This window comes from Parahoeflea halophila (assembly GCF_900220985.1).
Classification (GTDB): domain Bacteria; phylum Pseudomonadota; class Alphaproteobacteria; order Rhizobiales; family Rhizobiaceae; genus Hoeflea; species Hoeflea halophila.
This window is the reverse complement of sequence record NZ_OCPC01000002.1, coordinates 337,602-568,287: the sequence shown is the minus strand read 5'-3', so window position 1 is coordinate 568,287 and position 230,686 is coordinate 337,602. Positions and strand designations below refer to the sequence as shown.

The following is a 230,686-nucleotide window of genomic DNA, read 5'->3' as shown; positions in this document are numbered from 1 at the left end:
GGAATGGCACGGGTCGGTCCTTGCTTCGTGGAGCGCGTCGGCCCACACGGTTGGCCGCCGTGGTCGCGGCACTGGCCTGGGTGCTGCCGAATGTCAGGCTGCCCTACGGCTGGCAGGACGTTGCGGGCCATCTTTTGCTGATCTTGCTGATCATTCTTGTCGGATGGACCATGATCCTGCTCACCAACCGGTTCGCGGACCGCGCGGTGCGTCGCCATCGAATGGACGTCGAGGACAATCTCGCGGCACGCAAATTCGTGACACAGGCCAGGGTTCTGCGCCGGACTGTCAGCATTGTGCTGGGCATCTTCACGGTGGGCGGAGTTCTTCTGACCTTCGAAAGCGTGCAGGAATATGGCGCCGCACTCTTCGCCTCCGCCGGGGCGGCCGGCCTCGTGGTGGGACTGGCGGCGCGACCGGTGCTGACCAACCTTATCGCCGGTTTGCAGATCGCCATCACCCAGCCGATCCGGCTGGAGGACGTGGTGATCGTCGAAGGCGAATGGGGCTGGGTCGAGGAGATATTTGCCACATATGTCGTCGTGCGCCTCTGGGACTGGCGTCGCATGGTTGTGCCGCTGTCCTATTTCATCGAGACACCTTTCCAGAACTGGACCCGCGAGAGCGCGTCGATCATCGGCGCGGTCTTTTGGTACCTCGACTACACCGTGCCGATCGAAAAGATGCGTGCCAAGCTGGAGGAATTCGCCAAGTCCTCGGAGCTTTGGGACGGCAGAGTGGTGAACCTGCAGGTGACCGAGAGCGAGAAGGACAGCATTGCCGTGCGTGGCCTTGTCAGCGCCGGCACATCGCCCCGAGCCTGGGACCTGCGCTGCGAGATCCGCGAGAAGATGATCACCTGGCTGCAGCAGGAACACCCTGACGCGCTACCGCGTCGACGCGCAGAGATAAGAACGCAGACACAGCCCGACCCTCCTCCTATGGAGCCGGGGCACCGGGGCGCAGCGTCAGAATAGGCAGGCAGCAACAGTGCGCCGTTCCCACAAGGCGTTTGGGTATAGGCTACTTCTCTTGTGTATTGGGGCTGGCGCCTCAAGGAAGGCAGTTTTCAAAGCAGGAAAACCCGGCCGCCTTATTCGATCCTTTCTTCCAGCATCGCGTTTATCTTGCGGCGCTGAACGATGTTGCGGATCTGATCGGTCATAAGGGTTTCGGGAACGAAATAGGGTTTGCCGTCCTTCCACTCTGCTTGGAACTTGCGCCGCGCGGCGACCAAGTGCTTGGCATGGCCGTCAGCAGCCGCCACCGTCAACTCCAACTGCCGCACCTTGTCGAACAGCCCGTCTGAGCCAGCCCGCACTTCCGCCCTGCGCAAAAGATCGACGAAGGAGCCGATATCGACGAAACTGCCGCTCTTGATAGGACGCTGGTTGGTACGGGCCACCGGGTCCTCTACCTCGTCGAGGGCGACCTCCTCCCGCTCCGTGACCTTGACGACGTAGGATTTGTCGTCGGTGACGAGCTTTGCCATGACCTCCAGCAGGTAAATGGGTTCCGCGCCCATGTTGGTGACGAAGCAACGGGCGTTCTCATCCTGCGCGACAGAGCGGTTGATCAGAATCACGGCCTGTCGCTGACGGCGGAAGCCCAACCAGATGATATGGAGATAGGCGAGCCAGACGATCCCTGTAACCAGGCTTATGACCAGCTGAAGCGAGTCGCTGTTTTTCGCGATCCAATCTAGCATTCTGTCAGGATCCTCCAAATTCGACGACCCGATGGGTCAACGTCCGAAGAGGCAACTGGTTGCACCCGACACGCCGCTGCCAGAGGCGCGCCGGGGTTCTTCGTCGAGCGCGGCTGCCGCTCCCCGCGACAGATCTCGGGCGCGTGGTTCCGTTTTGCCCCTACCGCTAAGATGTACCCCGGGTGCCGATGTGAGGCCAAGGAGCAGGAATTGGTTCATTTGAGAGATCGTGGGTCGCGTCAGGAGCATTGCGGCGAGGCGCCGCAAACACGGTCCATCCCATGCGAAATGGCACAACTGGATGACCACGTTCTCACGACGGCCGACGAGCCCGACAGCTCCCTTTCGGGGCGCGGGGACGCATCAGTTCCAGCAACCGCGACATCTGATAGAAGCCGGAAAGGAGTGCATGATTCTCGAAGATGCACGGACAGCAGGTCCGGGGCGCGAAAGTTCTCCGCCTATCCGGCGCAATAGGCCGGCGGGACCCTCAGGCAAAGGCAACTGACACCTTCCCCCATGGACGACCGAATCACAAAACTGAGACAAGTCACAATGATTTGCCCCGTCGGAGCGACCCTGCGGCTGCCCGTGTGAAGATTTGCTTGATGGATATCTCGCAAGCGGACAGGACAGTTCAGACCAGCAGCCTTGCCAGACTGGCGAGACGGCGGCGCATGGAGTGAAAGCCATTCATGGTGCGGCAGTGTTTCTGGCAGCGATCGTCGAGTCATACCAAGACGCGATCATCAGCAAGAACCTGAATGGCATCTCAACGACATGGAACAAGTCGGCCGAACAGCGATTTTCGGGCTCTGGTTGAAGCGAGCCCTTTGCCTCTTCACGCCCCGGACAACATCTGGCTCCGTTTGAAACCGGGCTTTATGCGATGACCGAAATGCTGGTCGGCGGTATTCTCGAGCTGTTTCGGGGCGGGATCATTCGCAGGGAAGTCGATGGCGCGGCCATCCATGCCGGCTTTTTTTCGAGTGCAGTGACTTCTACCGGTCCCTGCGCGACATGCCCGCCAGCCAATGGGCCAAGATCGTCATGGTGCCCGTGTCCCTGGTTGGCAGTGCGGCAGGGTGGCGGCGTTAAAGTCTTCTCGATTTGTCACCCGGTCGGCAGGAACCGGCGCACCTTCCGATAGGTCTTTCCGATTGCTTCCGGAGCTTTTGTGGCGCCTGCGGTCGGAAACCGAAGAATGGCCAGGCTACCGTTCTGCCTGATCGGCCTGACGACAAGCCGCAAGAGCAACCGGCGCCCCACCATGATCGACAGCTCTCGCGCCCGGCTTGCGCTGCGGACTTGCCCGAGTGCTAAACTATGGTGTGGACATACAAACTTCTGCAATTATAGTCGCAGATCTCCAGAACGCCCCGATCAGGCTGGGAGGCCAAAGCGATTTGTCGGCCACCGGGGCGTTTTTTCTCGAGAATGACACAAAAAACAGCAATACAGGGAGAAACCGATGTCATCGAAAAAGAAACTGCTTGGCGCCTTGCTGACCACCGCCATCCTGGCGGGGAGCAGCGCTCTCGCTTCTGCCGAGACGCTTCGCTGGGCACGCGCCGGCGACAGCCTGACCCTCGACCCGCATTCGCAGAATGAGGGTCCGACCCATGCCCTTTCACAGCAGATCTACGAGCCACTGATCTCGCCCGACATGGAAGCCAAGCCGATTCCCGCGCTTGCCACCGAGTGGATGGTGAAGGAAGGCGACCCGAATGTCTGGGTCTTCAAGCTGCGCGAAGGGGTGAAGTTCCACGGCGGCGAAGATTTCACCGCTGAAGACGTGGTGTTCTCCTTCAACCGCGCCAAGATGGAAAGCTCCGACATGAAGGAGCTTCTGGTTTCGATCAAGGAAGTGCGCGCCGTCGATGACTACACCGTCGAGATGGAAACCGAAGGCCCGAACCCGATCCTGCCGAACAACCTGACCAACCTGTTCATCATGGACAAGGGCTGGGCGGAAGCCAACGACGTGACCGCGCCGGCCGAATTCGATGATGGCGAGGAAACCTACGCGGTGCGCAATGCCAACGGCACCGGTGCCTACATGCTGGAAAGCCGCGAGCCCGACACCAAGACCGTGCTCAAGGCCAATCCAAACTACTGGGGCAAGGGCGAGTTTCCGCTCGAGGTGACCGAGATCATCTACACGCCGATCCAGAACGCAGCGACCCGCGTGGCCGCGCTGCTTTCCGGCGAAGTCGACCTGATCCAGGATGTTCCGGTGCAGGATATCGACCGTGTTGCCAATGGCGACGGGCTCAAGGTCGGCAATGCGCCGCAGAACCGCACCATCTTCTTCGGCATCAATTCCGGTGATGAGGACCTCGAAAACGACAATGTCGAGGGCAAGAACCCGTTTGCAGATGTCCGCGTCCGCAAGGCCATGAACATGGCGATTGACCGTGACGCCATCAAGCAGGTGGTGATGCGCGGCCAGTCCGCACCGACCGGCGTGATCATTCCGCCTTTCGTCAATGGCTGGACAGAGGAACTCGATGCCTATCCGAAGGCTGACATCGAAGCCGCCAAGGCGCTGATGGAAGAGGCCGGATATGGCGACGGTTTCGAAGTCACCCTGCATTGCCCGAACGACCGCTACATCAATGACGAGGCCATCTGCCAGGCCGCCGTCGGCATGATGGGCAAGATCGGCATCAAGGCCAACCTGGTTGCGCAGACCAAGGCCAACCACTTCCCGCTGATCTCGGGCAAGAAGACCGACTTCTACCTGCTCGGCTGGGGCGTACCGACGTTCGATTCGGAATATGTGTTCAACTTCCTGGTCCACTCCACCACGGATGACCGCGGATCCTGGAACGGCTCGCGCTTCTCCAATGAAGAAGTCGACGCGATGATCCAGTCGCTGGGTTCGGAGGTCGACCTCGACAAGCGCAACGAGACCATCGCCAAGATCTGGCAGGTTGTCCAGGACGAGCAGATCTATCTGCCGATCCACAACCAGGTCCTGAACTGGGGAATGAAGTCCAATATCGACTTCCCGGTGCAGCCGGAAGACCAGCCGCACTTCAAGTTCCTGAAGTTCAATTGACCGGCGCCTGAGCGCCTGCGGACGGGGGCCATGGTCCCCGTCCATTTTTCCAGTTTGAAAGCTTCGCCATGCTCGCTTACGTGATCCGCCGCGTATTCCAATCGATCTTCGTGCTGCTGATGGTCGGTCTGGTGGCGTTTTCCATGTTCCGCTTCGTCGGTGACCCGGTGGAAAACCTGCTTGGCCAGGAGCGCACACAGGCGGATATCGAGCGCGTGCGTGACCAGCTGGGTCTCAACGACCCGTTTCCGGTTCAGTACGTCAAGTTCCTCGGCAACGCGCTGCAGGGGAATCTGGGGGTGAGCTACCGGCAGGGCAGACCGGTCTCGGAGATCATCGCCGAACGTGCGCCGGCGACCCTGGAGCTCGCCGGCGTCTCCGCCCTGTTTGCAGTTGTTTTCGGGGTTGGCCTCGGGGTCTTCACCGCCATCCGCAGGGACGGGTTCGTGGCGAATTTCATCATGACCACATCGCTGATCGGGGTCTCGCTGCCAACCTTCCTGATCGGCATCCTGCTGATTTACGTCTTCGCCGTCGAACTCGGCTGGCTGCCCAGTTTCGGACGCGGAGAAACAGTCAAGATCGGCGGATGGAGCACGGGCTTCCTGACCGAAAGCGGCCTGAAGGCCATCATTTTGCCAGCCATCACGCTTGGGCTTTACCAGATGACCCTGATCATGCGCCTTGTCCGTTCCGAGATGCTGGAAGTGCTGCGCACCGACTACATCAAGTTTGCCCGGGCGCGAGGGCTCTCGACGCGGGCCATCAACTTCGGCCATGCGCTGAAGAACACCCTGGTCCCGGTGATCACCGTAACCGGCCTGCAGATCGGCTCCATCATCGCGTTTGCCATCATAACCGAGACGGTGTTCCAGTGGCCCGGCGTGGGCCTGCTGTTCATCAACGCCATCCAGTTCGTCGATATCCCTGTCATGGCAGCCTATCTGATGCTGATCTCCGTCATGTTCGTGCTGATCAACCTGATCGTCGACCTGCTTTACTTCGTCATTGACCCGCGGCTTTCCGCCGACGCGTCATCACGCGGGCATTAGGGGGACGCAATGGAAGCAGTTTCCAATTTCCTGGCCTCGGATCTGTTTTACCGTTTCCGGAAGTCGCCGGTCGCGGTGCTCGCCTTCATCGTCACTGCGGTGCTGGTTCTGTCGGCCCTGTTCGCTCCGCTGATTGCGCCGCAGAACCCGTTTGACCCGGGATCTCTCAACCTGATGAACGGTTTTTCACTGCCGGGTGAACCCAACCAGTTTACCGGCGAAATCTTCATGTTCGGAACCGACGATCAGGGCCGCGATGTGTTCTCGACCATCCTGTACGGTCTGCGCATCTCGCTGTTTGTCGGCTTTTCTGCGGTCATATTCGCCATGGTGCTGGGATCGGTGCTCGGGCTGATCGCCGGCTATACGGGCGGCCGCACCGACACGATCATCATGCGCATTGCCGATATCCAGCTGACCTTTCCCGCGATCCTTGTCGCGTTGCTGATCTTCGGCATCGCCAAGGGCATCACCCCGCCGTCCTACCGCGACGAGGTGGCGATCTGGGTGCTGATCCTGGCCATCGGCCTCTCCGACTGGGTGCAGTTTGCCCGTGTGGTGCGCGGCGCCACCCTGGTGGAACGCAACAAGGAATATGTGCAGGCGGCGAAGCTGATCGGGCGCAAGCCGATGGCGATCATGCTCAAGCACATCCTGCCCAACACACTGGGGCCGGTCCTGGTGATCGCGACGATTTCGCTGGCGCTGGCGATCATCGCCGAGGCGACGCTGTCCTTCCTCGGTGTCGGCGCGCCGCCGACCCAGCCCTCGCTGGGCACCCTGATCCGCATCGGCCAGGGCTTCCTGTTTTCAGGCGAGTACTGGATCCTGCTCTACCCGGCCCTGACGCTGCTGGCGCTGGCGCTATCGGTCAACCTCTTGGGCGATTGGCTGCGTGATGCGCTCAATCCGAAATTGAAATAGGCGGAGACATGACCACCCCACTCCTCTCCGTTCGTGACCTCGTCATCAAGTTCCCGACCCGCCACGGTCCGCTGACGGCGGTCGACGGCGTCAGCTTCGATCTGGCAGCCGGCGAAGTTCTCGGCGTGGTCGGTGAATCGGGCGCGGGCAAGTCGCTAACCGGTTCGGCCATCATCGGGCTGCTGGATCCCCCGGGCCATATTGCCTCGGGCGAGATCTACCTGAAGGGCGAACGCATCGACAATCTTCGCGCTGAAGACATGCGCGCCATCCGCGGCCGGCGCATCGGCATGGTCTTCCAGGACCCGCTGACCTCGCTCAACCCGCTCTACACGATCGCCGATCAGCTGATCGAGACCATCCGCACCCATTTGCGGCTGTCCGAACGCGAGGCCCGGAAACGTGCCATCGGGCTGCTGGACGATGTCGGTATTCCTGCCGCCAGCCGCCGGATCGACGATTACCCGCACCAGTTTTCCGGCGGCATGCGACAGCGTGTGGTGATTGCGCTGGCGCTCGCGGCGGAACCCGAACTGGTGATCGCCGACGAACCCACGACAGCACTCGATGTCTCGGTTCAGGCACAGATCATCGACGTCCTCAAGGAACAGTGCACCCAACACGGAGCCTCGGTCATTCTGATTACTCACGACATGGGCGTGATTGCCGAAACCGCCGACCGGGTGGCTGTGATGTATTCCGGCCGCATCGCCGAAATCGGCCCCGTGCGCGAGATCATCCAGAATGCCAAGCATCCCTATACGAGCGGATTGATGGGCTCGATTCCGACGCTCGCACAGGAGGAAGACCGCCTGGTCCAGATACCCGGCGCGATGCCCCGGCTTTCGGATATTCCGCCCGGCTGCCCGTTCAACCCCCGCTGTGACAAGGTGTTTGACAAATGCAGGGTGCACCGTCCCTCCCTGATCCCGGTGGAAAACCGTGAAGTGGCCTGCTGGCTCTACGAGGATGCCGAAGCGAAGGGGGCCGCCCTATGACCGAGTTTTCCGCGCAGCTCGATACGCCGCTGATTCAGGTCGCCAACCTGTCGTGCGTTTTCGACGTCTCGAAGCCCTGGCTGAACCGGGTAGTCGAACGCGAATCCAAGCAGTTCCTGCGTGCGGTCGACGATGTCTCCTTCGAGATCCGCAAGGGCGAGACCCTGGCGCTGGTGGGCGAATCGGGGTCGGGCAAATCAACCATCGCCAAGATGCTCGTCGGTCTGCTGGAACCAAGTGCCGGCACCATCCTGTTTGATGGCCAGCCGATGGTCATCGACAGTTCCGAGCGGATGATGGAGCTGCGCAAGCGCTTCCAGATGATCTTCCAGAGCCCCTATGCCAGCCTCAACCCGCGCTGGAAGGTGGCCGATGTCATTGCCGAACCGATGGTCGTTCTCGGGGTCGAGAAGGACAGCGCGAAGATCCAGGCCCGGGTCGGCGAATTGCTTGAGCTGGTAGGCCTGTCTGCCGCCGACGGGGCAAAGTTCCCGCACGAGTTTTCCGGCGGCCAGCGCCAGCGTATCGCCATTGCCAGGGCGCTGTCCTCCAACCCGGATTTCGTTGTCTGCGACGAGCCGACCTCGGCTCTGGACGTGTCGGTGCAGGCTCAGATTCTCAATCTGATGCGGGACCTGCAGGACCAGTTGGGCCTGACCTACCTGTTCATCAGCCATGACCTGTCGGTGGTTCGCCACATGGCCGACCGGATCGGCGTGCTCTACCTGGGCGCGCTGGTTGAAATCGCCGACAGCAAGGAACTGTTCAAGGCGCCGCAGCATCCCTATACGCGCATGCTGCTGGATGCGGTTCCGGATCTGGAAATGACCGGCCGCCAGCGGAAGGAAGTGGAAGGGGAAATTCCAAACCCCATCAATCCGCCCCCGGGCTGCACCTTCCATCCGCGGTGCCCCTTCGCCAACGAGCGGTGCAAGGGCGAGGTGCCGCACTGGACCGAGACAAGAACCGGTGTTGTCGCCTGCCATGGTGTCGAAGAAGGGCGCATTCCCGCGGCCGAAATGGTGCGGTGACGGAGAACGTCCACGGATCTGGACCTTGGGCGGTCTCGGTGGCAAACGCCGCTCAGAATATGGATCGGATTTGCTCCCGACGGGTGGTCATGCAAAGCCGGCAAATGGATTTCGGTTTGCGAAGCCGTGTTGTAGGCTCGTTGGGCAAGATGAACCGGAGCAGCCAGTCAGCTTGCCGAATCTGTCCAGGTCGCCGGCCTTGGGAAAGTCTCATGTGAACACGAACGCCCTTATTCCGCATCACAGCCCGCCACCCGGCCACGCCCGTGCCGGCCTTTCGCGTGTCATATCCGCAATCAACACCGCCGATTTCTTTCCGGCGATGCTGGATTACCTGCGCTCGATCGTGCCATTCAGCGGCGCTTTCATCACCCATCTGCACCCCAAGCGACCTCCGGACCACATCTATGACAATGTCCGGGCCGAGCGTCATCGCGAGGTGGTCGATCAGTATCTCGACACGGCCTATCTGCTGGATCCGGTCTATGACGTCTTCCTGTCGGGGCGCTGCAATTGCGCCATGCGCCTGCGCGACATCGCGCCGGACCAGTTCCTGCGCTCGACCTATTACCAGCGCTACTACAAGAACATCGCGCTCAGGGACGAGATGGCAATCCTGGTACCCCAGGGAAACGGCGCGATCTTCTATTCGCTGGGGCGAATCGGTGACGAACCCCGGTTCAGCTCCCGGGCGGTGCGTGCGTTCGAGGCCGAGATCGGCATCATCGGCGCCCTCACCGGAAAGCATTTCGAGCGCGGACATTCTGGACCGGTCGCCTCAGAGGCCACCTCCCCGGACCGGATGCTGTCAGCGGCGCTGGATGCGTTCGGCGAAGACATCCTGACGGCACGGGAGCGCGAAGTGGCGACGCTGATCCTCAAGGGCCATTCCTCAGCCTCGATATCGACCGTGGCCGGCATCGCGGTGGGAACAGTCAAGATCCATCGCAAGAACATCTACCGCAAGCTTTCGATTTCCTCGCAATCGGAATTGCTGTCGAAGTTTCTGCGCTCCGTTCTGAGCTGAGCGGCATACCCCCTTCGGGGTATTTACCCCCTTGCTCCCGGCTCCTAGCGTTGCAGACTGGACATTGAGTGAAACCGGCGGGGGCGAAATCATCGAATGACCGGACCAGAAGTTGTCACGCAGCGCAAAGCCGCAGTGTCGGTGCGCGGACTGACAAAGACCTTCGGAGAGGGCGAGTATGCGGTCACGGCGCTGGACGCCGTCGAAGTCGACATTCGCGAAAATGAATTCTTCACCCTGCTCGGTCCCTCCGGCTGCGGAAAGACCACGTTGCTGCGCCTGATTGCCGGTTTCGAGCTGCCGACGCATGGAGTTATCGCGCTTGAGGGCCGCGATATATCGGCGTTGCCACCGCACCGGCGCCCGATCAACACGGTGTTTCAGAGCTACGCGCTGTTTCCGCACATGACGGTGGCGGAAAATATCGGATTCGGGCTCAGAATGCTCGGCAAGCCGGCGGCCGAGATCAGGCAGACGACCGAACGCATGCTGGCGCTGGTCCAACTCGAGGCCATGGCCGGCCGGCGCACCGACCAGCTCTCGGGCGGCCAGCAACAGCGCGTGGCGCTGGCCAGGGCGCTGGCGCCGGCGCCAAAGGTCTTGCTGCTTGACGAGCCACTGGCGGCGCTGGATCTCAAACTGCGAAAAAACATGCAGCTCGAGCTGAAGAGCCTGCAGGCGGAAACCGGCATCACCTTCGTGTTCGTGACCCATGACCAGGAGGAAGCGCTGACCATGTCCGACCGCATCGCGGTGATGAAATCGGGCAGGATCCTGCAGATCGGCTCGCCGCGTGATATCTATGACCGGCCGACACATCGCTTCGTTGCCGACTTCATCGGCGACATCAACATTCTCGATGGAACCATCGAAAGCCTCGACAACGGCATCGCCAGCGTGCGGCTGAAGGACGGCACCGCTGTCCTGGCGCAGCCGGGAACGGCAACGGCGGCCCGCCCGGGCGCAGCAAGCATCGCAATCCGGCCGGAGAATGTGCGACTGGCGCAAGCGGGTGAGACGCCGACCGTGTCAGGCACGGTGGAAAACGTGGTCTATTTCGGCGCGGCGACCAATCTTCATATCCGTCTTGCGACCGGGGAGCAGATGGTCATCCGCAACCCCGGCGCCGTCGAGGAGGGCAGGTACCGGCCCGGCGCCACCATCGGCGCCGTGTTGCCGCCCGAACTAATCCGGGTGCTGGAATGAGCAAGCAGGACGACACCGTGGCGCTCGCTGCCGCACTCGAGCACAACCGGCGCCGCGAGCGGCTGACCCGGTTCTGGCTGCTGGCCCCGGCCCTGCTGATCATCCTGGCAATCAGCATCCTGCCGCTCGGCATCACCGTGGTCTATTCCTTCCTGACACCGGGCACCTATGGCGGTGTGACCTGGGAATTCAGCACCGACAGCTATGTGCAGTTCCTGTTCCAGCGCGATATCTTCGATGACACGCTGGTGTTCAACTCCGCCTACCTTTCGATCTTCCTCCGGTCCATCGGGCTTGCGCTTGGGGCCACCATCGGGGCGCTGATCCTCGGCTTTCCGACGGCCTATTTCATCGCCACCAAGCCGCGCGAACAGCGCAATCTCTGGCTGTTTCTGATCACGCTGCCGTTCTGGACCAACCTGCTGATCCGCACCTATGCGATGCTGCTGATCATCCGCGACGAAGGCATCATCAATCTGGTGCTGATGAAATCCGGAATCCTCTCGTCGCCGCTGGCCATCCTTTACACCGATACGGCCGTGTTCATCGGACTGATCTATTCGTTCCTGCCCTTCATGGTTCTTCCGATCTACGCCAGTCTCGAGAAGATCGATTTCAGTCTGGTGGAAGCCGGCTACGACCTTTACGCAAACCGGCTGAAAGTGCTGTTTCACGTCATCGTACCGCTGGCCAAGCCGGGACTCGTGGCCGGCGGCATCCTGGTCTTCATCCCGGCGCTCGGCGCCTACATCACGCCCGAACTGCTGGGTGGCGGCAAAAAGCTGATGATCGGCAACATGATTGCGATGCAGTTCGGCGCCTCGCGAAACTGGCCCTTCGGCTCGGCCGCGGCACTGATCCTGATGGCGCTGGTGGTGATTGTGCTGCTGGTCAACGCGCTGGCAACCGGCAGGGAGGCGCGGGGCAATGGCTGATCCGGCAACCGCAGTTGCGAGCCCCCGTTCCGCACCGCGCCGCCGCAGGATGGTACGGGATCTCAAGGCGATGCCGGGCTTCACCGCGATGGCCTGGATCACCATCGTGGCACTCTATCTGCCGATCATGGTGCTGGTGGCGTTTTCCTTCAACGAAAACCGCTCGGTGGTGCTGTGGACGGGATTCTCGCTCGACTGGTACGCCAAGGCGCTTGAGAACGACGGGATCCGCAATGCAGCCTGGGTATCGGTCAAGGTGGCGCTGTTTGCCACCGTGATTTCGACGATTGTCGCCACCATGGCTGCACTGGCGACAACGCGAACGAGAAAATTCACCGGGCAGGGGCTGGTCTACGGCATCATCAACCAGCCGCTTATGATCCCGGAGATCGTTACCGCCATTGCGACGCTCTCGCTGTTTGCGCTGGTCAAGAAACTGACCGGTCTCAACGGCATCGGCTACCTGATGATGGCGCATGCAGCCTTCTGCATTCCGTTCGCCTACATGCCGATCCGGGCGCGGCTTGAAACCATGACGCTGACGCTCGAGCAGGCGGCGGCGGATCTCTACGCGCCACCGTTCAAGGTCTTCACCCTGGTGACATTGCCGCTGCTCGGCCCGGGCATCGTCTCCGGAGCGATGCTGGCCTTTGTCGTCTCGCTTGATGACGTGATCATCACGCTTTTGATCGCGGGGCCGGGGGAGACCACGCTTCCGATCTACATCCTCGGCGCCATCCGGCGCGGGATCACGCCCGAGATCAATGCCGTCTCGACCATTCTGGTCGCGGTCTCGGTACTGCTGGTCATGCTGCTGTTCTTCGTGCAGCGGCGGATGCAGCGGTAGGACGGACACAAGAAAGAAGGAAAGAGAGGAACAGGATGAAAACCGTATTGAGGCTTCTCGCCACCGCATCCGTCGTGGCATTCGCATCGTCAGCGGCCATGGCTGCGGGCGAACTGAACATCTACAACTGGGGCAACTACACCTCACCCGAAATGATCAAGAAGTTCGAGGAAAAGTACGACGTCAAGGTCAATCTGGACGGCTACGATTCCAACGAGGCAATGCTGGCCAAGGTCAAGGCAGGCGACACCGGCTACGACATCGTTGTGCCCGGCGATTACATGATCAAGGTGATGATCGGTGATGGGCTGCTCGAGGAAGTCAAGCCGAACACCATGGAGAACTTCAAGAACGTCGATCCGAAATGGGTCGATGTGTGGTGGGATCCGGGCCGCAACTATTCGATCCCCTACCAGTGGGGCACCACCTCTTTCACGGTCGACACCGCCGTCTATGACGGCGAAATCGATACGCTGGCGCTGCTGTTCAATCCACCGGAAGTGCTCAAGGGCCGGATCAACATGCTCAACGACATGAACGACGTGATCAATGCCGGGCTGCGCTATCTCGGCTACGGGCGTTGCAACGGCAACCAGGAGGAGCTGCGCGAAGTGTTGGCCCTGCTGACCAAGGCCAAGCCCGACTGGCGGACGATGGATTATGCCATCATCGAGAAGCTGACCTCCGGCGACGTGGACATGAGCCAGAGCTGGAACGGAGCGGCAATGCGGGCGCGGGCACAACGCCCGACGCTGAAATATGCCTATCCGAAAGAGGGCTTCACCGGCTGGATGGACAATGTCGCCGTGCTCAAGGGTGCACCCAATCTCGAAAATGCCAAGCTGTTCATCAACTTCATGATGGATCCGGAAAACGCCGCAATGACCTCGAACTTCGCGCGCTACGCCAATGGTATCCTGGGCAGCGATGAGTTCATGGATCCGGAAATGCTGTCGGCTCCGGAGATCGTGATGCCGGCCAGTGCACCGGCGCCGGATTTCGTCACGCCCTGCCCGCAGGAAGTCGTCGATCTGTACAACAAGATCTGGACCCAGCTGAAACAGTAGGTCCGAGCTCCGGCGCGCTTGCAAAGGCGGGCGCGCCGGCATTCCACAAGAGAAAGATTGTCCATGTCCAACACCGGGTCCAATACCGGCAAGGTTGAAGCGGCTGTGCCAAAAACCGCCCGGCAACTGGGAATCATGCAAGGTTTCCCGCCGCCGCCGGAGAAGCGGCCGACGCTTGAGAACTGGGACCTTCCGCCGTTCAATCGCTGGACCTTCCAGAACGTGCGCAGCCTGATTCCGACGGTGGACGTGTTTCGCGGTTTCGGGCCGGCAAGCCGGCTGGAAGAGGCGCCGCAGGACCTCTCCGGTGTCACCTTCGAGCGCGAGAACGGCAGCACCGTGACGATCGACCGGTTCCTGAGTGAGAGTTACGGCGACGCCTTCCTCGTGATGCACGGCAACCGCATCGTCTTCGAGCGTTACCTCAACGGCATGGCGCCCGAGACACTGCACCTGTCGCAGTCGGTGGCAAAATCCGTGGTCGGCCTGCTGGCCGGCATCCTCGCATCGGACGGCGTGGTCGACATGCATGCGCCGCTGGCAGGCATCGTGCCGGAACTCGGGCAGTGCGGCTATGGCGACGCCACACTCGACCAGGTGCTCGACATGCGCTCTGGCGTCAGGTTCAGCGAGGACTACAACCTGCCCGGCAGCGACATGACCCGGATCGACATTGCTTCGGGCTGGCGGCCGAAAACCGGCAATGCGCCTCGGCCGACGATCCGCGAAGTCATTCTCAGCCTGCCGAAGACGCGGCCGCATGGCGGCGCGTTCGAGTACCGTTCGATCGAAACCGACGTGGTTGCCTGGGCGCTGGAACGGGCCGCAGGCAAGTCCCTTGCCGAGCTGGTCAGCCAGTTGCTTTGGCAACCGATCGGCGCGGACCGGGATGCCTATTTCACCGTCGACGAGGCAGGAACCGCGCTCGCGGATGGCGGCTTCAATGCGACATTGCGGGACTATGCCCGCCTCGGCCTGCTGGCGCTCAATGGCGGCATGGCCCAAGGCCGGCAGGTGGTGCCCGAGGCCTGGATCGAGGGCTTGCGCGACGGCAATCCGGAAGTGTTCGGCCCACCCTATACCGCAGTCGTCCCGGGGGGGGCCTATCGCCGGTTCTGGTGGATCCGCGATGCAAAGAGAGGCGACATCTGCGCCCGCGGCGTGTTCGGCCAGCTGATCTATGCCGACCCGAAGAGCGGGTTCCTGGCGGTCAAGCTCTCGACCTGGCCGGACTACGTGATCCCGTCGCTGACCCGCGACACGTTCCGTGCCATCGACGCCATCCGGACGGCGCTGAACGACGTGTGAGATACGGAATCGGCGGTCCGCACAATGCTCTTGGGCGACCACCCGGATCTCTTCGCCCTGCCTCCTGCCGATGGCGCCTCGGGATCTGGCCCATCAATCTGCGGCATCGCGCGCTGCTCATGCATGCCGGGCAGCATCTGACCGGGATCGGGTCCTTCAGCCGCAGCGTGCGCATGCCGGTGAGCTCAGCGACGGCACGGACGGCTTGGATCAGCTTCGCACTGGTGTCAGTATAGAGCCGGACACAGGCGGGATCGTGCCTGTAAACTGGCCTAAAACCTTTATCCAGAAAGGTTGGCGCAAGCACTGGATTGCATGGTGTCCGTCAGTTCCTGCTGTTTCTAATTTAGGATTTCATCAGTCACACAACGCCAGGCTGGAGCCCCTGTGCCCGTTTATGCTGCGGCAGACCCGATACAGAAAGCGAACCGGATCATGACACGAAACGGCATTGGACCTGGTCTGGCGCGAATACTTCTGGTCGCTGCGCTGTACTTCATCTCTGGCCGGCTTGGTCTTTTTCTCGCCGTGCCTCCCGGCTACGCCACCATCATCTGGCCGGCCTCGGGCATCGCGCTCGGCGCGCTGTTCATTTACGGCTGGCGGCTCTGGCCCGGGATCCTGCTCGGGTCGTTTCTGCTCAACAGCTATATTTCCGGCGCCTACACCCCCGAAGCCGGGCTGGACAGCACCAAATTGTTGACAGCCCTTGCCATTGCCTGCGGATCGAGCCTGCAGGGTTTGCTCGGCTACGGGCTGGTCAGACGTGCGGTGGGTTTGCCGCTGACGCTGGACCGTTTCCGGCAGATCCTGCTGCTGTTCGTCATTGCCGGACCGCTGGCCTGCATCGTTGCCGCAAGCATCGGCGTCGGGTCGCTCTACGCCTCCGGAATCCTGCCGACTGAAGAGCTGGCGGAGAACTGGTTTACCTGGTGGGCCGGCGACGTGTTCGGCATCCTCATCTTCCTGCCACTGATCCTGCTCTCGCCGCTCAACGAGCACAGGCTTATCTGGCGCGGAACCACGCTTGGCAGACTGCCGGTAACGGCCCTGCTGATCCTCGTCATCCCGTTCGGCCTGACCTTCTATGCCTGGAAGATTTCTTCGGAAGCCAACACCGACAACGGGGAGATCCTGTTTGAATCGCTTGCCCTGGAAAGCAAGAAGGCGCTGCTGAGCCGCATAAGTTCCTACGAGAATGCGCTGCTTGGCGGGGTGGCCTATGTCCAGGGGTCGGAACTGGTCAGCCGTGATGAGTGGCGGCGGTATGTCGACATGCTCGACATCCAGAAGAACTTTCCGGGCATCAACGGTCTGGGGTGGATTATCCCGTTGGTGCCTTCCGGAATCGACAGATTTCTCGCCGCAACGCGCGCGGACGGGGCGCCGAATTTCGAGATTCACCCGAAAGATGTCGAGGACGGCCACTACATCATCAACTTCATTGAACCCGAAGCCATCAACCGGCAGGCTGTCGGGCTCAACATCGCGTTTGAAGCACACCGCAAACAGGCTGCCGACCTGTCGCGCGATACCGGGAAACCGGCAATCACCAAGCGGATCATCCTCGTACAGGACGCAGAGAAAACTCCGGGCTTTCTGCTCTTGCACCCGATGTACAAGGAAGGCTTCGAGCCCGGGTCCTCGGCCGACGAATGGGCCGTGTTCGACGGCTGGATCTACGCACCCTTCATCGCGAAGAACTTCATGAAGGACCTGACCCAGAGTCAGGGCAACACCATCGATTTCCGGGTTTACGACGGCAGCTCGGAAGATCCCGATGCATTGATCTACGACAGCCAGACGGTTCGCGTGGCCGATTACGTGCCTGCCTTCAGCAAGCGCGAGCAGATCGATGTGATGCAGCAGAAATGGCTGATCGTGTGGGAAAGCACGCCGGGATTCGAGCAGAATTCCCGCAACAACAACCCTGTCCTGATTCTCGCCTTTGGCCTGCTGATCTCCTTCCTTCTGGCGTCATTCCTGTTCGTGGCCAATATTCGCCGCAGCAATTCAACCGAGGACACGCCTGGCCCGAAGGCACTTGTTCTTCCCGGGGTTGTCCTCGTTGTCCTGGCGATAGGCAGCGTGGCGCTCTACCGTGCGCTGACCGCGACGGAGCTGGATTACCTCAAGGCCCTGACCGGCAACGAGGCCAGCAGAATAAGTTCGATTGTTGCGGCCGAGGCGAAAGGAAAGATCACCGCGCTCGAGCGAATGGCGAGCAGGCTGGAATCGAGCCGAAACCTGTCGGACCTGGCTTGGCGCACCGATGCCGCGAACTTCATCGAAGATCTGGGCGGGCTGCGCGCCATCAGCCAGGTAACCTCGGACAACCTGATACTGCAGTCCGAGCAGGCGGGAAAAAACGAGCGGCTGGTATGGGTCATTTCCATTCTCGACGGCACTCAGAAAGACGTGCTTTCGGCAGCCATTGCAGCAGACGTACCGAAACTGAGTGCACCGCTTGAAGTCATCCCCGGCGACCATGCCCTTACCGCATATTTTCCGCTCAGCATGCAGGGTGCACCAAACGGGTTCCTGGCCGGAGTATTCTCGGTTCAGGAGTTTTTCGGCGCCGAGATCCCCACCGAACTGCTGCAGCACTACCGTTTCGAAATCACCTATAACGGGCAGATCTATGCCACCTTCGGAAACCGGTCCCAGCCGCCGGAAGCGGACTGGCTGCTTCAAAGCAATGTCCGGATTCTCGACAAGAGCTGGTCGATCAACACCATCCCGACTGCCCAGTTTGTCACCTCTCAGCGCAGCCAGCTGCCCAATGTGGCTCTCCTCGCCGGATTGCTGATATCGGTTCTTGCAGCCGTGACAGCCCACATGACCGGACTGTCGCGACTGAAAACCGCTCGCCTGGAGGCGTCCAATGACCGGATAAGAGAGGAAGCCACGCGCAATTCCGCCATCATGAACACTGTTCTGGACGGCGTTTTGACAACCAACTCGCAAGGGCTTGTCGAAACCATCAATCCGGCGGGACTTCGCCTGTTCGGCTACGCCAAGGGTGACGTCGTGGGCAAAAACGTGAAGATGCTGATGCCAGCTCCCTACCATGAGGAACTTGACGCGTTTCTGCGCAATTATCAGCGAACCGACGAGCGCAAGTTTGCTGGTACACAGCGACAGGTCAGCGCGATACGCAGGGACGGCACCGAGTTCCCGATCGATCTTACCGTCAACGAGATGAGGCTTGACGGCGAGCGGATGTTCGTCGGCACAATCCGCGATACCAGCGAGGCGGTGGCTGCAGCCAAGGACCTGCATGAATCCAATACACTCAAGTCTGCGATTCTGGCGAGCACCGAGTACCTGATCGTTGCCACCGAGTTGGACGGCACGGTGATGATGTTCAACGAGGCCGCCGAAAGCGCCCTCGGATACACCGCTGAAGAGGTCGTAGGGAAACAAACACCATCGCTCTGGCACGACCCCGCCGAGGTTGCCCGACGGGCGCAGGAGCTGACGGAAGAGCTGGGGGAGACCGTCGAACCGGGTTTTGGCGTCTTCACCCGGAAAGTCGACCTCGTCGGCACCGACGAGAACGAATGGACCTTCATCCGCAAGGACGGAACGCGGTTTCCGGTTCTGCTGGCGGTGACGCCGTTGCGCGACGCAGAGCAGCGGGCAACCGGCTATCTTGGCGTCATTCTCGACATTACCAAGCGGAAGGAGATGGACCGCCTGAAAGCGGATTTTGTCTCCACCGTCAGTCACGAATTGCGGACTCCGCTGACATCCATTCGCGGCGCGCTTGGACTGATGGCCGGCCCGATGGCGAAGGACCTGCCGGAAAAGGCCGGTCGCCTGATCGATATCGCCCACAAGAATTCCGAACGCCTGACCGTGCTGATCAACGATATCCTCGACATCGACAAGATCGAATCGGGCCAGATGCGCTTCGACATGAATGAGGAAGATATCGGCGAGCTGCTGACACAGGCTGTCGAGGTCAACCAGCCCTATGCGGAAAAGCTCGGTGTGGCCTTCAAGGTAACCAAGATCGACCCAGGCCTGACGGCCGATGTCGATGCCGAGCGGCTGGCACAGGTGCTGGCAAATCTTCTCTCCAACGCAGCCAAGTTCACCAACAGGGGAGACGAAGTCGAGATCTCGGCCCAGGCCCAGCCGGGACGGGTACGCATTTCAGTCAAGGATCACGGCAACGGCATTTCCGAGGAATTCCGTCCCATGATCTTCGGCAAGTTTTCGCAAGGCGATTCCTCCTCGACGCGTGTCAAGGGCGGCAGCGGCCTGGGGCTTTACATCAGCAAGCAGATCGTCGAGCGAATGGGCGGCCGCATCGGGTTCGAGACCGAGACAGGCAAGGGCACGACCTTCTGGATCGAATTGCCACTGCTGGTTAAGGGACATGTCATCGGCGGCCTGGATGCGGACGACACCCAGCGTGCCTTGCTGCATTACAAGAGCAAGAATGCGCCGACGCTTCTGCACATCGAGGACGATCACGACCTTACCCGCATTCTTTCCATGTCGCTTAACGGCAAAATCGAGGTGGTTCCTGCAACCAGCCTGAAGCAGGCGGAACAGCTGCTGCGCAATCAGCACTTCGATCTTGTCGTTCTCGATATCGAGCTTCCCGACGGTTCGGGGCTTGAGTTTCTCACCGATCTTATCCGGCAGATCGTCCCACCTGTACCGGTGATCATCCTTTCGGCCAGCGAGGTATCGGGCGAGATCGAGAGTTCGGTCGCTTCGGCGCTGGTAAAATCGCGCGCCTCGGAGAAAGAAATCGTCGAGACCATAGAAAGCCTCTTATTGAGCTAGTGCGGATGGTGCCAGGCCCATACCCATAGCCATAGCGAAACAGACACATCCAAATCCGGAGCGCGACAAACAGATGAGTGATCCCCTCAAGGTCCTGTATGTGGACGACGAAGATGACATACGGGAAATCGCTGTGATGGCACTGGAATTCGATCCCGGATTCTCCGTTCGGAGCTGTAATTGCGGTTCCGAGGCGCTGGCGATTGCAGCGGACTGGTTGCCGGATCTGATCCTGCTGGATGTCATGATGCCGGGCATGGATGGCCCCGAGGCCCTCCAACGGCTTCGGCAGTCAGCGGAGACGGTCTCGATTCCCGTTGTGTTCACAACCGCGCGGACTCAGCCAGAGGACCTGGCGAAGTTCATGAGTCTCGGGGCTGCAGGAGTTATTTCCAAACCCTTCGAGCCGATGTCTCTGGCCGAGCAGGCGCGGGATCTCTGGGAGCGGACAAGAGGCTGACCGGATCGACATAACCGCAAGCTGAAAGCCAAGGCAGGCGCGGATCAAAGCTGGTCCATGCGATATGGATGGCTGGGCCTGAAAGCACCTGATATGCCGGGGCTTCGGGATCAGTCGAGCGCCTCTATCTCATTGATCAGGCCGGTGATTGCAGTTGTGAAACCGGACTCGCAATAGCCGTCCTGCCGCAGGATTTTCTCCAGCCTGACTGCGGCTTCACCGAGAGCCTGGAAACCGAAGACGCCGGATGCTCCGACCAGTGAATGCGCCAGCGTCGAGAGTCCAGCGTCAGCCGCAATCATACCACCGGGAGACTGCCTCGCTGCCAGCAGCTCCCCGATCTGATCGAGATGACCCCTGGAGCGCTGGATGAACTGGTGCCGCAACTGTTCGATCCGGTCGCGGGCTTCGGGCGGCAGCTGGTCGAGCCTGGTTGTTTTCAATTTACGATTGAGCATCAGCATGACTTCCTCGTGTTGTGCAGCGATGTAGACCGTCGGCTGGCAGACATTGGCGATACAGAGCGAACGGCCATCCAGACTGAGTCCGCTGCCATCGGCCGCCTGTTCGCAGATCACATTGATTGTCTTGATCTGTTCCACAACGGGGAACCCTCGAGAGTGCCGAGGACCTGACTTCGGTACACGGATGGGCGTAAGGCGCCAGTTCCGTCATTGGTCCTTCCCAGCGCCGGTGTCCGGGCTCGCCGGAACGTCTGCCGCCGGGTGAGCCAGAACGACCTGGTTGCGGCCATTGTTCTTGGCCAGGTACAGCGCACGGTCCGCCTCGGCGAAGATCTCGGCTGTGTTTTGACAGACGTCGCTACCGGCCACGCCGATGCTGATGGTGAGCGAGAACTGCTGCGGCCGGCCGTCAAAAATAATCCCGGCAAAATGGCTGCGGAAATTTTCCAGCACGTCAAAAACAGCCTCCGGGGACGTGTCTAGCAGAAGCAGCGCAAACTCCTCACCGCCGTACCTGCCCACCACATCGGTCTTGCGGACCCACCCGACCAGTGCGCGGGCGAGGATGGACAACACCTGGTCGCCGATGGGGTGACCCCAGGTGTCATTGACGTTCTTGAAATGATCAACGTCGATCATCGCCACGCAAAACTGCATGCCAGTGCGTCTGACCCGGTCCATCTCCTGTTCCACACGCTCATTGAAGCGGCGATGGTTGAGAAGGCCGGTCAGTCCGTCGCGCTCGATCAGCGACCGCAGGACCCGCGCGCGCTCGACCCGCAGATTGATCAGCATCACCAGCGCATCAAGGTCTGCCCGCTTGGAGATGAAATCGTCGCCGCCGAACTGCCGTGCCCGCATCTGTATGGCCTTGTCCTCTTCGGAGGACAGGAACACAATCGGAATCGACAGATGGCTCTTGTGCTGGCGAATGATCTTGGCGATCTCGATGCCGTCCGTGTGGGGCATCTTCAGATCCATGATGATGATGTCGAAGAAAGTCCCATTGATGGTCGGGATGATCTTCAGCGGGTCATTGAGAATCGACACGATCATGCCATTTGCGCGAAGTATCTCCGCATAGACGGCCGAGGCAACCGGATCATCGTCGACCAGAAGGATCGATGCCGGCTGTTCGCTGAGCTGGCCACCGAGGTGCTCGAGCCAGTGCACCAGCTCCGCCTGCTCGATCGGGTCTGCAATTATTGTGCTGACATGGGACCGGGCACATTTGGCGCGGTAGGCAAAGCTGGTTTCAGACGAGACAAGAATTTTCGGCAGCGCCTCGCCAAGATCTTCACAGATCTCAAGCGCATCGGGTATCGATCCGTCAATCAGCACCAGGGCATCGTCGCCGCCGCAGGACACGGCTGCCGCCTGCCCCGAGCTGCCGTCAACAGTTGTCGCGGTATAGTTCAAGGGGTTCATGACCCGGGTTACGTCTCGCAGGAATTTACCGCCGCCAATGACGTGGACCGAAGGCTGGGACGGGTTGCTGAAAATCGTTTCCACCTGCGCCAATCTGCTCGCCCGGGAATTTTCGACTGGATCTGAAACGTGGAACATGTTGGTCCTTCTCGATGGTCGCGATTTCCTGAATCTTTCGCGTTCGCCGATTCCTCGGCCCGTTTGATTTCTACTTCTGAAGCCGCGCCCCGGCACTCCTGTTGTTCCCAGCAGCACACCTGCCTTCAACCTTAACTTGCGCAGCAATACAACCTATTGATAATTATTGCTTTTCACAGGATGCTGATATATATACCAAGTGTGAGTTAAAATGAAACTAATGATGATTACGAAACTGTCTTTGCCCTGATCATCGAAGCTCTTGCACGCAGCTGCGAGAAGTTGAGTACTTGTTTTGCTTTTGTGAAAAACCTCCTCCCATCTGGACTTCGGCATGACGAATACTTGAAGCCGGAAATATTCAACATCAAAGCTTCCGCGCGACGGGTCTGCGTCCCGTAAGGCAACCCTGGTCGGAAGCATCTTCTCAATGGGAGTGGAATTCGGGCTTCCGGTGCTCGCCAAGAACGCCGAGACTGCGCCACAGAAGTTCTACCTGCATGATTGTGGATGCCATGAATTCCAGAGTTACGGCGTCGTCCGAACAAGAGGACGGAAGCCGCGATCTCTTCAGGGTCGCCTGTCCGGCCAGGCAGATGGAAGGGTGCGGCCACCTGGTCTGTCTCTCACGGCCACCACCGCTGAGTTCATCCATGATGTTGAACCAGGTCCAGCCGGCTGACACCGCATTGACGCGGATGTTTTCGGGGGCCAGATCCATCGCCAGGTTTCGTGTCGGTTGCAGGATCCCGGCCCTGCAAACCGGGTAGAGCCAGCGGAAGCGCTCACATCTCGACAGCCCGATCTCGCTCGAAGAAATCGCCAATACGGCCAGGGTCACGTCTGCGGCGGATGCATGAAGAGCAGATGGCGGGCGGGCCGGGAACCTCAGTGACCGAAGTGGCGACCCGGAGGGGGTTTTCGCGTCTCGGACGCTTTTCCCAGATCGACAAGGCCAGGTACGGCCAACCGCCGAGCAAGACGTTGCAGAACGGCTAAGGCGTCGGATTTGCGGACTGAAAACGGCCCGCCCCAGAAAAGGCGAGCCGTTGAAGATTTCCGAAGTATCCTGCAGCCGGTCAGTTGGCGTCGCTGTCCCAACCGGAAATGGCCTTGGCCTCAAGGAACTCCTCGATGCCCCAGACGCCGCCTTCGCGCGCCCGGCCCGACGCCTTGACGCCGCCGAAAGGCGCGCCGGCGCCACGCGACTTGCCGTTCATTTCGACCATGCCCGAGCGCAGACGCCGCGCCATGCGGTTGCGCTTGGCGCCGTCCTGGCTCTGGACGTAGTTGGTCAGGCCGTAGATCGTGTCATTGGCGATCTCGATCGCATGTTCTTCATCGTCGAAGGGCATGATCGACAGGACCGGCCCAAAAATCTCCTCGCGCGCAATGGTCATGTCATTGGTGACATCGGCGAAGACGGTCGGACGGACAAAATAGCCGCGGTTGAAGCCTTCGGGACGACCGGTGCCGCCGGCGACCAGCCGCGCGCCCTCGTCAATGCCCTTCTGGATCAGGCCCTGGATCTTGTCATACTGGGCAGCCGAGACCACCGGACCGATGTGGTTGCCCTCATCATGCGAGGAGCCAACCTTGGTGGAGGCGGCAACTTCAATCGCCTTCTCGACGGCCTGATCATAGACCGGGCGCTCGACCAGCATGCGGGTCGGCGCGTTGCAGCTCTGGCCGGTGTTGTTGAAACAGTGTCTCACACCGCGCTCGACGGCCTTTTCGTCGGCATCGGCGAAGATCACATTGGCGCCCTTGCCGCCCAGCTCGAGGCAGACGCGCTTGAAGGTGTCCGCGGCAGCCTTGGAGATGGCCGCACCGGCACGGGCCGAACCGGTGAAGCTGATCATGTCAACATCGGCATGGGTCGAGAGATCAGTGCCGACACCGACGCCATCGCCGTTGACCAGGTTGAATACCCCGGCCGGAACGCCCGCGGCATGGACGATCTCGGCAAAGACGAGCGAGGACAGCGGGGCAACCTCGGAGGGTTTGAGCACCATGGTGCAGCCTGCAAGCAGCGCCGGGATCACCTTCAGCGTGACCTGGTTCATAGGCCAGTTCCAAGGCGTGATCAGGCCGACAACGCCGATCGGTTCCATGGCGATGCGGTCATTGGGCGCATGCGGGCCGAGCGGCCGGATGAACTCGATGTCCTTGAAGGCGGTTATGAAATTGTCGATGTGCCAAGTGCCGGACGTGACCTGGCTGGAGCGCGACATCGATATCGGCGCACCCATTTCAAGGCTGATCGCCTGCGCCATGTCCTCGGCGCGCTCGGCATAGATCTCGCGGATCTTCTTGACATAGCCGAGCCGAACCTCCGGATCGGTCCGGGACCAGGATTCGTAAGCAGCCTTGGCGGCAGCAACCGCCTTGTCGGTGTCCTCGGAAGAGCCGAGCGAGATCACCGCGCAAGTTTCCTCGTTCGACGGGTCAATCACATCGCAATCGCGTGGCTTTGAAGGCGAAACCCAGGCACCGTTGATGTAAAACTCGCGCTTCTCGATCATGTCATTCTCCAAACTTGTTCAAGCGTCCCACATGGGGAGGCTGCCGGTTCAATTCAATTCTGTAGGGGTGGAATGCGGGTCGATGCAACCTCGATTCCGGCTTCAATCGGTTTTACCAGCAGGTCTCCGCAATGATTTTTGCCGCCCGCAGGTGATTGCGCCCGGGCCAGCGCTCAGCGCAGGGCCTGAAGCAGTGCCGGGGTGGGGAAGCAGGTCGGCCTCTGGCCGTTCTTCGCCTGCCATTCGCCGATCGAGCGGCGGGTCTTGTAGCCGGGCAGACCATCGGCGCCGCCAACATCATAACCCAGGTTTTCCAGCGAGGATTGCAGCCGGGCAATGTCGGAGCGCAACATCTTGCCGGTATCGCCCCAGGGCGTGACAAAAGCCGAGCCACCATGGGCCATGCGGTCGGCCAGATTGCCGATGAACAGGGCATAGAGATCGGAATTGTTGTATTCCTTGATGACGTAGAAGTTCGGCGTGACGACGAATTCCGGGCCGTAGATTCCGGCCGGAACCAGGACCATCCCCGGGGCGCGGCGCTCGTGCTCGGGAAACGGCCTGCCGGAAATGCGGATGATGCCCATGTCGGTGAGGGCACTGATCGGGCGGGCCCTGTCCGGTCCTTCCAGCGCGCAGGTGACACCTTCAGGGATCACCGCCTCGAAGCCCCAGTCACGGCCGCGCACCCAGCCCGACTTCGCCAGATAATTGGCGATCGAGGCGAGTGAATCAGCGGTCGAATTCCAGATGTCGCGCTTGCCGTCGCCATCAAAATCGACCGCGTGGTCGAGATAGCTCGAGGGCAGGAACTGCGGCTGGCCCATGGCGCCGGCCCAGGAGCTTTTCATCTCGGAGGCCGGGATGTCGCCGCGCTGAAGGATCTTCAATGCGGCAAGGACTTCCTTGCGGAACAGATCCGGCCGCGTCGACATGAAGGCCTTGGTGGCAATAACCCGGATGGCCGAATGCGGGATGCTGGCGCGGCCGAAACCCGATTCCCGGCCCCAGATGGCAACGACAATGGCGCCGGGAACGCCGTAGCGCTGCTCGATTCTTTGCAAAAGGCCTGAATGTTTCTGCATCAGCGACCGGCCCGAGGCGGTGAGACTCTGCAGGCTTTTCTCGCTGAAATAGGCGCCCGGGCTGCGAAACTCCGCCTGGCTCTGGGCCCGCTGTTTGGGCTTGGGAAAACCGGGAGGGACGAGATCAGGCAGATCCCAGTCGAGACTGACGCCCGCGAAAGCGCGGTCGAAAACCGGTTTGGAAACCCCTTCCCGTCTGGCTGCGGGCCAGAGATCCGCCTCGAGCCATTGCCGGAATTGCGCCTCGACGCCTGCCTTGGTGGCAGCCTGCGATTCGGGCACCGCAAGGGCGGCCATGGTGAAAGCGAAGATGACGGTGAGGATCAGGGTGCGAATCATGGGCCGAGCGTAACCCGAGCCTGGTGCCGGGAAAATGGCGCTTGACCCGCCGGACGCCCGATTTGGCGAAAATCGCCGGATCAGGATCAGAAAGCGGTGCGGGCGCGGATGGCGGCTGCCAGCGTGCCCTCGTCCAGATAATCCAGCTCGCCGCCGACCGGCACGCCATGGGCCAGGCGGGTGACCTTGATGTCGAAGCCCGACAATTGCTCGGTGATGTAATGCGCCGTGGTCTGGCCTTCGACGGTGGCGTTGACGGCAATCAGGATTTCCTTGACCCCGCCCTTGGCCACGCGGTCGACCAGACCGGCGATCGACAGATCATCCGGCCCGACGCCATCGAGCGGCGACAGCGTACCGCCGAGCACATGATAGCCGGCATTCATCGCAGCCGCGCGCTCGAGCGCCCAGAGATCGGCCACATCCTCGACGACGATGATGACGCTCTGGTCGCGGCTTGCGTCGGTGCAGACCGTGCAGGGATCGGAGGTGTCGGCATTGCCGCAGGTCGAGCAGATGCGCACCTTCTCGAAGGCCTCGTTCATGGCCAGCGCCAGGGGCCCCATCAGCTGATCCTTCTTCTTGATCAGCTGAAGGGCTGCACGGCGTGCCGAGCGCGGCCCGAGCCCCGGGACACGGGCAAGCAGCTGGATCAGCCGCTCGATCTCGGGGCCGGTTACACGCTTCTGCATTTCATTCTCCGATGGCGGTCAACAGGCTCAGAACGGCAGTTTCATGCCGGGCGGGATCGGCAGGCCTGCAGTGAGTTCCTTGGTGCGTTCGGCCATCATGGCTTCGACCTTGGCCTTGGCATCATTGTGGGCGGCGACGATCAGATCCTCGAGGATCTCGACATCGTCTTCCTTGAACATCGACGGATCGATCGAAAGACCCTTCATCTGCCCCTTGCCGGTCAGGCGTACACTGACCATGCCACCACCGGCCACGCCCTCGCATTCGAGCTCGGCGAGCTCTTCCTGCATCTTTTCCATCTTGGACTGCATGTCCTTGATCTTGCCCATCATTCCCATGATGTCTTTCATCGGGATCTCCTTCATGAACTCGGTTTGCCGGCTCTGTTTCGGCCGGAATGCTGGCGTTCCTGTCAGTCCGGGCTGTCGTCAGCCTCGATGTCGCCGGGGAGGATGTCGCCATCCTCTGACGGCGCAAGCGCGTCATCGGGCAGCGATTCTTCCGCGACGGCAATGCGGACATCGGTAACGCGGGAGCCGGGAAACTGCGCCAGGATGGCTGCCACGTCGGGATCCTGGCGGGCATCGCTGTGCAGCGCCTCGCGCTTGGCGATCTCGCGCTCGGCAATGGTGGGCTGGCCTTCCTCGCGGCTGAGCGTGACCGACCATTTGGCGCCGGTCCAGTCGCCCAGCTTCTTGATCAGTTCACCGGGCAGGCTGGAACTGGCATCGGGCGCGAGATTGATTTCGAGACGGCCCGGCTCAAGCCGGACCAGGCGCACGCCGGTGCGGATCTGCACCTTCATGGCAATGTCGCGGTTATTTTCGGCCAGCGCCACAATATCCTCAAGCGAATTGATGGCAACTTGAGGTTCCGGCTCCGCGACGGGCGGGGCGACAACCGATGGCTCGGCGGAATGGGCCAGGCGCATGGCGGGGTGGCGGCCGCCATTTCCACCACCATGCCCACCCTGGGCCGTGCGCCGTTCCCCGACCGCCATGGCGGTTGCGCCGCCACCGGAGGAGCCACTGCCGGAGCGTTGGCCAGCAGGGCCGGCAGACGTGCCGCCGGAAGCCTGAAACGCTTTCAGCGCTTCCTCGGGTGATGGCAGATTGGCGGCGTGGGCAATGCGGATCAACGCCATCTCGGCGGCCGCGGCGGGCCTGCTCGAGGTATCGCTCTCGGTGATGCCCTTGAGCAGCATCTGCCAGACGCGCGACAGGATGACGGTCGAGAGCTTTGCCGCAAAATCAGCACCGCTTTCGCGCTCGGTCTCTGTCAGCGAGGGATCTTCGCCGGCTTCGGGAACGAATTTGAGCCTCGTCACCAGATGCGTGAAATCCGCGAGATCCGTCAGGATCACCGAAGGGGCGGCGCCGGAATCATACTGATCGCGAAAGCTTGCAAGGGCACCGGCCACGTCGCCCGCCATCAACGCGCCGAACAGGCCGACGATGCGGGAGCGGTCGGCAAGACCAAGCATGGAGCGAACAGCTTCGGCATCGACGCTGCCGCCGCCATGGGCGATGGCCTGGTCGAGCAGGGAGAGACCGTCACGCACCGAGCCCTCGGCGGCGCGGGCGATCATCGCCAACGATTCGTCATCGATGGAGATGCCTTCCTGGCTGGCGACATTGCGGAAATGGGTAACGAGCAGGCCCGAATCGATGCGGCGCAGGTCAAAGCGCTGACAGCGCGACAGCACGGTGATCGGAACCTTGCGGATTTCGGTGGTGGCGAAGATGAATTTCACATGCGACGGCGGCTCTTCAAGCGTCTTCAGCAGGCCGTTGAAGGCCTGGTTGGAGAGCATGTGCACTTCGTCGATGATGTAGACCTTGTAGCGCGCCGAAACCGGGCGGTAGCGGACCTGCTCGATGATCTCGCGAATGTCGTCGATGCCGGTATGGGAGGCCGCATCCATCTCGATGACATCGACATGGCGGCCTTCCATGATCGCCTGGCAATGCTCGCCGGGCACCGACAGATCGATGGTCGGCTGGTCGATCTCGGTGGTCTCGTAATTGAGCGCGCGGGCCAGGATGCGGGCCGTGGTGGTCTTGCCGACGCCGCGGACACCGGTCAGCATCCAGGCCTGGGCGATGCGGCCTGAGGAAAACGCATTGGTCAGGGTGCGGACCATCGGCTCCTGGCCGATCAGGTCGGTGAAATCCTTCGGACGGTATTTGCGCGCAAGCACCCGGTACGGCGCTTGGTCCCCGGCATGTGATCCCGCCGAAACTGTGGTCGTGCCGGTTGTTTCGTCCATGATCCTCGTGCCGCCCTCGCGATGGCCGGGTGGCCATTCATGTGGAATGTTTGCACCCCGGTCGGGACCCGTCAATGACAATGAAGCCAGTGATTGGGCCAACTGGTGCCGGGGCCGCCAGTGGTGGGCCTGCCAGTTATGGCGCGGGCAAAAGGGTGGGAGGCTGGCACGGTGACCCGTGCCGGGCTCGTTAGGGCTGCTTCCTTCCGGACCTGACCCGGTTGGCGAGTGGCTCGTCCACCACCAACCTCCCGAAGGCACATATCGTCAATCAGAAAGGCAAAAGCAAGCCAGAGCCAAAAAAAACTGCTAGAGTTGGCCTCCGACCCTGCCCGCCGGTGTGTTTGATGTCTGATTTCGTTCTCGATCCGCGGCTCGACCGCGACACCACATTGCTGACGAAGCTGGGATTGTGCCAGCTCAGGCTGATGGAGGATTCGCGCTGGCCCTGGGTGCTGCTGGTGCCACAACGGGATGGCATCACGGAGATCTTCGACATGACGCCGCTGGATCAGACGATGCTGACCTTCGAGACCGCAATCACTGCCCAGGCGTTGAAGCAGGCAACGGACTGCCTCAAGGTCAATACCGGCGCACTCGGCAACCAGGTGCGCCAGTTCCATCTCCACATCATTGCCCGCACCGAGGGCGACCCGGCCTGGCCCGGACCGGTCTGGGGCCACGGCCAGGCCACACCCTGGGACGCGAATGCCCGCGCCAAGTTTACAGAAAGACTTCTCGAGGCCCTCTGATACATGACATCTTCCCTTTTTGACCATGATGCACCGCATGGCGAAGCCAGCCGGCTTGTCGCTTTTGCAGGCAACCGGCTTGACCGACGCTCCGAATACCGCACCGAGACCGAACTCGGTGATGCGATGAAAGATCCGGCGACGCGGTATTTTGCCATTGCCAAGGGCCGGCTGGCGATGCGGGTCGACGGCGATGCGCCGGATGGACTTCTGACAGCCGATGACATCGCCGCGATGCAGCCCAACCCCGATGATGCCATCCTGATCGGCTGGGATCAACGAAATGCCGGGCGCATTGCCATGCCGGTGGACATTGACCCGGATGACCTGCCCGCGCCGTTCAAGGCCATCGACACGCGCTCGGTCTACCGCCAGGCGCTCATGGATGAAGAAGCGCTCGGCGCTTATGCGCAGGGCACCAGCCTGCTGGCGTGGGCGCTGGCCAACCGGTTCTGCGGCACCTGCGGTGGCGAAATGACGCCGGAAGCAGGCGGATACCGCCGAAAATGCAAGGCTTGCGAGCGCGCGGTGTTTCCGCGCACCGACCCGGTCGCCATCATGCTGGTGGTCGACGAAGCCCGCGAGAGATGCTTGCTGGGACGCAGCCCGCATTTTCCGCTGGGCATGTATTCCTGCCTGGCCGGCTTCATCGAGCCGGGCGAGACCATGGAAGACGCGGTGCGGCGGGAAACGTTCGAGGAATCCGGCATCAGGGTCGGCCGGGTGCGCTATCACGCCAGCCAACCCTGGCCGATGCCGCATTCCCTGATGATCGGGGTTTACGCCGAAGCGCAGAGCCTGGAGATCACCCGCGACACAGCCGAACTCGAGGATTGCCGCTGGTTTGACCGTTCCGAGACCGAAGCCATGCTGGCAGCCAGCCTGGGCGAAGCCGATGCCTCGGCGCCACCGCCCGGCGCCATCGCACACCGGCTGATGCGCGACTGGCTCGACTGGGGCCGGTAGCGGCTGGTCTCAGCCCTCGGCCTCTTCAGCGTGGGATCCGTTTTGCGCCAGGCGGAACGGATGGGCCGGGTAGACACCGAGAATGCGCAGTTCCCTGGAGAAAAACCTGAGTTCCTCCATGGCGCGGGCCACCGGGGCTTCGTCGGGATGGCCGTGGATGTCTGCATAGAACTGGGTTGCGAAGAACTTTCCGCCGAGCTGGTAGCTTTCAAGCTTCGTCATGTTGACGCCGTTGGTGGCAAACCCGCCCATCGCCTTGTAGAGCGCAGCGGGAATGTTGCGCACCCGGAAGACGAAAGTGGTGACGACCACCTCGTCAGCCACCGGCCGCGGCGGGATGCTGGCTTCGCGCGACAGCACCACGAAGCGGGTGACATTGGTCTCGGTGTCCTCGACATTCTCCTCAAGGATGTCGAGACCGTAGAGTTCGGCTGCCAGCCGCGGCGCCAGGGCAGCCATGGTCCGGTCATTGCTCTCGGAGACCAGCCGCGCCGCTCCCGCCGTATCGCCGGCCACGACCGCCTTCCAGCCATTGGCGCGGACGATCTTGCGGCACTGGCCGACGGCGTGAACATGGCTGTGCACGGTGCGCAGCTCCGAGCGGTCGACACCCGGCAACGCCATCAGCTGGAAATGGATCGGCATGAAATACTCACCGACGATGTGCAGCCGGGATTCGGGCAGCAGGTGATGAATGTCGGCGACGCGGCCGGCGATGGTGTTTTCGATCGGGATCATCGCAAGATCCGCGTCACCCTGGGCCAGCGCATTGAAGGCATCCTCGAAGGTGGCGCAGGGCAATGGATCCATGTCGGGAAACATGTCGCGGCAGGCCATGTCGGAGTTTGCGCCGAATTCGCCCTGAAAGGCGATGCGGTTGGTGGATGCGGTCATCAGATCTGTCCGTTGTGAAAAAGAAGCGTCTATTTCCGCCCGAAAATTTGCCGGGCGCGCGCAAGATCGGCGGGAGTATCGACACCGAGCGGCACCGAGTCAACGATCGCCACATCGATGCGCATACCGTCCTCGAGCGCCCGCAACTGCTCGAGCGACTCGCGTCTTTCCAGGGTGGATGGCTTGAGCGAGACAAAGCGTTCAAGCGCCGTGCGGCGCCAGGCATAAAGGCCGATATGGTGATAGAGCGGGCCGTCCCCATAAGGTGCGGTGGCGCGGGTGAAGTAAAGTGCGCGCAGCAGACGCTCACCGATCGGCGTGCCGATGACCTTGACGATGCTCGGGTTGGTTTTCTCGTCCTCGTCGGCAATCTCGACGGCCAGCGTGGCGAGATCGGCAGGCGATCCTGCAAGCGGCAGGGCGGCGCGGCGGATGGTTTCCGGCTCGATGGCCGGGATATCGCCCTGCACATTGAGGATGATCTGCGCCCGGGCCTCGGGATCCATGATCGTGGCTGCCTCGAAGACCCGGTCGGAACCGGATTGATGGTCGTCCCGGGTCATCACCGCTTCGAAGCCCGCAGCCTCCACCACTTCGGCGATGGCGCGCGAATCAGTGGCGACAGCCACCCGGCCGATATTCGCCAGCGCCGCCTGGCGCGCGACGCGGACCACCATCGGCTCGCCGGCAATATCCGCCAGCGCCTTGTTGGGCAGGCGAGACGACGCCATTCGCGCCGGAATTACGACCAGCGTGTGCTCGGAACCTGTTGCCATGGCGCGTTCATTCCCCCATCCTGCGGCGCGGGTGTCAAAAAGTCTCACTGCCGCTGTTACAAACGGTGTTGCAACGAAACTGCAAAAGACATAGGTTCCGCGCGATTTCAAGACTGGTTCGGATATTGCAGGAAACTGGGCGGGACACCGAACCAAAACGGAGCGACGGAACATGAACTCCTCATACTTCAATACCGCGGCGGGCGCTTTTCTGGGCATTCTGTTTGTGCTGATGTCTCTTTCGATTGTTTCGGATGGTATCTATGACACCGCCGAGCCAGAGACCGAAGGCTTCATGATCGAAGTGGCCGAAGGTAGCGGCGATACCGGTGCAGCTGAAGAAGAAGCCGAACCCGAACTGATCGCACCGCTGCTCGTCAGCGCCGATCCGGCCAAGGGTGAATCGGTGTTCAAGAAGTGCGCAGCCTGCCACAGCAACGATTCGTCCAATGCCAACAAGGTCGGCCCCGGCCTGTGGAACATCGTCAACCGCCCGGTCGCAGCCAATGACGGCTTCAATTACTCCGCCGCCATGGTCGAGTTCGCTGAAGGCGGTTCGGTGCTCTGGGACTACGAACATCTCAGCGGCTTCCTCGCCGCACCGAAGAAATACATCAAGGGCACCGCGATGGGCTTTGCCGGTATCAAGAAGATCGACGAGCGCGCCGACCTGATCGCCTATCTGCGCACCCTCGCCGACTCGCCGGAGCCGCTGCCCGCAGCGACCGATGTCACGGCTGTACCGGCGGATGAAGCAGTCGAAGCGCCAGCTGACAGCCAGTAAGCTCCTCGCCACAATGATACGCAAAGCCGGGCCTCACGCCCGGCTTTTTTCGTTTGAGCGGCAAGAAATGCAAGAGTGGCCCTGCAAGTGCCGCAGAAGTCACCTATTGTCTTGGAACGACAAGGTACCCGGAGGACCCGCACACATGATCAAACGCCTCGCCCCTCTCACGCTGGCACTGGCCGGCCTGCTTGCAACAGCCAGCGCCATGGCACAGGAACCGGAATGGCGGCATGCCACGGCGATGATCGAGGCGCCGAAATATTCCGAAGGCTTTGCGCATTTCGACTATGTCAACCCGGACGCGCCCAAGGGGGGCACGCTGAAACTGTCGGAGGAAGGCACTTTCGACAGTTTCAACCCGATCCTTTTCAAGGGTGAAACGGCGGCTGGGCTGAGCCTGGTCTTCGACACGCTGATGAAACCGTCTGAGGACGAGGTGTCGTCGTCCTACGGGTTGCTCGCCGAGAGCGTTTCCTATCCTGACGACATTTCGAAAGTCACCTTCCGGCTGCGCGCGGAGGCCAAATGGGCAGACGGAACGCCGGTGACGCCCGAGGATGTGGTGTTCAGCTTCAACAAGGCGAAGGAACTCAATCCGCTGCAGGCGCAGTATTATGCCCATGTTGTCTCGGCCGAGAAGACCGGTGAGCGGGATGTGACTTTCCTGTTTGACGAAAACAACAATCAGGAACTGCCGCAGATCCTGGGCCAGATCCGTGTGCTTCCCAAGCACTGGTGGGACGGCACGGACGAAGCCGGCACGGCCCGCGACATCAGCCGTACCACGCTTGAGCCGGTCATGGGATCAGGCCCCTACCGGATCGCCGACTTCAAGGCCGGCTCGACAATCCGCTACGAGCTGCGCGAGGACTATTGGGGCAAGGATCTCAACGTCAATGTCGGACAGCACAATTTTGGCGCCATCGAGTATGTCTACTTCACGGACGCCAATGTGGAATTCGAGGCATTCCGCGCCGGCACGGTGGATTTCCGGCAGGAAAATTCGGCCAGCAAATGGGCCACGGCCTATGATTTCCCGGCAGTGGAAAGCGGCGACATAGTTCGTGAAGAGATCCCGAACCCGCTGCGCGCCGTCGGCATCATGCAGGCTTTGGTGCCTAATATGCGGCGCGAGAAATTTCAGGATGTCCGGGTGCGCCGGGCGCTCAATTTCGTGCTGGATTTCGAGGACCTGAACCACAATCTGGCGTTTGACGCGCTGGCCCGGGTGGACAGCTATTTCTGGGGTACAGAGCTTGCCTCCTCCGGCCTGCCGGAGGGCCGCGAGAAGGAAATTCTCGAAGGATTGGAGAACGAGATCCCGGCCGAGGTCTTCACCACGCCGTTTACAAACCCGGTGGGCGGCGATCCGCAGAAAGCACGGGCCAATCTGCGCCAGGCGCTGACGCTGTTCCAGCAAGCCGGCTACGCACTGGAATCGGGAAAGCTGGTCAACACCAGCACCGGCGAACAGTTCGGCATCGAAATCCTGCTGTCGAGCCCTTCGCTGGAACGCTCCGTGCTGCCCTATATCGCCAGCCTGAAGAAAATCGGCATCGACGCCAGGATCCGCACTGTCGATGCCTCGCAATACACCAACCGGATCAGAAGTTTCGACTATGACATGATCTGGAATGTATGGGGCCAGTCGCTGAACCCGGGCAACGAACAGGCCGGTTATTGGGGTTCGGCCTCGGCAGACCGGGAGGGATCGCGCAACTATGCAGGCATCGCCGATCCCGCGGTCGACGAGCTGATCCGGATGGTGATCTTCGCGCAGACGCGTGAGGAGAAGACTGCCGCGGTGAAGGCGCTCGACCGGGTGCTGCTGGCGAACCATTACGTGGTGCCGCTGTTTTACAGCGATGCGGTCAAGGTGGCCTATGACAAGACGCTCAAGCACCCGGAAGATCTGCCCTATTACGGGCTTGGTTTCCCGGACGTGTGGTGGTCAACTGCGGCTGAGTGAGACGCTTTGGCCTTGCACCGGTTTCGACATTCGATTCTGTATGGGGCAGACACGAATCAGCCGGAACTCCGATGTTCCGGCTGGAAGGACGCGGGATTGACCAGGACAGACATCACCATGCGCGGCCAGACCGCTGCCACTGAGGGGACAGCCGCCTGATGGGCGCCTATATTCTCAGACGCCTGCTTCTGATGATCCCGACCATAGTCGGGATCATGGCGATTTCATTTGCGGTGATCCAGTTTGCCCCGGGCGGACCTGTCGAGCAGGTGATCGCGCAATTGACCGGTGAAGGCGATTCCGCCATCGACAGGATTGCAGGCGGCGGTGACACCGTCGGCAGCGCACAGCAGGATTTCGGTGATCCGGGGTCCTCGGACTATCGTGGCGCGCAAGGGCTCGATCCGGAGTTCATCGCCAAGCTGGAAGCCCAGTTCGGCTTCGACAAGCCGCCGCTCGAGCGTTTCGGGCTGATGATGTGGAACTATATCCGCTTCGATTTCGGCGAGAGCTATTTCCGCAGCATCGACGTGATCGACCTGATCAAGGAAAAATTGCCGGTCTCGATCTCGCTGGGCATCTGGATCCTGCTGCTGTCTTACGTGATCTCGATTCCACTCGGCATCAAGAAGGCGGTCTCGGATGGCTCGCGGTTTGATGTCTGGACCTCGGGGCTTATCATCATCGCCTATGCGGTGCCCGGCTTCCTTGTCGGCATCCTCCTGATCGTGCTGTTTGCCGGCGGATCGTTCCTGGACTGGTTCCCGTTGCGCGGGCTGACCTCGGACAATTTTGCCGAGCTCAGCCTTTTCGGCAAGATCGTCGACTATTTCTGGCACCTGGCGCTGCCACTGATCGCGCTGTCGCTGGCGGCGTTCGCCACCACGACGCTGTTGACCAAGAACTCGTTCATCGACGAGATCCGCAAGCAATATGTCACCACCGCCCGGGCCAAGGGGCTTAGCGAACGTCAGGTTCTCTACCGGCACGTGTTCCGCAACGCGATGCTGATCATCATTGCCGGCTTTCCCGGCGCCTTCATCACCGCATTCTTCTCGGGATCGCTGCTGATCGAGACGATCTTCTCGCTCGACGGGTTGGGACGGCTTGGCTTCGAATCGATCATCAAGCGGGATTATCCGGTGGTGTTTGCCACGCTGTTCATCTTCTCGCTGATGGGGCTGGTGGTCGGGCTAATTTCGGACCTGGTCTACACCTGGGTTGATCCGCGCATCGACTTTGAAAAGAGGGATGTGGGATGAGCGAGGCAGTTTCCGGCAATCCCCAAGCCTATGACATCAACGGCCGGCCGAAAGGCTGGCTGTCACCGACCAACCGCCGGCGCTGGGCCAACTTCAAGGCCAACCGGCGCGGCTACTGGTCGTTGTGGATCTTCATGATCCTGTTCATTGCGAGCCTGCTGGCCGAATTCATCGCCAATGACCGGCCGATCCTGGCCTCCTACAAGGGCGAGATCCTGTATCCTGTGCTGGTCGATTACCCGGAAGAAAAATTCGGTGGGTTCCTGGCGCGCACCGATTACCGCGATCCATTTATCCAGAACGAGATCGAGGCCAATGGCTGGATGATCTGGCCGCCGATCCGCTACTCCTACACCACCGCCAATTCCCATATTCCGCATTCGGCGCCGACGCCACCGTTCTGGCTGCTTGAGGACGGGGAGGCCTGCTCCGCCTACCCGCTTGGGGACGAGGATCCAGGCTGCAGGCTGGGCAACATGAACTGGCTCGGCACCGACGACCAAGCCCGCGATGTGACCGCGCGGATGATCTACGGTTTCCGCATTTCGGTGCTGTTCGGCCTGACGCTAACCGTATTTTCGGCGCTGATCGGTATCGCCGCCGGCGCGGTACAGGGCTATTTCGGCGGCTGGACCGATCTTCTGATGCAGCGCTTCATCGAGATCTGGTCTTCGATGCCGGTGCTCTACATCCTGCTGATCATCGCTGCGGTGCTGCCACCGGGATTCTGGATCCTGCTCGGCATCATGCTCCTGTTCTCCTGGGTGGCGTTTGTCGGCATCGTGCGAGCGGAGTTTCTGCGGGCGCGCAATTTCGAATATGTCAACGCCGCCCGGGCGCTCGGCGTCGGCAACGGCACGATCATGTTCCGGCACCTGCTGCCCAATGCCATGGTGGCGACGCTGACCTTCCTGCCGTTCATCCTGTCGGGCTCGATCACGACGCTGACCTCGCTCGATTTCCTGGGCTTCGGCCTGCCGCCGGGCTCGGCCTCGCTGGGCGAACTGATCGCCCAAGGCAAGCGCAACCTGCAGGCGCCCTGGCTGGGGCTGACGGCGTTCTTCACCATTTCGATCATGCTTTCGCTGCTGATCTTCATCGGTGAAGCGACCCGCGATGCCTTCGATCCACGAAAGACGTTCCGATGAGCGGTGCAAAGACTATGAGCGCCGATGGGGCACTGCTTTCTGTGCGCGATCTGTCGGTGGCGTTTCACCAGGCTGGTGAGAGCCAGACGGCGGTCGATCATGTCTCGTTCGACATCAAGCGCGGCGAAACCGTGGCGCTGGTGGGCGAATCGGGCTCCGGGAAATCAGTTTCGGCACTGTCTGTATTGCGGCTGCTGCCTTACCCGGCGGCCAGCCATCCATCGGGCGAAATCCTTTTCAAGGGGCAGGATCTGCTGTCCGCACCGGAGCCGCAAATCCGGCAGGTGCGCGGCAACGACATCACCATGATTTTCCAGGAGCCGATGACCTCGCTCAATCCGCTGCAGACAGTGGAAAAGCAGATCTCGGAAATCCTGCATCTGCACCAGCTAATCAAGCCGGACGAGGCCCGGCGGCAGGTACTGGAACTGCTCACCCAGGTCGGCATCCGTGATCCCGAGACCCGGCTGGCCTCCTATCCGCACCAGTTGTCGGGCGGGCAGCGACAGCGGGTGATGATCGCCATGGCGCTGGCCAACCGGCCGGAGCTGCTGATCGCCGACGAGCCGACCACGGCGCTCGATGTCACAGTACAGGCGCAGATTCTCGAATTGCTCAGGGATCTGAAGACCGAGCACGGCATGGCCATGCTGTTCATCACTCATGACCTCGGCATCGTGCGCAAATTCGCCGACCGGGTCTGCGTCATGACAAATGGCAGAATCGTCGAAACCGGCCCGACTGCCGAGATCTTCACCAACCCGCAGCATGACTACACGAAGCACTTGCTGGCCGCCGAACCCAGCGGTGAGCCGCCGGCGCGCAAGGAAACCGCGCCCGAAGTCATGCAGGCGCGCGACATCAAGGTCTGGTTTCCGGTCAAGAGAGGCTTCCTCAGGCGCACGGTCGACCACGTCAAGGCCGTCGACGGGCTGTCGCTGTCGCTCAAATCCGGCCAGACGCTCGGCGTGGTCGGCGAATCGGGGTCCGGAAAGACAACGCTCGGGCTGGCGCTGATGCGGCTCATCCGCAGCGAAGGCGAAATTCATTTCAACAAGCTGCCGCTGCATGAGCGATCCTTCAAGCAGATGAAGTCGCTCAGGAGCTCCATGCAGGTGGTGTTTCAGGATCCGTTCGGCTCGCTCAGCCCGCGCATGTCGATTGCCGACATCGTCGGCGAAGGGCTGGCGATCCATGCCCGCGATCTTTCCGCCCGCGACCGTGACAGGCGGGTTGCCGAGGCGCTGGAGGAGGTGGGGCTCGATGCCTCCACCCGCTGGCGCTACCCGCACGAGTTTTCCGGCGGCCAGCGGCAGCGCATCGCGATTGCCCGGGCGATGGTGCTCAAGCCGCGTTTCGTCATGTTGGACGAGCCGACCTCGGCGCTCGACATGAGCGTGCAGGCACAGGTCGTCGACCTGTTGCGCGATCTGCAGAAGCGGCACGATCTGGCCTATCTGTTCATCAGCCACGATCTCAAGGTGGTGCGGGCGCTGGCCAATGACGTGATTGTCATGCGGGCCGGCAAGGTGGTCGAACAGGGCAGCGCCGACAAGATCTTCGACAATCCCGAAACAGACTACACCAAAGCGCTGATGGCGGCTGCTTTCAATCTGGAAGCAGCCGGCAGCGCCGTGGTCAGCGAATAGGCAGAACATGACCGACACGAATGGCAAGGGACGGGTGCTTTTGGCGCTAACCGGGTGGGACCCGCAGGTCTGGGTCGAGGAATTGCAGAAGGCAGCGCCGGATCGCCCGGTGGTGCTCACGCCGAACGGCGAAACCGATCCCGGTATCGATTACGCCATTGTCTGGAAGCAGCCGGCCGGCCTGCTGTCGAAGCTGCCGAACCTGAAGGCCATTTTTTCGCTCGGCGCCGGGGTAGACCACGTCCTTGCCGATACAAGCCTTCCCGACGTGCCGATCGTGCGGGTGGTGTCCCCGAATCTGACCACCCGGATGAGTGAATATGTCGTCTGGCAGGTGCTCGACCACCACCGCCTCGGTCCGCGCTACCGGGCACAGCAGGTGAACCGTGTCTGGGACGAAGACCGCGAGCAGAAGGCCGCCGGCGATATCACTGTCGGCATCATGGGGCTTGGCGAACTTGGCACGGACGCCGCCGCCAAATTGCAGGTCATGGGCTTTCAGGTGACCGGCTGGTCGCGGACGCAGAAACAGGTCGAGGGTGTGACCTGCCATGCCGGTGCCGAGGGGCTCGATTCCTTCCTAGCGTCTGCCGACATTTTCGTCGTGCTGCTGCCGCTGACAGCCGAAACCAACGAAATCCTGGACCTGGATCTGTTAAAGCGGATGAGCAAGCGGGGTCCGCTGGGCGCACCGGTGCTGATCAATGCCGGACGCGGCGGGTTGCAGAACGAGGCGGATCTTCTGGCGGCGCTGGACGAAGGCCTGCTGTCCGCGGTGACGCTCGACGTGTTTCAGCAGGAACCGCTCGATCCCGAAAGCCCGTTCTGGAGCCACCCCAAGGTGACGCTGACACCGCATGCGGCGGCGGCATCGATGCCGTCCTCGCTGATCGAGCCGATGGCGCGGCAGATGGATGCCTTCGAAGGCGGCGAGCCGCTGATCAACCTGGTCGACCGCAAGGCCGGTTATTGAAACACAATAGTAAGCCGGCTCAGGGCCGACGGTAAAGCGTCGGCGGGCCGTAGAGCCGCGCGATGCGGTCGATGGCAGCCTTCAAGGGCTCCCGGGTGACATACATGGTGCCGCCGGAGGCATGCAGCAGTGTATCGGGGTCTTCAAGAAAGCCGACATGGCCTTTCCAGAACACCAGATCGCCGCGTTGCAGGCCATCAGTTTCGGGGTCTATGACAGCGCCCAGATGGGCCGCCTGCTGGTCGGAATCGCGCGGGGCAGATTTTCCGGTCATGGCCAGCGCCAATTGCACGAGGCCTGAACAATCGATGCCAAAGCCGGTTCGCCCGCCCCAGAGATAGGGCGTGTCGACGAAGCGGGCAGCCACCGAGACGGCATCTTCAGCGGCCGGTTTGCCAACCGGGCGCAGATGCGTGGCAATGAGGGCCGTTCCGTCTTCCAGCAAGGCGTAGGGCGTGCCGCGTGTCTCGGCGGCACCGACAATCCTTACCCGGCTACCCATCGACAAAGACTTGAAGTGCGGAAACCGCAGATCCGGTCCCGGATAGACGAAACTGCGCGGAACCGAAACGGTGTGGGTGGTCTCGCTGGTTCCTTCCCTGATTGCCTGTTCGCGCACATAGCCGACATAGCCATCTGCTTCCAGCTGCACCCAGGCCCAACCGTTGGAGATGTCGAAGACGGTCAGCGTCTCGCCCAGAAGCGCCTGGGTGTCGATGCTGCAATCGGCTTCCGGCCGGGGCCGGATGTCGGCGACGGGCACACTTACCTCGCCCGGTGCGCCTTCGATGAAGCGCTCGGCCGTAACCTGCCCCTTGAGGCGGATATCGGCCAGGTCCGGCCGGTAGGCATGAGAGCGGTGATCCAGGCTTTTGTTCATGGTTTTGACGCCTCCGTGGACGACAGCTTTCGGCCTTCAGCGATGATGATATCGCCCAGCCTTTCGACGAACAGGGCGCCTTCCACCGTCCGCTTGATGATGACGTTGCGTTTGTCGCGTTCGTCGCGCAGCCGACGGACCAGCCCCATGTGGCCCATCGTGTCGAGGGCTCTCGTGATCACCGGCTTGGTGACACCGAGCATGGCGGCCAGCCCCCTTACCGTGTGCGGGGGCGGCGCGAGATAGATGTGCAGCAGGATCGCCAGCTGCCGCATCGTCAGATCGGGCCCGATGACGCGGACATGTTCCAACGTGGCGGCATGCCAGAGCCCGAGGGCATCGGAGGGCCGGAGGTCGAGCTGCATGGCTTTGTGCCCGTATCGTTTCGGTACCGGATTATATTGGCCGAAACAACGAGTGCGCGCAAGCCAGCCGCTCGGCCTCAGGCCGGGTGACGCTTGCTGATCACCTCGAACAGGGCGCGGATGCCTTGCGCTTCGCCGCCCATCGGCGCATGCGGCTTGTCCTTTGGCGACCAGGCGAAAATGTCGAAATGGGCCCAGCTGGTTTCGGCCGTGACGAAGCGCTTGAGGAACAGCGCCGCGGTGATCGAGCCGGCAAAACCGCCCGCCGGAGCATTGGTCAGATCGGCGATCCGGGCCTTCACATCGGCCTCATAGGGCTTGAACAGCGGCATGCGCCAGAGCGGATCGGCGACCTCCACCGAGGCGGTGGCCAGCGCCCCGGCCAGGGCTTCATCATCGGTGTAGAAAGGCGGCAGGTCCGGACCGAGCGCCACCCGCGCCGCGCCGGTCAGCGTGGCCATGTCGATCAGCAGAGAGGGATCATCCTCACAGGCATAGGTGAGCGCATCGGCAAGCACCAACCGGCCTTCGGCATCGGTGTTGTCGATCTGGACGGTCAGCCCCTTGCGACTGGTGAGCACGTCGCCTGGACGGAAGGCGGAGGCGGAGATCGAATTTTCGACGGCGGGAACGAGCACGCGCAAATCTACCGGCAGACCGGCATCCATGATCATCATGGCCAGCGCGATCACATTGGCAGCCCCGCCCATATCCTTCTTCATGTTGAGCATCGCCGTAGCCGGCTTGATGTCGAGACCGCCGGTATCGAAACACACGCCCTTGCCTACCAGAGTGAGTTTCGGCGCCCCTTTTTTGCCCCAGCGCATTTCCAGAAGGCGTGGCGCCTGGACGGCTGCACGTCCGACGGCGTGGATCATCGGGAAGCCCTTGGAAATAAGGTCGTCGCCCGTGACCACGGTGACCTTGGCCTTGTAGTGATCCGCAAGACCGCGGAAGGCAGTCTCCAGCGCGTCGGGACCCATGTCGTTGGCAGGCATGTTGACCAGGTCTCGGGCAAGCGCGACAGCGGCCACTGTGCGGTGGACCGCAGCGGCATCGACCGCTTCGGGCAGCACCAGTCTCGGGCCCTGGGCCGCCGGCTTCTTGTAGCGTTCGAAGCGATAGGCGCCCATGCCGAACCCCAGCGCCATGGATTGACCGGAAACGGGTGAGTTTTCGAGGCGCCAGTTGCCTTCCGGCAGGGATCGCGCCAGCTTGCCGCTGACGAAAGGGTAACACTGCCCGTCACTGCCCAGGCCGAACAGGGCGCCGGCGAGCTTGCCATCCTGTCCGGGCACCATCAGGACCGTGCCTTCGGCAGCCTGGAAACCCGCGGCCCTGGCCCAGGCGAGTGCTGCCGCATCAATTGTGCCGGCCTCGATGGCCTCAGCCGTCACCGCCCAGACCGGCAGGGCGTCAGCCGGTTCAGAGGCAAATGGCGAGGGGCGATCAATCAGGGCATAGGGCGGCATTTTTTTTCCTCTCATCCTGCCGGCAACAATGCGCCGGGAATCAGTTGTTAACTCTTGATTAGGGTTAACAGATTATTGCTTGAGGGAAGACTGTGGCGCCACCTTCGCAGGGCCGCCACGACACTCGTTTCCGGGATCAGGCCAATGTCAGCGACCCATCTACGCACCATTCTCCCCAGCCGCCTGCTCAGCGCGGTCTGCATCGCAGCGCTCGGTCTCTCGCTTGCGGGATGCGCATCCAAGGGACAGCTGACCACCGGCTCGATCCCGTCGATGAACAAGCCGCTCGAATCGATGAATGCGTCGGAACTGCATTCCGCCGCCGAAAGCATCGGCCGGGCCTATGACCGAAACCCCAAGGATGCGGCAGTGGGCATGAAATATGCCTCGGTCCTGACCATGGGCGGCCGTTCCGACCAGGCACTCGCAGTCATGCAGCAGGTGGCGATCCACAATCCGACGGACCGGACCGTGCTGGCCGCCTATGGCAAGGCGCTGGCGGGCGCCGGGCAGTTCGACAAGGCGCTGGACGCGATCCAGCGGGCCCAGACACCGGACCGGCCGGACTGGCAGTTGCTGTCGGCGGAAGGCGCCATTCTTGACCAGATGGGCGATCCTGCCTCCGCACGGCAGCGCTACCGCAAGGCGCTCGACATACAACCCAACGAACCTTCGATCCTGTCCAACCTGGGCATGTCCTACGTTCTGCAAGGCGATCTGAGAACTGCAGAGAGCTACCTTGCTTCGGCGGTCAAGCAACCCGGCGCCGACAGCCGGGTGCGGCAGAATCTTGCGCTGGTCGTCGGCCTTCAGGGCCGCTTCCAGGAGGCCGAGCAGATCGCAAGCGCCGAGCTTTCGCCGCAGCAGGCAACCGCCAATGTGGACTATCTGCGCGCCATGCTGTCACAGCAGAACGCCTGGAGCCAGCTCAAGGCTTCGGACGCCGGAAACACCAACTGATGTGACACCGAACGCGGCACCTGCTCAGGGTGCTGCGATTTACCTTCCGGGCCAGCGATACCGAGCGTCCAGCTCGGCCACTCCAGGATCCCACTTCCCTTGATAGAGAATATAGGATCCGCGCCAAACTCCCTTTTTTCGGATCCGAGAGCCTGTCAGAAAAAGTCTGCTTGAAAGCGCGGTTTGCACGAGCGGCGGTGCGATCGCCGGACCGCTGAAGCTTTGTTCGTCCGGCCAGATGTCTCCGGTTGCGCTGAGCGTTGGCCCAGGCAAAATCGAGCTGCCACCACAGTGCAAAAAACTGACAGCAACTGACCGGATTTGCCAGATAGCGCCGGCTTCCCCTCAGGCAATCGTCGTTGGATCAAGCCTTTGGAACAGGGGCGGTCCCAGCTCGGGGTTTTGCGCTTCCAGTCCAGACAAGCGCAGCAGAAAATCCTAGCCGCCGGAGAAATTGTCCATGACCTGGATGGCTGCAGGTCCGAGGATAACGCCGATCAGCACCGGCAGGAAGAACAGGATCATTGGAACCGTGAGCTTCGGCGGAAGTGCCGCGGCCTTCTTTTCGGCCTCGGTCATGCGCTGGTCGCGGCTCTCCTGGGCCAGCACACGCAGAGCCTGTGCGATCGGTGTGCCGTAGCGCTCGGACTGGATCAGCGCCTGGGTGACCGACTTGACCATTTCGAGTCCGGTCCGGTTGCCCAGGTTCTCGAATGCCACCCGCCGGTCCTGGAGATAGGACAGTTCAGCCGTTGTCAGCAAGAACTCTTCGGCGAGCGCAGTCGACTGGACCGCGATTTCCTCGGCCACACGCTTCATTGCGGCTTCGATGGAAACGCCGGACTCGACGCAGATCAGCATCAGGTCGAGCGCATCAGGCCAGGCAAGCCTGATCGAAGCCTGACGTTTGCCCGCCTGGTTGGAGACAAACATGTTTGGCGTGTAGAAGCCGATATAGGCGACGACGATGCAGACCAGAATCCGCACGGTCAGAGGCTTGTCGGCGAGGTTTTCCAGCAGGAAGACATAGACGATCGCGGCGAGGAGGAACACGAACGGCAGCACGAAGCGCGCCAGCAGGAACATGTTGAGCGCGTTCTGGGTGCGGTATCCCGCCGCGCGCAGCTTGGTGATGGTGGCGCCGTCGGCCAGCGCATCCTTTAGGTTGAGCTGCTCGACGATGCCGCGCACGGAGGCGTTGTCGCGCGACCGGAGGCCGGCGCTCTTTTGTCCGTTGCGGGATTGCTCGGCGTTGAGACGCGCGCGTTCCCTGGCGCGGATTTCGTCGCGCTCGAGGGCTGCCGATTTCATCCGCGCATCAAGGTCGCCCTTCTCGAAATAGGGCGCCAGGATGGTGAACAACGTGGCAAAGACCGCAATCGCTATCAGGATGGGTACCAGATTGGCGGGATCGGTGAGGGATGACGCGAGATCGGATATCATGGCAGTCGTTCCCTAGATGTCGAAGTTGATCATGTTGCGCATCACCAGGGTGCCGATCGACATCCAGACGGCGGACGCGCCGAGAATGAGATGGCCGCGCGAGTCGGTGAAGAGAAGCATGATGTAGTCGGGCGAAGTGAAATAGACCAGCAGCGCAACGATGAAAGGCAAGGCTCCGATGATGGCCGCGGAAGCCTTGGCTTCCATCGACATCGCGTTGATCTTGCCCTTCATTTTCTTTCGGTCACGCAACACCCGCGAGAGGTTTCCCAGGGCTTCGGACAGATTGCCGCCGGCCTGGGCCTGAATGGCAATCACGATGGCGAAGAAGTTCGCTTCCGACAGTGGAATCCGGTTGTAGAGGCGGCTGCAGGCCTCGGGAATGTTCATGCCCATCTGCTGGGCTTCGACAATCCGCTTGAACTCGGTCCGGACCGGCTCCTGGCCTTCGGCGGAAATCATCCGGATCGCGTCGTTGAGCGGCAGGCCGGACTTGATCGACCGCACCATGACATCGAGCGAATTGGGAAATTCGTTGAGGAAGGCCTTCATACGCCGATTGCGCAGGAAGCCGATGAGCCAGCGCGGCACGCCGGCGCCGAAAATGACCATCACTCCGGCACCGACCAGCAGATTGCCCTGAAGGACGAAAGCGAGGAACCCCATGACAAGACCGAATACGGCGGAGAGAAGGTAGAAATTGTGCAGAGAAATGGAGAGGCCGGCCTGGGCGATCCGGTCCTTGAGCGCCGGTGACTTGCGGCGGTCGTTTTCCTTGTTCTTCTCTTCCAGCGTCTTGAGCGAATCCTGGACGGACTTGCGCCGCTTGTTGGCTTCGTTGAGCCGGTCGCGTGCCGCATTCGCCTTGGAGCGGTCGGTTTCCGCAGCCTTGACCCGCTTGACCCGGTTTTCCGCCTTGCGCTCGCCCTCGATGCGGGAATAGAGGACGCCATAGCCCAGCGCCCCCGCCGAAAGCGCGACCAGGCCGATGATGGCGACAACCACTATATCCAGACCAAACACGCGCGCGTCTCCTTACGAGGTCATCTTTTCCATGGCATCGAGCGAAGCGGCCAGCCGCTTGTCTTCGCCGTAGTACCTTGCACGATCCCAGAAGTTCGGCCGGCCGATGCCGGTGGAGGTATGCTGGCCGATGATCTTGCCGTTGGCATCTTCACCAACCATCTCGTACTTCATCAGGTCCTGTGTGATGATGACGTCACCTTCCATGCCGATGACTTCGGTGATGTGGGTGATGCGGCGGGAGCCATCGCGCAGGCGCGTGGCCTGAATGACCACGTCCACAGAGCCGGCAATGATCTCGCGCACGGTCTTGGCCGGCAAGGTGAAACCGCCCATCGCGATCATCGATTCCATACGGCTGAGGCATTCACGCGGGCTGTTGGCGTGGATCGTGCCCATTGAGCCGTCGTGGCCGGTGTTCATGGCCTGCAGAAGGTCGAAGACTTCCGGGCCGCGAACCTCACCGACGATGATGCGTTCGGGACGCATACGCAGGCAGTTCTTGACCAGATCGCGCATGGTGATCTCGCCCTCGCCCTCGATGTTGGGCGGACGGGTCTCAAGACGCACCACATGTGGCTGCTGCAGCTGAAGTTCGGCCGAGTCTTCGCAGGTGATGATGCGTTCGTCGGCATCGATATAGGCGGTCAGGCAGTTGAGCAGTGTCGTCTTGCCGGAACCGGTACCGCCGGAAATCACCACGTTGCAGCGCACCCGGCCAATGATCTGCAGAACCGCCGCGCCTTCCGGCGTGATGGCGCCGAACTTGACCAGCTGATCCAGAGTCAGCTTGTCCTTTTTGAACTTACGTATGGTGAGCGCTGTGCCATCGATCGCCAATGGCGGAGCGATGACGTTGACGCGGGAGCCGTCGGGGAGACGGGCGTCGCAGATCGGGCTCGATTCATCGACGCGGCGGCCGACCTGGCTGACGATACGCTGACAGATCGACAGCAACTGGCTGTTGTCGCGGAACCGGACATCGGTTTCCAAAACCTTGCCGGCGACTTCGATGTAGGTCATGCCAGCGCCGTTGACCATGATGTCGGCGATGTCATCGCGTGCCAGCAACGGCTCGAGCGGACCATAACCCAAGACGTCGTTGCAAATGTCGTCGAGTAGTTCTTCCTGCTCGGCGATCGACAGGGCGAAATTCTTGATGGTGATGATATCATTGACGATATCACGGATTTCCTCACGCGCGCTTTCACCGTCGAGCTTGGCCAGCTGCGACAGGTCGATGGTGTCGATCAGCGCCGAAAAAACCTGGCTCTTGGTGTCGTAATAGGCCTCGTTGCGGGCAGCCTTGCGCTTTGCCGGCGGCTCTTCGCGGCGCGGGGCGGGCTTCTGAACGGGCGGCGGTGCGGGAGCCTGTGCCACTGGCGCGGTTGGCGCTGGCGCCTGAACCGGTGCAGCGACCTCGGGGGCCGGAGCTGCCGGGGCTTCGGCATGGACCACAGGCTTGGGCGCCGGAGCTTGCGGCAGCTTGCCCGATCCATCATTGCTGCGTTTGCCGAACATGTCGCGTTCACTCCAGACTTACAAATTACTTGCGGCCCAAAAGGCCCATCAAGGATGACAGACCCGCCTTCTTGCGCTTCTTCACTTCCGCCCTGCCGGTGACCACATGGGCGATCTGTGACAAGGCTTCGGCGGTGGGTGACTTGGCCGAGGATTCGGCGATCATCAAACCCGAATTCGCAGCTTCGCCGAACAGCGCGGCGTCGAAGGGAATGATCGCAAGCGGATCGATTTCCAGCGGATCGCAGAACGCTTCGGGCGCGATTTCCGGCCGTTTGGCCATGCCCACCTGGTTGAGAACCAGGAGCGGCGCATGATCATTGGGGCGCAGCTTGCGCAAGGTGTCGAAGAGGTTCTTGGTGTTGCGCAGATTGGCGAGATCCGGCGTCGCGGTGATGACGATCTCGTCGGCCGCACAGAGCACCTTCCGCGTCCAGTCATTCCAGATATGCGGAACATCGAGCACCGAAACCGGGGCGTTGCGCTGAATGATGTCGAGGATCGGCAGGAAGGCGTCTCCGGAAAAATCATAGGTCCGGTCCAGCATCGACGGTGCCGCAAGCATGGAAAGATGCTCGGAGCATTTCGACAGAAGCCGATCGAGAAACACCTCGTCGAGCCGGTCTGGCGAATACACCGCCTCGGCAATGCCCTGGGTCGGGTCGGTATCGAAATTGAGATTGGCGGTGCCGAATGGCAGGTCGAGATCGGCCAGAATCACTTCGCTGGAGAACAGGCTGGAGATGCTCCAGGCACAATTGTGCGCAAGGGTGGACGAGCCAACGCCGCCCTTTGCGCCGACAAAGGCAATCGAACGGCCCAGCGGGGCGGCATCGGGGTCGACGAAAATGGCCGAGACGACACCGATCACATCGGCCATCGAGACCGGGGCCACAATGTATTCGGAGACCCCGTTCCGCACCAGCTCGCGGTACAGAGCAACATCGTTGACGTGGCCAACAATAACCACCCGCGTGTCTGGATCGCAAACGGTGGCAAGTTCGCCGAGCTCATCGAGCAGGGCCTGACCGTCGACACGGGTTTCCAGGATCAGCAGGTTCGGGGTCGGAGAGCCCGCGAACATGTTGGCCGCGGCCGATACGCCCCCGGAATTGATGCGCAAATTGACCTTGGCCATGCGACGGTCCTGAGAGCACCGTTCCATGGTCTTGGCGAGGCCCTCGGTTTCTACGAAGGCATGGACCGATATACGCGGAAGCGGGCGAATTCGCTCGAAGTCGCCGCGGTCTGCAACGCTCTCGCCTTCGTCCGGCTGGGTCTGCTGTTCAAGCGCATAATCTAGATTGGTCATCAACGTTGTCCTGCTTCATCGAACGCGTGGCGGTTCTGGCGGGTCATTCCTTCAGCCCCGCGCCGCCCACTCTATAAGATTCAATCACAGTCGAACGCCGCTCGGCATCAATCGGGGTCATGCCGCGCGGCGCAATGAGATCCCCCGGATTGGCGATCTGGGCAGCCAGATTGTTCTGGCTGGCGCAACCGAAATTCGCCCAGTGCCTGTTTTCAGTGTTGTTGGCGAGCATGTCCTCGGGCCAGCGCCCGCATTCCCCGGTGGAGGCTGTGACCGCCATGAAGGCGATGCGGATCGGCGCTGCATCATTTGCAGATGCAACATGATAGGGCGAGGAAAGTATGCGATCTCCCGGCACGCCTTCGCTGCGCAGCACATCAGCCACCTGTGTGGAGAGCAGCGATGCAGCGCCCGCATTGGCGGAGCCAACCGGCACCATGATGCGGATGGCACCGGAGGCGCCTGATCTGTACGCCTGGGCCGCGCCGCGAACGGTTTCACGCATCGAGATTGTCAGATTGCGGTCGCCGGAGGCAACCGGAAGGTCGACGGTACGCTCCTGCTCGGCGACGATGATAGGGTGGTTGGTGCGGTAATCATCGGGGACCGCCCCGACGGTGACGCTGTGACCAGGCCAGCCGGCGCAGCCCGACACCAGTGCTGCAACCAGCAGGGGCGCGGCAATGGTCCTGAGGGCCCGGTGATCAGGAGTGACGGGAACAGAGATCTTGCTCGACATGATGGGGTTCCTGATCATTTGTAGATGAAGCCGACAACGCCGTGGTAGCGACCCGGTGGCAGCTGGGTTTCCATCCGGCCATAGACCCGGTTGACGCGGCCGAGAAAGAAGCCCGCGCCATCGCCGGCGGCGTTGAAATTATCATCGGGACGGGCGAGTTCGTTGCGCGCGACCGGCTTGACGATGTATGGCGTGGCAATGATGACCAGCTCGGTTTCGTTGCGGACAAAGTCCTTGCTGCGGAAGAGCGTGCCGAAGACCGGTACCTTTGACAGGCCCGGAAAGCCCGACATGGCCTGCCGGATGTCGTCCTTGACCAGCCCGGCGAGCACGATGGAGCCGCCGGAGGGCAGTTCGACCGCGGTCTCGGCCTCGCGGCGCTTGATCGCCAGCCGGGTCAGGCCGGGATTGCCTGCAACGCCCTGGAGCGAGGTGGAGCCCTCGAAAGTCGGTTCGGATACTTCGGTCAGGACCTTCAGCGAAATGCGGCCCGGTGAGAGGACGACCGGGGTGAAGTTGAGCCGGATGCCGTATTCCACCTCACGGTCCGTGTAGGTGGCCGACCCGTCATCGTCGTAGTCGACCGAATCCCGGACCTGAAACTCGCCGCCGACAAAGAATTTTGCGCTCTCACCGGAAATGGCGGTGAGGCTTGGCTCGGCCAGGGTGCGCATGACACCGGCCTGCTCCATGGCGTTGACATAGCTTGCGATGGTACGTCCGCCGATCGAACCGCTGGCGATCTGTGCGAAGTTCAGCCCGGTGGAGACGGAACCCAGCGACGACGGGTTGGAATTGACGAAGGTCCCCGACCCACCGGTAATTGAGGAATTGAAGCCGAGCTGCTTGAGCACCTGACGACTGACCTCGGCGATGGTCACCTTGAGCGTGACCTGATCCTCGCCGTCGATCTTGAGAAGATTGACGATTTTCGACTGCTGACGGGCTTCGGCGTAAATGGCCACGGCCCCCTCGCCGCCGGTGCCGCTTTCGGTGATGTTGCGGGTCGTGGCTTCACCCCCGGTGAGGAATATCTGCGCCAGATTGGCAGCCTGCGCCGCATCCTGCGGCGTCCGCACCGACCCGGTCAGAACAATGTTGTCGGAAATGATCTCGACACTGATGTCCGAGTCGGGAAGAAAACGAGCCAGGTGTGCCTGCAGACCCGCGACATCGCGCTCGATCTCCAGCTCGATGGCAACGATTTCCTCGCCGTTCGGTCCGAAGATGAAGATGTTGGTCTGACCGACGGTCTTGCCGAAGAGATAGAGCCTGCGCGACGTCCGGGTGACGGCATCGGCCAGGGTCGGGTCAGCCACAAGGATATCATGCGCATCGGTGGGCAGGTCGATGACGAGGGCCTTGTTCAACCCAAGTTTTACCCGCTTGCTGGCACCAGGCCCGGTGTGCTTGATCTTGATCACGCTTTCGGCGGCTCCGGCCTGCGACACGAGCCGGCCATTGACCGGATCGAGGCTCAGACCGGTGAACAAGGTCGAGCTTACCAACGCAAGGCTGGTGATGGATGACAGGAGCGATTTTGCAAAAGGACGCACGTTCATTCTCCGCTTCAGTTGGTGGCGCCAACGTTGGTTATGGTGCCGGAGCGGATCAGCTGGATGGCTGCACTGCCGTCTTCGCCGCTCAGTAGGTAGTTCGCGCCGTCGCTGTCGGGTTCCTGAACATCGGCGACACTGCGCAAGGCAAGGGTCAACCGGTCGGCCATCTGCTGCGCGACGGTGATGATTTTCGTCTGTTCCGGGGTCAGCTCGAGGGTGGCGGTGGTTCCTACCGCGGTCCGGCTACCATCGGCATTTTCCTCGATCCGCTGGTCAATCGCCAGGATACGGATGTTGGACAGGATGACTTCGGTCAGGAACCCTTCCTCCGCCGTTTTCCGGCGCACCATGATGACATCGACCCGGTCGTTGGGAAGAATGAAGCCACCAGCGCTGGTGGCGACCGAAATCTCTGTCGCGATGGCGCGTTTTCCCGACGGAAGCAGCGAGGACATGATGCGGGACGACGAATCCACGATCTTCTCGCTGCGCAAAGGCTCCCCGGCAAACAGCGGCAGGCGAACCACCACGCCGTTGAGTTCGGCGATAGCCTCGGGCCGGTTGTCACGGCGGATCAATCCATCAATCACACCATCTTCGGGCCAGCCTTTCCATTCAAGGGAATCTTCGCCCAGGCGCGCGCCCACCGGCAGGTTGGTGGTTGTCACCAACACGTCGACGGTCGGCATCTTCTCAATGATCGGCTCTGATGACACTTCGGTCACCTGAACGGTCGGTGAAGTCAGGTTCATGGCCAGATACCCGGCCAATCCTGCGGCCAGGCCAGCCACTGACATGATGACGACGCGGGCGGTTTTCATACTGATTCCTCGAACGGAGTTTGGGTACGCTGGCCGCAGAATGCATTTGCAATCGTGTAATTATGGTTAACAAGCCGGTAGCAAACAGGGTTAACGCAAGTTTGCCGGAGCTGAAGCAGCCGGAGGCCGGTGCGCGAGCCGCGGGCTAAAGCCCATAAAAGCGGAAAGAACAGAGAGCAGCGGAGCTTCGCCCCGGCAACCGGGTGAAGACGATCAGCCGTCTGCCGAAGCAGAACGCGTTCCGAACCGTTAGCGGGACGGCCCGAACCGGTGATCAGGAGGAGGGTCTGTGCGGAAGGCCGGCAACCAGAATGCGGCCGGATAAGCTCTCAGCTGAGCCGGCCGAGCGCCTGAAGGAAAAGCCCGGTCTGGGGATAGGTCGCGAACGCCGCCGCGCCAATGGCCACACCGTAGGGAATTCCAGCGCGCTGCTTGAAAAAATGCATGGGGATCGGAAGCGGCGAGACGAGCAAGAGATTCTGGTTGGCCCGGATTGCCAGCACCACAAGGGCGAGAATGCCACCGAAAATTCCGGTCAAGCCAAGAAAAGTCACCAGATCGATGTTGAATCCGTACCAGAGGGCCGCGGCGCTGAGGATCTTCGCGTCTCCGCCACCCATGACATTGAAGGCAAAAAGGGCAAAGCAACCAGCAAACACGGTCAGGGCTGCAGCCAGGGACCAGCCAAATGTTGCAAGATCCATGCTGCTGAAGGGCGCGACCACGAAGAAGGAAACCGCAAGGATGACCGAAATGCGATTGGGGATCTTCATCGAGATGATGTCGCAGAATGCCGCCATGGCCACACACAGCGGAAAGATGACGAAAATCGCGGCCTCGAACATGTTGGATCACTCCCGAATGTGCAGGAAAGCCTAAGCGAAAGTCCTTAACAAAGCGCATCAACCGCAAACAGAAAAGGCCGCCCCGAAGGCGGCCATTTCATGCTTGTGTCAGGCTAACAAGCGCCGATTACGAACCGCTCTTGTAGTTCAGCTTGTCGGACAGCTGGTCGAACTGGTTGTTCAGCGCGTTGCCGAGCGTGGTGGCGCCGGTGATGAGTGCGACCGAAATGAGCGCAGCGATCAGGCCGTATTCAATTGCGGTGGCACCAGATTCGTCTTTGACGAAACGATCGAAAAGATTCTTCATGGGTCTGTTCCTTCATCCAATAGTGTTTTCAGCACTCCGCCAGCTGCTTCGGTTGGTCGGATATGACGATCATAGGAGAGCGGGTTTTCAAACCGCTTAATGAACAAGGTTAGCAAATCCTTTCACGGCCAAAGCCCCTTGCATGGTAAACAAAGCACTAAAGTTCGGACCGCTGTTCTGACCGGCAAACAATGATGGTCAGGACCGGCTGACGCTGCCGGAACAGCGTCCGGTTCACGGCCGCCCGGAGCACCGCTCAAGGTCGCATGAGTGCATTATAAAAGAGTAGCCGCAGCGGCGCAGACAGAGCACCACAGAACCTGGAAGCCGCCCAAAAGCGGATCACTGAGAAAGAAATAGGCCGGACCGGCCGGAATTAAACCTTCGTTCACCAATCCCGGCGATTTTAGGGACGGTATCCGTAATTCCGAGGACATGGCATGACCCACACCAACCCTGCGCATCGCTGGCTCGCAATGTTTCTGTGCGGCGCAGCTCTGGTATCGATGGCATCATTCCCGGCCCGGGCAGCAGAGGATGCCATTCGCGTGTTCATGGACCATGCCCGGATCCTCAAGCTCGATCGCGCTGTCAGCAAGGTCATCATCGGCAATGCCAATGTCGCCGACGTCGCGGTGTCCGATCCGCAGACAATCGTGCTTACAGGCAAATCCTACGGAACTACCAATCTGGTCATTCTCGACCAGGCAGGCGATGCAATCGTGGATGAACGGATTCTGGTGTCGGTGGATGAGGCCAACACGCTTCGGGTCTTCAAGCAGACATCACGTTCGGTCTATTCCTGCGCACCGGCCTGCGAAGAACACGTGCCGAGCGTTGCCACGACAAGTCCGTGACCTGTAGCCGCGTTCAGCAGCACCGTCCGGGCCAAGAGGGCTTGCGTTAGGAATTTGTTCACCACCTGTGCAGCTTGCCGGCGTACGCGTTACCAATATTCAACCTGTTTGACGTAGCGTCGTTCCCGGGAAACGAAAGTCCGGGAGTGCGACGATGCAAGTCGACGATCAAACCAGTACATCGCAAAGGCCACGGCGGCGAATGCCGCGGGCGCTGGCGCGTTTCCGGCGGTCAAGCGATGGCTCCACCGCCATCGAATTTGCCCTGCTGGCGTTTCCGTTCTTCCTGCTGATCTTTGCGACGATCGAAGCCTTTGTGGCGTTTGCCGGCGAACAGCTGCTGGAAAATGCCGTTGACACGATGGCGCGGCAAGTGCGCACCGGTCAGGCAAAGAACCTGGATGAAGAAGAGTTCCGCACCAGGTTTTGCGCCGAGATCAGCATCATGATCAAGTGCGCGGCCGAAGAAGATCCCGATGATCAGAAGCTCTATCTCGATGTGCGCGAGTTCGCCAGTTTCGCCGCGATCCCGAGTTACATCCCGAAGCAGAGCAACGATCAGTTCTCGGATCTCGATTCCTCCGATTTCGACTACAGCCCGGGTGGCCCGAAGAGCATCAATATCGTGCGTGCCTACTACCGCTGGGAAGTGATGACGGATCTCGTCAGGCCATTCATCACCAACATCCGCAAGGATGGCGAAATGCCGCGCGACTATCTGATGGTGGCGACGGCCGCTTTCCGCAACGAGAACTTTCCGTGAGCAGGTTCGTGGACATTTCCGAACGGCGAAAACCAAAAGGAAGCACCGCCATGACAGGCTATCTGGATAAAATCAACCGTACCGTGCGCAAACTGCGCGGCGATCGATCCGGAGTCGGCGCCGTGGAGTTCGCGCTGATCGCACCGGTCCTGATCATTCTTTACATGGGATCGCTGGAAGTTTCGGTCGCCATGTCGGTGAACAAGAAACTCGCACGCGCCGCAAGCACCATTGCCGACCTGGTGACCCAGGACAGTTCGGTCGACAAGGCCTTCCTGAATTCCATGGTCAATGTCGCGGAAAGCGTCATGACGCCGTTTCCTTCGGACGGCATGAAGGTGAAGATCACCGGCATAGCCGTCAACAGCTCCGGCGTCGGCAAGGCGAGCTGGTCCTGGCAGGAAGACGGTACCCGCCCCTATACAAACAATTCGACCCAGGAGCTCCCGGATGAACTGGCGATCCCGGACACTTTCCTGGTCCGTACCGAGGTGGAATTTGATCACAAGCTGTTGTTGTTTGTCCCGGATCTGCCGAAAGTAGATGTCCGGACATTGGAGATGAAGAAGGTCTACCACCTGCGTCAGCGCATCGGCGACAACGTGACCTGCAGCAACTGCTAAGGTCCGCAAGTCCGGCGCCTCCGGGCGCCGGAACCTTCTTTCAAGGCGTTGCAGCACGGGATCGCGTTGGCATACCCGCGTTTCAGATCCGACGAAGCGGGCAGAGCCCGTCCATCGCGTCAGGCGAATAAACTTGGCAGGAACCGGGTTCAGGGTTTCCTGGCGGCGGATTTGCGGACCGACTGAGCCTCGACCAGGCCTCGGAGGTTGCGGTAATCCTCCGGATCCGGGCGGACATATCCGCCGCCATACAGCGGCTCGAAAATATCCAGAAGCCCGGGAGCCGACACCGCCATCTCGTCGAGAAAGCGACCCAGAGCCTCTACCAGATCATCGGGCAGAGAGCGGTTGGCAGCATGTGGCCCGTAAGGGATGCGCTGCGAAGACCAGATGATCCGGAGCGGTTCGGCGGTCTCGATCAACGCTTGGTTCCAGCCGCCGAACAAGCGCCCGGGATCCGAGCCGGCATCGCCAGGCACGTCGGGGATCCAGCCGAAAAAGCCGTCGATTTCACCCGCCTGATATAGCTCGATGACGGAGCCAACGCTTCCCGCGCGGATCAGTTTGGGCATGGCCAGACTGCCTGCCCTGATCGCCTGGTGCGGAATCTGCCACCCGGAAACCGAGGCCTCGCTGGAATATCCGATGTTGAGTTCTCCGACGGGCCGGACGGCACTGTCGCGGGCAACAAGAACCGAGCGGAAGCCCGTGGACCCATCTGCAGCCACCGGGCTGCGAAAGGCCCGGACGCAGCCGCAGGCCGCCTCGGTGGCCGCAAACGATCTGGCAGAGTGAATCGCATAGCCGACACGGCCGCTGGCGTGCGCGTCGATCAAGGCGGCATAGCTGCCCAGCTTGATGATATCGACGGATATGCCCAGAGCTTCGGAAAAGGCGCGCTGTATCGCTTCGAGCTTGACGGGATCGGTTGCCGCAACGTGGGTTTCCACCAGACCGATGCGCAGCACTGCGATCGAGTCCCGGTAATCTGCCCTGACCGGCGCGGCCCAGACCATAGCGCAGCAGAGAGCCGCCCAAAGCGGTCGCTGAAACTGCGCTGCAAGTTTCCATAGACGATCAATCATAGCCATACCGGTCTATACCACGACCCGGTTGAAATGCACGGTTATGGTGAAAACAAGGTTACCGCCGGCAGCCGATCTCGACTCTTCCGGTCACGTGCGAAACCGGCTAACTTGGCCGTCACTCTGGAGACATTTCATGGCGCGTGCATTTCTGTTTGTTCTTGATTCCTTTGGCATCGGCGGAGCTCCCGACGCGGAAGCCTATGGCGATCTGGGCGCCAACACGCTCGGCCATATCGCAGAGCAATGCGCGGCCGGCCTCGCCGACCGCCCCGGTTTGCGCGAGGGTCCATTGTCTCTGCCGCACATGCAATCGCTGGGTCTGGCCGAGGCGGCGGTCGCGGCCACCGGCGACATGCCAGCGGGTTGGAAACTGACCTCCCGGCCACGCGGTATTCACGGCGCCGCCAATGAGGTCTCCAACGGCAAGGACACTCCGTCTGGACATTGGGAGATCGCCGGTCAGCCGGTGATGTTCGACTGGGGTTACTTTCCCGATGACGGGCCGGCCTTCAGCGACGAGCTGGTGGCCAAGATCGTGGCGCTTGCGGAGCTGCCCGGCATCCTGGGCAACTGCCACGCCTCGGGGACGGAGATCATTGCCCGGTTCGGCGCCGAGCACGTGAGAACCGGCAAGCCGATCTGCTACACCTCGTCGGATTCGGTGTTCCAGATTGCCGCCCATGAGGAGAGCTTCGGCCTGGAACGGCTGATCGAGCTGTGCCAGACCGTGCGCAAACTCATCGATCCGCTGAATATCGGCCGCGTCATCGCCCGCCCTTTCGTGGGCTCGGCCGAAACCGGGTTTGACCGGACCGGAAACCGTCAGGACTTTTCGGTTCCCCCGCCGGGTCCAACCCTGCTCGACCAGGTCAGCGAGAGCGGTAGCCGGGTGTTTGCCGTCGGCAAGATCGGCGACATCTACGCGCACCAGGGCGTGACCGACGTGCGCAAGGCGAGCGGCAACCCGGCGCTGTTCGAAGCAACACTGAAGGCAACCAAGGAAGCCAGGGACGGCGATCTGGTGTTCACCAATTTCGTCGACTTCGACATGCTCTACGGCCATCGCCGGGACGTGGCCGGGTATGCCGCGGCGCTGGAAGCCTTGGACGCGATGCTGCCGCGCTTTGCCAAGCTGCTGAAGAAGGGTGATCTGGTGCTGATAACCGCTGATCATGGCTGCGACCCGACCTGGCGCGGTACTGACCACACCCGTGAACGGGTGCCGATCCTGGGCTTCGGCCCCGGTGTCGCAGCACGCAACATCGGTGTGCGGACGACCTATTCCGATGTTGGCGCGACGCTGGCGCAGCATCTGGGGCTTGCGGCAACCGCCAATGGAAGGAGTTTCCTGTGACAGCGCCTTTCAACACGGCCCCGGTGCCAAAAGCCGAGCTGCATTGCCACATCGAAGGTGCTGCCTCTCCAGCGCTGGTGAAGGCGCAGGCCGGCAAATACAACACTGATGTGTCCGGCTTCATTTCCGGCGACAGCTATGTCTGGTCGGATTTCACCGAGTTTCTCACAGCCTATGACGGTGCGGCGTCGCTGTTCCGCAGCGAGGAAGACTACGCGCTGCTGGCGCGGACCTATCTTGAGGGCATTGCCGCCCAGAACGCTATCTATGCAGAAATTTTCGTCTCGCCCGATCACGCGGCGGCCGCCGGACTGTCGCACACCGCCTATTTCGACGGGCTTGCCGAGGGCATCAGACAGGCCAGCGAATCCTCGGGGATCGAATGCCGGATGATCATCGTCGGCGTCAGGCATCTGGGCGCCGAGAAGGTGGAAGCGGCAGCAAAGCTTGCTGCCTCCCGGCCACACCCGCTGATCACCGGTTTCGGCATGGCCGGCGAAGAACGTTTCGGTGAGGTTGCCGAGTTTGCCCGGGCCTTCGACATTGCGCGCGATGCCGGGCTGGGCATCACCATCCACGCCGGCGAACTTGCCGGGGCAGAAAGCGTGCGTGACGCGCTGGATCACATCCGCCCGTCACGCATCGGCCACGGCGTACGGGCGATCGAGGATGGCGCGCTGGTTCAGCGGATCGCTGATGAAGGCGTGGTGCTGGAAGTCTGCCCTGGTTCCAACCTGGCGCTGAATGTCTATCCGGAGATTTCCAGCCATCCGTTCGACCGGCTGCGGCGTGCCGGGGTGAAAGTAACGCTGAGCTCTGACGATCCGCCGCATTTCGCATCCTCGGTCGGTCGCGAGTACCAGATGGCCGCTGATGCCTGGGGCTACGGCGCACCGGATCTTACCGATTTCACCCGGACCGCGATCGAGGCTGCCTTCGTGGATCCGCAAACCCGCGCAAAACTCTTGGGACAGCTCGACTGAATCCCAATCCGACGGTTGCCGGGCCTGCGGAATAAGTGTCTAAATCGGGGCAGGCTCATGCCGTGCTTCCGGATGTCCTTCGCGTTGGAGCCGGCGGGAAATTATTATGGAACAGGGCATGTTCCGCATTGATTTCGGCGATCAGCGCGGTACCCGGTCACAAATTCAAGGCAGAACATCATGGACGGCGTTACAGTCATCAACCATCCTCTGGTGCAGCACAAACTCACCATCATGCGCAAGAAGGAGACTTCCACAGCCGGCTTCCGGCGACTGCTGAGAGAGATATCGACGCTGTTGTGTTACGAGGTCACGCGCGATCTGGAACTGGCCATGGAGCGGATCGAAACGCCCCTGGTCGAGATCGAAGCGCCGTTGCTTGAAGGCAAGAAGCTGGTTTTTGCCTCGATCCTGCGGGCCGGAAACGGCCTGCTGGAGGGCATGCTCGACCTGGTGCCTTCGGCGCGCGTTGCCCATATCGGCGTCTACCGCGATCATGAGACGCTGGAAGCGATAGAGTATTACTTCAAGGCGCCCGAAGATGTCAGCAACCGGCTGATCATCGTTGTCGACCCGATGCTTGCCACCGGCAACTCGTCCATCGCCTCGATCGAGAAACTGAAGGAACGCGGCGCGCGCAATATCCGTTTTCTCTGCCTGCTGGCCGCGCCGGAAGGCATCCGCAACTTTCAGGCCGCCCATCCGGACGTTCCGATCTACACCGCCTCCATCGACAGCCATCTGAACGAGCAGGGCTATATCGTTCCGGGCCTGGGAGACGCGGGCGACCGCATGTACGGAACCAAGTAGGCCAGTGCAGAAGTTGCGCCCGCCGGCCAGGCAGGCTGCAACAGCCGGTTTTCAGCCGCCGGGATCAGTTCAGCAGCGTGAGCAGTGTCTGGGCGTTCGAGTTGGCCATCGAAAGTGACTGGATGCCCAGTTGCTGTTGCGTCTGCAGCGCCTTCAGCCTGGTGGATTCCTCGCTTATATCGGCATCAACCAGGCGGCCGACACCGGAATCGATTGAGTGGGACAGGTCCTGAACGAAGTTCGACTGCATGTCGATCCGCCACTTCACCGTACCATAGGTCGATGCCTTCTCGATGGCGTATTGCAGCATCGCGTCAATGACCACGATCATCTCGTCAAGTTGGGCATCGGTGGTCGAGGCGTCAAGCTGGATCTCGGTGACCGTCGGATAACCGGCAACTGTCGGGCTGGGGCTCTTGAAAAGCACCCATCCGGTCGCAAATCCCGCGTCCCAGGCAAAATTCGGGCTGGTCGCAATGCCCAGATCACCAATGTGACCGGTCATGAAATTAAACATTGCCCAGGTATCAGACGGTTCGGCAACCTGTGTCTCGTCGCGGAAATCGAGCTTGATGGTCTGGACCGAAATCAGACCGTCCTTGCCCCGGCTGACCCCCCCGACGAGCTCCTTGTCGGAGGCGTTGTTGGCGGCATCGTAAGGTGTCGAGAGATATAGCCAGTTTTCACCGCTGAAGGTTGCGGACTGAGCGATGCTGACGAGCTGTTGCTTGAACTCGGTGAATTCTTTCTGCACCTTGTCCCGGTCCACCCCCGGCTCGCGCGCGGTGACGAAACGGGCCTTGATCTCGTCAAGAATATCGACCGAGGCTTCCATCCCGTTATAGGCCACGTCCCCCTTCGCGGCGCTCAGTGCAAGGGCATCCTCGGCAGCGGACAACGCCTTGTTGTCGGACCGCATGGTGGTGGCAATCGGCCAGTAGGCCGAATTGTCCGCGGCGGTGTCGACCCGGAACCCGGTGGCGACCCGGCCCTGGGACATCTGCATGGAGTTGTTGATCCACGCAGCGTCTGGAGAGCTGTGGTCGCGCCAACATTACTATGGATACTCGTCATACAACAAACTCGACTACAGGCTGAATACTAACCCCATAAGCCGCGAATGCCCACTTTTGGCGTCCCAGTTGTTCATATTCTGGTTTGCCCAGCCCCCTGAAACCAGGGCCGAAACATTATCGCATTGTTAGGCACGTTACCGAAAAGCGAAAATCTGTTCACGGACCGGCAAGATTCCGGCACCGGGCGTGGCTGCTGCTTCCGGCTGAACCTCCGGGCAAGCGTACGGTTTTGGACTTCCTTAACCACACGATCCGGTTTTCAGCCGTATCCGATGGGCCTTCACTTGCCGTTAGTCCGGGAGGTGTTGAATGATCCGGAATTATCAAAGGCAACGGCATGATCAAGAATATCTTCCTCGTATCCTGCGCGGTCCTCATCATTTCGGGCCTGCCCTACTATGCCCAGGATTTCTCCGCACTGGTGTCCAACGACACCGGGCAGGAACAACCGGCTTCAAAGCCCACCCCGGCCAAGGCGCAGAAGACGCTCTCCCAGGCCACCGCGCATTACACGACCGGGGTCCGTGCCGCCACGGTCCCGATGTCGCGGAATGGGCATTTCACCGCCGATTTCCGCATCAACGGACGCAGCATACAAGGACTCATCGATACCGGGGCGACCTATGTGGCGATCAATGCCTCGACCGCACGCCATCTCGGCCTGCGGCTGTCGGCATCCGACTACAAGCATCAGGTGCGCACTGCAAACGGCACCACCAGTGCGGCCCTCATCGATCTTGAACGGATGCAGATCGGGGCGATTTCAGTCGAGAATGTCGAGGCCTTCGTGCTTGACGACAAGGCGCTGTCGACAACCCTGATCGGCATGAGCTTCATGTCGAAGCTGCAATCCTACCGTGTCCACAACAACCGGATGGAACTGGTCAACTGACGCTTGCGACAGCGGCCCTTGCGCATCCAGACGAATGCGATTGCTGTCACCCATCCGCGATGCTTGCTACCCGTGACGTCCCATGACCGCAGGTGACACTGACGGCGCGGCGTCGCCGAGTTTCACAGCCGCGCGCAGCTGTCGCTCGGCGCGTGCCACCTGATCGTCGCTCCTTGCATGGATGAAGGCCAGCGGCGTGTCTTTCTCGACACGGGCACCGATGGGCAGCAGACCTCCCAGTCCGACGGCGTGATCGACAGGGTCGCCCGGCCTCGTGCGGCCGCCTCCTAGCTCGACCACGCTCAGGCCGACAGCGCGGGTGTCATAGCCGGTGACGTAACCTTCGCTGCCGGCGACACAAGCCGAGACGATCGGCGCTGCTTCCAGGTGGCGGTCAGGATCGGCGAGAAAGTCAAGCGGGCCACCCAGCTCTGCCACCATGCGGTTGAAACGCTCTGCGGCGGATCCATCCTCCAGCGTTGCTTGCGCGCGGGTCTTGGCCTCTTCAACAGTGCCAGCCAGACCGCCGGAGACCAGCATTTCGGCAGCCAGTGCCAATGTGACGTCGAGCAAGCGGCTGTCGCGGGCCTTGCCGGTAAGAAAATCCGCAGCATTGCGGACCTCGACCGCATTGCCGGCCGCACTTGCCAGCGGCTGGTTCATGTCGGTGACCAGCGCGGTGGTGGGCATTCCGGCGCCCACGGCGACCTCGACCAGCGACCGCGCCAGCTCATTGGCGCGCTCGGGGCTGTCCATGAAAGCGCCATTGCCGCATTTGACGTCGAGCACCAGGGCGCCGAGCCCGGCGGCAAGTTTTTTCGACAGAATGGAAGCTGTGATCAGCGGCACCGATTCGACGGTCGCGGTGACATCGCGGATTGCGTAGAAGCGCTTGTCGGCGGGCGCCAGATTGCCGGTCTGGCCGATGATGGCGCATCCCGAAGCGGCAACCACCTTCCGGAACAGGGCGCTGTCGGGCATGGCGGTATAGCCGGGGATCGATTCCATCTTGTCCAGCGTGCCGCCGGTATGGCCAAGACCGCGGCCGGAAATCATCGGCACCGCGAGACCGCAGGCGGCTGCAATCGGCGCCAGCATGAGAGAGATGTTGTCGCCGACCCCCCCGGTTGAATGCTTGTCGACCACCGGGATATCGAGTTCCGGCCAAGACAGTACCTCGCCCGAATCCCGCATCGAGACAGTCAGCGCCACCGCCTCGGCACGGCTCATTCCCTGAAACAGCACTGCCATCGCAAAGGCCGCGATCTGGCCTTCGCTGACGCTGTCATCACCAAAGCCTGCTATGAAGGCAGCGATGGCTGCCGGATCGAGTTCACCGCCGTCGCGCTTGGTGCGGATGATCTCCTGCGGCAGCAAGCTCAATAGGATTCTCCCTGTCCCGCGGCAGGGGTGCGGTCCTCGAGCGTGGCCAGAATGTCGCCGAGCAGACCGGACGCGCCAAAGCGAAAAGTGGTCGGCGACACCCAGCCGGCACCGAGAATTTCCTCGCAGAGCGCGAAATAGGCGCCCGCGTCCTGCACCGTGCGAATGCCGCCTGCCGGCTTGAAACCGACTTGCTTGCCGGACCGCTGGATAACTTCAAGCATGATCCGTGCGGCGTCCAGCGTGGCGTTGACGGCGACCTTGCCGGTCGATGTCTTGATGAAGTCGGCCTTTTCTTCCAAAGCAATGTCAGACGCACGGGAAATCAGCGCCGGGTCGTTCAGCTCTCCAGTTTCCAGAATGGTCTTGAGCGTCGTGGGCGCGGGGGCTGCGCCCCTCACTGCCCGGATCATGTCGCGCACCGCCTGTTCGTCACCAGCAATCAGCGCTTTCCAGGGGATGACGAGATCGATCTCGTCGGCACCGTCAGCGACAGCACGGGTGGTCTCGGCGACGACCTCATCGATCGCCATATCACCGGAGGGGAAATTGACCACGGTGGCGATCCGGACCGGCGATGCCGCACCCAGTTTGGTGCGGGCGGCCGCGACGAAACGCGGCCATATGCAGACGGCGGCCACCGGGCCGAATTCACTGACGGCACGGTCCACCAGCGCCAGCGTTGCCGCTTCGGTTGCCGCATCGCCGAGTTCGGTCAGATCGAGGCTGGACAGCGCTGCAAGGGCAACGGCTTTCGGGTTGGAGAGATCGATTGTTTCAGCCATTGGACGGCTCCGGGGTTTCAAACATTGCGGTCAGGATTGCCGACAGGCGCTGGCCGCCGATGGGCGCCATGTCCTTGGTTTCCTGGTGGCTGAGTTCGCCGCCAGTCATGCCGGCGCCGAAATTGGTGATCACCGAGGCGGCGATGACCTTGATGCCGAGGAACCGGGCGAGAATGACTTCCGGCACGGTCGACATGCCGACGGCATCTGCGCCAAGCGTTCGGGCCATGCGGATTTCCGCCGGGGTTTCGAAACTGGGACCGGAAAACCACATGTAGACGCCTTCATGCAGAACGGTTCCTGTGCTCTCGGCCGCTGCCTTCATGCGCCCGCCCATCGCGGGATCATAGGCGCTGGTCATGCCAACGAAACGGCCGTCGCTGGGTTCGCCAAACAGCGGATTGGTGCCGGAGAAATTGATGTGATCGGTGATCCGCATCACCGAGCCTGGCGGCATGTCGTTGCGCAAGGATCCGGCGGAGTTGGTCAGGATCAGGTTGGTGACGCCGATGCCCTTTAGCGCTTCCAGGGGCGCGCGCATGGCGTCGGCCCTGCCGTGCTCGTAATAGTGGACGCGGCCCGACAGGATGACCACCGGGGTCTGGCCGATGAGCCCGGCAACCACTTCTCCGGCATGGCCCGAAACACCGCTTTCGGGAAAGCCCGGCAGATCGCCATAGGGAATGCGGATCGGGTCGGAAACGGTCTCGACCAACGAGCCCAAGCCCGATCCCAGCACCAGCGCATGGCGCGGCATCAAGCCATGCAGCCGCTCTGTAAGAACATCGATTGCCGGGCTCATCCGATTGCCTCCGTGACGAAAGCGTGCGGCAACAGCTCATCCATACGCACCGTCTTCTTGATGCCGTCGGCATCGCACAGATGCACGAGCGTATCGGCGTCGGCAAATTCCGCCAGCCGCTGGCGGCACCCGCCACAGGGTGGGCAGAGTTCGAGCTTCTTGGCAATCACTGCGACTTCGCGGATGCGGGTACCGCCGGCCATGACCATGTGGCTGATTGCAGTGGTTTCGGCGCACCAGCCTTCCGGAAACGAGATCACCTCGATATTGGCGCCGACATGGATCCTGCCGTCATCGGCGCGGATGGCCGCGCCGACGGGGAACTTCGAATAGGGCGCATGGCATTTTGCCATGGCGTCCCGGGCAGCCTCGAACAGATCATGCGCCATGTCAGCGCTCCTTGACATAGGGCACGCCGCCGGCGCGCGGCGGGATCGCCTTGCCGATGAAACCTGCCAGCAGGATGACGGTCAGCAGATAGGGCAATGCCTGCATGAACTGCACCGGCACCACGCCGATGATCGGCAGCTCGTTGCCCTGCATGCGGATCGACATGGCGTCGAGGAAGCCGAACAGCAGGCAGGCGAACATGACGTTGACCGGCTTCCACTTGGCAAAGATGAGCGCCGCAAGGGCAATGAAGCCCTTGCCCGCCGTCATGCCCTTGACGAAGCCGGCGGTCATGGCCATCGACAGATAGGCGCCGGCAATGCCGCAGAGAATGCCGCAGCAGATCACCGCCCGGTAACGCATCCAGGTGACCGAAATCCCTGCCGTGTCAACCGCACCCGGGTTTTCGCCGACGGCGCGCAGGCGCAGCCCGAACCGGGTCCGGTAGAGCACCCACCAGGTGAACGGAATCATCATGAAGGCCAAATAGGTGAGCAGGAAATGCCCCGACAGCAGGTCGGAATAGATCGATCCGAGAACCGGAATGTCGGCGATTTCCGCGGCAAAGGGAAGCTCGACCGTGGTGAAGCGGGCGTCGCCGCTCAATTGCGGGGTGCGTCCACCCTGCCGGAACCAGGCCTGGCCGAGAATCACAGTCGCGCCGAGCGCGATGAAGTTGATGGCGACGCCCGAGACGATCTGGTTGCCGCGCTGGGTGATGGAGGCAAAACCGTGCACCAGTGCAAGGCAGACGGAGACCAGAACCGCCGCACCCAACCCGGTAAGGGCCGAGCCGGTTACCGCGGCAGCGGCGCCGCCGGCAAAGGCTGCCGCAAGCATCTTGCCCTCGAGGCCGATGTCGAAGATGCCGGCCCGCTCGGAGTAAAGACCCGCCAGGGCAGCCAGGATCAGCGGCACCGAGACACGCACGGTGGATTGCAGAATGACGATGAGAGTGTCGAAATATTCCATGGTCTTATTCCGCCGCTGGCAAGGGTTTGTCGGAACCGGCGCCGCCAAGAGTGGCAAAGAACGCGGTGATCGCGGGACGGAACATGTTTTCCAGCGCACCGGCGAACAGGATCACCAGGCCCTGAATGATGGTAATCATGTCGCGTGAAATCTGCGGCATCTCGAAGGAGATTTCCGCACCGCCCTGGTAAAGCATGCCGAACAGGATTGCTGCGGGAATGATGCCGACCGGATGCGAACGTCCCATCAGGGCCACCGCGATGCCGACAAAGCCGGCGCCGGCGACAAAATCCAGCTGCATGCGGTGCTGGTCGCCCATGATCGGGTTCAGCGCCATCATGCCGGCCAGTGCGCCTGACATGATCATGGTGATGACGATGATGCGGCTCTGGCGAATGCCAGCATAGGCCGCAGCGGTCGGGCTGTGCCCCATGGTGCGGATCTCATAGCCGAGCTTGGTGCGCCAGATCACCACCCAGACGACGAAGGCCGCGACCAGTGCCAGCAGGAACGACATGTTGAACGGCGCGCCGCCGATATCAAGGCCGACGGAAGCAAGCAACCAGTCAAGCCGCGGCAATTGTCCACCCTCGGCAAAGGCCCGGGTCTGGGGCGCCATCGAACCCGCCGGTTTGAGCACATCCACCAGCACGTAGACCATCAGGCTCGAGGCAATGAAATTGAACATGATGGTGGTGATGACCACATGGCTGCCGCGCTTGGCCTGCAGCCATCCCGGGATCATCGCCCAGAAGCCACCGACCATCGCCGCACCGAGAATGGCGGCGGGAAAGACGATGTACCAGGGGGCGAACTGGTCGAGCCACAGGCATGGCAGCGCCACGCCGAGCCCGGCCACATAGGCCTGTCCTTCACCACCGATATTGAACAGGCCGCAATGAAAGGCGACGGCGACAGCCAGTCCGGTAAAGATGAAGTTGGTGGCGTAGTAGAGCGTAAAGCCGATGCCTTCGCCGTAGCCGAACGCGCCCTCGATCAGCAGGCTTGCGGCGCGCAGGGGACTTTCGCCGACCGCCAGCACCACCAGGCCTGCGACAAGAAAGGCAACAATCAGATTGATCAGCGGGATCAATCCATAATCCACCCAGGCGGGCAGCTTTGCATAGGGCACACTCATTGTGCGGCCTCCTTGGAATCTTCCACACCGGCCATCAACAGGCCGAGTTCACCCTCGCCGGCATCCGGCGCACGTTCGCCGACAATGCGGCCGTCAAACATCACCAGTACCCGGTCGGACAGGGAACGGATCTCGTCGAGTTCGACCGAAACCAGCAGGACCGCCTTGCCGGCGTCGCGCATCTCGATGATGCGCTTGTGAATGAATTCAATGGCGCCGACATCGACACCGCGGGTCGGCTGGCCGATGACGAGCACGGCAGGATCGCGCTCCATCTCGCGTGCAAGCACGATCTTCTGCTGGTTGCCGCCGGAGAAATTGGCGGTTTTGAGCCTCGGGTTTGGCGGACGGATGTCGTATTTATCGATCTTGTCGGTCGCATCCTTGCGGATCGCGTCAATGTTGAGAAACACGCCGTTGAGATATTTCGGATCGTCGTGGTAGCCGAGGATCGAATTCTCGCTCTCGTCGAATTTCAGCACCAGCCCCATCTGCTGGCGGTCTTCGGGCACATGGGCGAGGCCGCGATGCCTGAGTTCCGACGGATCGGCGGTGCCGGTGACATGGATCGGCTCCCCCTGCAGCAACACCTTGCCGGAAACCGCGCGGCGAATGCCGGAAATCGCCTGCAGCAGCTCGGACTGGCCATTGCCCGCAACGCCGGCAATGCCGACGATCTCGCCGGCACGCAAATCGAAGGAGACATTCTTGACCATTTCGACGCCACGACGGTCGCGCACCGACAGGTTTTCAACCGACAGCAGCACCTCGCCGGGCGTGGCCGGGCCCTTGTCGACCTGCAGAAGCACGTGGCGGCCGACCATGAGCTCGGCCAGTTCTCCGACCGAGGTTTCGGCCGTGGTGCGGGTGGCAACCATTTCCCCACGGCGCATCACCGATACCTCGTCGGTCACCGCCATGATTTCGCGCAGCTTGTGGGTGATCAGCAGAATGGTCTTGCCCTGCGACTTGAGCTGCTCAAGGATCCGGAACAGGTGATCGGCCTCCGCCGGGGTCAGCACACCGGTGGGTTCGTCCAGGATCAGGATATCGGCGCCGCGATAGAGCGCCTTGAGGATTTCGACACGCTGCTGAAGGCCGACCGGGAGCTCCTCGATGACCGCGTCGGGATCGACCTCAAGCTCGTATTCATGCTCGAGCCGGCGCAATTCGTCACGCGCCTTGGCGATGCCGGCGTTGAGAACCTGGCTTTCCTCGGCGCCGAGCATGATGTTTTCGAGCACGGTGAAGTTTTCGACCAGCATGAAATGCTGGTGGACCATGCCGATGCCGGCCGCAATTGCAGCGTTCGGATCCCTGATCACGATCTTCTTGCCATCGACAAAAATGTCGCCTGCATCGGCCTGGTAGAAGCCGTAGAGGATCGACATCAGGGTCGATTTTCCCGCGCCGTTCTCGCCGATGATTCCGTGAATGGTGCCCTTTCGGACACGCATGTTGATGTCTTTGTTGGCGTGCACGAGACCGAACCTCTTGTCGATCCCCTTCAGCTCAATGGCGATGTCGTTCATGTCCCCTCGTCTTTTTTACTTTGCCATCACCGGCTCTTCACCTGTGCAGCTTGCGGTCCAGAACGTCACGTCGCCTTTGAAAAGCTGAGTTCGTCTGTCCCTTGAGGTCGTTTGCGGCCTGTCAACCGATACAAATTTTCGGGCCAATGCTTTAGTCTCGACAGTTCTGATTGCAAAGTCCAGAATCAAATGAGGGCCCAGTTTTTGTGGCCGCGGGTTTTCAACACGGCCAGATGCCGGACATGGTGCCTGTACTCTTGCTCCCAGGCGCATGACATGGTGAAAGCAGGTCCATGACAAGATCACCGCCTCCAGTCCGCACCGCCTTCAAACTGTTTCGCCCGCTACAGACCCGCTGGGCGGACAATGATGTCTATGGCCACATGAACAATGTCGTGCACTACCAGCTGTTCGACACGGCGATCAATCACTGGCTGATCGAACAGGGACTGCTCGACCCACTGAACGGCGATATTGTCGGGCTGGTGGTGGAGACGGGCTGCCGCTACCACGCCGAAGCGAAGTTCCCGGACAAGATCACGGCCGGCATCGGTGTCGAGCGGCTTGGCGGGTCCTCGGTGACCTACGCGATCGGCCTGTTCCGCAATGACGAAGAAACGGCTTTCGCCGACGGCAGGTTTGTCCATGTCTATGTCGACCGCGGCACACGACGGCCGGTACAATTGCCGGAGGCCTGGCGCACAATTCTCGGGACCATAGCGACATGAGCGAAAAAGACGAGAACGGCTTTGACACCGAATCCCGCATCGTGCGGCTTGAGGAACTGGTTGCCCATCAGCAGGCGGCGATCGAGGACCTGTCGCGGCAATTGACCGAAGGCTGGAAACAGAGCGAGAAGTTGCGCCAGGAGCTGGCCCGGCTCACCGACCGGTTCGACGAACTTGAAGACGGCGCCGACGTCCCACCTGCCAATCAGCCGCCGCCGCACTGGTAGATTGCCACCAGCGAGTGCGGTCAGCTCTCCTCCGGTTCGTAACGAACGAAGGCGAAACGGTGGCCATCCGGTGCCCAGCAGGGCACGTTGATGGTGCCTTGACCACCAAACAGCGCCAGCAGCGTGGTGATCGTGCCGTCGGTCGGGTCGAGCAGCCGCAATTGAACATCACGATCGCGCGGATGGCCTTCGGTTCTGGGCTCGTAACTGAGAAAGAGCACCTTGCCGCCAGCGGGTGCGGGATGCGGGAACCAGTTGATCCGGTCGTCAGCGGTCATCTGTTCGGGCGTGCCACCGGCGGCCGGAACGCGCCACAGGTCCATTGAGCCGCCACGGTCGGAATTGAACCAGATCCAGGCGCCATCAGGCGAATAGTCCGGACCGTCATAGTGGCCGTCGCCGCTGACGAGGTGCCGCTCATCGCCACCCTCGACATCGATCGTGTAGAGACCGAAAGCGCCATCGCGGCGGCCGACAAAGGCGAGCGTCTTGCCGTCGGGCGACCAGCCGTGCCACCAGGAGGGAACCTCCGCCGTGATGCGGCGCGGGGTGCCGCCTGTGATCGGCAGGACCCAGATGCAGGACTGGCCGGTATCGGTGGAATCGCTGATCACCAGCAGGCGGCCATCGGGCGAAATACCGTGGTCGTTGTTGCACTTGATCGCATGGCCGGTGTGGATTGCTGCAAGCTCCGGCGCATCGAGCGGAACCCGGAACAGGCGGCCATTGCCATTGACCACCAGCGAGGTGCCATCGGGCGCCCAGTTCGGCGCTTCGATCAACCGCCGGGTCGACAGCACTTCCGCGACGCCACCCGAGGTGAGATCGTAGATACACAGCTGGCTGCGCATCAGCCGTCCTGCGGGATATAGGCGAAGCGGTCGAAATCCGCCTCGATGGCGCTGCCCGAAGTGTCGAAGGCGGCCATGCCCACAAAGGCGCCGGTGAAGGAGGCGTGCTCACCGCGACCGCCCTCGTCGGAAATGACGCTGGCATCAAGGACTGGGCCAATTGCTTGCCAGTCATCGCCCGTTAGCCTGTAAAGGAACTGCAAATTCGCGCCATTGACGCCCATCGCCAGCTCGACCGCGCCGACTTCCGGCAAGGCAACCGGCTGTTCGAGCGGGAACTGCAAACGGCCGTCCGGCCAGTCGCCGGGGCAACTCAGGATGGTCAGCACCCGTCCCTGTCCTTCATGCCAGGTGACGGCCAGATAGTGGAATTTGTTGCGGTTGTAATAATGCACCAGACCAGCGGCCTGCTGGTAACTGCGCGGTGCAAAATGCACAGACGTTTCAGCACGGAAGCTCAGATGTTCCTGCCGCCGCGCCACCAGCGCCTGTTCGAACCAGCTGCCGATGGATTCGCGCGCGTGCAGCCTCAGTGCGGTACCGGTGAGCGAGAAAATCCGCTCCGGTTGCGGCGTGCGGAGCCACTGGAATTCCTCCGGCAATGTGACCCCGGTGAAGTCCCGGTGCGTGGCCTTGTCTGGTGCCTTGCGGCTCAGCGGATCAGGGGCAGGAACCTTGACATCGGGGACCAGGCCGCCCTGGGCCAGCCGCAGCCAGCCATCCTCGCCCCAGACGCATTTCTGGATGGCGGTCTCCCGCCCCAGCGGCGACCGGCGCATACCGGGCAAGGGCCGAGAGCAGAGATGGGTGTGGTAGATTTCACCCTCCGGGGTCTCGACCATCTGGCCATGGCCGGCACGCTGCAGCACGGCGTCCGGCGCATCCTTCGACGTCATCAGGAAAGTGTCGGGATGCAGCTGGTAAGGGCCGGTCAAATCGCGCGACCGGGCCATGGTGACGGCATGACCATAGCCGGTGCCGCCTTCGGCCACGGTGATGTAGTACCAGCCGTTGCGCCGGAACAGATGCGCGCCTTCGACCAGGCCATGATCGCTGCCGGCGAAAATATTGACCGCTTCGCCGATCAGCTTGCCGGCCGCAGCGTCATACTCCTGAGCCAGAATGCCTGCGAAGGCCGGGTGCTTGGGGCTGCCGCCGACGGAATCGGTACGGTGGTTCCAGACCATGTTGAGGAACCATTTGCGGCCGTCCTCATCGTGAAACAGCGACGGATCGAAGCCCGAGGAATTGACATAGACCGGATCGGACCAGGGACCGGTGATGGCAGGCGCGGTGACGAGGTAGTTGTGCGCGTCCTTGAAATTGCCGTCGAGCCGTTTGACGTCGGTGTAGACCAGCCAGAACAGCCCGTCTGCGTAGGACAGGCAGGGTGCCCAGATGCCACAGGAATCGGGATTGCCGCGCATGTCGAGCTGGCTGGCTCGGCCAAGCGGGCGGCAGACAAGGCTCCAGTTGACCAGATCCGTCGAATGATGGATCTGGACACCGGGATACCACTCGAAGGTCGAGGTGGCGATGTAATAGTCCGGTCCTGCCCGGCAGATCGAAGGGTCCGGATTGAAGCCGGGCAGAACCGGATTGATGATCATTTTCTCGCAGGCCCCTTCCTCTCGGCGGATGCGGCCCACAGGTTGATGTCGGCGTCACGGGCATAGGTGTCGATCTCGGCCAGTTCCGCTTCGGTGAACTCCTGATTGTCGAGCGCGCCGACACAGTCGATGATCTGCTGCGGCTTGCTGGCGCCGATCAGGGCTGTTGTCACCCTTCCGCCGCGCAACACCCAGGCCAGCGCCATCTGCGCGAGCGTCTGGCCGCGGCGCTGGGCGATCTCGTTGAGCGCCCTGATATTGTTCAGGTTGCGCTCGTTGAGGAAGCCGGTCTGAAGCGATTTTTCCTGGGCCGCGCGGCTGTCTTCGGGAATGCCGTTGAGGTATTTCGTGGTCAGCATGCCCTGGGCCAGCGGCGAGAACACGATCGAGCCGATGCCTTCCTCGTCGAGCGTGTCGAGCAGGCCATCATCCTCGACCCAGCGGTTAATCATCGAATAGCTCGGCTGATGGATCAGGCACGGGGTGCCGAGCTGCTTGAGGATGGCGGCGGCTTCCCTGGTGCGCTTGGAGTTGTAGCTGGAAATACCCGCATAGAGCGCCCGGCCCGAGCGGACGATGTGATCGAGCGCCATCATGGTTTCTTCCAGCGGCGTATCCGGATCGTAGCGGTGCGAATAGAAGATATCGACGTAATCCAGCCCCATGCGCTTGAGGCTCTGATCGCAGCTCGAGACCAGGTATTTGCGGCTGCCCCACTCGCCGTATGGCCCTGGCCACATGTTGTAACCGGCCTTGGAGGAGATCACCAGTTCGTCACGCAGGCCGTGAAAATCGGTTCTGAGGATTTCACCGAAGGCGGTCTCGGCGGAGCCCGGAGGCGGGCCGTAATTGTTGGCGAGATCGAAATGGGTGATGCCGAGATCGAAGGCCGTGCGGCATAGCTCGCGCTTGAGCTCATGCGGTGTGTCACCGCCGAAATTGTGCCACAGGCCGAGCGAGATCGCCGGCAGTTTCAGCCCGGATCGTCCGGTGCGGCGGTAGCTCATGGACTGGTAGCGATCGGGTGAGGGTTTCCACATGTCTAGGCCTCTTTCTTGTTCAGCAGCGCCGCCGCTTCCTCGATGCCAAGGGCGGTCGGCTGTTCGCAGCTCGTGGACGGGCGGATGAATGCGCCGGATTCTCCCGAACGGAGAATGGCTGTCATCACATCTACCACATGAAGCGCAAATTCAAGCGAGCAACGGTGTGGACGGTTTTCGAGAATGGCGAGCGCCATGTCGGCGAGGCCCGCCGTGCGATAGTTCGCCATCATGCCCTGGCTGTGTTTCTGGTTCGGCACGCCGAGCGCATGCTCCCATACGGGCAGATCACGAGCTTCACCATCCTGCCCGACCAGTTCGACCTTGCCGCCGAAAAAGTTCGGATCCGGAACCACCAGGCTGGCTTCGGAGCCATAGAGTTCCATCGGGCGGTGGCCGTGGGTCTTCACATCCCAACTGGCTCCGAGCGTGACGAGGGCGCCATTGGCGAATTCGAGCACCGCATGGACCGTGGTCGGCGTCTCGACCGAGATCATCTCGCCATGGCGCGGCTCGGAGGTGATCTTGCGCTCCGGGCTCGGAATCGCGGACATGGCGGCAACCCGGACCACCGGTCCGATCAGCTGCACCAGATTGGAAATGTAGTACGGGCCAAGATCGAGGATCGGACCGCCGCCGGGCTTGAAGAAGAAATCCGGATTGGGGTGCCAGTGCTCCATGCCGGGGCTCAAGACATGGCAGGTGCCGCCGGTGATGCGGCCGGCAGCGCCGGTTTCGACCAGATGCCGGGCCAGCTGGTGGGCTCCCCCGAGAAAGGTGTCGGGCGCGGAGCCGACGCGCAGGCGCTTCTTCGCTGCCAGCTCGGCCAGATCGCGGCCTTCCTCAACCGAGAGCACGAAGGGTTTTTCGGAAAACACGTGCTTGCCCGCATCGAGCACCTGAGCCGAAACCGCATAATGCACCGCGGGCACCGTCAGGTTGACGACCATGTCGATGTCGTCAGCGGCCAGCATGTCTTCGACGCCCTGAGCGCGGATGCCGTATTCGGCAGCACGGGCCTCGGCAGCCGCCGGGTTGATGTCGGCGCAGGCGCGCATCTCGATGCCTTTGAACAGCGGTGCGAGCCGGAGATAGGAGGTGGAGATATTGCCGCATCCAATGATGCCGACACCGAGAACTTTTGCCATATCCATTACTCCGAAGTGCCGCGGCACCAGTTGAGCGATCGCGAGGCGAAGCGTCCGGCGTCCGAAGGGTTATCGTGTTCCATGATGAAGAGCGTCGCCGGTGCACTGGTGTTGAGCTGCCTGAACAGGGTCGTCCAGTCGACGGTGCCATGGCCAACATCGGCCCAGCCGTCTTCATCCTCGCATTCGCCTTGCGGCGCGATATCCTTGACGTGAACAGCTGTGATCCTGTTGCCATGACGCGCGACCCAGTCGGATGCATCAGCACCGCCACGAATGACCCAGGCAGTGTCAGCTTCCCATTCCAGCTCCGGGGCCGCGTCAAGGATGATCTGCATCGGCACCGATCCATCGGGAAGCGGCACGAATTCGAAGTCATGATTGTGCCAACCGAAACCGTAACCGGCGGCGCGGACCTTTTCACCCACCGCGCTCAGGCGGGCGGCGAAAGCCTGCCACCCGGCCTTGTCGGCCGGGCGCTGTTCGGCGCTGATATGCGGGCAGAAGATCTGCTTGATGCCAAGGGTCGCAGCGGTTTTAAGAACGCCGTCCAATTCACCTTCCAGGGCATCGATGGAGAAATGGCCCGACGGCATGGACAAGCCATTCCGGTCCATGATTTCGCGGAATGAAGCCGGATCTTCATAGACCCCGCCAAACCCTTCAACGTTCCTGTATCCGGCAGCGGCAAGCATCGCCAGGACGTCCGCCCAGGGTTGGAAATTACGGGCGCTGTAGAGCTGAAATGAGAAATCCATCTGTTTGAACTTTCCTGTTTGTCAGTATCTCGATAACTTTGGTGCGCCGGTCTTCGTCTCAGTGCGACTGATCCTGCGAAGGCGGTTGCAGCTGCAGCCACGTGCCCGGCAGCGGCATTTTATATTCCGGACGGCTGTCAGAGCCGCAACTCGCTCGCCGCGTCGAAGACCGAGGCCTTGGCCGGATCGAAGCCGATGCGGACCGTCTGACCGGCTTGCAACGGGCTCTGCCCGTCAACCCGGAAACGGAATTCCTTGCCGTCAAGCACGGCCCAGACCAGCGTGTCGGCGCCCATTGGCTCGACCACCTCGATTTCGACGTCCGTGCTGAAAGGCTCCTCCATTGCTGCGGCTCCGCAGCTGACATGCTCGGGCCGGATGCCGAATATGGCCTTGCCGGGCCGGTCTGCGCGGGCAAAGGGATAGCGCGCGAGCGGGATTTGCGTAGCGGCGACGTTGAAACTGGCGTCGCCCGCGCCGGAGATTTCGCCCTCAATGAAGTTCATACCGGGTGAACCCATGAAGCCCGCCACATAGAGATTGACAGGCCGGTTGTAGATTTCATGCGGCGTGTCCAGCTGCTGGATGATGCCATTGCGCATGATGGCTATCCGGTCGGCCAGGGTGAGCGCCTCGATCTGGTCGTGGGTGACGTAGATCATCGTGTTCTTGAGCCGTTGATGCAGACGCTTGATTTCGACCCGCAACTCGGCGCGCAGCTTGGCGTCGAGATTGGACAGGGGTTCGTCGAACAGGAACACGTCGACATCACGGACCAGGGCACGGCCGATGGCGACGCGCTGGCGCTGACCGCCCGACAGCTGTGCCGGCTTCCGCTGCAGAAGCGGCTCGATCTGAAGCACTTCGGCAGCACGGGTAATGCGCTTGGCGATTTCGTCCTTCGGCATGCGGGCGTTCTTCAGGCCAAATGCCAGATTTCCCTCGACCGACATCTGCGGATAGAGCGCATAGGACTGGAACACCATGCCGATGCCGCGTTCGCTCGGCTCGGACCATGTGACGTTGTTGCCGCCGATGAAGATCTGGCCATCGGAGATATCCAGCAGTCCGGCTATGCAGTTGAGCAAGGTCGACTTGCCACAGCCCGATGGCCCCAGAAGGACGAGGAACTCACCTTCGTCAATGTCGAGATTGAGCGATTTGAGAACCTCGAGTGACCCGAATTTCAAGGTCAGGTCACGGATCGATACACTGGTCACGATACTTACCCCTTCACCGCACCGGCGGCGATGCCGCGCACAAAGAGCTTGCCGGAAACGAAATAGACAATCAGCGGAACGAGCCCGGTGATGATGGTCGCGGCCATGTTCACATTGTACTCTTTCACGCCCTGGACCGAATTGACGATGTTGTTGAGCTGCACGGTCATCGGGTAGACATCCGGCTTGGTATAGACGACGCCGAACAGGAAGTCGTTCCAGACACCGGTGATCTGGATGATCATGGCGACAACAAAGATCGGCAGGCTCATCGGAAGCATGATCTTGAAATAGATCCCCCAGAAACCGGCGCCATCGACGCGTGCCGCCTTGAACAGCTCTTCCGGCACCGAGGTGAAATAGTTGCGGAACAGCAGCGTCAGGATGGGCATGCCAAAGATGGAGTGCACCAGGACCAGCCCCCACAGGCTGCCGAAAAGCCCCAGTTCGCGCAGCAGGATGACAATCGGATAAAGCATCACCTGGTAGGGAATGAAGGCGCCGAAGATCAGCACCGTGAAGAAGAAGTCGGCCCCCTTGAAGCGCCAGTTGGCCAGCGCGTACCCATTCACTGAAGCAATTGCGATCGACAGGACGACCGAGGGTACGGTGATCCGCACCGAATTCCAGAAACCGCGCGACAGGCCCTCACAATTGAGCCCTGTGCAGGCGGTGGCCCAGGCCTTGACCCAGGGCTCGAAGGTGACTTCCACCGGCGGGGCGAAGATGTTGCCCAGCCGGATTTCCGGCATGCCCTTCAGCGATGTCACGATCATCACGTAAAGCGGCAGCAGGTAGTAGACCGATACCAGCAAAAGGGTGCCGTAGATGAAGACGTTGCGTGGCGAGATGGCGCGTTTCGGCCGGGCGCCGCGCGGGCCGGATAGCTCTGCCCGGGTGGTGCCGATGGCAGCCGCCGTCACCGAGAGACTTATCGGATTAGCCACGTTTCTTGCCTCCAAATTCCAGATAGGCCCAGGGGATGATGACGATCAACACGGCAAGCAGCATCATCGTCGAGGCCGCGAAACCCTGGCCCAGATTCTGACCCTGGAACATATAGTCGTAGACGTATTTGGCAGGCACCTCGGAGGCGATCCCCGGTCCGCCGCTGGTCTGCGCGACGATCAGGTCGTAGAGCCGGACGATACCGCTGGTGATCAGCACGAGGGTAGTGATGAAAACCGGGCGCAACATGGGAATGACGATGAAGACGTAGGTTTTCCACAGCGGGATGCCATCGACCCGGGCGGCCTTCCAGATGGACTCATCGATGCCGCGCAGACCGGCAAGCATGAGCACCATGATCAGGCCGCTGCCCTGCCATATGCCGGCAATCAGCACGCCGAAAATAACGATGTCGGCGTTGTAGAGCGGGTCGAAATTGAAGCTTACCCATCCGGCGGAACGGACGACGCTCTGCAGGCCGAGGTCCGGGTTGAGCAGCCATTGCCAGACCAGTCCGGTGACGATGAAGCTCAATGCAAAGGGGTAGAGAATGATGGTGCGGAAGGTGTTCTCGAAGCGGATCTTCTGGTCCATCAACGCCGCCAGCACGAAGCCGATAACCAGGCTCAGCACCAACGAGCAGATCCCGTAGATCATCAGGTTCTCGATCGAGACGACCCAGCGATGGGTGCCCCACAGCCGTTCATACTGATCAAGACCGACGAACTTGGCCCGAGGCAGCAGCTTGGAATTGGTAAACGAGTAGACCACCGTCCACGCCGTTCCGCCAAGAAAGACGCAGACTGCAGTCAAGATCATCGGAATCGCGGCTATTTTCGCAGTCAGATTGCGATACAGCCGGTTCGGGCGCTCCGAAGCCATGGCAGGTTCCTGTCCGTAACAAGGAGAAAAGGCGCCGGCCCGCGCCAGGTCGGGCCGGCCGTTTCGGGATCAGTCCTTGTTGCGGACAATTTCGACGAAGCGCTCCTGCGCGGCTTCCGGAGTGATGGATGCATCCTGGAAGAACTGGACAAAGAGGTCGTTCAACTGGTTGTTGGTGTCCTCGGTGTTCAGCATGTTGACGTCAGGCATGGTGTTGCCCTTGGCCAGGATGCCCAGACCCTCTTTCATGCAGTCGTTGGCCGCCGACAGGTCGATATCGCCGCGGATCGGCAGCGACCCCTTCTTCAGGTTGAAGGCGACCTGGGTTTCCGGCTTCAAGAGCGTTGCGGCAAGGACGTCCTGAGCGGCGGTGATCTCCGCATTGTCGATGACCGGGAAATAGAAGGCGTCACCGCCAGTGGAGATGATCTCCCGCATGCCGAGGCCGGGCAGGCAGGTGTAGTCGGTGCCGGCAGTCTGGCCGGCCACCGCGAACTCGCCCTGGGCCCAGTCACCCATGATCTGGCCACCGGCCTTGCCAGTGATCACCAGGTTGGTCGCCTGGTTCCAGTCCTGGACATTGGAGCCTTCGGCCATGCTGCGAGCATCGGATGCCGCCTGGAAGACCTTGGCCATTTCCGGCCCGGCAGCGAGATCTGCATCCTTTTCGCCGTAGATCTTGGTCAGCACGTCAGGCCCGGCCAGCGTTGCCATCAGGACGTTGAAAAGGCCCGAGCTCTGCCAGGGCTGCCCGCCGAGGGCCAGCGGCTGAATGCCGGCATCCCTGAGCGCTTTGCCCGCCGCTGCAAACTCGTCCCAGCTGGTCGGCACGGCGACACCGGCCTTCTCGAAGGCGGCATGCGACAGCCACACCCACTGCCAGGAGTGAATATTGACGGGCGCACAGTAGATGCGACCGTCGATGGTGCAGGCGTCAAGCAGCGACGGCGGATTGACGATGTCCTTCCAACCTTCCCTCTCGGCGACATCGGTCATGTCGCGCAGCAGACCTGCTTCGATGAGTTCTTCCGCCTGACGGCCGTGGTTGAACTGGAATGCGCCCATCGGGTCACCGCCGATGATACGGCTGACGACGATCGGGCGGGCGGTGCCGCCGCCGCCGGCGATGGCGCCGTCGACCCATTTGTGGCCGGTTGCGTCAAAGGCCTTGGCGAATTCGGCCACCGCCGCGGCTTCGCCGCCGGATGTCCACCAGTGGGTGACTTCGAGATCGGTCGCGTTGACGGATGTCGAGAGTGCCAGTACGGACGCACCGGCCAGAAAAAGCTTGAATGTGTTCATCGAGTTCCCTCCCAGGAATGTTCCTCCTCCCGGCACGTTGCTTTGACGCAGCTGTCCGGGTCCACCGGTGCCCTCACACCGTTTTAAATCGATTACATCATTCGATACATCGTTGCAGTGCAATCGATTACATAGAGGTTGACCGCGATGAGTTTTGGAGTCAAGTGATATTTGCGAAACGGGCCCCTCGCCCCTCTCGCAGAAGCGGGAATACGACTCATCATGGAAACAAAAGCACCGAGGATCACTGATGTCGCAAGGCTCGCAGGGGTTTCGACAGCGACCGTAAGCCGGGCGTTGAGCAAGCCGGAAACCGTAGCGGAATCAACACGAAACGCTGTCCTGATGGCCGCGGAAAAAACCGGGTACCGGGTCAACCTCTCGGCGCGCAATCTCCGGCGTCAGCGCACCGGTGCCATCGTGGTGCTGGTTCCGAATCTCGGCAATCCGTTTTTCTCGGAAATTCTCGCGGGGATCGAGACGGCCCTGTCTGAGGTCGACATCAACATGCTGGTGGTCGATACACGTCAGGCGCACAGCAAGCCGCAGCTGGTGCTGGAGTATCTGCATGCGACACGGGCCGACGGCATCATTGCGCTGGATGGCTCGCTGCCGGACGAAATTCTGGCGGTGGCGAGTTCGGGGACCGGCGCGCCGCCGATCATCTTTGCCTGCGAATGGACCCCGAAAGGCATGTTCTCGTCGGTGCGCGCCAACAACACCTGCGGCGCCAGCCTTGCGATCTGCCATCTTGCCGGGCTGGGACACCGTCAGATCGGCATATTGACCGGCCCTGACGACAATGTTCTGAGCCACACGAGAAGTGCTGGCGCGAAGCGGGAAATGGCCGAAAGGGGTCTTGAGCTTGACCCCGCGCACGCCTTTTCAGGCGATTTCAGTCTCGAGTCGGGCGCGCGCGCGGCGCAGGCGTGGCTCGAGCTCGCGCACCGTCCGAGCGCATTGTTCTGCCAGTCTGACCAGATGGCCTTCGGCTTCATTTCTGAACTTGCGCGAAACGGTGTTTTTGTTCCGGACGATGTTTCTGTGGTCGGATTTGACGATATCGACATCGCCCGGCGCTTCATTCCCGCTCTCACCACCGTGCGGCAACCGCGCAAGGAGCTGGGACTCCATGCCGCCAAGATGCTGATCAACCATGTTGGCACCAGCACCAGCCCGGCGATCGAGACGACCATTCTCGAGGTGGAACTCATTGTCCGTGGCAGTACCCGGGCAGCGGGAGATTGAACCATCCGGAAAAGTGCTTATATAAGAAATCATTGATGTACAGGAGACGGAGTGCCGCGAATGCTTGAGGCACGGGACATGGTGGAAATGGAGCCGCGCATGGCCGAAGCGGCAAAGCTGATGGAGATGCTGTCGCAACCCGTGCGCCTGCGAATTCTCTGCATCCTGCTTGATGGCGAGCAGAGCGTGCTCAAGCTTGCCGACATGGCGGGGCTGTCACAGCCGGCGATGTCGCATCATCTGCGCAAGCTGCGTGACGCCGAGCTGGTCAACACACGGCGCGACGCCCAGACCATTTACTATTCACTGAAGGGCAAGGAAGTTATCGCCGTGCTCGAAGTGCTGCACGGATTGTACTGCGCCACACCCAATCCGGAGACGTGTTGACGGGCTTCGCCGCCGAAATTTGCTTGCCGGGTCAGACCGTTCCTGACCCCCATCCGGGTCGGTCGGATCCTCGCCTGAGTGGCTGCATAGCAGCTCCCGAAATGGCTGAACTGGACTTAGCGGTAGTCGATCTGGATTTACGTGGTGGACTTGACATTCGACCGTCTGCACGGTCCGTTTGATTGCGCGGCAGCGGAGGCAATCGCTGTCGATTTGTCCGGCAGGGCAGAGACCAACGTGGTGTGGCCGGACCATCGGGCACCACGTCTCAGGGAGGGTGAATGAACCAGACCAGCAGGGCTTCAAGCGCGGCTGACGGCACGAACGAGATTCGCAAGACCACCTGTTACATGTGCGCCTGCCGCTGCGGTATCAACGTCCATATGGCGGAAGGCAAGGTCCGCTACATCGAGGGCAACCGCGATCACCCGATCAACAAGGGCGTGCTCTGCGCCAAGGGCTCGGCGGGGATCATGCAGCATTACTCGCCGGCGCGGCTGAAGAAGCCGCTGCTGAGAACCGGCGAACGCGGATCGGGCCAATTCAAGGAAATAGAGTGGCACGAGGCGTTGGAGCTGGCGACGGGCTGGCTCGGTGAGGTCCGCCGGACCGATCCGCGCAAACTGGCCTTTTTCACCGGCCGCGACCAGAGCCAGTCGATGACCGGCTGGTGGGCACAAGCCTTCGGCACCCCGAATTACGCCGCGCATGGCGGCTTCTGCTCGGTCAACATGGCCACCGCCGGGATCTACACGATGGGGGGCGCGTTCTGGGAGTTCGGCGCGCCGGACTGGGAAAAGACCGAACTTTTCATGATTTTCGGCGTGGCCGAGGACCATGATTCCAACCCGATCAAGATGGGTCTGGGCAAGCTGAAACAGCGCGGCGTCAAGGTGATCGGCGTCAATCCCGTGCGCACCGGCTACAATGCGATTGCCGATGAGTGGCTCGGCATCACGCCCGGTACCGACGGGCTGCTGATCCTGGCCCTGGTGCATGAGCTTCTCCGCACCGGCAGGATCGATGTCGATTATCTCATTCGCTACACCAATGCGCCCTGGCTGGTGATCGACGACCCCGATGGCGCCGATCATGGCCTGTTTGCCCGCGACGACGAGGGCACTCCGATGGTGGCCGACCGGACGAGCGGCAAACCGGCACCCTCCGCAACACCCGGCATCAAGCCGGCGCTCAAAGGCCGCTTCGAGCTGCCGGACGGGCGCTCCGCCATCCCGGTGTTCGAATTGCTGGCGCAGAAATATCTCGATGGGCAATATGCGCCGTCGGCCGTAGCCGAACGCACCGGGATCGATGCCGAGGTCATTATCCGGATTGCCGGCGAGATTGCGGAAGCGGCGTTCGAACGTGAAGTGATCGTCGAACAGCCCTGGACGGACATGAAGGGCGAGCGGCACGAACGGATGATCGGGCGGCCGGTGGCATTTCACGCCATGCGTGGCATATCGGCCCATTCCAACGGTTTCCAGACCTGCCGCTCGCTGCACATGCTGCAGATCCTGATAGGCTCGATCGATTGCCCCGGAGGCTTCCGGTTCAAACCGCCCTATCCACGGCCGGTGGCCGGGCAGCCGCGGCCGCATGGCGGCGCCTGCGCCGACACGGCATTGGCGGGCCCGCATCTGGGCTATCCGCGCGGGCCGGAAGATCTGCTGCTGGAGGCCGACGGCGAGACAGCAGAGCGTATCGACAAGGCGTTTTCCTGGGATGCGCCGCTGTCGGCGCACGGCATGATGCATATGGTGATTTCCAATGCCCATGCGCGTGATCCCTACGGCATCGATGTGCTGTTCATGTATATGGCAAACATGGCCTGGAACTCGTCGATGAACTCCTCATCGGTGATGGACATGCTGACCGACAAGGACGAGAACGGCGAGTACGTGATCCCGAAGATCATCTACTCGGACGCCTATTCGTCGGAGATGGTGGCCTTTGCCGATCTGATCCTGCCCGACACAACCTATCTCGAACGGTACGACTGCATTTCGCTGCTCGACCGGCCGATCAGCGAGCCGGAGGCGCTCTGCGATTCGATCCGCTGGCCGGTGGTCGAGCCCGACCGCGACGTGCGCGGGTTCCAGAGCGTGCTGCTCGATCTCGGGGCACGGCTGAAACTCCCGGGCATGGTCACCGAGGACGGCAAGCCGGTCTACAAGGATTACGCCGATTACATCGTCAACCATCAGCGCAAGCCGGGGATCGGGCCGCTGTCGGGCTGGCGCGGAGAAAACGGCGAGAAGACCGGGCGGGGCGAGCCCAATCCGGATCAGCTCAAGCGCTATGTCGAGAATGGCGGCTTCTCGCAGGTGCATGTGCCTGATGAGGCGCTCTACTTCAAACATGCCAACCGGGCTTGGAGCGACTGGGCCATCGAGCACGGGCTGCAGGACGGGCCGGTTGAAAACATCTTCCAGCTCTATCTCGAACCCTTGCGCAAGTTCCAGCTTGCCGCCGAGGGCAGGATCAAGCCGGTGCCACCGGAGCATCACCGCGAGCGGATCAAGGCCTGTTTCGACCCGTTGCCCACCTGGTATCCACCCTTTGCGGATATCGGGCTCAGTGACGACTCCTACCCGCTGCACGCGATCACCCAGCGTCCGGCGGCGATGTATCATTCCTGGGGATCGCAGAACGCCTGGCTCAGGCAGCTCCACGGCGAGAACGCGCTCTATGTGCCCGGCGATGTCTGCGACAAACAGGGGCTTGAGACCGGCGACTGGGCGCTGGTGACATCTCAATCGGGTGAGATCCGTGTCCGGATCGCCCGCATGGATGCGGTCAATGGCTCGACGCTGTGGACCTGGAACGCCATCGGCAAACGCTCCGGCGCCTGGGCGCTCGACACCGATGCGCCGGAAGCCACCCGCGGCTTCCTGCTCAACCATCTGATTGACGAGTTGCTGCCACCGAAAGGCGACGGCCGCCGCTGGGCAAATTCCGACCCGATCACCGGCCAGGCGGCCTGGTTCGATCTGCGGGTGGCGATCCGCAAGGATCCCGATCAGACGGCGGAACGGAGCCTGCCCCGTGCGGGTAGGCAAAAAAGCCCGGTGGGGCCGGCACCGGACACGGTGCGTTTCGGCAAGGAGGTGGCGGAATGACCAGTCTGCCTGAGAGAACCGAAAAACGCCTCGGCCTCGTCATCGATCTCGACACCTGCGTCGGCTGTCACGCCTGTGCGGTCAATTGCAAAGAATGGAACACCAGCGCCGGGGCCTCCCCACTCAGCGATGTTGACGCCTATGGCGCCGATGTCTCAGGCGCCTGGCTCAACCGGATCCACACCTTCGAAGTGACCCCCGAGGACGCACCGGCGCAAATCGTGCATTTCCCGAAATCCTGCCTGCATTGCGACGATGCGCCCTGCGTGACGGTTTGTCCGACCGGCGCCAGCCACAAGCGGCCCGAGGACGGGATCGTGCTGGTCAGCGAGGACCTGTGCATCGGCTGTGGGCTGTGTGCCTGGGCCTGCCCCTATGGCGCCCGCGAAATGGATCCGGTCGAAAACGTGATGAAGAAATGCACACTCTGCGTCGACCGGATCTACAGCAAGGTTTTGCCGGAAGAAGACCGGGTCCCGGCCTGCGTGCGCACCTGCCCGTCAAGCGCGCGGCATTTCGGTGATTTCAACGACCCGCAATCCGCCGTGTCACGTCTGGTTGCCGAGCGTGGCGGTATCGACCTGATGCCGGAGATGGAAACGCGACCGGTCAACAAGTACCTGCCGCCGCGGCCGAAGACGCGCGCACAGTCCTCCGCTACGCCAGCCAGGGACTCAGCGCCCACGCCCAAGGCTGACGGCTTTCTCGGCTGGCTCGACGCCGCGCTCGACAAACTCGGATAGTCCCATGCATCCTGCCGTTTCCGTCATCTTCTTCACAGTCACGTCGGGCGCCGGGCTCGGCATGATCTTCCTGCTCGGGCTCGGCTTTCCGGTCGAAGCCTCGGCGGCATGGGTGTTCTTTGTCAGCCTCGTCGCCGGCGGGCTGACTGTGGCGGGCCTGTTGGCCTCGACCTTCCATCTGGGCCACCCCGAACGGGCCTGGCGGGCGCTCAGCCAATGGCGTTCGAGCTGGCTTTCGCGCGAGGGCATTGCCGCGATCGTCACGCTGGTCCTGTTTGGCATCTACGTGCTGATCTGGATGGCGACCGGCAGCCGATATCAGCTCCTGGGTTTGCTGGCAGCCCTTGGTGCAGTGCTTACCGTGTTCACCACCTCGATGATCTATGCCCAGCTGAAGACCGTGCCGCAGTGGCACAGCCGGTTGACGCCGCTGGTCTATGGCGGTTTCGCGCTCGGGTCCGGCTGGCTGCTGGCCTCGGCGCTCGGGACGCACCAGGCGCCCGAGTTCTGGGGCGTTGCCCTGATTGCGCTGGCCTGGGGCGCGAAATGGCTGTGGTGGGCGCGGGCCGGGCGGAACCGGCTGGCGGATAGAGGATCGTCGCCCGAAACCGCCACCGGGCTTGGCTTCATCGGCAAGGTGAGGCTGCTCGAACGACCGCATACCGGCGAAAACTACCTGACGAAGGAAATGGTGCACCGTATCGGCCGCAAGCACGCCCGCACTCTGCGCATCTTGGCTTTGGTGCTGGGCGGCGTGGTGCCGGCGGCAATTCTTGCGATTGTCGGCCTGAGTGGCGCCCCATCCCTTCTCAATCTTGTTGCCGCCGTGTCGATGCTGACCGGACTCCTGGCGGAACGCTGGCTGTTCTTCGCCGAGGCAGAGCACGCGGTTTCGCTCTATTACGGCCACCGCTGAGAACCTTGTGACGGCCGGAGCGACCGCACATCACCTGATCATGCCAGCTTCGCGATAGAAGCGTTCGGCACCGGGATGCAGCGGAATTCCGATCCCCTCGAGCGCGGTCTGCCGCGTTACCGATGCGCCCTTGGCATGGCCGACATCAAGCAGTTGGCGTGTTGCCGGATTCCACAGCGCGCGTGTGATCTGGTAGACAAGTTCTTCGTCGAGCCCCAGCCGGGTGAGCCATTGCGCGCCGACGGCAATGGTGTCGGCACCGGCCACGCCGGGATAGGCACCGTCGGGTATCGCATCGCGGGCAAAGAAGGAGTGTTCGCGCAGCAGACCGTCAACCTGCCCGCCGGTGACCGGGACGAGGACAATCTCAGTGGTCGCGGCCAGCTCGCTGATCGCCCGGGCAGGGTAACCGCCGACGAAGAACAGCGCATCGATCCGGCCCTCACGCAATGCCGTGGCAGCGTCCTCGGGCTTGAGGTGTTCGGCGGCGAGACTTTCTGGCGACAGGCCAAAGGCCTCGAGCACCAGCAGAGCGTCGGGATAGGTTCCCGAATCGGTCTTGTCGAGCGAGACCCGCTTGCCTTTCAAATCCGTCACCGAGGCAATGCCGGACGCCTTTGAGGCGATCAGGTGAAGATGTTCGGGGTAGAGCGCTGCGATCACGCGCAGATCGCGCATCGGTTCCCGCCCCTCGAAGGTACCGGTGCCGGAATAGGCCCAATAGGCAACGTCGGACTGGGAAAACCCGGAATCGAGACCGCCCTCGATGATCGCGCTGACATTGGAGACCGAGCCGTGCGAGGATTGCGCCACCGCGATCAGGCCCGGGACGCCGCAGGATCCGCCTTCCGCGCAGTCAAGCGAGCCGGGCGGATTGGAGATCGCATTGGCGATGTCTCCGGCGAGCGGGAAATAGGTTCCGCCGATGCCCGCAGTGCCGATGGTGAAATACCGGACTTCTCCCGCCTGGCTCGCACCTGCCCCGGTGATCAGCAAAGCTGCAATCGCCAGCGCCCTGATGGCGCCGGAGAGCGCCGATCGTCGAATGTCCATGCTTTCCCCCCAGCCAATGCACATGACCGGTCTGACGCCGGCCATGCTGAACCGCGCACAAGGTCGCGGTTTCGCATCTCATTGTCAAAGGGCCAGCGGAAGACCGGCTTCAGTCTTCCAGAGCACCCTTGCGGGAGGCCACAGCGGCGGTGTCGCTGATGATCTTGAGCAGATTGTCGCCCATGCGGATGAAGCGGCGGATGCGCCGGGTCAGGACGTAGCCCGCCTGCGGGGCGCGGACTTCAACCGAGCCGCCTTTGCAGCCGGGATTGGTGATGATTTCAGCCAGCAACTGGCCGGCCTCGACGCGGTCACCGGGTGCCACGTGAAACAGGAGGGTGCCGCCGGCCGGAGCTGTCACCATGTCGACATGGCGTATCGGCTTGCCGACGAAACCGGCCTTGAGTGCCGGCGCAGGCGTCGTATCTGCGGCGACCACGCCGCGGCCCTGCAGAAAGCGATACAGTCCCTCGGCATCCTTCCGGGCCAGCGTGACATCAACATCGTTCTGTCCACGGAGCTCCACCGTGGTGACGCAATGGCCGGAAAGATCGCCGTCTGGCGCGCGAGCCTGCATCTGCTCGAAGACCGCTTCCTCGAAGGCCCGGTCGGCGCCGGAATCCCACAGCAGGGCTGCTTCCGCATCAAGGCAGGCGGCCAGGTCCGACATTTCCGGCCAGAGCACCTCTGGCGCGTAAACATATTGCACGCTCTCGTCGTCGCAGTGCAGGTCGAGCACGATCGGGCAGCCGTCCGCCAATTCCAAGAGACGGCTTTTCAACCGGCGTTCGGCGAAGACCGGGGCAGACGCCTTGTCGAGATGGCGCATGCCGTCGTCTCCGGGCACCGGAAAATCACGGTTGAAATTGGTGCGGGTGCCGGTGGCAAAGCGGCCCATGTGCTCGCCATAGAGATGTTGCGCGGCCCCGATCGGATTGGCGTGCGGCACCAGGATCAGCGATCCGCGCAGCCGTCCCTCGGCTTCGGCCTGTTCCAGCATCGGAATGAGGAAATGCAGTGCCGCAACGCCCGGGCGTTCATCGGCATGCAGGCCGGACTGGATATAGACGCGTGGAGCCGAGACGTCCGTCCCCTCAAGGCGATGCACGATCAGTTCGTACGAAATGCCCGGTGTTTCGCCGACAATGGTTTCGATTTCGGTCTTCATGGATTGCTGCTCTGCTATCAATGTGTTGTGGCGCGTCGGCTGTTCTCCCGGTTACACCCGCCGGGCGCGGATGTCGCCGAGAATTTCACGTGCTGCGTTGTGGCCGGGCACCCCGGTGACACCGCCGCCGGGATGGGTCGACGAGCCGCACATGTAAAGACCTGCCAGAGGCCCACGGTAGGCGCCGTAGCCGAGCACCGGACGCGCCGAGAACAGCTGGTTGAGGCTCAGCCTGCCGTGAAAGATGTCGCCGCCGACCAGTGACAATTTGCGCTCGAGATCGAGCGGCGACAGCACCTGGCGGCCGACCACGCTTTTGGCGAAACCCGGCGCATAGTGGTCGACGGTGCCGATCATCAGATCGGCGACGGCCTCCTTGTGATCGTCCCAGGACGATCCGCCCGAAAAGCCGTCGGGAAGTTCAGGCGCTACGTGCTGACAGAACAGGCTGGCCACATGCTTGCCCTCGGGCGCGAGCGTGGAATCCAGCGTCGAGGGAATGAGCATTTCGACCACCGGCTGGCGTGACCAGCCATGGGCGCGGGAATCGAGATAGGCGCGGTCCATGTAGTCGAGCGAGGGCGCGATGATGATGCCCGCGGTGAGGTGATCCCCCGGCTCGGGCCGCGCGGTGAAGACCGGCAGCGTGTCGAGCGCCACATTCATGCGGAAGGTGCCGGAACCGCTTTGCCAGTAGCCGATACGGCGGCGGAAATCGTCCGGCAACGGTGCTGCCTTGAGCAGGTTGCCGACCAGCAATTTCGGATGAATGTTGGAGGCGACGATCTCTGCCTCATGGCGAACGCCGTCTTCGGTGATCACCGCGCGGACTTGGTCGCTGGCGGTCTCGATGCTGGCGACGGGGGCGCCAGTCCTGATGGTCACGCCCTTTTCCTCGCAGGCCTTGCGCATCGCCTGGGTGATTGCGCCCATGCCGCCGATGGCGTGGCCCCAGATGCCCTGCTTGCCATTGACCTCGCCAAAGCAGTGATGCAGCAGCACATATCCAGTACCCGGAGTATGGGGGCTGACCCAAGCGCCAACGATGCCATCAAAACCGAACAGGGCCTTGATCGGATCGCTCTCGAACCAGCGGTCCAGGATCTCGGCCGCCGAACAGGTGAAAAGGTCGAGCACGTCGCGCCGGGCATCCAGCGACAGTGCGGCGAACTGACGCCCGAGTGAGGCGGCCTTCAACAGCTCCGGCACCGCCGACATCCAGTTGCCGTCAGTGACATTGGGCGGGGTGCGCAACAGCAGATCGCGCAGCACATCGGCGGCATTGTCGAGCATCCGGTTGAAGCCCTCGAGCGCCTCGGCATCCTTCTGCGAAAACTGGGCCACCGACTCTTTCGTGCGCCCCGGCCCCGATTCCAGCGCACGTCCGTCGGGCAACGGCAGGAAATTGCTCATTTTCCGCTCGACAATCTCCAGCCCGTGGCGACGCAGATCGAGATCGGCAATCACTTTCGGGTTGAGCAGCGACACCGTGTAGGAGGCCACCGAGTTGCGAAAGCCGGGATGAAATTCCTCGGTCACGGCGGCGCCGCCGATCGTGTCGCGCTTTTCAAGCACCGTGACCTTGTGTCCGGCCGAGGCCAGATAAAAGGCACACACCAATCCGTTATGGCCGCCGCCAACGACAACTGCATTTTTCATGTACGATTCCTGCTCCGTTTGACGCGCACTCTGCACCGGGAGCAAAGTGCTGCGCAATGGCGTTTGAACTGTCGTTGCTTGCGTTAACGGTTGCAAGGGGAACACGGACTTGACGACGGGTGCGGCGTCGGGCGCAATCGGGTATGGCTGAGCTGATGAATGATTCGCCCACAAACGCCGCCGAGTTCACGGTCAGTGAGCTCTCGGGCTCCATCCGACGCGCGGTCGAGGATGCCTTCGGCAATGTGCGCGTGCGCGGCGAGATCTCCGGCTATCGTGGCCCGCATTCCTCCGGGCACGCCTATTTCTCGCTCAAGGACGACCGGGCCCGCATCGAGGCGGTGATCTGGAAGGGTGTGTTCTCGCGGCTCAAGCACCGGCCCGAGGAAGGGCTGGAGGTGATCGCCTCGGGCAAGATCACCACCTATGCCGGGTCATCGAAATACCAGATCGTGATCGAGGCGCTGGAGCCCGCCGGCGCAGGCGCACTGATGGCGCTGATCGAGGAGCGGCGGCGCAAGCTTGCCGCCGAAGGCCTGTTCGACGAGGGCCGCAAGCAGTTGCTGCCCTATATGCCGATAGTGATCGGCGTGGTGACCTCGCCCACCGGGGCGGTGATTCGCGACATCCTGCACCGGATCGAGGACCGGTTCCCGGTCCACGTTATTGTCTGGCCGGTCCGGGTTCAGGGCGACACGTCCGGCGACGAAGTGGCGCGCGCCATCAACGGCTTCAACGCACTTGGTCCCTTGAGCGCGATCCGGCGGCCTGACCTGATCATTGTCGCGCGTGGCGGCGGCAGCCTCGAGGATCTCTGGGGTTTCAATGACGAGGCGGTGGTGCGCGCCGCAGCCGAATCCGACATCCCGCTGATTTCGGCGGTGGGGCACGAGACCGACTGGACGCTGATCGACCACGCCGCCGACCGCCGCGCACCGACGCCGACGGGAGCTGCCGAAATGGCGGTGCCGGTGAAGGCCGATCTCGAGGCGCATCTGGCCACACTGGCAGCCCGGCTGAAATCCGCCCAGTCCCGGATACTCGACCGGCGGCGCGAAACCGTGCGCGGCCTGGCACGCGCCCTGCCGACACTCGACAGCGTGTTGGCCTTGCCGCGCCAGCGGCTCGACCGCTCGGCGCAATCGCTTGGCCGGGCACTGGAGCTCAACACCGCCAACCGTCGCCGGAGATTCGAACAGCAGGCGTCGCGAATCACGCCAGTGGCGCTGGTATCGGCGCTGCGGGAGAAGCGACAGCAAGTGCGCGACAAGATCGCGCGCATGGACCGGGTTCAGGAACGGCGGATCGATGCGCTGAGAGCCCGGCTGGAGCGTCATGCCCAGTCCGTCGCCACGCTGCCGCGCCGGATCCGGGAATCACATGCCCGCGGATTGGAACGGCTCACCGATCTGGGGCGGCGGCGCGACAACGCGATGTCACTCAAGCTTGAGCAGCACAAGCGCGGGCTCGGGGCGCAAGCACGGATGCTGCAATCGCTGTCCTACCAGAGCGTGCTGGGGCGCGGCTTTGCGGTGGTTCGCAACCAGGACCGGACGCTTTTGTCGCGCGCAGCACAGGTCGAAACCGGCACGATGATTTCCGTTGAATTCGCTGATGGCGAGGTTTCAGCACTGGCCAGCAGCAGCGATCAACCGATCACGGCGCCGAAGAAGCCGGCTCGTGGCAAAACCGGGAAAGCCACCGAACCCGGACAGGGAAGCCTGTTCTAGGCGATCCTACGAAGGCTGCCGCTTCCACCGGCACAAATCCCCGGTCATTGTTTCCTGACAGGATTAACCTGGGTTGTTGCTGCGCCCTCGCGCGGAACATATAAGGAACATATGACTGGCAAAACACTCGAATCAAAGCTCGCCATCCTCAGCGATGCCGCCAAATATGATGCGTCCTGCGCTTCCTCCGGCTCGACCAAGCGCGACAGCCGCGACGGCAAGGGGCTTGGCTCGAACGAGGGCACCGGGATCTGCCATGCCTATGCGCCGGACGGGCGATGCATCAGCCTGCTCAAGATCCTGATGACCAATTTCTGCATCTATGACTGCGCCTATTGCATCAACCGGGTGTCGTCGAACGTGCCGCGGGCCCGGTTTTCGGTTGACGAAGTGGTCCGGCTGACGATCGACTTCTACCGGCGGAACTATATCGAAGGCCTGTTCCTGTCTTCGGGCGTCATTCGCTCGCCGGATGCCACAATGTCGGACATGGTGCAAATCGTGCGCAGATTGCGCGAGGAAGAGAATTTCCGCGGCTACATTCACCTCAAGACCATTCCCGATGCAGCACCGGAACTGATCGAGGAGGCGGGACGGCTCGCAGACCGGCTGTCGATCAATGTCGAACTGCCGACAGAGGCCAGCATGGAGACCTTCGCCTCGGAGAAGAATCCGGGCCAGATCCGGAGGGCGATGGCCGATGTACGGCTGCGCAAGGAAGCCGCCGGCGACAAGACCCATACCGGGCGCAAGGCGGCGCGTTTCGCGCCGGCCGGCCAATCGACGCAGATGATCATCGGCGCCGACGGCTCCAATGATGCCGCGATCCTGGGCGAATCGACCCGGCTTTACTCGAGCTACCAGCTCAAACGGGTTTACTATTCAGCGTTCTCGCCGATTCCCGACAGCTCGTCGCGGCTGCCGCTGGTCTCGCCGCCGCTGGTGCGCGAGCACCGGCTCTACCAGGCCGACTGGCTGCTCAGGTTCTATGGCTTCGATCTTGAGGAGATCGTCAGTGGTGCGCGGGACGGCAATCTCGATCTCGAACTTGACCCGAAACTAGCCTGGGCACTCAAGCATCGGGAGATGTTTCCGGTCGACATCAACCGTGCCGACCGGGAATTGCTGCTGCGGGTTCCGGGCTTCGGGGTGAAGACGGTCAACCGGATCCTGAGCACGCGGCGCTATCGCACCGTGCGCTACGAGGACGTGGTGCGGATGGGTGGATCGATGAAGAAGGCCGGGCCGTTCGTGACCGCGCAGGGCTGGTCGCCGGGCGGGCTGACCGACACGGCACAGTTGCGCAGCCGCTTCCTGCCACCGCCACAGCAATTGTCGCTTCTGTGATGCGTCACATAACGCTTCCCGATTTCGGAACAGCCGCCGCCTGGCGCGATGCCGCACGGGCATGCCTGAGGGAGGGACTGGCGCCTTCCGATGTCACCTGGGGCAGCGAACAATCCGAACGCGGGCTGTTTGACGACCAGCCCGCCAGGGCCGCCGCGCCGGTAAAACAGACGGTGCCGCGCAGTTTCGTCAGCCTTGCGGAAACCGTCTGCTGGCACCGTGACGCGGACCGGTTCGCACGGCTTTACGCCTTTCTCTGGCGACTGAAGGATGCGCCGCACCTGATAGCCGACCGGGGTGACAGGGAGCTGGCGCATCTGCGCTCGATGGAAAAATCGGTGCATCGCTGCCAGCACAAGATGAAAGCCTTTGTCCGGTTCCGCGAAATCGGCGATCGCACAGCGCCGCGGCGCAGTTTTGCCGCCTGGTTCGAACCGACCCACCACACGGTGGAGCCGACGGCGGATTTCTTCGCCCGCCGCTTTGCCGACATGGACTGGCGCATTGTCACGCCCGAGAAGACCGCAATTTTTCTCGATGGGCGCCTGAGTTTTGCGGAGGGCCAGCCGCGGCCCGACCTGCCGGAAGACGCCGGAGAGGCGCTGTGGCTGACCTATTTCCGAAGCATTTTCAACCCAGCTAGGCTGAAAGTGCAGGCGATGACTTCGGAAATGCCGAAGAAATACTGGAGGAACCTGCCGGAGGCGGCAACCATTCCCGACCTGATCGCCAATGCCCCGGCGCGGGCGCGGGCGATGGCCGAAGCGGCACCCACCCTGCCCCCGATCCGGGCCGAGAAAGCGCGCCAGCAGCTGGCTGCCCACATGTCGGCCTGGGAAGGCCCGAAAGAGGCACTGCCGGCGGCGATCCACGCTTGCACACGATGCCCCTTGCACAGAACTGCCACCCAGGCCGTGCCGGGTGTCGGCCCTCTCGATGCGGCTCTAATGATTGTCGGCGAACAGCCGGGAGATCAGGAGGACCTGGCCGGCCTGCCATTTGTCGGCCCGGCCGGTCAGCTTTTCGACAAAGTCGCGCAATCGGCAGGCTTGAGCCGGTCAGAAACGTTTGTCACCAATGCGGTCAAGCATTTCAAATTCACGCCGCGCGGCAAGCGACGGCTGCACCAGCGGCCGAATTCCGGCGAGATCGAGCACTGCCGCTGGTGGCTCGATGCCGAACGCAGCCTCGTGCAGCCAAAGCTGGTTCTGGCGCTTGGCGCCACCGCTGCCGAGGCACTGACCGGAACCGGTGCCAACATCATGCGCCGCCGCGGCACCATCGAACAGCTTGCCGACGGCACCCCGGTGCTGATCGCGGTGCATCCGTCGTTCCTGCTGCGCCTGCCTGATCCGGCAGAGCGTGAAAAGCAGATGGCGCTGTTCGAGGCGGATCTTCGCCTTGCTGCGCAGATGGTTCTGGCGCTCACCGCCCGCTCCGCCGGGGCACCGACCGGGTGACGACAACGGATCCGTCGGTCAGGCCATCACCGGGGCTGCAACGGCATTGAGGGCACGGCGGGCATCATTGGGATCAAGACGCACCTGCAACCCGCGCTGACCACCGTTGATGAAGACGTAGGGTTCCGACAAAGCGGCGGCTTCGATCGCGGTCGGGACCCGTTTTTTCTGGCCGAAGGGGCTGATGCCGCCGACGTGGTAGCCGGTCAGGCGTTCGGCATCCGCCGGCTTCATCATCATCGCCGACTTGCCGCCAAGGGCTGCCGCCAGCTTTTTCATGCTGACTTCACGATCTGAGGGCAGGATCACGCAAACCGGCTTTCCATCAAGCTCGGCCATCAGGGTCTTGAGGACCCGCGAGGCCGGCTCTCCGAGCGCGTCGGCTGCGTGCAAGCCGATGCTTTCGGCATCGGGATCGTAGTCATAGCTGTGGGTGGTGAAGGTGATGCCAAGCTTGCTGAGGGTTTGCGTGGCGCGGGTGGACTTCGCCATCTTGAAGCTCCTCAGACGAAGAACTGCTCGTAGCGTTCGGGCTTGAAGCCGACAATGATCCGGTCACCGGCTTCGAGCACCGGGCGCTTGATCATCGACGGCTGGTCCAGCATCAGCGCGATCGCCTTTTCCTGATCGAGATCCTGCTTTTCGGCCTCATCGAGCTTGCGGAAGGTGGTGCCGGCACGATTGAGTACGGTCTCCCAACCGGCCTCACTGCACCAGCGCTCGAGATGCGCACGGTCGATTCCGGACGCCTTGTAATCGTGGAAATCTGCCTCGATCGAACGATCGGCGAGCCACCCACGCGCCTTCTTCATCGTGTCGCAGTTCTTGATCCCGTAGATGGTGACGATCATGTCCGGTCCCTCCCGCACTGTCTTCAGCCGATCAGCGCCGCCTGTGCCTCATTCCCACTCGATGGTGCCGGGGGGCTTGGAAGTGACGTCATAGACGACGCGGTTGATGCCCTTGACCTCGTTGATGATCCGGGTCGCGGTCTTGCCGAGGAAGTCCATGTCGTAGGGATAGAAATCCGCGGTCATGCCGTCGACCGAGGTGACGGCGCGCAGCGCGCAGACGAACTCATAGGTGCGGCCATCGCCCATGACACCGACGGTCTGCACCGGCAGAAGCACGGCAAAGGCCTGCCAGATGATGTCGTAAAGGCCTGCCTTGCGGATCTCGTCGAGATAGATCGCGTCGGCCTGGCGGAGAATGTCGAGCTTCTCGCGGGTAATGCCGCCGGGGCAGCGGATGGCGAGGCCCGGTCCGGGAAACGGATGCCGGCCGATGAAGCTGTCGGGCAGGCCGAGCTCCTTGCCCAGCACCCGGACTTCGTCCTTGAACAACTCGCGCAATGGCTCGACCAGCTGCATGTTCATGCGCTCGGGCAAGCCGCCGACATTGTGGTGCGACTTGATAGTGACCGAAGGGCCGCCGGAAAAGGAGACGCTTTCGATCACGTCCGGGTAGAGCGTGCCCTGGGCGAGGAAATCGGCGCCGCCGATCTTCTTGGCTTCCTCTTCGAAGACCTCGATGAACAGCCGGCCGATGGTCTTGCGCTTTGTTTCCGGATCCGCCTCGCCTTCGAGCTGCGAGATGAAACGGTCCGAGGCATCGACCAGCTTGAGATTGAGATTGTAGTGATCGCGGAACATCTGCACGACGTCCGCAGCCTCGTTCATGCGCATCAGACCGTGATCGACCAGGATGCAGGTGAGCTGATCGCCGATGGCTTCGTGGATCAGCAACGCCGCGACGGAAGAATCGACACCCCCGGAGAGCGCACAGATGACCCGGCCAGAGCCGACCTGGTCGCGGATCTTCTGCACCATTTCGGCGCGATAGGCGGCCATCGACCAGTCGGATTTCAGACCGACGATCTTGTGCACGAAGTTCGACAGCAGTTTCGCACCGTCGGGGGTGTGCACCACTTCCGGATGAAACATGGTGGTGTAGTAGCGCTTGTCCTCGTTGACCGAAATGGCAAAGGGCGCGTTCGGCGATGTGCCGATCACCTCGAAGCCTTCCGGCAGCCTGGTGACGCGATCACCATGGCTCATCCAGACCGGGTATTTCTTGCCGACTTCCCAGAAACCTTCGAACAGAGGCGAAGCCTTCAGGATCTCGACATCGGCGCGGCCGAATTCGCGGTGGTGACCGCCTTCGACATGGCCGCCGGTCTGCACGCACAGCGTCTGCTGGCCATAGCAGATGGCAAGGATCGGGACACCGGAATCAAACACTGCCTGCGGTGCGCGCGGCGAACCTTCGCGGGTAACCGAATCCGGTCCACCGGAAAAGATCACGCCTTTTGGCTGCATTCGTTCGAAGCCTTCATCCGCCAGCTGGAACGGGACAATTTCGCAATACACGCCGGCTTCGCGCACCCGGCGAGCAATGAGCTGCGTCACCTGACTGCCGAAATCGATGATCAGGATGGAATCGGGATGAGTGGTGTGAAGGATATCGTTCATGGCGAGCGATTAAGCCAAAGCCGCGCCGGATGCAATCGCCTGCTCGACGCGATCCACCGCATCGGCGAGTTTTTCGTCGATCACATGCAAATATTCGGTCCAGTCGTCGATGTGATTGAGCTCGGCCTTGCCGTCGGAAATGCCACGAAGGCCGATCACCGGCACCTCAAAGCGGTGGGCGGCGCGCAACACGGCGAATGTTTCCATGTCGACCATATCGGCGTCGATCAGATCATAGGCATCGCCCGAGACGATGTTGGCACCAGTTGAAAGGCTCGCCGAGGGCACACCTTCGGCAATCTCCGGCATCGGCAGCACCGCAGGCAAATCGAGAAACGGAGTCCGTCCCTTCTCGAAGCCGAGCGGGCTTGCGTCCATGTCGCGGTAGCTGACCGACGAGACCTGGTAGACACCAGTCTGCTCCAGCGTGCGGGACCCGGCGGAACCAAGGCAGACGATGCAATCGGGCTGCGTCCGGTCCATCCGCGCCAGGGAGCCGGCGATCGCCGCCGCCGCTTCAACCGGACCGACGCCGGTGATCAGGGGCTCGAAGCGGTCCTTCAGGTGCGGGCCGTATTCCGGCTCCGCCGCCATCACGTAAAGCACCTGGCGGGTTCCAACTGTCTTGAGTGTGCCGTTCATCCGTCTATCCCTTCACGTCCCCGCACCACCATCATGGTTCCGGTCATCGAGGCAATCAGCTTGGCCGGGCCGTCGGCAATCGCATAGCCGCGCCCGTCGCTGACAATAATGGTATTGCCGGGCTTGGTTACCTCGCCGCGAAACAGGAAGCGATCACCGCGCCCGGGCGACAGCAGATTGATCTTGAACTCGATGGTCAGCACGGCGGCATCCGGAGGCATCACCGAAAGGGCGGCATAACCGCAGGCCGAATCAAGCGCCGTCGAAAGAATGCCCGCATGCAGGAAACCATGTTGCTGGGTCAGGTCCTCACGGAACGGCATCTCGATCTCGATGATGCCGTATTCAACCTTGGTCAGTTCGGCGCCGATCGTGCGCATGGCGTTCTGGCGGGCAAAGCTGGCCGTCACACGCTCGCGGAAATTCTCGTCGGGCCTTTGATTCATGCGGTGTTTCCTTTCGCAGGTGCGAAGGTGCCAAGCAGAAGGCCAAACAGCAAGCTAAATATGCGAACTGAACCGCTCAGAGCGGGTTCAACCACCAGATTGCAGCGTTCAGATAGCCGGCAAAGCTGACCCAGGCGGCGTATGGCAGAAACAGCAGCGCTGAAGGTCTGTCACGGTTCCAGGCCAAGGCAATGAACGCAAGGATCGCGACCAGCATGGCAAGGAGAATCGCCAGCGACAGGTCAGGCCGGTGCAGCGAGAAAAACACCGGTGACCAGGCAAAGTTCAGAACCAACTGCAGCAACCAGACCTTCGGCAGCCAGGTGCCGCGTTCGCGGATGAAGACCCGGGCGCCGGCGATGCCGATGAACACGTAAAGCGTGGTCCAGACCGGACCGAAGATCCAGTTCGGCGGGTTGAGCGGCGGTTTTTGCAGCTCCTGATACCAGGGACCTGGGGTCGAGGCATAGCCGATCAGGCTGCCGCCGGCGACGGTCACGACCACAAACAGGATCAAAGTCAGCGCATGCGATTTATTCATCGTTCCACCTCTAGCCGGTCGCGGACGTTACTTAGGGCGCTGTGTCCGTTCTGCCATCCCCCTGGCACGATTTCCCCGGTCACGCCTTTCGGCGGAACCCGGCGAAGTAGAAGCCATCGGTACCGGTGCGGCGGGGTGACAGCACCAGGCCGAGGTTCTGATCGGCATAGGGAACCGGCGCATCCGCATCGGCCACAGCAGAGCGCCAACGCTCCTTGAGGCTGATGGTTTCAAATTCCGGATGGCGCTGCAGGAACGCCTTGACCCGGTCGGTGTTTTCCTCGGGCAGCAGCGAACAGGTGACATAGGCCAGTTCACCGCCGGGACGGACAAAGACCGAGGCGTCTTCCAGCACCTTGTCCTGATCCGCGGTTCGGTCGGCAATGTTTTTGTCCGAAATCCGCCATTTGGCATCCGGGCGTCGCCGCCAGGTGCCGGTGCCGGTGCAGGGTGCGTCGATCAAAACCCGGTCCATGCGGCCTTCGAGACCGGCGAGGTTGGCCGCGCGTTCCTTGACATGGATGATTTCAACACCGGCGCGGCGAATGCGCTCGATCATCGGGGCGAGACGGCGGCGGTCGGCATCATAGGCGTTGATGCTGCCTTCGTTGTTCATCATCGCCGCGAAGGCCAGCGACTTGCCGCCGCCGCCGGCACAGTAATCGAGCACCTTTTCGCCCGGGTACACACCGGCCAGGGCTGCTGCCAGTTGCGAGCCCTCGTCCTGGATTTCGAACCACCCACGGGCGAAGCTGACTTCGCTGGTGGCGGCGATCTGGCGCTGCGGGCCGAGGCCCGGCTCGATGCGAATGCCGTTTGGCGCCAGCCTTGTGGCATGCGCGCCCTGCTCGGCGAAGGCTTCCAGCACCTGATCGCGATCGGTCGCAAGCGTGTTGACCCTGAGATCGAGCGGCGGACGGGCAGTCATGGCCTGGGCCTCGGCTTCCCACTGATCGCCAAAGGCACGCTCGAACGAGGCTGCCAGCCATTCGGGAATGTCGGCGCGAACATGCGGCTCTGCCTGTGACAGATCACGCGCCAGGCAGGCGACGAGGTGGTCCGTCGACGGAATTTCGGGCGCGAACTTGTCGCCGTCGAGACTGGCGGTCAGCTCTTCCGGGGTGATGTTCCACTGCCGCAACAGGGTCGCAACCGCCAGATCGGCGGGTGTATCCCCGTCCATGATGAAGCCATGCGAGAGCTTCATTCTCAGCGCATCATGCACCAGATTGGAAATCGCCGCCCGATCGCCGGAGCCTGCAAATCGGTGCGACAGGCCCCAGTCCTTGAGTGCATCCGGAACCGGCCGGTGGCGGGTTTCGATATCGGTCAGGACTTCGATGGCTGCTTGCAGGCGTCCGCCCAGGCGCATGGTTTGATCTCCCATTGCATGATGCGCCCATCGAGATGGAGGTGAACGTGTCCGCACATGCCGGTTTGCAAGGTTTGACAACACCTTCTGCGTGCCCCATCCGGGCCCGCGGTGCTGCAAGTCGTTCCCTGCTAGCGGCTCAGGTGGCGCATAGCAAGCGATTCTCCTGTCTGTATTGCCCTAGATACAGCGGCCGCCATCGACCTCCATGGCGACGCCGGTGATCATGGAGGCCTCGTCGGAGCAGAGGAAACAGGCGGCATTGGCCATGTCTTCGGGGGTTGAGAACCGCCCCAGCGGAATCGTCGAGAGGAACTTGGCGCGGATTTCCGGCGTGTCCTCACCCATGAAGGATTTGAGCAGCGGAGTCTCGCCAGCCACCGGGTTGATGGCGTTGACGCGCACGCCCGCCGGTGCGAGTTCCACGGCCATCGATTTGGTAGCCGTGATCATCCAGCCTTTCGATGAATTATACCAGCTCAGCCGCGGTCGCGGGCTGACGCCGGCGGTGGAGGCGACATTGAGAATGGCGCCTGCGCCTTTTTGTTTCATCACCGGAACGAAATGGCGCGCCGTCAGGAATACCGACTTGGCGTTGACCGCCAGAACCCGGTCGAAATCCTCTTCGCTGATCTCCTCCATCGGCGCGGGCAGATGGGTAACGCCAGCATTGTTGACCAGGATGTCAAGGCCGCCAAAGCGCTCGAGAACCGTCTTTGCCATGGCAGCGACGCTGTCATTGCTCGAGACATCCACGGTTGCGGCGAAAGCCTGATCTCCAAGCTCCGACGCCAGGTCCTGAGCTGCACCGGTATTGATGTCGGCGATGGCGACACGAGCCCCCTCGGCGAGGAATTTGCGAGCGATACCGGCGCCGAACCCCGATGCACCGCCGGTCACCAGCGCGGTCTTGCCTTCAAGTCTCATGACTGCCTCCTCTTGAAATGTCAGCGCCCGTGCCAGACGGCAACGGTCTTCAGCGCCGAGAAACCGTAAAGCGCCTCAAAACCCTTCTCACGGCCGTGACCTGACTTGCCGACGCCGCCGAACGGCAGTTCGACCCCACCGCCGGCGCCGTAATTGTTGACGAAAACCTGCCCCGACCGGATGGCGCGGGCCATGCGCATCTGCCGGCCGCCGTCCCTGGTCCAGACGCCTGCGACAAGGCCGTAATCGGTGCCATTGGCGATCGCGATGGCTTCTTCTTCGTCACGGAACGGAATGATGACCTGGACGGGCCCAAAAATCTCGTCGCGGGCCAAGGCATGGCCGGGATCGACATCGCCATAGAGCGTCGGACGCACGTAATGGCCGCCCATGGGCGCCGATTTGGGCATTTGACCCTCGGCCACCGGGGCAAGCCCGTCTTCATCGGCTTCGGCGAGGAAGCCCTGGACGATGTTCTTCTGGCGCTCCGAAATCAGCGGCCCGACGGACTGATCTTCGATTGCCGCACCGACTGTCAATGCCCTGTAGCGCTCGCTCATCAGCCGCACCACTTCGTCATGACGCGAGGCCTCGACCAATATGCGCGAGGAGGCCGAACAGGTCTGGCCGGCATTCTGGATGCCGGCATTGACCAGAAACGGCAGGGCGCGGTCGAGATCCGCATCGCCGAAGACAATCTGCGGCGATTTTCCGCCCAGTTCCAGCGTTACCGGAATTACGTTCTGGGCCGCGGCCTGCTGGATCTTGCGTCCGGTCTCGAGCGAGCCGGTGAAGGAGATGTGATTGACGCCGGGATGGGCACAAAGTGCCGCGCCGGCTTCTTCGCCCAGTCCCGGCACGACGTTGAGCGCGCCGGCAGGCAGCCCGCATTCCATAGCGATGCGGGCAAAGGCCAGAGCCGTCAATGAGGCTTCTTCAGCCGGCTTCAGGACCGCGGCATTGCCCATGGTCAGCGCAGCACCGACCGAGCGGCCGAGGATCTGCATCGGGTAGTTCCAGGGAATGATGTGGCCGGTCACCCCGTGCGGCTCGCGCAGGGTGAAAACAGTGTAATCCCCCAGATAGGGGATGGTTTCACCGTGCATCTTGTCAGCGGCGCCGCCATAGAATTCGAGATATCGCGCAAGCGCCCGGGCATCGGCGCGGGCCTGGGTCAGCGGCTTTCCGACATCATGGGCTTCGAGCTTGGCCAGCCACTCGATGTTCTCTTCCACCGCCCGGCCGATCTTTGCAAGCAGGCGGCCGCGCTCGGCAGCGGGCATCTGCCCCCACGCGCCGTTACGTGCGGTTTGCGCCGCATCGACCGCCGCCTCGATCTCGGCCTTTCCGCCGCGGGCAATGCGGCCGATCTCGTGACCCGTCGAGGGATCTTCCACGGGAAGCGTCCTGCCGCCGCTGGCGCCAATCCATCGCCCGCCGATCAGGCACTGGCTGGTGTCAAACCCGGCGTCGAGAAGCTCGCTCACGGCTCGTCCTTTCTTCACTGTCAATTTGCCGGCGCAGCAAGTGCTGCTTCCAGCGATGGCGTCGCCGCCACCAGTCTTTGCGTATAGGGATGCTGCGGATTACGAAACACGCTTTCGGTTTCGCCCTGCTCGACGATCTTGCCGTCCTTCATCACCAGCACCCGGTCGGTGATGGCGCGAACGACCGACAAATCATGCGAGATGAACAGATAGGACAGATCCAGCCGGTCGGACAAGCCTGCAAGCAGATCGAGGATCTGGGCGCGGATCGACACGTCGAGCGCCGAGACGGCCTCGTCGAGAACAATCAAAGCCGGCTCAATGATCAGCGCCCGGGCGATGGCGATGCGCTGGCGCTGGCCGCCGGAAAACTCGTGAATGTACTTGTCGGCGTCACTCGACGACAAGCCGACTTCGGTGAGCGCCCGGTCGATGCGACGCTCGAGTTCGGTGCCACGCGGCGGATCCCTGACCAGATGGAACGGCTCCGTAACGAGTCTTCGAACCCGGTGACGCGGGTTGAAGGAGCCGTAGGGGTCCTGAAACACCACCTGCATCCGCGCCCGCAGCTCCGGATGCGGCCCTTCGCCGGCACTGGTGAAGACGTGGCCATTGAGGCGGATGTCACCGCCCTGCAACCCGTCGAGCGCCAGGATCGAGCGGGCCAGGGTGGATTTTCCGCAGCCGGATTCGCCCACCAGCCCTACATTTTCACCGTGGGAAATCTCGAAGCTGACATGGTCAACGGCGCGGAACGGCGGCGGCTTGACGAACAGGTTGCGGCGCGGCTGCTGGTAATCGCGGACCACGTTCTCAACCGACAGCACCGGAATATCGCCGGGCTCGGTCTTGCGGCCGCGCTCAGGCACATGGGCGGACGCGGAAAACAGTGCCCGCGTGTAGGGGTGGCGCATGGCAGTGAATATCTCGCGCGTCGGCCCGGCTTCGACGATTTCGCCGTCCTTCATGATCGCGATCTTGTCCGCCAAGCCTGCGACGACAGCCAGATCATGGGTGATCAGCATCAGTCCCATGTTCTCCTCGCGCACCAGCTGCTTGAGCAGGTCGAGGATCTGCGCCTGGGTGGTGACATCCAGCGCGGTGGTGGGTTCGTCGGCGATCAGCAGCTTGGGCCGGAGCGCGATGGCCTGCGCGATCACCACCCGCTGGCGCTGGCCGCCCGACAGATCATGTGGAAAGCGGTCGAGCGGGAACCGGTCCTCCCCGAGGCCGACGCGGTTGAGCATCTCGCGGGCGATTGCAAACGCTTCGCGGCGGCTGGCGCCAGTGTGGATGCGGACGGTTTCGGCCACCTGGTCACCGATGGTGCGCACCGGATTGAGCGCCGTCATCGGCTCCTGAAAGATCAGGCCGACATCGCGGCCACGCATCTGGCACAAAGCAGGTTCGTCGAGTGTCGCAAGATCGGTGCCTGCCACCTCGATCCTCCCGGACCACTCACTGCCGTGCGGCAGCAATTGCATCACCGACAGGGCCGTCATCGATTTGCCGGAACCGGATTCACCGACCACGCCGAGGATCTGGCCGGGGTCGAGTGTCAGGTCGATATCGTGCAACACGGTGTTGCCGTGAATATCGACCTTCAGACCGGAGATGGAGAGCACCGGCATCAGCGCCCCCGCCTCAGTTTGGGATCAAACAGGTCACGCAGCCCGTCGCCCATCAGGTTGAGGCCGAGCACGGTGATGATGATGGCAAAGCCGGGAAACAGGGCCATGTGCGGTGCCAGCGAGATCAGCGTCTGGGCATCGGCCAGCATGCGGCCCCAGCTCGGCAGCGGCGGTTGCGCGCCAAGACCGACATAGGCAAGGGCTGCTTCGGCAAGAATGGCGAGCGAAAACTGGATGGTGCCCTGGACGATCAGCAGGTTGGCGATGTTGGGAAGGATGTGCTCGGCGGAAATGCGGGCCCTGGTCTTGCCGGCGACGCGGGCGGCGAGGACAAAATCCCGGGTCCACAGCGAGAGCGCCGCCCCGCGCGCCAGCCGGGCGAAGACCGGGACATTGAAAATGCCGATGGCGATGATGGCGTTGACCGCGCCGGGGCCGAACACCGCGGTGATCATGATCGCCAGCAGCAATGACGGGAAGGCGAAGACAAGGTCATTGCCGCGCATGATGACTTCGTCGACCAGGCTGCCCCTGCGCGCCGCCGCATAGAGCCCCAGCGGCACGCCGATGAGCATGCCGATGCCGACGGCAACAAAGGCCACCGCGATCGACACGCGGGCGCCGACCATGATCATCGAGAACATGTCGCGCCCGAAATGATCGGTGCCGAACCAGTGCTCGAATGTTGGAGTCTTCAGCTTGTTGGCGATGGCGAGTTTCGTTGGATCGAACGGCGTCCAGACGAAGGAGACCAGCGCCAGCGCAATGAACAGCAGCGACAGCGCAAACCCGATAACAAAGGCCGGATGGCCAAGTGCTGCGCGCAGGAAGGAACGATCGGGAGAAGCTGCGGTCATGTGCGGCGCCTGCGCAGTCGCGGGTCGGCCAGCGCATAGGCGAGATCGACCAGAAAGGTGACGACAATTACGGCGAAGACCAGAAGGATGACCACCGAGCGGACAACGATGAGATCGCGCTGGGTGATGGCCTGGAACGCAAGCCGGCCCAGCCCCGGCAGATAGAAGACGTTTTCGATGATGATGCCGCCGGCAAGCAGGAAGGAGAATTGCAGACCGATGATGGTCAGCACCGGGATCAGCGCATTGCGCAGCGCATGACGGCGCAACGCCTGGCCCCGGCTCAGCCCCTTGGCACGGGCGGTGCGCATGAAATCCTCGTTGAGCGTATCGATCAGCGAAGATCGCATTACCCGCGCCAGGATCGAGGCCTGCGGCAGGGCGAGCGCAATGGCCGGCAAGGTCAGTGCCTTGATCGCAGGCCAGAAGCCGGCGTCCCAACCGGGAAAGCCACCGGCCGAGAACCAGCGCAGGTTGATCGCAAAGACCAGCACCAGGATCATCGCGAACCAGAAATTGGGAATTGCGACGCCAAGCTGGGTGGCGCCCATCACCGACAGGTCTGCAGCGGAGTTGCGCCGCGAGGCGGCCAGGATGCCTGCCGGAAAGGCAATCAGCGTCGACAGTGCCAGCGCATAGAGTGTCAGCGGTAGCGAGATCATCACGCGTTCGGCGATCAACTCGGAAACCGGAACCCGGTAGGTGTAGGAAACTCCGAAATCGCCCTGCAGCAAGCCTGCGACCCAGCCAAGATAGCGCAGGGGCAGCGGCTCATCGAGACCGAGCTGTGTGCGCAGTGCGGCGACGGCCTGAGGGTCGGCATTGATCCCCATCATGAACGAAGCCGGGTCTCCCGGCACCACTTCCATGACCAGGAAGATGACAAGGCTGGCTGCAACGAGGCTGAGCGACAGGGAGAGAAAGCGCCGCAGGAGATAGGCGGTCATTGGGCATCATCCAGGGACATGATGGCACGATGGCCGGGAACGCGCCCGGCCACGGCCGTCATCTCAGGTCTCAGTCTTCCCAGTAGACACCGGTCATGTCGTTGGCCTGGGTCGGCGAGTTGGGCCAGATGCCCTTGAGCTTGGCATTTGAGACACCGGTGCGGGCCAGCTGGAAGAGGTAGCCGTTGACATAGTCGTCAGCGATCTTCTTCTGCGCAGCCTGCATCAGCTCGGTGCGCTTTGCCGGATCGGTGGCCTTGTCGAGATCAGCCATGATCGCCTTGAAGTCCGCATCGCCATACTGGAAGTAGTAGTCATCGCGGCCGTAGATACCGATGTCCATCGGCTCGGTGTGCGAGACGATGGTCAGGTCGAAATTTTTGGCCTTGAAAACGTCGTCCAGCCATTGTGCCCATTCCACATTGGTGATCTCGGTCTCAATGCCGACGTCACGCAACTGCGCGGCGATGATTTCACCGCCGCGTCGGGCATAGCTTGGCGGAGGCAGTTTCAGCGACAGGGTCAGGTCGCTGACGCCGGCTTCCGCGAGCAGTGCTTTCGATTTTTCGGGATCATAGGCCGACTGGGCCGTCAGATCGACATAGGCCGGGTTGTGCGGCGCGAAATGCGTCCCGATCGGCGTGCCGTAGCCGAACATGGCGCCGTCGATGATCGCCTGGCGATCGATAGCGTGGGCGACGGCCTGACGCACCTTGACGTTGTCAAGCGGCGCCTGCTTGTTGTTCATGGCGAGAATGGTTTCACCCTCGGACGAACCGATGATCACTTCAAAGCGCGGGTCGCTTTCAAACTGAACAAGGTTTTCCGGTGCCGGAAAGGTGGGATAGGCATCGATATCGTCAGCCATCATCGCGGCAAAGGCCGCTGTCGGGTCGGAAATGAACTTGAAGGTCACCTTGTCGAGCTTGACCGGGGTGCCCCAGTAACCGTCGTAACGGCCAAGTTCGACACGGTCGCCCTTGACCCATTCGTTAAGCTTAAAGGGACCGGTTCCGACCGGCTTGGCAGCGTTGTCGGCGGCCGATTCCGGCGCGACGATGACCGCATCACCCCAGGCCATGTTGAACAGGAACGAGCCGTTCGGCTTGGACAGGGTCACCTTGACGGTGGCGGGATCGACCACATCGACCGAGGCGATGTCAGCAAACAGCGCCTTCTGGGCATTGGTCGAATCATCGGCGCGGGCGCGGTCGAGCGAGAACTTGACGTCCTCTGCATCGAAATCCGTCCCGTCGTGGAACTTGACGCCTTCATTGAGCATGAAGGTGTAGGTCAGGCCGTCGTCGGAAATCTCCCAGCTCTTGGCCAGCGCCGGCAGGATCGACCCATCGGCGCCAAACCGGGTTAGGCCCTCAAAGACGTTGGCATAGACCACCTCATCGATGGCAGCGGCCGCGCCGCCGGTCGGATCAAGGTTCGGTGGCTCGAGCTGCATGCCGATGGTCGCATCCATCCTGGCCGCAGCCGCCGGCGTGACACCCAGCGCCAGTCCCAGGGCCAGCAGTGAGACGGCTGCCGCCGCAATCGGTTTGTTTGTCATGTTCGTTCCCTTCGCTCCCGTTGGCACGGCTGACGTCTTACGCGCGTCCGTGCAGTAGATCGTCCAATGCAAAAGCCATCACCTTCGCTGAATCAACCATGTCGTCGATCCCGACATACTCGTCTGACTGGTGCGCCAGGTCGAGAATGCCGGGGCCATAGGCGATACAGTCTTTCAAGCGTCCAATGCGGTCAATATGTTTCTGATCGTAGGTGCCGGGCGAGACGACATGCACCGGCTCGCAAGCCAGCGCCGAGCGAATGCCGCGTTCAACCGCCTTGACCACTGGCGCCTCGACTGAAGTCATTGTCGGGCTGACCTGCCAGAGCTCCTCGAAATCATAGCGAAAGTCTTTCCGCTCGGCCTTGACGCGCTCGAGCAGTGAGATGATCTCCTCGCGCACGTCCTCTGCCTTCTCCTCGATCAGGTAACGCCGGTCGATGACCATGCGGGCCTCATCAGGCACGCAAGCCGAGGGAAAGCCGGTGAAATCCGGGTCCGGCTCGGCCTGACCGCCATGCAACGAGTTGATGTTCATGGTCGATTGGCGCGCTCCATCGGGAACCACCGGCATGACGGTGTTTCTCTTCGCAAGCGCCGGGAACAGCGAGGTTTCCATTTCGGAGACGACAGCGCCCATGTGACGGACGGCGCAATCACCCAGAAACGGCATCGATCCGTGGGCGATGCGGCCATGGGTCTTGATCTGGGCCCACATGACGCCGCGGTGACCGAGGCAGATGCGGTCCTTGTTGAGCGGCTCGGGGATAATCACGTGCTGGACGCGCTCGGGCGAGAAATAGCCCTGCTCGGCAAGCCAGGCGACGCCGCCATAGCCGCCGGTTTCCTCGTCGGCCGTACCGGAAATCTCGATCGCGCCGGGATAATCCGGGAACTTGGCGACAAAGGCTTCCGCCGCGACGATCGAGGCAGCAAGCCCGCCTTTCATGTCGCAGGCGCCGCGGCCATAGATTTTGCCGTCCGACACGGTTCCGCCAAACGGATCGAAGGTCCAGCCGGCGCCGGTCGACACGACATCGATATGGGAATTGAAATGCACGCAGGGACCGGAGCGGCCGCCTTCGCGGCGGCAGATCACATTCCAGCGCGGATGCCGTTCGCTGTCGCCGGGCGTGCCCACGGCGCGCAGCAATTTGACCTCGAAGCCGGATTTCTCAAGACGTCGGGCGAGATATTCGCAGATGTCCTGGTAGAAATCGCCGGGCGGGTTGAGCGTCGGTATGCGTATCAGATCCTGGGTCAGCGCCACAAGATCATCGCGTCGGCCGGCGATTTCGGTTGCCAGGGCGTGCTGCCGCCCGCCAAGTTCTGCGGTTTCGGTCATGGCTTGCTCCCAGCAAAGCCAGGCTGTTGCTCAAACGACGAGCGTTTGCACAATGCCATGCAGCGCTGTAACCCCTTGAATACATACATCTCGCGTCACAATAGCGAGACATTCGGAGCTGGCAAGCGGATTAGGGCCGATCTCGGTCAAATGGGAGCTTTTTGCAGATAACCAGATCCCGGATCCGCAGATCAGGAAATGACGCGATAGCAGACTTTTTCGACGCCGGACTTGATCATTCCGATGTGGCCGGCGGCCGCCTTGGAGACATCGATGATGCGACCCTTGATAAACGGGCCACGGTCATTGATGCGGACGACCACGGACTTGCCGTTGCGCTGGTTGACCACCTCGACTTTTGTGCCGAAGCGCAGACGTGGATGTGCAGCGGTGAGCTTGGAGGGATCCATGCGCTCGCCTGAAGCGGTCTTGGAGGTCAACGCATACCATGATGCCCGGCCGCATGACGGGCCCGCGGCGGAGGCCTGGCTGATCGATGCGAGCGTGGCTGCGACAATAATGAAAGCGGCGAGGAACAATCCGACGAGTGGTGCGTTGAGTTTTGTTGGAGTCAATTTTCTATCCCTTTTGGTCTCGCGCCGGTTGTTGAAGGCCAAACCGGGCCAAAACAAGGTTTCGAAAATCACTTCTTGTTGCGTTTTGTTGCAACGGGGCAGAATTAATCCTGCCAGGAACCCTCTGCATACAGGGCAGCGAGCCCGGCATGGTAGTCGGGATACAGAAACCCGTAACCCGCCTGCTTGATCCGGGCGTTGGAGACACGCTTGTTCTCACCATAGAAGGACCGCGCCATTGGCGACAGCTCGGCGGTCTCGAAGTCGATCTCCGCGGGCGGCTCGACGCCGATGAGGCGCGCTGCCTCGCTGACCACGTCCTGTGGCGGGGCCGGGTTGTCGTCGGTAACGTTGTAGATGCCGCCGAGCCTCTGCCTAGCCAGCAGCGCGGTGGCGCCGCCGATGTCGGATACGTGGATGCGGTTGAACACTTGTCCCGGTTTGATCAGACGACGGGCCTTGCCCTGCTGCATGGTCCTGAGCGCATTGCGCCCCGGGCCATAGATGCCGGACAGGCGAATGATGGCTAGCGGTGTTCCGGCCTCCGCGGCGAGCCGCGTCCAGCCTTCTTCGGCCGCCAGCCGGGCGATCGAGCGCCTGGACTTTGGCCGGCAGGGCGTGTCTTCATCCACCCACGCGCCCCCGTGATCGCCATAGACTCCGACGGTAGAGAGATAGCCGATCCATTCCAGATGCGGCATCGATGTGCGCAGACCTTCGGAAAACAGCTGCAAAAGCGGATCTCCGGCCGCATCGGGCGAGATCGACATCACCAGGTGGGTGGTTTCGCGCGTTGCGACGACGAGATCGTCCAACAAGGACTGGCCCTCAAAGATAAAGGGCGTCAGCCCGGCATCTTCGAGTGCGGTGAATCGTTCGTGGCTACGGGTGGTGCCGCCGGCAGAAACGCACTCGCCGGCAAGTTCACGCGCAATGGCAAGGCCGGAAAACCCGGCACCGAAAATCATCAATCTCATCGCGTCAGTCCCGTGTTGTCCTGTTTGGCCGGTTCCGGTGTGCCGCTGCCTGTAAGCGCAAGTTGCCATTCGGCTTTGACCTGATCATCAGGCTCGTCGCCCAAGCTGCCGGAGAGTTGCTGCATATGCCCGGGCTCGGCCAATTGCGACAGCGCCCAGATGGCAGCTCCACGAACCAGTGGCGAGGCATCTTGCAGCAAGACTTCGCAGGCGGGCACCAATGTCTGGTCAGCGCTGTTACCCGCCGCGATCAGCACATTGCGCAGAAACCGGTCGCGGCCGATGCGCTTGACCGGTGAGCCGGAGAAAAAGGCCCGAAACGCGGCATCATCCATGGCCAGAAAATCCGCCAGAGGCGGCGAGCGGAGATCCTCGCGGGCGATCAGCTTGGCCTCGTTTGCGGATTTGGCATATTTGTTCCACGGGCAGACCGCCAGGCAATCGTCGCAGCCATAGACCCGGTTGCCAATCGGCTTGCGGAACTCGAGCGGGATCGGACCCTTGTTCTCGATGGTGAGATAGGAAATGCAGCGCCGCGCGTCGATCTGGTAGGGTGCGGGGAAGGCATTGGTCGGACAGGCATCGAGACAGGCACGGCAAGAGCCGCAATGGTCGATTTCCGCCTTATCGATCCCCAGATCAACGGTGGTGAAGATCGAACTCAGGAAGATCCAGGAGCCGTGGCTGCGGCTGACCAGATTTGTGTGCTTGCCGATCCAGCCGAGGCCTGCCGCCTGTGCCAGCGGCTTCTCCATCACCGGCGCGGTGTCAACAAAAACCTTGACGTCGCCGCCGGCGCGGGAGGCAAACTTCGCAGCCAGCTCCTTCATCTTGCCCTTAATGACGTCGTGGTAGTCGCGGTTGCGGGCGTAGACCGAGATAGTGGCCCTGTCCTTGCGGGCGTGGTTTTCGAGCGGATCGTCATCGGGTCCGTAATTCATCGCCAGCACGACCACCGACCGCGCCTCCGGCCAAAGGACCTGCGGATCGGCGCGGCGGCCCAGAGTTTCGGGCAGCCATTCCATTGACCCGTGGCGGCCAAGCGAAACGAATTCGCTCAACCGCTGACGCAGAATCGGCTCGGCAACCGCCGGAGCGACGGCACAAGCACAGAAACCGAGCCGCTCGGCCTCGGCCGCGAGAAAAGCTCTCAGCCGTTTGCCTTGCTGCACGGTCCTGACGGGATTCGCCTCAGCTGGCGGGACCGACCGGGTATGGCTTGCGCCGGTCATCAGCCTAGAAATCGAGGTCGGCGTAATGGGCGACCGGCGGCAAATTGCGGACCCGGTCTGCCAGCAGGGGCCGGAACGAGGGGCGGGATTTGACCCGCTGATACCAGTCCTTGGCTTGCGGGTGTTCGTTCCAGTCGATCTCGCCGAGATAATCCATCACCGACAACGCCGATGCGGCGGCCAGATCGGCATAGCTCAGCCGGTCACCTGCGAGCCAGGCACGGGACCCGGCAAGCCAGGACAGGTATTTCATGTGCTGCCGGATATTGGAACGCCCGGCGCGGAGCATCTTGGGATCGGGTGAGCCGCCACCCTGGCTTGTCGGCAGTTGCAGCTTGATGATGCGCTCGCGGACCAGCGGACGCACCACGTCCTGCTCGAACTTGATCAGAAACCACTCGACCAGGCGCCGGATTTCGGCGCGCTGGAACGGATCTTCAGCGAGCAGCCGGCGGTCGCGTTTGAAGACACCAAAGGATTCGTCGATCCACTCGGCAATGATATGCGGTCCGCACAGGGCGTGGCCATTGTCGGTGACACAGACCGGCACGGTTCCGGCCGGATTGATCTTGAGAAAGTCCGGACGCTTTTCCCAGGGCTGCTCCTCCACCAGCTCGGCGGCAAAGCCAACCTCGCTGAAACAGACCCGAACGAATCGGGACGGGGCAGAGATGGTGTGGTGATATAATACGGGCATCGTGAAGCTGAACGTGTTTGCGTTGGCGCCGGTGCGCGGGACTGGTCAGGTTCCGGGAAATAGAGCTATAGGGACTGACCCACCGCAAGACAAGCGAATCACTGATCAGATGTCAGAGAAGACTTGTCAGAAAACCGGGCAATCCGAAGGCCACCGGCTGCCATTGTTGCAAAACAGGACGTTCCAGCATGAATGAAACGACAATTGCGGGGGCCATGCTCGGCCTCATCGAAGGTCTCACGGAATTCATTCCGGTTTCCTCGACAGCCCATTTGTTGCTGGCAGGTCATTTCATGGGATTCAAGTCACCGGGCAACAGTTTTGAAGTGCTGGTGCAACTGGGCGCCATTCTCGCGATTCTGTCGGTTTATTTTTCCCGCCTGTGGATTCTCGCCACCTCGCTTCCTTCGAGCGCAAAGGCGCGGCATTTTGTCGGCGCGATCCTTCTGGCTTTCCTGCCGGCAGCCGTGATCGGCGCTCTGGCACACGGTTTCATCAAGTCGGTGCTGTTTGAATCCACCGCGCTAATCTGCTGGGTGCTGATCGGGGGCGGCGTCATCCTTCTGGTCATCGACCGGATGAAGCTGAAACCCAAATACACCAATGTGATGGATTATCCCCTCTCCCTGGCATTCAAGATCGGCCTGTGCCAATGCCTGGCCATGGTGCCGGGCACATCACGATCGGGCGCCACCATTGCCGGAGCCCTGCTGATGGGTGCCGACAAGCGCTCGGCGGCTGAGTTTTCGTTTTTCCTGGCCATGCCGACCATGGCTGGCGCCTTTACGCTCGATCTGTACAGGAATTACGACAAGCTGGCCCAGGACGATGTGGTGACCATCATCGTCGGTTTCGTCATGGCATTCATCGCAGGCGTCGTTGTCGTGCGCTGGCTGCTCGACTTTGTCTCCCGGCACGGCTTCGCGCTATTTGGCTGGTGGCGAATTGTCGTGGGGAGCCTGGGGCTTATCGGACTATGGCTGATGGGCTAAGCCGGAGCAGCGAAGAGGCTGCAGAGCCGCTGGTTCCTTGGATCCGGCCAGCGGCACTCTGAGGAAATGTTACTTCACCATCGCTTGGCGAGCACAGGGGTCAACACCATAGGCCGGCGTGCAGCCATTCGACGAATGGGCAACGCTGCGCGGTGCAAAAGCCGACGCAGACAGGATCACCACAATAGCGAAAGCAAACGCGGAAACGACTGTTTTACCCATAATCTGATGTCCTGGTCCTATTGGCACTGAATGCTGCATTTGGCCAAATGGTCTGGTGGCCAAAATGTTCCTCGCAGGGGAAACTTTCGAGGCTTTCCGCCCGGGCAGAGGCGCGATCTACCCGGCTCTGATGGTTGGTTCAAGCCCGATTCCTTAATAGCCACCAATAAAGCGGCTGAACCTTAAATCATTGCTAACCATGCGCCATTCCGGCAACACTCCGGCGGATCAGATCGAGCGCGAGCACTGTAAGACAGATCTTGAAAATCAGCCGAAATCGGCTTTCCGGGGTTTTCCGCAATATGTGGGTTCCGACCCAGGTACCGGCCAGCCCGGTGAGAATCATCGCCGCGATGAGCGGCAACCACGGACCGAAGGCGAAACCTGCCAGCGCGAAAGCCGCGGTCTTGACCAGATGCTGCAGACTCATCACCGCCGCCGTTGTGGCCTGGAACCGCAACCTTTCGGGAAAGTTCTTGGACAGGACAACGGCATTGAACGGGCCTGTCGCACCAAAGATCATCGTCAGGAAAGTGGTAATGGCTCCGGTGAGTGCAAATCCCGGCAGCCTTATCGCGGCCAGACGCGGAAGCCGCATCCAGGTTATCACCAGGATGAAGCCACCAAGGGCTGCCTTGAGCGCCGAATCGGAGAGCGCGCCGACAACGCTGCCGCCGGCCCAGGCGCCTGGAACAGCACCGATGAAGAAAGCCGCGAGGCAACTCCAGGCAACTTGGTCGCGGAGCATAGCCGCCCGTCCCACATTGGAGCCAAGCTGCACCACGCCGTGAACCGGTATGATGGCCGCGACGGGGGCGAGATAGCCCATGAGGGCAAGCAGCGCGACACCGCCGCCAATGCCGACCGACACGGTCAGCGCCGAGGTGAAGAAGCTGGCCGTGACCAGGACAATCGCCGCCCAGCCATCCAGCCCCGGCGGCGCCAGGACTGACTGCAGCAGAGCGGCGAGGTCGCTCAGGCTTCGCTTCCGGTACCGCTGTACTGGCCATGCGGCCGGTAGCGGTTGAGATAGGTCGGCAGAATGGCTTCAACAGTTGTCTGCGGGATTCCCAGGCCGGCCAGCGTGCGCTTTTCGCTTTTTGCTTCGGCCGAAACCACATTGTCGGTCTTGAGCAGCGTCACCTGGTCATCCGTGAGCGGCGGATCAATGAAGGGGACGAGGCTGGAAATCTTGCCGATCAGCGATGCCAGGCCCCAGGGCAAAGGCAGCAGAACGCGCTTTCTGTGGGTGGTCTCGAGGATCTCTTCCAGCACGTCCTTGAAGCTCATGGTCCGCGGGCCGCCGAGCTCGTAGATTGTGCCGCGAGGGATCGTTCCCTCGACGCTTCGGGCCACGGTTTCGGCGACATCGCCGACATAGACCGGCTGGAACTTCGTTTCGCCGCCGCCGATCAGCGGCAGGGCAGGAGCAAACCGCGCCATTTCGGCGAACTTGTTGAAGAAGCCGTCTTCCGGACCGAACACGATGGACGGGCGCAGGATCACAGCCTCGGGCAGAACCTTGGCAATCGAGGCTTCGGCCAGACCCTTGGATTTCGCATAGACTGACTCCGACTCGGCATCAGCACCGATGGCTGAAATGTGGGTCAGGCCGATGCCTTCGGCACGGGCTGCTTCGGCCACCGCACGGGCGCCGAAATCCTGAACGGAGGCAAAGGTGTTGCGGCCGGATTCAAAGAGAATCCCGACGCAATTGACGACATGGTCCGCCCCCCGGACAGCCCTGTTGACCGACTCGCGGTTCCGCAGATTGGCCTGCACCGCCATGATCTGACCAACCCCACCCAGCGGTTGAAGGTGGCCGGCGAGATCGGGCCGGCGAACAGCGACGCGAACGCGGTATCCGCGCCCGGCAAGTGCGCGCACGACGTGGCGTCCAACAAAGCCGGATCCGCCGAAGACTGTGACGAGCTTGGGTTGATTGAGCGATGTCATCTATGCACTCCCTGACAGGATCTCTGGCGCCGGTTGTTCACGCATGCGCAACCGGAATCGGTCGCAGTCAACCAAAGCTCTTAGTCAAAAACCCGCGCAAGGTGAAGCCCCGAGCATCAGGCGCGGGGATTAATCGCACCCCCAGACAGGCATCAGGCCTCATGCCCCCTGACAATAAGGAGTTCACCTTCTGCGAATTGCTGACGGATGGCCCGGGCCTTCTGGTAGGTTTCAGAGTTGTAGCAGGCAAGTGCTGCCTCGTAGCTCGGAAACTCGATGACCACATTGCGGGACCGGGCCTGACCTTCGACCGGTTCGAATTCGCCACCGCGGACCAGAAATGTGGCGCCGAATTCCTTGTAGGCCGGTGTGGCGGTCTCGATATAGGCCTTGTAGGCCTCGAGATCATGCACGTCGATGCGGCCAATCCAGTATCCCTTTGCCATGTCTGCTCTCTCCCTTGTCAGCCTTGCGCCATTTCGGCGGTGATTGCGCGTGCAGCGGCTGCCGGATCGGCCGCCTTGCACACAGGCCTCGCGACCACCAGGTGCGACGAGCCCGCCGCAAGCGCCTCAGCCGGGGTCATCACCCGTTTCTGATCGCCGTGATCGCTCCCGGCGGGCCGGATACCGGGCGTGACGATGGCCATGTCGGGTCCAACGACTTCTCGCACGGCTCTTGCTTCGGCAGCGGAGCAGACAATGCCGCCCATGCCGGCATCGCGGGCCTGAGCGGCCCGTCGCATCACCAGTTCTTCAGGCGACAGGGCATAGCCCGCTTCAGTCACATCGGCCGCATCCATGGAGGTCAGCACGGTGACGGCGAGCAGGCAAAGATCGCTGCCCCTTGCCGCTTCGACCGCGGCGCGCATTGCCTTGGGGTAGGCATGGATGGTCAGCATGTCTACGCCCATCATGGCAATGTTTTCGACGCCCTTGGAGACGGTGTTGTCGATGTCGAGAAGCTTCATGTCGAGAAAGACTTTGCGGCCCGATGCCTTGAGCTGGTTTGCCAGCGGCAGCCCCCCGGCAAAGACAAGCTGATAGCCGATCTTGTAGAACATCGCCGCATCGCCGATCCGATCGACCAAGGCTTCGGCCTCGGCGATGGTCGGAACGTCGAGTCCGACGATCAACCGCGGATCAGACTGGTTGGCGGATGGTGTACCCTGTTCACGCGCTGCAACCGTCATCGTGCACTCCCTTTCAGTTTCCCGGTCCTCGCATGAAGACCCGGTGATCGCAAGACCGCCGGCAGGGGACGCAGATGGGATGACGCCAGAACAGCTAGCCTGTCAGCCCGCAGACATCATCGTACAGTATCGGATCAGGGATTTGCAGGTGTTTGCCAGCATGGCGCTTGTGCGTTCATCCTTGAGCCGGCCGTCGGCTTCAAAAGCCTCCGCCGCGCCGCTGACCGCGCATTGCTCGGTGATGACCTGGGTTCCGACATTCATCATGACGGAGCGGACATGATAGAGCCCGCGGATGCCGCCCAGTTTGCCATTCGAAGCCGATGCAAGCGCCACATAGCGACCCGCCCAGGGTTTGAACGCCCGGTCGCCGTCCTTCTTGATCAGGCTGACCCAGTCGATCATGTTCTTGAGCAAGGGCGGAATCGAGGAATTGTACTCCGGACAGCAGAGAAACACACCGTCATGGGCAGCAATCAGGCGCCCCAGTTTCATCGCGTTTTCAGGAATGCCGCTCTCGTTCTTGAGATCTTCGTCGACAAGCGGCAGCGGGTAGTCAACCAGCGAGATCCTGTTGACATCCGCACCCTGGCCGGCAAGCTCGACGGACGCCGCGGCGGCAAGTGACGCATTGAATGAACCGGTGCGGTTCGAGCCCGGGAGAACAAGAATTCTGGGTGTCATCGGCTGCTCCGCTGCGTTGTGGCCGTCCGGTGATTTCAAACGCCCGGCCACGACGCCCCTTGCCCGGCCGCACCCGTGATTTTTCGTCTGAGGCTTGCGCCGTCCGAAAGCCTATTCCGACATGGTGTCGAAGAAGCCCTTCATCTTGGAAAAGAAACCGGTGGATTCGGGGCTGGTTTCTCTGGACGACAATTCCTGGAACTCCATCAGCAGTTCCCGCTGGCGCTTGGACAGTTTCTGCGGGGTTTCGATGGTGATCCGGACATAGAGATCGCCGAACTGGGCCGAGCGCAGCACCGGCATACCCTTGCCACGCAGCCGCAGTTCCTTGCCGGGCTGGGTGCCTTCCGGCACGGTCACCCGTGAACGGGCACCATCCATGGTGGTGATGTCGAACTTGCCGCCGAGCGCAGCCGTGGTCATTGAAATCGGCACCGAACAGAAAAGATCGGCGCCTTCGCGCTGAAACACCGCGTGGGGGCGAACCGACAGGAAAATATACAGATCGCCGGACGGTCCGCCGCGCATACCGGCTTCACCTTCACCCGACAATCTGATCCGGGTGCCGTCCTCGATGCCTGCGGGAATGTTGACCGAGAGCGAACGCTCTTCGGTAACGCGACCCTGGCCCGCACATTTGGTGCAGGGATCGGAAATGGTCTGGCCGCGGCCGTGGCAGGTCGGGCAGGTACGCTCCACCGAGAAGAAGCCCTGCGCGGCACGGACACGGCCAGCACCGCCACAAGTGGCGCAGGTGGTCGGCTGCGTGCCCGGCTTGGCGCCGGAGCCGGAGCAGAGATCACAGGTGATCGAGGTCGGTACACGGATCTGCGCGGTCTTGCCGGTATAGGCCTCCTCGAGCGTGATTTCCATGTTGTAGCGCAGGTCCGCACCACGCTCCCGGCCGCCGGACGAGCGGCGGCCGCCGCGGCCACCCATCATCTCGCCGAAAATATCCTCGAAGATGTCGGAGAATCCACCACCGCCGCCACCGAAGCCGCCGCCCATTCCGCCGGGGCCGCCCTGTTCGAAAGCCGCATGGCCGAACCGGTCATAGGCCGCACGCTTTTGCGGATCTTTGAGGAACTCGTAGGCCTCGTTGATTTCCTTGAACTTCTGCTCGGCTTCGACGTTGCCGGGATTTTTGTCCGGGTGGTACTTCATGGCAAGCTTGCGGAAAGCGCTCTTCAGCTCTTTCTCGTCCGCGCCACGCGCCACACCAAGCGTTTCGTAAAAGTCTGGCTTGGCCATATTGTCCGTCAATCTCTCTTCAGGGGGCGTCCAATACAGGGCATTCTGGCCAAGTGGACGCTCAAGAACTCACACAGTCCCGCAACCAAGAAATGTTACAGGGTTCGCGCCGCAGCGCGCACACCTGCGTCATGTAGTCACTGTTTGCACAGAATTCCAGCCCTATAAGCGGCTGACATGCTGCTGCACAGGTGACCGGACACATGCGCGCGGAGGCAAAACGCAAGAGGGGTCCCTGACGGAACCCCTCAAGCAATGTTGTCTCAAGCTGACATCAGCCTCAGGCAGACTTCTTCTCGTTGTCATCGTCGCTGTCGACTTCCTCGAAGTCCGCATCGACGATCTTTTCATCGCTTTCGCCGCCCGCTTCGCCAGCGCTTTCTTCAGCCTGGCTCTGCTCATACATGGCCTGTCCGAGCTTCATGGAAACTTCCATGAGAGTCTGGCTCTTGGCCTGAATGTCTTCGGCATCGGGCTCTTCGGCTTCCACGGAGGCCTTCAGGGCTGCGATTGCGTCGGCAATCGCGGTACGATCCTCTTCCGAAACCTTGTCGCCATAGTCCTTGAGCGACTGTTCCGTGGAATGGACCAGGCTTTCGCCCTGGTTCTTGGCCTCGACCAGTGCGCGACGCTTCTTGTCGCCCTCGGCGTTGGATTCGGCTTCCTTGATCATCTTCTCGATGTCGTCGTCGGAAAGGCCGCCGGATGCCTGGATGCGGATCTGGTGCTCCTTGCCGGTGCCCTTGTCCTTTGCCGAGACGTTGACGATGCCGTTGGCGTCGATATCGAAAGTAACTTCGATCTGCGGAACGCCGCGCGGTGCCGGCGGGATGCCGACCAGATCGAACTGGCCGAGTATCTTGTTGTCGGCCGCCATTTCGCGCTCGCCCTGGAAGACCCGGATCGTCACCGCATTCTGGTTGTCTTCAGCGGTGGAGAAGACCTGGCTCTTCTTGGTCGGGATCGTGGTGTTGCGATCGATCAGGCGGGTGAACACGCCACCCAGCGTTTCGATGCCGAGCGACAGCGGGGTCACGTCGAGCAGCAACACATCCTTGACGTCGCCCTGCAGAACCCCGGCCTGGATGGCTGCACCCATGGCAACCACTTCGTCCGGGTTCACGCCCTTGTGCGGATCCTTGCCGAAGAACTTCTTCACGACTTCCTGGATCTTGGGCATGCGGGTCATGCCACCGACCAGGACCACTTCGTCGATCTCGCCGGACTGGAGACCAGCATCCTTGAGGGCCGCCTTGCACGGAGCGATGGTGCGCTGGACGAAATCCTCGACCAGGCTTTCGAACTTCGAGCGGCTGAGCTTGAGCGTCAGGTGCTTCGGACCCGAGGCGTCTGCGGTGATGAAGGGCAGGTTGATTTCGGTCTGCGAGGCGGACGAAAGTTCGATCTTGGCTTTCTCGGCGGCTTCCTTGAGACGCTGCAGCGCGAGCTTGTCCTGCCGCAGGTCGATGCCCTGCTCTTTCTTGAACTCGTCGGCCAGATAACCGACCAGACGCATGTCGAAATCTTCACCACCGAGGAAGGTATCGCCATTGGTCGACTTCACTTCGAAGACGCCATCGCCGATCTCGAGGATCGAGACGTCGAAGGTACCTCCGCCGAGGTCGTAAACGGCAATGGTCTTGCCTTCGGTCTTGTCGAGACCATAGGCGAGCGCTGCAGCGGTCGGCTCGTTGATGATGCGCAGGACTTCAAGACCGGCGATCTTGCCGGCATCCTTGGTGGCCTGGCGCTGGGCATCATTGAAGTAGGCGGGAACGGTGATGACGGCCTTCTCGACCTTTTCGCCGAGATAGGATTCGGCGGTTTCCTTCATCTTCTGAAGGATCATCGCGGAAATCTGGGCCGGAGAGTAGCTGTCGCCATTGGCTTCAACCCACGCATCGCCATTGTCGCCGCGGACAATCTTGAACGGGACCAGTTCCTGGTCCTTGGCGACGGCCTTGTCTTCAAAGCGACGGCCGATCAGACGCTTGACCGCAAAAAGGGTGTTTTCAGGGTTGGTAACAGCCTGGCGCTTGGCCGGCTGTCCGACCAGACGTTCGCCATCATCGCTGAAAGCGACCATGGATGGTGTGGTGCGCGCGCCTTCCGCATTTTCGATCACCCGGGCGTCCTTGCCATCCATCACTGCGACGCAGGAGTTGGTGGTTCCGAGGTCGATACCGATTACTTTTGCCATATTGAATTCTCCTTGAAGCGAGCTGCCGGGACCCGGTCAGGCGTTCCATTCGACAGCCCCTAGCGGGACTCTACTGAAAACAGGATGACCCGTGTCATCCGTCTCCGCTCTCTTGATCAGGACCATGTTGAAGCAGGCCCCGCCCGAAGCGTTGAGCCGTATATAAGAATGTCACCTGCAGACTGCAAGCGTCTGAGGAAACGCAGATTGCACGATTTTGCCGGTTTTTTTCGGGCTAAAGTGTCCTTATTGCCCGACAATTGCGTTTCATCCTGTCAGTTGCCCATCAGAATGTCGAGCAAGGTGGTTTGCCTGGCCCCGTTTGGCCGGGATGGTGCCGAGCCGACGTCAGCCGGCGGGGCGGGGAAACCGTTAGAGGTGGCGCCGGTCGCATTCCGCGAGACGGGAACAGGCGACAGATCGCGGACCAGCCCAGCTACCGGATCGTGGTCCAGCGCTTCCGTTCCGTCGATCACCACCGGTGGTCGCGGCCCGCCAAGGGGCAGATTGACCGGCGGCAGGCCGGAGTGGGCTGCCTGCATGAACTGTTTCCAGGTTTCGGCCGGCAGTCCGCCGCCGGTGACATTCTTCATCGGCTTGCCATCGTCATTGCCGAACCAGACACCGGTTGCCAGATTGGCGGTGTAGCCAACAAACAGCGCATCGCGGTAGGACTGGGTGGTTCCGGTCTTGCCGGCAGCAGGCCAGCCCCCGAGTTGCGCCTTGTGGCCGGTCCCTTCCTGCACCACACGCGCCAGCATCTGGTTCATCATCGCAGCGACCGCCGGATCGATGACCCGGGGCGGATTGTCATAGGCATTTTCATAAAGAACCTTGCCGTCATGGCTCGTGACCCGGCGAATGACATGCGGCGTGGCCTTGTAGCCGCCGTTCATGAAGGCTGCATAGGCGCCGGTCAGTTCCAGAAGCGTGACCTCGGACGTGCCCAGCGCAATCGAGGCATTGGCCTTCATCGGAGCCTCAATACCGAGCCGCCGGGCAGTCTGGACCACGGTCCGGGGGCCGACTTCCATGACCAGCTGGGCTGCCACCGTATTGAGCGAATGGGTCAAGGCATCCGACAGCGTCACCTCGCCACGATATTTGTTGTCGTAGTTCTCGGGTGTCCACTTGCCGATCTTCACCGGCGCATCATTGCGAACCGACAGGGGCGTGCGGCCCTGCTCAAGGGCTGCGGCATAGACGATCGGCTTGAAGGCAGAGCCGGGCTGGCGCAGCGCGTCGCTTGCCCGGTCAAACTGGCTGGTGGCATATTCACGGCCGCCGATCAGCGACCGGACGGCGCCGGTGCCATCGAGCGAGACAAGCGCACCCTGGCTGACATTGTGCCGGGCTCCGTTGGCTTCAAGCGTGGCCCGCAAGGCTTTCTCGGCTTCGCGCTGAAGCTGGAAGTCGATGGTCGTTTCGACGATCAGATCTTCGGAGATCTTGCCGACCAGATCCGGCAGGCGTTGCATCACCAGATCGGCGACATAGTTCTCCGACCCGGTCCAGTAGCTCTTGGCGCGGACCTGAGGGCTGGTCAGCGCCGTGGCGATCTCGCTCTCGGTCACCACACCCTGATCGCGCATTGCAGCCAACACCAGCTGGCCACGGGCTTCGGCTGCTTTCGGGTTGCGGGCCGGCGACAACCGCGAGGGGGCCTTGAGCAGGCCGGCCAGAAGTGCTGCCTCGGCCAGCGAGACATCGCTTGCCGGCTTGCGGAAATAGCGCCGCGATGCCGCCTCGACACCGTAGGCGCCGGAGCCGAAAAACACCCGGTTGAGATACATTTCCAGGATCTGATCCTTGGAAAACCGGTGTTCGAGCCACAATGACAGCAGCACTTCCTGCACTTTGCGCTCGATGGTGCGTTCTGGCGACAGAAACAGGTTCTTGGCCAATTGCTGGGTCAGCGTCGAGCCGCCCTGGACCATTCGCCCGGCCATGACATTGGCTACCATGGCCCGCGCCAGGCCAATCGGGTCGACGCCGAAATGCGAATAGAACCGGCGGTCCTCGATCGCGATCACAGCTTCGGGGATATAGGGCGACATGTCACCCAGGAGCAGGGCTTCACCGCCGGTCGCACCGCGATTGGCCATGGTCTCGCCATTGACCGAGACGATCTTGACGTTGGGCGGACGATCCGGGATCGACCAGGTCGCGGCACTTGGCATGCGCGCGCCATAGAATATGACCACGCCTGCGATGGCGATGCCGCCCCAGATGCCAAGGACACAGCACCAGTAGATCATCGAACGCAACGCGCCGGTGATGCGACCGCGGGATGTGCGGCTGCTTGGCTTGCGGGCCCTGGACTGCGGTTTCTTGCGGCGCCTTGCCGGGCTTGTTCCGGACCCCGATTTGGGCGAGGTCCTGCCGGCGACGCGCTCGTCGGCAAGGGTGCGCGAACCACCCTTCGGCCGGCCACCCTCGAAGGAAGGTTCGATGCGGCTTCGGGTCGTTTTCTTGCGCGCCATGGAGGGTCCGGATGCTGGTCGTTCCCGACAGCACGGACACCCGGGCGGGTTGAGTGCTTGATGCGGGATTTGGTTTCACAGCAGTTGCAGACAGAGACATGCGACATCCCGTTCCGAAACTGCCCGGCGATCTGGAAACACCCTAAATGCGACGATTTAAGGGGTGGTTAAGGAAACCACCCCTTTCACCATGCGAAAACCGGCCCGGCGCCGGTTTTCAGTTCGGGACTACCGCGTGGCCAGGGCGTCGAGAATGCGCACCCAGGAGCGGATTCCCTTGGCAAACGACGTCAGGTCGTATTTTTCGTTGGGGGAATGGATGCGGTCGTCGGTCAGGCCGTAGCCGCAGAGCACCGACTGCAGACCGAGAATGTTCTGGAAATCACCAACGATGGGGATCGAGCCGCCCATGCCGATCGTGACCGCCGGTTTGGGCCATTCGTCGGTGAGCGCATTGCGGGTCTTGGTCACCACCGGCGAATCAAACGGCAACTGGATCGCCGGCGAGCCGCCATGCGGGGCATAGCTGACCGTGCAATTGGCAGGCAAGCGGGCTTCGACATGGGCCCGGAAGGCGGCGCGGACCTGGTCGGGATCCTGCTTTCCGACAAGCCGGAACGAGACCTTGGCCGAGGCCTTGGCCGCAATCACGGTCTTGAAGCCCTCGCCGGTGTAACCGCCCCACATGCCGTTGACCTCTGCGGTCGGCCGTGCCCAGGTCTGCTCAAGCACCGAACGGCCCTGTTCACCAGAGGGCACCGAAAGGCCGACCCCACCCAAAAAGTCCTCAGCCGTGCGGCCAAGACTGTCCCAGCTTGCGAGCACCTGCGCCGGGGTTTCCTCGACACCGTCATAAAAGCCGTCGAGGGTCACGCGCCCGGTCTCGTCATGCAAATCGGCAAGAATCTTTGAAAGAATGTGCAACGGGTTGGCGGCAGCGCCGCCGAAAAGACCCGAATGCAGATCCCGGTCGGCAGCATGGATGGTCACTTCCTCGCCGACCAGGCCGCGCAGGGCAACAGCGATTGCCGGCGTTTCCGGATCCCACATGCCGGTGTCGCAGACCAGAGCGCATTCTGCCTTGAGTTCCTCGGCATTGGCCTCGAGAAACGGTTTGAGCGAAGGCGAGCCGGATTCCTCCTCGCCCTCGAACAGGATTGTGATGCGGCACGGCAGCGAACCCGACGCCGCCTTCCAGGCCCGGCAGGCTTCGACGAAGGTCATCAGCTGGCCCTTGTCGTCGGATGCGCCGCGGCCGGTGATCGCCTTTCGGCCCGGGGCAATTTCCTTGATAGCCGGCTCGAACGGCGGGTCGGTCCACAGATCGAGCGGATCGACCGGCTGCACATCATAATGGCCATAGAAAAGATAATGCGGTGCATCGGGCGTGGCGCCGGCATGATGGGCGACGACCATGGGATGCCCCGGGGTGTCGCGGAGGCTGGCCTCGAAGCCGAGTGATGCCAGCTCATCGACCAGCCACTGACCGGCGCGGCGGCACTCCGGCGCATAGGCGGGGTCGGTCGATATCGACTGGATACGCAGAAGACCGAACAGCCGCTCGAGGCTTTCATCAAGGCTGGCATCGGCGGCGGTAAGGGCTGCGGTCAGGTCTGTCATGGGATACTCCGGAGGGAATCAGAAGCGGGCAGATTAAAACCGGAGGCAGGCAAAAGAAAAGCCGCCATGGCCGGAGGGGAAGGGCCATGGCGGCGTGTTGTCAGGACAAGGGCCTCTAAAGGGGGGCGGGGCGGCCCTTGTCCATGGTCTGGAAACGGCGGGGGACGAGCCGGGATCCAGACATCGGCTTATTCGTTCGCCGGTGTTTGACATCTGGTTCAGTGAATGTGGCTTTTCAAGGACAGCAAGTGTTTCACAAGATTACAAATCAGTAACCATTCTGTGATCGTAACGGCATGCGGACGCGGAAGAATGCTCCATTTCAATGCATCACCTGGACACTCGTTGATTTTTTTCAATGCTTTAGACTTGTCTTAATCGCGCCTTGGTTGCGACTGTCGCCGTTTCACGTTCATCAACCAACGGACCTGAAAAAGCTGCCTTTTCTGTCTGACGCGGGGTGATCGGCAAGTTTTTTTGCCGCCGGCTGACACGGTGTTGGGAAATTTAGGCCCGGGCTTAAGGGTGCAGGGATGCTTTTTCCCGATATTTCAATCTTCATTCGCATGGACCTTGCGCGCACCCCGCTGTAATCCTTGCCTCATGAAAAAAGGTGATCATCTCTTCCTCGTTGACGGTTCCGGCTACATTTTTCGGGCCTACCATGCATTGCCGCCGCTGACGCGCAAATCAGACGGTTTGCCGGTGGGGGCCGTCTCGGGTTTCTGCAACATGCTGTGGAAGCTTCTCTCGGATGCGCGCGATACGTCGGTCGGCGTGACTCCGACGCACTTTGCAGTGATCTTCGACTATTCGTCGAAAACATTCCGCAACGAGCTGTATCCCGAATACAAGGCCAACCGCTCGGCGCCGCCGGAAGACCTGGTGCCGCAATTCTCGGTCATCCGCGAGGCAACTCGGGCTTTCGATCTGCCCTGCATCGAGGCAGAAGGCTTCGAGGCCGACGATCTGATTGCCACCTATGCGCGGCTTGCGCGGGAGGCCGGCGCCGAGGTGACGGTGATCTCGTCGGACAAGGACCTGATGCAGCTGGTCGGTCCGCAGGTGTCAATGTATGATTCGATGAAGGACCGGCAGATCGGCGTGCCCGAAGTCATCGAGAAATGGGGCGTCCCGCCCGAGAAGATGATCGATCTGCAGGCGCTGACCGGCGATTCGGTCGACAACGTGCCGGGGATCCCCGGCATCGGGCCAAAGACCGCGGCCCAGCTGATCGAACAATTCGGCGATCTCGACACGCTGCTGGCCCGCGCCGGTGAAATCAAGCAGAACAAGCGCCGCGAGAACATCATCGAATTTGCCGACAAGGCGCGAATCTCGCGCGAGCTGGTGCGGCTCAGGGATGATGTCGAGGTTACCGAGAAACTCGAGGACCTGGTGCTTAACCCGCTCGACGGGCCGAAGCTTGTCGCCTTCCTCAAGGGCATGGAATTCACCTCGCTGACACGCCGGGTGGCCGAAGCGACAGAAACCGACGCCAGCAATATCGATGCCGCGCAAGTCGCTGTCGACGCAGCCGCCGAAATGCGCGGCCCCGATCTCGATCCGGGCCAGGCGGCGCCTGTGGGCGAGATCGACGACACACCCCAGGGACTGGCCAAGCGGCGCGCGGAGGCAGCAGGCTCGGCCAAGATCGACACCAGCGCTTATGAGACCTTGAGCGAACTCAGCGAGCTCAAGGCCTGGTGCGATCAGGCGCGCGAGACCGGTCTGGTGGCGTTTGATACCGAGACCACCTCGCTTGATGCGATGCAGGCCGAACTGGTCGGCTTCTCACTGGCTATTGCCGAGACCGCACCCGACACGGGCGAGCTGAAGGTCAGGGCCTGCTACGCGCCTCTGGCCCATACCAACGGTGCCGGCGACCTGCTTGGTGGTGGCGGGGCACAGCCCGGACAGATGCCGATGCGCGCAGCCCTTGATGAGCTCAAGGCCCTGCTCGAAGACCCGGCGGTCCTGAAGGTCGGGCAGAACCTGAAATACGACATGCTGGTGCTGGCGCAGCACGGCATCACGATCGAGAGCTTCGACGACACGATGCTTCTGTCATACGTACTCGAAGCCGGTGCCGGTGGCCATGGCATGGATTCCCTGTCTGAACGCTGGCTCGGTCACAAGACCATCAGCTACAAGGACGTGACCGGCTCGGGCAAGAGCGCGATCCCGTTTGCCGAAGTGCAGATCGACAGGGCAACGGCCTACGCGGCGGAAGACGCCGATGTGACGCTCCGGCTGTGGCATGTGCTCAAGCAACGGCTGGTGTCGGACGGGCTGGCCTCGGTCTATGAGCGGCTCGAGCGTCCGTTGGCACCGGTGCTGATGCGCATGGAAGGAAACGGCATCCGGGTCGACCGTCAGATCCTGTCGCGGCTTTCGGGCGAATTGGCGCAGGGGGCGGCGGCGCTGGAAGCCGAGATCCAGGACCTGGCCGGCGAGAGCTTCAATGTTGGCTCGCCAAGGCAGTTGGGTGAGATCCTGTTTGACAAGATGGGCCTGCCGGGGGGCACGAAGACCAAGACCGGACAATGGTCGACCACGGCCCAGGCGCTCGAGGATCTCGCTGCTGCAGGCCACGAGCTGCCGCGCAAGATCGTCGACTGGCGGCAGCTGACCAAGCTCAAGTCCACCTATACCGATGCGCTGCCCGGGTTCATCAATCCCCGGACCCAGCGGGTGCACACGTCGTTTGCGATGGCGGCAACCACCACCGGACGGTTGTCCTCGTCGGACCCGAACATCCAGAACATTCCTGTACGTACCGCCGCAGGCCGCAAGATCCGCACCGCGTTCATTGCCGAGCCGGGCAATGTGCTGATCTCCGCCGATTACAGCCAGATCGAACTTCGGGTGCTGGCCCATGTCGCCAACATTCCGCAGCTGACCCAGGCCTTTGCCGACGGCGTCGACATTCATGCCATGACGGCATCGGAAATGTTCGGGGTGCCGGTGGAAGGCATGCCTTCGGAAGTGCGCCGCCGTGCCAAGGCGATCAATTTCGGCATCATCTACGGCATCTCGGCCTTTGGTCTCGCAAACCAACTCAGCATCGAACGCTCGGAAGCAGGCGACTACATCAAGAAGTATTTCGAGCGCTTTCCCGGCATCAAGGACTACATGGAGGCAACCAAGGTTGAGGCCAAGGAACATGGTTATGTGACGACGATCTTCGGCCGCCGGGCGCATTATCCCGAAATCCGTTCGTCCAATCCGCAGGTCCGCGCCTTCAACGAGCGGGCAGCTATCAACGCGCCAATACAGGGATCCGCCGCCGACGTCATCCGCCGCGCCATGGTGCGGATGGAACCGGCGCTTGAAAAGGCTGGCGCCAATGCGCGGATGCTGCTGCAGGTTCACGACGAACTGATCTTTGAAGCGCCCGAAGCCGAGGCCGAAAAGATCATCCCGCTGATCGTCGAGGTGATGGAAAACGCCGCCATGCCGGCCGTCGACATGGCAGTGCCGCTGAAAGTCGACGCCCGCGCAGCCCTCAACTGGGATGAGGCGCACTAGCTGCTGTGGACGGTTACGGTTACGGGGCCGGCTTGATATTCCGCTACCGGCGTAGTCTAGCGGATGTGAGATTGAACAGCATGAGCGACACTCACGGACTTCGACTGACGAGTGGGCAGTTCTGCCGCGGCGACTGCGTTCTGACGATGCCCGGAGCCCGCTTTTGTCGCGGCGGGTCACTGACCCCGCTGGAAGATACCGGGCTTACCGGGTTCGGGGGCTGCAACCGGAACCCACTATCGGGACGGCGGAAGGCCCGCCCCGCCGCCGCCGACCAAGTACACAGGGCCGGTGCGCTGTGAGCGACATTGCATCCCGCTTTGCCGAACTGCCTGTTTCCGACGCACTTGCCCGCTTGCGCGCAGCGCTGGCAGATGGCCCTCACGCCGTTCTCGCCGCCCCGCCGGGGGCGGGCAAGACCACGCTGGTGCCACTGGTTCTGGCAGAGGAGGCGTGGCTCAAGGGCAAGATCGTCCTCATCGAACCGCGCCGGCTGGCGGCTCGTGCCGCGGCCCGGAGGATGGCCGCAATGCTGGGTGAAGAGGTTGGGGGCTCCGTCGGCTACCGTATGCGGCTTGACACGAAGGTGTCGGCGAGAACCCGCATCGAGGTGGTGACCGAGGGCGTTTTCACCCGCATGGCGCTGTCATCACCCGACCTCGAGGGCATCGATTGCGTTATCTTCGACGAGTTTCACGAGCGCGCGCTGGAGGCCGATTTCGGGCTGGCGCTTGCGCTCGACATCCAGTCGGGGCTGCGCGAGGACCTGCGCATTCTGGTAATGTCGGCAACGCTGGACACGGACCGCGTCGCGGCCCTGCTTGAGGGAAGCCCGGTCATCGAGAGCCTCGGCCGCAGCTTCCCGGTCGAGATTAGGCATCTTGACCGGCCACCCGGGGAACGGATCGAAGTCTCGATGACAAGCGCCATCGAGGCGATTCATCGCAGCGAGAGCGGCTCGATCCTGGCCTTTCTGCCGGGCCAGGGCGAGATACGACAGGTCGCCTCCAGGCTCGAGACCCGCCTTGATCCATTGACCGACATCCAGCCGCTTTATGGCGGGCTCAGTTCGCAGGAGCAGGACGCGGCGATCAAGCCTGCGCCGGCGGGCCGCCGCAAGGTGGTGCTCGCCACCCCTGTGGCGGAAAGCTCGATCACCATCGATGGCGTACGCATCGTCATCGACAGCGGGCTGGTCCGCCAACCCGTTTACGAGCCCTCCACCGGCATCACACGGCTTGAAACCATCAAGGGCTCGCAGGCTTCCGCCGATCAGCGGGCCGGGCGTGCGGGGCGAACAGAACCGGGCATTGCCGTCAGGATGTGGCGAGCCGAGCAGACCAAGGCCCTGCCCGCCTTCTCGACGCCGCAGGTACTGGCGAGCGATCTGTCGGCGATGGTGCTCGACTGCCTCGCCTGGGGGGTCAGGGACCCAAGCGAGCTCCGCTTCATAGATCCGCCACCCGGTGCCGCGATCAGCGAAGCCCGCCTGTTGCTCGAAAATCTTGGCGCGATCGATGCGGAGGGCGGACTGACCTGCCGGGGCAAGCGCATGAGGGCGCTGGCACTGCCGCCGCGGCTGGCCTCGATGGTTGTGTCCGGACAGGAGGACGGTCATGGCTACGAAGCTGCCGAATTGGCTGTGCTGCTTACCGAGCAGGGTCTTGGCGGACAGGACGCGGATCTTGAGACGCGGCTGTCGCGGTTTCGCTCCGACCGCTCACCGCGCGCCACCTCTGCACGGGCGCTGGCTAGCCGGCTCGCGGGCGGCGAGAGATCACGCTCCGGCGCTTGCACGGCAGCCTCCCTGCTGGTGCATGCCTTTCCCGACCGGATCGCACGGCAGCGCGGTGCCCGTGGCAGGTTCGTGCTCGCCAATGGCCGCGGCGCGATGATCGACGAGACGGACCGTCTGGCGGGGGCAGACTTCCTGGTCATCGCCGACATGAGTGGCAAGGCGCAGGCCGCGCGCATCCTCGCCGCGGCAGAATTGTCAGGCGAAGTGCTGGACGAGGTTCTGGAGACCCGTGGCGAGCAGAGCGAGGACTGCGTGTTTGACGCGCAATCGGGAGCTGTCCGGGCGCGTCGCATCAGCCGCCTCGGCGCCATCATCCTCGCCGAAACGCCGCTGCCCAAACCCGATGATGCCGCGGCGATGCAGGTTCTGTGTGCGGCGATCCGCAAGATCGGTCTCAAGGCGCTGCCATTCTCCGCCTCGGGGCTGCAGCTTCGCGACCGGATCGGGTTTCTGCACAAGAACCTCGGCGCGCCGTGGCCGGATGTCTCGGATGAGGCTCTGCTTCAAGGCCTGGAAACATGGTTTGCGCCCTACCAGCCGGGCGTCACATCGCTGAAAGCCATCAACCGGGACGGGCTTTACGAGGGGCTGCTGTCGCTGTGCGGGCCCGGTGCGCGAAGCGAAATCGCACAGCTGACTCCGTCGCATTACGAAGCGCCGACGGGGTCACGGGTGCCGATCCGTTATGACGAAGGCAGTCCGGTGGTCGCCATCCGGGTGCAGGAACTGTTTGGCGAAACCCGGCATCCGGCAATTGCCGGCGGGCGCATGCCGCTGACTCTGGAGCTGCTGTCGCCTGCGCAGCGGCCGATCCAGACCACGCGGGACCTGCCGGGATTCTGGGCGGGCTCCTGGGCCGATGTACGGGCGGAGATGCGCGGACGCTATCCGCGCCATCCCTGGCCGGAGAACCCGGCAGAGGCCGCGCCGACGCACCGGGCCAAGCCGCGCGGGACATAATGCCCCTGCCAAATCAATTGCAGGTTTCCCAATCAATGCGCTAGATCAGTGGCATGACCGCGTTTCCCTCCTTTCTGGACGACCATTCGATCCGGCACCGGCTGCGGCTGCAAACGCTGACACGGCTGAGATGGCTGGCCGTGATCGGCCAGAGCGTGACGGTTCTGGTCATCGCCCATGGCTACGGCTTTGATGTGCCGGAGCTCTTCTGCTTCGCGCTGATTGCCTGCTCGGCCTGGATGAACGTGTTCCTGTCGGTGCGGTTTCCCGCCGCCCACCGGTTGCCGCCGCTGGGCGCGACGGCAGTGCTCTCCTTCGATGTGCTGCAGCTCTCGGGTCTCCTGTTCATGACAGGCGGGCTGGCCAATCCGTTTTCGGTGCTCTTGTGCGTGCCGGTGATAATCTCCTCGGCCTCGCAGCCGGTGCGGCACACCTTGAGTCTGGGGCTTCTGTCGGTCACCGCGGCCACGATCCTTGCCTTCTTCTCGCTGCCGCTGCCCTGGTATCCCGGGAGCACCTTCGAGGTGCCCTTCCTGCTCATTGCCGGGGTCTGGATCGCGATCGTGTCGACGATGGCGTTCACGGCGTTCTATTCCTTCCAGGTCTCGGCGGAGGCCAACCAGCTTGCCGACGCGCTTGCCGCGACCGAGCTGGTGCTGCAACGTGAACAGCACATTTCGGCTCTGGACGGGCTGGCGGCGGCCGCTGCGCATGAGCTGGGTACGCCGCTTGCGACCATTCAGCTTGTGGCACGCGAGATGGAAAAGGCGCTGCTTGACGATCCGCGGTTTACCGATGACCTGATGCTGCTGCGCAGCCAGACCGAACGATGCCGCGATATTCTGCGGCGGCTGACAAGCCTGTCGGCCGAGGACGAGGCCCACATGGTGCGTCTTCCATTGCGTTCGCTGATCGAGGAAGTGATTGCACCGCACCGCGAATTCGGCATCGACATCGACGTGTTGCACAGCGAGTCGGATATGCGCGAGACCATCGGCCGGCGCAATCCGGCGATCCTGTTCGGGCTGGGCAACCTGATCGAGAATGCCGTTGATTTCGCCGAAAACCGGGTGACGGTGACAGTGAGCCACGACCGGGACCGGGTGGAGATCTCGATCGACGATGACGGTCCGGGTTTCGCGCCCGACGTCCTGACCCAGATCGGGATGCCGTTCATGAACCGGCGCAGCCGGCAGGACCGGGACAAGGGCGGCGGGCTGGGGCTTGGCCTGTTCATTGCAAAGACTCTGCTCGAGCGTTCCGGGGCGACGCTGGAATTTGCCAACAAACCGCTTCCGGGGACCGGCGCACATGTCAAGGTGAGCTGGCCAAGAGAGAAAATGGACCTTTTTGGCGCCGATAAGGTGCTTTGACATGAGTTTGCAGCTGGATAATCTTGTCAAACGCATTAGATCGGGTGTGCAAACATGCATTGCCAGCACCCGTGAGGTGAACCATGACCGGTGAAATCGCCCAATCCGCAGAAGTTGAGGCCATCGGCTCCGACGCCACGCTTCTCCTCGTCGATGACGACGCTCCCTTTCTGCGCCGGCTTGGCCGCGCCATGGAAGCGCGCGGCTTCGAGGTGGAGATCGCCGAAAGCGTGGCCGAAGGCCTCGCCAAGGCCCACGCCCGGACACCCAAATACGCAGTTGTGGACATGCGGCTTCAGGACGGCAACGGTCTCGACGTGATCGAAGCCATTCGTGAACGCCGCGGCGATACCCGCATTATCGTTCTGACCGGCTATGGCAACATCGCCACGGCCGTGACCGCGGTCAAGCTCGGCGCCATCGACTACCTGGCCAAACCCGCGGACGCTGACGAGGTGTTTGCGGCGCTGACCCGCAAGCCCGGTGAGCGGGCCGAAGTTCCGGAGAACCCGATGTCGGCAGACCGGGTGCGCTGGGAACACATCCAACGGGTCTACGAGATGTGCGAGCGCAACGTCTCGGAAACGGCACGGCGGCTCAACATGCACCGCCGGACGCTGCAGCGGATCCTGGCAAAGCGCGCGCCGCGCTGAGACAGCCAGATTCGGCAATGAAAAGCGATTTCAGCCTGCTGACGCCGCCAGTTCGGCGAGCAGCAGCCGGTCGGCAGCCGCGCGGGCAAAACGCAGCATCATCGCCTTTCGGGTCGCCGCCGCCAGCCGATGTTCCGGCGCTTCCCTGAACAGGTGACCCGACCATTCGTCGGCAACGATCAGTCCGCAGTCCTGAGGGAAGATGTCTGCAGGCACGCCGGAGTGGGTGGCAAAAAACAGCCGGTCGCAGTGCTGGCGATAGTCGGGCCACTTGCGGTCAGTGCGGTAGTCTTCGATCGAGGACTTGATCTCGACGATCCAGATCTCGCCGCTCGGGCCGAGTGCCACCAGATCGGCCCTTCGGCCTGACGCCAGCGCCAGTTCCGGCATCATCGACAGGCGCAGGTCGGCCAGGAGCCGTTGCACGCCACGGCGCACCATCATGGCGCGATCGGATTGCCTTCCGTCAACAAGCGGATTGTCGGAATGTGGGGAAATAATCGGCATTAGCTATACGTGCCACGGCATTTGTTCTATCGCAATGTCGGGCCGCGCCAATGTTGCAGAAAAACAATGCGATCCCACAAAGCTTGAAGAATATATCAATTTTTCAGTCAAAACAGTTGCATAGTTAAGACTTAATTAAAATAAACAGCATCACGTTAGCCGTGGTCCAATATCGGCGGTCACGCCTTGCTCTCGGAAGTTTAATATGACACCTCGTTTTTCCCTCACTGTTGCCGGATTGATTGCGGCGCTTGCGCTTGCCGGTTGCACATCAAGCACCGGGGACGGAACATCTTCGCAGGTTTTCACCTCGGAGTATGGTTCGGTCACGGATGCCGGCTATTCCATTCCGGCGGTGCCGATCAGCAAGGTCGACAAGAAGTTCCACCGCCAGATCGTCTCCTACTCCACCAAGGAGAAGCCGGGCACGATCATCGTCGATACGCCCAACCGCTATCTCTACCTGGTGCTGCCGGGCCGCAAGGCCGTGCGCTACGGAATCGGCGTCGGCAAGGCCGGCTTTGCCTGGGAAGGCGAGGCCTATATCGCCTGGAAGCAGGAATGGCCGACCTGGACCCCGCCCAAGGAAATGATCAGCCGCAAGCCTGAACTGGCGAAATACGGCAAGGACGGCATGAAACCCGGCCTGAGCAACCCACTCGGCGCCCGCGCACTCTACCTGTTCAACGAAAAGGGCCAGGACACCCTGTTCCGCCTGCACGGCACGCCGGAGTGGAATTCGATCGGCACCGCCGCGTCATCGGGCTGCATCCGCTTGATGAACCAGGACATCATCGACCTCTACGAGCGTGTCCGTCCCGGCAAGAGCGCCCGCGTGATCGTCAAGCAATAAGGCCCGACGCCGCTGTAAGACTCGAAAGCCCGCCAGGGATGACCTGGCGGGCTTTTTCAATGGCGGTTCTCGAATTCGAGTGGAGCACAGGGACGCGCGGCATCCCCGTGCGCGTTTTCCCTGGCTCAGCCAGCAGCAGCCTTGAGTTCGAGGCGGCGGCGGTGGAGCACCGGCTCTGTGTAACCGTTGGGCTGGGTGCGGCCTTCGAGCACCAGCTCGACCGCGGCCTGAAACGCGATCGACCTGTCATAGTCCGGCGCCATCGGCTTATAGGCGGGATCGCCGGCATTCTGGCCATCGACGACAACTGCCATGCGCTTCATGGTCTCGATGATCTGGTCCCTGGTGACAACCCCGTGATGGAGCCAGTTGGCCATGTGCTGGGCAGAGATGCGAAGCGTCGCACGGTCTTCCATCAGGCCGATATCATTGATGTCGGGCACCTTGGAGCAGCCGACACCCTGGTCGACCCAGCGCACGACATAACCGAGGATTCCCTGCGCGTTGTTGTCGATTTCGTGCTGGATCTCTTCTGGCGTCCAGTTGGGCTTGCTGGCCACCGGAATCGACAGGATATCGTCCAGCTTCGCCCGTTCGCGCGAGCGCAGCTCGGCCTGGACGTCGGCAACGCTGACCTTGTGGTAATGGGTGGCGTGTAGGGTGGCCGCGGTCGGCGACGGCACCCAGGCGGTGTTTGCGCCCGCCTTCGGATGACCGATCTTCTGCTCCAGCATGGCTTCCATCATGTCCGGCATGGCCCACATGCCCTTGCCGATCTGGGCATGGCCGGCGAGGCCGCATTCCAGTCCGATGTCGACGTTCCAGTTTTCGTAAGCGGCGATCCAGGCGGCCTGTTTCATGTCGCCCTTGCGGATCATCGGTCCGGCTTCCATCGAGGTGTGGATCTCGTCGCCGGTGCGATCGAGGAAGCCGGTGTTGATGAAAACCACGCGGCTCGAGGCGGCACGGATACATTCCTTGAGGTTGATGGTGGTCCGGCGCTCCTCGTCCATGATGCCCATCTTGATGGTGTTGGGCGCCATGCCGAGAGCCTTTTCGACGCGACCGAAGATCTCGACGGCGAAAGCCACTTCCTCGGGGCCATGCATCTTCGGCTTGACGACGTACATGGAGCCCGTGGCCGAGTTGGCGCGACGGCCGTCAGGGCCGATATCGTGAAGGGCAATGAGGCCGGTGACGAACGCATCCATGATGCCTTCCGGGATCTCGCTGCCGTCGCTCATCAGGATGGCCGGGTTGGTCATCAGGTGACCGACATTGCGGATCAGCATCAGCGAGCGCCCCTTGAGCGAGGCAGTTTCACCGTCCGGGGTGGAATACTCGATGTCGCCATGGAGTTTACGGGTGAAGCTGTTGCCACCCTTGTGCACCTCTTCCTCGAGGTCGCCCTTCATCAGCCCGAGCCAGTTGCGGTAGACGAGCGTCTTGTCCTCGGCGTCGACCGCCGCGATGGAATCCTCGCAGTCCATGATCGCGGTGACGGCAGATTCGAGCATTACATCGGAGATGCCGGCCTTGTCGGTCTTGCCGATAACGCTTGCGGGATCGACACAGACGACGGCATGCAGTCCGTTCTTCTGGAAATAGAGGCGGTAGGCGTGGTCTTTGTCGCGCTTGAATCCTGCGTATTGCGCAGACTCCGCGAGCGTGGTCTCGCCACCGGCGGTCTCGATCTTGAGTGTGCCGCTCTCGTAGTCGAAACCTGTGACATCGGCCCACTTGCCCTTGGCCAGCGGAACGCTGTCATCGAGGAAGGATTTGGCCCAGGCGATGACGCGGCCACCGCGTTCCTTGTCATAGCCGCCGGCCTGCGGCAGATCGCCAAGCGCATCGGTGCCGTAGAGCGCGTCGTAGAGCGAGCCCCAGCGGGCATTGGCGGCATTGAGTGCAAAACGGGCGTTCATCACCGGAACGACCAGCTGCGGGCCGGCGATCAGCGCGATTTCCGGATCGACATTCTCGGTCGAAACCTGAACCGGGCCACCCTCGGGCAGCAGATAGCCGATCGAGGTGAGGAATTCCTTGTAGACAGTTAAGTCGGCCGGAGCGCCGTTTTCACGGTACCAGGCATCAATCTTTTCCTGCATGGCGTCGCGCTTGGCGAGCAGCGCGCGGTTCTTCGGCGCCAGTTCGGCAACGGCATCGCCAAACGCCTGAAAGAAAGCTTCCGCCTCGACACCGGTGCCCGGCATGGCTTCGTTGACGATAAAATCGTGCAGGTCGGTGCTGATCTTCAGCCCATTTTTTTCGATTCTTGCCACTGATACTCTCCATTCTAGCGCGCGCGTTGCGACATGTCGCAATATGGAACCGACCCTGCCGGGCGTCGCATTGCCTGTCAATTCATCGAAGGTGCAAATGATTTATTCCAAATTGGAAAAAATCATCTTCCGGCGACACGTGGCCGTCCCGAGGCAACGGCGACGAACCGCGCCTCGATGAATTTTTCCAGCCCCTCGATCACCGGCATGTCCACATGTTCACCCAGCGCGACGCCGGGATGCTCCGCACCGCTGCGCAATGCAGCCTGGCGGGCCTCGGAGACAGCCAGCTCCCGCGCCCGGGCAAAGGCATCGTCGCGGCTCCTGAAGATCTGGTGCTCGCCGCCGCCATTGACCGCATAACGGCCCTCATCGGGTTCGGTCACGAAGACAGTTACCGTCTCGCGGACCTGGCCGACAACGGCGCCCACCGCATTGGCAACCCCGGCATGGACCGGAACGAAGCTCTCGATGTCAAGCATATCGGCAATCGCCGGGTAATGCACCGGGGCCGAGGCGCCGAGCGCAACCAGCGGACGGTCCGGCTTCAGGCTGAAGCGGACCAGGCCGGGCGTGCGATCGAGCGCGCGATCGATAAAGACCGACCTGGCGACGTCGATCCCGGTGATGCCCTGATCCGCGATCAGTGCGGTCAACACGGCTTCGGCGCTCTGCCGGGTCAGACGCCGGGAAACCATCTGCGCAAGTTCGGCGGGCGACTGCGCCACTGCGCGGCCGGAGCCTGCCTTGCGGCGGGCAAAAATCTCGGCGCCAAGGCGCGCGGCATCAGCATTCCACTGCGCCTGACGGCCCAGCACATGCATGGCGTCAGAGGGCGTGAAGCCGGCAATCAGAACCAGGCCGCGCGATATCAGGCGGTCGAGCGTGGCGCGCTGCGACGTACCGGTGAGCACCGTATCGAGGGTTTGCGGCTCGAGCGTGATGCGCTGGTATAGCGCTGCTTCCTGAGCGGTGAGGCCGGCAGCGAGCGCCTGCGGGAGACCCGTGCGCAACACCAGGCGGCCATCATAGCGCCCGGCGAAACTGGCCTGCGCCTGGCGTTCCAGGCCCGCGAGCACCGGGTCGGGCCAAAGATGGGCGGCAAGGCTGAGCGGCATCAGCCGGCGTGGGCCGAGCGTCAGGCCGGCCTCGAAGCCGCCCTCGTCAAGCCGCAGCTCGGAATCGCCGCCGAGCCCGAATGTGTGCATGGCCACGGCCTCCACCATGGTGCGATAGCGGCCAACGGTGGCGCCTTCACTGTCCAGCCGGGGCTGCCCCCCATCAAGTACAGCCACATCGGTGGTGGTGCCGCCAATGTCGGCGACGACCGCATTGTCGAGCCCGGTGAGATGGCGTGCGCCGACCAGACTTGCTGCCGGGCCGGAAAGGATGGTCTCGATTGGCCGCGCCAGCGCTTCAGCAGCTGAAATCAGCGCTCCGTCGCCACGCACAACCATCAGCGGCGCGTCGATACCACGGCCCGAAAGATAGCCGCTGGTGGCATCAATGAGCCGCGCGACCATGGAAATCAGCCGTGCATTGAGCAGCGTGGTGAGCGCCCGGCGCGGTCCGCCCAGCCGTGACGACAGATCATGGCTGCAGGTGACCGGCAGTGAGGTGCGGTCCCGTATCAGATCCCGTACCGCGATTTCATGTGCCGGATTGCGAACGGCGAAATAGCCGGCGATCGCCACCGCGGAAACCTGTTCCGCCAGGCTGTCGAGCTGCGCTTCAAGTGGCGCCAGATCGAGCGGTGTCTCATTGCCATGCACATTGTGACCGCCGGCGAGATAGATCACCGGGTCGGTGCCCAGCGCTTCGGCAAGGCCGTCGCGGGCGAGATCGCCCGGCCCGAAGCCGATCATCACAAGGCCGGCGCGGCCGCCCTGGCCTTCCACAAGCGCATTCGTGGCAAGCGTCGTCGACAGCGAGACCAGCCGGATGCGCTTCACCGCCCCCCGGATTTCGGCAAGCACCGTTTCCACCGCACCCGAGACACCGATTGCCAGATCATGGCGGGTGGTCAGCGACTTGGCAGAGGCCAGAACGCCTTCGGTCTCGCTGTAAAGCACAGCGTCGGTGTAGGTGCCGCCGGTATCGATGCCGAGAAACAGGGGTGAGGTCATGGCGAGCATTCCGTTCGTGCGCTCCACGACTGCGGGAGCTCAGATCTGACATAGGCCGGTTTCAGCATCGGCGCCACCACTTCGAGCCTTGCCGAAGCCACACCATGGCAGGGAACGCTTGTCTGCGTTCGGCTCAGCGGCGGCTGACGCGCATCGGCAAGCCTCCCCCGGGCTGGGTGGTCAGCTTCTGCATCGGCCAGGGCCTGGTCTTTTTGGTACAATCGAAGCGGTAGCGCGAGAGCAGCACGCCGAGCGCGATCACCGCTTCCTGCAGCGCGAAGGTGGCGCCGATACAGATGCGTGGTCCGGCGCCGAAAGGCAGGTATTGATAACGGTCGATGCTTTGGCGATTCTCCGGCAGGAAGCGGGACGGGATAAAGGCCGCGGGCCGATCCCACAATTTTGTGTGCCGGTGAAGCGTCCAGGGCATCACCAGCACCGTGGTCCCGGCCTCGATGGTGACGGTTTCACCCTCGCCGTTGTGCCACTCGTCATCCGTGATCGCGGCGCGGTTTATCGAAGGAGCGGGCGGATAGAGCCGCATGGCTTCCTCGAAGGCGGCGCGGGTCCAGGGCATGGCGTCAAGCCATTTGACCGGATCGGGTTCGCGGACCAGGACCTCATCGATCTCGGCTTCCACCTTCTGCCGGTCGGATGGCGAATTGGCCAGACAGTAGAGCGTCCAGCCCAGCGCCCGGGCGGTGGTCTCGTGGCCCGCGCCGATGAAGGTGATGATGTTGTCCTCGATCTCGCCCAGCGTCAGGCCATCGGGACCATGGAGCCGGATCAGCAGTGTGAGAAAATCCTCGGGCACGTTGTCCGGGTCGGTGCGCATCAATTGCTGACGGTTGGCCATCGTTTGTTCGACAATTCCGCGGAACTTGGCGAGAATCGGCTTGCCAAGCATGCCGCGGACACGCGGAAGCCAGGACGGCGCCTTGAGCAGATCCAGTGGGTCGACCCGGCCCATGGTCGACAGCAACCGTTCGATATCGCCGGCAAACTCTTCCTCGCTGCCGGCGACCTGGCCCGAGAACAGCGTTGCGGAGAGGATGTCGAAAGTCAGTTCGGTCATGTCGACAGAGATGTCGCGCACTTCTGCATTGTCGGCCGCCTGCTCGTAACGGCCGGTGAAAGCGAGCGATTGCTCGAGCATCTGCCGGGCAAAGCCACGGGCATGGCGCGGGGTGAATACCGGCGCCATTGCCTTGCGCGAACGTTTCCAGGACTCGCCCTCCGCCGTCAGCAATCCATCGCGCAGGATCGGGCGCAGGACCAGCTGCCGGATCACCGCCATTTCGTAGTTCTTCGCGTTGTCGACCAGGATGTGGCGGATGAGGCCCGGATGGTTGACGATAAGGGTCCGCTCGTTGAAGAACCTGGTCTTCAACCAGTCGAGCCGGAACGACGGTTCGCCCCACAGTTCGAGCGGGTTGCGCATGACGGTACGAATGATCTCGAAGCGCGATGGCGGCGTTGTTCTGGGAACCGGCGCTGGTGGCACAAAGGGGGCATGGGACTGAGTCATTCGGCTTCCTTCACGGTCCGGCAGGGTAGGGATCGCAGCCTGCCTGCCGGCTCGTTCCGGCAGCAGGCCCGCAATCCTGACGGTCCGGCATGTTCATCCCCATATATGCATTCCAAAACCCACAATTCCATGGCGCGGCAGATTTGGTTTTCACAAGCCGCCCGCCTATAGTGGACATTCATCCAGGCGGTGATTCGCCGCCGCGTTTTCAATGACTCCGCCCGGCATCGCCGCTCTGGACCGAAAGACCTGCTACATGAACGATACGCCTGAGACAAACCCGACCGCCGGTGCCGAGTATGGCGCCGAATCGATCAAGGTTCTCAAGGGCCTGGACGCCGTGCGCAAGCGGCCGGGCATGTATATCGGCGACACCGATGACGGCTCCGGCCTGCACCACATGGTCTACGAGGTGGTGGACAACGCCATCGACGAAGCACTGGCTGGTCATGCCGACCGCGTCACCGTGACGCTGAACCCGGACGGGTCGGTGACCGTGACCGACAATGGCCGCGGCATTCCGACGGATATCCACAGCGGTGAAGGCATATCGGCCGCCGAAGTCATCATGACGCAGCTGCATGCCGGCGGCAAGTTCGACCAGAACTCCTACAAGGTTTCCGGCGGTCTGCACGGTGTGGGTGTCTCCGTCGTCAACGCGCTTTCGGTCTGGCTGAAACTGGTCATCCGGCGCAAGGGCAAGATCCACCAGATCCGGTTCAGCCACGGCGTTGCCGACGCACCGCTGGAAGTGCTCGGTGATTGCGGCGACGAGACTGGCACCGAAGTGACCTTCATGCCCAGCAGCGAAACCTTCACGATGGTCGATTTCGATTTCGGCACGCTGGAGCATCGTCTGCGAGAACTGGCGTTCCTCAATTCCGGCGTGCGGATCCTTCTGGCCGACAAGCGTCATTCCGACGTCAAGGAGCTGGAACTCTACTATGAGGGCGGTCTGGAAGCCTTCGTGCGCTATCTCGACCGCTCGAAGAAGCCACTGGTCACCGATCCGGTAACCCTGCTGGGCGAGAAGGACGGAATCACCGTCGAACTCGCCATGTGGTGGAACGACAGCTACCACGAAAACGTGCTTTGCTTCACCAACAACATTCCGCAGCGCGACGGTGGCACCCACATGGCCGGTTTCCGGGCAGCGCTGACCCGCCAGATGGTGGCTTATGCCGACAGCTCCGGCATGACCAAGAAGGAAAAGGTCTCGCTCACCGGCGATGATTGCCGCGAAGGTCTGACCGCCGTGCTTTCTGTCAAGGTGCCGGACCCGAAATTCTCGTCCCAGACCAAGGACAAGCTGGTGTCCTCGGAAGTCCGGCCTGTGGTGGAGAACCTGGTCAACACGACGCTCAGCGACTGGCTGGAAGAACATCCGGCGGAATCCAAGATTCTGGTGGGCAAGGTGATCGAGGCCGCGGCGGCGCGTGAAGCGGCCCGCAAGGCGCGTGAACTGACCCGCCGCAAGGGCGCCCTCGACATCTCGTCGCTGCCCGGCAAGCTGGCAGATTGCTCGGAAAAGGATCCGGCCAAGTCGGAACTGTTTCTGGTGGAGGGCGATTCCGCGGGCGGATCGGCCAAGCAGGGCCGCTCGCGCGAGAACCAGGCCATCCTGCCGCTGCGAGGCAAGATCCTCAATGTCGAGCGGGCCCGGTTTGACAAGATGCTGTCGAGCCAGGAAATCGGCACGCTGATCACAGCACTTGGAACCGGCATCGGCAAAGACGAGTTCAACCCCGAGAAACTGCGCTACCACAAGATCATCATCATGACCGATGCTGATGTCGACGGCGCGCATATTCGCACCCTGCTCTTGACCTTCTTCTTCCGGCAGATGCCGGAACTGATCGAACGCGGACATCTCTACATCGCCCAGCCGCCGCTCTACAAAGTGTCGCGCGGCAAATCGAGCCAGTATCTCAAGGACGAGAAGGCGATGGAGGACTATCTGATCACAACGGGACTGGATGAAGCCTCGCTGGAACTTTCCACCGGTGAAGTCCGTACCGGGGCCGATCTCAGGGACACCATCACCGATGCGCTGAGAATGCGGGCACTGCTTGAAGGCCTACATTCGCGCTACGACCATTCGGTTGTCGAGCAGGCGGCAATCGCCGGCGCCTTCAACCTGGAGCGCGTTGCCGATCCGGCCTCTTCGGAAGCCATGGCCGCGGAAGTTGCCCGGCGCCTCGACATGATCTCCGAGGAGTCGGAGCGGGGCTGGACAGGGGTCACCATCGACAACGGCTACAGGTTCGAGCGCGTGGTCCGTGGCGTCAAGGAATCGGCAACTCTCGATTCAGGCCTTGTCGGCAGCCAGGACGCCCGGATGATCGACCAGATGAACGCCAAGCTGCGCGATGTCTACACCGAACCGCCGGTGATACGGCGCAAGGAAGGCGGGACCCAGGTTTCGGGGCCGCGCGCTTTGTTGCAGGCGGTATTTGCCGTTGGTCGCAAGGGTCTGACGCTGCAGCGCTACAAGGGCCTTGGCGAGATGAATGCCGAACAATTGTGGGAAACCACGCTTGATCCGAACATCCGCTCGTTGCTGCAGGTCCGGGTCAGCGACGCGGTCGACGCCGACAGCCTGTTCTCGAGGCTGATGGGCGACGAAGTCGAGCCGCGGCGCGAGTTCATCCAGGACAACGCTCTGTCGGTGGCCAATCTCGACATCTGACCGGACGCCGGTCCAACACCAGGAAAACGCCGCTGCCCGAGACCGGAGCAGCGGCGTTTTTTGTTTTGCCGGATTGGTATTTGACCGTTCAGCCGCGGCCCTTCCAGGGCACGAGCCATCTCTCGGCCATGCGCATCAGGATATCGATGCCGTAACCAATGATGCCGATCAGGATGATGCCGAGGATGACGATGTCGGTAAGCTGGAATTTCGAGGCGTTGACGATCATCATGCCGGCGCCGCGATCAGCCGCCACCAGTTCGGCGGCAACCACCGTGCCCCAGCAGACTCCCATGGCCACGCGCGCGCCGGTGAAAATCTCCGGCAGCGAATTGGGCACGATGACATGCCTCAGGATCTGCCATTTCGACGCGCCGAGCGAATAGGCTGCGTGCACCTTGGAGATGCGCACGCCCGATACCCCGGCCCGGGCCGCAATTGTCATGATCCACAAGGCCGCGAGGAACAGCAGGATGACCTTGCCTTCCTCGCCGATGCCGAACCAGATGATGATAAGCGGGATCAGCGCCAGCGGCGGCACCGGACGCATGAACTCGACGATCGGGTCAAACCAGCCGCGGAACCAGTCGGAGAGGCCCATGGCATAGCCGAGCGGGATGCCGACGATGCTGCCGATGACGAAACCGACCAGCACTCGCCCAAGCGATGAACCGAGATGCTCCCACAGCGAGAAGTTCTTGTATCCCTCGCTGGCAATTTCCCCGAGGCGGCCGAGAACGGCTTCCGGCGCGGGCAACCAGATCGGCTCCATCTGCCAGCCCTTGTCAGGCTTGATCGACAGGCTGCCCTTGTTGGTCATGGTGATCTCGCCATCCGAAAAGCGGACAGTTTCACCCGGGGCGATGGGTTGCCCGTCGATGGCGACAAGGCTGTAACCGTCCTCCTTGCCGCCGACGTCGTTTTCATTGGGACGGGCGAGCGCGGACCTCCAGGCGCCGATCTTGATGGCGTCGTCGTCGGCGAAACCATTTGGCTCGACCGGGACTTCCGGCAGATCCACATCTTCACCGACACGGTAGACGCGCAAATGTGCGACCGCCTGGTCGGTTTCGCCAGCGGCATTGCGTGCGGTGTAGGTGAAGCTTGTATCGCCGACAAAGGGTCCGGGCACGTGCAGCGGCGTGATCACCGATCCGGTGAAGGCGCCCCAGATCCCAAACAGGGCGATGATTGAGACTACCGAGGCAAATCGGTTGGGCGAGACGGCGCTTTCATCGCCGAATGTCACGGTTTTCAGGCTGTCGAAATCGTGAATATGGCGGCGTGAGCGCTGCCAGGCCCGGTAGGCGACATAGGCCAATGCGAAAATTGCCGCATAGAGGAGAAAGACAATCATGCAGATTCCTCCTGCCGGCCCATGATTTCCTCTTCCATATCCCAGATCATGGAGAGAATTTCTTCCCGGCGTTCGGCGAATTCCGGCTCCTTCTTGACCAGGCGCAGGTCACGCCCGACGCCCATTTCGGCGAAGGGCAGGCGATACTCCTTGTGGATACGGCCGGGACGCGGGGCCATCACCAGCAGCCGCTCACCAAGCAGCAGCGCTTCCTCGACCGAGTGAGTGATCAAGATGATGGTCTTGCCGGTTTCCTTCCACAGCTTGAGCACCAGACCCTGCATCTTCTCGCGGGTCAGCGCGTCGAGTGCGCCCAGCGGCTCGTCCATCAGGATGACATCGGGATCATTGGCGAGGCAGCGTGCAAGGGCTACGCGCTGCTGCATGCCGCCGGAGAGTTCGTAGATCATCTTGTCGCCGAAATCCTGCAAGCCGACCGTACGAAGAAGGTTTTCGACCACAGGCGTGGTCTCGGATTGTGGCTTGCCCGCCATGTCCGGGCCGAAGGAAATATTGCGGCGCACGCTCATCCATTCGAACAGCGCACCTTGCTGGAAGACCATGCCGCGTTCGGCGCCTGGCCCGGTGACCTGGTTGCCATTGAGCGTAACCTGACCGCCGGTCGGAGCGAGAAATCCTGCAACGATGTTGAGAAGGGTGGTCTTGCCGCAGCCCGAAGGGCCAAGAACTGCCAGAAGCTCGCCTTTTGCCAATTCCAGCGAAACGTTTTCCAGTGCCTGCACCGATCCGCCATTGGGCAGATCAAAGCGCATGGAAAGGTCGTCAATGACCAGGTTACCCATGGCTACTCCAATCATGGAAACAAAGTGTGCCGTGGCCCGGCGGCCGGACATGCGTCCATCCGTCCGCCGGTTTATCTGGTGCTTGCCTACATTTTCGCTGCAGCCGCGAGCGGGCCGGTGTTGACCGCACCGTCGTAGGTGTCGCGCGAGGCCGGAATGTTACCCTGCTCCTTGAAGAAGTCGCCTACGCCCTTGAGGAACTCGGGCGTGGCCTTGCCGAGCCATTTGTCCGAGAGCTGCGCCTCGACCGTCGGGAACTGGAAGCCCTTGAGGGTGTCGGCCGCATCTTCCTCGCTCATGCCCGCATCATTGGCGATCACCGGCAGCATTTCCTCCGAGTCCGTCAACCACTTGGCGTTCATGTCGGCAGTGACCTTGAGGAACTTTGCAAGCACGTCGGACTGCTCGGCGGCAAAGGACGCCGGCACCGAGGTGACGTCATAGACGGAAATGCCGATGGCATCCTTCTCCTCACCGGTCAGCAACACGTTGCCGTGCTCCATCATGCGGCGAAGCGAGCCGCCCCAACCGCAGACCATGTCGAGACTGCCCTGGGCAAAGGCTGCCGCACCGTCTGGCGGAGCCATGTCGACCACTTCCATGGTGGAGACGTCGACACCGAAGTGCTCCATCTGCTTGAGGAAGCCGTAGTGCGCGGCGGTGCCAATCGGAACGCCGGCCTTCTTGCCTTCGAGTTCCTTGGCACTGTCCTTGTCGATTTCGAGCGCGGCCTTGACTACGCAGTTGTCGTTGTCGTTGTAGACCACGGCGATATCGGCAACCTGCAGGTCCTGCCCTGCCGAAGTGGCCACCACGAAAGGAGGAACCCCCTGGCTGACCGAAATCTGGACATCGCCGGATGCCATCGCCGCCGACATCGCGGTCCCGGCGTCAAACGATTTCCAGTTGACCTTCATGCCCAGCGCCTCGTCATAAAGCCCCTTGACCTTGGCATACTGGAACGGCATCGGCCATTCGAGGAAGTAACCGACCGTGATTTCGTCGGCCTTGGCCACGGATACGGTGGCAACCATGGCAATACCGGCCAGCAATGCGGAAATTCTTGATGCAGCTTTCATGTGATGCTCCCTGTCCAGACCAGCATGATGCCGGTCGTTCGATTGCAATACATTGCCGGGCAAACTCGAGATGTCCGGCCCTGTTCCCGTTTTTGGCGTTCTTTTAAGATCTATCTTGCGCCTATATTGCCAAGTCGATCAAGTCGGCATGCAAAGCCATAGCGCCAATTTGCCCGACAACATTGTACCAGTTTCCCTGCTCCACCTCAGGTCATTGGTTTTGTTCTGCTTTTTTCTGGCCATATGCCTGAAGAGCCACTGGCCCTATTCCATTGCCGTACACTTCGGCGATGGTTTTGATGCCGGAGAACCGGCCATCCTATTCTTTGCCGGGAGGGACCGCGCATGAATCTGCCCATTCAGACCAATGACATCCAGGCAGTCGTCGAAGCCGATCGCGCCCATGTCTGGCATCACCTGATCCAGCACAAGCCGTTTGAAACCATCGATCCACGGATCATGGTCGAGGGCCGGGGCATGCGGGTGTGGGATGCGACCGGCAAGGAACATCTCGACGCGGTATCCGGCGGCGTCTGGACGGTGAATGTTGGCTATGGGCGCGAAAGCATCGCCGACGCGGTGCGCGACCAGCTGGTCAAGATGAACTACTTTGCCAACAGCGCCGGATCGATTCCGGGCGCGCTGTTCGCCAGGAAGCTGATCGAGAAGATGCCGGGAATGAGCCGGGTCTATTACTCGAATTCGGGATCAGAGGCCAACGAGAAGGCCTTCAAGATGATCCGGCAAATCTCACACCGGCACCATGGAGGCCGCAAGTACAAGATCCTTTACCGGGAGCGCGATTACCACGGCACCACGCTTGCCACCCTGTCGGCCGGCGGTCAGCCGCAGCGCGTCGAGCAATACGGGCCGATGGCGCCGGGCTTTGTCATGGTGCCGCATTGCCTTGAATATCGCAGCCAGTACCCGGACGCGGAGAGCTACGGCCTTGCCGCAGCAAATGCGATCGAGGAGGTGATGCTGCGCGAGGGCCCCGACACCGTCGGCGGGCTTTGCCTGGAGCCGATTACCGCCGGCGGCGGCGTGATTACCCCGCCTCCAGGCTACTGGGAGCGGGTTCAGGAGATTTGCAAGAAGTACGATATTCTTTTACATATCGACGAAGTGGTCTGCGGTGTCGGGCGCACCGGCGCCTGGTTCGGCTACCAGCATTACGGAATCAAGCCCGATTTCGTCACCATGGCGAAGGGCGTGGCCTCGGGCTACGCGGCGATTTCCTGCACGGTGACCACCGAAGCCGTATTCGAGCAGTTCAAAGACGATCCGTCCGACCCGATGTCCTATTTTCGCGACATCTCCACTTTTGGCGGCTGCGCCGCCGGTCCCGCGGCAGCGCTCGAGAACATGCGCATCGTCGAGGACGAGAACCTGATCGAAAACACCCAGGCAATGGGCGAGCGCATGATGGGCAATCTCAGGGTGCTGCAGGAGAGACACGGCGTGATCGGCGACGTCCGCGGCAAGGGACTGTTCATTGGCGCCGAGCTTGTCAGTGACCGCAAGACCAGGGAACCCGTGGACGAGAAGCGGGTGCAGGCGGTTGTCGCCGACTGCATGGCGCAGGGGGTCATCATCGGCGCCACCAACCGGTCACTTCCAGGCTTCAACAACACATTGTGTTTTAGCCCGGCGCTGATCGCTACCGCCGATGATATCGACCGGATCACCGACAGTGTTGACCAGGCCCTCGGACGGGTCTTCGGATAGCGCGGCCAAATGCGCAGCAGAGGTGACGGAAGTACCGGACGGGACAATCGGCCGAGTGGCTCTTCCGCTTGTCTAAGCATTTCGATATGCTGGCAAAAACCGGCTGGGCGATGGAATGTCGATTCCGATAGACACGTTTTTTCTCGACCCTAAATTCGAGGGCACTCTGCAACAGAAGATCCAGAGGATGATCAGCGAGGGCGTGCTCTCCGGCCGCTTCATCCCGGGTGCAAAATTGCCATCAAGCCGCAAGCTGGCGACCCATCTCGGGATCAGCCGGATCACCGTGACCTTGGCCTACAGCGAACTGGTTTCCGACGATTATCTGATCGCCAAGGGCCGCTCGGGCTATTACGTTTCGCCGACGGCGCCGCAACGGACCCGGTTCGAGCCGCTGCGCGGCGAGGTAACGGAGTCGGTCGACTGGAACCGGGCCATCGGGCAGCGCTATTCCGGCCAGGTTCTGGTTGAGAAGCCGGTGGACTGGCGCAGCTATCCCTACCCCTTCATCTACGGCCAGGCGGACGAGAAGATCTTCGATCACAGCAACTGGCGGCAATGTGCACTGCAGGCGCTGGGCAAACGGGAATTCCCGACGGTGACCGCCGACAGCTATGAGCGCGACGACCCGGAGCTGGTCAAATACATTGCGCTCAATTCACTGCCGCGGCGCGGCATCCAGGCCAAGCCGGAGCAGATCCTGATTACAATGGGGGGGCAGAATGCGCTGTGGCTGGCAGCCCAGGTGTTGCTCAACCAGCGCCGTACGGCGGTAATGGAAAATCCGGGCTATCCGGGCCTGCGGGTGGCGCTCAACCAGGCCCGGTGCAATGTCGTCAACGTGCCGGTCGATCACGCCGGCCTGCGTCTCGATGCCTTGCCTGCGGAGACCGATGTGGTGTTCACCACGCCCAGCCATCATTGCCCGACCAGCGTGACGATGCCGCTTGAGCGGCGTCAGCAGCTGCTGGAGAAAGCGTCACGCGATGATTTCATCATCGTCGAGGATGATTACGAGTTCGAGATGTCATTCCTCAATCCGCCGGCGCCGGCGCTCAAGTCGCTGGATGAGGAAGGCCGGGTGATCTATGTCGGCTCGTTTTCTAAATCCCTGTTTCCGGGCCTGCGGCTCGGCTACATGGTGGGCTCGGAAACCTTCATCCGCGAAGCCCGCGCGCTGCGCATGGTGGTGGTCCGGCACCCGCCCGGCCACCTGCAGCGCACGGTGGCAAACTTTCTGTCGCTGGGCCATTTCGACGCGCTTGTGGCACGCATGGGCCAGACCTACCGGCGGCGGCGCGAGGTGATGCAGGAAGCGATCGACCGGCGTGGATTGAATGTGGCCGGTTCGGATGTTTCCGGCGGCTCGAGCTTCTGGATGAAGACCCCCGACACCATTGATGCGCGCGATCTGGCACTCGCCGTAAGGCAAAGGGGCGTACTGCTCGAACCGGGCCATTTCTTCTTCGAGAACCCCGAGGACGGCGCGCATTATTACCGGATTGCCTATTCCTCGATCGAAAGCGCCAAGATCTCGGCCGGTATCGACATCATCGCCAACACGATCGCCGAATTCTGACAGCCGCAAGGGCCATGCTCACGCACAGCCCCCGCAATCGGGAGGAAACGCGTCCCGTCAGACAGCGCCCTGCTGCGGGCGCATGTCGTCACGGCTGATGCCGGCGACAACGACGGGCTTCTTCATGGCGTCGCGGCGGAAGGGTTCGCCCAGTTCCTGGTTCAAGAGCACCTCGATGAAGGTGGTTTCCCCATCCTGCATCTGCCGCTCGACGGCCTTTGCTAGGGCCTCGGTCAGGCCCTGCTGGTCCTGCACAACCACGCCGGTGGCGCCGCAGGCCTCGGCTATCGCGGCATAGGAGGTGTCGCGGTCTAGCTCGGTGCCGACGAAATTGTTGTCGTACCACAACGTCGTGTTGCGCTTTTCCGCACCCCACTGGTAGTTGCGGAAGATCACCATGGTGATGGCCGGCCAGTTTTCGCGGCCGCAGGCGGTCATCTCGTTCATGGAAATGCCGAAGGCGCCATCGCCAGCGAAACCGACCACCGGCACGTCCGGCTGGCCAATCTTGGCGCCGAGAATCGACGGAAAGCCGTAACCACAAGGGCCGAACAGGCCGGGTGCGAGATATTTGCGGCCCTGTTCAAAGGTCGGATAGGCATTGCCGATGGCGCAGTTGTTGCCGATGTCGGACGAGATGATGGCATCCTTCGGGAGGGCCGACTGGATGGCTCGCCAGGCCTGGCGCGGCGACATCAGATCGGCGTCGCGCTTGCGTGATTCCTCGTTCCAGACCGTACCTGGATCATCATCCTCGTGATCGAGCGAGGACAGCTCCTGGGCCCAGCGGGACTTGGTCAGCGAGACGAGATTGCGGCGATCTTCACGGCCCGCGTCACCGGCATCGTCCGCAAGCTGGGCAAGGATGGCGCGCGCAACCTTGGTTGCGTCACCCTCGATGCCGACGGTGACCTTCTTGGTCAGGCCGATACGGTCGGCATTGATGTCGACCTGGATAATCTCGGCATTCCGGGGCCAGTAATCGATGCCGTAGCCGGGCAATGTCGAGAACGGGTTGAGGCGTGTTCCGAGCGCCAGAACGACATCGGCCTTGGCAATCAGCTCCATGGCGGCCTTGGAACCGTTGTAGCCGAGCGGTCCGACAGCAAGGGGGTGCGAGCCGGGGAAACTGTCATTGTGCTGATAATTCGAGCAGACCGGCGCGTCGAGCCGTTCAGCCAGCTTGACGAGATCCGGAATGGCACCGGAGAGAACCACACCGGCGCCGGAGAGAATGACCGGAAATTTTGCGTTCGACAGCAGGGCTGCGGCGTCAGCAATCGCCTGCTCGCCCCCGGCAGGGCGTTCGAAGCGGACCATTTGCGGCAATTCGACGTCGATCACCTGGGTCCACATGTCGCGCGGGATGTTCATCTGCGCAGGCGCCGATCCGCGCCAGGCCTTCATGATCACCCGGTTGAGCACTTCGGGGATACGCGACGGGTCTCGGACTTCCTCCTGGTAGCAGACGCAATCGGCAAACAGCCGCATCTGTTCCATCTCCTGAAAACCGCCCTGGCCGATGGTCTTGTTGGCCGCCTGCGGCGTGATCAGCAGCATCGGCGTGTGGTTCCAGTAGGCGGTCTTGACCGGGGTAACGAAACCGGTGACGCCGGGGCCGTTCTGGGCAATCGCCATCGCCATCTTTCCGGTGGTGCGGATATAGCCATCGCACATGAGGCCGGCATTGGTTTCGTGGGCGCAGTCCCAAAATGTGATCCCGGCTTTCGGAAAGAGATCCGACACCGGCATCATGGCCGACCCGATAATGCCGAACGCGTGCTCGATGCCATGCATCTGAAGCACTTTGACGAAAGCTTCCTCGGTGGTCATCCTGGGCATGGGCAAAGTCCTCCTTGTTGAAGGTTAGAAACCACAACTGGCCAGATCAGCTCTAGTGCCAGTTTGGCCGCTTCGCAACGCCAGATCGTTTGACCGCCGGCACTGCTCCGGCGGCAGATCAGTTCCCATAAAGATATCCAGGCAACCACAAGGCCAGCCACGGGAAAATGAAGACCAGGACCAGACCGAAGATCTGCACGGTCATGAACTGCATCATGCCGTAATAGATGTCCTTCAGATCCCAATTCGGCGCCACGCCCTTGAGGAAGTAGGCCGAAAGCGCCACTGGCGGCGACAGCCAAGCGGTCTGCAAACAGACTGCCACGAGAATAGCGAACCAGGTCATGTTGACGTTCATTTCCAGCAGAACCGGCTGCAGGATCGGAAGGATGATCAGCACGATCGGCACCCATTCGAGCGGCCAGCCGAGAATGAAGACCATGGCCAGGATCATGATGATGATCAGGCTTGGCGACAGGTCGAGCAGCAACAGCCAGTCGGTGATCAGGCCCGGAGTGCCAAGCCGGGAGAAGACCGCGCCGAAGAAGTTCGAGGCAGCCACCAGAAACAGGATCAGGACCGAGATCTCGAGCGTCTTGAGCAGCGCGTCATAGGTGCGCTTCCAGCTGAACTTGCGATAGCCGATGGTCAGCAACACCGATCCCAGCGCGCCCATGCCTGCACCCTCGGTGGGCGTCGCCCATCCAAACAGGATCGAGCCCATGGCAAACGCAATCAGGATGGTGGGCGGTACAAGACCCAAGAAAAACTCCCGCCAGACATGGCTGCGATCTCCCGGAATCTGGTCGTCGCGCAAGGGCGGGCCAAGCTTGGGGTTGAGCCAGCAACGGCCCAGGGCATAGACGAGATAGAGAACCGCCATCATCACGCCGGGCAGAATAGCCGCGGCGAACAGGTCGGTAACGGGGACTTCCAGAACCGGACCCATGACGACCAGCATGATCGAAGGTGGAATGAGAATCCCAAGCGTTCCGCCGGCTGTAATGGTGCCGGCGGCAAGGCGGACATCATAGCCGGATTCGCTCATCGTCCTGGCGGCCATGATGCCAAGGATGGTCACCGAAGCACCGACAATGCCAGTCGCTGCACCGAATATCACCGAGACGAAAAGGACTGCGACGAACAGCGATCCGGTCATGCGGGCGAGGATCAGCTGCACCGCCCGGAACAATCGCTCCATCAACCCGGCCTGCTCCATCATGAAGCCCATGAAGACAAACAGCGGTACGGCAGCCAGCGTCTGCTCCATCATCGAGCCGTAGAATTGCAAGGTCATCAGGAAGATGGTGAGCTTCAGACCGAAGCCCCAGGCGCCGAAGACGATGCCAAGGAAAATCAGGGTGAAGGAAATCGGGAAACCGATAAAGATGGCAAACAGCATCGCACCGATCATCAGGAAGCCGATGATCTCCGGCGCAAACTCGAAAAAGCTCATGACGGCCACCTGCCACGGGTTGCCGCGTACCAGGATTTGAGAATTTCGGAGACTCCCTGCACCAACAGCAGCGCGACGCCAACGGCGAGAGCGACCTTGACCGGCCAGACAACCGGCGCCCAGGTGCTGTCCCCGGCGCGTTCGCCCTGAAGCACCGATTTCAGCGCGAATTCGTAGCCTGCGATCAGCAGGAAGATCATCGCCGGCATGAACAGCACGATGTAAAGCACGAGATCGACGCGGCCTTGCGTCCTGACTTCAAAATTACGGTAGAGAAAGTCGGCCCTGATATGCAGGCCATGCATCAGCGCATAGGCCGCACCGAGCATGAAGGACATGCCATAGAGCATGCGCGAGATGTCGAAGGCCCAGAGTGTCGGTGCGATAAAGAACTTGCGCGCAATCACCTCATAGACCATTGCCAGGATGATCGGCACCACCAACAGTGCCACCACGCGGCCAACCCATTCGGAGATCGTGTCGATGGTGTGGATGGTCGCGCGAGCCACCGGATGCATGTCATCGGGCATGCGTTTGCCCGGTCCGGCGCGGCGTTCGGCGAGCAGCTCGTCGCCGATCGGCACGGTGTCGTCTGGTTCATTCCCGGCCATGATGCCCTCCCAAGACCCTGATTCGCCCGTTACCGGGTGGATAACCCGCCCCGCGACAGCGCGGGGCGGATCGCAAGCTCATGATGATTATTGCTTTTTGAGCGTGTCGGCGTAAGCCGCACCGAGATTGGCATTGGTGCGCTGGGCCTGGGCCCAATAGGGCACCGCAGTCCGGGCAAATTCCTTCTGGCTGTCCCAGACCTGCTTGAAGAAGGCGTTTTCAGCCGCATTCTTCTCAAGTGCAGCATTGGCGGCGGCCATGTACTCGGTGAAATATTCCGCCGGGGTGTCGTGCAACTCGACGCCGTCCTCGTTGATCAGCTTGTCGAGCGCCTTGCCGTTTTCGTTGATGCGATAGGCCATGGCCTTCATCAGCGATGCGTTGGCGGCCACCTCGATGGCTTTCTGCTGCAACGGGGTCAGTGCGTCGAAGACATCGCCATTGAGATAGAGGTCGGCATTGACCACCACCTGGTGCAGGCCCTGCAGATAGTAGTGCTTGAGCACCTTCTGGAAACCGAACACCGAATCCGGCTTGGGGCAGCACCATTCAGCGGCATCGATGGTGCCCTTTTCCAGTGCCGGCAGGATGTCGCCGCCACCCATGGCGACCGAGGCCACGCCAATGTCCTTGTAGGTCTGGCCCGGAATGCCGGGAGGGGTGCGGAACCGATACTTGCGGAAATCATCCATGGTGGTGATCGGCTCCTTGAACCAGCCGAGCGCCTCGGGGCCGACCGGCTGCAGCATGAAGCCCTTTACATTGACGCCCATCTCCTTCCAGAGCTGGTCGTAGAGCTCCTTGCCGCCGGCATTGAGATACCAGGACATGAAGGCGATGTTGTCGATGCCGATACCCGCACCGGCAACCGGCGAACCGAACAGCATGGCTGCGGGATGCTTTCCCGACCAGTAATGGGTCCAGGCGAAACCGCCATCGATCAGCCCGGCGTCCACGGCATCGAGAATTTCCTGGACGCCGACGACTGCGCCGGCCGGCAGGATCTCGAACTCGACCTCGCCATCGGTCAGGGCTTTGACGTCATCGGCAAAATCCTGAAGCATGACCACTTCGTCGGCCGTGTTGGGAATGACCGACTGAACGCGGATCGTCGTCTTGGCCTCGGCGGACACGCCGAACAGCGACGTTGCCGCGAGCAGAGCGGCGGCTGCGGCACCCTTGGTAAGCTTGGTTAGTCTCGACATGGGGTTCTCCTCCCGTTTCATGTCTCGCCTCCAATTCAACGACAGACCAACCTGCCCGGCGAAGGCTTCCCGGACAGCGTGTAAACGGACGGGCAGTCAGCTGAGCCTCACGATGATATCCTCCCCACCATCATCACGATCCCGGTCTCAGGAACAACAACTGCGCGGCACAGCACGTCACCGGCGACACAGTACAGCACCATAAAGCCGAGTCCGAAGCTCATCATGCCGGTGTCGCCATCGGCGATGGCGGCCGTGGCCATGACCAGCGCATTGTCCCCCGGCAGCATCAGATCGGCCAGAACGATTGCTCCGAAATCGAAAACCTGCTGCAGCATCAAGTGACTCCTCCGGTGCCGGATTTGATGTTTGCTCTCATGTGCGCATGTCCTCCCGGATCATGTCGGATGCCTTTTCGCCGATCATGATGGCCGGCGCATTGGTGTTTCCAGAGACGATTGACGGCATGATCGATGCGTCTGCGACCCTGAGGCCGTCGATGCCGCGGACGCGGAGACGTTCATCGACGACTGCCATCGGATCCTGGCCCATCTTGCAGGTGCCGGTCGGGTGATAGATCGTGGTCGAGGTGTCGCGCGCCCAGTTGAGCAATCCTTCAAAGTCCTCGTCCGGCACGGCGTTGCCGGGCGCATGCTCCTTGATGATCAGATCGGCGACCGGTGCATGACGGCAGATGCGCCGTGCAAGCCGGATACCCTCGACGATGGTCTGTTGATCGAGCGGCGTGGACAGGTAATTGGGATGGATCAGCGGGTGATCCTCGATATGGGCCGAGCGCAGCCTGATTTCACCGGTGCTTTCGGGCCTTAGCTGCAGCACGGACGCGGTGAAAGCGTCGAAATCATCGGTGTCGGTGGTCGGATTGTTGGCGCTGAACGGTTGGATGTGGAATTGGATGTCGGGTGTTTCGAGATCCGGCCGGGTCTTGAGGAAGCCGGTGCCGAGGCTGGCCGCAAGCGTCAGGGGGCCGGAGCGGCTGATCAGATACTCCATGCCGATCCGGGTCTGATTGAACAGCCCCCGGGTGCGGGTGTTTATGGTGGGCGCCGTGCAACGGTAGACCGGACGTGCCTGAAGATGGTCCTGCAGGTTCTGGCCAACACCGGGCAGCGCGTGATTGAGCGAAATGCCGTGCTCGGCAAGGTGGCCGGGTTCGCCGATGCCTGACAACATGAGGATTTGCGGAGAACCGATGGCGCCAGCCGAGAGGATGATCTCGCGCCTGGCGGAAATCCGCAACGGCGAGCCGTGACGCCTGCCACGCACCGCGATTGCGCGGCCGGCTTCGAGTTCAACGCTATCGACCTGCATGTGCGTGAAGATCTTCAGGTTGGGCCGGAATCTCGCAGGTTTGAGGAAGGCCTTGGCGGAACTGCAACGCAGGCCGTTGCGCGCGGTCAGCTGGAAATAGCCGACGCCTTCCTGCTCTGTGCCGTTGTAATCCGGATTGAAAGGAAATCCTGCCGATCTTGCGGCTTCGACCCAGGCGTCGACCACCTGCCAGGACTGCCGCGACCGGGAGACCGAAAGCTCGCCGCCGGCACCGCGAACCGGATCAGCACCACCTTCCCAGGCTTCACTGCGCTTGAACAATGGCAACAGATCATCCCAGCCCCAGCCGGGATTGCCCATCTGCCGCCACCGGTCATAGTCCTGCGGCTGGCCGCGGACATAGAGCAGTCCGTTGATCGAACTGGAACCGCCCAGTGTCTTGCCGCGTGGCCAATTGATTGAACGGCCGTTGAGACCCTTGTCGGCCTCGGTCCGGTACATCCAGTTGAGCGCCGGATCCTTGATGGTCTTGAAGTATCCGACCGGAACATGGATCCACGGCGAGTCATCACGGCCGCCGGCTTCGATCAGGGCCACGGAGACCGAGGGATCAGCCGAAAGCCGGTTGGCCAATACGCAACCGGCTGACCCCGCTCCAACAATGACAAAGTCAAACTCCAATCAAGAACACCTCAAAACTCAAATAATGAGACTTTACTTCTCGTTAATCATCGTATTCACTTCCTTGACCCGGACGCAAGTGGGGGCACAACTGGAACTATTGATTACTTGAAACTGGTTTGACATGCCGAATACGGAAGACCGCATCGCTACAAATTTGCGAACGCTGCTTATTCTTGAAGCCGTCGGCACCCGGGCCGAGGCGATGACCCCGACCGAGATCAACCAGTCGCTCGGCCTGCCGAAACAGACCATTCACCGCCTCTGCGCGACCCTGGTGGATGAGGGCTTTCTGGTTTACGAGCCGAACGGTCGGCGGCTGCGCACGGCACGGCGGGCGCGCCTATTCGGCGCGGGCCTGTTGCACTCGTCGCGCGAACACATTCTGCGCCGGCAGGTACTTGTCGAGCTTGCGCAGAAAACCGGCGAAACGATCAATTACGTGGTGCCGGATGATGACGGGATGAGCTATCTCGACCGGGTGGAAACCGGTTGGGCCTTCCGGGTGCAGCTGCCGATCGGAACGCATGTGCCGTTTCACTGTACCGCCAGCGGCAAGGTGTTTCTCGCCAGCCTCGACAGCCGCAAGCGGAAGGCGTTTTGCCATGGGCTGACGCTTGACCGGAAGACGTCCAACACCATCACCGATGCCGAGGCGCTGCTTGAAGAGCTCGCTACGGTTTCAAAGGCCGGTTATGCCATCGACAATGGGGAATTCCTCGACGGCATGGTGGCGATCGCGGTTCCGGTGACGGACGACCAGGGCCGGTTCCTGGCGGCAATCGCCTGTCACGGCCCCAGTATCCGGCTGTCGACAGACACGCTCCGCGGTTTTCTGGACGATTTCACCATTGCCGTCGAGAAGATGCAGCGCGTGCTGATCTGAAGCATCAACCCCGCTGAACCACTGGCCTGCAGGCTCACGTTTCGACACCAAGATTCATCGCGCAATGAACGATGATTGCACCTATGTGGCGGCAATCCTCAAGCGAAAATGTCAATGGCAGGCGCATGTCGAACAGGCTCGAAAGAATCCGGTCGGTCTCAGGCAATTGCTGCGGTTCGACATAATGCCAACTATGGTGGTTCGATGTGAAGGCCACCGGCTCTGTGGCGCCGAACCATTTCAACTCGACGCCAAGCGCCTTGTTGGCTGCGACGAAGGACTGCGCCTGAGCTGGCGAAAGACCGGGCAAGCGGAACTGAATCGAACTGCCGACATAACGTTCCTGCTGCGGCCGTTTGTACACCTCGACACCACCGGCGCCGGCGAGCGCCTGCTCGACAGTTTGGTAGCGTTCGTTCCAGCGATCGATGCTGTTTTCGAGACGTGCGAGCTGCGGCAACAGGATGGCCGCGCGCAGATTGTCCATGCGGCCGGACATGTTGGGCGTATCGAGCCGGATCCGCGCGAACACCTCGGGCGGCGGAGCCGCACCGTGGCGCTCGTAGAGCATGTAGGAACCGGACAGGATGATGGCGCGAGCCATGAAATCGGGATCATCGGAAGTCAGAAATCCGCCTTCGCCCGAATTGAGATGCTTGTATGTCTGGGTGGAGAAACACCCCGCCAGTCCGAAACTGCCGCTTTTGCGGCCATTCCAGGCTGCCCCCATGGTGTGGGCGCAATCCTCTATCAGGATCAGATCGTAGGATTGGACGATGGCAGCGAGTCGTTCCATGTCGACCAGATGACCGCGCATGTTCGACAAGAGCAGGAACCGCGCGCCTGAAGACCTTGCCTTGCGCTCGAGATCATCAAGATCGATCACCAGGGCTTCGGTGATCTCGACGAGCAGCGGCTTGCCTCCGGCTGCGGTGATGGCACCGGGCACCGGCGCCAGCGTGAAGGCATTGGTGAGAACAGGCTCGCCCTGCACAAGACCGGCTGCGCGCAGGGCAATCGCCATGGCATATCCGCCGGAGGCGCAAGCCAGGCAGTAGCGCGCGCCCTGATAGGCGGCATAGGCCTGTTCAAGCAGGGAAACCTTCGAAAGTTCTCCCGGTTCGCTGTTGTAGCGGTGCAGGCGGCCTGATTTCAGGACCTCGGTGGCTGCAGCAACGACCAGGTCATCGAGCGGCTCCTGCTGAGTAAAATTACCGTCAAAGGGTTTCACAGCCTGTCTCCCCGGCCAAATGCCGACCTTGCCCGGCATAGGACGAACCAGGCCCACATCTTACGACCAGTTCGAGAGCATTGATAAGGACAACCGCGTTTGGTGTGCGGGACAGCAGGCGCAATACCGTCCGCAACCCATGCAGGAACCAGGCCTGGACCGCTGTCAACTCTCCGCAAGCTTAGTGTCCCGGGCGAATGCTCCGGGGAATCACAGGGGTCTGTTGTTGCAATGCAATAAAACCGTGCTAGGCTCCCACACCATTTGCGCGCTGCAACAAGTCAGTCTCCGGTAAGGATATGATGTGCATGATGGCGCAAACCGGGCAGTCTGTCTGCCGCAACAAAAGGCATAGCATCATGTTCTATCAGATGTATGAACTTAACCACGCGGCGATGGCGCCAATGCGGGCCTACGCTGACGCCATGCGCCTGGCGTTCCGGAACCCGGCCAATCCAATGTCGCACACACCGTTCGGCCGGTCGCTCGCCGCGGGTTTTGAAGTCTTCGAACGCACGACACGGCGCTATGGCAAACCGGAGTTCGGGCTGAACGAGACTTCGCTCAATACCGGCAAAGTCTCCGTCCATGAGAAGGTCGTATGGTCGCGCCCGTTCTGCAACCTTATCCATTTCGAGCGGTCCCTGCCGGCGAACCACAAGCCGGATCCGAAGATCCTGATCGTTGCGCCGATGTCGGGCCATTACGCAACCCTGCTGCGCGGCACTGTCGAGACGCTGCTGCCCAGTGCCGAAGTCTACATCACCGACTGGACTGACGCGCGAATGGTGCCGGTTTCCGAAGGCCGCTTCGATCTCGACGACTATATCGATTACATTATTTCCATGCTGCATGCGCTCGGCCCCGACACCCATGTGGTTGCCGTCTGCCAGCCCTCGGTACCGGTTCTCGCAGCTGTCGCGGTGATGGAAGAGAGTGGTGACACGTTTGCACCGTCGACCATGACGCTGATGGGCGGTCCTATCGACACCCGGATCAACCCCACAGGCGTCAACGAGCTGGCTCAGGCCAAGCCGATCGAGTGGTTCGAGGACAATGTCATCATGCAGGTGCCGTGGCCGTTGCCGGGCTTTTCCCGCTCCGTCTATCCGGGATTTCTGCAACTTTCGGGCTTCATGACGATGAATCTCGACCGTCACATGATCGCGCAGAAGGATTTCTTCATGCATCTGGTCAAGAACGATGGAGATTCCGCGGAGCGGCACCGCGACTTCTATGACGAATACCTTGCCGTGATGGACATGACCGCCGAATTCTACCTTCAGACTGTCGACACGGTGTTCATCAAGCACTCGCTGCCCAAGGGCGAAATGATGCATCGGGGCCGCAAGGTCGACACCAAGGCGATCCGCAATGTGGCGCTGATGACGGTCGAAGGCGAGAACGACGACATTTCGGGAGTCGGCCAGACCGAGGCAGCGCAGACCATCTGCCCGAACATTCCAGAAGACATGCGGCATCACTACGTGCAGCCCAAGGTCGGCCATTACGGCGTTTTCAACGGCTCGCGATTCCGCGCAGAAATCGCACCGCGGATCCTCGATTTTGCTCGCACCCATGCCCGCGGCAACAAGGCCAAGAAGGCTCAACCAAAGGTAATCGAGGGCGGCCGGAGCGACTGAACCGGATTTTCAGAGCTTTTTAGGCATCCAAAATTTCTCTTAAAAAACAGAGAAATATCGGATTTCTGCGGTGATTTTCTTGAATAGGTTCACGATTCATACCACATCGAATGTACAAGGGAACGATCCCCGCTTCCCTTCACCAGATGAGGTTTTGACCCATGACACAGACCGCATTGATCCGTCCCGCCTGGACGCCTGCAACCATCGCCCTGATGGTCCTGGGCTTCATGGTCTTCTGGCCGCTCGGCCTGGCCATGCTCGCCTATATTATCTGGGGTGAGCGGCTTGACGGGTTCAAGGCTGACGTAAACCGCGCCACCGACGACTTGACCAGCGCGTTCCGAAAGAACCGTCACGGCATGCGTACGGGTGGCAGTGGCAACGCCGCCTTTGACGAGTGGCGCGATGCAGAAATGGCGCGGCTCGATGAAGAACGCAAGAAGCTCGATGAGATGCGCCGCGAGTTCGACCAGCATATGCGCGACCTGCGCATGGCGCGCGACCGCGAGGAGTTCAACCGCTTCATGGCTGAGCGCAAGGCCAACCAAGCCAAAACGCCCGGTTCCGTACCTGACATCAACGCCTGAGCCACGCTCCAGCTGACTTCCCGGGAGGGCGGCGCTCAGTGCGCCGCCCTTTTTGTTGCGAGGATCGCAGGTTTCGTCGCAACAGACGCCAAGAAAACAGTCCCGCTGCCCCATTCGAATCGGATAGACAGACCCGCATGTTCGGTATTCCCCGCTCCACCCGCAAACCTGCTGCACCGCGTCCTGTCGCAGTCACCGTCAATGGCCGTGAGCTGCCTTTGTCGATCCGGGAAAACGCGCGCGCCACAAGGCTGACGCTGCGCATCGAGCCCGGCGGCCAGGCACTTAGGCTGACCATTCCGAAGGGACTTCCGGGACGCGAGATCGACGCCTTTCTCACCCGCCACCACGGCTGGCTGATGACCCGTCTGGCCCGCGTCGAAGAGAGCGGATCGCCGGCTGACACCGGCAAGATCACCATTCGCGGTGTCGAACACCGGATCCAGATGACCGGCAAGCTGCGCGGGCTGGCCGAGCAGACCGAACTCGACGGGATGCCGACGCTGCTTGTTTCCTGCCTGCCCGAACATGTCGGCCGGCGGGTCTCAGACCATCTCAAGCGGGTGGCGAAGACCGAAATGGAACGGCTGGTCCGCCACCACGCCGCAACCCTGGGCAAGCCGTTCGGGTCGATTTCCTACAAGGATACCAAAAGCCGCTGGGGATCGTGCACGTCCGAGGGCAACCTGTCGTTTTCCTGGCGGATCGCGATGGCGCCGGATTTCGTCATCGACTATCTCGCAGCCCACGAGGTGGCGCATCTGAAGGAAATGAATCACGGGCCGGACTTCTGGGCCACCTGCAAGGCGCTGTGCCCGCGCACCAAGGAGGCCAAGCGCTGGCTCAAGCAGAACGGCTCGCGCCTGTTTGCGGTGAGCTTCTGAACCCTGCCGGATGCGCCAAGCACCGTAGCCTGACCACGATTGCCGAAGCAGCCCCGTCTCGACTCTGCCACCATTTTGTGCGACGTCAGCCGCCATGACGACAGAGATCAAGATATGTGGCCTGAGCACAGCCGAGGCGGTGGATCGCGCGGCCGAACTGAACGCCGGTATGGCGGGATTCATCTTTTTTGAGAAGAGCCCGCGCCATGTTGCGGTGGACACTGCTGCCAAACTTGCCGAACGGGCCCGGGCGCGTGATCTCAAGACGGTTGCGGTGACGGTCAATATGGATGATGCCGGGCTGGACGAGATCGTCAAGCGCATGAAGCCCGACTGGCTGCAGCTGCATGGCGGCGAAAGCCCCGATCGCACAGCCGAACTCAAGGCCCGCTACGGACTGCCGGTAATGAAGGCTTTTGCCATCCGCGAGGCCGCCGACCTTGACTGCATCGGTCCTTATGAAGGAATCGCCGACCGGTTCCTGTTCGACGCCAAGCCACCGAAGGGCTCCGACCTGCCCGGCGGCAACGGCGTGAGCTTCGACTGGCGGCTTCTTGCAACGCTTGACGGGGCCGCTAGTTACATGCTTTCCGGTGGATTGACGAAAGACAATGTCGGTGAGGCGCTCCGCATCAGCGGTGCGACCATGGTCGATGTATCCTCCGGTGTTGAAAGCGCACCCGGCGTCAAGGATTTCGGCATGATGGACGCGTTTGTCCGCGCCGTTCGCGATGCCGGCCTCACAGCCCGGTCAGGGTCTCAGGAGTAGATGATTTGAACCAGACAAGCACCCCGAATTCTTTCCGTACCGGCCCTGATGAACAGGGCATGTTTGGCATTTTCGGTGGCCGTTTCGTTGCCGAAACGCTGATGCCATTGATCCTTGAGCTGGAAGAAGAGTGGACCAAGGCGAAGGCTGACCCGACATTCCGCGCCGAACTCGATCATCTCAATTCCCATTATGTCGGGCGGCCATCGCCGCTCTATTTCGCCGAACGGCTGACCGAGCACCTGGGCGGCGCCAAGGTCTACTTCAAGCGCGACGAGCTCAACCACACCGGCTCGCACAAGATCAACAACTGCATCGGCCAGATCCTGCTTGCAAAGCGGATGGGCAAGACACGGATTATCGCCGAAACCGGTGCGGGCCAGCACGGCGTTGCCTCGGCCACGGTAGCGGCACGCTTTGGCTATCCATGCGAAGTCTATATGGGCGCCACCGATGTGCAGCGGCAGGCGCCGAACGTGTTCCGCATGAAGCTGCTCGGCGCCAAGGTACATCCGGTCACATCCGGCCAGGGCACGCTGAAGGACGCGATGAACGAGGCGTTGCGCGACTGGGTGACCAATGTCGACGACACCTATTACCTGATCGGCACGGCGGCGGGCCCGCATCCCTATCCGGAGATGGTGCGTACCTTCCAGTCGGTGATCGGGCAGGAAACCCGCGAACAGATGCTGGCCGCCGAAGGCCGTCTGCCGGACATGCTGGTGGCCGCGGTCGGCGGCGGCTCCAACGCCATCGGCCTGTTCCACCCGTTCCTGGACGACAAGGACGTGCAGATCATCGGGGTCGAGGCAGGCGGCAAGGGCCTTGACGGCGAGGAGCACTGCGCCTCGCTGACCGCCGGATCGCCGGGCGTTCTGCATGGCAACCGCACCTATCTGCTGCAGGACGGCGACGGGCAGATCAAGGAAGGCCATTCGATCTCGGCCGGTCTCGACTATCCCGGCATCGGGCCCGAGCACTCCTTCCTGAAGGAGACCGACCGGGTCGAGTATGTGCCGGTCATGGACGACGAAGCGCTTGAAGCCTTCCAGCTGCTGACCCGTCTCGAGGGCATCATTCCGGCGCTCGAGCCGAGCCATGCACTGGCCGAAGTCATCAAGCGGGCACCGAAAATGGACAAGGATCAGATCATCGTGATGAACTTGTGCGGCCGAGGCGACAAGGACATCTTTACCGTCGGCAAAATCCTCGGCGTGGAGCTCTGATCATGACCGATTTCTCCGATCTGCGGGCGGTGTTCATCAACACCACGCTCAAGAGCACGGCTCAGGGCGAAAGCCACACCGAGCGGCTGATGCGCAACTCCATGGCGATCATGGAGACCAACGGCGTCAAGCTGGACCTTCTGCGCGCGGCAGACCATCATATCGCCTACGGCGTGCAACCCGACATGCGCGAGCATGGGGCGGAGCGGGATGACTGGCCGGAGATCTTCTGGCCAAAAATCCGCGATGCCGACATTCTGGTGATCGGCACGCCGTTGTGGCTGGGCGAGGAATCCTCGCTCTGCCGGGTCATCATCGAGCGGCTTTATGCCCATTCGGGTCAGCGCAATGACCGCGGCCAGTATATCTTCTACGGCAAGGTCGGCGGTTGCGTTGTCACCGGCAACGAGGATGGCGTCAAACACGCGTCGATGACCTGCCTCTATGCCATGCAGCATGTCGGCTACACGATTCCGCCACAGGCCGATTGCGGCTGGATCGGCGAAGTCGGCCCGGGCAAATCCTATGGCGATGACGGAGCCGGCTACGACAATGATTTTACCAAGCGCAACACCTCGTTCATGACCTGGAACCTGATGCATCTGGCGAGGATGCTCAAGGAAGCCGGGGGCATTCCCAATCATGGCAATGATGTCGAAGCCTGGAACAACGGCGCGCGTTTCGACCACCCCGAGATCGGAAAATCCTGAATGACCACTCGCATCGATACCCGATTTGAAAAACTCAAGGCCGAGGGACGGCCGGCGCTGGTGACCTATTTCATGGGCGGCGATCCCGATTACGACACCTCGTTGAAGATAATGCAGGCGCTTCCAGGTGCGGGCTCCGACGTGATCGAACTCGGCATGCCGTTCTCCGACCCGATGGCCGACGGACCGGCGATCCAGATGGCCGGTCAGCGGGCGCTCAAGGGCGGCCAGTCGCTCGTCAAGACGATGGAACTGGCGCGGGATTTCCGCAAGGACGACAACGAGACACCGATCGTGCTGATGGGCTATTACAACCCGATCTACATCTACGGCGTGGACAAGTTCCTGTCCGACGCCAAGGAGGCCGGGATCGACGGGCTGATCGTGGTCGATCTGCCGCCGGAAATGGACGACGAATTGTGCATTCCGGCGATGAAGGCCGGGGTCAATTTCATCCGGCTGGCGACACCGACCACTGACGACAAGCGGCTGCCGCGGGTGCTCTCCAACACTTCGGGCTTTGTCTATTATGTCTCGATGACCGGAATCACCGGATCGGCGATCGCAGACACGTCGAAGGTCAATGTGGCCGTCGACCGGATCAAGAGCCACACCAAGCTGCCGGTCTGCGTCGGCTTCGGGGTGAAGACCGCCGAGCAGGCGCGCGCCATCGGCCAGTCGGCAGACGGCGTCGTGGTTGGCACCGCGATCGTCAATCAGATCGCAAATACGCTTGATGCCAAGGGTGCGGCCACGACCGATACGGTCGAGAGTGTCGCCACCATGGTGCGCGGCCTTGCCACCGGCGTTCGCGCCGCGCGCCTTGCACCGACACAATAAGACCCCCACACTGGGTGACGAACCGGAGATAACGCGTTGAACTGGATTACCAACTACGTCAGGCCAAAGATCAATTCGATGCTCGGCCGCCGCGAGGTGCCGGAAAACCTGTGGATCAAGTGCCCCGAAACCGGGGAAATGGTGTTCCACAACGATCTGGAAGAGAACCATTTCGTGATCCCGGCGTCGGGCTACCACATGAAGATGTCGGCCGAAGCCCGGCTCAAGCATATGTTCGACGACGGCAAGTACGAGTTACTGCCGTCGCCCAAAGTACCGCAGGATCCGCTGAAATTCCGCGATTCGAAGAAATATGCCGACCGGCTCAGGGAAAACCGGGCAAAGACCGGGCTGGAAGATTCGATCGTGTCCGCCCATGGCGCGGTGCAGGGCGTCAAGATCGTCGCCTGCGTGCATGATTTTGCTTTCATGGGCGGCTCGCTCGGTCTTGCTGCCGGTGAAGCCATCGTCAAGGCTTTCGAAGCCGCGATAGAGCGCAAGTGCCCGCTGGTGATGTTCCCGGCATCGGGCGGCGCACGCATGCAGGAAGGCATCCTGTCGCTGATGCAATTGCCGCGCACAACCGTTGCGGTGGAGATGCTCAAGGAAGCCGGACTGCCCTATATCGTGGTGCTGACCAACCCGACCACTGGCGGGGTTTCGGCCTCCTACGCGATGCTCGGCGATATTCACCTGGCCGAGCCGGGCGCAGAAATCGGCTTTGCCGGCAAACGGGTGATCGAGCAGACGATCCGTGAAAAGCTGCCGGAGGGCTTTCAGACCGCGGAATACCTGGTCGATCACGGCATGGTCGACATGGTGGTGCACCGCCACGACCTGCCGGCGACCGTGGCCCGCCTGCTCAGGATCTTTCTGAAGCTGGATGCGCCGGCGCCGACCGCCCTCCCCGCACCCGAGAAAGCTGCTCCAGCCGCACCGGCAGAGGCCGCGGAATAAGATCCCAACCAGAACCGGAAACGGTGGCGAGAGGAGCTGTCGTGTCGGCTGCTGAACGGGAAATCAACGCGCTGATGGCGCTGCATCCGAAGGGCTTCGACCTGTCGCTGGAGCGGATCACCCGGCTGCTTGCGCGGCTCGGCAATCCGCATGAAAAGCTGCCGCCGGTGCTCCATATCGCCGGAACCAACGGCAAGGGATCGACCAGCGCCTTCTGCCGCGCCATTCTCGAAGCGCACGGGCTGACGGCTCACGTCCATACCTCGCCGCACCTGGTCAACTGGCACGAGCGCTTCCGCATCGGCGCCAAGGGTGGCGGGAAGCTGGTCGAGGACGAGGTGCTGGCCGAGGCGTTGCGGCGGGTGGCAGATGCCAATCAGGGCGAGACGATCACCGTCTTCGAGATCCTGACCGCCGTGATGTTCGTGCTGTTTTCCGAGCATCCCGCCGATGCGGCGCTGATCGAGGTCGGGCTCGGTGGGCGATTTGATGCCACCAATGTGATCGCGCATCCCGCGGTCAGCCTGATCATGTCGATCTCGCTCGACCACCAGGCCTATCTTGGCGACCGCGTCGAGCTGATTGCGGCGGAAAAGGCCGGGATAATCAAGGCAGGTTCGCCGGCGGTGATCGGTGCCCAGACCGAAGAAGCAGCCCGCGAAGTGCTGATCGAGATCGCCGAGCGGCTCCGGTGCCCGATGAGCATCTACGGCCAGGATTTCATGGCGCTCGAGGAAAACGGACGGCTGGTCTACCAGGACGAGGACGAATTGATCGACCTGCCCTTGCCCAGGCTTGCGGGCCGGCACCAGCAGGGCAATGCGGCGGCCGCCATCCGCGGCCTGAAGGCGGCCGGCTTCAAGCTTCAGGAACGCGCCACCGCCGAAGGCCTGCTCAACGTGTCCTGGCCCGGGCGGCTCGAACGCCTGACCCACGGACGCCTCGTCGACGGCGCAATGGAAGGTGTCGAGCTGTGGATCGACGGCGGCCATAACCCCGGCGCCGGCAAGGTGATAGCGGAGGCCATGGCGAACCTCAACGACCGCGACTCACGGCCGCTGTTCCTGATCACCGGCATGATCAACACCAAGGATCCGGTGGGCTATTTCGAAGCCTTTGCCGGCATGGTGCGCCACGTGTTCACGGTTCCGGTTTCCGATTCCGAGGCTGGTCTGGATCCCGGGTTTCTCTCCAGTACCGCCATCCAGGCGGGCCTGACCGCGCAGGCTGCCAGGGATGTCGAGAGCGCGATTGCCGCCATCTGCAGCAACTGGAACGAACTTGAGCGGCCACCACGGATCCTGATCGGCGGATCGCTCTACCTTCTGGGTGAAGTGCTGAGGTTCAACGAAACACCGCCCGTCTGAACGGTAGGTTTCAAATCCAGGCATCAAAAAACCCGCCCGGTTTCCCGGACGGGTGTTTCATGGCTCGAAAACCTGAAATCAGGCGATGGCGCCGGAAATCCAGCTCGAGAGCGCCGTCTTTGGCGAAGCGCCAACCTTGATGTCGGCCACGGCGCCGCCCTTGAACATCGCAAGCGTCGGGATCGAGCGGACACCGAACTGGGAGGCGAGTTCGGGGTTCTCATCGATGTTGAGCTTGGCGACCTTGACGCTGCCTTCCATCTCGTTGGAAATTTCCTCGAGGCTCGGAGCAATCATCTTGCACGGTCCGCACCATTCAGCCCAGAAGTCGACGACGACGGGAACGGTGGAATCGAGCACTTCGCTCTGAAAATTGGCGGTGTCTACTTTTACGGTTGCCATGTTTCGGCACTCCTTTGATGGGTGACTCGTGTGTGATCCCAATGTGATGATTCAGGCCCAAGTATTCAAGGCATTTCCATCGGCTTCACCGAGCCGTGATACCGGCCGGCCGATTATGCATCGAGACCGGACAATGCCTGATCCAGAACCGGGCCGGGAATTTCAATGAGTTGCGGGCCGGAAACATAGACCAGCGCAGCGTCGATCCGCCGCCCAGGATAAAGCGGCGAAAGCAGCGCGCGATAGATGGCGAGCTGGGAAACATGACCGGACGGTGGTTGCTCACCGGGTTGCGGCGCAAGACCGGTCTTGTAGTCCACGATCAGCACCCGGTCACCGTCGAGCGCGATGCGGTCGATCCGGCCCGAGACCGCGCGTTCCTCGCCTGCAACCCGCAACGTGCCCATGACGGAGACTTCGGCTTCGCCCGGCGCATCGAAGATCGGTGCAAAGGCCGGATCCTGAAGGACTGACAGCACCTGACTCTCGATGATCTGCCGCGATTCTTCCTGTTCTCCGGGCAGGGCGCGTGCGAGATAACGGGTGAGCACGGCCTGCCGTTCGGCTGCAGGAACGCCCGGCAAGACGTGAAGCAGGCGGTGGATCATGCTGCCGCGTTCGAGCGCTGCGGTCGAACCGGCATGGCCGCCGGCAAAGGGCGAACGGGTGGCCAGTTCGGCACTGTCCTCGAGCACGGCACTGACTCCTGAAGGCGCCAGCGGCCTGGGCAGGCGAGCAGGAGGCGGCAAGGGAGCTGCCGGGATGTGGATACCGCTCACGGGCGTCGTGGCGGCAAACGCGGATGCCTGTGGACCCCGGGATGTAGCCACCGGTTCTGCCACTCGGGTCCGGCAAAAGCGCCGGGCTTCGAAGGGTTCAGTGACGGCTTGGTAGACGACGTCCGAAACCGTGTAATCAGGCTCTCCGTCGGCGGCGCGCTCAAGCCCGGCGGATGCCAGCGAATGCCAGGTCGGTGTCCGGACTTCGCGGATGCCGCGATATCCGCAGACAACCAGCCGGTCCGCAGCCCGGGTCAGCCCGACATAGAGCAGCCGCCGGTATTCCTCCTCGGCCTGCTCACGCATTTTCTCGCGGACCGGCGCGATCGCCTCGTTCTCGTGACCCTTGTCGGGTAGCCAGACCGGCACGCTCGGCGGCTCGTCCGATCCGGGTCTTGGCGGCAGCAGCAGGAGCCGCGGCTGATGGCTGTGCTGGAATGCCTCGCCGCCGGAATCTACCAGAAACACGATCGGCGCTTCCAGGCCCTTTGCAGCGTGAACCGTCATGATCCGCACGGCGCCGGACTGGCCTTCCATCTCGCGCTTGATTTCCGGCGTGTCGGTTTCGAGCATGGCGAGGAAGGACTGCAGTCCCGGCAATCCGGCCTGTTCGTGGTCAAGCGTCAGGCCGAGAAACTCGTCCAGCACGTCGCCAACTTCATGACCGAGGCGGGCGAGATAGGCCCGGCGGCCACCATCGGGGCCGAGCAGGCTTGCAAAGAAATCATGCGGCGGCAGCTGTGCGGCACGGCTGCTCCAGCGCTTGAGTTTGGCAACCGCTGTCTCAAAGCGCGGGTCGGTTTCGGCAAGGTCGCGCAACCGCCGCCAGACCGACATGCCGTCAGGCCGCTGGGACGTCAGTAAAAACAGGTCATCCTCATCGAGACCCAGCAACGGGCTCTTGAACAAGGCTGCGAGTGAGAGATCGTCATCGCTCAGAAGCACGAAACGCCCCAGCGCGATCAGGTCCTGCACCGCGATATGATCGGTCAGACGAAGCCGGTCGGCGCCCGCTACCGGAATATCCGTGGTCGCCTTCAGGGTTCTGAGCAATGTCGGAACGAAGCCATCGCGCTTGCGGACCAAAACGAGGACATCGCCCGGCGCCACGGGTCGTATCTTCCTGGATTTCTGATCCTCGATCATCTCCTTACCGACCCAGTGCCGCAGCACATCGGCAATGCGGCGGGCAAGCTGGGCGGCGGGTGCGGACTCCGGCACCTCGTCAAAGGCCGCAGTCCAGTCGTCCTCGTCGCCGGTCTGCTCCCTGGCGATCATCGGCCAGATCTCGACCAGCCCGGGTGCCTGCAACCGCACGGTCTCATGGATCACCGGCTCGTCAGCCGACCCTATGCCGCGCAGCGCGTCGGCGCTGGCAAAGACATGGTCGACCAGTTTCAGCACCTCGGTGGAGGAGCGGAATGAGACGCGAAGCGAGACCTGCTCGAACTCGGCGTCCATGGCTTTGGCAAGCTTGGCGATCCGGCCACGCTCTTCGGCGAAGCGCTCGGGCCGGGCGCCCTGGAACGAATAGATCGACTGTTTTTCGTCCCCGACCGCAAACAGTGTCCGGGTCGCCGGCCGGGCTCCTTCGCCGGCAAAGAATTCATCTGACAGGGCCCCGATGACGTTCCATTGCAGCGGCGCGGTGTCCTGTGCCTCGTCGACCAGCACGTGGTCGATGCCCTGGTCTAGCTTGTAGTGGACCCAGGCGCTGGCGCCGCTTTTGGACAGAAGCGCTTCGGTGGCGCCGATCAGATCGTCATAATCCAGCAGCGCCTGCCGGGTTTTCAGCCGCTCGAACTCGCCCAGATAGCGCCGTGCCAGGTGAAACACGGTTACCGAAGCCGACAACATGTGGAGCCGCGCCAGCTTGTCGAAAACAGCGATTATCTGTTCCTGCGCTGCAGCGACCCGGTCGGTGAGGTCCGGAAACCGCTCAAGGACGGACTTCGAGGCAACCGTGCCGAGCTTGGCCGGAGCGCCTGATTTGGTGAAGAACACCTGCCTGAGCAGATCGAGCCTCGTATCCGGGTCTGGTTCGGAGCCGGCGGTGAGCAGCCCGAAGGAAAAATTGTACGCCTTGGAAGCGGATTTCGCCGATTCGGCAAACTCATGGACAGCGCGCAGGTACTCCACCGGCAGCGCCTCGAGCGGCCAGGATGTTTTGACAAGCGCTGTTTCATTGTCCTCAGGAGCGAGGCCAAGGGCTTGCCGGATCAGCGCTTCCGCGCCGGTCGCCGTCTTCGCCATGGCGTCAAAGGCAATATATTCGCGACGCCGCGCGTAAAGGCCCGAGATCAACTTGTCGAAACCGGCCTCACCGCCGACATCAAGCGCTTCAGTGACCGCACGCGCCAGTTCCGGGTGGTTTTCGAAGGACTGCGACGACATCAGATGACGGCGCGCCTCGGCCAGCAGCTCGGCTGCTTTCTGGTCGTCGAGCACGTTGAAATGGCCGGGAATATTGGCTTCCAGCGGAAACCGGTGCAGCACGGCTTCGCAAAAGGCGTGAATGGTCTGGATCTTGAGGCCGCCCGGCGTTTCAAGCGCGGTGGCAAACAGCCGGCGCGCGCGCACCAGCTGATGCGGCTCGGCTGGCCTTCCTTCAAGCTCGGTGATCCGCTCGGCGAGCGCGGCATCGTCGAGCCGTACCCATTCGCCCAGCGTCTTGAAGATACGGTTGGACATCTCCGCCGAAGCGGCCTTGGTATAGGTCAGGCAGAGGATTGCCGAAGGCCGTGCGCCGCGCAGCAAGAGTCGGATCACCCGGCGGGCCAAAACATGAGTCTTGCCGGAACCGGCATTGGCCGAGACCCAGGCCGACAATGTCGGCGTCGCCGCACGGTTCTGACGCAGCGTGGTGTCGGAAATGATCGCCTGGCTGGTTTGCTCAGTCATCGCCGTCACCTCCCTCGGCATCGACGGCGGTCTGCCATTCGGCGACCCGTGCCAGATGGTCGTATTCGCCGCCGAAATCACGGGCGCTGCGCGGGATCGCCCGGGACAGGAAACCACGCTTGCCCGAGCGCAGCAGCGCCACCAGCCGGCTGAACTCCTCGGCCGCCTTGTCTGCGAGATCCTGCGGCGCCAGAAATTCGTCGCGGCCCGGCTTGTCGGGATCGGTGTCGATGCGCTCGGCAAACGGCTCCCTTCCGGTCAGGCGGAGGTAGAGCAGGCTCGACACCGGCATCCTGCCGAGCCCGGAAAAGCCGCCATTGAGCAGCGCGTAGGCTTCAAGCGCCAGCTGCGGATCGAGCAGGATCCGCGCTTCCTTGCGCGAGGGCGTACCGCCGGTCTTGTAATCGATGATCCAGACGGTGCCGTCTTGGCGCAAATCGAGCCGGTCGGCCATTCCGGTGAGTTTGAGCCCACCCAGCGGCAGCTCCAGGCTGGCGCGGGTCTCGACGAGCGATTGCGCCAGGCCGGAAGCATGTTCGCGTTCCCAGTCAGCAATCGCCCCGGCCGCCTTGTCAAAGCGCAGGCGCCAGACCAGCGCGGTGGCATCCGGCAGTCCGGCAGCCTCGAAACGTCTTGTGGCGATGTCGCGAAGGGTATCAAGCGTGCGGGCAGCCGGGTCATGCCCGGCGACGAATTCCTCGAGGATCTCGTGGTAGAGCGTGCCGCGCTCGCGTGGTCCGGGGTCGGCGAGAAACGGCTCCAGCGGATCAAGGCCGAGAATCCGCCTTGCATAGATCGCGTAGGGGTCTCGGCGCAGTCTGCCGACTTCGGAAAACGAGTAGCTGCCGGGTTGAAGATGCGCCGGAGGGTGTGGCTCGGGCCGGGGCGATGTCGGGGCAGATGGCCCCTGATCAAGCCTGCGGGTGTGGGCGAGCAGGGCTTGGCCGCGAGTGCGGAGCATGGCCGCCGGTTCCGGCCCGATGACAGCCAGAAGCCGTTGCAACCAGCGCGAGGCGACAGTCGGCGCCTTGCCGGAGCGGAAGGAGCGCGACAGCACCACTTCGGGCGCGCCCATCGCCATCTGGAAGTCATGCGCGGCCTGGCCGATGCGGCGTTCGGGCGGTTCGAGCCCGACAGCTGCCTTCATCGCGCGCGACAGAAACGGATCTTCCTGACCGGCCTGCGGCCAGACGCCTTCATTCAGCGCCCCCATCAGAAGCGTGTCGACATGCTGCAGCCGGGCCTCGAGCGCACCCCAGATGGAGGCGCGGGGATGGCCGCCGACGCGCGGCTTGACCGTGCGGCCCGAGATCAAGCCGTCGAGGGCACCCAGCCACTCATAACCAGTCATTGACAGCATTGCGCCACTGTCGCGGGTTTCAAGCAGCACGGCAGCGAGGTCGGCCCCCGCCTCATCGCCCCACAGGGCCTCCAGCGTGCCGGTGTCGTCGATGCAGATGCGTTCGAGCGCATCGGCCGTCAGGGCAGCAAGCCGGCCGACCGGGATCTCTTTGGTGACGCCGGTGCCGTCGCGCTCGACCAGAACGGAGGTCAGCGGAGAAAGGGCATCGGCGGCACGGGAGGCGAAATCCCGGGCCTGCTCCGCCTGTTCATCGCTGATGCGGCTCAGCCACCCGCCCGCATGGCGATCATGCCGCATGGGCTCACGCCGGATGACCAGTGCTTCAAGTTCTTCAATGTCGGCCGATCCGCTGCCGCCACGCAGCGCGATCCGCTCGACATAACCGGCGCGGGCGCGAGCCTCGGACTGGCTGAGCCCGAAGCGTGCCAGCGGGTGCTTGATCAGGGCCGCGATGGCCACCGGATCGCCGGGCGCAAAGGCCACATGGACCGCGAGCCGTGCCAGGCCGCCCTGAAGGCTGGAGGTCAGGGGCGTGCCGCCCGAATCATTGGCTTCGATGCCGTAGCGCGCCAGTTCGGTGATGACGCGGCGGGCGAGATTGCGGTCGGGCGTGACCAGCGCCGCCGTCGGCTCCGCAAGACCGGGACGCGGTTCGAGCGCGCGGCGCATGGCTGCCGCCAATGCCGCGGCTTCCTCGCGCTCATTGGCGGCTTCGATCAGGCTGACGCTTTCAAAGCCCGGTTTCACCACCGCCGCATCCGGCAGAAACCCGGCCTCGCCCCAGGCTTCGGTCGCGATGGCCGGCAACAGGGCTTGGGAGACCAGCGTCCGGCGGACTGCAAGCTCAGGTCCGAGGCTGCCGATTTCGGGGATCTCGGAGAGCTGGTCAACGCGGAGATCACAGCTCTCAAGCAGCTTGAGCAGACCATATTGCGGGTGGCTGCGGATGGCGACATCGATCAGATTGCGGCCATCGGGCGATTGCCGTGTCATCGCGGCCTCTGCCAGACCCTGCCAATGCCTTGGCTGCATCGCGTGATCCAGCCCCGGCAGCACCACGGCCCCGTGCGGCAGCTTGGCCACCGTGGCAATCAGCCGGGCCGTGGACGGCCTGGTGCCGGTCGACCCGGCGACGATGACGGGGCGGCAGGCAGGTGAAGCGGCGAGGCTGCGGGTGAAGACGTCGAGCATCGCGTTGTGATGCCGGGCCGGGCTGGAGCGATGGATTTCCGCCAGCAGCGAGGGCCAGAACTCGCGGGCGATTTTCAGAAACTCTGCCGTCAGCTGCCACCATTGCTGCAGGTCGGCATCGGCAACCGCATCCAGCCTGGCAAAATCGCATTCCTCGGTTTCCACGGCCTGAATCAGATCCGACAGCGCGCGGCCCAGCCATATGGCATCGGCAGGATTGGCGGGTGCGACCAACGGCACGCCTCCCAGGTGATCCTTGACCGCCTGCGGCAAGGCCTGTTTCCAGGCCAGCACGAGATCGGCCAGACGCAGGGTGGCAGCCGTCTGCGGAATGGGCGGGTCGAGCGCCAGGGTTTCAGGATCGGCGGAATCGAAATACCCGGCATCGTCGTCGGTTTCGCCCAGGGGTCGAATGGACGGCAGGATCGCCGACCCCTTGCCGATCAGATCGGTCAGTTCGGAGCGCAGCACCCGCGCGGCGCGGCGGGTGGGGACGAACACCGTTGCGCCGGCCAAAGAAAGCGGATTTTCTGGTGAATAGGTGAGCCCCGGCACAAGTCCGCCGTCGATGATCCGGCCCGCCAGCGTGGCCAGGAAATCCACCCCGGGCGGGATCGTGACTATGCGGGGGGAGGCCGGCGTCACCGGACCGGTTCGCCGAGATAGCGGGCGCGGGCTGCTTCGGCCTCGCCGATGGCTTCGGGGGTTCCCACGGTGAGCCAATGGCCCCGCATCGGCATGCCGAACAGACGGCCTTCTTTCTCCGCCGAGTCGAAACAGCGGTTGAGAGAAAATTTCGGTTCCGTAATGTCCTCGAAGATGCGTGGATGCAATATAATCGCACCGGCATAGATGACCGGATCACCCTGGCCCCGGAAACGGGCGAGACGGCCATCCTCACTGAGAACGAAATCCCCCGCGCCGGTATGGCCGGTGGCCTGATCCAAGCGAGCGGTCATCAGCAGAATGTCCATTGATTCGGGATCGAAACGATCAACCATGCGGGTCAGGTTACCGGTGTCGCTGCCCGGTTCCTCGAGCCAGAAGGTATCGGCATTGAGCACCAGAAACGGTTCGGTCCCAAGCAGCGGCAAGGCTTTGACGATGCCGCCGCCGGAATCGAGCAGCTGATCGGTTTCGTCGGAAATCTCGATTGTCATGCCTGACTGCTTTGACAGCCAATCGGTCAGCAGCGGTGCGAGATAGTGCACATTGACGACGCTGCGGCTCACTCCGGCGTGCGAGAGCGCTTCAAGACCATAGGCGATCAGTGGCTTGCCCGCCACGTCGACCAGCGGCTTGGGCAGCGTCTCGGTGATCGGGCGCATGCGGGTGCCAAGCCCCGCGGCAAGGATCATGGCGGTGTCGATGGTCATCGGTACGGCGGTTCCGGTTTATGATTCGGTTTCGCCGATACCAGCCTTTGCGAACCAGTTGCGCAAGGGTTGCAGCGCCGGATGCTGCAGAGAAGTTGCGATATAGGCCTCGATCCGGGGCAGATGCCGCAGATAGCCGGGCTTTCCATCGCGCAGCTTGAGCCGGACAAAGATGCCCAGGATCTTGGCTGCGCGCTGGGCTGCCATGATGGCATAGGCCCGCCTGAAGTCATCCTCGCCGAAATGGGGATCATTGCCCCGGCGCGCTGTGACGTAACGGTCCAGCAGCCGATCGGCGAGGTCCTGATCGACCGTCACCCTTGCATCCTGGCACAGGGAGGCAACGTCATAGGCGGACGGGCCGATCATCGCGTCCTGGAAATCGATGATGCCGAGCCGGTCCAGTCCGGTTTTGCTGGAACGCCAGATCAGATTGGGCGAATGATAGTCGCGCAGCACGAGCGCTTTCTTTGCATCCTGCAGATCATTAAACAGCGCGCGCCACAGCGCGATATAGTCCTGCCGTTCCGCGTCGGGCACCGGTGTGCCGCGCTTGTAGGGCAGATACCAGTCGGTAAGCAGTTCGACTTCGATCTGCATCGCGCGGGGATCGTAAGCCGGCACATGATGCTGCGTTTTGCCGACCGGCAGCGCATCGGGAAGCGGTTTGCCATGCAGCGCAGCCAGGCAGTCGATCGCGACCATGTAGCGCTCCGGGTCCGGCTTGCCGTCTGCGTCAAGAACGCCGTCAGCGCCGAGGTTCTCGATCAGCAGGAATCCCTGTTCGAGATCTTCGGCATGGATTTCGGGGGCGGCGAAGCCTTGCGCGCGCAGCCAGCGGGCAATCGCGACAAAGGGGACGACATCCTCGGCCAGATGGGCAATCTGCGAATAGGGCAAGCCATCGCGGACCGGCGGACCATCGGGCTGGCGCGCTGCGTTCATCAAAATCAGTGGCTGCCGGCCGTCATCAGGGCGGATGGTCTCGTAGGTCCGGGTCGAGGCATCGCCCTGCAGGTGACGCCGGTTCACCGGTGTGGACAAATGCTGCTCAAGGAATGCGCGGGCGGCGCGGGAACGTTCGAGCCTGACAAGGAAGGCTTGCGGTGCGGAAACGGTAACGCTACGGCTTTCGCCGGAGCCGTCGAAGCGCAGCATCACCCGGTTCTCCGGCAAAAGCTCGAGCGCCTTCTCGGGCCATTCGATCAGGGCCACGCCGTCGACCAACGCGTCATCAAGGCCCAGCTCATCAAGCTCCTCCGGCGCACCGATGCGGTAGAGATCCATATGGGCGATCGGAAGCCTGAGATCATAGCTCTGAACCAGCGTGAAGGTGGGGCTGGGGGCTTCCAGCTGCGGATCATCGGCGATGGCGCGGATCAGGGCGCGAGCGAAGGTCGATTTTCCAGCGCCGAGATCACCCGACAGGCAAAGGCAATCACCCGGCTTGAGCACCAACGAAACGTCCTCGGCGAACCGCTCCGTTGCTGCCAGGTCGGTCAGATCCACGCACATGCGGACGGCGGTCACCGGACGTTACTCGGCCGCATCGCGGGTTAGCGGGCGCTGCGCGGGAAAGCGGCAGATGATGGTCGCGCCACCTTCCTCACCATTCTCGATGGAGACGCTGCCATTGTGCAGGCCGACAAAGCTCTGGACGATTGAAAGTCCCAGTCCCGCGCCACGGCGGCGCCCCGGCTGACCATTGGTCTCGAAGCGGGCGAAGACATCCTTGCGCGCGTTTTCGGGAATACCGGGGCCGCAATCGGTGACGGAGAAACAGACCGCATCTTCTTCCCGGGTGCAGCGCAAACGCACCACAGACCCGTCGGGGGCGAAATTGGCAGCATTCATGAGAAGCTTGAACAGAATCTGCTTGAGCCGCTGCTGGTCGCCAACCATCTCGGTTGGCGCAGTTGCAATGTCGATGTCCAACGACAGCTCATTTTCCTTCAGCCGGTCGGCGATCTGCTCGCCGGCCTCGGTAAAGAGCTCCTCGATATCGACGACGCCGGACTCGATGCGCATGATGCCGGCATCGACAGTCGCGAGATCGAGAATGTCGTTGACGATGGTCAACAGCACAGAGGAAGAGGTGGCGATATGGTCGAGATATTCGGACTGGCGCTCATTGAGCTCACCGATGCCAGGAGTCTGCAGCAATTCGGTAAAGCCGATGATGTTGGTCAGCGGCGAGCGCAGTTCATACGAAACATGCTGGACGAAATCGTTTTTCAGGGCATCGGCCTTGCGCAAGGCCTCGTTCTTTTCTCTCAGCATGCGTTCGGCACCGACACTGTCGGTGACATTGACGAAGGCAATCATGGTCTGGCCATTGGGCAGCGGCACGATGGCATAGTCAAGAATGAGCCCGGTGACGAGCTCGATGCGGCCTTCCCGGGTGCGGCGTTCGTCCTCGAATCCGGTTATTGCGCCGGCAAACAGTTTCCAGCCATCGGCATCGCGATAGGAGGACTCGCAGGCTTCGACGATGTGCCTGATATGGGTGCCGGGCTTGACCTGCTGCTCGTTCAGACCCCAGAGAGCGCGGAACGAGGGATTGGACAGACGGATCTTGCCATCAGGACCGAACACACCGACGCCTTCGGCAAGATGATCGATGGTTTCGCCCTGGGCCTGAAGCAGCGCATTGTAGCGGGATTCAAGGTCGACCTTCTCGGTCAGGTTCTCGAACACCCAGGTGACACCGCCCTGCGGATGGGCGTTGGCAAAGACGTTGAGGGTCTGGCCATCGGGAAGATGCCACAGATGCGGCGTCGCCTCGACCGAGCGGTAGACCGAGAGCATCTGCTCTTTCCAGTCGCGCCAGGCATGGGGTTCGGGCAGCTTTCCGTCGGCACGGAGCCGCTCGAGAAATTCGCCGTTGTCGGGCCGGCGGGAGAGGAAGGGGGTGTCGAGCTCCCACAGACGCTGGAATGCCTGGTTGTGGAACTGCAGCCGCTGGTCACGGTCGAAAATCGCCACTGGCGTGGCAAGGTGATCCAGGGTCTCGGCATGGCTCTGGATGGTGCGCTTGAGCTCCTGACGCAGATCCTCCTCGATCGAGACATCGAGCGCCAGCCCGGCCGTCCCTGAGGGTGTCTTTGCATCGGCAACTTCAAGGAAGCGGCGATGACCGTGGATGACGGTCGAGACCTTGTCAAGAAACGGCCGTTCCGGGGTGGCTGTCGCGCGCACCCGTTCGCGGGTGGCCGTTCCCAAGAGCTCCAGTCCGCGGTTGAGCGTATCCTGCCGGTCTTCGCCCTCGACGGCCTGGGTGTAAGCATTGTTGACCCAGACCAGTTTCGAATCAGGGCCGCGCAGCCACACCGGCATGTCGATGATGTCGAGCAGCGCCTGGAGCGTGTCGAGGGAGGTCAGCAACCGATCGCGCTCGGTGGTCAGTTCGGCCAGTTCGGCGCGGACCCCGGAAAGGGTGACGAAACGCACAAAGGCGCGCCCCCCAGAGACCCGGCCCTGGGCTTCAATGACATGGCCACGGGTTGTTTCGACAACCATGTCAAAACGTTCGGCATGGGTGCGGAGCCGGTCTATGGCCTCATCAAGGCCGGCGGCGGAGCGCGGTGCCAGCCAGCGGCCGAAGGCGAGAAACTGGGATGGTTTTTGCGGCGCCCCGGTTTCGGCGGAAAGCTGGCCAAGCACTTCAGCAGGCAGGCCGACGCCGTCCCACACGACGATCTGGCGGTCGCGGTCGACAATCAGGGCCTCATGGCGGGAAATCCTCGCATTGGCATCGGCCAGCGCGGCACGCAGTTCGATATTTTCGAGATCGATCTTGCCACGCTCGCGGATCAGCCAGATGGCCGAGATCATGGCCGCCGAAATGGCGCCGATGACCATGGCGAAATTGATCACGTCGAAGGAAGAGACGCCAGGTCCGGTAGAGGCGCTGCCACCGGTAGCCTGGGCCAGAGCGGGGAGCGCCGATGCGAGGTAACCGCCGCTGAGCAGCGCCGTCCCGGTCAGGATCCCGCGCCGGAACCCGTCAAGATGCCTGATCACAGTTTGTTTGAGTCCTCGCCGCCCCGTAAGCCCAAGTGAATCCGTCTTCACCGGCATGTCCCAGTCCCCTCGTGGTCTGTCTGACAAGACATCGCCAATCGTATGGCCCATCCGTTTGCCGCGCCGCCACAACGTGAAAACGAATCATGAGTCAAAAACATACCTGTTTCGCGAATCACGGTGAAGAGGACGCCGCGCAAAAAGAAACCGCGCCCTTCTTGTCAAGGACGCGGTCTCAATATCTTGTGGGTATCGATCGGAAAATCAGTACCTGTAGTGTTCCGGCTTGAACGGACCCTCGACCGTCACGCCAATGTAGTCGGCCTGCTCCGTGTTGAGCTGGGTCAGCTTTGCGCCGATCTTGTCCAGGTGCAGTCGGGCCACCTTTTCATCAAGATGCTTGGGCAGCACGTAGACCTCGTTCTTGTACTGATCGCCCCTGGTCCAGATCTCCATCTGGGCCAGCACCTGGTTGGTGAACGAGGCCGACATGACGAAGCTCGGATGGCCGGTGGCGTTGCCGAGGTTGAGCAGGCGGCCCTGGCTCAACAGGATCATGCGATTGCCCGAGGGCATCTCGATCATGTCGACCTGGTCCTTGATGTTGGTCCACTTGTGGTTCCTCAACGCCGCGACCTGGATCTCGTTGTCGAAATGGCCGATATTGCCGACGATGGCCATGTCCTTCATCTCGCGCATATGCTCGAGGCGGATCACGTCCCTGTTGCCGGTGGTGGTAACGAAGATATCGGCGGTCTTGACCACGTCTTCAAGCAGCACAACCTCGAAGCCGTCCATGGCTGCCTGCAGCGCGCAGATCGGGTCGACTTCGGTGACCTTGACGCGGGCGCCGGCGCCACGCAGCGAAGCCGCAGATCCCTTGCCGACGTCTCCGTAACCGCAGACGACAGCAACCTTGCCGGCCATCATGGTGTCGGTGGCGCGGCGGATGCCGTCGACCAGGCTTTCCTTGCAGCCATACTTGTTGTCGAATTTCGACTTGGTAACCGAATCGTTGACGTTGAAGGCCGGGAACGGCAGCAGGCCCTTCTTCTGCAGGTCGTAGAGACGGTGGACACCGGTTGTGGTTTCTTCCGAGACCCCCTTGATCGCATCGCGGGTCCTGGTGAACCAGCCCGGGCTCTGCTTCATGCGCTTCTTGATCTGGGCGAAGATGACTTCTTCTTCTTCCGACGTCGGAACCTCGATCAGATCGGTTTCGCCGGCTTCGACCCGTGCGCCGAGCAGGACGTAGAGCGTGGCGTCGCCGCCATCGTCAAGGATCAGGTTGGCGCCTTCCGGGAACTGGAACGAGCGATCCAGGTAATCCCAATGTTCGGCCAGGCTCTGGCCCTTGACGGCAAACACCGGCACGCCGCTCTTGGCGATCGCCGCTGCGGCGTGATCCTGGGTCGAGAAGATGTTGCAGGACGCCCAGCGCACATCCGCGCCAAGCGCTGTGAGGGTCTCGATCAGCACCGCGGTCTGAATGGTCATGTGCAGCGAACCGACAATGCGCGCGCCCTTGAGCGGCTTCTCGTTGCCGTATTCCTCACGCAGGGCCATCAGGCCCGGCATTTCGGTTTCGGCGATATCAAGTTCCTTGCGGCCATAGTCGGCCAGTTCGATGTTGGCTACGACGTAATCCTGGTTAGCGGTCATGAGATTTTCCAAAGGTTTCGGGATCCAGCCGGGACAGACTGAATTGCATGAGCGCTGCCATAGCAGGAAACCCGCAAAGTGGCAATACGATATAAAGATGTCTTTATGTGGGGTGCCTAGGCGTCTTCCCCGAAGCGATCCGCGATCAGCGCCTCAAGTTCGCTGAGGACCTCGCCGGCCTGGCGGCCCTCGGCCTCAACTTCGATGAAACAGCCGGTGCTTGCAGCCAGCATCATCAGGCCCATGATGGAGGTGCCGCCGACGGTCGATCCTTCCCGCGTCACCCGGATCTGGGCATCAAATGCCTCGACGGTCTGGACAAAGCGAGCCGAGGCACGGGCATGCAGCCCACGCTTGTTTATGATTTTGAAGGTACGCGACTGGACAGCGGAGGCGGAGGTCATTTGCCGGTCAGCAGACGGCTTGCAACATTGATGTACTTGCGCCCGGCGTCCTGGGCATCGGCGAGAGCCTTGGCCATGTCATTTGCGCCACGGACACCGGCAAGCTTGATCAGCATCGGCAAATTGACTCCGGCAATGACTTCGATGCGTCCTGAATCCATCACCGAGATGGACAGGTTGGAGGGCGTTCCGCCGAACATGTCGGTCAGAATAATGACACCATTGCCGTTTTCGACGCGCGACACGGCACCCACGATATCCATCCGCCGCTGGTCCATGTCATCTTCCGGGCCAATGCTGACGGTTTCAAGAGCAGTTTGCGGTCCAACGACATGCTCCAATGCATGCCTGAACTCCTCCGCGAGCTTGCCATGGGTGACAAGCACCAATCCGATCATTTTGCCTCCAGCAGCACTTGGCCAGGGTGATTGATCACCTGGACATGCCGATTGCTTCGCAGCTGCGAACAGTTTGAAAAATCATCTTGGACAGATGCAGGCGAAGTTCAAGCCAAAAATCGACGAGGAACCACCAATTTTGACTGGCACGGCCCTCAGCAGCCGGAAAACAGCTGCGGACGGGCGGCCCGAATGCGCGCGAGCGGAGACCCTGCGCCATCGTGCCACAGACGCAAAAGCGGCATTGAGGCGCCGTTGCACGAAAAAGTTTCATCTTCTGGGGGGATCCGCGATGCAGCCGAGGCGTCGCCGAGACTGACCGCACAGTGCATCAAGGCCCGATCGATGCAGCGGACAGGGACGATTCCGGTGCCGCGCAGTTCCATCATCCCGCGGATCGGCTCCGGGCACGAGGCAATGCAATGATCGCCGTGGATTGCGAGGCAGGTCCGGTCATCGGCAATCAGCGCAGCGTACCAGCCCAAAGCCCAAGCCTCCGCCAGACAGCTGAACGCGATGCCGGTCTTGCCCGAGCCCGAAGGCCCGAGAAACAGTAATCCGGCCTGGCCGATGACGATCGATGTCGCATGAATGGTTTGCCGGGCTTCAACGGACAGGGCAGTCATTGTGTTTCGGCAGGCAGTTCGATGATGAAGCGGGCGCCCTGCCAGGCGCCGAGCTCTTCACCGGGGATGTTCTCCGCGGTCAGTGACCCGCCATGGGCTTCAATGATCTGGCGGCTGATCGAGAGTCCGAGACCGGAGTTCTGGCCGAAATCCTCGCCGTCGGGCCGGTCGGTGTAGAACCGCTCGAATACGCGCTCGATAACCTCCGCACGGATACCCGGGCCATTGTCCTCGATGAGCACCTGGACAATGCCGCGGCGGCGGCGAAGCCGTATGGTAATACGGCCACCGGTTTCCGGCACGAAAGACCGGGCGTTTTCAATCAGATTGGTGACCACCTGCCCCAGTCTGAGATCATGGCCCAGCACGGTGAAGGCAGCCTTGCCGGTGCCGCGCTTGTCGATTTTCAGGTCAATGGCGACTTCCTTGCCGCCGGAGCGGGTCTGCCGGGCGATGTCGGCGAGGTCAGTGAGAAGCTTGCGCATGTCGACCGCAACGCCATCCTGGCGCGCCAGCTCGGCATCCAGCCGCGAGGCATCGGAGATATCGCTGATCAGGCGGTCCATGCGGCGGACATCATGCTGGATGACATCCATCAGCCGCTTGCGGGAGTGTTCGTTGCGCGCCAGCGGCAGGGTTTCGACCGCGCTGCGCAGGGAGGTAAGCGGATTCTTGAGCTCGTGACTGACATCGGCGGCAAAGCTTTCGATGGCGGCAATCCGGTCATAGAGCGCATTGGTCATGCCGCGCAACGCCACCGAGAGATTGCCGATCTCGTCCTGCCGGTCGGAGAAATCAGGGATTTCCTCACGCGCCCGCCCGCCACGGCGGACCCTCACGGCGGCCGCCGACAGGCGCCGGAGCGGCGTCGCGATGGTGCTGGCGAGCAACAGTGACAAGACGATGTTGACCATGGCGGCGACGCCGAACACCCGGAAGATGGCCATTCGTTCGGCATGGACGATCTTGTCGATATCGCCGGCCTGGGTCGAAAGCAACAAGACGCCCAGCACCGCACGGAAACGCTGCACCGGGACGGCGACCGAAACGATCAGCTCCCCCTTGTCCGTCACCCGCACAACGGCACCGCGGCCGCCGGTGAGGGCGTTCATCACTTCGGGATAGATCGAACCATCGGCGCCCGGCGGCTCACGATAGAGCGGCAGATCGCGGCGCTGGAACAGGCGATTGAACCAGGTGGTGACCATTTCGGTCCAGCCGGGCGAGACCGCTTCAGCCGGCGGCAGGTCATAGCGCAGCACCTGACCGCTGGAATAGAGATAGCGCGAATCCAGGATCAGGCTGGCATCGTCGTCATAGATCCGGGCTCGGGTCCGGGTTGGCGATATCAGCCGGCGGAGCACCGGGGCAACGCGCTCCGGGTTGATGGGAAAATCGAGATTTTCGTTGGAATTGGTGGGCGAAATGCTCTGACCCGCCTGCAGTTCGAGCAATTTCTCCGGATCAATGGTGATGGAATTGGTGTCCACCGAAGCCGAGGCGGCTACGGCACCGGCAATGATCTCGCCCTGGGTCAGAAGGCTTTCGACCCGGGCGTCGATCAGGCCCTCGCGAAACTGGTTGAGATAGAGAATACCCGAGACCAGGACAATCAGCGCGGCAAGGTTGAGAAACAGGATGCGGCGGGTCAGGCTTGAAAAGATCAGGTGACCGAACAGCCGGCGGAGCAGCTTGAGCGGATGAGCCCAACTGGTCAGGGTCCGGATATCGGAAGGTCCCGTGTCCTTGCCGCCCGCATTGTCCTCGGTTTCAATGCCCATGTTCGCTTATTGCCAGATCCCGCAGCCTGTGAAGATGGCGGGGGACGTCATGCCGCTTCCTTGAACCGGTATCCCACGCCGTAGAGGGTTTCGATCATGTCGAAGTCATCATCAACCATCTTGAACTTCTTGCGCAGACGTTTGATGTGGCTGTCAATGGTGCGGTCGTCCACATAGACCTGCTCGTCATAGGCAGCATCCATCAGCGCATCACGGCTCTTGACCACACCGGGGCGCTGGGCCAGCGACTGCAGGATCAGGAATTCGGTGACCGTGAGTGTGACCGGCTCGTTCTTCCAGGTGCAGGTGTGGCGTTCCTGATCCATGACCAGGTTGCCGCGCTCAAGCGATTTTGTCGGAGCCGCATCCGTCCGTCCCGGCGTTGTCGCCGCAGCGGCCTCGCGGTTGGCTGCTCGGCGCAGCACCGCCTTGACCCGCTCGACGAGCAGCCGCTGCGAAAACGGCTTGGTGATGAAATCATCGGCTCCCATCTTGAGGCCGAACAGTTCGTCGATTTCTTCATCCTTGGAGGTAAGAAAGATTACCGGAAGATCCGACTTCTGGCGCAAACGGCGCAGGAGCTCCATCCCATCCATGCGCGGCATCTTGATGTCGAAGATCGCAAGCTGCGGCGGGCGAGCCTGCAATCCATCCAGTGCGGAGGCGCCATCGGTGTAGGTTTCAACACGATACCCTTCTGCCTCGAGTGCAATCGAAACAGAGGTAAGGATGTTGCGGTCGTCGTCGACGAGCGCGATTGTCTGCATGTCTGTCGTCTCCATCATCGTCTTGCACATCTCCAGGAAGTGCCCCCGCTTGTCCGGATATGCCGTCTGCAACGCCATCTCCGGATCCCGTGGTCACGTCCTTGGGGATAAAGTGAGAACAAAATGTGGCACAGTTCCAGTCTCGAGTCATTCCTTCATTGAAGAGGGGTAAGCCGGCCACTTCGATTGAAACGATTTAAACAAGCGCACATTTTTTTAAATCGATTAATACTCTGATTTCATTCACTATTTTTCCAACTACATGTTGTTTTTTAAAATCCTCGTCCCTATGGTCCGGCGAAATTTGAACCTGTCCTGCGCTAGTACGAAAAGGAATCCGACATGAGTGAGGATTTGGGAGTGCGTAATCCGTCTGCTGGAATTGGCCTGTGCGGCCTCAACACCACCGGCACCGTGCGGTATAACACTGGCGAGGCAGAGCTGATCGAACTGGCCGTGGCGAATGGCGAGGCGACGCTGACGGCTCACGGTGCGCTTCGGGCGCTGACCGGCCAGCACACCGGACGCTCGGCCAAGGACAAGTTCGTGGTCCGCGACGACACCACCGAGAACCAGATCTGGTGGGACAACAACAAGCCGATGACGCCGGACGCGTTCGACTCGCTGCATGCCGACATGATGGAACACGCCAAGGACCGCGATCTTTTCGTCCAGGACCTGATCGGCGGCGCCGACGAAGACTATGCGCTCAACTCCCGCGTGGTCACGGAATTTGCCTGGCACGCCCTGTTCATCCGCAACCTGCTGATCCGGCCGGAGCGTGCAGCGCTTGCCGACTATGTGCCGGCTCTGACCATCATCAACCTGCCGTCGTTTCGGGCCGACCCGGCACGCCATGGCTGCCGCTCCGAGACCGTCATCGCGGTCAACCTGGTTCGCGGCCTGGTGCTGATCGGCGGCACGTCCTATGCCGGTGAAATGAAGAAATCGGTCTTCACGGCACTCAACTACCTGCTGCCGGCCAAGGGCGTGATGCCGATGCATTGCTCGGCCAATGCCGGACCCGAAGGCGACACGGCGGTGTTCTTCGGTCTTTCGGGAACCGGCAAGACGACGCTGTCCGCCGATCCGAAGCGAACCCTGATCGGCGACGACGAACATGGATGGGGCGAGCACGGCGTGTTCAACTTCGAAGGCGGCTGCTACGCCAAGACGATCAGGTTGTCACGTGAAGCGGAGCCGGAAATCTTCGGTACCACCGAGCGCTTCGGCACCGTGTTGGAGAACGTGATTCTGGACGAAAACCGGATTCCCGATTTCGACGACGGCTCGCTGACTGAAAACACCCGCTGTGCCTATCCGCTGCACTTCATTCCGAATGCCAGCGAGACCGGTCGCTCGGGCCACCCGCACAACATCATCATGCTGACGGCGGATGCGTTCGGCGTCATGCCCCCGATCGCCAGGCTGACACCGGAACAGGCAATGTACCACTTTCTGTCGGGCTACACGGCCAAGGTAGCGGGAACGGAAAAAGGTGTCACCGAACCGGAAGCAACGTTCTCGACTTGCTTCGGTGCCCCGTTCATGCCACGTCACCCATCGGAGTATGGCGATCTGCTGCGCAAGCTGATCAATGACCACAAGGTCAATTGCTGGCTGGTCAACACCGGCTGGACCGGGGGCGCCTATGGCGAAGGCCAGCGCATGCCGATCAAGGCGACGCGGGCTTTGCTCAGCGGCGCGCTCGACGGTTCGCTCGACACGGCCGATTTCCGGACCGACCCTAATTTCGGATTTGCCGTACCGGTGGACGTCGAAGGTATCGACAGCGCCATTCTCGATCCGCGTTCGACCTGGGCCGACAAGGACGCCTATGACGCCGCCGCCAACCGGCTGGTCAGCATGTTCGTCGAGAACTTCGCCAAGTTCGAAGCCCATGTCGATGGCTCGGTGCTGGATGCGGCACCCGGCTTCCAGGCCGCCGCCGAGTAGGCTTGCGACATCATTGCCGCGATCTTTGACGGGCCCCGTTGACCCGGCGGGGCCTGTCGCGCATCTTCGGCCGGGCCAACCCCGGAAGGAGCTCTCGCCATGGCCGAAACTGTTGCGCTAACGCTCGCCCGGAAAACCGATGCCGAAATGCAGGCCGAAGCGCAGAAATTCTTCGAGTTGATGCAGGCGCGCCGGACGGTGCGGGATTTTTCACCTGATCCGGTGGATCCGGAAGTGATCCGGCTGGCCATTCGCGCAGCGGCGACGGCGCCGTCTGGCGCCAACCAGCAGCCCTGGAGCTTTGTCGCGATCAGCGACACCGAGACCAAACGCGCCATCAGGCTGGCCGCGGAAGCGGAAGAACGGGCGTTCTACGAAGGAAAGGCCGGAGAAGAGTGGCTGGGCGCGCTGGCGCATCTGGGCACCGACGCCAACAAACCGTTCCTGGAGACTGCTCCCTGGCTGATCGTCATCTTCGGCCAGCGCTGGGGCAACGATCCGGAAGGCCGCAAGGTCAAGCACTATTATGTGCCCGAATCGGTCTCCATTGCCATCGGCCTGCTGATTGCCAGCCTGCATTCGGCGGGACTGGCAACGTTGACGCACACCCCCTCGCCGATGGGATTTCTCAACCAGATCTGCGGACGTCCCGACAATGAAAAACCGTTCGTGCTGCTGGTTGTTGGCCACCCGGCCGAAGGGGCGCGGGTTCCGGCAATCAGCCGCAAAGCCGAGGAGGACGTGCTGTTCTGGAAGACCGCGCCATGAGCGCCGATCCGCTTCACGCAGCGCGCGACATCGTCATTGCAGGCTGGGAGTTGACCGAGAGCTTCATTCGCGCTTCCGGCCCCGGCGGGCAAAACGTCAACAAGGTGGCGACGGCGGTGCAATTGCGCTTTGACATCCGCAATTCGCCCTCGCTGCCTGAACGGGTCAAAAGGAATGCCATCAGACTTGGCGGCAGCCGGGTGTCGAAGGATGGCGTCATCATTATCGAGGCCAACCGGTTCCGGACCCAGGAACGCAACCGGGCCGATGCGCGCGAACGGCTGGTGGAGCTGATCAACCAGGCCTCGGAGCCACCACCCCCGCCGCGGCGCAAGACCAGGCCGACCAGAGGCTCGGTCGAGCGCCGTCTTGCAGCCAAGACCGGACGCGGCCAGATCAAGAAAACCCGCGCCAAGGTGCGCGACGAATAACGTTCAGACAGACCAGCTCATTGACTGGTGAAAATCGTGTTGCTCAGTCGCAAGGCGCTTTCCACCGCTTCCTCGCGATAGAGCGGCCAACTCTGGGTCAGACCCTCGATGACCAGCGTCAAATCCACTTCCCGCCCGGTGAGACCTGTGGCGGACACGGCTCGGTCGGCAACTTCCGCCTTGTGCCGCTGAAGCAATGCTCTCAACTCGGGATCGTGCGGTGAGGAGGCAACAGCTGCATGAAACAGGCATCCATGCGTGGCCTCTTTCTGCATCCAGCCGGCAACCCGGCCGATTATCTCAGGCAGCGCGGTACCGGGGTCTTCGGGAAGCCCATCAAACAGGTGGGCGATGTAGCGGCGGTGCCGGTGTTCGAGCGCGCTTCGCACCATCATCTCCCGCGAGGGAGTGTATTTGTAAAGCGTCCGCAGGCTGACGCCGGCGGCATCGCGCAGGGCCTCGACACTGGGCTCGGCAAAACCGTGACGGGAAAAAGCCTTTTCCAGCCCGGCGGCAATCTTGAGTTCCGTAGCATTCATGCTTGACGATGTAGAGCGTTCCCTCTACCTACGCAAGTAGAATGAACACTCTACAGGAAACTCGGACATGACACACCCAGCCACAATGCGCGCCATGACGCTGACCGGTCATGGCGGACTGGAAACACTGGAATGGCGCGAGGATATGCCAGTCCCTGAGCCGAAATCGGGCGAAGTGTTGATCAAGGTGGGTGCAGCTGCCGTCAACAACACTGATATCAACACCCGCACCGGCTGATACTCCAGAGGCGTCCGCGGCGACACGGCGTCCGGTGCAATTGAGGGTTACGACGCCTCGGCAACCGCAGCCGGGGGCAGCTGGGCAGGCAAACCACTGTCATTCCCGCTCATTCAGGGTGCTGATTGCTGCGGCAGGATCGTCGCGGTCGGGGACGGTGTGGACGGGGCCAGGATTGGAGACCGTGTACTGGTACGGCCCATGCAGTCCCGTCCCGGAGTGGATGGTGACAGGGTGACATTTACCTTCGGGTCTGAATGCAATGGAGGGTTCGCCGAATACACCATTGCTGCCGCAGATGACGCAGTCAAGGTGAACTCCGAGCTGAGCGACGTTGAGCTGGCAAGCTTTCCATGCGCCTTCTCGACAGCCGAGGGGATGATCCAGCGCTCCTGTCTCAATGCAGAAAAGGTCCTGATCACAGGGGCATCCGGCGGGGTCGGCTCGGCCGCGATCCAGCTTGCCATGCGGCGCGGTGCGCATGTCACCGCCCTGACAAGCGCAGCCAAAGCCGCTGATTTGCGCGCGCTGGGTGCGGATGAAACGATTGATCGCGATGCGCCACTGCCTGCTGCTGCTTTCGACGTGGTGCTTGATCTGGTCGGCGGGCCGAGATGGCCGGACCTGATCGACAGCCTGCGCGACCGGGGCCGTTATGTGACCTCCGGCGCCATTGCCGGGCCGATTGTCGAACTGGATCTGCGCACACTCTATCTCCGTGATCTGACGCTGATCGGCAGCACCTACCAGCCGACAACCGTGTTTACCGACCTTGTTCGCTATATCGAGAAAGGTGAAATCCGGCCGCTGCTGGCTGCCACGTATCCGCTTGAACAGCTGCGCGCGGCACAGGAAAAATTTCTCGCCAAGTCCCATATCGGCAAGATCGGAATCACGGTCCCGGGTTGATTCTGCGGGGCTGGCCGAAGCAATTGTGTCTTGGCGCGGAACCGCCAACCATTCACGACCGGTACAAGCTTTTGGTTGGCAGGACCCAAACAGCGGGGCTATGTTGCCCGCTATTGAACCAGGAGGCACGGTTAATGGGTATATTCGATTTCATCAAGTCAGCCGGCAAGAAGCTCGGCATCGGCGACGACGACGCGCCGGAAGCCGAAGCGGTGAAGAAAGAGCTCGATTCGCACAAGCTTGGTACCGAAAAGGTCGATGTGAAGGTCGACGGCGACAAGATCGTGCTTACCGGCGTGGTCGAAGACCAGTCGATCTTTGAAAAAGCGGTCGTGGCCGTGGGCAACACGCTCGGGATTTCCAAGGTCGAAGCTTCCGAGCTCAAGGTGGTCATTCCCGATTCCGGCCTGTCGCTCGGCAGCGCCGACATGACTGAGCTGGTGAAGGCATCGACACCGGCCAAGGAACCCAGGTTCCACACGGTGGAAAAGGGCGACAATCTCTGGAAGGTTGCCGAAGCGGCCTATGGCAAGGGCAAGGGCGCGAAGTACACGGTGATCTTCGAGGCCAACAAGCCAATGCTGTCGGATCCCGACAAGATCTATCCGGGTCAGGTCCTGCGCATCCCCGATATTGAAACGGCCTGAGCCGGCGAACGGGGATAGAGTGTCCGGCGATCACAGTGTTGACATCAGGGTGCTCTATCTCCGCTTTCAGGCATCAGCGCCGAGGCTGGTGCAGACTGTCTGCAAACCGTGAGAAAAGGCTGGAAATGCTGGTTCTGCCCAAAGGCGTACGCCACATCCCCGGTCATCTCGACCGGGAAGAGCAGCAATCGCTGCTCGACGACATTCGCGAGGTGGTGCGCCAGGCGCCGCTCTACCGTCCGGAAATGCCGCGCAGCGGCAAGCCGCTGAGCGTCCGGATGACCAATTGCGGTGAACTCGGCTGGCTCACCGACAAGAAGGGGTATCGCTACCAGGATCACCACCCGGTGACCGGCGAGCCGTGGCCACCGATCCCTCCCCGGCTGCTCAGGCTCTGGGACGAACTCGCAGGCCATACAGCACCGCCACAAGCCTGCCTGGTCAATTTCTACGACAGCAATGCCCGCATGGGAATGCACCAGGATCGCGACGAAAGTGATCTGTCCGCGCCGGTTCTGTCGGTCTCGCTGGGCGATGCCTGCCGGTTCCGCATTGGCGGCACGGAGCGCAGCCACCCGACAAGATCGTTCCGGCTCGAAAGCGGTGATATCGTCATTCTTGGAGGTGAAGGCCGCCTGGCGTTTCATGGCGTGGACAAGATCTATCCAACCACGTCGACACTGCTCAAGGACGGCGGCCGCATCAACCTGACCCTGCGGCGGGTAACCGACTGAGCCTACCCCTCCGGCTGACCGGCTCTGTGAGCGATGCGTGTCAGAGTTTGCGCAGGGCGACCTGTTCAATCAGGTGGTTGTCGGCCTTGCGCAGAATCAGATCGGCGCGCGGCCGGGTCGGCAGGATGTTCTGGCGCAGGTTCTTCAGGTTGATATTCTCCCACAGGCTTTCGGCGATGGCGCGCGCGGCCTCTTCCTTGATCGCGGCATAGCGATGGAAGAAGGATTCGGGGTTCTGGAACGCGGTCTGCCTGAGATTCATGAAGCGGTCGACATACCATTTGTGGATGTCTTCTTCCTCGGCATCGATATAGATCGAGAAATCGAAGAAATCCGACACGAAGGGCACGATCTTGCCGTCTTCGGGCAGATCACGCACCTGCAGCACGTTGATGCCCTCGAAAATCAGGATATCAGGCCGGTCGATGGTGGTAAAACTGCCCGGCAGCACATCATAGGTCAGGTGGGAGTAGCACGGCGCCTTGACATTGGGTTGTCCCGCCTTGATGCCTGAAAGAAAGCGCAGAACCGCGCCGACGTCATAGCTCTCGGGAAAGCCCTTCCGGTCCATCAGGTCTTCCCGGCGGAGCACCTCGTTGGGATAGAGAAAACCGTCGGTGGTCACCAGATCCACCTTCGGGCTCGAAGGCCAGCGTTTCAGCAGCTCGGCCAGGACGCGGGCCGTGGTGGATTTTCCGACCGCCACCGAACCGGCAATGCCGATGATGAACGGGGTCTTGGCGACGCCGGAGAGATTGAGGAAGCGCTTGCGCTGCTCGAACAGCAATTGCGAGGATTCCACATGCGCCGACAACAGCCGGGACAGCGACAGGTAGATCCGGCGGACCTCGTCGAGATTGACCGGATCGTTGAGCGATCTGAGCCGGCGAACCTCGTCCTCGGTCAGGGTCAGCGGCGTATCGGCGCGAAACTCGGCCCACTTGTCGGCGGTGAAAAACCGGTAAGGCGAGAACTCGTCACCCTTGAAGTGATCAAGTGCAGGCGGTTGGATATTGGTCTGGTCCATGCTCACTCCGCCGTACGGCTCGCCTTTTCGGTGAGGCCTGACTGCACGGTCCGGCCTTCAAGCTCACCCATCACCTCGCCGAGAGGTATATCCGCAATCCTTAGCACGACCATCAGGTGATACAGAAGATCCGCGGTTTCGCCGACCAGTTCGCCGCGGGACTGGGAGGTCGCGGCGATCACGGTTTCCACCGCTTCCTCGCCAAGCTTCTTGGCAGCCTTGGGCATGCCGGCGGCAACAAGCTTTGCCGTCCAGGACGTGCCGGGATCAGCCTGGGACCGCTCTGAGACTATCCGTTCAAGATCGGCGAGAGTGAAGCTGGTCATCTGGGACGTGTCTCCTGCGGCGTTTTACCTGAATGCGCCTGATCAGTTCAGGCGCATGTCGAGCCCGGCATCGGCCATGAAGTGCTTGGCTTCGCTTATGGTATAGGTTCCAAAATGGAAAATCGACGCTGCCAGAACGGCTGTGGCGTGGCCGTCGCGAATGCCTTCGACCAGATGATCGAGGCTGCCGACCCCCCCTGATGCGATCACCGGTACCCGCACGGCATCGGCGATGGTGCGGGTCAGTCCGATATCGTAGCCAGACTTGGTGCCATCCTTGTCCATCGAGGTGAGCAGCAATTCGCCGGCGCCGCGTTCGACCATCTTGAGGGCGAACTCCACTGCATCGATCCCGGTCGGTTCTCGCCCGCCGTGGGTGAAGATCTCCCAGCGATCGGCCTCGCCGGGGGCTGAAACCTTCTTGGAATCGATCGAGACAACGATGCACTGGTCGCCGAACTTGTCTGCGGCCTCGGCAACGAAATCCGGATTCCTGACCGCAGCCGAGTTGATCGAGACCTTGTCGGCGCCCGACAGCAGCAATTTGCGGATATCGGCCACCGTGCGCACACCACCACCGACGGTCAGCGGCATGAAGCAATGTTCCGCCGTTTCCGCGACCACATCAAAGATTGTATCGCGGTTGTCGGACGAGGCTGTGATGTCGAGGAAGCAGAGCTCGTCGGCGCCCGCCGCATCATAGGCCTTGGCGGCTTCCACCGGATCTCCGGCATCGATCAGATCGACGAAATTGACACCCTTGACGACGCGGCCGTCCTTGACGTCGAGGCACGGAATAACACGGGATTTCAGGGTCATCGGCCGGCCACCTTTTCGGTTTGCACGTCCTCGCGGCAAAGCCGCTGCGGGGTGTGCGGGCAGTCCTTCACATTCAGACACGGAATAACACGGGATCTCAGGGTCACGAGCGATCCGCCTCTTCGAATTGGGAGGCGTCAACAGCCAACGTGCCGTTGAGAATGCCCAGCGCTTCAGCCGGGTCGATGCGCCCATCGTAGAGCGCGCGGCCGGAGATGGCGCCTTCAAGACTCGCGGCATCGGGCATCTTCATGCGGACGATGTCGGCGATCGAGGCCAGTCCGCCAGACGCAATCACCGGGATCGAGACGGTATCGGCGAGCTCGATGGTCGATTCCCAGTTGATGCCGGTGAGAACGCCATCGCGGTCGATGTCGGTGTAGATGATGGCCGCCACGCCCGCGCCCTCGAAGCGCTTTGCCAGTTCGATCACGCCAAGCTCCGACGCCTCCGCCCAACCTTCGACAGCGACCTTGCCGCCCTTGGCGTCGATGCCGACGGCGACCTTGCCCGGAAACAGCTTGCAGGCCTCGCGCACCAGGCCCGGATCGCGCACCGCGATGGTGCCGAGAATGACGCGGGCCAAGCCCTTGTCGAGCCAGGCTTCAATATGGGCCAGGGAGCGAATGCCGCCGCCGAGCTGAACCGGATTTTTCGTGGTCTGGAGGATTGCCTCGACTGCTGCGCCGTTGACCGACTGGCCTTCAAACGCGCCGTTAAGGTCGACCACATGCAGCCACTCAAAACCCTGCTCTTCGAAGGCGCGGGCCTGGCCTGCGGGATCTTCATTGTAGACGGTTGCCGAGTCCATCTCGCCCAGCTTGAGCCGCACACACTGGCCATCCTTGAGGTCGATTGCAGGAAACAGGATCATGTCAGGGCTTCCATTTGAGAAAATTGGCTATCAGCGAGAGGCCCAGCGTCTGGCTCTTTTCCGGATGAAACTGGGTACCGGCCTTGTTGCCATGCGCCACGGCAGCGGTAACGGTCCCGCCGTAATCGGTTGTCGCTATCACATCACCGGGGTCATTGGCCGCCAATTGATAGGAGTGTACGAAATAGGCGTGCAGACCATCCGGCCCCGTCTGGATGCCGTCAAACAGGGGATGCGCGGATGTGAGTTCCAGCGTGTTCCAGCCGATCTGGGGGATTTTCAAAGCCGGATCCGCGGCCCTGATTTCGACCACATCCCCCGGGATCCAGTTGAAACCTTCAGTGGTCGTCTTTTCGAGCCCGCGTGACGACATCAGCTGCATGCCGACGCAAATACCAAGGAACGGGCGCGCCTTGTCTTCGACTGCATGGCGCAAAGCTGCATCCATGCCGTCGATGGCATCCAGCCCGGCGCGGCAATCGGCATAGGCGCCAACGCCCGGAAGCACGACGCGATCGGCACCCGCGACATGATCGGCATCGGCGCTCAGCATTATCGTGGCGGGCACCTCGGCTTCACGCGCGGCGCGTTCAAACGCCTTGAACGCCGAGCGCAGATTTCCCGAGCCGTAGTCAACGATGACAACCTTCATCAGGGTCAGTTCCTTTCGACCGGCACAAGGCCGATGGAGCCGTGGTCATTGCCGGGCTGGCGATCCGGTCTCAATGGCTGGCGGGTGGTCACATGGTTTGAGCGATCCGGAACCCGGCGGCTGGCCGCAGCCTGTCGCGCGTGAATGTCAAACGCCAGGTCCGCATCATCGGTTTCAACCACGTCGACCAGACGCCAGCCGCGGCGTTGAAGCGCTGCCGCACGCCAGCTCCGGCCCTCCATCGCCGTGATCAAGGACAGGCCAAGACTGATGGCCAGACCAAGCGCCGGCTGGCCGAAACTTCCCGAGAGCATCGTTGCCGCGATCATGACCAGCAAAGCCGCGACGGCCTCGAGCCAGAGGCGATTGAACAGCAGCCATATGACCGGCGCGACGAAGGCAAGGGGTGCAAAACGGTCGGCGATGATCACAGAGCGTTCGTCCGGTATCTGTGCGCCAGGCCTGGCCAGAACAAGATAGGCAGTCATTGCGGGTGTCTCCGGTCAGCCTTCGGGCCCAAAACGGCTCAGGCCAGCGATCCCTTGGTCGAGGGAATGCGGTCCTTCTGGCGTGGATCAACTTCACAGGCGACGCGCAGAACGCGGGCCACCGCCTTGAAGCAGGTCTCGGCGATATGATGATTGTTGGCTCCGTAGATATTGGCGACATGCAGGGTGATGCCGCCATGCTGGGCCAGCGCCTGGAAGAACTCCCGGACCAGCTCGGTATCGAACGTGCCGATCTTCGGTGCGCTGAAATCGACGTCCCAGACCAGGAAGGGCCGGCCGGAGATATCGATCGCGGCGCGGGTCAGGGTTTCGTCCATGGCGAGATCAAGCGACGCATAGCGGTTGATGCCCTTGCGGTCGCCCAGAGCCTTGGCCAGTGCCTGACCGATGGCGATGCCGGTGTCTTCCACCGTGTGATGGTCATCGATGTGCAGATCGCCCTTGGTCTTGACGTCCATGTCGATCAGCGAATGGCGCGACAGCTGCTCGAGCATGTGATCGAAAAAGCCAACGCCGGTCGAGATGTTTCCGGCTCCGGTGCCATCGACAGACACGGACACGGATATATCGGTTTCGTTGGTCTTGCGGGCAACGGCAGCGCTACGCCCGGTTTCGGTGGTGGCCATCTGTGGTCTCCAAACGGTACAGTCGAGCGCTCAATATCAGCCCGCACTCGAAATATCCAGAACGGCTTTGCCGCCAGAGCACGCGTGGCCGGGGCATGTACCGGATTTGCATTCCCCGAGCAGAGACTTACATAGGGCTGACCTCATCAGACCCGCGGCTTTTTGCGCCGCTTGCAGGAAAGGATGCCCCATGGGCGAGCACAACCCCTTTGGCGACATGCATGCAACCACCATCATCACCGTGCGCAAGGGCTCCCAGGTGGTCATGGCCGGTGACGGCCAGGTCAGCCTTGGCCAGACGGTGATGAAAGGCAACGCGCGAAAGGTGCGCCGTATCGGCAAGGACAATGACGTGATTGCCGGATTCGCCGGCGCGACGGCTGACGCGTTCACGCTTCTGGAACGGCTTGAAGCCAAGCTCGAACAATATCCCGGCCAGCTGACCCGGGCGGCGGTGGAGCTGGCCAAGGACTGGCGCACCGACCGTTACCTGAGAAAACTCGAGGCGATGATGCTGGTGGCGGACAAGTCAGTGACGCTGGCGATCACCGGCAATGGCGACGTGCTGGAACCCGAACACGGCACCATGGCGATCGGATCGGGTGGAAACTATGCCTTTGCCGCGGCCCGGGCGCTGATGGACAGCGACAAGACCGCGGAAGAGGTTGCGCGGCGGGCGATGGAAATTGCCGGTGACATTTGTGTGTACACCAATTCCAATATCGTGATCGAAACCCTTGAGCTCGATTGAGGCCGCCCGGATCGGCTTCCGGCCGGTCACTCAGGATGATTACCCGTTGCTCAGAGGCTGGCTCGAGAGCCCGCACTGGCAAGAATGGTGGGGCGATCCTGCCTCCGAACTGGGATATATCTGCGATATGGTCGAGGGCAGAGACTCGACGAAGCCATTCCTGTTCCTGCTTGACGGCATGCCGGCCGGTTACATCCAGGTCTGGTTCATCGCCGATCATCTCAAGGAACCGTGGCTCAGCGAAGCCCCGTGGATCTCCGAGGTTCCGGCTGACAGTGTCGGCGTCGACATTGGCATCGGTTCGGAAACTCAGCTGTCACGCGGGCTGGGCTCTACAGTGGTGCGGCTTTTTGTTGAGAGGCTCAGGGCCGAGGGTCACACGACAATCCTGATAGACCCGTCCGTCAAAAATCGTCGCGCCATTCGCGCTTACGAGAAGGCGGGATTCAGAAAATGGATTGTTTCACGTGAATCATCGGGCCAGGATGAAACACTGATCATGAGATATGCACCCGACGGCACAGCGGATCAGAACGGGGTAGACCAATGATTGACGAAGCGACGCTTGATCGTGCGGTCTCCGCGGGCATTCTCAATTTTGAACAAAAACAGGCGCTGGTCGCCCTCGCCGCCGGAGAGCCAACGTCCCGGGTTTCGCCGGAAGCCGGCCCCCTGTCGGTTGACGACCAGATGCGGCTGGTGGGCGGCGGCAACGACATCTTTGTCACGGTCGGAATTGTGCTTCTGTTCTCCGGCGCGCTGTTTGCGCTTCAGGCCCTGCTTCCCGACAATGACGTGGCGCTTGCAGGCTTGTTGGGCGCAGCGAGCTGGGCTGTCGCCGAGATTGTCACCCGGCAGAAGCGGATGCGGTTGTCGAGCACGCTGCTGGCGCTGGTGTTCAGCGCTTCGGTAGCCGTGATCCTGACTGACTTCATCGCCACGCGTTTCGGGATTGACGCTGGCGTGAATCCGGTTGCGATGTTCGCACTCCGAGATGATGCGGTGATGATCGGTCTTATCCTGTCCGGTGGGTTGATTGCCGCATCGGCTCTCTATTTCCTCAGGTTCAAAGTGCCCGTGCTGGCGGGCGTCGCGGCCGTAGCAGCCACCGGCCTGGCCTTTCTTGCGGCGGTGCTGGTGACCTACGACCGGATGGTCAGCGGTTCGATCGTTGCGCCGGCTGGCGAGCAGTTGGCGGATGTTGTGTCGACCGCGCTGGTAATTCCACTGATTTGCGGCGTGGTGATCTTTGCCGTGGCGGTCGCACTCGACCTGCATGACCGCGAGCGCCAGACAGTCTGGTCTGATTGTGCCTTCTGGCTGCACGTGGTGTCGGCGCCGCTGCTGGTGCACCCGCTGTTCATCCTGGCCACGGGTCAGGAGGGTTTCGGCGGCCGTATCGAGCCGGAAGCTGGCGCTGGTGTGTTGCTGGGCCTGATGATGGTCGCATTTGTGCTCATCGCGCTGGCGATCGACCGCCGTTCGCTGCTCGCGCCGACGCTGGCCTATTTCGGTTCGATCGGCATCTACTATCTCGTCAGCGGTACCGCAAACTCCACCGGGATTCCCCCATTTGCGCTGATTCTGCTCAGCATCGGTGCGCTCGTCATCCTGTTCGGCGCCGGCTGGCAGCGAATCCGCAGCTTGATTATCCGGCCGCTGCTTCCCACATCGCTGCTTAACAGACTCCCTCCGATAAAGGCATGATCCCGACATGAGCAATTTCTCCCCCCGCGAAACCGTCACCGAACTCGACCGGTTCATCATCGGCCAGAGCGACGCCAAGCGTGCCGTTGCGATCGCGCTCAGGAACCGCTGGCGTCGTCAGAAACTCGAGGGGCTGCTGCGCGAAGAGGTAATGCCGAAAAACATCCTGATGATCGGACCGACCGGCGTCGGCAAGACCGAGATTTCCCGTCGCCTTGCCAGGCTGGCCGGAGCGCCGTTCGTAAAGGTGGAAGCTACCAAGTTCACCGAAGTCGGCTATGTCGGTCGCGATGTCGAGCAGATTATCCGCGATCTGGTGGAAGTGGGCATCACGCTGGTGCGCGAACGCAAGCGCAGCGAGGTCGAAGCCAAGGCAAAGCTGAATGCCGAGGAACGGGTGCTCGATGCGCTGGTCGGCAACACCGCATCGCCCGCGACCCGCGACTCGTTCCGCAAGAAGCTGCGCGAAGGCCTGCTCGACGACAAGGAAATCGAAATCGAGGTCGCCGACACCTCTGCCGGCATGCCGCAGTTCGAACTGCCCGGAATGCAGGGCGGCAATGTCGGCGTGCTCAATCTCGGCGATTTGTTCGGCAAGGCGATGGGCGGACGCACCCGAAAGGTCAAGACCACGGTGCGCGACTCGCATGATTCACTGCTCAATGATGAATCCGACAAGCTCCTCGACATGGAACAAATTCACCAGGAGGCTCTGCAGTCCGCGCAGGATGACGGCATTGTCTTCATCGACGAGATCGACAAGATCGCCAGCCGCGAAGGCGGAACCGGTGCCGGAGTTTCGCGCGAAGGCGTACAGCGCGACCTGTTGCCGCTTGTCGAGGGCACTACGGTGGCGACCAAATACGGGCCGGTGAAGACCGATCACATTTTGTTTATCGCTTCCGGCGCGTTTCACGTGTCCAAACCATCCGACCTGCTGCCGGAATTGCAGGGCCGCTTGCCGATCCGGGTTGAGCTTCGGGCCTTGGAAAGAGAAGACTTCCGGCGCATCCTGACCGAGACCGAAGCCAGTTTGATCAAGCAATATGTGGCCTTGATGGCGACAGAAGATCTCACGCTCGAGTTTACCGAGGACGCGATCGACGCGCTGGCAGAGGTGGCGGTGCATCTCAATTCAAGCATCGAGAATATCGGCGCGCGGCGTCTGCAGACCGTGATGGAGCGGGTTCTCGACGAGATTTCTTTCACTGCACCAGACCAGCCGGGCTCGACAATCACGATTGATTCGGACTATGTCCGGGAACACGTTGGCGACCTTGCGCAGAATACCGACCTGTCGCGATTCATACTCTGAGCCGCGGTCGCGGATGACGCATGGCAAGCAGGATGTGAAACAAAACCGTGTTCTGGCGGAGAACCGGTGGCGTGCCGAAGAGGAAACTGATTGTGCCCAGCAGCAAGCTCAATGCCGTGATCGCGATGACATTCGCATGCAGCTTGGGCCTGGCATGGGCCCCGGCCGCCTACTCGGCCGAAACCGTGGCCAAGGGCAATCGCAATGCCGAGCAGCCCGCCATTCCCGGTGCCTCCAAGCGCCGGACCCAGGCAACCAAATCAACCTTTGACGCCAAGTACGAGAAAATTCGCGATCTTATCGCCGAGGACGCCAAGCTGCGGGGGAAGATCGTATCCGTCTCCAAGGCCTACAAGATTGATCCGATCCATATCGTCGGCGCACTGGTCGGCGAGCATACCTACAATGTCGATGCCTATGACCGGCTGCAGACCTATTACGTCAAGGCGGTTTCCTATGCCGGCAACCGGTTCCAGTTTGAACATGACGGCGAGAGTGTTGTCGAATTCGTCAAGCGCCCGGAGTTTGAGGATTGTGACGAGGATGCAGGATCCGAAGAGCTCTGGACCTGCCGCGAGGAGGTGTGGGAGGACGCCTTTCGCGGCAAGACGGTCGGCGACAGGTCCTACCCGGATGATCGCTTTGGCGCAGTGTTCTTTCAACCCTTCTATGCCGGCCAGACCTTCGGCCTTGGTCAGCTCAACCCGCTCACTGCATTGAAGCACACGGACCGGGTCAACAAGGTTTCGCGGCTGAGAAAACTCGATGCGGGTGACGCAGCGGACGTTTACAAGGCCATCATGGAGCCGGATTCCACGCTTGCCTACATGGCAGCGTCGATAGCCGATTCCATTGACGCCTACAAGAATTTAGCCGGATTCGACATCTCCAAGAACCCCGGCATCACCGCAACATTGTACAATGTCGGCAATGCATCGCGCAGGGCAAAGGCCCTCGCCGCCGAGAACGCCAAGCGCAAGAAACGCGGCCTGAAGCCGAAGCCGCCGATTGAAAACTACTACGGTTGGCTGGTCAACGAGCATGAAGACGAGTTGCGCGAAATCATCGGGCAATGATGACATTGCCCCTGGGCCTCAGCGCCTCCGGGCCTCTGTTCTGCCGCTTTAACTGTCAGACTCCTGCAGACCATCGGCCCCCGGTTCAACCTCCGCCTTGCGCGAACTCTGGCTAGCGTCAATCAAGGCTTCAATCTGCTCCAGCGTCTCCACGTCCAGCTGGCGAAAGACCGCTGCGAGTTTGTTGGCAAGCCCGGTGGCTTTCGGCTCGAGTCCCGACGTGTCGATCGTGACCTTCGGCCGCGACAGGCCTGCGAGCATCTGCAATTCCTCGGCTTCGTCCCAGATGATGTTGAAATAACCGATCACACGCTGCAGGAATTCCCAGCTCGGCCCGGACCGGTTTCCATGTTCCAGAGCCGAGAGATAGGCCGGTGAAACGCCGATCGCCTCAGCCATCTGGCGCTGGGTAATACCGCGTTCGGCACGCAAGCGCCGGATCGCCTCGCCGAACGGTGTCATCGCGGGCTCGCCTTTTCGCGGCGCAAGCGGATGTAGAGCGCACCCTCGCCGCCGTGCCCCCTTGCGGCATCCTCATAGCCGGAGATCAGGAACCGGAATTCCGGCTTCGCCAGCCAGACAGGCACGACCCGCTTGAGCGCGCCTTCGCTGCCACGCGAGGCCCCTTTACCGGTGATGACCAGGACGTGCCGAAGCCCGCGCTCATGGGCCCGGGCCAGGAAACCGAACAGCAGATTGTGAGCTTCGCTCTGGGTCAGGCCATGCAGATCGATCCGGCCGTCGATCGGCAGCCGCCCGCGGGCAAGCTTGCGAATGACCGGCTTTTCGATCGGATGCGGTTGCTGCCTGACGGCCGGCTTGACTGCGGGACCGGGTGTCACCGGCCTTACCGGCCTGGACGGAGGCGATAGCTTTTCGTTAGCCGGAGTCTCGACGGCGAACCAGTCGTCTTCGGGAATTTTCTTTCCCGGGAAAGGATCGACGGTCCGCGCGACGCGGGCCCAGATAATCCGGTCCTCGTGGCTCAGTTTTGATTTGTCAGCGCTCATGCCCAGCCCGCCGCGCCAGGTCCGAACCAGCCGGAGCCAGAATGACAAATCTCGCCGCAGCCTTGATCGAGCCGGCCTTTTCCCCGGCTTCGAACCCACACCCGGCAAAAAGATCCCCCCGTGCCGGCCCGACAATGGCAGTTCCGGTGTCCTGGGCAATCATAAGCCGGGCAAATGGCCGTGGTTCGTCGAAATCCTGAAGCCCGGGCGCGTTGACAAAGATCGGCGTACCGAATGTATGAATGCGCTTGTCGACGGCGAGTGAACGGCCGGGTTCAAGCGGCACCTTGGCGGCCGCAACCGGGCCAAGATAATCGTTCTCAACCGCGGCGTTCTCGAAAAAGATGAAGGAGCGGTTCTCCCACATCAGTCCGTCAGCCTGGTCAGGATGGTCGGCAAGCCACTTCCGGATGCTCGCCATCGAAATGTTGCCGGCGGCTATTTCTCCGCGCTTGACCAGCAAGCCGCCGATGCCGGTGAAGGGATGCCCGCTCTTGGCCGCATAGGTGATTCGCTCCACCCGCCCATCCGGGAACCGCAACCGGGCGCAGCCTTGGACATGGGCGAAAAACACATCAGTTCGGGATTTGGCAAAGGCTATCTCGAGACCCTGTCCGTCAAACGCACCACATTCAATGGCCTGCCGGTCGGGACAACAGGTCAGATCATCGAGCATGAAGGCGTAATCGGCGGGAATGCCGGCGGGCGGGTTGTCCGGATCCGGAACCTTTAACAAATTAGGCGGTTTGCGCAGGAACGGAAATCGATAGCCGGATTCGACACGCTCGCTAACCTCAACCTCCGGCTCATAATAGCCGGTTACAAGTCCTGTGTTTTCATCCGGACCGATCGCCACCGGCCGGAACCATGTTTCGAAGAATGAACGCGCCCGGCTCTCGGGTGGATAGCCGGATTCGGGGACCGGTTCGGCAAGCGCTGCTGCGAAGGCGGGCCCGAAGTCCTCGTGATTGAGGCCAAGAGACCCAGAACGATAGGGCTTGCTTTTCGTCGCGAAGCCGGCCGAGCGGCGAAAGGCGGCAAAGGCTGCCGCCGGCCTGTCATCTGCCCAGCCGGGAAGCTCAGAGAAATCTTCCCGCCGCAGCGACAGTTCCATTACTGATCGGCTTCCGTCGCGATCAGACGCCAGTTGGGATCGCGAGACCGCGTGTCGCGGGCGAAGGTCCAGACATCATTGACATCGGCAACCTCGACAAGATCGCCTTCAACCACTTCGCCATCCTTGTCGAGCGTCGCTGAAATCAGCTGGCTCATGATCCGCAACGTGATATTGGCCTCCGGACCTTTCATTTCGGCCTGGATGATCGCCGCTTTCTCGATGCCGACGAAATTCGAGCGGACGGTTTCGCCGCGCGCCTCACGTTCATCGATGGCGGCGACAAAGCCCTCATAGACCTCGCGCGACAACAGGCCCTTGAGGGTCTTGCGGTCTCCTTCCGCATAGGCTGTGACGATCATCTCGTAGGCTGCAGTGGCGCCTCCGATGAAATCCCTGGGCGCGAAAGAGGGGTCTGCCGTCACCACTTCACGCAGGCCCTGGTTCAGCTCAGAACCGGGTTCGGCATAGGCATCAACGGCGGCAAACATGTCCGGCTCGGCATTCTCCCGGCCACGCCGCGGCAAGGTCACAACCTTTGGATCGTCCATGCCTTCCGCCGCCCGGGCATCGTCGCGACGCGCCATCTGATCCTGCGGCGGGCGTTGTTCGTGACCTGTCCGCTTGCCGAGTACGGACCTCAGCTGGATGAAAATGATCACAGCCGCCACGAAAAAGAAGAACGTCACAAAATCAAAGGAACCCATTCCCGCCTTCTTTCGGTTACATCATCATTCAGGATGCATATAATCCTCTCAGGCCCATCAATCAAAGGGTCGCATCATTCTATTTGTCATTGTCTGTACGAACAGGCCGGACCTGACCTCGGATAAATCACCATGCGTTTCTCGCTGATCCCGTTCCTGCTTCTCTTCGTGCCGCTGGCCGAGATCGCGGCATTTGTCCTCATTGGCGGACAGATCGGGGTCTGGGCGACCCTCGGGATGGTTCTTCTCACCGCAATTATCGGCAGCTTGCTGCTCAGATGGCAGGGAATGGGCTTGTTCAACCGGATCAACACCGAGATCCGGGCAAACCGGGTTCCGGGTCGCGAACTGGTTCACGGAGTGATGATCCTGGTCGCCGGCGTGTTGCTACTGACCCCCGGCTTCGTCACCGACAGTCTCGGCTTCTTGCTGTTTGTTCCCGCGATTCGCGACCTGGTGTGGCGGTCTGTGAAAGACAGGATCGTCGTTCAGACCATGTCCAGCGGGTTTGGGCAGGGAGGCGGTCACCGTCGGGCTGACGATGGCGTGGTTGACCTTGATGAAAACGAGTTTCAGCGCAATCCCGACCCATCTTCTCCCTGGTCGGCTGATGACGAGCGCCTGCAGGGGCCCGGCAAGAAGGGCGGGGGCGGCTCAAACGGGTTGTAAGCGAGAAGCCGAAATGCTAGCCAAACCCCGACAATTTACCGAATGACCGCTTTGGCGGATGAAAACAGGGAAGAGCCAGATGGCAAAAGATACGACCGGCAAAGGCGAAGCAGCAGCAAAACCTGAAGGCCAGGGCAACGGACCAGCACCGACACTCAACATTCTCGCCCAGTATATCAAGGATCTCTCGTTTGAGAATCCAGGCGCACCAAAGTCACTCGGCCCACGCGAGAAGGCTCCGGAAATCAACATCAATGTCAACGTCAACGCCAACCCGTTGAGCGAATCCGAATTCGACGTCGTGCTGACGATGAACGCCCAGGCCAAGTCCGGCGAAAGCGTGGTCTTCAATGTCGAACTGACCTATGGCGGTGTCTTCCGGGTTGCCAACTTCCCGCAGGAACACATGCTGCCGCTGTTGTTCATCGAATGCCCGCGGATGCTGTTCCCGTTTGCCCGTCAGATCATTGCCGATGCCACACGCAATGGCGGCTTCCCACCGCTGCTGATCGACCCGATCGATTTTGCACAGATGTTCCAGCAGCGCATGGCCGAAGAAAACACCAAGGCTCAGGTTGCCAACAACGCCAACTGAGACCCGCGGTCAATCGACCAGCCCATGTGATAGCCGCCTTCGGGCGGCTTTTGCATTTCTACAGCGCCACGTATCCGATCGGATGCGTAAAGGCCGCTGTAGTCTTTCGAAATGGTGGATGTAGGTTCTCGTTCAAATGAATTCATTTGAACGCGACATGCGCAGCGCCGAGTTGTTCGGCAAGGGATGGGTCAGTTGCCGCCCTGAACCTTGCGCCAGATTGCATCGTCTCCGATGCGATCGATCAACGCGGCGTGAGCCTTGAGTTCGGCATCGGTCACGCGCTGCGGCAACGGCCGTGGACGTTGTCCAATGACCACCACCTCATCATCCGCAGACCGACTGGCCGCGTTGTCTTGCCTGGACGACAGGCCAAGAGCCGCCTGGCGGCCACCCAGCATCTCGATATAGACGTCGGTCAGCAGTTCCGCATCGAGAAGCGCGCCGTGTTTCGTCCGGTGCGAGTTGTCGATGCCATAGCGGCGGCACAGCGCATCGAGACTGTTCGGACCCATCGGATGCCGTCGCCGCGCCAGCGACAAGGTGTCAATCACCCGTTCGGCGGCCACCACTGGAACGCCTACTCTTTGATATTCGGTGTTGAGGAAGCCCATGTCGAAGGACGCATTGTGGGCGACATACTTCGCGCCATCAAAAAAAGAGACGATTTCCTGCGCCACTTCGGCAAAGACCGGCTTGTCGGCCAGAAACGCGTCGGTGATTCCATGCACGGCAAGCGCATCGGGATGGACCTTGCGGCCATCGGGGTTGATAAACAGGTGCAGTGTCCGGCCAGTCGGAAACTGGTTTTCGAGCTCGATGCAGCCGATTTCAATGATCCGGTCGGCCTGGTTGTCCAGGCCGGTGGTTTCGGTATCGAATACGATCTCGCGCATTCATTCGCCCCTGATTAAGGTGTTGGACAATTCGGCAACGATCTCTGCGACCTGGTTCCGGGCCGACGCAAGCCCCTGCCCGGTGTCGATGACATAATCGGCACGTTTACGCTTTTCCGCGTCGGGTGTCTGCCGCGACAGGATGGCTTCGAATTTCTCCGCCGTCATGCCCGGCCGCGCCATCACCCGTTGCCGCTGGATTTCCGCTGCGCAGCTGACCACGACGATGACATCCACACGGTCGGTGGTTCCGGTCTCGAACAGCAGCGGAATGTCGAGCAGAACCATCGGCTCCCCGCGGGCGGTCGCCTGATCGAGAAACTCCTGCTCACGGGCCCGCACCAGCGGATGGATAATCGCCTCAAGCCGCTTGAAGTCATCGGGCCTGGCCATCAGGTGTTGGGACAAGGCCTCGCGGTCGACCACGCCATCGGGAGCAGTTCCCGGAAAGGCGGCTTCGATCAGGGCCGCTGCTTGACCGCTGTAGAGCTGATGAACCGTCTCATCGGCGCTGATCACGGGCATGCCCAGTGCCTTGAACATGTCCGACGTGGTCGATTTTCCCATACCGATAGAGCCGGTGAGACCGATCTTGATCATGAATGCGATTCCATATCGGCAACAATCATTTGCCTAAGCTCCGGCGAGACCTCTGGTGTCAAACCAAACCACCGGGCAAATCCCGGCACTGCCTGGTGCAAAAGCATTCCCAGACCGTCCACCGTGCGCAGGCCGTGCTGCCGGGCCAAGGCGAGCATGGGTGTTTCCAGCGGAATGTAAACAATGTCCGTGACCAGGGCATTGTCCGCCATGACGGTAAAATCGATATCGGGAATCTCGCTTCCACCCATGCCCAGAGAGGTTGTGTTCACGAACAGATCAGCTCCCTGGATGCAATTCGAAAGCTGTTCGCTCCGGTGAGCCGTGACCCGTGGCCCAAACACCTCCGCCAGTATCCGGGCGCGGGCTTCGGTGCGGTTGACGACCTGGATCGTTTCAAGACCGCGCGCCAGCAAGGCATGGATGACAGCACGGCTGGCGCCGCCAGCACCAAGGATCACGGCGGACTTGCCCCTATCCCAGCCCGGGGCCTGTACATCGAGATTGGCGGTGAAGCCATAGGAATCTGTGTTGCCGGCCTTCACCCGCCCATCTTCACACCAGAGCGTGTTGGCTGCTCCGATCCGGCGCGCAGTCTCGTCAACATCATCCACCAGATCCAGAACCGCTTCCTTGTGCGGAATGGTGACATTGCCGCCGCAAAACCCGGAGGAGCCGTCCCGGAGAGCCGAAATGAAGGCTGGCAGATCATCCGGCGCAACGTCTATCGCTTCATAGCTGCCTTCAATTCCGGCCTGCCTGAGCCAATAGCCATGGATTAGCGGTGAACGGGAATGGCCGATCGGGTGGCCGATGACGAAAGCGCGCGGCCGGTGGGAGTCCGGTTCAGCCATCGATGGCGCCCAGCTCCCTGAGTTTTGCCAGCAAGGGCAGCAAGGGCAGGCCAATGATGGTGAAGTAATCCCCTTCGATCCGCTCGAACAGCTGGATACCCTCGCCTTCAAACTGGTAGGCGCCGACGGAAAACAGTGCCCTATCCCCGACATTTGACAGATGGCGGCCGACGAAGGCCGGATCGAGATCACGCATGGTCATCCGTGCGACCGACATGTGCCGCCAGATGGTTTCACCGTCTTTTGCCAGGACAATCGCGCTGTTGAGCTCATGGGTCTTGCCGGAAAGTGCGAGAATCCGACGCCGGGCTTCATCCATGTTGGCGGGTTTGTGATGAATGGTGCCGTCAAGCGACAATGTCTGGTCCGAACCAATGACGATTGCGCCGGGTTTTCGTTCCGAGACCTCCTGGGCCTTGGCTTCGGCCAGGATGGTGGCGACATCTTCCGGGTTCAGGTCCCCAAGCGGTGCTTCCACAGCGCGTTCGTCGATATGCGCGGGTTCCACGTCGAAACTCAGGCCGGCATTTTCAAGCAGGGCTTTTCTGAAAGGGCTTGCCGATGCAAGCACGAGGCGCGTGGTCATGGATGTCTCCTGATACGGGGCCGGTCGGTAGGGTTGGGGTTAACGCCACTTCGGGCGCAAAGCAAGAATAGCGGCTGCGGTCTCCTCTATCGAGCGTCGTGTGACATCGATCACCGGCCAGCCATTGCGTTCGCAAAGCGAGCGGGCGTATTTCAGCTCTTCATTGATCAGCGCCCGGTCGGTGTAATGCTCGCCCTGATATCCGGTGGTCGATCCCAACACACGGTTCTGCCGGACCTGGCATATGCGCTCGACGGAGGCGACAAGACCGACGACAAGCGGTTTCTTTGCCGCATGCAAGCCTTCGGGAAGCGGGGCACCATGAACGATCGGGATATTGGCCGTCTTGATGCCGCGATTGGCCAGATAGATGCTGGTCGGCGTTTTCGAAGTCCGGCTGATGCCCAGGATGATCAGATCAGCTTCGTCGAAATCCAGCGGCAACTGGCCGTCATCATGGTCGAGGGTAAAATTCAGAGCGTCGATCCGCTTGAAGTATTCCTCGCCCATGGCGTGCTGGGCACCGACACGGCGGCGTGATGGAGCTCCGAGATAGGTTTGGAACACGTTAATGACCGGCTCGAGCACGGATACGCTTGGCAGGCCCATGTCACGGCATTTGAGTTCGATGATCGATGCAAGTTCGGCGTCTACAATCGTGTAGAGAACAATACCGGGGGCGCCGTCGATGGCATCGAGCACGGCAAACAGCTGCTTGCGGGTCCGGATCAGCGGGTAGACATGCTCGAGCGCCTGGGCGCCCTGGAACTGGGCCGCCGCCGCCCGGCCGGCCGCCATGAGGGTCTCGCCGGTCGAATCGGAGATCAGATGCAGATGAAAATAGTTTTTGGTCTGCTCCACAGGATTCTCCGGGGGCTGTTGATAAAGCGGGATAAGCTTGAAGTAGCGATCCCGGCCTTGCGATTGCAAGGGATAACCCACCGGGTTTTCCACAATGGCCGTTTTGGGGAAGAATTTCGGTTCTGATTCCGGGAGAGAATGGAAAACTTCAATCCGGGATTTGGAGGTTGGGTTTCGACGGTTTCGGTAGACCACTGGAATCGTGTGGCAATTCGAAGGCTGATAGTGCTTGTCAGCAATTCAGATTCGCCTTGCGCGCCATCCCCCGTTATATGAGCTAGCTGTGGATGGCGTGTGGATAAATCTCAATCCCCTGAAAACACAGAGTCATAGAATCAGAATCCTTTTCAATAAGGATTTATTTAAGGAAGTGGTGGATGACGAAATCCGGTGATCGCAAGGTGATGAGGGTGCTGGCCGGTGAAACCGTCTTCCCTCCTCCGATATGGCTGATGCGGCAGGCAGGGAGGTATCTGCCGGAATACCGGGCCACGCGAAAAACGGCCAAGGGATTTCTCGATCTCTGCTACACACCTGATCTGGCCGTCGAGGTGACGTTGCAACCGATCCGACGGTTTGGTTTTGATGCAGCGATCCTGTTTTCCGATATTCTCGTGATTCCGGATGCGCTTGATAGAAACGTGCGATTTGTCGAAGGCACGGGACCCTTGATGGATCCGATTTCTCCCGAGGCCATCGCCACGCTTGATGCGTCGAACCTGCACACGCATCTGGCTCCTGTCTATGAGACTGTCCGGCGGCTGAGAGCAGAGCTACCTGCCGAAACCACGCTGCTTGGCTTCTGCGGTGCACCATGGACGGTTGCAACTTACATGATTGCCGGAAAAGGAACGCCTGACCAGGCCCCTGCCCGACTGTTTGCCATGCAGCATCCGGAAGAGTTCACGACGCTTTTGAGGCTCTTGTCGGACCTCTCCGCCGATTACCTGATCGCGCAGATCGATGCCGGTGCCGATGCGGTGCAGATCTTCGATTCCTGGGCGGGTGTTCTTTCCGAGCGTGATTTTGCCCGCTATTCGATCGCGCCGGTGAAACACATGGTCGACCGGATCCGCAGGGAACGGCCCGGCGTGCCGGTCATTGGTTTCGCCAAAGGCGCCGGTGCGTTGCTGGAAAATTATCGGGCGGCCACGGGGATTGACTGCGTTGGTCTCGACTGGACAGTTCCGAAGAATCTTGCGCGGCAAATCCAGGCGCAGGGAGCGGTGCAGGGCAATCTGGACCCGCTTCGGATGGTGGCCGGCGGCACGGCGCTCGATGAAGGCATCGACGAGGTGCTGGAGACGCTCGGCAACGGGCCGCTGATCTTCAATCTCGGTCATGGCATCACACCGCAGGCGGATCCGGGAAATGTCACCCGGTTGATTGAACGGGTTCGCGGAGCGAACGCGAAGTGAGCACGGATCGGGCGACAAGCCGGCAGGAAGGCCGGAAGGCCGGGATAAAGGCCTATGCCAGCATCAGCGCCGTTGTCCTGCTTGCCCTTGTTGCCTGGTGGTTCGAACCGGCCTGGCTCTACGGCTGGCTCAAGGTGTTGCATATCGTGGCCGTGATTTCCTGGATGGTCGGATTGTTCTACCTGCCACGTCTGTTCGTCTACCACGCCGATGCTGATGCGACGGGGGAACCTGCGGCCACCTTCGTGATCATGGAGCAGCGCCTGGTCAAGGTGATCATGAACCCGGCGATGATGGTGTCCTGGGTCGTTGGGCTGTGGCTGGCCTGGAGCGGTTTCGCGTTTCTCGGCGTCTGGCTCTGGATCAAGATCGCGGCAGTGATTGGCTTGACCGTCTTCCATGTGTTCCTGAGCCGTGCTGCAAGACGGTTTGCGGCCGGCCAAAACACGATGACGGCGCGCCAGTGGCGGATGGCGAACGAAGTACCGACGGTGCTGATGATCGTTGTGGTCATCATGGTGGTTATCAAACCGTTTGCCTGATCTGATCACTTGCAGGCATGCGACCGGATGAAGCGCCAGATTCTGGTGGTGCAGGGCTTGCTAGGTTTCACGTGAATCGCTATCTAGCAGGCAACGTCTTCTATGGCGGGCGCCAGTACCAGTCTGGCCGGCATTCAAATGCCGGATCGCATATGCCTGCCACTCCCCTGTCTACAGAAAAAGAATTTGGATTTCCCATGCAGGAAATGAAGCTTCAAGAGCTCAAGAACAAGACCCCGACCGACCTGTTGGCTTTTGCCGAATCAGTTGAAGTCGAAAATGCGGGCGTAATGCGCAAGCAGGAGTTGATGTTTGCGATCCTCAAGCAACTCGCTGCGCAGGAGGTCGAAATTATTGGTGAGGGCGTGGTTGAAGTCCTGCAGGACGGCTTCGGTTTCATGCGATCTGCCAACGCCAACTACCTGCCTGGTCCGGATGACATCTATATTTCTCCGTCGCAGATCCGCCGGTTTTCGCTGAAGACAGGTGATACTGTCGAAGGACCGATCCGCGGGCCGAAGGAAGGCGAACGCTATTTCGCGCTCCTGAAGGTCAACACAATCAATTTCGAGGATCCGGAGAAGATCCGCCACAAGGTGCATTTCGACAATCTGACGCCGCTCTATCCTGACACGCGGTTCAAGATGGAAATCGACAATCCGACCACCAAGGACATTTCCGCCCGGGTGATCGACCTTGTTGCTCCGATCGGAAAGGGGCAGCGCGGCCTGATCGTGGCACCACCGCGTACCGGCAAGACGGTTCTGCTGCAGAACATTGCCCATTCGATCACCGCCAATCATCCCGACTGCTATCTGATCGTTCTCCTGATCGATGAGCGTCCGGAGGAAGTCACCGACATGCAGCGCTCGGTCAAGGGTGAGGTTGTGGCCTCGACCTTTGACGAACCGGCCGTCCGTCACGTGCAGGTGGCCGAGATGGTTATCGAGAAAGCCAAGCGGCTGGTGGAGCATGGCCGCGATGTCGTCATTCTGCTCGATTCGATCACCCGCCTGGGCCGGGCCTATAACACCGTGGTGCCTTCGTCGGGCAAGGTCCTGACCGGTGGTGTCGACGCCAATGCGCTGCAGCGCCCGAAGCGCTTCTTCGGCGCCGCGCGTAACATCGAGGAAGGCGGTTCGCTGACCATTATTGCAACCGCACTGATCGATACCGGTTCGCGCATGGATGAAGTGATCTTCGAGGAATTCAAGGGCACCGGCAACTCCGAAATCGTGCTTGATCGTAAGGTTGCAGACAAGAGAATTTTCCCGTCTATGGATATTCTCAAGTCCGGCACCCGCAAGGAAGATTTGCTGGTTCCGAAACAGGATCTGCAAAAGATCTTTGTGTTGCGCCGGATTCTGGCCCCGATGGGGACCACAGATGCAATCGAATTCCTGATCGACAAGCTCAAGCAGACCAAGACCAACAGCGACTTCTTCGATTCCATGAACACCTGATAAGTCGCGCAATTAACCGATTCGATTCGAAACCGGTACGATAATGCGGGATACCATTTTTGCCCTCTCCTCGGGCGCGCCGCCTGCCGGTGTCGCGGTTATCCGGATATCGGGGCCGGGCGTTCGATTCGGACTCGAAACGATATCGGGTTCAATCCCCCCGCCAAGACAAGCAGTTTTAGCGCGTCTAAGGGATGAGCAGGGCATGGAACTGGACCAGGGCTTGGTGCTGTTCTTTCCGGGTCCGAGATCGTTTACCGGCGAAGATGTCGCAGAGTTTCACATTCATGGCGGCCGCGCATCGGTTTCGGCGGTGATTGATCTTCTTTCGCGCTTGCCCGGATACCGATTGGCGGAACCGGGAGAATACACACGAAGAGCGTTCGAGAACGGCCGCATGGATCTCACTGCGGTGGAAGGCCTGTCCGACCTGATACGCGCTGAAACCGAAGCGCAGCGGCGCCAGGCTTTGGGTCAGGCCGATGGGCGGTTGCGTGATATCTACGATAGCTGGGCAAAACGCATCACCCATGCACGGGCTATGATTGAAGCCGAACTGGATTTTTCGGACGAAGAGGACATTCCGGGCTCGGTGGCAGCTCGTATCTGGCCATCCATGGAACAACTCAGAACCGAGCTTACGGACCACTTGTTGCAAGCAAGAAGCGGTGAAGTTGTCCGCGACGGTTTCCGAGTGGCATTGATCGGTGCTCCAAATGCCGGCAAATCTTCGCTGATGAATGCGCTGGCCCAAAGGGATGTCGCTATCGTTTCTGATCAACCCGGGACAACACGTGACATTGTCGAAGTACGACTGGATGTTGGCGGGCACTTGGTGCTGCTGCAGGATACGGCAGGGCTGAGATCTTCGGACGACGGTATCGAACAGGAAGGTATTCGCCGCAGTTTGGCGGCCGCCAATAGTGCCGATCTGGTGCTGGAACTTCGGGATTCGAGTTCATTGATCGAACAGCAAGGAGCGAATCCGGTGATCGATAGTCCCACGGTGGTCGTTTGGACAAAGTCGGATCTCCTGGAGGAACAACCCGCAACCATCGAGAAGACTGATGTACTGGTCTCCAGCCTGGCGGGATCCGGACTCGATCAGCTGATCGCACTTATTGGTCGGCGATTGTCAGCCATTCACCCGGCGAACGGCGATAATGTTCCGACCCGCACCCGGCATGTCCAGTATTTGCGGAAATGCGAGGAAGAGTTGAGTGCCGCCATCTCCAGCGAAACCCTCCCTATTGAGCTGAGGTCCGAGCATCTCCGGAGTGCGGCGCATGCGCTCGGGAAGATCACTGGCAATGTCGATGTCGAAGACCTTCTCGGTGTGATTTTTTCAGAATTCTGCGTCGGAAAATGATTCACGTGAAACAATCTGCTACAAGCTTGGGATGGTGATTCACGTGAAACATTGGATCTGCTGAGCCCGCCATATCCTGGTTCGCGTTTCACGTGAAACAAACCCCTTGACTCAGCGAAAGAGCGTAGCCAAGCAGTCAGTCTCGCGGAGATAGATGATGAAATATGATGTCGTTGTAATTGGCGGGGGTCACGCCGGCAGTGAAGCAGCAGCAGCTTCCGCAAGGCTCGGTGCCAAAACTGCGATTGTGACACACAAGATAGACACCATCGGTACCATGTCATGCAACCCCGCCATCGGCGGGCTTGGCAAAGGCCATCTCGTGCGCGAGATCGATGCCATGGACGGTCTGATGGGCCAGGCAGCCGATCAATCCGGTATCCAGTTCAGAATGCTCAACCGGCGCAAGGGACCGGCCGTATGGGGTCCCCGGACACAGGCAGACCGGAAGCTCTACAAGCAGGCCATTCAAACCCTTCTCAAGGCGACGCCGAACCTAGATATCATAGAGGCTGAGGCGGATGATCTGGCAGTTGATGGCAATCAACTCACAGCGGTTCTGTTGAAAGACGGAAGGCGGATAGATACCTCTGCAGTGGTTTTGACCACAGGCACTTTCCTTCGTGGCCTGATCCATATAGGTGACCGGAAAATTCCGGCCGGGCGGATGAACGAGGAACCGTCGCTTGGACTGTCGGAGACCCTGGAACGCGCAGGCTTTCAGATGGGCCGATTGAAGACCGGGACTCCAGCGCGCCTCGACGGCGATACGATAAACTGGGACCTGGTGGAGTGGCAGGAAGCGGATGCAGAACCGATCCCCTTCTCTTTCCTGACCGAAAGGATAGAGGTTCCGCAAATCCGGTGCGGTATCACCAGGACGACTGAGCGGACTCATCGCATCATCCAGGAGAATATACATCGCTCCGCTATGTATTCCGGGCAGATCGAAGGGGTCGGTCCGCGTTATTGTCCGTCCATCGAGGACAAGATTGTTCGCTTCGGCGAACGTGACGGTCATCAGATTTTTCTCGAGCCGGAAGGTCTCGACGATTCAACTGTCTATCCCAACGGAATCTCGACATCGCTGCCGGAAGAAGTTCAGGACGCATTTCTGAGGACGATTCCCGGTCTGGAAAATGTCCGCATAATTCAGCCGGGCTATGCGATCGAATATGACCATGTCGATCCGCGCGAATTGCGGCAAACGCTGGAAACAAGGAATATCGGCGGTCTCTATCTCGCCGGACAAATCAACGGCACGACGGGCTATGAGGAAGCCGGGGCCCAGGGATTGGTCGCAGGTTTGAATGCCGCGCTGCAGGTTCAGGGTCGGGCGCCGTGTCTGTTCAGCCGGACAGATTCCTATATCGGCGTCATGGTGGATGATCTTACCACCAAGGGCATCAGTGAACCGTACCGCATGTTCACATCGAGGGCAGAGTATCGGCTCTCGCTTCGGGCCGACAACGCAGAGCTACGGCTGACGCAGAAAGCGACCGAGCTGGGATGTGTTTCTTCGGAGCGCCGAGTAAAGTTCGAGACCTATTTCGATTCGCTGACGAAATGTTTGAATGATTTGTCTGCACGGAGTCTCTCACCAAGTGAAGCGTTGAAGCATGGGCTGAAGTTGAACAAGGATGGCATACGGCGTACGGCGTTCCAGTTACTTTCCTATCCTGATATCGATCTTGAGCGTATCTTGAAGATCTGGCCAGAGCTCGGTCACCATGGGGAAAAAATCCTGAATGCCGCGGCGGTAGATGCGGTTTACGCCGTGTATCTGGATCGGCAGAAGCAGGAAATCGAGCAACGCCAGCTTGAAGAAAGCCGAAAGATTCCCGAGAATTTTGATTATTCCAGGCTCCCTGGTCTCTCACATGAGCTTCGGTCCAAGCTCGAGAAGGTTCGGCCGCCCTCGATCGGGCATGCTGAACGGATTGAGGGAATGACACCCGCGGCTATCGCTTTGCTCCTCGCACATTTGCGCAAGCACCAGTCCGGAGATCCTACCGACAGATTTGCGGCGGTCTAACGTGACAGAGGCAAATAGTAATTTCGCGGAGAGCGAATTTGTTTCACGTGAAACATGGGACAAGTTGCGGCTCTACAGCGATCTGGTGCGAAAATGGCAGGCGTCGATCAACCTGATTTCACCCAAGACTCTTCCAGAGCTTTGGGAACGGCATGTTCTCGACAGTCTTCAGCTTTTTCGCCTGAAACCGGAACCATTGACATGGGTTGACATGGGGAGTGGCGCAGGATTTCCGGGGCTGGTGACCGCCATTTGTCTGCGTGAGAGAGAAGCCGGCTGGGTCCATCTCGTCGAAAGCAACAACAAAAAGGCCGCATTTCTGCGTCAAGTGATTCTTGAAACCGGTGCCAGAGCGAGCGTGCACCCGACTCGGATCGAGGCTGCAGCGGAAAAACTGGAGGGTTTGGAAGCAGTTTCGGCGCGGGCGCTTGCATCCCTGACGGAACTGCTCGAATACAGTTCCCTGTTTCTTGAGAAAAACCCAGATTTGCAGATCTGGTTTCACAAAGGCTTGGATTACCGGGAAGAAGTGAGATCAGCGCGTGACCATTGGGTCTTCGATCTGGTAGAACATCAAAGTCTGGCACAGGATGGATCGGCAATCCTGGAGGTCAGCAATCTATCCAAGCGTAACTAAGCCGCGGACCCTTTTCGATGCACCATTCGAAGAACCGGATCATCACCATCGCCAACCAGAAAGGCGGCGTGGGCAAAACCACAACCGCAATCAACCTCGCCACCGCCCTTGCGGCGATCGGCGAGGAAGTGTTGATCGTCGATATCGATCCGCAGGGCAATGCCAGTACCGGGCTGGGAATCGATCGCAAGGATCGTGGCGTTTCGGCCTATGACCTGTTGACGCAAAACGCGACTGTCGCTGAAACCGTGCGGCAGACGGCCGTGCCTCATTTGAGCATAATTCCCTCGACTATGGATCTGCTCGGGGTGGAAATGGAAATTTCGGGAATGTCGGATCGGGTTTTCAAGCTCAAGAAGGCGCTGCAGGGAGATGATGCCAAGCATTACGATTATGTGCTGATCGACTGTCCGCCCTCACTCAACCTCTTGACCATGAATGCCATGGCGGCAGCGCATTCGATCCTGGTGCCACTGCAGTGCGAGTTCTTTGCGCTCGAGGGTCTGAGCCAGCTGCTGGAAACAGTGGGCCAGGTCCGGGACTCACTTAACCCGACACTCGACATCCAGGGCATCGTGATGACGATGTATGATGCGCGCAATAATCTTGCGCTGCAGGTGGTCGAGGATGTCCGCTCGCATCTTGGAGACAAGGTCTATCGGACCCTCATTCCCCGGAATGTGCGGGTTTCCGAGGCGCCCTCCTATGGAAAGCCGGCGATACTCTATGATCTAAAATGTGCCGGCAGCCAGGCCTATCTGCAGCTGGCCTCCGAAGTTATTCAACGCGAACGCAATCGTAAGGCTGCCTGACCCGAGCGGTCGAGCTGCGAAGATGGATATGACAATGTCGGACGATGTAAATAGAAAGCGCCTCGGTCGTGGTTTGGCGGCCCTGATCGGAGAAATTGACCAGCCGGCGCAATCCCCGTCGAAACCCAATGTTTCGGCGGACCGGACAGTGCCGATCGAGCATGTCAGCCGAAATCCACGGAACCCGCGCAGAAGCTTCGACCCGGCTGATCTTGAGGATCTGTCGAATTCGATCCGCCAGCACGGGATCGTGCAGCCGGTGATGGTCCGCCGCGGTGGCGATGACCGCTATGAGATCATTGCCGGTGAACGCCGCTGGCGTGCCGCACAGATGGCCGGCCTGGTGGAAATTCCGGTCATCGTGCGCGATGTGGACGACCGCACCGCGCTGGAAATCGCCATTGTGGAAAACGTCCAGCGTGCGGATCTCAATGCGCTGGAAGAGGCGCAGGGCTACGAGCAGCTGATTGCCCATTATGGCTACACCCAGAACGACCTTGGAGAAGTGATTGGCAAGAGCCGCAGTCACGTGGCCAATTCATTGCGCTTGCTGAAACTGCCGGACGAAGTCCGCAGCATGCTGGCGGAAGGAGCGTTGTCGGCGGGCCATGCCCGCGCCATCGTCTCGACCTCGGATCCGGTCGGCCTGGCACGCAAGATTGCCGACGAGGGCCTTTCGGTGCGCGATGCGGAGAAGCTGGCTCAGAAGGATGCTGATCAGAGCAGTAAGCCGGAAGGGCTGGAAACCAAGTCGAGCCGTTCCGATCAGAAGGACGCCGACACACTGGCGCTGGAACGAAGCCTCTCCGACGTGCTGGGGCTCAAGGTGCAACTGGCCCACAAGGGACAGGGCGGCCAGTTGCGGATCGACTACAAGTCGCTTGAACAACTTGACGAGCTTTGCCGGCTTCTGGGCGAGAAATAGCACGATAGTGCAGTGATAAGCGGCCTAGCGGCTTAGCAGGCAAGTTCTCAGCAGAGCCTGCCGGGCAATGGAGGCTTCAAGCTGCGGCCTGCGCCGGGTGTCGAGCACGGCATCGGAGAGCCGGCGCATTTCCCGGTTGATGGCTTCCAGCCGCCAATGGCGCAAGGCGCGTTCGACCACCGGCTTTCGCTTGAAGTGGATGCCGCGCCCCCTTTCGGTCAAGGCCTGGGCCGGTTGGCGCCCGTGATTTTCGACCAGCGAGCGCATGGCGTCGAGCTGCTCAAACTGCATGATACAGCTGCGCAGCACCAGGAAGACGGATGTCTTCGACGCGAGAATCCGCTCCAATGCTGCTTCCAGCCGAACGGGATCACCGGAGAACACGGCATCAACGGCATCATCTACCGAGAGGGCCGCGACGTCGCCAATGGCCTCGACAACATCGTCATCAGTGACGGTACCTTTGCCATGGCAGTAAAGTGCAAGTTTTTTCAATTCGTTACGGCTCGCCAAGCGATCCCCGCCAAGCAATTGGGTGAGACGCTGGCGCGCCTCCCCCTGGATGGTCAGGTCGGCGTTGCCGAGTTCCTCGTCAATGAGCGCCTGTATGCCTCTGGCGTCGTCGGCGTAGCAGGGAATGGCCAGCGCCGTGCGGGCGTTCTCAACGACCTTGCGCAGGCCGCTGCCCTTTTTCAGGTCCCCTGCCTCGATCAGCAGGTGGGAAGATCCCGGTTCCGCGTCAACCAGAGCTGTGACGGCCTGTACAAGCCCGCGCTCGTTGCCGGCATTCTTGACCCAGACCAGGCGGTCTCCTCCGAACAGGCTAATGGCACCGAATTCATCGGCCAGCCGCCCAGGATCGCTGGACAGATCTGAAGATTCAAGCTTGAGAACGGAGAAATCATCCTTGAGATCGACCCCGGTTTTGGCGGCCACTTCGGCGGAGCGTTCCGAGACCAGCCCCCGGTCGGGACCATAGACAAGCACGATTCGGTAAGGTGTCCCTTCGCGCCGGACAAATCCGGCGAATTCATGGTTCTTGAGCTGTGCCATGCCGCCTCTGAGTCCCGGTTCAAAATAAGGCGCCGCGCAAACAGGTTACTTCGCGCGCGAGGTTGAGTTATCCCCTAACGACGCCTGTTGTTCAGCATTCAACCCGGCAAGTGAACGCCGAGTGCCTAGCGTGCGAGGGCTGCCGCGATGTCGGCGCGCACCAGGTTCGCAACTTGCCGTGCAGCGCGATCTTCCGCTTCTAGCTTGGCTCTTTCCTGGGCGAAATTCTGTGAAGGCAGATCGAGTTGCGCATCAGCGAAGCGGGTACCGGACTTGACTGCTTCGCCGGTGCTCGCTGATTTCAGTACATAAGCTGCTGTCACGGTGGTGCGGGCAGCTGAGAACTCGTTGTCGAGCCCGCCGGGCAACAAGCCCGCGGTTGTTGAAGTCACCACCAGATCAAGAGTGTAAGTGCTGTTGGCCTGTTCACCGCCAAAGCCGAGTACCAGCTCATTGCGGACCACCTGTTCTATCCTGCTATCGGCCTCCGACACAAAGACGGATTGTTGCTGGTCTTGCATGGAACCGTAAAGCGGCTGCGCCTGGCAACCGGCCAGCATCCCGAGGCCGAGCAGGGCTGCAAGTACCCTTGCTCTGCTGTCCCATCCGCAAACTTCAAACGACAACATTGACGATCCTCTGGGGTACGATGATGAGTTTGCGTGGCGGATTGCCGCCCAGTGCGGTTTGAACGAAGTCCAGTGTCAATACAGCCTTCTCGACCGCAGCTTGGTCGGCATTGCGGTCAATTGTCAATTCGCCGCGTTTCTTGCCGTTGATCTGAACCGGCAGGGTGATCTGTTCATCCGTAACCAGGCTGGGATCGAAATCCGGCCATGCGATGGTTGCCACCATGCCGTCATTGCCGAGCAATTTCCAGCATTCTTCGGCCAGATGCGGCATCATTGGTGCAATAAGTTGAACCAGCATGCCTGCAGCCTGCTTGCAGGCGGCCTTGAGGTCCGGATCCGCCTTGCCTGCGGCGACATCCGTCAGTGGTCCTGCCAGCGTATTGACCAATTCATAAAGCCGGGCCACGGCCTTGTTGAAGGCCAGTTTCTCGATGTCCTCGCCAACAGCCTTGACCGTCTTGTGGGCGATGCGGGAGACTTCGAGAGCCTTGCCGGAAACACCGATCTGAGCCTCGACGGCGTCGAGTTCGGGTGCTGCTTCGCCCAGCAAGCGCCAAACCCGCTGAACAAAGCGGTGCGCGCCTTCAACGCCGGCTTCGGTCCAGATCACGTCACGGTCCGGTGGTGAGTCGGAAAGCATGAAAAACCGAGCAGTATCAGCACCATAGCTGTCGATGATGTCGTCAGGATCGACGACATTCTTCTTCGATTTCGACATTTTTTCGATGGAGCCGATGACAAGTGCTTCACCGGTCTTGGCGTGTTTGGCCTGCCGGACACCATCGATTTCTGCGATCTCCACGTCAGCCGGAGGAACCCACTCGCCCTTGCCGCCCCTGTCCGTGCGGTAGGTCTCATGAACCACCATGCCTTGCGTAAACAGGCCACGGAACGGCTCTTTCAGGTCCACGTGGCCGGTCTTCTGCATGGCGCGGGTGAAGAAGCGCGAATAGAGCAGATGCAGGATCGCGTGCTCAATGCCGCCGATATACTGATCAACCGGCAGCCAGGCGCTGGCAACCGATGGATCGGTTGGCGTGTCGTGGCGCGGCGCGGTGAAACGGGCGAAGTACCAGGACGAATCGACAAATGTGTCCATCGTGTCGGTTTCCCGCCGGGCTGCATTGCCGCAGCTCGGGCAATTGACGTGCTTCCAGGTCGGATGGTGATCGAGCGGATTGCCCGGCTTGTCCAGCGTGACATCATCAGGCAGCTGGACCGGGAGGTCCTTAGCCGGCACAGGAACTGCACCGCAATCGTCGCAATGGATTACCGGTATGGGGGCACCCCAGTAGCGTTGGCGCGACAGGCCCCAGTCGCGGAGGCGGAAATTGGTCTTGCGGGCAGCTTGCGGTGCATCACCCAGGGTCCGGGCTTCGAGCTGTTCAGCAACGGTATCAAACGCCTGGTCAGGCGTCAGGCCGTCGAGATGGCGCGAATTGATCATCACGCCATCGCCGACATAAGCGGTGTCGGTGATGACAAAGCTGGCCGCATCCGCATCGGCAGGCATTACCACCGGGGTGACCGGCAGATTGTACTTGCGGGCAAAATCAAGGTCGCGCTGGTCGCCGGAGGGGCAGCCGAAGATGGCGCCGGTGCCGTAGTCCATCAGTACGAAATTGGCGATATAGACCGGAACCGTCCAGTCAGGATCAAGCGGATGGATTACGTTGATGGCAGTCTTCAGGCCGGTCTTTTCGGCTGTTTCAAGCGCTGCCACCGAGGTCCCGGTGCGGCGGCATTCGTCACAGAACGCGGCCACTGCCGGATCCTTGGCAGCCAGTTCCCTGGCCAGCGGATGATCCGCGGCAATAGCCAGGAACGAAGCGCCATAAAGGGTGTCGGGCCGCGTGGTGTAGACCTCGATATCGGTTGCGCCGCCGGCTTCTGCCGGTTCGGCGATCTCCCAGCGCAGTGACAGACCCTCGGATTTGCCGATCCAGTTCTTCTGCATCAGCCGAACCTTTTCCGGCCACTGGTCCAATTCGTCGAGAGAAGCCAGAAGATCCTCGGCATAATCGGAGATGCGGAAGAACCATTGAGTCAGTTCGCGCTGCTCGACCGGAGCGCCGGAGCGCCAGCCGCGGCCGTCAATGACCTGCTCATTGGCCAGCACCGTCATGTCGACCGGATCCCAGTTGACCTTGGAATTGCGGCGATAGATCAGGCCGGCCTTGAGGAAATCGAGAAACAGCGCCTGCTGCTGTTTGTAATAGTCGACGTCGCAGGTGGCGAATTCGCGGCTCCAGTCGAGCGACAGGCCCATCGATTTGAGCTGCTTGCGCATGGCGTCGATATTGGCATAGGTCCAGTCGCGCGGGTGAACCTTGTTCTGGATCGCGGCGTTCTCGGCCGGCATGCCGAAGGCGTCCCAGCCCATGGGATGGAGCACATTGAAGCCCTTGGCGCGCTTGTAACGGGCGACGACATCGCCCATGGCGTAGTTGCGCACATGTCCCATGTGAATCCGGCCCGACGGATAGGGGAACATCTCGAGCACGTAGTATTTCGGGTCCGAACTGCCGTTGTCGGTCTCGTAAATACGCGCCTCGTCCCACACGCGCTGCCAGCGGGTTTCCGCCTGTTTGGGATTGTATCGTTCAATTGCCATAAAGGATCACCAGAAAACCTGTCAGATTTTGTCGCGACCTTCACCATGAAACCCGGCAAGCGTCAACCATTGAGCGGCTATAGCGCCCAAGAACAGGGCGATTGGCGGTTCCCGGCGGGTAAGCTGCGGCGGAAAGCGCAGTCTGGCTCAATTGGCAAGGACAGTGGGCTGGGGTAACACCAAGAAGCGAATTATTGGCAAGCGAATGGAGCGCAGTGTGAGTGCACGGGAAAACCTGGAGACGGTAAGGGCGGCCATTGCCGCGGCGGAAGCCGGCGCAAACAGGAAAGAGGGCGCGGTGCGGCTGGTGGCGGTTTCCAAGACCAAGCCTGCAGAAGAGATCACACCGGTGATCGAGGCGGGACAACGGGTTTTCGGTGAAAACCGGGTCCAAGAGGCGCAATCGAAATGGCCGGACCTGAAGGCTGGAACCGACGGAATCGAGCTGCATCTGATCGGACCGTTGCAATCCAACAAGACCGCCGATGCGGTGGCGCTGTTTGACGTGATCCAGACCGTTGACCGGGAGAAGATTGCCAGGGAGATTTCCAAGGAGATCAGGAAACAGGACAAGCACCCGCTTCTCTATGTCCAGGTCAATACCGGCTCGGAGCCGCAGAAGGCCGGCATCGAACCCGATGAAGCGGCTGCTTTCATTGCCTTGTGCCGGTCCGAACTGGGGCTCACGATCAGCGGCCTGATGTGCATTCCGCCCGTGGACGAAAATCCGGGACCGCACTTCGCGCTGCTCGGCAAACTTGCCCGCGAGAACGGTATCGAGACGCTGTCTATGGGCATGTCGGATGATTTCGATACGGCGATCGGCTTCGGTGCAACGGAAGTCCGGGTCGGTTCAGCGATATTCGGCGCGCGCTAATCGATTTGACGGGCAGACCTAGCCCAAGGTCTAGTTTTCGCGGCGAGGACTGAGGCTTAGGGTGCGGCGCATTCGGCTTTCCGGGTGGAGGTGTGCGGCATGGGAGTGCCGCGCCGAGGAGCATGGAGGAGATGGTCATGGCGAGCAGTTACGGTGAGGTCTACGCAGGCTGGCAGAAGAACCCGGAAGGGTTCTGGATGGAGCAGGCGGAGGCGATCGACTGGTTCACCAAGCCCGGGAGGGCTTTCGATGGGAATCAGGGCGTGTATGGCAGCTGGTATCCGGACGGCATCACCAATACCTGCCACAACTGTCTTGACCGGCATGTGGCCGCCGGCCGCGGTGAACAGGCCGCCCTGATCCATGACAGCCCGATTACCGGCACCAAGCGTTCGATCACCTATTCGGAACTGCTCGCCGAAGTCGAGGCCTTTGCCGGCGCCATGGCGGACAAGGGGATCGGCAAGGGCGACCGGGTTGTCATCTACATGCCAATGGTGCCCGAGGCGATCGTGGCGATGCTGGCCTGCGCCCGGCTTGGCGCCATCCATTCGGTGGTGTTTGGCGGTTTCGCCGCGCATGAGCTTGCCACCCGGATCGAGGACAGCGAGGCCAAACTGATCGTCAGTGCCTCCTGCGGTATCGAACCGGGCCGGATCGTGGCCTACAAGCCGTTGCTGGATGCAGCGATCGAGCAATCGCGCCACAAGCCTGAGGCGACGATTGTGCTGCAGCGGGAACAGCAAGGCTGCGAGCTGATCGAAGGCCGGGACTTCGACTATGCGGAGCTGCTCCAGGCCAATGCCGGCCGCAAGACCCCCTGCACGCCGGTCAAGGCCACCGACCCGCTCTACATTCTCTACACGTCAGGCACCACCGGTCAGCCCAAGGGTGTGGTGCGCGACAATGGCGGCCACATGGCGGCGCTCTACTGGTCGATGCACGCGATCTACGGCGTCAAGCCGGGCGAAGCATTCTGGGCAGCTTCGGACATTGGCTGGGTCGTCGGCCATTCCTACATCGTCTATGCACCGCTGCTGCATGGCAACACGACCATCGTTTTTGAAGGCAAACCGGTGGGTACGCCCGATGCGGGAACTTTCTGGCGGGTCATCTCCGAACACAAGGTTGCGGTGCTGTTCACCGCGCCAACCGCCTTTCGCGCGATTCGCAAGGAAGATCCGGAAGGCAGTCTCGTCGGACGGTACGACCTTTCCGGTTACCGAGCCCTGTTTCTCGCGGGCGAGCGGGCGGACCCGGACACCATTCACTGGGCCGAGAAGATGCTCGAGGTGCCGGTGATCGATCACTGGTGGCAGACCGAAACCGGCTGGACGATCGCCGGAAATCCGATGGGGCTGGGCCTCAAGCCGGTGAAATACGGCTCGCCCGCGGTGGCGATGCCGGGCTACGACGTGCAGGTGCTCGATGATGCAGGACATGAGGTGTCCGCGGGCACGCTGGGCAATATCGTGGTCAAGCTGCCGCTGCCGCCGGGCTGCCTGCCGACGCTCTGGAATGCCGAGGAGCGCTTCCGGCAAGCCTATCTGTCGGAGTTTCCCGGCTACTACAAGACCGCCGATGCAGGCTTCGTAGATGAGGACGGCTATCTGTTCATCATGGCGCGCACCGATGACATCATCAACGTGGCAGGCCACCGGCTGTCGACGGGCGGGATGGAAGAGGTGGTGTCCGAGCACCCCGATGTGGTGGAATGCGCGGTGATCGGTATTGCCGACCCTATGAAGGGCCAGATTCCCGCCGGTTTCATCGTCATCAACAACCAGCACGGCCGCAGCGATGAGGAGATCGAGACAGAAGTGGTCAAGCTGGTGCGCGAGCAGATCGGGCCCGTCGCCGCCTTCAAGACGGTGATGGTCGTCAAGCGGCTTCCGAAAACACGCTCGGGCAAGATCCTGCGCGCCACCATGCAGAAAATTGCCGATGGCGAAGCGTGGAACATGCCCGCAACCATCGACGATCCGGGTGTTCTCGACGAGATTCACGAAGTTCTGACAAAGCGCGGGATCGCCAGGAAGAGCGATTGACCTCGTCACCCGTCCACGTCAATGTCCCGCCGTTTCGCTAAGGACCTGATCGAAATCCATGTGATTTCCGAGGCCCAGCTTGAAAAAGACCGGTTGGAGCAGCTGTTCGCTTTCAAACGACGAGGCGTGGGGCTCTGAGAAAGGAAAACGACCATGAGACTGGATGGAAGAACAGCAATTGTCACCGGCGGTGCCAAGGGTATCGGACTGGCAATCGTGCGCCGCCTGGTGTCCGAGGGCGCCAAGGTGATGATCGCCGACAATGACGAGGCAGCCGGCAACGCCGCGCTGGAAACGGTCTCCAGTGACGGCGAGGTGCGGTTTACGGCCACCGATGTGTCAGAACGGTTGGATGTTCACAATCTGGTGGCCAAGACGATCGATGCCTTTGGTTCGATCAACGCCCTGGTCAACAATGCCGGAATCGTCCATGCGGCTGATTTTCTCGAGCTGGAGGAAGCCGATTTCGACCGCGTCATGGGTGTCAATCTCAAGGGCACCCTGCTGTGCGGGCAGGCGGTCGCGCGCCATATGGTCGAGCAGATTGAAAAGGGCGAAGAGCCCGGCTCGATCGTCAACATGTCTTCGGTCAACGACACGTTCGCGATCGCAAACCAGGTTCCCTATTCGGTGTCCAAGGGCGGGGTGAGCCAGCTCACCAAGGTGATGGCACTGTCGCTGGCAACGCATGGCATCCGCGTCAATGCTGTCGGGCCTGGTTCGATCATGACCGATCTTCTGTCAGCTGTGGCCGACAATCCGGAAGCAAAGAACCGGATCCTGTCGCGCACTCCGCTGGGGCGGATCGGCGAGCCTTCGGAAATCGCGGCCGTCACGGCTTTTCTGCTGTCAGGCGATGCTAGCTATATCACCGGCCAGACGATCTACGCCGATGGTGGCCGCCTGCCACTCAACTACACGGTTCCCGTCAAGGAATAGGTTGCGGGGAACCCGGCCGTCAGGCCGCTATTATTCCGCGATACAGAAAGGCCCGGCATTGCCGGGCCTTTTGCATTCAGGATCGCGGTGCGGATTCAGCCTTCGTCGTCTTCTTCCGGCTCGGTGCGCTTCATCGAGGTCAGTTTTGCAAAGACTGCATCTGCATCGATTTCCTTCTCGCCATCGTCCTCGACCGGCGTTGCCGATTCGGTCTCGCTGGCGGACACCAGTACGCTGTCGTCACCGGAGCCGGCCACGGCGCCGCGGTTCTTGGAAGCGCGTTCGACTTCGAGGTCGAGATCGATCTGGGTGCATAGGCCCAGCGTAACAGGGTCCATCGGCGTCAGGTTGGCGGCGTTCCAGTGGGTGCGGCCGCGGATCTGTTCAATGGTTGACTTGGTGGTGCCGACCAGACGCGAGATCTGGGCGTCTTTGAGTTCAGGGTGGTTGCGCACCAGCCAGAGGATGGCGTTGGGCCGGTCCTGACGCTTGGAAACGGGCGTATAGCGCGGTCCCTTGCGCTTGGTCTCGGGCACGCGAACCTTTGGTTCGAGAAGCTTCAGCTTGAGTTCCGGATTGGCTTCCGCGGCGGCGATGTCTTCGCGTGAAAGTTGGCCTGTCCCGATCGGATCCAGACCCTTGATGCCCTGCGAAGCTTCGCCGTCGGCGATGGCCTTGACTTCAAGCGGATGAAGTTTGCAGAACTGGGCGATCTGATCGAAGCTCAATGCGGTGTTGTCGACGAGCCAAACGGCGGTTGCCTTCGGCATGAGAAGCTGCTGTGCCATGAATACAATTCTCCTGTCCGTCCGCTCCGGGGGCGCGGGCCGTGGATGTTACCACTATTTTCCGGGAAATCGGCGTCCTTATAACTGCAAGCCCGGCCAAATGCAATTGTTGCAGAATGGTTTCGTGAACCGGCCCATTGTCTAATTGCGGCAATGCCTTGGCCTTGCAATAATGGTCGCCATGAAAGCCGGGTTGCGCCTGAAACGATGACGGGCGCATTTTAGTGAGGAGGCCCCAATGTCGCAGAAAACCCATGAAATCCTGAATGATGCCAAATCGAGAGCGCTGATAGATGATGAAACCTATCAGAATTGGTACCAGGAGAGCATCAGGGATCCGGAAAAATTCTGGGGCGAGCATGGCAAGCGGATCCACTGGTTCAAGCCCTACACAAAGGTCAAGAATACCAGTTTTACCGGTGATGTAGCAATCAAGTGGTTCGAAGACGGCCTGACCAATGTGTCCTACAATTGCATTGACCGGCACCTGGAGAAGCGCGGCGATCAGGTTGCGATCCTATGGGAGGGCGACAATCCCTATGACGACAAGAAGATCACCTACCGCGAGCTCTACGAGCAAGTTTGCCGGCTTGCCAATGTGATGAAGGCGAACGGGGTGAAGAAAGGTGACCGGGTCACCATCTACATGCCGATGATCCCGGAAGCCGCTTATGCGATGCTGGCCTGCACCCGTATCGGTGCAGTGCACTCGATCGTGTTTGGCGGGTTTTCACCCGATGCGCTGGCGGGCCGAATCACCGACTGCGAATCAACCTTCGTGATCACTGCCGACGAGGGTCTGCGGGGCGGCAAGAAGATCCCGCTCAAGCACAACACCGATCTGGCGATCAAAATTGCCGAGCGGAACGGTGTGAGCGTCAAGAACGTGCTGGTGGTTCAGCGTACCGCGGGCAAGGTGGAATGGTTTGCCGAACGGGACATCTGGTACCACGAAGCGACGGCGGCGGCGGAACCGGAGTGCAAGCCTGAAGAGATGAATGCGGAAGACCCGCTGTTCATCCTCTACACCTCCGGTTCTACCGGCAAGCCAAAGGGCGTGCTGCACACCACCGGCGGGTACCTGGTCTATGCCTCGATGACGCATGAATATGTGTTCGATTACCACGAGGGCGATATCTACTGGTGCACCGCCGATGTCGGCTGGGTGACCGGGCATTCCTATATCGTCTACGGACCGCTAGCCAATGGAGCGACCACGTTGATGTTCGAGGGCGTGCCGAACTACCCCTCGCCGAGCCGGTTCTGGGATGTGGTCGACAAGCACAAGGTCAACATCTTCTACACTGCGCCGACGGCGATCCGGGCGTTGATGGGCGCGGGCGACCATCACGTCAGGAAATCCTCGCGGAATTCATTGCGGACGCTGGGTTCGGTTGGCGAGCCGATCAATCCGGAAGCCTGGGAATGGTACTACAATGTCGTCGGCGAGCAGAAATGCCCCATCGTCGATACCTGGTGGCAGACCGAAACAGGTGGCATCCTGATCACGCCGCTGCCCGGCGCCACAAGGCTGAAACCGGGTTCGGCGACGCGGCCGTTCTTTGGTGTGCAGCCCCAGCTGGTCGATGGCGACGGCAATGTGCTCGAAGGCACCGCGGAGGGCAATCTCTGCATCATCGATTCCTGGCCGGGGCAGATGCGCACGGTCTATGGCGACCATGAACGTTTCATCCAGACCTATTTTTCGACCTACAAGGGTAAATATTTCACCGGTGACGGCTGCCGTCGTGACGAGGATGGATATTACTGGATTACCGGCCGTGTCGATGACGTGATCAACGTCTCGGGCCACCGCATGGGCACTGCGGAAGTCGAAAGCGCGCTGGTATCCCATGACGCTGTGTCCGAGGCGGCGGTCGTCGGCTACCCGCATGATGTCAAGGGCCAGGGCATCTATTGCTACGTGACGCTGATGGAAGGCCAGAAAGGAGACGACGCGCTGCGCAAGGCACTGGTCGCGCATGTGCGCAACGAAATCGGCCCGATCGCCTCGCCGGACAAGATCCAGTTCTCGCCGGGCCTGCCGAAAACCCGCTCGGGCAAGATCATGCGCCGAATTCTGCGCAAGATCGCAGAGGATGAGTTCAGCGCGCTGGGCGATACCTCGACACTGGCTGACCCAGGGGTGGTCGATGACCTGATCAGCAACCGCCAGAACAAGAAGGGCTGATCCTCGGCCATTGCAGTTCACGGGCCCACCTGTTTTCAACAGGTGGGCCCTTTTCAATCTGAATGACCCTGGCTGGTGGTGATTTCCTCGAACAGATCAGCGAAAACCCCGGGATCCATGTTCTGCTCTCCGGTTTGCAACAGCCAGATCTTAACATGGTTGCCGGGATCATGAAGAATGTCTCCGCACCTATCTGCATAACCGGCAATATCCGGCAGGACTCGCAACGTCCCTGAAAGCCGCTGACTTCAAGACCGCGATATCCCGTATCGGTGGAGCAGGCGAATAGGGCATCACGAAACACACACACATAATGCATTTTCGAACAACCTAAACTCTATTGGTGTATCTTGTGAGAGAGAATCCGAGCCAAAAATCGCCAGAACGACTGCATTTGGCGGGCCCGTGCTTTGGTGCGCCGTGACATGTGGTGGTTTCAACCAGGATCGGACCCAGAAAGAAATTTGCTTTCCTGACTTGGCAAGCGTCCGATCCTGTCCCACATTGTAGGTGTCGTTAACAAATGAAAAGGAGGTGATCTGATGTCGAGTGATTCCCAAAAGCCGGTTCGTGCGATACGGATTGCCGGACTTCGGAGCAGCCTCTGAAGCGCCGGGAATACTGGCAAGTCCCGATCCTTCCTTGATGTGAGCGGGCAGGCGTCCAACCGGCGCTGGAATTCACGAAGGCCACCCTCGCGGGTGGCCTTTTTGATGTCTGGCTGACTGAAAATCCGGAC

202 protein-coding genes, 1 other RNA gene and 1 pseudogene are annotated in these 230,686 nt (G+C 61.5%); 85 read left to right on the top strand and 119 right to left on the bottom strand.

Annotated features, from left to right (window positions below):
- The first annotated feature begins 59 nt into the window (after positions 1-59).
- Positions 60-977, top strand: a complete 918-nt coding sequence (locus CRO46_RS10055) for a mechanosensitive ion channel family protein (protein WP_244577856.1) — start codon at positions 60-62, stop codon at positions 975-977.
- A 116-nt stretch (positions 978-1,093) separates the two neighbouring features.
- Here the strand turns inward: CRO46_RS10055 and CRO46_RS10050 are convergent, their stop codons facing one another.
- On the bottom strand, positions 1,094-1,708 hold the full coding sequence (locus CRO46_RS10050) for a hypothetical protein (RefSeq protein ID WP_097107407.1): 615 nt from the start codon (positions 1,706-1,708) through the stop codon (positions 1,094-1,096).
- A 1,471-nt stretch (positions 1,709-3,179) separates the two neighbouring features.
- On the opposite strand from CRO46_RS10050, the gene CRO46_RS10040 reads away from it, so the two are divergent.
- The 13 genes from CRO46_RS10040 (at position 3,180) to CRO46_RS09980 (ending at position 20,430) form a co-directional block, all read left to right on the top strand.
- Positions 3,180-4,772: an ABC transporter substrate-binding protein gene (locus tag CRO46_RS10040; protein ID WP_097107406.1), complete on the top strand. Its 1,593-nt coding sequence runs from the start codon at positions 3,180-3,182 to the stop codon at positions 4,770-4,772.
- Between the two features lie 68 nt (positions 4,773-4,840).
- On the top strand, positions 4,841-5,824 hold the full coding sequence (locus CRO46_RS10035) for an ABC transporter permease (RefSeq protein WP_097107403.1): 984 nt from the start codon (positions 4,841-4,843) through the stop codon (positions 5,822-5,824).
- Positions 5,825-5,833: 9 nt separating this feature from the next.
- The gene (locus CRO46_RS10030) at positions 5,834-6,748 is read left to right on the top strand and encodes an ABC transporter permease (protein WP_097107402.1); all 915 of its coding nucleotides are present in this window, start codon (positions 5,834-5,836) and stop codon (positions 6,746-6,748) included.
- Between the two features lie 8 nt (positions 6,749-6,756).
- Entirely contained in the window at positions 6,757-7,746 is a 990-nt protein-coding gene (locus CRO46_RS10025) for an ABC transporter ATP-binding protein (RefSeq protein WP_097107400.1), read from the top strand.
- Positions 7,743-8,777, top strand: coding sequence for an ABC transporter ATP-binding protein (locus tag CRO46_RS10020; RefSeq protein WP_097107398.1), 1,035 nt, complete (start codon positions 7,743-7,745; stop codon positions 8,775-8,777). Before CRO46_RS10025 ends, CRO46_RS10020 begins: the two co-directional genes overlap by 4 nt.
- 214 nt (positions 8,778-8,991) lie before the next feature.
- Positions 8,992-9,804 carry a helix-turn-helix transcriptional regulator gene (locus tag CRO46_RS10015; RefSeq protein WP_179759008.1) on the top strand — a complete coding sequence of 271 codons (813 nt, stop codon included), beginning with the start codon at positions 8,992-8,994 and terminating at the stop codon, positions 9,802-9,804.
- 96 nt (positions 9,805-9,900) lie between these two features.
- The gene (locus tag CRO46_RS10010; RefSeq protein ID WP_097107395.1) at positions 9,901-11,010 is read left to right on the top strand and encodes an ABC transporter ATP-binding protein; all 1,110 of its coding nucleotides are present in this window, start codon (positions 9,901-9,903) and stop codon (positions 11,008-11,010) included.
- Positions 11,007-11,945: an ABC transporter permease gene (locus CRO46_RS10005; RefSeq protein WP_097107393.1), complete on the top strand. Its 939-nt coding sequence runs from the start codon at positions 11,007-11,009 to the stop codon at positions 11,943-11,945. Before CRO46_RS10010 ends, CRO46_RS10005 begins: the two co-directional genes overlap by 4 nt.
- A 49-nt stretch (positions 11,946-11,994) precedes the next feature.
- Positions 11,995-12,792 carry an ABC transporter permease gene (locus tag CRO46_RS10000; RefSeq protein WP_097107722.1) on the top strand — a complete coding sequence of 266 codons (798 nt, stop codon included), beginning with the start codon at positions 11,995-11,997 and terminating at the stop codon, positions 12,790-12,792.
- 35 nt (positions 12,793-12,827) lie between these two features.
- Positions 12,828-13,859 (top strand): ABC transporter substrate-binding protein, encoded by a 1,032-nt coding sequence (locus tag CRO46_RS09995; RefSeq protein WP_210421513.1) that lies wholly within the window; start codon positions 12,828-12,830, stop codon positions 13,857-13,859.
- 63 nt (positions 13,860-13,922) lie between these two features.
- Positions 13,923-15,167 (top strand): serine hydrolase domain-containing protein, encoded by a 1,245-nt coding sequence (locus tag CRO46_RS09990; protein WP_244577840.1) that lies wholly within the window; start codon positions 13,923-13,925, stop codon positions 15,165-15,167.
- Between the two features lie 435 nt (positions 15,168-15,602).
- Positions 15,603-19,970 carry a CHASE domain-containing protein gene (locus tag CRO46_RS09985; protein WP_143438984.1) on the top strand — a complete coding sequence of 1,456 codons (4,368 nt, stop codon included), beginning with the start codon at positions 15,603-15,605 and terminating at the stop codon, positions 19,968-19,970.
- Positions 19,971-20,043: 73 nt separating this feature from the next.
- Positions 20,044-20,430: a response regulator gene (locus tag CRO46_RS09980; protein ID WP_097107389.1), complete on the top strand. Its 387-nt coding sequence runs from the start codon at positions 20,044-20,046 to the stop codon at positions 20,428-20,430.
- 110 nt (positions 20,431-20,540) lie between these two features.
- Here the strand turns inward: CRO46_RS09980 and CRO46_RS09975 are convergent, their stop codons facing one another.
- The 9 genes from CRO46_RS09975 to ffs form a co-directional block, all read right to left on the bottom strand.
- Entirely contained in the window at positions 20,541-21,032 is a 492-nt protein-coding gene (locus tag CRO46_RS09975) for an Hpt domain-containing protein (protein WP_097107387.1), read from the bottom strand.
- A gap of 69 nt (positions 21,033-21,101) precedes the next feature.
- Positions 21,102-22,406, bottom strand: a complete 1,305-nt coding sequence (locus CRO46_RS09970; RefSeq protein ID WP_179759007.1) for a GGDEF domain-containing response regulator — start codon at positions 22,404-22,406, stop codon at positions 21,102-21,104.
- A 481-nt stretch (positions 22,407-22,887) separates the two neighbouring features.
- On the bottom strand, positions 22,888-23,301 hold the full coding sequence (locus CRO46_RS20070) for an SDR family oxidoreductase (RefSeq protein ID WP_210421512.1): 414 nt from the start codon (positions 23,299-23,301) through the stop codon (positions 22,888-22,890).
- A gap of 238 nt (positions 23,302-23,539) precedes the next feature.
- Entirely contained in the window at positions 23,540-24,985 is a 1,446-nt protein-coding gene (locus CRO46_RS09960; protein ID WP_097107383.1) for an aldehyde dehydrogenase family protein, read from the bottom strand.
- Positions 24,986-25,158: 173 nt separating this feature from the next.
- Positions 25,159-26,409: a lytic murein transglycosylase gene (locus CRO46_RS09955; RefSeq protein ID WP_097107381.1), complete on the bottom strand. Its 1,251-nt coding sequence runs from the start codon at positions 26,407-26,409 to the stop codon at positions 25,159-25,161.
- An 86-nt stretch (positions 26,410-26,495) separates the two neighbouring features.
- Positions 26,496-27,101, bottom strand: coding sequence for a recombination mediator RecR (gene recR / locus CRO46_RS09950; protein ID WP_097107379.1), 606 nt, complete (start codon positions 27,099-27,101; stop codon positions 26,496-26,498).
- A 27-nt stretch (positions 27,102-27,128) separates the two neighbouring features.
- Positions 27,129-27,452 carry a YbaB/EbfC family nucleoid-associated protein gene (locus CRO46_RS09945; RefSeq protein ID WP_097107716.1) on the bottom strand — a complete coding sequence of 108 codons (324 nt, stop codon included), beginning with the start codon at positions 27,450-27,452 and terminating at the stop codon, positions 27,129-27,131.
- Positions 27,453-27,514: 62 nt separating this feature from the next.
- On the bottom strand, positions 27,515-29,371 hold the full coding sequence (locus CRO46_RS09940; protein ID WP_097107377.1) for a DNA polymerase III subunit gamma/tau: 1,857 nt from the start codon (positions 29,369-29,371) through the stop codon (positions 27,515-27,517).
- Positions 29,372-29,526: 155 nt separating this feature from the next.
- An RNA gene (ffs, locus tag CRO46_RS09935) (signal recognition particle sRNA small type) lies at positions 29,527-29,623 on the bottom strand.
- A 95-nt stretch (positions 29,624-29,718) separates the two neighbouring features.
- Between ffs and CRO46_RS09930 the strand changes: the two genes are divergently transcribed.
- Positions 29,719-30,123, top strand: coding sequence for an HIT domain-containing protein (locus CRO46_RS09930; protein WP_097107375.1), 405 nt, complete (start codon positions 29,719-29,721; stop codon positions 30,121-30,123).
- A gap of 3 nt (positions 30,124-30,126) precedes the next feature.
- Positions 30,127-31,089 (top strand): NAD(+) diphosphatase, encoded by a 963-nt coding sequence (gene nudC, locus CRO46_RS09925; RefSeq protein ID WP_097107373.1) that lies wholly within the window; start codon positions 30,127-30,129, stop codon positions 31,087-31,089.
- A 9-nt stretch (positions 31,090-31,098) separates the two neighbouring features.
- Here nudC and CRO46_RS09920 read toward each other — a convergent pair whose 3' ends face one another.
- On the bottom strand, positions 31,099-31,983 hold the full coding sequence (locus CRO46_RS09920; protein WP_097107371.1) for a prephenate dehydratase: 885 nt from the start codon (positions 31,981-31,983) through the stop codon (positions 31,099-31,101).
- 29 nt (positions 31,984-32,012) lie between these two features.
- Complete coding sequence (locus tag CRO46_RS09915) at positions 32,013-32,759, bottom strand: 3-deoxy-manno-octulosonate cytidylyltransferase (protein ID WP_097107369.1); 747 nt, start codon at positions 32,757-32,759, stop codon at positions 32,013-32,015.
- A 172-nt stretch (positions 32,760-32,931) separates the two neighbouring features.
- Here CRO46_RS09915 and CRO46_RS09910 point away from each other — a divergent pair, with 172 nt between their 5' ends.
- From CRO46_RS09910 to CRO46_RS09885, 6 genes are all read left to right on the top strand, one after another.
- Positions 32,932-33,543, top strand: a complete 612-nt coding sequence (locus tag CRO46_RS09910; RefSeq protein ID WP_097107366.1) for a c-type cytochrome — start codon at positions 32,932-32,934, stop codon at positions 33,541-33,543.
- A 145-nt stretch (positions 33,544-33,688) separates the two neighbouring features.
- Positions 33,689-35,515 (top strand): extracellular solute-binding protein, encoded by a 1,827-nt coding sequence (locus CRO46_RS09905; protein WP_097107365.1) that lies wholly within the window; start codon positions 33,689-33,691, stop codon positions 35,513-35,515.
- A gap of 158 nt (positions 35,516-35,673) precedes the next feature.
- Positions 35,674-36,777, top strand: a complete 1,104-nt coding sequence (locus tag CRO46_RS09900; RefSeq protein ID WP_097107363.1) for a microcin C ABC transporter permease YejB — start codon at positions 35,674-35,676, stop codon at positions 36,775-36,777.
- Complete coding sequence (locus CRO46_RS09895; RefSeq protein WP_097107361.1) at positions 36,774-37,925, top strand: ABC transporter permease; 1,152 nt, start codon at positions 36,774-36,776, stop codon at positions 37,923-37,925. The genes CRO46_RS09900 and CRO46_RS09895 overlap by 4 nt, the downstream gene beginning before the upstream one ends.
- Complete coding sequence (locus CRO46_RS09890) at positions 37,922-39,574, top strand: ABC transporter ATP-binding protein (RefSeq protein WP_244577839.1); 1,653 nt, start codon at positions 37,922-37,924, stop codon at positions 39,572-39,574. The genes CRO46_RS09895 and CRO46_RS09890 overlap by 4 nt, the downstream gene beginning before the upstream one ends.
- Before the next feature lie 7 nt (positions 39,575-39,581).
- Positions 39,582-40,547 carry a 2-hydroxyacid dehydrogenase gene (locus CRO46_RS09885; RefSeq protein ID WP_097107356.1) on the top strand — a complete coding sequence of 322 codons (966 nt, stop codon included), beginning with the start codon at positions 39,582-39,584 and terminating at the stop codon, positions 40,545-40,547.
- A 19-nt stretch (positions 40,548-40,566) separates the two neighbouring features.
- Here the strand turns inward: CRO46_RS09885 and CRO46_RS09880 are convergent, their stop codons facing one another.
- From CRO46_RS09880 to CRO46_RS09870, 3 genes are all read right to left on the bottom strand, one after another.
- Entirely contained in the window at positions 40,567-41,427 is an 861-nt protein-coding gene (locus CRO46_RS09880) for a C40 family peptidase (protein WP_097107354.1), read from the bottom strand.
- Positions 41,424-41,792: a MarR family transcriptional regulator gene (locus CRO46_RS09875; protein WP_097107353.1), complete on the bottom strand. Its 369-nt coding sequence runs from the start codon at positions 41,790-41,792 to the stop codon at positions 41,424-41,426. The genes CRO46_RS09880 and CRO46_RS09875 overlap by 4 nt, the downstream gene beginning before the upstream one ends.
- Before the next feature lie 77 nt (positions 41,793-41,869).
- Positions 41,870-43,264 (bottom strand): leucyl aminopeptidase family protein, encoded by a 1,395-nt coding sequence (locus CRO46_RS09870; RefSeq protein ID WP_097107351.1) that lies wholly within the window; start codon positions 43,262-43,264, stop codon positions 41,870-41,872.
- Between the two features lie 144 nt (positions 43,265-43,408).
- Here CRO46_RS09870 and CRO46_RS09865 point away from each other — a divergent pair, with 144 nt between their 5' ends.
- Complete coding sequence (locus CRO46_RS09865) at positions 43,409-44,224, top strand: tetratricopeptide repeat protein (RefSeq protein WP_097107349.1); 816 nt, start codon at positions 43,409-43,411, stop codon at positions 44,222-44,224.
- A gap of 438 nt (positions 44,225-44,662) precedes the next feature.
- Here CRO46_RS09865 and CRO46_RS09860 read toward each other — a convergent pair whose 3' ends face one another.
- The 9 genes from CRO46_RS09860 to CRO46_RS09820 form a co-directional block, all read right to left on the bottom strand.
- Positions 44,663-45,667, bottom strand: a complete 1,005-nt coding sequence (locus CRO46_RS09860; RefSeq protein WP_097107347.1) for a type II secretion system F family protein — start codon at positions 45,665-45,667, stop codon at positions 44,663-44,665.
- Positions 45,668-45,679: 12 nt separating this feature from the next.
- Positions 45,680-46,690: a type II secretion system F family protein gene (locus CRO46_RS09855; RefSeq protein ID WP_097107345.1), complete on the bottom strand. Its 1,011-nt coding sequence runs from the start codon at positions 46,688-46,690 to the stop codon at positions 45,680-45,682.
- A 12-nt stretch (positions 46,691-46,702) separates the two neighbouring features.
- A complete protein-coding gene (locus CRO46_RS09850) occupies positions 46,703-48,211 on the bottom strand; it encodes a TadA family conjugal transfer-associated ATPase (RefSeq protein ID WP_097107344.1) in 1,509 nt (502 codons plus the stop codon).
- 25 nt (positions 48,212-48,236) lie between these two features.
- Positions 48,237-49,523: a CpaE/TadZ family protein gene (locus CRO46_RS09845; RefSeq protein WP_097107342.1), complete on the bottom strand. Its 1,287-nt coding sequence runs from the start codon at positions 49,521-49,523 to the stop codon at positions 48,237-48,239.
- A 43-nt stretch (positions 49,524-49,566) separates the two neighbouring features.
- Entirely contained in the window at positions 49,567-50,262 is a 696-nt protein-coding gene (locus CRO46_RS09840; RefSeq protein ID WP_097107340.1) for a CpaD family pilus assembly protein, read from the bottom strand.
- Between the two features lie 14 nt (positions 50,263-50,276).
- Positions 50,277-51,818 carry a type II and III secretion system protein family protein gene (locus CRO46_RS09835; RefSeq protein WP_425479257.1) on the bottom strand — a complete coding sequence of 514 codons (1,542 nt, stop codon included), beginning with the start codon at positions 51,816-51,818 and terminating at the stop codon, positions 50,277-50,279.
- Between the two features lie 14 nt (positions 51,819-51,832).
- Positions 51,833-52,642 carry a Flp pilus assembly protein CpaB gene (gene cpaB / locus CRO46_RS09830; protein WP_097107335.1) on the bottom strand — a complete coding sequence of 270 codons (810 nt, stop codon included), beginning with the start codon at positions 52,640-52,642 and terminating at the stop codon, positions 51,833-51,835.
- 329 nt (positions 52,643-52,971) lie between these two features.
- Positions 52,972-53,487, bottom strand: coding sequence for an A24 family peptidase (locus CRO46_RS09825; RefSeq protein ID WP_097107334.1), 516 nt, complete (start codon positions 53,485-53,487; stop codon positions 52,972-52,974).
- Positions 53,488-53,614: 127 nt separating this feature from the next.
- Positions 53,615-53,794, bottom strand: coding sequence for a Flp family type IVb pilin (locus CRO46_RS09820; protein WP_097107332.1), 180 nt, complete (start codon positions 53,792-53,794; stop codon positions 53,615-53,617).
- A 440-nt stretch (positions 53,795-54,234) separates the two neighbouring features.
- Here CRO46_RS09820 and CRO46_RS09815 point away from each other — a divergent pair, with 440 nt between their 5' ends.
- The 3 genes from CRO46_RS09815 to CRO46_RS09805 all read left to right on the top strand — a co-directional run bounded on the left by CRO46_RS09815 (position 54,235) and on the right by CRO46_RS09805 (position 56,037).
- Complete coding sequence (locus CRO46_RS09815; RefSeq protein WP_097107331.1) at positions 54,235-54,651, top strand: pilus assembly protein N-terminal domain-containing protein; 417 nt, start codon at positions 54,235-54,237, stop codon at positions 54,649-54,651.
- A gap of 154 nt (positions 54,652-54,805) precedes the next feature.
- Entirely contained in the window at positions 54,806-55,414 is a 609-nt protein-coding gene (locus tag CRO46_RS09810; RefSeq protein ID WP_425479256.1) for a TadE/TadG family type IV pilus assembly protein, read from the top strand.
- A gap of 50 nt (positions 55,415-55,464) precedes the next feature.
- Complete coding sequence (locus tag CRO46_RS09805; RefSeq protein ID WP_097107327.1) at positions 55,465-56,037, top strand: TadE/TadG family type IV pilus assembly protein; 573 nt, start codon at positions 55,465-55,467, stop codon at positions 56,035-56,037.
- Positions 56,038-56,186: 149 nt separating this feature from the next.
- Here CRO46_RS09805 and CRO46_RS09800 read toward each other — a convergent pair whose 3' ends face one another.
- A complete protein-coding gene (locus CRO46_RS09800) occupies positions 56,187-57,122 on the bottom strand; it encodes a phosphate/phosphite/phosphonate ABC transporter substrate-binding protein (RefSeq protein ID WP_179759006.1) in 936 nt (311 codons plus the stop codon).
- 136 nt (positions 57,123-57,258) lie between these two features.
- On the opposite strand from CRO46_RS09800, the gene CRO46_RS09795 reads away from it, so the two are divergent.
- The 3 genes from CRO46_RS09795 (at position 57,259) to upp (ending at position 60,272) form a co-directional block, all read left to right on the top strand.
- Positions 57,259-58,479: a phosphopentomutase gene (locus tag CRO46_RS09795; RefSeq protein WP_097107323.1), complete on the top strand. Its 1,221-nt coding sequence runs from the start codon at positions 57,259-57,261 to the stop codon at positions 58,477-58,479.
- Positions 58,476-59,462 carry an adenosine deaminase gene (locus CRO46_RS09790; protein ID WP_244577838.1) on the top strand — a complete coding sequence of 329 codons (987 nt, stop codon included), beginning with the start codon at positions 58,476-58,478 and terminating at the stop codon, positions 59,460-59,462. Before CRO46_RS09795 ends, CRO46_RS09790 begins: the two co-directional genes overlap by 4 nt.
- Positions 59,463-59,642: 180 nt before the next feature.
- The gene (gene upp / locus CRO46_RS09785; RefSeq protein WP_097107321.1) at positions 59,643-60,272 is read left to right on the top strand and encodes a uracil phosphoribosyltransferase; all 630 of its coding nucleotides are present in this window, start codon (positions 59,643-59,645) and stop codon (positions 60,270-60,272) included.
- Positions 60,273-60,336: 64 nt separating this feature from the next.
- Here the strand turns inward: upp and CRO46_RS09780 are convergent.
- Positions 60,337-61,346 (bottom strand): annotated as a pseudogene (locus CRO46_RS09780) (flagellin N-terminal helical domain-containing protein).
- Positions 61,347-61,685: 339 nt separating this feature from the next.
- On the opposite strand from CRO46_RS09780, the gene CRO46_RS09775 reads away from it, so the two are divergent.
- Positions 61,686-62,240 carry a retropepsin-like aspartic protease family protein gene (locus CRO46_RS09775; RefSeq protein ID WP_097107319.1) on the top strand — a complete coding sequence of 185 codons (555 nt, stop codon included), beginning with the start codon at positions 61,686-61,688 and terminating at the stop codon, positions 62,238-62,240.
- Between the two features lie 66 nt (positions 62,241-62,306).
- On the opposite strand, the gene deoA is transcribed toward CRO46_RS09775, so the two are convergent.
- From deoA to CRO46_RS09740, 7 genes are read right to left on the bottom strand one after another with little or no spacing between them, the layout of a single operon-like run.
- Positions 62,307-63,623 (bottom strand): thymidine phosphorylase, encoded by a 1,317-nt coding sequence (deoA, locus tag CRO46_RS09770; protein WP_179759005.1) that lies wholly within the window; start codon positions 63,621-63,623, stop codon positions 62,307-62,309.
- On the bottom strand, positions 63,620-64,396 hold the full coding sequence (deoC, locus tag CRO46_RS09765) for a deoxyribose-phosphate aldolase (protein WP_425479264.1): 777 nt from the start codon (positions 64,394-64,396) through the stop codon (positions 63,620-63,622). The genes deoA and deoC overlap by 4 nt, the downstream gene beginning before the upstream one ends.
- A 4-nt stretch (positions 64,397-64,400) precedes the next feature.
- Positions 64,401-65,210: a purine-nucleoside phosphorylase gene (locus CRO46_RS09760; protein ID WP_097107316.1), complete on the bottom strand. Its 810-nt coding sequence runs from the start codon at positions 65,208-65,210 to the stop codon at positions 64,401-64,403.
- A complete protein-coding gene (locus CRO46_RS09755; protein ID WP_097107314.1) occupies positions 65,207-65,599 on the bottom strand; it encodes a cytidine deaminase in 393 nt (130 codons plus the stop codon). Before CRO46_RS09755 ends, CRO46_RS09760 begins: the two co-directional genes overlap by 4 nt.
- A gap of 1 nt (position 65,600) precedes the next feature.
- On the bottom strand, positions 65,601-66,572 hold the full coding sequence (locus CRO46_RS09750) for an ABC transporter permease (protein ID WP_097107313.1): 972 nt from the start codon (positions 66,570-66,572) through the stop codon (positions 65,601-65,603).
- A gap of 4 nt (positions 66,573-66,576) precedes the next feature.
- Complete coding sequence (locus CRO46_RS09745) at positions 66,577-67,710, bottom strand: ABC transporter permease (RefSeq protein ID WP_097107312.1); 1,134 nt, start codon at positions 67,708-67,710, stop codon at positions 66,577-66,579.
- A complete protein-coding gene (locus CRO46_RS09740) occupies positions 67,707-69,242 on the bottom strand; it encodes an ABC transporter ATP-binding protein (RefSeq protein WP_097107310.1) in 1,536 nt (511 codons plus the stop codon). The genes CRO46_RS09745 and CRO46_RS09740 overlap by 4 nt, the downstream gene beginning before the upstream one ends.
- 293 nt (positions 69,243-69,535) lie before the next feature.
- Here CRO46_RS09740 and CRO46_RS09735 point away from each other — a divergent pair, with 293 nt between their 5' ends.
- A complete protein-coding gene (locus CRO46_RS09735; protein ID WP_097107308.1) occupies positions 69,536-69,970 on the top strand; it encodes an acyl-CoA thioesterase in 435 nt (144 codons plus the stop codon).
- The gene (locus tag CRO46_RS09730) at positions 69,967-70,197 is read left to right on the top strand and encodes a SlyX family protein (protein WP_097107307.1); all 231 of its coding nucleotides are present in this window, start codon (positions 69,967-69,969) and stop codon (positions 70,195-70,197) included. The genes CRO46_RS09735 and CRO46_RS09730 overlap by 4 nt, the downstream gene beginning before the upstream one ends.
- A gap of 20 nt (positions 70,198-70,217) precedes the next feature.
- Here CRO46_RS09730 and CRO46_RS09725 read toward each other — a convergent pair whose 3' ends face one another.
- The 9 genes from CRO46_RS09725 to CRO46_RS09685 all read right to left on the bottom strand — a co-directional run bounded on the left by CRO46_RS09725 (position 70,218) and on the right by CRO46_RS09685 (position 79,956).
- Positions 70,218-71,048 carry a TolB family protein gene (locus CRO46_RS09725; RefSeq protein WP_097107305.1) on the bottom strand — a complete coding sequence of 277 codons (831 nt, stop codon included), beginning with the start codon at positions 71,046-71,048 and terminating at the stop codon, positions 70,218-70,220.
- Positions 71,048-72,658, bottom strand: a complete 1,611-nt coding sequence (locus CRO46_RS09720; RefSeq protein WP_097107304.1) for a glycoside hydrolase family 43 protein — start codon at positions 72,656-72,658, stop codon at positions 71,048-71,050. Before CRO46_RS09720 ends, CRO46_RS09725 begins: the two co-directional genes overlap by 1 nt.
- Entirely contained in the window at positions 72,655-73,698 is a 1,044-nt protein-coding gene (gene mgrA / locus CRO46_RS09715) for an L-glyceraldehyde 3-phosphate reductase (RefSeq protein ID WP_097107303.1), read from the bottom strand. The genes CRO46_RS09720 and mgrA overlap by 4 nt, the downstream gene beginning before the upstream one ends.
- A 2-nt stretch (positions 73,699-73,700) precedes the next feature.
- Positions 73,701-74,846: a Gfo/Idh/MocA family protein gene (locus CRO46_RS09710; protein WP_097107709.1), complete on the bottom strand. Its 1,146-nt coding sequence runs from the start codon at positions 74,844-74,846 to the stop codon at positions 73,701-73,703.
- 5 nt (positions 74,847-74,851) lie between these two features.
- Positions 74,852-75,604, bottom strand: a complete 753-nt coding sequence (locus tag CRO46_RS09705; protein ID WP_097107301.1) for a sugar phosphate isomerase/epimerase family protein — start codon at positions 75,602-75,604, stop codon at positions 74,852-74,854.
- A gap of 137 nt (positions 75,605-75,741) precedes the next feature.
- Positions 75,742-76,824: an ABC transporter ATP-binding protein gene (locus CRO46_RS09700; protein WP_097107299.1), complete on the bottom strand. Its 1,083-nt coding sequence runs from the start codon at positions 76,822-76,824 to the stop codon at positions 75,742-75,744.
- Between the two features lie 5 nt (positions 76,825-76,829).
- Positions 76,830-77,771, bottom strand: a complete 942-nt coding sequence (locus CRO46_RS09695; protein ID WP_179759004.1) for a carbohydrate ABC transporter permease — start codon at positions 77,769-77,771, stop codon at positions 76,830-76,832.
- Entirely contained in the window at positions 77,764-78,654 is an 891-nt protein-coding gene (locus CRO46_RS09690) for a carbohydrate ABC transporter permease (RefSeq protein ID WP_097107298.1), read from the bottom strand. The genes CRO46_RS09695 and CRO46_RS09690 overlap by 8 nt, the downstream gene beginning before the upstream one ends.
- 69 nt (positions 78,655-78,723) lie before the next feature.
- Entirely contained in the window at positions 78,724-79,956 is a 1,233-nt protein-coding gene (locus CRO46_RS09685) for an ABC transporter substrate-binding protein (RefSeq protein WP_097107296.1), read from the bottom strand.
- 222 nt (positions 79,957-80,178) lie between these two features.
- On the opposite strand from CRO46_RS09685, the gene CRO46_RS09680 reads away from it, so the two are divergent.
- From CRO46_RS09680 to CRO46_RS09660, 5 genes are all read left to right on the top strand, one after another.
- Complete coding sequence (locus CRO46_RS09680; RefSeq protein ID WP_097107295.1) at positions 80,179-81,204, top strand: LacI family DNA-binding transcriptional regulator; 1,026 nt, start codon at positions 80,179-80,181, stop codon at positions 81,202-81,204.
- A gap of 60 nt (positions 81,205-81,264) precedes the next feature.
- A complete protein-coding gene (locus tag CRO46_RS09675) occupies positions 81,265-81,591 on the top strand; it encodes an ArsR/SmtB family transcription factor (protein WP_097107293.1) in 327 nt (108 codons plus the stop codon).
- A gap of 281 nt (positions 81,592-81,872) precedes the next feature.
- Complete coding sequence (locus CRO46_RS09670) at positions 81,873-84,713, top strand: molybdopterin oxidoreductase family protein (protein ID WP_097107292.1); 2,841 nt, start codon at positions 81,873-81,875, stop codon at positions 84,711-84,713.
- The gene (locus tag CRO46_RS09665; protein ID WP_097107291.1) at positions 84,710-85,456 is read left to right on the top strand and encodes a 4Fe-4S dicluster domain-containing protein; all 747 of its coding nucleotides are present in this window, start codon (positions 84,710-84,712) and stop codon (positions 85,454-85,456) included. Before CRO46_RS09670 ends, CRO46_RS09665 begins: the two co-directional genes overlap by 4 nt.
- A 4-nt stretch (positions 85,457-85,460) precedes the next feature.
- Complete coding sequence (locus CRO46_RS09660; protein ID WP_097107289.1) at positions 85,461-86,372, top strand: dimethyl sulfoxide reductase anchor subunit family protein; 912 nt, start codon at positions 85,461-85,463, stop codon at positions 86,370-86,372.
- A 30-nt stretch (positions 86,373-86,402) separates the two neighbouring features.
- Here CRO46_RS09660 and CRO46_RS09655 read toward each other — a convergent pair whose 3' ends face one another.
- The 3 genes from CRO46_RS09655 to CRO46_RS09645 form a co-directional block, all read right to left on the bottom strand.
- On the bottom strand, positions 86,403-87,425 hold the full coding sequence (locus CRO46_RS09655) for a TAXI family TRAP transporter solute-binding subunit (protein WP_097107705.1): 1,023 nt from the start codon (positions 87,423-87,425) through the stop codon (positions 86,403-86,405).
- A 109-nt stretch (positions 87,426-87,534) separates the two neighbouring features.
- Entirely contained in the window at positions 87,535-88,593 is a 1,059-nt protein-coding gene (locus CRO46_RS09650; RefSeq protein ID WP_097107288.1) for a M14 family metallopeptidase, read from the bottom strand.
- 51 nt (positions 88,594-88,644) lie between these two features.
- Entirely contained in the window at positions 88,645-90,252 is a 1,608-nt protein-coding gene (locus CRO46_RS09645) for a phytoene desaturase family protein (protein ID WP_097107286.1), read from the bottom strand.
- Positions 90,253-90,395: 143 nt separating this feature from the next.
- On the opposite strand from CRO46_RS09645, the gene xseA reads away from it, so the two are divergent.
- From xseA to CRO46_RS09630, 3 genes are all read left to right on the top strand, one after another.
- Complete coding sequence (gene xseA, locus CRO46_RS09640; protein ID WP_097107285.1) at positions 90,396-91,982, top strand: exodeoxyribonuclease VII large subunit; 1,587 nt, start codon at positions 90,396-90,398, stop codon at positions 91,980-91,982.
- Positions 91,983-92,093: 111 nt separating this feature from the next.
- A complete protein-coding gene (locus CRO46_RS09635) occupies positions 92,094-93,329 on the top strand; it encodes a putative DNA modification/repair radical SAM protein (RefSeq protein WP_097107284.1) in 1,236 nt (411 codons plus the stop codon).
- Positions 93,329-94,789 (top strand): UdgX family uracil-DNA binding protein, encoded by a 1,461-nt coding sequence (locus CRO46_RS09630; RefSeq protein WP_097107282.1) that lies wholly within the window; start codon positions 93,329-93,331, stop codon positions 94,787-94,789. Before CRO46_RS09635 ends, CRO46_RS09630 begins: the two co-directional genes overlap by 1 nt.
- A gap of 18 nt (positions 94,790-94,807) precedes the next feature.
- On the opposite strand, the gene ybaK is transcribed toward CRO46_RS09630, so the two are convergent.
- From ybaK to CRO46_RS09540, 18 genes are all read right to left on the bottom strand, one after another.
- Positions 94,808-95,281 carry a Cys-tRNA(Pro) deacylase gene (gene ybaK, locus CRO46_RS09625; RefSeq protein ID WP_097107280.1) on the bottom strand — a complete coding sequence of 158 codons (474 nt, stop codon included), beginning with the start codon at positions 95,279-95,281 and terminating at the stop codon, positions 94,808-94,810.
- Positions 95,282-95,292: 11 nt separating this feature from the next.
- Positions 95,293-95,640, bottom strand: coding sequence for an ArsC family reductase (locus CRO46_RS09620; protein ID WP_097107278.1), 348 nt, complete (start codon positions 95,638-95,640; stop codon positions 95,293-95,295).
- A gap of 48 nt (positions 95,641-95,688) precedes the next feature.
- The gene (guaA, locus tag CRO46_RS09615) at positions 95,689-97,260 is read right to left on the bottom strand and encodes a glutamine-hydrolyzing GMP synthase (protein WP_097107277.1); all 1,572 of its coding nucleotides are present in this window, start codon (positions 97,258-97,260) and stop codon (positions 95,689-95,691) included.
- A gap of 9 nt (positions 97,261-97,269) precedes the next feature.
- Positions 97,270-97,902: a 5'-methylthioadenosine/S-adenosylhomocysteine nucleosidase gene (locus CRO46_RS09610; protein WP_097107275.1), complete on the bottom strand. Its 633-nt coding sequence runs from the start codon at positions 97,900-97,902 to the stop codon at positions 97,270-97,272.
- A complete protein-coding gene (locus tag CRO46_RS09605) occupies positions 97,899-98,348 on the bottom strand; it encodes a PaaI family thioesterase (RefSeq protein WP_097107273.1) in 450 nt (149 codons plus the stop codon). The genes CRO46_RS09610 and CRO46_RS09605 overlap by 4 nt, the downstream gene beginning before the upstream one ends.
- Positions 98,349-98,424: 76 nt before the next feature.
- Positions 98,425-98,889, bottom strand: a complete 465-nt coding sequence (locus CRO46_RS09600; RefSeq protein WP_097107271.1) for a TspO/MBR family protein — start codon at positions 98,887-98,889, stop codon at positions 98,425-98,427.
- A gap of 79 nt (positions 98,890-98,968) precedes the next feature.
- Positions 98,969-100,261: an RsmB/NOP family class I SAM-dependent RNA methyltransferase gene (locus CRO46_RS09595; protein WP_097107269.1), complete on the bottom strand. Its 1,293-nt coding sequence runs from the start codon at positions 100,259-100,261 to the stop codon at positions 98,969-98,971.
- 180 nt (positions 100,262-100,441) lie between these two features.
- Positions 100,442-101,188, bottom strand: coding sequence for an SDR family oxidoreductase (locus tag CRO46_RS09590; RefSeq protein WP_097107268.1), 747 nt, complete (start codon positions 101,186-101,188; stop codon positions 100,442-100,444).
- A 20-nt stretch (positions 101,189-101,208) separates the two neighbouring features.
- On the bottom strand, positions 101,209-102,675 hold the full coding sequence (locus tag CRO46_RS09585) for an aldehyde dehydrogenase family protein (protein ID WP_097107702.1): 1,467 nt from the start codon (positions 102,673-102,675) through the stop codon (positions 101,209-101,211).
- A gap of 20 nt (positions 102,676-102,695) precedes the next feature.
- A complete protein-coding gene (locus CRO46_RS09580; RefSeq protein WP_097107266.1) occupies positions 102,696-104,306 on the bottom strand; it encodes an ABC transporter ATP-binding protein in 1,611 nt (536 codons plus the stop codon).
- The gene (locus tag CRO46_RS09575; RefSeq protein ID WP_097107265.1) at positions 104,306-105,163 is read right to left on the bottom strand and encodes an ABC transporter permease; all 858 of its coding nucleotides are present in this window, start codon (positions 105,161-105,163) and stop codon (positions 104,306-104,308) included. The genes CRO46_RS09580 and CRO46_RS09575 overlap by 1 nt, the downstream gene beginning before the upstream one ends.
- On the bottom strand, positions 105,160-106,110 hold the full coding sequence (locus CRO46_RS09570; RefSeq protein ID WP_097107263.1) for an ABC transporter permease: 951 nt from the start codon (positions 106,108-106,110) through the stop codon (positions 105,160-105,162). The genes CRO46_RS09575 and CRO46_RS09570 overlap by 4 nt, the downstream gene beginning before the upstream one ends.
- A 70-nt stretch (positions 106,111-106,180) precedes the next feature.
- Positions 106,181-107,671, bottom strand: a complete 1,491-nt coding sequence (locus CRO46_RS09565; RefSeq protein WP_097107261.1) for an ABC transporter substrate-binding protein — start codon at positions 107,669-107,671, stop codon at positions 106,181-106,183.
- A 37-nt stretch (positions 107,672-107,708) separates the two neighbouring features.
- On the bottom strand, positions 107,709-109,016 hold the full coding sequence (locus CRO46_RS09560; protein WP_097107260.1) for an acetylornithine deacetylase/succinyl-diaminopimelate desuccinylase family protein: 1,308 nt from the start codon (positions 109,014-109,016) through the stop codon (positions 107,709-107,711).
- A gap of 191 nt (positions 109,017-109,207) precedes the next feature.
- A complete protein-coding gene (locus tag CRO46_RS09555) occupies positions 109,208-109,591 on the bottom strand; it encodes a septal ring lytic transglycosylase RlpA family protein (RefSeq protein ID WP_425479263.1) in 384 nt (127 codons plus the stop codon).
- A gap of 104 nt (positions 109,592-109,695) precedes the next feature.
- Entirely contained in the window at positions 109,696-110,568 is an 873-nt protein-coding gene (locus CRO46_RS09550) for an SDR family oxidoreductase (RefSeq protein WP_097107258.1), read from the bottom strand.
- Positions 110,565-111,800, bottom strand: a complete 1,236-nt coding sequence (gene queG / locus CRO46_RS09545) for a tRNA epoxyqueuosine(34) reductase QueG (RefSeq protein WP_097107256.1) — start codon at positions 111,798-111,800, stop codon at positions 110,565-110,567. Before queG ends, CRO46_RS09550 begins: the two co-directional genes overlap by 4 nt.
- 4 nt (positions 111,801-111,804) lie before the next feature.
- Positions 111,805-112,497 (bottom strand): glutathione S-transferase family protein, encoded by a 693-nt coding sequence (locus CRO46_RS09540; protein ID WP_097107254.1) that lies wholly within the window; start codon positions 112,495-112,497, stop codon positions 111,805-111,807.
- Positions 112,498-112,685: 188 nt separating this feature from the next.
- On the opposite strand from CRO46_RS09540, the gene CRO46_RS09535 reads away from it, so the two are divergent.
- The gene (locus CRO46_RS09535; RefSeq protein WP_097107252.1) at positions 112,686-113,489 is read left to right on the top strand and encodes an undecaprenyl-diphosphate phosphatase; all 804 of its coding nucleotides are present in this window, start codon (positions 112,686-112,688) and stop codon (positions 113,487-113,489) included.
- 415 nt (positions 113,490-113,904) lie between these two features.
- Here CRO46_RS09535 and CRO46_RS09525 read toward each other — a convergent pair whose 3' ends face one another.
- The 9 genes from CRO46_RS09525 to CRO46_RS09485 form a co-directional block, all read right to left on the bottom strand.
- Complete coding sequence (locus CRO46_RS09525; RefSeq protein ID WP_425479262.1) at positions 113,905-114,624, bottom strand: sulfite exporter TauE/SafE family protein; 720 nt, start codon at positions 114,622-114,624, stop codon at positions 113,905-113,907.
- A 62-nt stretch (positions 114,625-114,686) separates the two neighbouring features.
- On the bottom strand, positions 114,687-115,667 hold the full coding sequence (locus CRO46_RS09520) for a complex I NDUFA9 subunit family protein (RefSeq protein ID WP_097107247.1): 981 nt from the start codon (positions 115,665-115,667) through the stop codon (positions 114,687-114,689).
- A gap of 152 nt (positions 115,668-115,819) precedes the next feature.
- Positions 115,820-116,113 carry a DUF1330 domain-containing protein gene (locus tag CRO46_RS09515; RefSeq protein ID WP_097107245.1) on the bottom strand — a complete coding sequence of 98 codons (294 nt, stop codon included), beginning with the start codon at positions 116,111-116,113 and terminating at the stop codon, positions 115,820-115,822.
- A 17-nt stretch (positions 116,114-116,130) separates the two neighbouring features.
- Positions 116,131-116,859 (bottom strand): orotidine-5'-phosphate decarboxylase, encoded by a 729-nt coding sequence (gene pyrF / locus CRO46_RS09510; RefSeq protein ID WP_097107244.1) that lies wholly within the window; start codon positions 116,857-116,859, stop codon positions 116,131-116,133.
- Positions 116,860-116,961: 102 nt separating this feature from the next.
- A complete protein-coding gene (locus CRO46_RS09505; RefSeq protein WP_097107243.1) occupies positions 116,962-117,543 on the bottom strand; it encodes an NADPH-dependent FMN reductase in 582 nt (193 codons plus the stop codon).
- Between the two features lie 111 nt (positions 117,544-117,654).
- Complete coding sequence (gene dnaJ, locus CRO46_RS09500; protein WP_097107242.1) at positions 117,655-118,794, bottom strand: molecular chaperone DnaJ; 1,140 nt, start codon at positions 118,792-118,794, stop codon at positions 117,655-117,657.
- A 280-nt stretch (positions 118,795-119,074) separates the two neighbouring features.
- Positions 119,075-120,994, bottom strand: a complete 1,920-nt coding sequence (dnaK, locus tag CRO46_RS09495) for a molecular chaperone DnaK (protein WP_097107240.1) — start codon at positions 120,992-120,994, stop codon at positions 119,075-119,077.
- Positions 120,995-121,269: 275 nt separating this feature from the next.
- Positions 121,270-123,477 (bottom strand): transglycosylase domain-containing protein, encoded by a 2,208-nt coding sequence (locus CRO46_RS09490; protein ID WP_097107238.1) that lies wholly within the window; start codon positions 123,475-123,477, stop codon positions 121,270-121,272.
- Between the two features lie 228 nt (positions 123,478-123,705).
- On the bottom strand, positions 123,706-125,097 hold the full coding sequence (locus tag CRO46_RS09485) for a M20/M25/M40 family metallo-hydrolase (RefSeq protein ID WP_097107237.1): 1,392 nt from the start codon (positions 125,095-125,097) through the stop codon (positions 123,706-123,708).
- 603 nt (positions 125,098-125,700) lie between these two features.
- Between CRO46_RS09485 and polA the strand changes: the two genes are divergently transcribed.
- The 4 genes from polA (at position 125,701) to CRO46_RS09465 (ending at position 133,412) form a co-directional block, all read left to right on the top strand.
- Positions 125,701-128,628 (top strand): DNA polymerase I, encoded by a 2,928-nt coding sequence (polA, locus tag CRO46_RS09480; RefSeq protein WP_097107235.1) that lies wholly within the window; start codon positions 125,701-125,703, stop codon positions 128,626-128,628.
- A 298-nt stretch (positions 128,629-128,926) separates the two neighbouring features.
- On the top strand, positions 128,927-131,386 hold the full coding sequence (gene hrpB / locus CRO46_RS09475) for an ATP-dependent helicase HrpB (RefSeq protein ID WP_097107233.1): 2,460 nt from the start codon (positions 128,927-128,929) through the stop codon (positions 131,384-131,386).
- Positions 131,387-131,439: 53 nt separating this feature from the next.
- Complete coding sequence (locus CRO46_RS09470; protein WP_097107231.1) at positions 131,440-132,759, top strand: ActS/PrrB/RegB family redox-sensitive histidine kinase; 1,320 nt, start codon at positions 131,440-131,442, stop codon at positions 132,757-132,759.
- Positions 132,760-132,842: 83 nt separating this feature from the next.
- Positions 132,843-133,412: an ActR/PrrA/RegA family redox response regulator transcription factor gene (locus CRO46_RS09465; protein WP_097107230.1), complete on the top strand. Its 570-nt coding sequence runs from the start codon at positions 132,843-132,845 to the stop codon at positions 133,410-133,412.
- 30 nt (positions 133,413-133,442) lie between these two features.
- Here CRO46_RS09465 and CRO46_RS09460 read toward each other — a convergent pair whose 3' ends face one another.
- Positions 133,443-133,919: an MmcB family DNA repair protein gene (locus CRO46_RS09460; RefSeq protein ID WP_097107228.1), complete on the bottom strand. Its 477-nt coding sequence runs from the start codon at positions 133,917-133,919 to the stop codon at positions 133,443-133,445.
- 205 nt (positions 133,920-134,124) lie between these two features.
- Between CRO46_RS09460 and CRO46_RS09455 the strand changes: the two genes are divergently transcribed.
- Positions 134,125-134,772 (top strand): L,D-transpeptidase, encoded by a 648-nt coding sequence (locus tag CRO46_RS09455; RefSeq protein WP_097107227.1) that lies wholly within the window; start codon positions 134,125-134,127, stop codon positions 134,770-134,772.
- A gap of 125 nt (positions 134,773-134,897) precedes the next feature.
- Here the strand turns inward: CRO46_RS09455 and CRO46_RS09450 are convergent, their stop codons facing one another.
- The 3 genes from CRO46_RS09450 to CRO46_RS09440 all read right to left on the bottom strand — a co-directional run bounded on the left by CRO46_RS09450 (position 134,898) and on the right by CRO46_RS09440 (position 140,708).
- Positions 134,898-137,054, bottom strand: a complete 2,157-nt coding sequence (locus tag CRO46_RS09450; protein WP_097107225.1) for a malate synthase G — start codon at positions 137,052-137,054, stop codon at positions 134,898-134,900.
- A gap of 122 nt (positions 137,055-137,176) precedes the next feature.
- Positions 137,177-139,180 (bottom strand): hydantoinase/oxoprolinase N-terminal domain-containing protein, encoded by a 2,004-nt coding sequence (locus tag CRO46_RS09445; RefSeq protein ID WP_097107697.1) that lies wholly within the window; start codon positions 139,178-139,180, stop codon positions 137,177-137,179.
- A 133-nt stretch (positions 139,181-139,313) separates the two neighbouring features.
- On the bottom strand, positions 139,314-140,708 hold the full coding sequence (locus CRO46_RS09440) for a cytochrome P450 (protein ID WP_097107223.1): 1,395 nt from the start codon (positions 140,706-140,708) through the stop codon (positions 139,314-139,316).
- 256 nt (positions 140,709-140,964) lie between these two features.
- Between CRO46_RS09440 and gyrB the strand changes: the two genes are divergently transcribed.
- Positions 140,965-143,397 carry a DNA topoisomerase (ATP-hydrolyzing) subunit B gene (gyrB, locus tag CRO46_RS09435; RefSeq protein WP_097107695.1) on the top strand — a complete coding sequence of 811 codons (2,433 nt, stop codon included), beginning with the start codon at positions 140,965-140,967 and terminating at the stop codon, positions 143,395-143,397.
- Positions 143,398-143,485: 88 nt separating this feature from the next.
- Here the strand turns inward: gyrB and CRO46_RS09430 are convergent, their stop codons facing one another.
- The 3 genes from CRO46_RS09430 to CRO46_RS09420 form a co-directional block, all read right to left on the bottom strand.
- A complete protein-coding gene (locus CRO46_RS09430) occupies positions 143,486-144,754 on the bottom strand; it encodes an ABC transporter permease (RefSeq protein ID WP_097107221.1) in 1,269 nt (422 codons plus the stop codon).
- The gene (locus tag CRO46_RS09425) at positions 144,751-145,557 is read right to left on the bottom strand and encodes a taurine ABC transporter ATP-binding protein (protein WP_097107220.1); all 807 of its coding nucleotides are present in this window, start codon (positions 145,555-145,557) and stop codon (positions 144,751-144,753) included. The genes CRO46_RS09430 and CRO46_RS09425 overlap by 4 nt, the downstream gene beginning before the upstream one ends.
- Before the next feature lie 86 nt (positions 145,558-145,643).
- Positions 145,644-146,636 carry a taurine ABC transporter substrate-binding protein gene (locus tag CRO46_RS09420; RefSeq protein ID WP_097107219.1) on the bottom strand — a complete coding sequence of 331 codons (993 nt, stop codon included), beginning with the start codon at positions 146,634-146,636 and terminating at the stop codon, positions 145,644-145,646.
- Positions 146,637-146,981: 345 nt separating this feature from the next.
- Between CRO46_RS09420 and CRO46_RS09410 the strand changes: the two genes are divergently transcribed.
- Positions 146,982-148,364 (top strand): aminotransferase family protein, encoded by a 1,383-nt coding sequence (locus tag CRO46_RS09410; RefSeq protein WP_097107216.1) that lies wholly within the window; start codon positions 146,982-146,984, stop codon positions 148,362-148,364.
- Positions 148,365-148,479: 115 nt separating this feature from the next.
- Positions 148,480-149,943, top strand: a complete 1,464-nt coding sequence (pdxR, locus tag CRO46_RS09405) for a MocR-like pyridoxine biosynthesis transcription factor PdxR (RefSeq protein ID WP_097107214.1) — start codon at positions 148,480-148,482, stop codon at positions 149,941-149,943.
- A gap of 57 nt (positions 149,944-150,000) precedes the next feature.
- Here the strand turns inward: pdxR and xsc are convergent, their stop codons facing one another.
- The 6 genes from xsc to CRO46_RS09375 all read right to left on the bottom strand — a co-directional run bounded on the left by xsc (position 150,001) and on the right by CRO46_RS09375 (position 157,032).
- Entirely contained in the window at positions 150,001-151,785 is a 1,785-nt protein-coding gene (gene xsc / locus CRO46_RS09400; protein WP_097107213.1) for a sulfoacetaldehyde acetyltransferase, read from the bottom strand.
- Between the two features lie 118 nt (positions 151,786-151,903).
- Positions 151,904-153,241 (bottom strand): TRAP transporter large permease, encoded by a 1,338-nt coding sequence (locus tag CRO46_RS09395; protein ID WP_097107211.1) that lies wholly within the window; start codon positions 153,239-153,241, stop codon positions 151,904-151,906.
- Positions 153,238-153,852 carry a TRAP transporter small permease subunit gene (locus CRO46_RS09390; protein ID WP_097107209.1) on the bottom strand — a complete coding sequence of 205 codons (615 nt, stop codon included), beginning with the start codon at positions 153,850-153,852 and terminating at the stop codon, positions 153,238-153,240. Before CRO46_RS09390 ends, CRO46_RS09395 begins: the two co-directional genes overlap by 4 nt.
- An 87-nt stretch (positions 153,853-153,939) precedes the next feature.
- Positions 153,940-155,058 carry a TRAP transporter substrate-binding protein gene (locus tag CRO46_RS09385; RefSeq protein WP_097107207.1) on the bottom strand — a complete coding sequence of 373 codons (1,119 nt, stop codon included), beginning with the start codon at positions 155,056-155,058 and terminating at the stop codon, positions 153,940-153,942.
- A gap of 107 nt (positions 155,059-155,165) precedes the next feature.
- A complete protein-coding gene (locus CRO46_RS09380; protein ID WP_097107206.1) occupies positions 155,166-155,396 on the bottom strand; it encodes a hypothetical protein in 231 nt (76 codons plus the stop codon).
- Positions 155,397-155,433: 37 nt separating this feature from the next.
- Positions 155,434-157,032 (bottom strand): GMC family oxidoreductase, encoded by a 1,599-nt coding sequence (locus CRO46_RS09375; protein ID WP_097107204.1) that lies wholly within the window; start codon positions 157,030-157,032, stop codon positions 155,434-155,436.
- A gap of 124 nt (positions 157,033-157,156) precedes the next feature.
- Between CRO46_RS09375 and CRO46_RS09370 the strand changes: the two genes are divergently transcribed.
- Positions 157,157-157,918, top strand: coding sequence for an IclR family transcriptional regulator (locus CRO46_RS09370; protein ID WP_097107202.1), 762 nt, complete (start codon positions 157,157-157,159; stop codon positions 157,916-157,918).
- A gap of 34 nt (positions 157,919-157,952) precedes the next feature.
- On the opposite strand, the gene CRO46_RS09365 is transcribed toward CRO46_RS09370, so the two are convergent.
- Positions 157,953-159,149: a DegT/DnrJ/EryC1/StrS family aminotransferase gene (locus CRO46_RS09365; RefSeq protein ID WP_210421511.1), complete on the bottom strand. Its 1,197-nt coding sequence runs from the start codon at positions 159,147-159,149 to the stop codon at positions 157,953-157,955.
- Between the two features lie 359 nt (positions 159,150-159,508).
- Here CRO46_RS09365 and CRO46_RS09360 point away from each other — a divergent pair, with 359 nt between their 5' ends.
- The 9 genes from CRO46_RS09360 to CRO46_RS09320 all read left to right on the top strand — a co-directional run bounded on the left by CRO46_RS09360 (position 159,509) and on the right by CRO46_RS09320 (position 168,135).
- On the top strand, positions 159,509-160,792 hold the full coding sequence (locus tag CRO46_RS09360; protein ID WP_097107693.1) for a polyhydroxyalkanoate depolymerase: 1,284 nt from the start codon (positions 159,509-159,511) through the stop codon (positions 160,790-160,792).
- A 161-nt stretch (positions 160,793-160,953) separates the two neighbouring features.
- Entirely contained in the window at positions 160,954-161,382 is a 429-nt protein-coding gene (locus tag CRO46_RS09355; RefSeq protein ID WP_097107199.1) for a DUF2852 domain-containing protein, read from the top strand.
- A gap of 137 nt (positions 161,383-161,519) precedes the next feature.
- A complete protein-coding gene (locus tag CRO46_RS09350) occupies positions 161,520-162,266 on the top strand; it encodes a M48 family metallopeptidase (RefSeq protein ID WP_097107197.1) in 747 nt (248 codons plus the stop codon).
- Positions 162,267-162,360: 94 nt separating this feature from the next.
- A complete protein-coding gene (locus CRO46_RS09345; RefSeq protein WP_097107196.1) occupies positions 162,361-163,035 on the top strand; it encodes a phosphoribosylanthranilate isomerase in 675 nt (224 codons plus the stop codon).
- A gap of 5 nt (positions 163,036-163,040) precedes the next feature.
- Positions 163,041-164,261 carry a tryptophan synthase subunit beta gene (gene trpB / locus CRO46_RS09340; protein ID WP_097107194.1) on the top strand — a complete coding sequence of 407 codons (1,221 nt, stop codon included), beginning with the start codon at positions 163,041-163,043 and terminating at the stop codon, positions 164,259-164,261.
- 2 nt (positions 164,262-164,263) lie between these two features.
- Positions 164,264-164,971 carry a flavodoxin family protein gene (locus tag CRO46_RS09335; RefSeq protein ID WP_097107192.1) on the top strand — a complete coding sequence of 236 codons (708 nt, stop codon included), beginning with the start codon at positions 164,264-164,266 and terminating at the stop codon, positions 164,969-164,971.
- Positions 164,972-165,811 (top strand): tryptophan synthase subunit alpha, encoded by an 840-nt coding sequence (gene trpA / locus CRO46_RS09330; RefSeq protein ID WP_097107190.1) that lies wholly within the window; start codon positions 164,972-164,974, stop codon positions 165,809-165,811.
- Positions 165,812-165,847: 36 nt separating this feature from the next.
- Positions 165,848-166,768, top strand: a complete 921-nt coding sequence (accD, locus tag CRO46_RS09325) for an acetyl-CoA carboxylase, carboxyltransferase subunit beta (protein ID WP_097107188.1) — start codon at positions 165,848-165,850, stop codon at positions 166,766-166,768.
- A gap of 74 nt (positions 166,769-166,842) precedes the next feature.
- A complete protein-coding gene (locus tag CRO46_RS09320) occupies positions 166,843-168,135 on the top strand; it encodes a bifunctional folylpolyglutamate synthase/dihydrofolate synthase (protein ID WP_097107691.1) in 1,293 nt (430 codons plus the stop codon).
- 78 nt (positions 168,136-168,213) lie between these two features.
- Here CRO46_RS09320 and trxA read toward each other — a convergent pair whose 3' ends face one another.
- From trxA to CRO46_RS09260, 12 genes are all read right to left on the bottom strand, one after another.
- Positions 168,214-168,537, bottom strand: a complete 324-nt coding sequence (gene trxA / locus CRO46_RS09315; protein WP_097107187.1) for a thioredoxin — start codon at positions 168,535-168,537, stop codon at positions 168,214-168,216.
- A 113-nt stretch (positions 168,538-168,650) separates the two neighbouring features.
- The gene (addA, locus tag CRO46_RS09310; RefSeq protein ID WP_244577836.1) at positions 168,651-172,217 is read right to left on the bottom strand and encodes a double-strand break repair helicase AddA; all 3,567 of its coding nucleotides are present in this window, start codon (positions 172,215-172,217) and stop codon (positions 168,651-168,653) included.
- On the bottom strand, positions 172,210-175,416 hold the full coding sequence (addB, locus tag CRO46_RS09305; RefSeq protein WP_097107183.1) for a double-strand break repair protein AddB: 3,207 nt from the start codon (positions 175,414-175,416) through the stop codon (positions 172,210-172,212). The genes addA and addB overlap by 8 nt, the downstream gene beginning before the upstream one ends.
- Positions 175,413-176,147 carry a nucleotidyltransferase family protein gene (locus CRO46_RS09300; RefSeq protein ID WP_097107181.1) on the bottom strand — a complete coding sequence of 245 codons (735 nt, stop codon included), beginning with the start codon at positions 176,145-176,147 and terminating at the stop codon, positions 175,413-175,415. The genes addB and CRO46_RS09300 overlap by 4 nt, the downstream gene beginning before the upstream one ends.
- Positions 176,148-176,165: 18 nt before the next feature.
- Positions 176,166-177,662, bottom strand: coding sequence for a tRNA (adenosine(37)-N6)-threonylcarbamoyltransferase complex ATPase subunit type 1 TsaE (gene tsaE, locus CRO46_RS09295; protein ID WP_097107180.1), 1,497 nt, complete (start codon positions 177,660-177,662; stop codon positions 176,166-176,168).
- A 21-nt stretch (positions 177,663-177,683) separates the two neighbouring features.
- The gene (locus CRO46_RS09290; RefSeq protein WP_425479261.1) at positions 177,684-180,269 is read right to left on the bottom strand and encodes a sensor histidine kinase; all 2,586 of its coding nucleotides are present in this window, start codon (positions 180,267-180,269) and stop codon (positions 177,684-177,686) included.
- A gap of 165 nt (positions 180,270-180,434) precedes the next feature.
- Positions 180,435-181,832 (bottom strand): adenosylhomocysteinase, encoded by a 1,398-nt coding sequence (ahcY, locus tag CRO46_RS09285; protein WP_097107176.1) that lies wholly within the window; start codon positions 181,830-181,832, stop codon positions 180,435-180,437.
- Positions 181,833-181,948: 116 nt separating this feature from the next.
- Positions 181,949-182,236, bottom strand: a complete 288-nt coding sequence (locus CRO46_RS09280; protein WP_097107175.1) for an HPr family phosphocarrier protein — start codon at positions 182,234-182,236, stop codon at positions 181,949-181,951.
- Positions 182,233-182,634, bottom strand: a complete 402-nt coding sequence (locus CRO46_RS09275) for a PTS sugar transporter subunit IIA (RefSeq protein ID WP_097107174.1) — start codon at positions 182,632-182,634, stop codon at positions 182,233-182,235. The genes CRO46_RS09280 and CRO46_RS09275 overlap by 4 nt, the downstream gene beginning before the upstream one ends.
- 155 nt (positions 182,635-182,789) lie before the next feature.
- On the bottom strand, positions 182,790-183,260 hold the full coding sequence (locus CRO46_RS09270; RefSeq protein WP_097107172.1) for an HPr kinase/phosphorylase: 471 nt from the start codon (positions 183,258-183,260) through the stop codon (positions 182,790-182,792).
- On the bottom strand, positions 183,257-185,041 hold the full coding sequence (locus CRO46_RS09265; RefSeq protein WP_097107171.1) for a sensor histidine kinase: 1,785 nt from the start codon (positions 185,039-185,041) through the stop codon (positions 183,257-183,259). The genes CRO46_RS09270 and CRO46_RS09265 overlap by 4 nt, the downstream gene beginning before the upstream one ends.
- Before the next feature lie 47 nt (positions 185,042-185,088).
- Positions 185,089-185,808, bottom strand: a complete 720-nt coding sequence (locus tag CRO46_RS09260) for a response regulator transcription factor (protein WP_097107689.1) — start codon at positions 185,806-185,808, stop codon at positions 185,089-185,091.
- Positions 185,809-186,150: 342 nt separating this feature from the next.
- On the opposite strand from CRO46_RS09260, the gene CRO46_RS09255 reads away from it, so the two are divergent.
- The 3 genes from CRO46_RS09255 (at position 186,151) to arfB (ending at position 188,963) form a co-directional block, all read left to right on the top strand.
- Positions 186,151-187,764 carry a phosphoenolpyruvate carboxykinase gene (locus tag CRO46_RS09255; protein WP_097107169.1) on the top strand — a complete coding sequence of 538 codons (1,614 nt, stop codon included), beginning with the start codon at positions 186,151-186,153 and terminating at the stop codon, positions 187,762-187,764.
- A gap of 99 nt (positions 187,765-187,863) precedes the next feature.
- Positions 187,864-188,532, top strand: coding sequence for a nitroreductase family protein (locus CRO46_RS09250; RefSeq protein WP_097107167.1), 669 nt, complete (start codon positions 187,864-187,866; stop codon positions 188,530-188,532).
- Positions 188,529-188,963, top strand: coding sequence for an alternative ribosome rescue aminoacyl-tRNA hydrolase ArfB (gene arfB / locus CRO46_RS09245; RefSeq protein WP_097107165.1), 435 nt, complete (start codon positions 188,529-188,531; stop codon positions 188,961-188,963). The genes CRO46_RS09250 and arfB overlap by 4 nt, the downstream gene beginning before the upstream one ends.
- A gap of 17 nt (positions 188,964-188,980) precedes the next feature.
- On the opposite strand, the gene CRO46_RS09240 is transcribed toward arfB, so the two are convergent.
- Positions 188,981-189,502, bottom strand: coding sequence for a TetR/AcrR family transcriptional regulator (locus tag CRO46_RS09240; RefSeq protein WP_097107164.1), 522 nt, complete (start codon positions 189,500-189,502; stop codon positions 188,981-188,983).
- A 67-nt stretch (positions 189,503-189,569) separates the two neighbouring features.
- Between CRO46_RS09240 and CRO46_RS20305 the strand changes: the two genes are divergently transcribed.
- The 4 genes from CRO46_RS20305 (at position 189,570) to CRO46_RS09225 (ending at position 192,030) form a co-directional block, all read left to right on the top strand.
- Positions 189,570-189,740, top strand: a complete 171-nt coding sequence (locus CRO46_RS20305) for a hypothetical protein (RefSeq protein WP_342170837.1) — start codon at positions 189,570-189,572, stop codon at positions 189,738-189,740.
- A 39-nt stretch (positions 189,741-189,779) separates the two neighbouring features.
- On the top strand, positions 189,780-190,649 hold the full coding sequence (locus CRO46_RS09235; RefSeq protein ID WP_342170891.1) for a zinc-binding dehydrogenase: 870 nt from the start codon (positions 189,780-189,782) through the stop codon (positions 190,647-190,649).
- 134 nt (positions 190,650-190,783) lie between these two features.
- Positions 190,784-191,296, top strand: a complete 513-nt coding sequence (gene lysM, locus CRO46_RS09230) for a peptidoglycan-binding protein LysM (protein ID WP_097107162.1) — start codon at positions 190,784-190,786, stop codon at positions 191,294-191,296.
- A gap of 125 nt (positions 191,297-191,421) precedes the next feature.
- The gene (locus tag CRO46_RS09225) at positions 191,422-192,030 is read left to right on the top strand and encodes an alpha-ketoglutarate-dependent dioxygenase AlkB family protein (protein WP_097107161.1); all 609 of its coding nucleotides are present in this window, start codon (positions 191,422-191,424) and stop codon (positions 192,028-192,030) included.
- 40 nt (positions 192,031-192,070) lie between these two features.
- On the opposite strand, the gene coaA is transcribed toward CRO46_RS09225, so the two are convergent.
- The 7 genes from coaA to hisB form a co-directional block, all read right to left on the bottom strand.
- On the bottom strand, positions 192,071-193,057 hold the full coding sequence (coaA, locus tag CRO46_RS09220; RefSeq protein WP_097107159.1) for a type I pantothenate kinase: 987 nt from the start codon (positions 193,055-193,057) through the stop codon (positions 192,071-192,073).
- Positions 193,058-193,059: 2 nt separating this feature from the next.
- Positions 193,060-193,383 (bottom strand): phosphoribosyl-ATP diphosphatase, encoded by a 324-nt coding sequence (locus CRO46_RS09215; protein WP_097107157.1) that lies wholly within the window; start codon positions 193,381-193,383, stop codon positions 193,060-193,062.
- A 42-nt stretch (positions 193,384-193,425) separates the two neighbouring features.
- Entirely contained in the window at positions 193,426-194,202 is a 777-nt protein-coding gene (hisF, locus tag CRO46_RS09210; RefSeq protein WP_097107155.1) for an imidazole glycerol phosphate synthase subunit HisF, read from the bottom strand.
- A 103-nt stretch (positions 194,203-194,305) separates the two neighbouring features.
- Entirely contained in the window at positions 194,306-195,076 is a 771-nt protein-coding gene (hisA, locus tag CRO46_RS09205) for a 1-(5-phosphoribosyl)-5-[(5-phosphoribosylamino)methylideneamino]imidazole-4-carboxamide isomerase (RefSeq protein ID WP_097107153.1), read from the bottom strand.
- A 1-nt stretch (position 195,077) separates the two neighbouring features.
- Positions 195,078-195,728: an imidazole glycerol phosphate synthase subunit HisH gene (gene hisH / locus CRO46_RS09200; RefSeq protein WP_097107151.1), complete on the bottom strand. Its 651-nt coding sequence runs from the start codon at positions 195,726-195,728 to the stop codon at positions 195,078-195,080.
- A 5-nt stretch (positions 195,729-195,733) separates the two neighbouring features.
- The gene (locus tag CRO46_RS09195; RefSeq protein ID WP_097107149.1) at positions 195,734-196,216 is read right to left on the bottom strand and encodes a DUF2628 domain-containing protein; all 483 of its coding nucleotides are present in this window, start codon (positions 196,214-196,216) and stop codon (positions 195,734-195,736) included.
- A 38-nt stretch (positions 196,217-196,254) separates the two neighbouring features.
- Complete coding sequence (gene hisB / locus CRO46_RS09190) at positions 196,255-196,863, bottom strand: imidazoleglycerol-phosphate dehydratase HisB (RefSeq protein WP_097107148.1); 609 nt, start codon at positions 196,861-196,863, stop codon at positions 196,255-196,257.
- A 190-nt stretch (positions 196,864-197,053) separates the two neighbouring features.
- On the opposite strand from hisB, the gene hslV reads away from it, so the two are divergent.
- The 5 genes from hslV to CRO46_RS09165 all read left to right on the top strand — a co-directional run bounded on the left by hslV (position 197,054) and on the right by CRO46_RS09165 (position 201,712).
- Positions 197,054-197,614 carry an ATP-dependent protease subunit HslV gene (hslV, locus tag CRO46_RS09185; RefSeq protein WP_097107147.1) on the top strand — a complete coding sequence of 187 codons (561 nt, stop codon included), beginning with the start codon at positions 197,054-197,056 and terminating at the stop codon, positions 197,612-197,614.
- The gene (locus tag CRO46_RS09180; RefSeq protein WP_244577834.1) at positions 197,601-198,164 is read left to right on the top strand and encodes a GNAT family N-acetyltransferase; all 564 of its coding nucleotides are present in this window, start codon (positions 197,601-197,603) and stop codon (positions 198,162-198,164) included. The genes hslV and CRO46_RS09180 overlap by 14 nt, the downstream gene beginning before the upstream one ends.
- A complete protein-coding gene (locus CRO46_RS09175) occupies positions 198,161-199,321 on the top strand; it encodes a hypothetical protein (RefSeq protein WP_097107145.1) in 1,161 nt (386 codons plus the stop codon). Before CRO46_RS09180 ends, CRO46_RS09175 begins: the two co-directional genes overlap by 4 nt.
- Before the next feature lie 7 nt (positions 199,322-199,328).
- Positions 199,329-200,636: an ATP-dependent protease ATPase subunit HslU gene (gene hslU / locus CRO46_RS09170; protein ID WP_097107144.1), complete on the top strand. Its 1,308-nt coding sequence runs from the start codon at positions 199,329-199,331 to the stop codon at positions 200,634-200,636.
- Between the two features lie 125 nt (positions 200,637-200,761).
- On the top strand, positions 200,762-201,712 hold the full coding sequence (locus tag CRO46_RS09165; protein ID WP_097107686.1) for a DUF1402 family protein: 951 nt from the start codon (positions 200,762-200,764) through the stop codon (positions 201,710-201,712).
- Between the two features lie 48 nt (positions 201,713-201,760).
- Here CRO46_RS09165 and CRO46_RS09160 read toward each other — a convergent pair whose 3' ends face one another.
- The 4 genes from CRO46_RS09160 to CRO46_RS09145 are packed head-to-tail and all read right to left on the bottom strand — an operon-like array spanning position 201,761 to position 204,543.
- A complete protein-coding gene (locus CRO46_RS09160) occupies positions 201,761-202,174 on the bottom strand; it encodes a helix-turn-helix domain-containing protein (protein ID WP_097107143.1) in 414 nt (137 codons plus the stop codon).
- Positions 202,171-202,722, bottom strand: coding sequence for a Smr/MutS family protein (locus CRO46_RS09155; protein ID WP_097107141.1), 552 nt, complete (start codon positions 202,720-202,722; stop codon positions 202,171-202,173). Before CRO46_RS09155 ends, CRO46_RS09160 begins: the two co-directional genes overlap by 4 nt.
- Entirely contained in the window at positions 202,712-203,836 is a 1,125-nt protein-coding gene (gene mltA / locus CRO46_RS09150; protein ID WP_097107140.1) for a murein transglycosylase A, read from the bottom strand. Before mltA ends, CRO46_RS09155 begins: the two co-directional genes overlap by 11 nt.
- On the bottom strand, positions 203,836-204,543 hold the full coding sequence (locus CRO46_RS09145; RefSeq protein ID WP_097107139.1) for a Tim44/TimA family putative adaptor protein: 708 nt from the start codon (positions 204,541-204,543) through the stop codon (positions 203,836-203,838). The genes mltA and CRO46_RS09145 overlap by 1 nt, the downstream gene beginning before the upstream one ends.
- 132 nt (positions 204,544-204,675) lie before the next feature.
- Between CRO46_RS09145 and CRO46_RS09140 the strand changes: the two genes are divergently transcribed.
- A complete protein-coding gene (locus CRO46_RS09140; RefSeq protein WP_097107138.1) occupies positions 204,676-205,212 on the top strand; it encodes an FxsA family protein in 537 nt (178 codons plus the stop codon).
- Between the two features lie 79 nt (positions 205,213-205,291).
- On the top strand, positions 205,292-205,807 hold the full coding sequence (gene secB / locus CRO46_RS09135) for a protein-export chaperone SecB (RefSeq protein ID WP_097107136.1): 516 nt from the start codon (positions 205,292-205,294) through the stop codon (positions 205,805-205,807).
- 191 nt (positions 205,808-205,998) lie between these two features.
- Here the strand turns inward: secB and dnaQ are convergent, their stop codons facing one another.
- From dnaQ to CRO46_RS09110, 5 genes are read right to left on the bottom strand one after another with little or no spacing between them, the layout of a single operon-like run.
- Positions 205,999-206,703 carry a DNA polymerase III subunit epsilon gene (dnaQ, locus tag CRO46_RS09130; RefSeq protein ID WP_097107134.1) on the bottom strand — a complete coding sequence of 235 codons (705 nt, stop codon included), beginning with the start codon at positions 206,701-206,703 and terminating at the stop codon, positions 205,999-206,001.
- Positions 206,704-207,303: a dephospho-CoA kinase gene (coaE, locus tag CRO46_RS09125; RefSeq protein WP_097107132.1), complete on the bottom strand. Its 600-nt coding sequence runs from the start codon at positions 207,301-207,303 to the stop codon at positions 206,704-206,706.
- Positions 207,300-208,157, bottom strand: a complete 858-nt coding sequence (locus CRO46_RS09120) for a shikimate dehydrogenase (RefSeq protein WP_097107130.1) — start codon at positions 208,155-208,157, stop codon at positions 207,300-207,302. Before CRO46_RS09120 ends, coaE begins: the two co-directional genes overlap by 4 nt.
- Positions 208,150-208,743 (bottom strand): Maf-like protein, encoded by a 594-nt coding sequence (locus tag CRO46_RS09115; protein WP_097107128.1) that lies wholly within the window; start codon positions 208,741-208,743, stop codon positions 208,150-208,152. Before CRO46_RS09115 ends, CRO46_RS09120 begins: the two co-directional genes overlap by 8 nt.
- A 39-nt stretch (positions 208,744-208,782) precedes the next feature.
- Positions 208,783-209,604, bottom strand: a complete 822-nt coding sequence (locus tag CRO46_RS09110; protein WP_097107684.1) for a pyruvate, water dikinase regulatory protein — start codon at positions 209,602-209,604, stop codon at positions 208,783-208,785.
- A 377-nt stretch (positions 209,605-209,981) separates the two neighbouring features.
- Between CRO46_RS09110 and hemE the strand changes: the two genes are divergently transcribed.
- The 8 genes from hemE to CRO46_RS09070 all read left to right on the top strand — a co-directional run bounded on the left by hemE (position 209,982) and on the right by CRO46_RS09070 (position 218,805).
- The gene (gene hemE / locus CRO46_RS09105) at positions 209,982-211,022 is read left to right on the top strand and encodes a uroporphyrinogen decarboxylase (protein WP_244577833.1); all 1,041 of its coding nucleotides are present in this window, start codon (positions 209,982-209,984) and stop codon (positions 211,020-211,022) included.
- Positions 211,019-211,564: a protoporphyrinogen oxidase HemJ gene (hemJ, locus tag CRO46_RS09100; protein ID WP_097107126.1), complete on the top strand. Its 546-nt coding sequence runs from the start codon at positions 211,019-211,021 to the stop codon at positions 211,562-211,564. Before hemE ends, hemJ begins: the two co-directional genes overlap by 4 nt.
- Before the next feature lie 197 nt (positions 211,565-211,761).
- Entirely contained in the window at positions 211,762-213,027 is a 1,266-nt protein-coding gene (gene rho, locus CRO46_RS09095; RefSeq protein ID WP_097107124.1) for a transcription termination factor Rho, read from the top strand.
- Positions 213,028-213,070: 43 nt separating this feature from the next.
- Positions 213,071-214,396 (top strand): tRNA uridine-5-carboxymethylaminomethyl(34) synthesis GTPase MnmE, encoded by a 1,326-nt coding sequence (mnmE, locus tag CRO46_RS09090; RefSeq protein ID WP_097107122.1) that lies wholly within the window; start codon positions 213,071-213,073, stop codon positions 214,394-214,396.
- Positions 214,397-214,550: 154 nt separating this feature from the next.
- Positions 214,551-216,431, top strand: a complete 1,881-nt coding sequence (mnmG, locus tag CRO46_RS09085; RefSeq protein WP_097107120.1) for a tRNA uridine-5-carboxymethylaminomethyl(34) synthesis enzyme MnmG — start codon at positions 214,551-214,553, stop codon at positions 216,429-216,431.
- 1 nt (position 216,432) lies between these two features.
- On the top strand, positions 216,433-217,068 hold the full coding sequence (gene rsmG, locus CRO46_RS09080) for a 16S rRNA (guanine(527)-N(7))-methyltransferase RsmG (protein WP_097107118.1): 636 nt from the start codon (positions 216,433-216,435) through the stop codon (positions 217,066-217,068).
- 17 nt (positions 217,069-217,085) lie between these two features.
- Complete coding sequence (locus CRO46_RS09075) at positions 217,086-217,880, top strand: ParA family protein (protein WP_097107116.1); 795 nt, start codon at positions 217,086-217,088, stop codon at positions 217,878-217,880.
- 34 nt (positions 217,881-217,914) lie between these two features.
- Positions 217,915-218,805 carry a ParB/RepB/Spo0J family partition protein gene (locus tag CRO46_RS09070; protein ID WP_097107114.1) on the top strand — a complete coding sequence of 297 codons (891 nt, stop codon included), beginning with the start codon at positions 217,915-217,917 and terminating at the stop codon, positions 218,803-218,805.
- 24 nt (positions 218,806-218,829) lie between these two features.
- On the opposite strand, the gene holA is transcribed toward CRO46_RS09070, so the two are convergent.
- From holA to leuS, 3 genes are all read right to left on the bottom strand, one after another.
- The gene (gene holA / locus CRO46_RS09065) at positions 218,830-219,858 is read right to left on the bottom strand and encodes a DNA polymerase III subunit delta (protein ID WP_097107113.1); all 1,029 of its coding nucleotides are present in this window, start codon (positions 219,856-219,858) and stop codon (positions 218,830-218,832) included.
- A 125-nt stretch (positions 219,859-219,983) separates the two neighbouring features.
- Positions 219,984-220,487, bottom strand: a complete 504-nt coding sequence (locus tag CRO46_RS09060; protein WP_097107111.1) for a hypothetical protein — start codon at positions 220,485-220,487, stop codon at positions 219,984-219,986.
- On the bottom strand, positions 220,474-223,104 hold the full coding sequence (gene leuS / locus CRO46_RS09055; protein ID WP_097107109.1) for a leucine--tRNA ligase: 2,631 nt from the start codon (positions 223,102-223,104) through the stop codon (positions 220,474-220,476). Before leuS ends, CRO46_RS09060 begins: the two co-directional genes overlap by 14 nt.
- A gap of 205 nt (positions 223,105-223,309) precedes the next feature.
- On the opposite strand from leuS, the gene CRO46_RS09050 reads away from it, so the two are divergent.
- From CRO46_RS09050 to CRO46_RS09040, 3 genes are all read left to right on the top strand, one after another.
- Positions 223,310-223,981, top strand: coding sequence for a YggS family pyridoxal phosphate-dependent enzyme (locus CRO46_RS09050; RefSeq protein ID WP_425479255.1), 672 nt, complete (start codon positions 223,310-223,312; stop codon positions 223,979-223,981).
- A gap of 137 nt (positions 223,982-224,118) precedes the next feature.
- On the top strand, positions 224,119-226,029 hold the full coding sequence (locus CRO46_RS09045) for a propionyl-CoA synthetase (RefSeq protein ID WP_097107676.1): 1,911 nt from the start codon (positions 224,119-224,121) through the stop codon (positions 226,027-226,029).
- Between the two features lie 153 nt (positions 226,030-226,182).
- On the top strand, positions 226,183-226,968 hold the full coding sequence (locus CRO46_RS09040) for an SDR family NAD(P)-dependent oxidoreductase (RefSeq protein WP_097107107.1): 786 nt from the start codon (positions 226,183-226,185) through the stop codon (positions 226,966-226,968).
- A 95-nt stretch (positions 226,969-227,063) separates the two neighbouring features.
- Here the strand turns inward: CRO46_RS09040 and CRO46_RS09035 are convergent, their stop codons facing one another.
- A complete protein-coding gene (locus CRO46_RS09035; RefSeq protein ID WP_097107105.1) occupies positions 227,064-227,756 on the bottom strand; it encodes a DUF1013 domain-containing protein in 693 nt (230 codons plus the stop codon).
- Between the two features lie 238 nt (positions 227,757-227,994).
- Between CRO46_RS09035 and acs the strand changes: the two genes are divergently transcribed.
- Entirely contained in the window at positions 227,995-229,947 is a 1,953-nt protein-coding gene (acs, locus tag CRO46_RS09030; RefSeq protein ID WP_097107103.1) for an acetate--CoA ligase, read from the top strand.
- Positions 229,948-230,686 lie beyond the last annotated feature (739 nt).

What these genes read in the sequence shown, in the direction of transcription:
- CRO46_RS09820 (WP_097107332.1), bottom strand. Translation starts at nt 53,794, where the DNA reads ATGAAGAATCTTTTCGATCGTTTCGTCAAAGACGAATCTGGTGCCACC.
- recR (WP_097107379.1), bottom strand. Translation starts at nt 27,101, where the DNA reads ATGCAGAAGCGTGTAACCGGCCCCGAGATCGAGCGGCTGATCCAGCTG.
- xsc (WP_097107213.1), bottom strand. Translation starts at nt 151,785, where the DNA reads ATGCCCAGGATGACCACCGAGGAAGCTTTCGTCAAAGTGCTTCAGATG.
- CRO46_RS09730 (WP_097107307.1), top strand. Translation starts at nt 69,967, where the DNA reads ATGAGCGAAAAAGACGAGAACGGCTTTGACACCGAATCCCGCATCGTG.
- CRO46_RS09900 (WP_097107363.1), top strand. Translation starts at nt 35,674, where the DNA reads ATGGGCGCCTATATTCTCAGACGCCTGCTTCTGATGATCCCGACCATA.
- CRO46_RS09605 (WP_097107273.1), bottom strand. Translation starts at nt 98,348, where the DNA reads ATGAATCAAAGGCCCGACGAGAATTTCCGCGAGCGTGTGACGGCCAGC.
- CRO46_RS09735 (WP_097107308.1), top strand. Translation starts at nt 69,536, where the DNA reads ATGACAAGATCACCGCCTCCAGTCCGCACCGCCTTCAAACTGTTTCGC.
- CRO46_RS09490 (WP_097107238.1), bottom strand. Translation starts at nt 123,477, where the DNA reads ATGGCGCGCAAGAAAACGACCCGAAGCCGCATCGAACCTTCCTTCGAG.
- CRO46_RS09775 (WP_097107319.1), top strand. Translation starts at nt 61,686, where the DNA reads ATGATCAAGAATATCTTCCTCGTATCCTGCGCGGTCCTCATCATTTCG.
- trpA (WP_097107190.1), top strand. Translation starts at nt 164,972, where the DNA reads ATGACCACTCGCATCGATACCCGATTTGAAAAACTCAAGGCCGAGGGA.
- dnaK (WP_097107240.1), bottom strand. Translation starts at nt 120,994, where the DNA reads ATGGCAAAAGTAATCGGTATCGACCTCGGAACCACCAACTCCTGCGTC.
- CRO46_RS09885 (WP_097107356.1), top strand. Translation starts at nt 39,582, where the DNA reads ATGACCGACACGAATGGCAAGGGACGGGTGCTTTTGGCGCTAACCGGG.
- polA (WP_097107235.1), top strand. Translation starts at nt 125,701, where the DNA reads ATGAAAAAAGGTGATCATCTCTTCCTCGTTGACGGTTCCGGCTACATT.
- CRO46_RS09810 (WP_425479256.1), top strand. Translation starts at nt 54,806, where the DNA reads ATGCAAGTCGACGATCAAACCAGTACATCGCAAAGGCCACGGCGGCGA.
- CRO46_RS09470 (WP_097107231.1), top strand. Translation starts at nt 131,440, where the DNA reads ATGACCGCGTTTCCCTCCTTTCTGGACGACCATTCGATCCGGCACCGG.
- CRO46_RS09675 (WP_097107293.1), top strand. Translation starts at nt 81,265, where the DNA reads ATGCTTGAGGCACGGGACATGGTGGAAATGGAGCCGCGCATGGCCGAA.
- CRO46_RS09985 (WP_143438984.1), top strand. Translation starts at nt 15,603, where the DNA reads ATGACACGAAACGGCATTGGACCTGGTCTGGCGCGAATACTTCTGGTC.
- arfB (WP_097107165.1), top strand. Translation starts at nt 188,529, where the DNA reads ATGAGCGCCGATCCGCTTCACGCAGCGCGCGACATCGTCATTGCAGGC.
- secB (WP_097107136.1), top strand. Translation starts at nt 205,292, where the DNA reads ATGGCAAAAGATACGACCGGCAAAGGCGAAGCAGCAGCAAAACCTGAA.
- guaA (WP_097107277.1), bottom strand. Translation starts at nt 97,260, where the DNA reads ATGAACGATATCCTTCACACCACTCATCCCGATTCCATCCTGATCATC.
- CRO46_RS09635 (WP_097107284.1), top strand. Translation starts at nt 92,094, where the DNA reads ATGACTGGCAAAACACTCGAATCAAAGCTCGCCATCCTCAGCGATGCC.
- CRO46_RS10040 (WP_097107406.1), top strand. Translation starts at nt 3,180, where the DNA reads ATGTCATCGAAAAAGAAACTGCTTGGCGCCTTGCTGACCACCGCCATC.
- CRO46_RS09890 (WP_244577839.1), top strand. Translation starts at nt 37,922, where the DNA reads ATGAGCGGTGCAAAGACTATGAGCGCCGATGGGGCACTGCTTTCTGTG.
- dnaJ (WP_097107242.1), bottom strand. Translation starts at nt 118,794, where the DNA reads ATGGCCAAGCCAGACTTTTACGAAACGCTTGGTGTGGCGCGTGGCGCG.
- CRO46_RS09825 (WP_097107334.1), bottom strand. Translation starts at nt 53,487, where the DNA reads ATGTTCGAGGCCGCGATTTTCGTCATCTTTCCGCTGTGTGTGGCCATG.
- CRO46_RS09355 (WP_097107199.1), top strand. Translation starts at nt 160,954, where the DNA reads ATGACACAGACCGCATTGATCCGTCCCGCCTGGACGCCTGCAACCATC.
- acs (WP_097107103.1), top strand. Translation starts at nt 227,995, where the DNA reads ATGTCGCAGAAAACCCATGAAATCCTGAATGATGCCAAATCGAGAGCG.
- CRO46_RS09040 (WP_097107107.1), top strand. Translation starts at nt 226,183, where the DNA reads ATGAGACTGGATGGAAGAACAGCAATTGTCACCGGCGGTGCCAAGGGT.
- CRO46_RS09070 (WP_097107114.1), top strand. Translation starts at nt 217,915, where the DNA reads ATGTCGGACGATGTAAATAGAAAGCGCCTCGGTCGTGGTTTGGCGGCC.
- queG (WP_097107256.1), bottom strand. Translation starts at nt 111,800, where the DNA reads ATGACCGGCGCAAGCCATACCCGGTCGGTCCCGCCAGCTGAGGCGAAT.
- CRO46_RS09850 (WP_097107344.1), bottom strand. Translation starts at nt 48,211, where the DNA reads ATGTTCGGCAAACGCAGCAATGATGGATCGGGCAAGCTGCCGCAAGCT.
- CRO46_RS09145 (WP_097107139.1), bottom strand. Translation starts at nt 204,543, where the DNA reads ATGGGTTCCTTTGATTTTGTGACGTTCTTCTTTTTCGTGGCGGCTGTG.
- CRO46_RS09725 (WP_097107305.1), bottom strand. Translation starts at nt 71,048, where the DNA reads ATGCGCAGCCAGCTGTGTATCTACGATCTCACCTCGGGTGGCGTCGCG.
- CRO46_RS09515 (WP_097107245.1), bottom strand. Translation starts at nt 116,113, where the DNA reads ATGGCAAAGGGATACTGGATTGGCCGCATCGACGTGCATGATCTCGAG.
- CRO46_RS09990 (WP_244577840.1), top strand. Translation starts at nt 13,923, where the DNA reads ATGTCCAACACCGGGTCCAATACCGGCAAGGTTGAAGCGGCTGTGCCA.
- holA (WP_097107113.1), bottom strand. Translation starts at nt 219,858, where the DNA reads ATGGCACAGCTCAAGAACCATGAATTCGCCGGATTTGTCCGGCGCGAA.
- CRO46_RS09430 (WP_097107221.1), bottom strand. Translation starts at nt 144,754, where the DNA reads ATGATTGTCTTTCTCCTCTATGCGGCAATTTTCGCATTGGCCTATGTC.
- CRO46_RS09410 (WP_097107216.1), top strand. Translation starts at nt 146,982, where the DNA reads ATGAATCTGCCCATTCAGACCAATGACATCCAGGCAGTCGTCGAAGCC.
- CRO46_RS09350 (WP_097107197.1), top strand. Translation starts at nt 161,520, where the DNA reads ATGTTCGGTATTCCCCGCTCCACCCGCAAACCTGCTGCACCGCGTCCT.
- xseA (WP_097107285.1), top strand. Translation starts at nt 90,396, where the DNA reads ATGGCTGAGCTGATGAATGATTCGCCCACAAACGCCGCCGAGTTCACG.
- CRO46_RS09840 (WP_097107340.1), bottom strand. Translation starts at nt 50,262, where the DNA reads ATGTCGAGCAAGATCTCTGTTCCCGTCACTCCTGATCACCGGGCCCTC.
- CRO46_RS10020 (WP_097107398.1), top strand. Translation starts at nt 7,743, where the DNA reads ATGACCGAGTTTTCCGCGCAGCTCGATACGCCGCTGATTCAGGTCGCC.
- CRO46_RS09575 (WP_097107265.1), bottom strand. Translation starts at nt 105,163, where the DNA reads ATGACCGCAGCTTCTCCCGATCGTTCCTTCCTGCGCGCAGCACTTGGC.
- CRO46_RS09335 (WP_097107192.1), top strand. Translation starts at nt 164,264, where the DNA reads ATGACCGATTTCTCCGATCTGCGGGCGGTGTTCATCAACACCACGCTC.
- CRO46_RS09845 (WP_097107342.1), bottom strand. Translation starts at nt 49,523, where the DNA reads ATGACCAATCTAGATTATGCGCTTGAACAGCAGACCCAGCCGGACGAA.
- CRO46_RS09960 (WP_097107383.1), bottom strand. Translation starts at nt 24,985, where the DNA reads ATGATCGAGAAGCGCGAGTTTTACATCAACGGTGCCTGGGTTTCGCCT.
- CRO46_RS09755 (WP_097107314.1), bottom strand. Translation starts at nt 65,599, where the DNA reads ATGGCGCATGATCTGTTCGAGGCTGCCCGGGACGCCATGGCAAAATGC.
- ybaK (WP_097107280.1), bottom strand. Translation starts at nt 95,281, where the DNA reads ATGGCGAAGTCCACCCGCGCCACGCAAACCCTCAGCAAGCTTGGCATC.
- addA (WP_244577836.1), bottom strand. Translation starts at nt 172,217, where the DNA reads ATGACTGAGCAAACCAGCCAGGCGATCATTTCCGACACCACGCTGCGT.
- CRO46_RS09910 (WP_097107366.1), top strand. Translation starts at nt 32,932, where the DNA reads ATGAACTCCTCATACTTCAATACCGCGGCGGGCGCTTTTCTGGGCATT.
- lysM (WP_097107162.1), top strand. Translation starts at nt 190,784, where the DNA reads ATGGGTATATTCGATTTCATCAAGTCAGCCGGCAAGAAGCTCGGCATC.
- CRO46_RS09175 (WP_097107145.1), top strand. Translation starts at nt 198,161, where the DNA reads ATGATTGACGAAGCGACGCTTGATCGTGCGGTCTCCGCGGGCATTCTC.
- CRO46_RS09980 (WP_097107389.1), top strand. Translation starts at nt 20,044, where the DNA reads ATGAGTGATCCCCTCAAGGTCCTGTATGTGGACGACGAAGATGACATA.
- CRO46_RS09690 (WP_097107298.1), bottom strand. Translation starts at nt 78,654, where the DNA reads ATGGCTTCGGAGCGCCCGAACCGGCTGTATCGCAATCTGACTGCGAAA.
- CRO46_RS09660 (WP_097107289.1), top strand. Translation starts at nt 85,461, where the DNA reads ATGCATCCTGCCGTTTCCGTCATCTTCTTCACAGTCACGTCGGGCGCC.
- hemE (WP_244577833.1), top strand. Translation starts at nt 209,982, where the DNA reads ATGACGAAATCCGGTGATCGCAAGGTGATGAGGGTGCTGGCCGGTGAA.
- CRO46_RS09385 (WP_097107207.1), bottom strand. Translation starts at nt 155,058, where the DNA reads ATGTCGAGACTAACCAAGCTTACCAAGGGTGCCGCAGCCGCCGCTCTG.
- CRO46_RS09705 (WP_097107301.1), bottom strand. Translation starts at nt 75,604, where the DNA reads ATGGATTTCTCATTTCAGCTCTACAGCGCCCGTAATTTCCAACCCTGG.
- CRO46_RS09880 (WP_097107354.1), bottom strand. Translation starts at nt 41,427, where the DNA reads ATGAACAAAAGCCTGGATCACCGCTCTCATGCCTACCGGCCGGACCTG.
- CRO46_RS09120 (WP_097107130.1), bottom strand. Translation starts at nt 208,157, where the DNA reads ATGGCTGAACCGGACTCCCACCGGCCGCGCGCTTTCGTCATCGGCCAC.
- CRO46_RS10030 (WP_097107402.1), top strand. Translation starts at nt 5,834, where the DNA reads ATGGAAGCAGTTTCCAATTTCCTGGCCTCGGATCTGTTTTACCGTTTC.
- CRO46_RS09380 (WP_097107206.1), bottom strand. Translation starts at nt 155,396, where the DNA reads ATGCTGCAGCAGGTTTTCGATTTCGGAGCAATCGTTCTGGCCGATCTG.
- CRO46_RS09445 (WP_097107697.1), bottom strand. Translation starts at nt 139,180, where the DNA reads ATGACCTCACCCCTGTTTCTCGGCATCGATACCGGCGGCACCTACACC.
- CRO46_RS09460 (WP_097107228.1), bottom strand. Translation starts at nt 133,919, where the DNA reads ATGCCGATTATTTCCCCACATTCCGACAATCCGCTTGTTGACGGAAGG.
- CRO46_RS09420 (WP_097107219.1), bottom strand. Translation starts at nt 146,636, where the DNA reads ATGAAAGCTGCATCAAGAATTTCCGCATTGCTGGCCGGTATTGCCATG.
- CRO46_RS09895 (WP_097107361.1), top strand. Translation starts at nt 36,774, where the DNA reads ATGAGCGAGGCAGTTTCCGGCAATCCCCAAGCCTATGACATCAACGGC.
- CRO46_RS09955 (WP_097107381.1), bottom strand. Translation starts at nt 26,409, where the DNA reads ATGATTCGCACCCTGATCCTCACCGTCATCTTCGCTTTCACCATGGCC.
- CRO46_RS09050 (WP_425479255.1), top strand. Translation starts at nt 223,310, where the DNA reads ATGGAGCGCAGTGTGAGTGCACGGGAAAACCTGGAGACGGTAAGGGCG.
- tsaE (WP_097107180.1), bottom strand. Translation starts at nt 177,662, where the DNA reads ATGTGCGTGGATCTGACCGACCTGGCAGCAACGGAGCGGTTCGCCGAG.
- CRO46_RS09140 (WP_097107138.1), top strand. Translation starts at nt 204,676, where the DNA reads ATGCGTTTCTCGCTGATCCCGTTCCTGCTTCTCTTCGTGCCGCTGGCC.
- CRO46_RS09665 (WP_097107291.1), top strand. Translation starts at nt 84,710, where the DNA reads ATGACCAGTCTGCCTGAGAGAACCGAAAAACGCCTCGGCCTCGTCATC.
- CRO46_RS09995 (WP_210421513.1), top strand. Translation starts at nt 12,828, where the DNA reads ATGAAAACCGTATTGAGGCTTCTCGCCACCGCATCCGTCGTGGCATTC.
- CRO46_RS09915 (WP_097107369.1), bottom strand. Translation starts at nt 32,759, where the DNA reads ATGGCAACAGGTTCCGAGCACACGCTGGTCGTAATTCCGGCGCGAATG.
- pdxR (WP_097107214.1), top strand. Translation starts at nt 148,480, where the DNA reads ATGTCGATTCCGATAGACACGTTTTTTCTCGACCCTAAATTCGAGGGC.
- mnmG (WP_097107120.1), top strand. Translation starts at nt 214,551, where the DNA reads ATGATGAAATATGATGTCGTTGTAATTGGCGGGGGTCACGCCGGCAGT.
- CRO46_RS09360 (WP_097107693.1), top strand. Translation starts at nt 159,509, where the DNA reads ATGTTCTATCAGATGTATGAACTTAACCACGCGGCGATGGCGCCAATG.
- CRO46_RS09265 (WP_097107171.1), bottom strand. Translation starts at nt 185,041, where the DNA reads ATGGGCATTGAAACCGAGGACAATGCGGGCGGCAAGGACACGGGACCT.
- hisH (WP_097107151.1), bottom strand. Translation starts at nt 195,728, where the DNA reads ATGAAGGTTGTCATCGTTGACTACGGCTCGGGAAATCTGCGCTCGGCG.
- CRO46_RS10000 (WP_097107722.1), top strand. Translation starts at nt 11,995, where the DNA reads ATGGTACGGGATCTCAAGGCGATGCCGGGCTTCACCGCGATGGCCTGG.
- CRO46_RS09465 (WP_097107230.1), top strand. Translation starts at nt 132,843, where the DNA reads ATGACCGGTGAAATCGCCCAATCCGCAGAAGTTGAGGCCATCGGCTCC.
- CRO46_RS09795 (WP_097107323.1), top strand. Translation starts at nt 57,259, where the DNA reads ATGGCGCGTGCATTTCTGTTTGTTCTTGATTCCTTTGGCATCGGCGGA.
- CRO46_RS10025 (WP_097107400.1), top strand. Translation starts at nt 6,757, where the DNA reads ATGACCACCCCACTCCTCTCCGTTCGTGACCTCGTCATCAAGTTCCCG.
- mnmE (WP_097107122.1), top strand. Translation starts at nt 213,071, where the DNA reads ATGCGGGATACCATTTTTGCCCTCTCCTCGGGCGCGCCGCCTGCCGGT.
- CRO46_RS09215 (WP_097107157.1), bottom strand. Translation starts at nt 193,383, where the DNA reads ATGACCAGCTTCACTCTCGCCGATCTTGAACGGATAGTCTCAGAGCGG.
- CRO46_RS09685 (WP_097107296.1), bottom strand. Translation starts at nt 79,956, where the DNA reads ATGAACACATTCAAGCTTTTTCTGGCCGGTGCGTCCGTACTGGCACTC.
- CRO46_RS09590 (WP_097107268.1), bottom strand. Translation starts at nt 101,188, where the DNA reads ATGAGACTTGAAGGCAAGACCGCGCTGGTGACCGGCGGTGCATCGGGG.
- CRO46_RS09610 (WP_097107275.1), bottom strand. Translation starts at nt 97,902, where the DNA reads ATGAACGGCACACTCAAGACAGTTGGAACCCGCCAGGTGCTTTACGTG.
- CRO46_RS09550 (WP_097107258.1), bottom strand. Translation starts at nt 110,568, where the DNA reads ATGAGATTGATGATTTTCGGTGCCGGGTTTTCCGGCCTTGCCATTGCG.
- CRO46_RS09920 (WP_097107371.1), bottom strand. Translation starts at nt 31,983, where the DNA reads ATGACCGCATCCACCAACCGCATCGCCTTTCAGGGCGAATTCGGCGCA.
- CRO46_RS09650 (WP_097107288.1), bottom strand. Translation starts at nt 88,593, where the DNA reads ATGAAGACCGAAATCGAAACCATTGTCGGCGAAACACCGGGCATTTCG.
- CRO46_RS09520 (WP_097107247.1), bottom strand. Translation starts at nt 115,667, where the DNA reads ATGACATCGCTCAATCAACCCAAGCTCGTCACAGTCTTCGGCGGATCC.
- CRO46_RS09165 (WP_097107686.1), top strand. Translation starts at nt 200,762, where the DNA reads ATGACATTCGCATGCAGCTTGGGCCTGGCATGGGCCCCGGCCGCCTAC.
- CRO46_RS09240 (WP_097107164.1), bottom strand. Translation starts at nt 189,502, where the DNA reads ATGAATGCTACGGAACTCAAGATTGCCGCCGGGCTGGAAAAGGCTTTT.
- CRO46_RS09255 (WP_097107169.1), top strand. Translation starts at nt 186,151, where the DNA reads ATGAGTGAGGATTTGGGAGTGCGTAATCCGTCTGCTGGAATTGGCCTG.
- CRO46_RS09280 (WP_097107175.1), bottom strand. Translation starts at nt 182,236, where the DNA reads ATGACCTCCGCCTCCGCTGTCCAGTCGCGTACCTTCAAAATCATAAAC.
- CRO46_RS09720 (WP_097107304.1), bottom strand. Translation starts at nt 72,658, where the DNA reads ATGATCATCAATCCGGTTCTGCCCGGCTTCAATCCGGACCCTTCGATC.
- cpaB (WP_097107335.1), bottom strand. Translation starts at nt 52,642, where the DNA reads ATGAAAACCGCCCGCGTCGTCATCATGTCAGTGGCTGGCCTGGCCGCA.
- leuS (WP_097107109.1), bottom strand. Translation starts at nt 223,104, where the DNA reads ATGGCAATTGAACGATACAATCCCAAACAGGCGGAAACCCGCTGGCAG.
- CRO46_RS09680 (WP_097107295.1), top strand. Translation starts at nt 80,179, where the DNA reads ATGGAAACAAAAGCACCGAGGATCACTGATGTCGCAAGGCTCGCAGGG.
- CRO46_RS09670 (WP_097107292.1), top strand. Translation starts at nt 81,873, where the DNA reads ATGAACCAGACCAGCAGGGCTTCAAGCGCGGCTGACGGCACGAACGAG.
- dnaQ (WP_097107134.1), bottom strand. Translation starts at nt 206,703, where the DNA reads ATGCGCGAGATCGTATTCGATACCGAAACCACCGGCCTGGACAACCAG.
- CRO46_RS10035 (WP_097107403.1), top strand. Translation starts at nt 4,841, where the DNA reads ATGCTCGCTTACGTGATCCGCCGCGTATTCCAATCGATCTTCGTGCTG.
- CRO46_RS09905 (WP_097107365.1), top strand. Translation starts at nt 33,689, where the DNA reads ATGATCAAACGCCTCGCCCCTCTCACGCTGGCACTGGCCGGCCTGCTT.
- hisB (WP_097107148.1), bottom strand. Translation starts at nt 196,863, where the DNA reads ATGGCCACCACCGAAACCGGGCGTAGCGCTGCCGTTGCCCGCAAGACC.
- CRO46_RS09805 (WP_097107327.1), top strand. Translation starts at nt 55,465, where the DNA reads ATGACAGGCTATCTGGATAAAATCAACCGTACCGTGCGCAAACTGCGC.
- CRO46_RS09155 (WP_097107141.1), bottom strand. Translation starts at nt 202,722, where the DNA reads ATGAGCGCTGACAAATCAAAACTGAGCCACGAGGACCGGATTATCTGG.
- gyrB (WP_097107695.1), top strand. Translation starts at nt 140,965, where the DNA reads ATGAACGATACGCCTGAGACAAACCCGACCGCCGGTGCCGAGTATGGC.
- hslU (WP_097107144.1), top strand. Translation starts at nt 199,329, where the DNA reads ATGAGCAATTTCTCCCCCCGCGAAACCGTCACCGAACTCGACCGGTTC.
- CRO46_RS09455 (WP_097107227.1), top strand. Translation starts at nt 134,125, where the DNA reads ATGACACCTCGTTTTTCCCTCACTGTTGCCGGATTGATTGCGGCGCTT.
- CRO46_RS09425 (WP_097107220.1), bottom strand. Translation starts at nt 145,557, where the DNA reads ATGGGTAACCTGGTCATTGACGACCTTTCCATGCGCTTTGATCTGCCC.
- CRO46_RS09760 (WP_097107316.1), bottom strand. Translation starts at nt 65,210, where the DNA reads ATGAGCCCGGCAATCGATGTTCTTACAGAGCGGCTGCATGGCTTGATG.
- CRO46_RS09620 (WP_097107278.1), bottom strand. Translation starts at nt 95,640, where the DNA reads ATGATCGTCACCATCTACGGGATCAAGAACTGCGACACGATGAAGAAG.
- CRO46_RS10050 (WP_097107407.1), bottom strand. Translation starts at nt 1,708, where the DNA reads ATGCTAGATTGGATCGCGAAAAACAGCGACTCGCTTCAGCTGGTCATA.
- CRO46_RS09505 (WP_097107243.1), bottom strand. Translation starts at nt 117,543, where the DNA reads ATGACACCCAGAATTCTTGTTCTCCCGGGCTCGAACCGCACCGGTTCA.
- CRO46_RS20305 (WP_342170837.1), top strand. Translation starts at nt 189,570, where the DNA reads ATGACACACCCAGCCACAATGCGCGCCATGACGCTGACCGGTCATGGC.
- CRO46_RS09745 (WP_097107312.1), bottom strand. Translation starts at nt 67,710, where the DNA reads ATGAGTGTGCCCTATGCAAAGCTGCCCGCCTGGGTGGATTATGGATTG.
- CRO46_RS09045 (WP_097107676.1), top strand. Translation starts at nt 224,119, where the DNA reads ATGGCGAGCAGTTACGGTGAGGTCTACGCAGGCTGGCAGAAGAACCCG.
- CRO46_RS09945 (WP_097107716.1), bottom strand. Translation starts at nt 27,452, where the DNA reads ATGAAAGACATCATGGGAATGATGGGCAAGATCAAGGACATGCAGTCC.
- CRO46_RS09815 (WP_097107331.1), top strand. Translation starts at nt 54,235, where the DNA reads ATGACCCACACCAACCCTGCGCATCGCTGGCTCGCAATGTTTCTGTGC.
- CRO46_RS09115 (WP_097107128.1), bottom strand. Translation starts at nt 208,743, where the DNA reads ATGACCACGCGCCTCGTGCTTGCATCGGCAAGCCCTTTCAGAAAAGCC.
- CRO46_RS09800 (WP_179759006.1), bottom strand. Translation starts at nt 57,122, where the DNA reads ATGATTGATCGTCTATGGAAACTTGCAGCGCAGTTTCAGCGACCGCTT.
- CRO46_RS09195 (WP_097107149.1), bottom strand. Translation starts at nt 196,216, where the DNA reads ATGACTGCCTATCTTGTTCTGGCCAGGCCTGGCGCACAGATACCGGAC.
- CRO46_RS09645 (WP_097107286.1), bottom strand. Translation starts at nt 90,252, where the DNA reads ATGAAAAATGCAGTTGTCGTTGGCGGCGGCCATAACGGATTGGTGTGT.
- mltA (WP_097107140.1), bottom strand. Translation starts at nt 203,836, where the DNA reads ATGGAACTGTCGCTGCGGCGGGAAGATTTCTCTGAGCTTCCCGGCTGG.
- CRO46_RS09320 (WP_097107691.1), top strand. Translation starts at nt 166,843, where the DNA reads ATGGCGCTGCATCCGAAGGGCTTCGACCTGTCGCTGGAGCGGATCACC.
- coaE (WP_097107132.1), bottom strand. Translation starts at nt 207,303, where the DNA reads ATGATCAAGATCGGTCTCACCGGCTCTATCGGTATGGGAAAATCGACC.
- CRO46_RS10010 (WP_097107395.1), top strand. Translation starts at nt 9,901, where the DNA reads ATGACCGGACCAGAAGTTGTCACGCAGCGCAAAGCCGCAGTGTCGGTG.
- CRO46_RS09270 (WP_097107172.1), bottom strand. Translation starts at nt 183,260, where the DNA reads ATGACTGCCCTGTCCGTTGAAGCCCGGCAAACCATTCATGCGACATCG.
- CRO46_RS09865 (WP_097107349.1), top strand. Translation starts at nt 43,409, where the DNA reads ATGTCAGCGACCCATCTACGCACCATTCTCCCCAGCCGCCTGCTCAGC.
- nudC (WP_097107373.1), top strand. Translation starts at nt 30,127, where the DNA reads ATGACATCTTCCCTTTTTGACCATGATGCACCGCATGGCGAAGCCAGC.
- CRO46_RS09395 (WP_097107211.1), bottom strand. Translation starts at nt 153,241, where the DNA reads ATGAGCTTTTTCGAGTTTGCGCCGGAGATCATCGGCTTCCTGATGATC.
- CRO46_RS09300 (WP_097107181.1), bottom strand. Translation starts at nt 176,147, where the DNA reads ATGACCATCGACACCGCCATGATCCTTGCCGCGGGGCTTGGCACCCGC.
- hisA (WP_097107153.1), bottom strand. Translation starts at nt 195,076, where the DNA reads ATGATCCTGTTTCCTGCAATCGACCTCAAGGATGGCCAGTGTGTGCGG.
- CRO46_RS09540 (WP_097107254.1), bottom strand. Translation starts at nt 112,497, where the DNA reads ATGCCCGTATTATATCACCACACCATCTCTGCCCCGTCCCGATTCGTT.
- CRO46_RS09580 (WP_097107266.1), bottom strand. Translation starts at nt 104,306, where the DNA reads ATGCCGGTGCTCTCCATCTCCGGTCTGAAGGTCGATATTCACGGCAAC.
- CRO46_RS09600 (WP_097107271.1), bottom strand. Translation starts at nt 98,889, where the DNA reads ATGAATAAATCGCATGCGCTGACTTTGATCCTGTTTGTGGTCGTGACC.
- CRO46_RS09655 (WP_097107705.1), bottom strand. Translation starts at nt 87,425, where the DNA reads ATGGACATTCGACGATCGGCGCTCTCCGGCGCCATCAGGGCGCTGGCG.
- CRO46_RS09060 (WP_097107111.1), bottom strand. Translation starts at nt 220,487, where the DNA reads ATGTTGTCGTTTGAAGTTTGCGGATGGGACAGCAGAGCAAGGGTACTT.
- hslV (WP_097107147.1), top strand. Translation starts at nt 197,054, where the DNA reads ATGGGCGAGCACAACCCCTTTGGCGACATGCATGCAACCACCATCATC.
- CRO46_RS09075 (WP_097107116.1), top strand. Translation starts at nt 217,086, where the DNA reads ATGCACCATTCGAAGAACCGGATCATCACCATCGCCAACCAGAAAGGC.
- CRO46_RS09870 (WP_097107351.1), bottom strand. Translation starts at nt 43,264, where the DNA reads ATGCCGCCCTATGCCCTGATTGATCGCCCCTCGCCATTTGCCTCTGAA.
- coaA (WP_097107159.1), bottom strand. Translation starts at nt 193,057, where the DNA reads ATGGACCAGACCAATATCCAACCGCCTGCACTTGATCACTTCAAGGGT.
- CRO46_RS09570 (WP_097107263.1), bottom strand. Translation starts at nt 106,110, where the DNA reads ATGACCGCCTATCTCCTGCGGCGCTTTCTCTCCCTGTCGCTCAGCCTC.
- CRO46_RS09560 (WP_097107260.1), bottom strand. Translation starts at nt 109,016, where the DNA reads ATGACCGAAACCGCAGAACTTGGCGGGCGGCAGCACGCCCTGGCAACC.
- CRO46_RS09535 (WP_097107252.1), top strand. Translation starts at nt 112,686, where the DNA reads ATGAATGAAACGACAATTGCGGGGGCCATGCTCGGCCTCATCGAAGGT.
- CRO46_RS09750 (WP_097107313.1), bottom strand. Translation starts at nt 66,572, where the DNA reads ATGGAATATTTCGACACTCTCATCGTCATTCTGCAATCCACCGTGCGT.
- CRO46_RS09035 (WP_097107105.1), bottom strand. Translation starts at nt 227,756, where the DNA reads ATGGCACAGCAGCTTCTCATGCCGAAGGCAACCGCCGTTTGGCTCGTC.
- pyrF (WP_097107244.1), bottom strand. Translation starts at nt 116,859, where the DNA reads ATGACGGTTGCAGCGCGTGAACAGGGTACACCATCCGCCAACCAGTCT.
- CRO46_RS09260 (WP_097107689.1), bottom strand. Translation starts at nt 185,808, where the DNA reads ATGCAGACAATCGCGCTCGTCGACGACGACCGCAACATCCTTACCTCT.
- hisF (WP_097107155.1), bottom strand. Translation starts at nt 194,202, where the DNA reads ATGACCCTGAAATCCCGTGTTATTCCGTGCCTCGACGTCAAGGACGGC.
- CRO46_RS09595 (WP_097107269.1), bottom strand. Translation starts at nt 100,261, where the DNA reads ATGCGCCTGGGCGGACGCCTGCAAGCAGCCATCGAAGTCCTGACCGAT.
- CRO46_RS09930 (WP_097107375.1), top strand. Translation starts at nt 29,719, where the DNA reads ATGTCTGATTTCGTTCTCGATCCGCGGCTCGACCGCGACACCACATTG.
- upp (WP_097107321.1), top strand. Translation starts at nt 59,643, where the DNA reads ATGGACGGCGTTACAGTCATCAACCATCCTCTGGTGCAGCACAAACTC.
- CRO46_RS09390 (WP_097107209.1), bottom strand. Translation starts at nt 153,852, where the DNA reads ATGGCCGGGAATGAACCAGACGACACCGTGCCGATCGGCGACGAGCTG.
- CRO46_RS09160 (WP_097107143.1), bottom strand. Translation starts at nt 202,174, where the DNA reads ATGACACCGTTCGGCGAGGCGATCCGGCGCTTGCGTGCCGAACGCGGT.
- CRO46_RS09370 (WP_097107202.1), top strand. Translation starts at nt 157,157, where the DNA reads ATGCCGAATACGGAAGACCGCATCGCTACAAATTTGCGAACGCTGCTT.
- CRO46_RS09630 (WP_097107282.1), top strand. Translation starts at nt 93,329, where the DNA reads ATGCGTCACATAACGCTTCCCGATTTCGGAACAGCCGCCGCCTGGCGC.
- CRO46_RS09345 (WP_097107196.1), top strand. Translation starts at nt 162,361, where the DNA reads ATGACGACAGAGATCAAGATATGTGGCCTGAGCACAGCCGAGGCGGTG.
- rho (WP_097107124.1), top strand. Translation starts at nt 211,762, where the DNA reads ATGCAGGAAATGAAGCTTCAAGAGCTCAAGAACAAGACCCCGACCGAC.
- CRO46_RS09710 (WP_097107709.1), bottom strand. Translation starts at nt 74,846, where the DNA reads ATGGCAAAAGTTCTCGGTGTCGGCATCATTGGATGCGGCAATATCTCC.
- ahcY (WP_097107176.1), bottom strand. Translation starts at nt 181,832, where the DNA reads ATGACCGCTAACCAGGATTACGTCGTAGCCAACATCGAACTGGCCGAC.
- CRO46_RS09440 (WP_097107223.1), bottom strand. Translation starts at nt 140,708, where the DNA reads ATGACTCAGTCCCATGCCCCCTTTGTGCCACCAGCGCCGGTTCCCAGA.
- CRO46_RS09275 (WP_097107174.1), bottom strand. Translation starts at nt 182,634, where the DNA reads ATGATCGGATTGGTGCTTGTCACCCATGGCAAGCTCGCGGAGGAGTTC.
- CRO46_RS09250 (WP_097107167.1), top strand. Translation starts at nt 187,864, where the DNA reads ATGGCCGAAACTGTTGCGCTAACGCTCGCCCGGAAAACCGATGCCGAA.
- CRO46_RS09485 (WP_097107237.1), bottom strand. Translation starts at nt 125,097, where the DNA reads ATGACAGACCTGACCGCAGCCCTTACCGCCGCCGATGCCAGCCTTGAT.
- CRO46_RS09565 (WP_097107261.1), bottom strand. Translation starts at nt 107,671, where the DNA reads ATGACAAACAAACCGATTGCGGCGGCAGCCGTCTCACTGCTGGCCCTG.
- mgrA (WP_097107303.1), bottom strand. Translation starts at nt 73,698, where the DNA reads ATGTGGAAACCCTCACCCGATCGCTACCAGTCCATGAGCTACCGCCGC.
- trxA (WP_097107187.1), bottom strand. Translation starts at nt 168,537, where the DNA reads ATGGCAACCGTAAAAGTAGACACCGCCAATTTTCAGAGCGAAGTGCTC.
- CRO46_RS09940 (WP_097107377.1), bottom strand. Translation starts at nt 29,371, where the DNA reads ATGGACGAAACAACCGGCACGACCACAGTTTCGGCGGGATCACATGCC.
- CRO46_RS09860 (WP_097107347.1), bottom strand. Translation starts at nt 45,667, where the DNA reads ATGATATCCGATCTCGCGTCATCCCTCACCGATCCCGCCAATCTGGTA.
- CRO46_RS09740 (WP_097107310.1), bottom strand. Translation starts at nt 69,242, where the DNA reads ATGAACGACATCGCCATTGAGCTGAAGGGGATCGACAAGAGGTTCGGT.
- CRO46_RS09225 (WP_097107161.1), top strand. Translation starts at nt 191,422, where the DNA reads ATGCTGGTTCTGCCCAAAGGCGTACGCCACATCCCCGGTCATCTCGAC.
- CRO46_RS09875 (WP_097107353.1), bottom strand. Translation starts at nt 41,792, where the DNA reads ATGCAGCTCGACCTCCGGCCCTCCGATGCCCTCGGGCTCTGGCATGCC.
- CRO46_RS10005 (WP_097107393.1), top strand. Translation starts at nt 11,007, where the DNA reads ATGAGCAAGCAGGACGACACCGTGGCGCTCGCTGCCGCACTCGAGCAC.